Origin of the sequence: Lysinibacillus sp. NPDC096382 (assembly GCF_044762845.1) — a bacterium.
Lineage (GTDB): Bacteria > Bacillota > Bacilli > Bacillales_A > Planococcaceae > Lysinibacillus.
This window is the reverse complement of the sequence record NZ_JBIWFC010000008.1, coordinates 1-188,687: the sequence shown is the minus strand read 5'-3', so window position 1 is coordinate 188,687 and position 188,687 is coordinate 1. Positions and strand designations below refer to the sequence as shown.

Here is a 188,687-nt window from a genome sequence, read left to right as displayed (position 1 = left end):
GCTTCTAATATCAAAATATTTATTTAGGTTAATGGTTTTGCTAAATACCTTACCAATTTCTCCTGAAACAAGAATGTCATTTCTTAGTGTCATTTGGGTAGGTTCTAATGTTTCTATTCTACGGTCAAATAAGGGAGATAGGTTGTTCATGCCCTTATCTAAAAATTGAGATGGATTAGGTAGGGTAGTTGAAACTATTGACCAAATATTAGGTTTATCGGGGGATTTCGGTGAAAACATTTTTAGTTCTCCAAATCCTAGATATGAAGAACTTCCATTGTTCTTTGTTATATTTAATCTATAGTAAAGGTATTCTTCGTTATTAGCTATGGAAAATTCTTTTTCTTGTATTGCACTTGTGAATGAAATATTGGTTTGTGTATCCAATATAATCCAATCACTATCATTATTAGAGCCTTCAAAAGTCCAATTTTGGGGGTGAGCATTTAAAGGGATATTTGGGACATTTCCTGTGGAGCGAATTGTATATTTAGCTACTATTTTTTTTGAATCAAATTTATATTTTAGCCAACCTTTTACAATTGATGATGGTGTACACCAACCAAGACTATCGCTTCCATCAAAAGCTACATAAGCGTCATAATTTGCATTATAAATACTACTTGCACTAGCAACACCATTTGGACTTGTATTAGAGGTCATGATTGGAACAATGCTTTCATTGTTCAATTCTCTTTTATTCCACTTCTTATATTCACCATCATGTAAAATAAAAGTTTTATTAGTAGGATTAATCACTCTTGAGCCATCATATGACAAAGTTTTGTATTTAATATCGGTAGGATGGTATTTAAATGGTGTTGCTCCAAAATTAAAGGTTGCAGTACAACCGCCAGTTGATGAGCCAGACGTTATGGCAGGGAATAAAGCCCCTAAAGTTTTTAAATCAGTAAATGCTACACCTTGGTTTACATCATTGACATAGAATGTCAATACACCACCATCTAGATTCAAGTTTACACCAACTGTATCTCCTGCTTTAAAAACTGTGCCATACGGTAACGATATAGATTGTGCTCCATTCCATTTCGTTCCAGTCAAGCTATAGTAGCCTCTAGATGTAATCAAATTATACGTAGTACCAACTGATTCATTAGTTATGACGTTAACCATTGCATTTGTAAGCTGTTCAAATGTTATCTCATAATACCATTTACCACTACTTCTCCCTAATGATGCTCTAGCAGTACCAAACGCATCGACAATTACAGCAGTCATATTGTCATTCTTCAAAGTAACATTATTTCCCTTATTGATTGGGTCTAGTGTTACTACCATGTTTGTTTCACCTCTAATCTATCAATCTTTACCCAATCATCAAGAGTAACTTTTTTTCTGTGCAAACTTCCTGTGTCTGACCAAGTTTTGTCTAGTGTCATATCATACTGATAGTCACGTTTAAGACTTAGTGAAGAAGTACCTTCTTCGTAGAAATCAAGCTCACCAATTCCTGAATAAGTTGCATGACCATTGTTATCAGACCATTTAATTCTATAGGCATGGTATTTTGTTATACTTGATAGTGTGTATACTTTTTCTTCGCTCGTTGTAGTCCAAATTTGATTAGTTTGTTTATCCAAATCTCTCCACTCACCATTGACACCATCTGTAGTATCATCACTCCCTTGGAGAAACCAATTCTTAGGCATATATGATATTTGACTACTACTAGTAGAACTTGTAATTTTATATTTGGATACTCTCTTTTTACTGTTAAAGTAAAAACCTAAAAATCCACTTGTTTGACTTGCAATAGTGCAAAAGTAAGTTGATGTACTTTTATCAAAAGCGTTCCAAACGCTATAACTAGAACTAAAAATACTAGAAGCAAAAGGGAATCCTTCTGAGGTAGGCGTATTTGATGTTAATTTAGGTACTATATAACTACCTTCTTTAACTTTTTTTACTTCAACAAACTCATTTGTCTCAAAGTCTGAGCTTGAGATAATAAATTCATCAGTTACAAAGCCTGCAAATAAATCTATTCTCACTTGAATAAATTGTTTAGTATCAGATTGAATAGTTCCATCCATTGCTATAGCAGTCCAATCAGACCAATCATAGTTATTAGATGAAACTCTTGTTAATACTGCGAAAGAGCTTGCTCCATTGTTTGTATTAGTTGTAAATACCTTTTCGAAATCCTTGAAAGTATCGCCTAAGTCAATAACATCAGAAGTCCAAGAGCCTTGTTCTGTGAAAATAGGTCTTCCTTGACCATCAGTATCAACTTGTAATAATTGAAGAAATCCTGTTGTCTTGTTAATTTCAGTTCTATCATGAGTTCCTGAAACACCGATAGGCAACCCTATTTCCTTCTTCTCTAAATTACCGCCTATAACTGTCATAAGTACATCTTCCTTTCTTTGTATTAAATGTGAACTATACTACCTTCTTGTCTATCTCCTGTATCAACAGACTCTACTCCACCAATAAAAGCAATGAAATCACCACTTACTTTTGTGAATGAATTGCCCAAAAATAACACAATGAGCTTTTTGTTTTTAGGTGCTTTAATTTCTCCAACTTTAGCGTCTAATCCTTTACTAACAAGATTATCTACTAGTTTCTCAAGTGAGTATTTTCCTGTGTCTATTGTGTAGACTTTCTCAGTGGAAGACTCAAATAAAGAAAGCTTGTTGTTAGCTGTTGTTATTTCTAATGAATCATTTTTATCAGGTAGATTTAGCCAAAATCTTTTCATGTGCATTTTCCTCTCTAGTTGATTATTTGATAGTCCAATTAATTTGACCTGCTCTATTGACCTCTAAAGGTGCTGAGAAGCGCTCGATTTCAATCCCTCTAGATTTTAATACCAAGTGACCATTCATAGGTTTATTGGAAGTCATTTTAATCTCAATAAAAGGACTTTCACCATTTTCTAAAGGAAGGGAAACGATAGGTTGAAAGAATAATTGAACCTCTTCTTTTTCGTATTTTGTTTTGTAGCCAAAGTTAATTGACTTTATATTTGATTTCTGAATACCTTGAACATTGTTGTAATCAGCGTAAGCTTCTTTATATGTTATAAGGTCTTTGTATGCAAAGTTTGTTGTTAAATGATAAACCTCTGAATTATCATCAATGTACTCGATTTCAATTCTTCTACCATTTAGGTTAAAAGAACCGTCAGACATTTCAAAAAATAGTTTCATCCCTTGACCGAACAAGCCAAAGCGAATAACCTGATTTCTTTGAATTAAATAAAAATCATTTTGCTTGTGAGTAAGTAAGTCATACTCAGCATAGTCTTTTCCATTTGCATATTCAGCGTTCCAATTAAAAGGAATACCGATTGCTTGAGTGCTTCCTGCGTTTGTGAATAACATTGTTATCAATCTCCTTCATTGTATTGAAAGTATATTTTTTTGGTGGGAAAATTCCCATAATAAAAGGGTAGGAGAGATTATCCCTTACCCGATAAAATTACTCTTTTATTTCCTGAATATTATTATGTTACTTTTAAACGTAACGATAAGAAACACGTTGTACTAACAGGTTTTTACCTGCTGACGCTGTGATTGGAACATCTGCGTATACAGAAATCTTAACAAAGTTACCGCCTGCCATGTTTGCGTTAGTTCCGTTAACATCAGTATCGTTAGCTAAACCTAAAATCTCTTTAGCGTTTGGTGTTTTTTCAATTTTGACTGATACAAACTCTACTGTACCACTGAATACAGGATTTCCTTCAACTTTCACCCATGTTGGCTCTGTGTTGTCTAAAGTTCCTGCTTTAATTACTTTGTAAATGAAGCCGTTTGCTACTGTTGGTTGAACATAAGTGTCTAATGTCAATGTTCTTCCACCTGTAAACACTTGAGCATTTTTAGCGTTAACGTTTGTAGTAGTGCCTGTAGTTCCTAAATCTTTAGTTCCAGATGGGTTAGGTGTACCAACTCCACCTTTACCAACAGGTACAAATGCATTTGCTCCTGTTTCTCCTAAGCTATCTACACGAACTCTGAACCAGTTGTCTCTAACAGCTTCAACAATGTTGCCTGTTGAGCCATCCCCACCTTGACGGTCACGAGTTGTGAAAGTTACTTCTTCCATTTTAGGGGCATCTGTTAATTCACCTCTGTTATTCCAAATGTAGAAGACCTTAGTAGCTGATTGAGAATCTGCGTCAACAGTACCGTAGTTTATTGTGCTTTCCACCTTGCTTGCCATTGTATTTGTTCCTTCATGCCATGATACTATTGGTGTATTTGCCATTATTAAATTCCTTCTTTCTAGTTAATTTTAATCTTTATGTTTATTGTTAGGTTATAAGTGTCTGCATTAAAGGTAGTCACTTTTAACCTGAACACATCATTTTCTTTCACTGTTGTCTTCACTAATCTGTGTAGCCCATTGTCTTTATGACTTCCTGCATTAATGTTGACAGGGGCGCTAATAATAGAAGACCAAGTATCGAAGTCATTAGATATTTCAACATCTATTGCTGTGTCAACTGTACCTTTTTTTGAAACAAAGGCTTTTACATCTAAGATTTCTCCATTGTGGGGGAATACTACATGAGGGTCTTGAACACCTTGTAGAACTTCTTGAGGACAAATAAAAACAATAGTTCTGTAATCTGTTTCAACGCTAATATCTTCCATTTTGATATAATGCTCTTTTGACATAAGACCATCATATTTATCTGTAGCTTTAGGAACGTTACCACCTAAAGCGTCAATTGGAATCCACTCTTTTCCATTCCAACGATAGCGAATACCTGTATCATGTACCTGAACTGTCCAACCAACAAGTGGGTTAGGGTACTTTCGAGCTATATCATCTTGTGTTTGTACATAAGGCTGATATATTAATACAGTAGTTTCATAAGCATCTTTGATAAGCTCAATGTATTGGAGAGCTTTATCGTTTGTATGAAGAACTATATCGGTAGCTTCTTTTGTTAAGTTTGTAGCAATAATCATGTTCTCTAAAACTTCTTCAAAGTTTGCTGTTTGACCGATTAATTCTTGAACCTGAGATTTAGCGTCCTCAATGATTTTAAATAGTGTCTCTGTGCTATCTGTACCATCATAGTGAATAATTCTATTAGAAGGGTATAGAATAACACCTCTACCTTTATACACAATAGAAACTGTGTCAGCTTCTTTGTCTGTATGGAAGTAGACAAATCCATTTGTATAATCACAATAGAACTCATTTTTCCCTATGGTGTTCTTAATAAACTTTTCATAATTTATTTCGAACATGTTTGCAATCCTTACTCGATATAATTCATCAGGAATCTCTAAGAGAGCCACACGTTGATTTACTACACGAGTAATGTCTAATCTATCAACGAAAGGGTCATTAGGTGTTCCTTTTCGCCAAACTATGTGAATAGGATTGTTAAAATCTAAATAATTTATAGGTTGTTTTACTGTCAAATTCTCACCTTCTTTATTAACCTATTGTTACAGTAGAACTAGCTCCACCACTAATCTTAGAGCTAGTTCCTGCATGTGTTGTAACAGTAGAGCCATCAATAGCAACTGATTTACCATTAATAAAAACATTCTTACTATTCCCAACTGTTACTGAGCCTTGAGCGTTATTATGAGAACCACTAACATATGTGCCACCACTAGGTATGTTATATGTGTCATTCTCTGTTGTTTTATCACCTTGTACTATCGGTGCTTTTCCCTGAATAGTCACATTGGTAACTGTTGATACTGCTTTTCCTTTGACTGTTGCGCTAGTTTGTTTGTTCACATCTTTATAGATAGGTTTAGAATCCCAATCTACACACTGACCAAATTGATTCCATGCTACACAATAGTCAGGGGTTTGACCTTGATATTCCTCAATGCTATAGGTGATATGGTTATTTGCAGTAGACTCAGAAATTGTAGCGTCATTTAAAGCTATATTTGCCATATATAATCCTCCTAGTTTAAGCTAATCTTAGTCCCTTTGACTTCTACACCACTTGCAGAAATCTTGATATAGTTGTTAGTGTCAAAGCGAATCATTAGATTGTCATTTTCAAGTGAAATCCAAGAGTATTGACCAAACTGCATCTTAGCATCCTGACCTTTAACAACTCTGAAAAACTCATATAAATCAGTTTTTGCAACGAACTTTTTATCAGAGTGGAATCGAACTCCACCTTTAGATTCAAAGTAAACTGCCTGACCTGAATCATCTGTATCAGTTTCATTGAAGTAGAACTTAGTCATAACTCCATTAGGTGCATCATATTCAATAGCAAACTTTTTATTGTCTTTGTAGACTTTTGCTTGCTCAGAACCACTACCATAACCTCTACCATTTCCTGCACCGAAAATCATAATAGGGAAGGATGTATCGCCTGTGCCTTCAAAGGTAAACTCTAGTTTTGTTTTTTCACTATCTGAGAAGAAAGTATTAAATCTCATAAAGTTTTTGGCAATATGGATAATATCTTGTTTTGTGTTTCCTTTGCCAAGTGTTTTTAGACTATTTACTGTTAAATCAGAAATATATGAACCATCAATATCTTCAATCATTTTATCATCATCACCCATGATATAAAGCTTTTTAGCAAATAATGAGCCATCAGTATCAACCCAAAATCTATCTTCGCCACTCTTAGTTTTAATTCTAATAGCGTCATTGGCATTTAAGAATATATCAGCGTTTTCACCATAGATTGAAATACCTTTTTCATGGTCAAAAGTGATTCTCTCACCTAAGTCACCATCAACAATTTTTAAGTTGTGAGTAGTAATGTCTTTTGCATAAAGTCTTCCATCCAAACCAACCCAAAACTTTCTATCTCCATTGACTTCAATTTTAATGCCATCATTACCGTTAAGGTAAATTACAGCACCGTTGTTGTCACCTTTAATTGTGATACCATCGTACCAATCAAAAATTATTTTGTCGTTCATGTTTCCGTCAACAATTCTTAAATTGTGAGTTACAAGACCTTCTGCGAATAGTGTTCCATCTTCCCACATAGGGTCATCTAGAGTAGCAAATAGCTTACTAACCCATTTACCTTTTTCCCATTTTTGAAGTGCAAGACCATTGGTAGCATTTAAGTACGCTCTATATCTCCCATCACTACGAACAGCAATAAAGCCATATTTATCCATGATTAAGTTGTTGTAGTATTTACCCATGTTAATACCTGAGTAGAATATTGAGTCTTGAATAAATTGTTTAAGCTTTGTGGATTGGTCATGGTAGTCTCTGAACACTTGAATGAAATAACCTCTATCGGTGATTTCGCTCGTTTGCTCCATTAGTGGGTTTTTATGGTCGATTACTAGATTTGAGGCAGTAGTGATACCTTTGTCTGTAATAGGAATGAATTGAGACAGATAGTTTACAAGTTTTGTATAAGCATCTATAAGGGGTTGTGTATTGAATAGGTCAGGTGCTACATATTTAGTAGGGAATTTTGAGCCATCCCATTCACCTTCAAAGTCTACTTCGTTATCTCTTTCACTCTTTCTATACTTTTCAGCATGAGCGAGTAGAGCTTTGTAGTCAGCATGTATTTTGTGTAAATCTGTAGCAATCTGTAGCTTTTCTAAAGTAGTAAGCTTTCCATCTGCAACGATTTTGTCTAATATAGCGATATTAAAGTAGTTGTTTTCAGCGTCTAAGATAAGTTCGCCAACATTGTTGACAATTTTAATACCTTCTGCCACAATATCTTTCGTGTAAAGTGTACCATCTGTATTAGCCCAAAATACTTTTTGCCAATCATCGTCTTTCCATCTTGAGATTGCAATACCTGTACAGTCAGTTATTTCAACTTTATTAACTGTGTTCCATGATTTTAAACCGAAACATTCACCTGTTTCTTGACGAATAATATTATCGAACTTGTCTCTTAAATTATCAGATACAAGACCAAGCCACATAACTTCTTTACCATCTGCATTGTAGATAGTTGTACGAGAGCCTTGAGTTTTCCAAGCTCCTGATTCATCTTCGATATATAAATTAACACCTGAGATAAGTTTACCGAAGATATATTCTCCCCAAATACCATCTTTAGAGATTGCGTGTTTCCATGTGTTACCACCGTCATTAGTGATTGCTAAGAATCCATTTTGAATTACTAGCCAACTCTGAGGGTCGTCAAGTGCCTTAACGATAATACCACGTTCTGAGATAGTGATTGTTTGGTCATATCCTGCTAGTACAGCTTGCTTTAGGCTATCCCACTTGTTATTAATTAAATCATTAATCTTTCCGTTGTTTTCTTTAGATAGATTCCAACCATCTTTATCCATGCTCACAATAGTAGAAGTGAGGTCAGCTTTACTAAGCAAGTCCATTAGCATATCGCTACCATCTTTAAGGTCTTTCTCATTAGCAATAGTTAAAGAGATTGAGAAGTTCTCGAAGTCATAGTTAATCTCAATGATTTTTGCTAGAATATTAACTTTGAGCCTATCGTATCGTATTCTAATGCTGTCACCCAAGCCTAATTTATCCCAATCATTCTGACATTCTACAACAGATAAGAAGTCAACTAGACTTACAGTTAGCTTGATTTTTGGCTCTTGATTTTGTTTGAATACTGTCTTAGACTCTTTTAGTAAATCCTCAGGTCTAGTAATAGAATCGTTTGTGTATTCTTGTACAATGATAAACTCTTGTAGTTCTGCCCATTCATCATGAGTGAAGTTAATAGAGGGTTTAAGCTTATCTAAGTGAGCTTGTTTCTCACGTTCTGCATCCTCTACATCGAATCTAGCATTATCAACTACAGTTTTCTGAGCAGATTCCTCAGCTTCTTTTGCTCTTAGCTTTTCAATTATCTCAGTGTGAGCTTGAGTACCTTCTTTAGTACCACTGTCATTAAAGTCATTTGTACCCCAAAAGTTCTTGTCTGTTTGGAACTCAGCTAAAAGAATATCTCTCTCATTTTCGATTAATATTCTATCTACTGTGATTAGAGAAAGTCTATCGTTTTCGATAGTAAAGATTTTCTGTAGTTCAACTAGTTTCTTAGAGATAGCCTCATAGTCACTATCTAAGCTTTTAATCAGTTCTTCATATTTTGTAAGTGCAATACAAAGATTATCACTCATATAGTCAGAACTTTTGATTACTTTGTTTGTAGCACTATTATATTCAAATGGAAACATGAAAAAAGAGAAGTCCTGTATATAGTCTTCTCCTAGTGGGTTTATTCCTCTGAATGTCAAGCCCTCTGAACCAAATGCTCTTAGGCGAGTTGCTGTCGAGCTACTATCAACTGATAAATCAAAGTTCTCCAAATACTTTCCATCACGAATGTAGAAGCCTTTGTTCAATCCAACATTCTCAGGTCTAAAGAACTCAATAACTAAATCCTCAGTATTCCACTTTATTACAGCGTTCCACTTGGTAGCCATGTCATAAATTACTTCTAATAGAGACATTGAAGCTACATTGTATTTCCTTTCGGCAGTTTCGGAAGTAGTGAAGTAGCTGTCAACATAGCCAATTGTCCAACGCTTAATAGGCACTTCTAGCAATTTTCCATAAACATCATCAAGAACACCCTCAGCAACATCTTTTAAGTTACCGATTTTTTCATATTCTCGTATATTTTTGTCGCCTAATTGAACACCTAACGAGTAGGCTTTATACTCTATATAGTCTTCATCACCATAAACTTTATTAGATTCATTGAAAAGGAAATACTCAGTTTTTGTACCAACTACATATTTGAAAATATATCGGTGTTTAATTCGCTCAATGTTTGGGTTATCCATAGGAACATCATCTTTAATAATGATTGTTGGAATCTTGAATGAAAGCTCATTGACTGTACTCAACTTAGTATAGTATTGTACATCGTAGGCTTCATTGATTTTGGCGATAATACTTTTGTTTGGCTTACATAAAAATAGACTTTTTTTGGGTAGTTTTAGGTCATAGTCAATTTCACCTATTTTCTTCACTGTTCATTCCTCCTGCTTATTCTTGTAGTAGTATTGCTTTGTGTCTAATATCGAGGTCAAAGTCGCCCTCAGAAGTAATGTAGTTGTTTCCTCTGATTAGTTCTAGGTATTCATCATTGTGTGAATCATATCTATAAACACCATTAACTTGATTGCTTGAAACAATTTCCTCGTTTTCGCAATCTATATAAACTTCTTCATTGTTGTTTAGCTCTTTGAACTCAACTCTTTGACCTGTGGTAAAGTTGATGATTGCAATATCACCTTTGCCATTTTTCTTCCTAATCCATATCTTAGGCTTAACAGGTAAGTCACCGACATTTTCTACATAGCCATATGGTTTTAAATCCATTTCAAAGCTTTGTAGGTAAGGTTTAACAGCTTCGCTATCAGCAACCATAGTTATCTGAAATTGGATATATAGTCCTGCTAGAGTGTATTCATCTAATAGGTCATAGGAAGTTGTGTACATTCTTTTCCAATCAGTCCAATCGTTTTGATTGTAGGAAACCCTAAAGTTATACTCGACTCTTTGGTTATGAATGTTTATCAATGTTTCTTTTATGTTTGCAATATATTTATCCAAACTATTAGAGATAAAGAAGGGAGGGGAGATATAAGCCCCTCTAGGGACACTTAAAGTAGACCAATTTGCCATATTATCACTCAACCTTACCAAAAGGTCTAAATTCAGAAGATATGTCAACTTGTCTCCACTTAATTGTCGCTTCTTTTCTCCAAACTACAGAGCCATCAATAACTGTGCCACTTGTTGGTACACTTGACCAAACAGGCTCACTTGTACCTGTAATACCTGCTGTCTCGCAAATGTAGTAGAATAGTTTACTACCATTTACCGCAAAGACAACATCATTTACTTGATAGTTGTAGTTAGGAAACCACTTGTTACCGTTAGCGTCATAGAACTCAACGCCATTACCGACAAGAAAAGTAGGGGATTGAACCATACTTTTCCCTGATGTGACACAGCGATAAATATTACCATTGTCAGGTTTTGCTTTGATTTCTTGACCTACAGTGTAGCTATTTTTAGGTTGCCAAGTAGGGGCATGTTTACCCTCACGAATGTTAACCCAACCAACATATCCACCGATAACAGGGTTGCTATTCCAAATTATCTTACCTTTTTCAATCGGTTGACCATTAGCTAGACTATCAGGTGTAGTTGTTGCTTCTCTTAAATACTTTTCTACTGACATAAAGTTTTCACCATATTTAACAATGGTTTCTTTAATATCATCAGTATCAAATGTTGAATTAGTAACAATATCTAGTTCTAATCCACCTTTTGTTTTTTCCATTATGTTATTCCTCCCCAAGTAGTATTAGTTGCATAAACATTTCCCCACGTTGAGAGGGTAGTAGTAATTGTTAATCCATTAGTAGTGTTTTGCATATTGCTCATTTGTCCTAAATCAAAGTTGTTTATATCTAGCTGAACTTTAGAACCAATATTAGAGTCTCTAAGCTCAATGTTTTCTTTGGTATGTTCAAACGAATAGCTGTATGGTGAATCACATCTAATATCTAATTCTATATATCCTTCATTCAACCCATTGTGGAATATCTGAGGTTCACCCTCAAATATTGCATAAAAAACTCTGTTTGGGTTTGAGTCAAACACGAGTGGCTTATAATATGGTTGGAAGAACCAACGTGCTAATTTTCTTAGTGTTTCTTTGTTTTCCCAATCTGCAATAGCAAAAGACAAACTAAAAGAGAGTGGTTCATGTTCCACTCTCTGAAAGTAAGGTTTTTCACGATTTGCTATTTTTTTCTCGATGATTTGTCTGTTAGGGAGGAAGTTTTCTTCGAATAGACCATCGTCACTCCAAGCAATAAAAACTCCCATATCCTCAGAAGAAACTCCATCATATATAAACTGTATTGATTGTTTCATTTATCGTTTTCCTTTCTCTCTTAATAGTCTGTTTTTAATTTGGTCGCCCAATTTATCAATATCGCTCTTAGTTCCATTGAACTTATCAATATTGACATGAACAACAGTTGAGTTATCTGTTGATGTTGGTGTACTAACTGTGCTTACCTTTGGTTGAGTAGGGAGGGCAATTGCACCGTTGATAGTTCGCATTATATTGTCCATGATAGAAGAAATGCGTAACATGCGTTCTGTATCAAGAGGGTTGCTCACAATCTCATTTTGGTGAAGTAGAGCTAATCTACCACCTTTACCATCTGAGCCACCAGTAGAGCCAAAGCCTTTAGTCATACCACCTACATCCATACTAGCAGGAGAGCCAATAAAGTCATTAGATTGATTTAATCTAAGATTACTAGCATAACTTATTAACATATCTTTAAGCTCAGTAAAGTTAACAGCACTTGTGTTGTCCAACATGAATTGCCCAAGCTCTGCCTGTTGCTTACCTGATAACTTACTAAGTGATTGGTCATAGGAAACGTTAGGGGAGATAAGAGAAGTATGCTTCCTTCCTGAATCAGCAATTTTTGTTGCTGTTCCATTAATGGCATCTTTTTTGGCTTTAGTGTTAGCTCGAGGCATTAGATACTCTTTCATGTATTTTGCAAGCATTACTTGCTTATCACCATGAGTCATAACTTTCCCTTTTTCTGCTGTTTGACCAAACTCTTTGATGTAATCTAAATACTCTTGTGTAGAGAAACCACTATTACTAGCGTTTTTATCGAAGTATCCACCAACTTGAGATAACTGTTCTTTTGACATTGAGTCAAAGAGAGAACCTAATGATTGGTTGGCGTTTATTTTAGAGTCTTCTTTTCTACCTTCGCTTGCGAGTTTATTAGCTTTATCTTTAATGTTTTTAATTCTAACTGCATCTGTTTGAGGATTTAGTTTACCTGCAATTTCCTCGTTCATAAACTTAGCTAAAATAACCTTCAAATCAGCTTCGCTTAGCGCTTCTTTTTTGCCTGCATTTTCAACTGTTTGGTTAGCGTCAGATTTACCGTAGTCGCCTGTTACCTTTTTTTTAAGTGCTTCTACTTTTCTAACTTCTTTTTCAACTTTTTCAATTTCTTTTGAAAGTTCTTTCATTTTATCAATAACATTTTGACGTATAGTAGCTCCAACAGCTTTCATTGTTCCATCAAATGTGTCCTGAAGGTCAGGTAGGCTATCTGTTAATAGCTTAATATGCTCTGCAAATTTAGCTTCAACCTCAGCGAAGTTTCCTGCTAAGATGTCTTCTCTCATTTTAGCGAAATATTTTTCATCGTTTAAAAGGTCAGCATAATATTTTTCCCAATATTTTTTTTGCTTATTAAGAGATTCTAGAACATCCTTAGAATATTCATCCTCTTTCTCCTTTAGGTCATCAATATGTTCTGTTTTTTCGTCAAGTAAATCATCAAGCTGTTGCTCACGAAGGTCTTTCTCATATTGATATTTTTCTTCATTAATTTGTTTTTCAATCTCTGCAATTTGTTTTTGAAGTTCTTCTTTCTCTTTGATACCTTCATAAGTATTCACATTAGAAAGAAGGTTTAATTTATTTTGCAACTCTTGCTTTTGAGTGTTTAGTTCTTCTAATTTATTGCCATGAGTTCTATCTCTATCAGAATCAGCAATCTCTCTGCGTTTAGCATCAATGATTTTAGTGTAAGCTTCAAGCTCTTTGTCATACTGTTTCATCACTTTTTCGTGACGCTTTTCCTCAGCTTCAATAAGTTTGTCAAGAGCGTCCATTTGAATATCTTTAGCTTCATTGATAGCATCTTTTAAGGCATCTATAATATCATTTGCAAGCTTTTCACGCATTTCCTTGACTTTATCATCAATTGATTGTGTAAAGTTATCAATGGCTTCCTGAGTGTCTTTAACAGCCTTCTGAACTTCGAGGTATGCTAAAGCATTAGCTTCAAGTTGTTCTTCAAGGTCTTCAAGTTCTTTTGTGCCTAAGTCCATGCCTTTCATTTTATCCTTAGTATTGAACTCTTGTTCCTTAATCTCTATAAGTTTCTTTTGAAGAAGTTCCATATCATCTTCAAGAGTTTTCAAGTAATCTCCTGAGCCTTCTTCATATAATCCTCTTAGTGCCTGATTGTAGTTGAGTTCAAAATCAATATCATCTATCCTAGTATTAGAAGCAATAATAACAGCTTGAACCATTTCATAGTTTGTTTGGTGTAAAGCTTCATTAAGTTCAACAAGACCTTTTTTAAGTTCATCTGCTCGTTGTGTAAGCTCCTGATACATTTCAATTGTAAGATTGCCTTTACTTAGCACTTTGTTGATATAATCAAGTTCTGCTTTAGATGTTTTAATTTGACCTTGACGAGTGTTTGCCATGATTTCAAGAGTTTTTCTATATCGCTCACTTGTTCTATCAAGTGATTGAATTTTAACTTCCTCCCACTCAAGAGTTTTGGAATAATCATCCATTTTCTTGTCGAAGCCTGCTAATTTACCGCTAATGATTTGATTGTAGTATTCCTTGATTTGATTTTGAGACTCCAACATTTGTTGTTGTATCTCAAGTCTTTTATCAAGTAGCTCGTCTTGTTGTATGTCAGTTAATCCACCTAAGTCATACATTTTTTGAATATATGCGTATTCATCTTGATAGCTTTTCAGCTTTCGTTGTTCCGCAGTATATTGTTTGTTAACGCTGTTTTCGTACTCTTTGTTGTACTCAAGCATGTTTTTTTGAAGCTCTGCTTGTTTAGCAATACCTAAGTCTTCAATATCTCTATTTCGTTTGTAAGATTCCATTTGAGACTTGATAGCTTGGAAGTCATTTTCTTGCATTCTATCATTATTAGCCATTATAGTTTGTCTAATAGATTCTGATTCAGATTGCGCTCTAGCGTAATCATCATTGCCTGAACCACCACCTGCTGTAGCTCCTGAGCCTGCATGAGTGTTGTAAGCGTTGTTTGCATAATTAACTCTGTTGTTGTGTCCTTTGCTACCTGCTTTTTCTCCACTACGCTCATAAAGAATATTGAAGTTTGAAGCATGTTCTGTAGCAGTTAGTGTTCTGTTTAATGAGTGTAGGGCTTGTTTTTCCTTACCTTGAAGCTCTTTCCACATGAAGTCTAACTGCGTTCCTAAATCGTTTGCACTAGTGCCTTTGCTCTTTGCGAAAGAGTTAAGTTCTGATAGTCTGCTACCTCGCCACTGTGCAATACCAAAAGCGCTACCCTCAGCGTTTCTACCTGCTGTAGAGCTAAAGCTAGATTCTTGTTGAATATTCCCCATAATCCCTGCAACAGCACTATCGCTAAGCCCTTTAGATTTAAAGAAGTTCCAAACTGTGGCTTGTGCTGAACTACCTGAGCTAACTGAACTAGCTTTTGTTTGAGAATACGTTTGAACGCCACTACGAGCGCTTTGAGCGTAGCTAGTTGGGTCAATCCAAGTGTTACCTTGTTTAACTCCATAGTGAAGGTGAGAGCCATCACCGCCTTTACCTTTGACAACATTACCTGTGTTACCGATAGTACCAAGCTTAGTACCAACATCAACAACATCACCAATTGCAACAGCGATACTATCTAAGTGAGCATAGAAGTGTTTAAGACCATTAGAATCCATAACATAAACATAGTTGCCTGAAACACTGTCGCTTCCTTTTGCTACTACTTTTCCTTTGACATTGGATTGTAATAAATCACCGATTGCTCCATCAATGTCGATGCCTTTGTGGTTGTCTGCTCGTGTAGCCCAATTAGAGGTAATCTTACCTGACCAACCTTTTGGCGTAACATTTTCAAACGTAGTATAGCTTGAGCCACTAGAAGTACCTTGAACACCTGATAGGTCTTTTAATTTTTGGTTAAGTAGGTCATTTTGTTGTTGAATTAATCTGTTTTCATCTGCAAGAGCTTGTCGATACTGTTTAGAGTAAGTAGGGTATTTCTTTTGTCTACTTTCAACCTCTTTTAAAGAAGTGTTAATCTTATCTAATGTTAGAGCATACTTTTTAGTAATTCTATCTAACTCTGAAATCTCTTTAGTAGATTCCTTAGTTGCCTTAGCTCTTTCTTCCTCACGTTTTTTAGCAGTAGAAAGAGAACTATTTAAGCTATCTGTACTAGTTTTTACTTCACCCATTAAGCCAGTAATCTTACTAGATGTTTCATCTAGGTAAGCATCAATTTGTTCACCGATATCAGGAGTTTCCATAGTTGGAAGCCACATTGAGTGACCTGTTGATTTAAGAACACCTTTATCAATTAGGTATGAAATTTGTTCAGAAGAAAGCTGATTTGTTTTTTGGTATTGCTTTTGAATCTCAGCTATTGCTTCTGCCTCTGCTTTAAGGTTTCCTATACGTGCAAAAGCTTCATTTCCTTGTTGTAACGTATGTTTTTCTTCTTCGTTTAAGATTCCTTTTTTAGAAAGCTCGTAACCTTCAAGTAGTGCTTTAACAGCTTCGTTTTCAAGACCAATCATATCAGTTCTAACTTCATTGTTTCGAGTTAGGAGAGGGTAGAGCTTGTTAAGTGTATTAAATGTTTCTTTAAGTGTCTTTGTTTCCTGAGCAGTTAGGTTAGTCTTAGCAGATAGTTGAGAGTAAATGAAAATTAAATCATCTACCTTATCTGTTTGCGCCTGAGAAACACCAACGATTTTTTCGCTTGCTGAATTAAGCTCTTGTAGCTTTTCTATTTCTTTATCAATCTCATCTACTAATCCGCCATTAGCTATTACTAACTTTCTAGCTTCTTCTTGGCTTTTGCCTTGAGACTTCATTATTTCGATAATAGCGTTATTATGCTCTGTTTCTTTGACAATTACATTATCAAGAACTTGTGCCCAATCATTGTATTGTGCAGATCCTTTTTTAATGCCTGAATCAACTAAATTTTTAAGAATGTCTCCCTTAAGTTTTTTAGTAGATTCACCGAATTCTTTGAATTCAGCATCAACTTGTTTGACATCAGTAGTAGTACTGTTTTTCATTTTAGTGATTTCTTTTGCTAAATCATCAAAATTTTGTACAAGCGTAGAATCTTTATTATTTAATGCATAAGTTACAACATCATTAAATTTCTCTAAGCCTTTTTCACTTTTAGATAGGTTGATAACACTTTTCGCAACATCTTCAAAAGCTTCTTGTCCTTCTTTAGAGAAGCCATATGAAGTCTTAATAACTTCATCTAATTTTGTTGTGTAACCTGTTTTAAAGACATTCATACCTGTCAAAACATCTTGTTGCCCTTGTAGAAGCTCTAGTTGTATACTTTGTAAATAATCTTTTGTATTAGTTAGTTGTTTAACTGAACGGTCAGATAGGTTGTCTTCGGTTTTATGATTTAAAGCATTATTGATCTTTTCAATTGCTTTGGATACTTCTTCGAGATTTTTAAGAGTATTCTGACCAAAACCATCTTCACCAGTTTTTAAACCATTAAGGAAATTGCCTTCAAGCTGACTGTTTAAATACTCCATCTTATAAATCTTTTGATATGCTTTTCTAAGTTTTATATCTGAGTTTTTATTGGCATCTTCAATAGTATCTCGTGCTGTATCTTCTGATTCCTTTTGTTCAGCTTTAAGTTTTTCAGCATTAATTTTCTTTTGAATCTCAAGCTCTTGCTTTAAGATTTCAACTTTAGTCTGAGCTTCTTGAGAAGAAACGATAATACTATTACCAAATTCATCTTCTCCTTTTTTTAAGTCAGGGAGAAGTTTAGCTATTTTATTTTGAGTATCAAGCAATTCATTGTATTCTTTTGAATTAAGGTTATCACTATTAGAAGAAAGTTTACTATATTTGGATAATAAGCTATCAATAGCTTTTTCATTGTCTGCAAATGACTTGACCTCTTGCTCATTTTTAGCTCTAAGTTCTTCCTTAGCTTTTTTAGCTTCCTCATACCTAGCAGTAAGAAGTTGAATAGCAGTGCCTGCTATCATACCAGCAGCACCAAGACCACCAAAAGCAAAAGATAATAAATTAGCAGCTTTAGATGCTTTGTTCGATGCTTCTGTTGCTTCGTTATTTTCTTCTTTTAACTTTGAGTATGCTTCTATTGGTGAAGTAATTGCTTGGCCAAGCTCTATAACTTTAGCTGAAAAGTCTGAGACTCCCTTTCCCAAATTGGTATCCTCAGACGTATTTTTTTTCAAGTCAGTCACTTTAGTATTAATATCTACAAGAATAGAGCGGAGTTCTTTAAGTGCTCCAATAGTTCCATTAAAGTCAGTAGGAGGTGACGGTATTTCTTTTACATTAGAAGGGGCTTCTTTAACAGTAGCTTGTACTGCTTTTGAGCTAACGACAGGTGTAACATTTGCGACAACATCAATTTTGAACTTCGGTAAAGACATTTTATTAATCTGTTCTGAAATGCGTAGCTTCGTTTTTTCAACATCAAGCTCCATAACAGTTTTAAGACCTTGTAGTTCTTTCGTTTCAACAGTGTCTTTAATATGATTAAATGCGCCTTTAGCAAGTTCTAGTTTTACTTTTACCTTAGCGAAAATAATTTGTTCTAGGCTTTTATTAATGTTTTGGACACTAGCCTTTTTTTCTAGAATAAGCTCAATTGGTTTTTGGTTTACTTTAACAGTCTCTATAAATTTGTTAATATTTGCTTTAGATTGTTGATAATTTACACCAAACGAAATCTGTAGTGGTTGCACCTCAATTTTCTTTAAAGCACTTTTGACTGTAGTTTGTGTTGCTTGTTCATTTACATAGAAAATCAAAGATTTCTTAGCTTGTTTTTGGTTGTTTAGGAAAGTTTGAATGTTTGCTTTACTTTGTCCAACTGCAACATCAAAACTAAGGTTAATGTTTTTATTTTTATGCTTGTCTAAAAATGTTTTGATGTTTTTATTAGATGCACCAACATTTACACCAAAAGTTAGTTTTTTATCTTTCATTTCTTTAGATAAGAATGTATCAATCCTTTTTTTGGATTTATCTTTATCAATATCTAACGAAACCAAAAACTTTACTTCGTTATTTGTAATACTCAAAATGTTTAGCTCCTTCTTTATTCGTCGTTGTGCAACTATTTTGTTGCAGTCTAAAACCCTCAAGTAAACCCCTAACCGAAATAGGGTAGGGATGTAATTCAAAGTATTAGAAAATATCATCTAGTTCATCTGAATCATCTTTTATAACATAGATAGATGTTGTTTCAGTAGAGATGTGATTTAAAAGCACCTTAGCTTTATTAATGTCTTTTCCTTCTTCAACTACTAAGTGTGTTGCTCTTGAGCGTCTGAGTGCATGGGGTGTTAGTTTATAACCTAAGATATAATTGAACTTATTAGTAAACCACGCATTGAAAGCGTCAGGACTAAGTTCTTTTGTTTCACCATTCTTAAACTTACGAACGAAAACATATGGGTTATCATCTTCACCACGAAATTCAAGCCATTTTAAAATAGCTTGTCTAGCTTCTTCGCTATACATCAGTTTGATCGGTGTACCAACCTTACCTTTACCTTTACCACGAACATGAGGTGTTGCGTAGAAGTCTTTGTTCTTTACCTTAGGCATATCAAAGAACTCTTTTTTCATCTGAGCTATTTCTGCTCTACGTGCGCCTGTGCTGTAGCTTAATAAGAAATAAGCAATCATTTGATACTCACCTTCTTTTTCAAGCTCTGCAATAAGCCTGTCAATATCTTCTTTCGCTACAATATTCTTTTCTCTCACAAGCTGTTTAGGAGGGGAGGGAATAGCCTTGTTGAAGATATTTCTAAATTCAGGGTAGTCTTCGCCATAATAAAGTTCAATATAGTTACAAAGTGAACTTACTGCTGAGCGTTTGAACTTAACAGCATTAGAAGATAACTCTAATGACATTAAGTGATTCTGATAATCTAAAGCGTGTCTTGCTTTTAATTTGTGGATAGGGCGGTTGTCAAATTCATCTTTAACATATCTCACAAAGATTTTTAATGCGCTTGTATATTGTTTAAGTGTTTTATCTGATAGATGTTGTTGTTTCAAGAACTTATCAACAATCTTTCTATTCCACTCATTACATTCAAGCCATTCTTCAGTAGTTACAGGAGGTATTTTAATTGCCATTTTCTCACCTCCTTCAATTGTTGATACCTTGCTCTAAAGCATTTTTAAGGTGTTTGTTATAAGTAGTTTTATCTAGCTTTTCTGCTGTTGCGTTTGCAAATGGTCTAGGTTCAGCCCATTTTTCATCAGGGTTATACCAACCATTCTCAGAATTGCTAGAGGTGTGCTGTACATCACTACCATTTTCGATTAGCTCTGAAATAAAATAGCCATCCATTGAATCACTAGTGAGGTTTTCAAAGTCAGAAGCGAAGGTATTTCCATTAAGTTTATGTTTTGTAAATACCATATTTCTAGCGTCAGAAAGACCGCCAGCATCATATCTAGGCTCATAATAGTCATAGACTTCTGTGTAAACAGAATCTACCATTGCGTGTCTAAACACGTTTAGAACTTGTGGGCTTTTAATGGTTTCCTTCACTTTACCTTGAACATATTTTTCCAAATCCTTGATATTACTGAATGTAGGCAATTACATCACCCTAACTTATTTAAAATCTCCTTTTGTTTCCAATGCTTCATTGATTGCTTCTTGAGCCAATACAGCTTTTTCAGCAACCTTGTTTACACGTTCGATTACTTCTCCAACTTGATTTTGGTCAAAAATTTCATCAAAGAATAGGTCAAATAAACCAATCTTCATTAATGCTTCCATTGCCATAATCTTTTCTTCGAACGTGTCACCGATTTCATTTTTAAAGTGAGAGAAGTATTTAATAATAAGCAATAGCTCATATTTAATTAGTTGTTCTTCACTTTCAAAGAAACTGTATTCTTTTTCGATTGCGTACTGCATATCGTTGAATAGCTCAAGAGTTAGCTTCTCAACTTGAGTGCGGTCAAAGTATTCGTTATATTTAACTGTTTTTTTAGTCTCAGGGTCAACTACGAACGTAGACATTACATCTACTTTCTTAGATTCTGCTAGAATATCTTTTAATTTAATTGGTGACTGTCTTTTTGCTGTCATGGTAAAATCTCCTTTTTATCGGTTAATAGTTTAGAAATAAAAAGGGGAGAGGTTGACCTCTCGCCCTAGTTTTTATGACATATTATTATATTTCTTATTTACGTGGTTTAAGCAGGATTGAACCCATTTCATCTGCACCCTTAGGGTTAATTACTGCAAAATTGATTTCAGGTGTGTAAACATTACCGTTCTCTAATGAAATGTCAAACTCACCACTAGGGATTGTTTCAGGGAAATCAAATAGAATATCTGCTTTTACTTTTGCAGTATCTAAGTCATAAGCAATTGTTTTCATTTCTACTCTGTATTTTCCTGCGAACTTAGTAGAATCAATAGAAATTCTTTGACCTTCTACTTCCTCTTGATAGAATACATGTAACTCTTGTCCTGCTTTGAACGTGCCTGTAGCTCCTGCTAAATCAACAGCTTTCTTAGTTTTGTCTGTTAAAGAAACAACAACATTTAAAGTCTCTTGCGTACCACCAGGTAGTTCAACTTGTGCTTTAGTTCCTACGATAGCACCATCAGGTAATACGATTTCGTTTGCAGAAGTGGCGCTGTCTACAACAACAATACCTTTAGTATTTGCTGTGAATCGACCTTTACCGTTTTCTTCTACAGCTACACCTTGAGTCATTGCCCAATACTCAATATCTGCTACTGCTGAACGCATTGCTAAATCAATTGCTTTGTCAGTACGAATTTTGTATAGTTTTTTGTTACCGATACCACCTTTAAGGTCTTCTTCTGAGATAGAGCCTTTGATACCTGCTAACTGCGCTTCCGCGTTTAGTACCACTTTACCTGTTTCTAGGTCAGTGATTGTTACATCTGCTGTGTCTTGAATTACGATTTTACCCATTGAGTAAATTCCTCCATTTATTTATATTGTGTATGAGCTACATTTGAAGTAGCCCACCAAATTTCTTGTCAAATTCATTCTTAGATATTACATCATCTTCTAATTTGAATAAGTCAATATGCTTATTCCAAGATTCAATGTTTACCTTCTCTGCAACGGTGGCAAATAGGGTAGATGTCTGATAGTTATAGATAGCTCCAACACGAGCATAAATAGCGTAAACTTGAAAAATGTTCATTCTACATACATCATCAAAACTGTTACTTGTACTTGCGACAATAGAAGTAACAATATCAACAAATGTCTGCTCCTGTGAGGATTGTTGTTTAAATCTTCTAGAGCGTTCAATAGCTCTTTGAATTTCTTCGTTAGGAGAAACCTTGTCTTCTGTGATTACATTCATATCCATAATCAATCTTCTGACAAAGTGAAAACTCTCACTAGATTCAAAGATTATTTCGTATTGTTTTTCTTCATTTCCATCAAACACTAATTGAAAAATCTTCAAATAAGCATTTAACAACTGTCGTGTACTAAGAACAATCTCTAATAGGTCTGCTTCCTTGATTTCCATTAAGGCTTTTAAACTTGATTCATCTGCCATAGCTTCTTTAAGTTGATTCCTATAGTTGTAGTAGATGTGTAGAGAGTTTTGAGCGATAAGATTTATCTCAGCAGCATGACTCAGATATTCTCGATAGGTTAAAAATCTGATAGAACCAAATTTTGTATTTACTGTTTCACCGAAAATAAATAAATTCTTATCGTAGTCTAAATTTTCAATGCGGTGCATTATTTCTTACTCACATTCATTGTGTATTGATGTAAGAAGCGTCTATAATGTGTTGGGGCTTCACGAGGGTTGCCTGCTTTGTATTCGAGCTTACCAAAGCCTGCAATGCGCTCTAGCGCTATCAGCTCATTAATCCTGTCAGATATTCGAGATATTCTTAAATCTCTGTCAAATGATTCATGAATAAAAATGTCAATGTTAACCTCTTGTTGTGCTACTAGATAGCTTTCAATTACAGGTCTACGTCTACCTTCGTAAATGTAAATCTTGCATAGTTTATTTTCTATTAGGTCAGAGGTTTTTTCGCCTAAAACGACTCTCTCATCAACTAGTTTCCAATAATCATCACTTTCAATGTCTACCAAGTTTGGTAACTCAGGGTCAAGTGGGTCGGGATGGTAGTTTTCTTGAGTGTCAAATCCTTTAGGCTCATATTTTAATAATCTCATTAGTTCTTCATCAGTGATTAAAATTTGATATATGTTTGAGAAGAACTCTACTGTTGAACTTTGTTTAATCATGTTATTGGAATCCTTTGCAGCTGGACTTCAATGTAACCAATACTGTTAATACAGCAACTTGATACTTATACTCATATATGGTTACAGTTGAGTTAATTTCAGGAATGTGATTTTCTAAGGTAGTTTTACAATAACTGAACCATTAGGAAAATCTACGCCCATAAAAAGGTCTAATGTCATTTACGATACTAGGGATTGGTAATGTTTCCTGCATATCAATAAAAACATAAGATAGGGAAGGAGAATCTAAGATATAGTTCACCATTTGTCTTTTTGTGGAATTTTATAAGTCATAAATTGTGTTATCATTAGCTCGAACCCTTTTTCTATAAGCGCTGAACATTACATTATTCCTGTTCTAGTTTTTTAATTTGTTTTTCAATCGTGTCAATAGTTCCAAACACTTTGCTTTTAATGAATGGTTTATTGTCCTCTTTAATACACTCTTTAAGCAATCCATTAAGAATAGCATGAGTTTGAACAATCCATGCGCCATCATATTCAGATGTGATTTCTTTTACGTTATGAACCTCAAAAATAACTGAATTTATGTGGTCAGGTAGCGTAGAAACACCTTCCTCATATAGTGGCAAAATCTTAAAGATAGAGCCTTTTAATGAGTGCATATAGTTTAAATAATCTAATTTTGCAATCATTGTGTGTTATCCTTTGATATTAAATAATTCTATTACATAAGCAACGCTATATGAGTCCTTAAGAAGCGGGGGGAGTTGATTTCATTGAAATTAGCTCAGCTAAAGTAATGTATTGAACAACGCTAAATTTAGCTCATTCAAACTTTTCGCTAGTGCGACTGGGAGATTAAAACTAAATTTGTAGTTGCTAATCGAAAAACGATTAAATCATTACGATTAATTTCTAGTCGTTTTTTAGATCTAGCAGTAGTTTTTGTAATTTATGCTTCTTTTACAGCTTTCGCATATGAACCAACGATTTCAGCTATATCATTAGAAGCTTCTTTGAAGCCTACTTCATAACCTTCGTCATATGCTTCTTCAATAGCTGTTTCTAACGTGCTTGCAATTAGCTGTGATACGACAATATGAAAGGCTTGCTTAGGTTCAGTGCCGATTTCAATTAAATTTTCGAAAGCTTCATATGTTGTACATACTTGACATTTTGTTTCTTCCATTGTTCTCATGCTCCTTAATACTTGATATAGAATGTAGCCTTACGACCATTTCTATCAAGCCATAGTAGTTTTTGATGTGCCTTAGAAAGTAGGCGACTGTCTTTTGAATAGTTGTTCGTTCCGGCGAAACCACCATTTACTATTAGGTCTACGCCATGAATCTCATTCTCGAAATTCTTGTGAATATGACCTGCGAAAACAGCAGTAGGGAACTTTTGAATCATCATTGTTAGGTCTTGAATCACTTTGCTATAGTTATCTAAGTGACCATGAACACCGAAGTAAGTTCTACCTAAGATTGTTGCTACTATGATTTCGCTGTCATACTTGTTGTCCATCATAGTAACATTCGGCAAGTTTTCTAAACGAGCTCCCATATACCATGTGACAAAATCATGAAAACTTTCAGTCTTAATTTCCTCCTCTTTGCGAGAAGAAATTCTGTCATGATTACCTTTGACACTGTAAACTTTAACTTTTTCAAAGTAGTTTGCTAGAATAGCAACAAGTCTAGCCAAAGCTTCTGCTACTGACTTAGTTTGCTCAACTGCTGTTTCTGTTTCACCAATCTTAGTAAGGCGGTGTAGATTGCCCTCAATTAAATCACCTAATTGCATGATATGAAGCTCTCTAGCTCCAGTTAACTCTTGATAAGCTATTATTTCATTAATTGTTTGTTCAATGCGTTCATAGAACACTTTTTCATTAAATGTGTTCCAATGGTTATCTGTTACCATTCCTTTGTGAAGGTCTGATAACATTAAAGTAAGAGATGTGTCACCATTATATTTAACATCTGCTTTCTTGTAGTTAAGTGGTCTAGCGTAGTTGATTTCATCTTTAATAGAGTCAATCAGCTTTTTAAGCAAATTATCCAATCTTGCTTCGTGGCGTAAAAATTGTTTGTACTCACGCTTTTGGTCTTGAACTTGCATTTTAGCAATCTCAAGCTCTTTAATTTTGTCGTTTAATTCTTCTAGTTCTTCAGAGGTATTAGCGCTCTGCTTAATAGCGTAATCTTTACCTTGTTTGAAAGCTTTATACCATTTGCGATAATATGATTCACCGAAATTAAGTTTAAGCTCTTTGTTAAGAAGGTCACTAATACCTTCCCATGTAAGACCAAGAAGCTTTTTGTTCTCACAGATTCGATACTTGTATTCTTCAACGATTTCATTAGGAAGTTGTTTAGTATTCATCTATTAATCTTCCTTAAATAAGTCTTCTTCTTGTTCTCCATCTGTTTCAGAAGATACATTGAACTTGCTAATAGTTGCAATTGAATCTTCTTCTTTGATAGAAAGAGTGATGTTTTTACCGTTAAATTCTTCAAGTAATTTATTTAGGCTATACTTGAAATCGCCATCTTTAACAGATTCAGTTACGATTAACTCTCCTAAAGTCCAATCAATATCAAGTTTACCTTTTAGTTTTATTGAGTTAGTGCGCTTTGCCATTATTTCTTAGCACCTGCTTTAACTGACTTTTGAACAGCTTTCGCTTGTAATAAACCATTTGGTGTAACAGGGAAGATAGCAACGCCACCACTGTAATCTACAGCGTGATAAGTTTGCATTTTATCGTATTCAACTTTTCCGTTTTTCTTCACAGACTTGCCAAATTTATCAAGCTTTACTGCGTAGTGTGTGAATAAGTCAACTACTGCATATCTAAGACCATACATAGTCTTAATTTTTCTAATGTGTAACATTTCTTATTTCTCCTTTGCTCTAGTAAATTCAATATTTTATTGTAGGGGCTAGTGGGATTGAACCAATGATTTTGGGTTAGGAATCTAACGTTTTATCACTAAATTAAGCCCCAATTACAACAAAAAACACTATCAGAATAGTTACGCCTTTCTAATAGTGAATTGATTGTCTTAATATTCAGTTGTGTAGTAGACACATTCACCCTAAAGAATAATAATGATTCTTTAGATTGTTTTAAGGTTACTGTGTCTGAATCACACCCTATATTCAGGAAACAAAGCGAAAGGAGAGTAAACGAAAAATTTTATTAACTTTGCTTTGTTTCTTGAATATAAGATGTAATATGAGGGGTGATACGATTCGAATCTACTCTGCTTTTGCAACAGTTGACATTCTGTCCAACTCCCATAGAGCAACCTACAAGATTTTAACCTGCGAATAATAGAATTGCTGTCTATTCTTTTACGCAATTGGTAGCTACATAAGATTAAGCTCAGGAACAGAATCGAACTGTTGTTTTTTGAATAAAAAGCAGATGTAATGTCACTATCTAATCGAGCGCATAGTGGGGTGAGCGTTGAACAGAGGCTTGCTTATTAGACAGGTGAAATAAGGATTCAATCCTGTTGGCTGATTAGGCAGTGGTCGAACATGCAATGATACGATAAAATTTTTTATAAATACTCTAATTTTTTTAAACCATCTATTCTATACATTGTGTAATCATCTTTCGATATTGCTGTGTTTGAAGCAAAAATCTCAAGCTTCTCTGCTTCTTCATCATAAATATCGAAATATCTATCCAACGCTATTTCAAATGCTCTTTCCTTCCAACGGTTATCTATACTATCGTCAGATTCCTTAGAATACAAGTAAGATTCATTAACTAGTTCGTTGTTAGTTTCATATGTTAAAATATAGTAATTCATAGTTATATCCTTTTTGGTAGGGCATAGGGTATTCGAAACTCTAAATACTCGAAAGAAAATCGAGTGGCGTAGTCCACGTCAAATGCCCAAAATTTTATTGGCGCGCCATGAGAGATTCGAACTCCCAACCGACAGGGTAGAAACCTGTTGCTCTAATCCATTGAGCTAATGACGCATATTTGATTTTCAGCATTGAGCGTAGTTAAGGGAAGAACTACGCTCAAACTTTGATTCTAAGGAGGTTTAAGTTATGAAATCAAAAGAACTTCTCACTTTATCTTGCGAAGGGTAGGTAGCACCGAAAGTTCTTTTAGTTGTTTTTGTAGTACTTGATTGGGTCTCAGATGTTTACTTAATTCTAATTAATCTGTTTGTCTTGTTTGTGAGTTTAGTTATTATCTTACTCATATGTTCGCAAGATGTTAAAGAGGTAGGAATAACACCTTGCGCTCAATAAGTTTATTAGCAGTAGCTTAAATAGGTAAGTGACTCACCTTGTATATCATATTATATTATTATATTACTTTAACAAACTGTTTTATCGAAATAATTTGAAAATAGTGGTTTTTTTAATAAAATCCGAATAAAAAAGGTGAAATTCACACAGTATCACACCGATCATTTACTGAATTAGTTAATAACTGTTTTTTCTAATACTTCTTTGAAAGTTTTAGAAACAGCAAACTTTGTAGCCAAGTGAGTTGGTTTAACCACTGGTGAACCACCTTGAGGGTTACGGTAAGTACGCTCAGGTTTTACTTCAACCTTGAACTGACCTAAAGTACCAAAACCAATATTAACTTGACTTTCAACGATAGCACGAACATATGCTTTTTCTACTGAATCAAGAACTGCTGTTCCGAAGTCTTTTGTTATTTGGATTTCTACGCTATCTGTGTCACCTTCTAAGATATCTTTAGCTAACGCTTTTGATACACGCACCGTTGGTAGTGTAGCTTGTAGTTCCTCAGCTAAGATTCCTGTAATAAAATCTGTACGACCTAATTTAGCCATTTGGTTATAAGCTCCTTTTTCTCTGAAAAATAAAATGTGATTTTTACCGCCTTTGGAACAGTAAATAAATAATTATATATTATTATATTACTTTTTTATAAGTTAATCTTCACTACTATTAGTAGTGATTCCTAGTTGTTCCTTATCTTCTTCTGATAGACAAGAGAAGTTACTATAGCGTTCTGAACCTTTGCTAATTTCCTTTACTTTCTTATGAGATAAGACTTCTAGATTCTTTTCCTCTTTAGTGAGGTAGTAAGCGAACATATCCAAAATTACTTTAGTGTTTTGCTTTTCCCAAGTAAACAATAGATATTCTTCTAATGTCATTGTCTGAGCTAGAAATTCAATTTCTTCGTTAAGAAGGTGTTCAATGACTTGCTTGCGTTGTGCTAAATTTAGCGAACTATCTAAGTTCACTGTTAGGTGTGGTAGTAAAATTTTCATTTTATTAATTAACCCTCTCATTCTTTAAGGCGGTGGGAAGTGACATTTGCAATACTTTTTTGTACAAGCTGTTTTAGCGACATGTTTTACAGATGGAAAGTAACCGGTCTTTTGCTGATTTATTGTCACTATAGAACTCGTTTGTTGCAGGTAGGTGTTCACCGCACTTGTTACATTGTTTTGTTTTTAAACCTAGAGTGCTTGTGTAGATCACTCTACGCCATTGACGCTCATTCTCTTTCACGACTGCTTTGTAAACGGTCTTGAGCGCTTTCTTGACATTCTGATTCTCAATGCCTATGGCTTCACCGATTTCTCTATGGGTGTAGCCTTTTTCAACCATTTTAATAAGAAGTAACTGTTGATCCGTGAAGTTACATTGATTGATTAGTCTATCCAATGAAGCATAAGTCGCTATCACTTCTTGATTAACAGCTTTAACCCCTGTAACGTCAAGTGTGCTACCGCCGCCTAAGAAAAGGTTATCATCATATTTGTATCTAAACTCTATTAAAAGCTCAACCACGCCAATGTCATTCATGACGAAGGGTTGAAACATTAAGTCCTTACTAGTAATGTGTGTCATGCTAAATCTTCCTTCCTATATAATGTAACTTCACCAACCTTTTGTAGTTGATTTCGACTTTAGTCATTATATATTATTTCGTAATTTTTGGATGTGTTTTTTGAAAAATATATTATTTTTTAATTATATATGTTTTTAATATAAATATGTTTATAAAAGTAATATAATTATATAAAATAAAGGAGCGACATATAAAGGTTCCGTTTAAGTATATTCAAGAGAAAGTAGGGATAAAATTGCCAAACATTTTACACCAAAATACTAACCGCCTAAAAGTCAAGGTTGCAAAGGTGCTGTACTATAAGGAAGAAAGCATGTGGGGCATTGTGAGCGTTGCACCAACTAAGATAGAGGGTGACTTCGAACCTGAGCTGAATCGCTATAACAACTTTGTTATTAGAGGTAACATTCCATTGGCTATGAATGTGGGGCAAGAATATGACATTGAAGTATCAGATTTGCAGACAGACGCTAAGTATGGTGAGTTCTATGAGATTATTCGTATTCATATAGAAGCACTTGACACAGTAGAAGCACAACAGCGCTTCCTACAAGCTGTTCTATCAGAGTATCAATCAAAGCTGATTCTTGAAGCCTTTCCTAACAATATGATTGTAGATGATATTAAAGATAATATAATTGATATAACTACAATAAAGGGTTTCGGGGAAGCTACAGCTCTAAAGATTAAGAGAGAAATCAAGCGAAACAAAGACTTAGGAGCTTTAATGGCGAAACTTGCTGACTTGAACCCATCAGGGAGAATGTTGAATAAGATTGTTGAGAAGTTTGGAAATTCTACAATTGCACTATTCAAAGCAAAAGAATCTTTATATTATCTATGTATCGTTTCAGGTTTAAGCTTCAAAAGAATTGACAACGTAGCTCTCATGCGTGGGGAAGATAAGTTTGGTTCAAAACGCATTAAGGCTTACTCAGAATACTACTTTAATGAAATTGCAAATCAAGGGCATTCGTGGGTCAATGAGCGGGAGTTCCTAGAACAAGCTATCAAAGAACTAGATGTTAATGGCACATATATTCGCAACTATATGAAGTCAGAGGATGGTGAGAAAAACTTCTATTGGCAACAGGAGGATAAGAGAATTTCTTCTATTCTTATGTACAACAATGAGCGCAACACATTACGAAATTTACTGAGACTTGCTACTAGATATGAAGCACCAATTGGCTTTGATGTTGATGAAGCAATCAAAGACGCTGAGGCGGCGCTAAATGTAAAATATACTGACGAGCAAAAAAATGCTATTCGTGAGAGTGTTCTGCACGGTGTGTTTATTATAAATGGTAAAGGTGGTACAGGTAAGACCACTGTAGTCAAAGGGATTGTCGAGGTATTAAACTCTTTAGGCCTTACTTATAAAGCATGTGCATTGAGTGGTAAAGCTTCACAGGTTCTTTTATCGAAAGATATTGACTCTGCAACAATTCACCGCACGTTTGGAATTGGTGTTAAGAAGTCAGATGATGAAGAAATCGGTGATGGTAAATCATTCTATGATGTAATAATCATTGATGAAAGTTCAATGGTAGATGCAGGACTGTTTAGCCAAATGTTATCTAAAATTCAAGATGGTACTAAGGTAATTTTAGTAGGGGATAGTGGTCAGCTTTCAGGTATTGGGCATGGGGATGTGCTTCGTGATTTACTTCAAACACAATACTTCAAAACTATTGAGTTAAATCAAGTTCACCGTCAAGCCCAAGATTCAGGAATCATTGAATTAGCTACAAAGATTCGTGAAGGTGTTCAAGTTTGCTCTGCTAACCAAGAGGGCATGATAAAGTTTGGAAAGAACAAAGACATGATTATGGTCAACTATCAAAACAAAGAAGATATGCCCGAAAACGTTGAGAGAGTTTTAAGAGGTCAAGCAAAGAATATCAAAACACCTCAAGATCTAATGGACTTCCAAGTTGTTGTGGCTATGAAAGAACGTGGTGCTATGTCAGCAAAAGCAATTAATAACCTAGCTCAATCAATCTTTAATGACCTAGAGAAGCCATTTGTGTCTTACAATGGATATGACTTCAGGGAAGGTGACAAGGTTATTGTAAAGGGCAATAGCTACGAAATCAGCTACTATGATGATTTAGAGCATTATTATAATGTGCGAGACAATGAGTTAACTGAAAATGAGATTCAGGAATACTTATTAACATTGGAAACTGACGAGGAAAGAATTGAGTTTTATGATAGTATTTCAACATCAAACACTGGTGATTTATTCAATGGTACCATGGGGATAGTTGTAGATGTGTTTGAGAAAATGGACTATAACACAAATAAAATAGTTCAATGCTTGGTGATTAACTTCGAGGGACTAGGAATTAAAATTTACCAACAATCAGAACTCGATAGTTTGGAACTAGCTTATACTGTAACTTGTCACCGCATACAAGGTTCAACTATCAAAAACGTAGTAGTTGTATTAGATTACTCTGCATATTCACTTTTATGTAGACAGTGGGTTTATACAGCAATCACTCGTGCTTCAAAGAAATGTGTATTACTTGTACAATCATCTGCTTTAGTTAAAGCAATCGGAACAGACGCTAGTGGAAACCGTCAAACATTTTTAGGTGATATGATTAGAGAATTACACAAAGTTAAAGGAGATATAGAAACAGTAATTAAGCAAGTCGCTAAGTTGCAATAAGGTTACGCACTGTTGCAATCATCTACTAAGATAATTAATAGTAAAACCTCAAAAATTATATAATTATATAATTATATACAAAAAAAGTATAGTACTGTGCCTGAACGTCACTTTTTGAGTTTTAAGGAGAGAATGATTTATACAAATAGATAAAGACTTGTTTAACAACTTCTTAAACCTAGATATTAACCCTTTTGAATTGTTTGGTGAACTACTAGCAACAGGGAAGTTGAAAGAAAATAGGCATAAGAAATTCGCCTTGAGTTGTAAATCAAACCAGAGAAGCGGATGGATTATATAAGCAAGAAAAAGGGGTTATTAGATACTAGGTTTAACATCTACTACTCGTGATTTTCCGATCAGCAACATGAGGTGAAGCGAAGTTACAACTTTGTCATACTTTGGCTATGAAGTAGCACAAGATTTTTGCTAAGTTTAATAGTCGCTATGTGTGTAAGAGACCGCTTTTCAATAAATTCGTGAGGGTAAGGCATATTCTAGGGATGATTTGCTTTCGATTAATATATTTGATTTTACTCGCTGTGTGTTTTGTCCTTAGATTGGTTTTGATGGGTTCTATGTTTAAGGATATCTAAAGTACCAAGTGAAAATGCTAGGTAAGCTGTTAGTATATACTACACTGAATTTGAGAACAAGTTTGGTTACAAACATATACGCACAAGAACCATCTCCACTACAAGAATTTTTATTAATGCTGAAATTGTGGTAAATAATGCCCGATTAGAAATATATATAGAAGGTGATGAAAATTGCGAATGTGGTTGTAACTCAGATTTTAAGGAACGAATCAAAAAACTTTTGAAAAAACAACATTATTAAATAACTTTCATATCAAAAATATAGTAGATTTTAAAGTTATATAATAATATTTTCGATTGTGTGTTTATATGGTAGTTGCAAATATTATTAGAATGACTAACAGTAGCATTGGAATTTCAATTGAACAATTTCTTAAAACAACAGGAGCAAAGAAAAGAAAATACTTAATAGAAACAATTTAATAGACATATCAAATTTCTTCGATATTGTTTTTGGTAGACATTATTCAATCATAGCAGCTAACGTATATAACAGCGATAAAAGAAGTTTCTCGAAAAGGATTTACAGAATTAGCGCTTATAACCAAACTTCCTAAAGATACAATAAATATAGAAAAAATAGGTTTTCGGCTACTGTAAATTATACTGAAAGGTTTATGTAAACTAAAAAAATCAAAATTTTATTGAAGTTTTATATTTACATTAATGGTAATTAAGTTGGATGGAGCGACTGAGATGTTGTTAATCTGAATATAATTTAGTGAGTGGAATAGGGAAAGGTGATTAAAAATGGACTGAAAAAATAAGTTAAGAAGATTCAAAATAAGCGTAATCTAGCCCATTCTAATTAGAAATAGTTATTGTGAGTAACTTAATAATATGTTATGATATAATAGTTTTTAGAAATGCATTATATAGCATGAAGGGAGACATATTGTTGTGAGTGCTTACAATGACTTTATCCAATCAGTTAAAGATAACATTCATAAAATACATGAAAATAATAAAACTAGAAGGGAAGTAGAAAGTCAATTAGCGATATATGGTATTAATAAAGGGGAACTTCAAAGATACTTTAATGATATTGACACACTTGATGAAATAGATATAAGGGTAATAGCACTAATAGGTGAACAAATATTTTTAAAATTTGGTATTGAGAGTCTTGACCTTAAAAAAACATTTAATAAAAATGAATTGAACGATATTAGAGTTTTTTATAACACAAAGCAAAATGATTATATAGATTATCCAATTGTGATACATGATGTAACAATGATTGGTCAAAGTAGTTATGTTTTTCCAATTGATTATAAATTCATAGCAAGACTGTATAATAGTAATAAACTGAATTATAATTTTGAAGTTCAAAGGCAACCAAAATTTGTCAAAAGGAAAGAAAGAGTTATCAAAGCCCCTTTTATCAATCAAAATAGTGTCAAAGAAATTACTAAGCACTTATTAAACGGTACGTTAGTTCCTACAAATATTGTGTATAATGCCAGTCTAGGTAGTTCTAATGAGAGTGAAGAATTAATCTATAATAGCAAAGAAAGAACTCTAACAATAACAGACGGAACACGTTTGGATATATTAGATGGTATGCACAGAACGATTTCTTGTTTAAGAGCTTACTCAGTGAATAAAGATTTGGATTTTAATTTTATTGGACTTCTTTTTAATTTCACAACGAAACAGGCTCAGAACTATCAGAGCCAATTAGCAAAAGCTAACCCTATTCCTAAGAGCAGAATACAGGAACTTGAAGCAAGTAGATACGCTGACTTTGTAGTTCAACAATTGCGCATAGATAGCGAATTGAAGGATAGAATAACGTCTAGAGACAGACTAGGAAAAGGCACCAATGAACTAGTGAGCTACGCTGTAATATCCAATGCAATTGACAGTACTTTTGAAATGAAAAATAAACTCGAAGCACTTGGAATTTATAATTATTTATCAGAGTACTTTACTTACTTATTTGGCTACTTCCAAGAAGATTTAGAACAACTAGACAATGGTAACTTAATGTTTTATAACAAGATGTTCGTAGGACACATAAAATTAGCAAAGCGAATGAAAGAACACAACATACCTTTAAGCAACCTCAATCATATTTTGAGTGGTATAGACTTCAATAGGGAAAATAAGATTTTTAAAGACTATGGAATAGTTGTAAACGGTAAGGTGGCTAATAAAATTGAAAAATCCATAATAAAACTATTTGATGATATTGAGCTAAAGGGGAAATAGATAATGACAATTCAAAACAATGTTTTAAAATTTGATAAATTATATAACGGTGAAGAAAAAAAGGCATTTATTAATCAATATGAATCAGTTGATAGTCAGTTAACAATTTATTGGCAATTTCTAAAAGTAGCACCTTTTGAATTTCAAGCAAATAAAGATATGTCAGAAATGACAGGGGCAGAAATAAAAGAAATGTTATTAAGCGCTGAGTGTTCAACAATAACAAGTGCTATCAATCATATTAATACTTATAAACGATATATTGATTATATGACAACTACAAGCCCATTCTATGAGTTTGAAAGCTATTCAGAGCTTGCAAGTGAGGTAGTAGCAAAGGAGAAAAACAAGCGCTACAGCAAAGAGGAATTAATGTTCATGTTAGATGAATTAAATAACTACACTGACCAAGCATTGTTACTAGCTTTATTTGAGGGAATCAAAGGTAAATCATTTAGTGAGTTATTAACATTAAAAAAAGAAAATCTTCATGTGATAGAGGAAAAAGGCTCAGAAGACTACTATGTTGCAGACGTATATGACGAAGGAACTAAAGAATTTAGACGAGTAAGAATAAGCGAAGATCTTTATAAATTACTTATTTTGGCAGATAAACAAACAGCATATAGAACAAACAATCAAGATGAAATCATAGAGACCCCTTTTAATGAATATGAATATATTTTTAAGAAAGCAAAAAAAGGAAGACAGGGCGGTAATGTATTAGACAGACATTTTATCACTAGAAAGTTTGTATTCTTTAAAGAGTTCTTTGGTAATGTCTATTTAACTGCTGAAGACATTGTTCAAAGTGGTATGATGTATATGGCATATACTTTGTTCAAACAAAGTGGAAAGCTAGGAAAAACAGAGCTTTTAACTATTGGAGAGCATTACGATACTATTATGGCAACATCAAATGGGAAAGACTATTATAGAAATATTACTGACTTAAAAAGAAAAATATTTAATGAGCAGTTAGGGAAACTATATAGTGAGCTAGAGGGTGTTGAATATTCTGATTGATACATTCTTTTTAGTGGCATTGTGCTTCCACAGTGTCACTAAAACATTGATATTAAATTATCACTACACCTTAAACGACGATCGGTTGTTAATTTTAACATATTTGGTTGTCGGTTGTTAAATGTTTATATAAGTAATATAATAATATTTAAGGATCGACAAGCGTATATGTGATAAAATGACTACTACTAGTATAGCTTTTTGACACAGAAGCCCTTGTTTATGTTCTATCAAGATGTTATAATTGACTATGTTGTCAAAAGTAACTAATAGGGCAAGCGTTTCTAGTAATAGTTACATATACCTTCAAAAGAGAAAATAAAACATATCGTTGGGGGAAAAACTAAACAATGGCACATCCTATTAGTATTCGATTAATGATGAAAACACATGCAAGTAAGAAATTTGACGAGTTGATGGAGCAATTTGAATATGCTCAAATGCTTATTTTATTAACTACAGAGGGAAAATTCCATAGTTATCCAATTGAAAATAGAGAACAAGACAATGGCGAGTTCTATGTTGACTTGATTTTTGGAGACATGAAAGCTTTTAAAGAAGAAAAAGAAGTATTTGAAAATTTACAAAGTGTTCATTTTGAAAGTGATAATGGCGAACTTTTTGAGTTTAAGTCTCTTGAGTCATTGAGTGTTATTGAAGTAGTGGAACTGTCTGACATTGACACTATCTTATACAATCCAAAAACACTTGAAGCGTTGCTCGATTTAGCTTGCCAAAAAAAGTAGCAAAATGACTAATCAACCTTTATAGTAAGTCGATCATTTTATGATTTATGAAAGTGGTTAGTGTTTTTAACACTAATTGTGTATCACAGAAAAATTCTATTATAGCCGATACAATCATTTTGTATACAAAGGGTACTAGAATAGTACTTAAGAATCATTTGAAGATTAAGAGCTTTAAATCAGTTATTTTTGAGTTGTTTGCCATTATGATAAACAAAATAGCGATAAACATTTAGACCATCTAAAATTCATTCTAAGTGGTATGTTTTCGTACTATGCTTATGTACATTGGTTGCAAGTTGAAATTAAACAGCACCTCAAACTGAAGTGAATAAAATATCTTAAAGTAACCCTTATGTAATACCGAACTCATTTCATTTTAAGACGGGGCTTTTTAAAAGTTGGAGTGGAAGTACACCTACATAAGTTGAGGGTGTTGAAATCAAACACACCAATGTAACATCGATAAAGTTTTTCAGACGTTATTCATATCAATTTCATATTGGCCAAAACATAGTACAAGGTATTGTAACAGAAGTGTGTTTATCTTATTTTCTAAAAATACCTTGCACTAACAGAAATGTTGTGTGAGGTATTTTTTTGTTTTCACAAAAATCGGTTTAAACTACTCAGAAGTGCTGACTACATTTCTGATAAAATAGCAATTTTACTTGCGAAGGATAGGACAACAAACAAAAAACAACGTAATAAAAAGAAACTAGAAACTGCTATTATCAACAACTTATCTGTAAGCTACACAGTTGAAGTTAAAGGTAATGGCAAAAAAATTGCTTTAAATAGAACATACATTCGGTTTTGTGTGTATTAGTAATGATTAGATTCTTAGAGTATCCGTTTCAGATCGGAAATATTAGTTTCTATCAATTCATATGACCTATATGCAACACAACACAAACAGTGAGCTAAAAGTCATAAGCTATATAGGTGTTACTAGGGATAGACTTGGGAACGGACTACCACGTCTATGCCTAGAACCCTTATATAAGAAAGAAATGAAAGGTAATGGATAAGATGATGTTTTTATATGAAAGTCTTCATAGCTATCAGAAAGACTTGATAGATGAAGAAATTGAAGAATATATTAAAAAAATGATAATAACTAATCGTGGTTTTAACTATACTGAGAGTCAATTTCAATTTTTAATAAATGAAATAGTGATATATGGAAAACGAGTCAACAGCTTTTTAGGAGAAGCAATCAATTGCTTTAATTTAAAACAACTAGTGGTCAAGTCAAGGGCAATAAAGATAGCCTATGAACTAGAGCAGAGCAATCTAAGAAGTAAAACAAAAAGAGGTCTAGAAAATAAAGGAGAAGAGATTGTCAATCAACTTCAGGAAAGTCACGATATAAGTAATGATATAATATCTTATAAATGTTTATTTAACGATTTTTATAGGAATACTGAAAAAATTTCAGATCCACACATGAAAGATGAAACAGTGTAAGCGTTTTATGGAGAGCTTTGATAGGTATAGCTATAGATGTTCTGTTGGCTTATTCAATGCCAACAGAAGATGATGTATATAAATGGTAGGCTTACGGTGCTATGTGAATCCTAGTTAAAAATATTTAGAAAATCAGAAGTCCTATGAAGAGTAAATCCACTATGGCTAGTTGGGAATTAGACAAATAGAAAAGATTGGTTTAAATAAACTATTAAAAATTTCTTGATTTTTCGTTGTATAAAAAATATAATGACATGTAATGTTTTTGGTTTAATTTTTAAAAATAATATAATTACATTATGATGGAATAAGAAGAATGCTTGATAAGTAAAAAGATGAAGTATGCATGCATAGCAGGAGCAGGGTTTTGACAATGAACCTTGTTGGTTTACGAGTGAGCCTGATACAACATAAATATTAGGTGACCAAGTGAATCAGAGTGGGTTGTGGAAGATTGAATACAGTCCTGTAGCTAACAAGTGTAAGGAAAATGAGCTACAGAGAGGTGGTTCATATAATTGTGAATGTAACGGTGGCGGTAGCTCAATAAAAGTGGTACAAGCTTTGTTCCTTTTCTTGAATGATTATACATATAGCTCTCATAACGCTATGACTAGCTCAACTGATTACAAGTCATACAATACAACCAATAATAGCTTTAAAACTAACGCAAGTTATTAGAAGGGTGGTAGCTAAGTATTACGAGCGTAGAAAGATGTTCTTATACAAGCATTCCGACTTCTTTATTGATCTTCCTGAATTTGAGTATGGTATATATAGAGCTTTAACTTTGCCAAAGGAGCGGATTGAGGAAATCAAATACGCTTCTGAGAAGCTATAGGTTAAGGTTAAGGAGTATGTTCCAACACTAAATCAAGATGAAATAGTAAAGCAGGTTATCCTAGTATGCTAGTTCCCTTCCTTAAATTAGATTATTTGAGCTTTGATACAGTGTTAAGTCGCTTTGACTTCATTGATACTAATAATGATCAAAGAAAATTGAATTAAACAACGTTACACCACTCTTAAAATTGGAATCATTCTTTATGAATAATGAAATTGTAAAAAATGAAAATGCAGAAGATGAAAGTCTAACAAAACAAAAGCTAGTTTCAATTATCAGTCAAGACGTTTGGGGATACGCCCCAAGTTGACTTTATTAGAAAGATGATTTCAATTATAGGTGTATTGAGTTCTTTTTTGGTGAATTGACTATCGAAGTGGGTGGAGGTGCTTATGAACCTAGTGATTATAAGATGGATATTATTACCATACCTGCTTATCCTTATAAGTTCTTGATATATACGAGAATGAAAAGGGTAAAAAGTAGGGATTGAACTATTAAAACATGTGGCACATTTGCTGTCCTATGGAAATTACATAAGTAGGGAGCGAACACCTGAGGAAGCAGAAATTGTTTCTAGTTTGTAACACCAACATACAACGCACCAATTCCCATTCAACTTAGATAATAGCTCATACGTTAAAAAGCCTATTCTTAGTAGCTGTGGCTCAAGTGTTGAGGTTATTAGAGAGCATGGAACAGTGAATATGATTCTTACAGCATGAGTATTATTAACATTCTTTTGAGCATTTGGTCTTTGGACTTCTGCTCAACACTACTTTGGTAAACGGACTTTAGGTTATCGAGCTCGTTTAGGACGAACGTAACTTTATCAGAAATTTGTGGTGGCTACTCAAATGAATCAATGCAGATGATAACTTGTGTAATCACTAGAATGGAAGAGACTAAAATTAAAACCAGTAATCAAGTCGTTGCAGAAGTAAAAGGTGGTAGTTTCACTAAAGAGAGATTCATTAAAGGTGGGCTTTCCTACCCTTTTAATTAATAGATGATTAGGGGCTATTCAACATGACAATAATTACACTACAACACACACAAGATACATATGAGTCTTTACAATTATTCCCATCCATAGAAGAAATGAATAAAGCCGTAATGGCGCATAAACACTTAAATAAGGAGCAATTAACTAAATCAACATATGCTGTCCTAGACTTCATTTCACAGTGGTCTTGCAAGTATGTAGGGGTGAGCTACCTTTGTCAGAAAAGAATCGCGGAGAGCCTAGAAATAAGCTATAAAACGGTTCAAAGATCTATTTCTAAATTAGTAGAATTGAACGTTGTGAAGAAGTTTAAAACAAAACGAGCTACAGGTGACAAGCGACAAAGCAGTAATATCATTGTAATTCAACCAGCTAAAGAAAATGTCCAACCCAAATGTCCACCCGAAGATACTCTTATCAATACTCAAAATATTAATAAAACAAATGATACAGAAAAAGAGGGTCTTTCTTTAAAAGAAGCTGATAAGGAATCTTTAATTAAAAAAGGATTAGTAAAGAAATTACCTGAAACATTACAACGAGTATTAGCCCCTTTCTTTGACGCAGATGAAATTTATAAATTAGCAGGAACTATTTATAAAGCTAAATCTAAAGTTGATAAAGCTATTCAAATTGAAGATTACTCAAATGAATACTACCAATGTATTCTAAGTGTTATAAATGCCTATAAACGAGGTAAAGCCGATTCATTATATGGTCTGTTGTTCCATGCTATTAAGGCTACAACAAAGACTATATGGCTTAAACAACGTGCAACAGGTGGTATTTGGTCTTCATTTTTAAGTTGATTTAAAAGTAATATAATTATATGATTTGTTTGTAGGTATAGCGTTGGGTTACTCAGAAAGTGAGGTATAACTTCTTTTATGCTCACCCAAAAGTGTCACTAATAATAATAGAGTGGGTTCTGTATTTATAATGATTGTTGTTCTAACTATAAAAAGAGATATGTTTATAGTATTGTCTCCTAAAACGAGTAGACAATTTATTTGAACTTGAATAATCTAGAATTTTAAAATTTTAGACATTTCATTGGGTAAAACCATAAAATAGTATATAATAACAAATGTATTTTTCTTATCTATGATATGAACTATAAGGTTCACTTGAGAAGTAGTAAAGAACTATTGGAGTTTCAAAACGCAACTATCAAGCAGTGTTTCACAGTGTCAAAATTACTTGATAAGCATATTGAAACTGTCTGAACACACCTTGAGTCATATGAAATCATGTATGACAAAGTAATTAGCATAAGAGAGGTTAGCTCAAAAGTTATGAAGTCAGAGGAACTTGTAACAATCGAAAGGGAAATGAAGATCTTAAATGACACATTTTGGAATTGATTGGAGAAAAGGAATTTGACTAAAGAAAGTATCAGGTTCGTGGGCATTGACCCATCAACTAAAACAGGTTTTGTTATTCTTGATTCTAATGGTGAGGTAGTTGTAGAAGAAGAAATTCGAGCTACAGCTACAAAAGACCCTGCTAGAATGATTGGAATAGCAAAACAAATTAAATCGTACTTGCAACCAAATGACAAAGTTGTTATTGAAGGTTTTGCTTACGGTGCTAAGGGTAAAGCAGTAGACTTCCAATATGGACTAGGTTGGTTAATTAGAGCTATGCTTTTCACTGAAAAGTTCGGTTATACTGACGCTACGCCAAGTCAGGTGAAAAAGTTTGCAAGTAACATAGGGAACGCAAAGAAGGAAGATTTAGTGCTACCACTGTATAAGAAGTGGGGTTATGAACACCACTCAGATAACGTGCGTGACGCATACATTATGGCTCGTATGGCGTACAACATGTATAATCACGCTGGATTACAGAAATACGAGCAAGAGGTACTGAGCAAAATGATAAAGCCAAAATAATAATAAATTGATAAACATAATAATTTATCAAAGGGTTATTAAAATCACTTTATAAAAATAACATAATGATATAATGCCGAAATATCTAATGGTAGCTAGTTTGTATTTTACTAAAAGCATAATAAAATTTAAAAGTTAGGGGATTGTGAAATGGCAGAACAATTATTACGAGAAGCATTAAACAAAATTGAGATAGTTGGTTACGCTCAAGAATCAACACTCGAAAAGAAAGAGTTCAAAGACAATATAGGTAAGCCTTACACATGTATAAGCGGTGACATTACTGTTAAAATCAGTGAGGAAGAAACTCAAGTTGTGTCTTACTTCGCAAAAGAGCTTACACAAAAAGGCGAAGTAAACAAAAACTACAAAGCCTTAACTACTATCATGAATGAACTAGTTACTGTTGCTGACATTGCTCAAGGAGTATCAGAAGGTGAGCCTTCACGTATTGAATGTCAAGGTAAATTAACTCTAAATGAGTACAAAGGCAATGATGGAGAAGTTAAATCATTCCCTAAAATTAGTGGTCGATATTCACCTACTCGCTACAAAGGCGAAGCAAAAGATTTCAATCCAAAAGCTAAGTTTGATATTGAGGGAATCGTGAAATCACTTAAAGCCGAAACAGATAAAGCCGAAAATGAAACAGGTCGATTAAAAATTCAGCTTTACGTTCCTTTGTATGGTGGGAAAATAATTCCATTAACATTTGTAACAGGTGAAACATTGCCACAAGGCGGTAAAGACTACTTAACTGACAACTTCCAAGCTCGTGCTTCTGTGCGTATTTACGGTGATTTAGTTAACAAGTCTAAAAAAATCGAACGTGTAATTGAATCAGGTTTTGGGGAAAATAAAACTGACGTAACTTATGAGCGTACTCGTGAGTTTATCGCAACAGGCGGTACATTATACGAAGAAGGTGTTCACAAAGAAGTATTCGACATTTCACTTCTTAAAGAAGCATTAGCTAATCGTGAGCGTCATTTATCAGCAGTAAAAGAGAAAGAAAAAACTGATGATAAGCCAAAACCAACAGCAGGTTTCGGTAATGGTTCTCAACCAACAAATGCTAAAAAAAATGAAAAACAAGATGATGGTTTAGATGATTTATTTGGTGAAGATTAATTCTTTTAAGTGATTTAATAATATCTTAGATTTAGGTAATTAAAAGAAGGTTGACAATCGCCACTTTCTTTTCTGAATAGGCGGTTTTTAACCTTCTTCTATTGAATAAATTTTAACAGAAAATGGAGAGTTGAACAATGACAATCGATTTACTAGCTATTCAACCGCATCAAATTTCTCGTGACCTTCGTGAAAAAATAGTAGTAATCTACGGTGAGCCAAAGGTTGGTAAAACAACTATAGCTTCACAATTTCCCAAAGCTTTATTACTAGCGTTTGAAAAAGGCTATAACGCTCTTGCGGGTGTTATGGCACAAAACGTTACTAAGTGGGCTGACTTCAAGAAGGTATTACGACAACTTGAAAACGCTCAAGTTAAAGAAAAATTTGAAACTATTATTGTAGATACAGCAGACTTATCTTATGCTTCATGCGAGAAGTTCATTCTTCAACGTGAAGGCGTAGATAAAATTGGTGATATTCCTTACGGTGGTGGCTATAAATTAGTTCGTGACGAGTTCGATACAGTGTTACGCTCTATCCCAATGATGGGTTATGGTCTTGTAATGATTTCACATGCTCAAGTACAAACGATTACAGCAGAAGATGGCGCAGAGTATTCAAAAACAGTACCGACATTAACAAAACAACCTCGTGGTATCGTGCTGTCAATGGCTGACATTATCGGTTACGCTAAGTCAATCGATCGTGAAGGTGAATCTAAAACAGCATTATTCTTACGTGGTACACAACATTTTGAAGCGGGTTCACGTTTCAAACATACACCACCTGTTATCAAATTTGAATATGAAGCCCTAGTGAAAGCAATCGCTGACGCTATTGAAAAAGAAGAAGTTGAAAAAGGTCAAAAAACAGTAGTTGAAAAAGGTGTTAACTTATACGAGGAAGAACAACTATCGTTTGAAGATTTAAAAGCTGAAATCAAAGACCTTACAGCTAAATTAGTTGAAAAACAAGGCGCTAACGTTGCGAAGAAAACAATGAACAATCTTGTGGAACTACACTTAGGAAAAGGTCGCACTCTTAAAGATGTGACAGAATCGCAAGTAGAACAACTTTCTTTAGTTGCTTACGATTTAAAACAAACGTTATAAAAATAGCGTAATGGTATGTAGGTAGGGAGTGTTGGAGATAGCACTCTCTATTGTCACTTGAAAAGGGTGGTAAGTTATGGCAAGCGCATTACCAAAGTGCAAAATTTGCAAAGAAGAAATCAACAAGAATGATGTATCTAGTTTTATCAAAAAGAGTAGTGGTTATTTCCATATTGCCTGTGAATCAGAAAAGGGACATAAGGAAAAGAAGACATGTAATTTCTGTAATAGAGAGTTCGAAAGCGAAAAGGATATTGTGAAGCGTGGTAGCTTAACAGTCCATCAAAGTTGCTTAGAGCAATATCACCAATCTAGTGAGAAGTTTGAAGTGAAGGTTAGGGTGAGAACCTGTCCTAAGTGTAAAGAGAAGGTCAATCCCCTTGACGTAGACGCTCTTGATATTGGCACAGCAACTTATCACAAAGCTTGCTATGAGAGCATACAAAGACAAAAGAAAAACCGAGAGGAACTACTTGATTATATTGCATTGAAATACAATGTTGAGTTTCCCACAGGCTTTATGTTAAAGCAAATAACTGATTATCACAATAAACGAGGTTACTCATACAAAGCAATGCTAGTGACATTAAAGTATATGTTTGATGTTGAAAAAGTTCCTACTAAAGAGGGTGTAGGATTAGGTCTTATACCTTTCTATTTCGAGAAAGCCAAGAGCTATCACCAAAAACTAAGACAAGCAGGAAACTCAGCCAACAACGTCACAATAAATAACAAGACAGTAAAAATCAAAGCTGTTGCCCCTGTTAAGGCAAATAGAGTAAGTCGCTATGATTTAAGCAGTATGTAAGGAGAATGGGAAATGAGTAATAAAACACTCTTAGCTCTACAAGATAAATTTGCTTATATTCCAATATTCGCTAGACTTCTGAATGAACCGGATGAAGTGTTGAGTTTATCTAGTGGATATAAGCTAACACCGAATGATTTCCCTGAGAGATTTCATAAGATTTTATTCACAACAATAAATGAGCTTTATCGTGAAGGTGTCTCAAAAATTGGTAAGTTTGAGATTAACTCCTATTTACTAAAAGGATTTACTAACCAACACCGAATATATAAGGACAATGGCGGTGACGAATATGTTGACAGAGTGATGGAACTAAATGAGCCTGATAACTTCGATTATCACTATAACAGAGTTAAAAAGTTTTCATTGCTTAGACACTATACTGAGGTTGGTATTGATATTTCAGACATTTATGATGTTGATGTTTTTGAGCTTAAAGATGAAGAAGAACAGTCAGAACGCTTCAATAAATTGACTGTAGTTGACATAGTGAAACACATAGACAGCAAAATCATTGATATTAAGTCTGAATTTATGATTGAAAAAGAAGGTATCGGCAGTCACTTATCCGAGAACATTCGAGATATTTTCTTCAAGAAAACACTAGCTCTAAGCTATGGCGCTAACTTAACAAGTGGCTACCTTAACACAGCTTCTCGTGGCGCACGATTGCGAAAGCTTTACTGTATTTCAGGTAACTCAGGTTCGGGTAAAACTCGTTCGCTATTAGCCCACATCTTAAATATGTGTGTAACTGATATTTATACTGATGGTAAGTGGGTTAAAACCAACAACAAAGGGCGTGGACTATTTATCTCAACTGAGTTAGAGGAAGAAGAAATTAAGATTCCTGCGGTATGTTTCATTGCTGATGTTGAAGAAGATAAGGTTCATAACAATGACCTAACGGACGAAGAAATTAAGCGTTTAAAACACGCTTTCAAAGTTTTAGAACAAACACCTGTATGGTTCGAAGAATTATTTGACTTTGATGATGATGATATTGAACATGAAATCGAGAAACATGTAAACAAAAATGGTGTACAATATATTGGTTTTGACTATATGCATTCAACATTAAAGATGTTTGATAGCCTAGCAAAACAAGGTGCACGTAACCTTCAAGAGCACCAAGTATTGCGTATCATGTCAATACGATTAAAGAACATCTGTAATCGCTACAATGTTTGGATTGGTACATCTACTCAGCTTAATGACACATGGAAACAAGGTGCATTAGATCAATCGGCATTAGAAGGCTCTAAATCTATAGTCAACAAACTTGACTTAGGGGCAATTCAAATCCCTCTTACAACTCAAGATGAGGCGTTGTTTGATGAAATTAAAAAGACTGCTAACTTAGGTTTCCATTTGCAACCTACTCACACAATCAACATCTATAAGAATCGTGGTAACAAGTGGAAGTTAATTCGCATTTGGGTACATTTTAATTTAGGCACTCTACGAATGACTGACTTATTTGTAACTAACTATAAAGGTGAGGTTATCTCTGATATTACACCAACTTTGGTTGAACAGTTCCTAGAAGATGATGAAAATAAAGAAACAAGTGTTTTTAACATCTATGCAGAAGATGAAAAAGATATCATAGCTATCATAAAAGAAACTAATAGCTATCAAGATGAAGGTAGCATTGGAGATTTATTTGGGGACTAGGTGATTGAAATGTATGACAAAGATATGTTAAAAAGTGAACTAACAATTGAAGAAATTAAGACAATTCTGACAGAGTTAGGGGTTCAACACATTGAATCACACCTAGAAAAAGGTCACATTATAACTAACACCATTTGTCATAACATTTCAGATGGAAAGATGAAGTTATACTACTACATTAATGATATGATTTTTCGTTGTTATACAGATTGCGGTAGTAACTTTGATGTATTTGACCTAGTAATTAAAAACTATGCTTTAAAAGGCGTGGAAATTAATCTGACAGGTGCTATTAATTGGATTTTAAGAATTCTAGGAAAGACAAATGAGTACATAACTAGACCTGAGGGTTTTGGTCATTCTTATGTTAGTAGACGAGAAGAATTAGATTGGCTTGATAGTTTAATGGTTAAAAAGCCTGTCAATATTGAAATGAAAGTACATAGCGAATATACTTTGAAATTGTTTTCTAGTAAACCCCACCCATTGTTCTTATCTGACAATATCAGTGAGGAAACAATGAAAAAATATGAGATTATGTACTATGAGAAATCAAATAGAATTGTTATTCCTCACAGAAGCCATGACACAGGTAAGTTGATTGGACTTAAATCTAGGTCATTAAACTTCGAGGACATTGATAATGGATATAAATACATTCCACTAAAGATACAGAATGTACAGTATTCTTATCCAACTTTCCAAAATCTCTATGGATTGTATCAAAACAAAAACTTCATTAAAAAGATTCGAAAAGTAGTTATTTTTGAATCTGAGAAGTCAGTAATGCAATTTGAAACCTACTTTCCTAATCAGAACTTTAGTGTAGCTCTATGTGGTAGTAATATTAGTAAACAACAGGTGGAAATGTTAATTAACTTAGGCGTACAGGAAGTTATTATTGCGCTAGATAAAGAGTTCACTGTTCTCAACACAAAAGAGGCTAACATATATGAAGAAAAACTAGAGCGACTTTGTTCAATGTTTAGTAGCTACACAAAGGTAAGTATGATATGGGACAGGTGGAAACTGCTAGATTTAAAGGACTCACCTTCTGATAAAGGTAAAGAGGTTTTTGTTGAGTTATTCAAAATGAGAACAACTATTAACACAAAGGAATAATAACACAATGGAAAGAGCAATTAAGATATTTGAAAAATCAGTAGAAAATGCAATGCAGATTGCTTACGCAGATAAAGAAACAAAAATTAGATTTGGCTGCTTAACATTCTGAAAAAGAAAAAAAGTAAAGGAAAATATCAAAGATATTGAAGGTGGAATCTTAGTTCTAGGTGCAAAAGTAAAGAGATTCCAAATTTCGGAAAAAAGAAGCAGCAAAGATTATTTAAAAGTAATATAATTGTATAATTGGAGAGTGAATTTGTTGTATCGGTTAATTAGCACATCCAATATTGTCACGGATGATTTTCTAGAAGTTATTCTAGGGAATCGTGGCATTTCAGACAAAGAGAGGTTATTAGAACCTAAAGCAAGTGATGAAATTCACTACTCAAACTTACAAAACATGAAGGAAGCTGTAGCGCTGTTCAAAGAGATTGAGAACAGAGGGCGAGTAGAAGGGGGAAAGATAAGAGTTGTACTAATCATTGATAGTGATATTGATGGAAACACAAGTTCAGCTATTCTTGCTTCATATATCGAGAATCTATTCCCTCATATTGAACTTATCTTCTTATTCCATGAAGGTAAACAACATGGTATCACAGAGGACAAAGTGAGAGAGGTTATAGAGCTACATAAGGAAATAGCTATTGACTTATTAATCGTAGCTGACGCAGGGACAAGTGATTACAAACAACAGTATCTCATTTGTGAAAAACATGAAATACCTATCTTAATCCTTGACCACCACGAAGCTGAGAATGGTGAATCAGAGTTTGCTCTAGTAGTTAACAACCAACTATCAGATAACTATCCTAACAAGGCTCTATCAGGCGTAGGAATCGTATACAAGTTTTTACAGGCACTTGATGATGAATATGGCTACATGGAAGCAGAACAGTATTTAGACCTTGTTGCGCTTGGCAATATCGCTGACAGCATGGACTTAACAAGTCCTGAGACACGTTACTTAGTGTATGAAGGATTAAAGGATATACGAAATGAGTTCTTAAAGGAAATCATCTTAAAACAGATTGGTGACTTTAAGCGTGTATATCCTCACACATTGGCTTTCGGTGTTATCCCTAAGATGAACGGTATTATCCGAGTAGGGAAACCCGAGGAAAAGGTTGACTTATTCAATGCTTTTAGAGGTATTGAGCAAGCTACAGTGAATCCTCGCTCTAAAAAAAGTGAGACCCTACCACAAAAGGTAACTCGACAATGTGTCAACGCTTATAAGCGTCAAAAGACAATGCGTGAAAAATGGGTTGTCAAAATCAAAGAGCAGATTGTAGAAAAGAATCTTCACGAAAATGCGTTTCTATTGATTGAGCTAGAAGAATCATTTGACCGAGACTTAGGTGGCTATCTTGCTGGAGCGTTAGCAGGAGAGTATAGAAAGCCTGTCCTAATGTTAGTGTGGGATAGCGAGATAGAGCGCTTTTCAGGATCTCTACGTGGTTATGATGGCACTATGAAGAACACTAAGGACTTCCTAGAGGGGTTGAAATTGTTTGATTATCTAGGTGGACACCAAAATGCTTGTGGATTTAAGATTTCAAAAGATTCATTATTAAGTTTGAATGGTGCCATTAATAATGCTTTAGAGGAACAAAATCTAACAGGTGAGCAGAAGATTGATGTTGATTTCTATTTAGAAGATGGTCAATTAACTACTGAGCTAGTTGATAGAGTTTATGAGCATGAGTACCTTTGGGGCAAGGGAGTAAGCAAGCCATTGTTTGCAATTGATATTGAAGTAGATACAAACAGGATTAAAAAGTCTTCAAGCTCAAACATGATTGAGTGGTATCACAACAATATCAAGTTTCTACAATTCACAGGCGATAGACGCTTACTTGACCTGATGGAAGACGGTCATATCGTTAAACTAACAATTGTTGGAAGCTTGAGCGTGAACCATTTCTTGGGAAAAAGCACACCGCAGTTCCTAATTGAAGATATGGCAATAGGTGAAAAAGCAAAATTTACGCTATTTGAAGAAGTCAATGTAGATGATTTATTCAATTGGTAAAAATGATAAAATTTTAAGAATTATAATAGCAAGTTTTATAAGTGAAATGAAAGATGATTTACATACATGGTAAGTAAAATTATACTAGATGGATGGTCAGAAGAATCACAGGAGAAAGCTAACTTGATTATAGGTAAATTTATCTGTGAGATTGAGGTCTATAAAGATATGAGTCTTTCGTGATGGGGTGTCAAGCTGATGTTCTAAAAGGCTTCATCGATTGTAAAGACCCAATCGTAGTGAGTGTGGAAAAATCTGATTTTTCACAAAAGATGGGATTACTACAGGATTCGCAATAAAAGATGTTGAAATAGAGTATCATTACATGAAGAATTTATAGGTTGTAAAATTAATCATAAAGATGAGTATTCAAATGAGATTCTGGAAGAATAAGAAGAAAGCTATACACGTAAAGAAGAATAAGAAAAGTGAAAAATGATTGGTTCTCAGATATTGTAAAACTTTTATCGTTGCCTTTCAAAAAACTGTTTAAAATCTTTAAATTGAGTAGGAAAACCTACTCTTTTTATTTACAAAAATAACAATATTATATACAATGTTAAATGTGTGGGGGTAAGAGAGCAACAAGAGCAAATACAACTTACAAAATGTATGGTCAAAAAAAGAAATTGAATTTATTACTAAAAAAATTTTCTGTGAGCAAGTAGGATATTTAGTCAAAAGAATCGTGATGCAATACATGTTAGAAATTGCTTTATTAATGAGTGAATTAGTGTTATGAAAGAGATGGAAACGACAAATAAAATACATAAAGATAAGAATAAGCTAATTCTTATTTTGATTAGATTAAAACCAATTATGGGATGCCGAATATTTACGTAGAAGTGTTGAAGCTATTAAATGTTCTGCAACTAAACTATTAGGAAGTCAAGATCCTAGGCTTGCTCAAGGATTAATGACAACCAAAGAGTTTGCCGAAATCATAGGAGCTGAGGTAAGCGTTATAAGATGTTGGATAAGGAACTATGGACTACCTGCAAAAAAATTTAAGAAACATGGAATTGCAACTGCATACAATGACTATAGTTTTGATGTTGAACAAGATAAGTTTTGGGATTGGCTCGAAAAATATAGGGGAAAAGTAAGTTTTAGACACTAATAAATTTTAGCAAATGAAATATTGCCTGAGCCTGATTGGTTGGAGGACATTGTAAATGGTGTTGTCTGTGGCCGGGGTGAACAGTCGAAAGATTCAGTAAATTATGTTTAAGACATGTATTACTTTAATCAAAAAACATCACTGAAATATCAAAAGCGGTTGGAATGATTTTCGTGATTGTGCGAAGAAAGCTTGAGCTTATATAAAACACAAGACAAAAGTAAGAATAGCAAAAGATTAACAAAAGTAGCGTAATGCTATAGCTATTTTTATTGATATTGATTGGAGAAGATGAAATGTGCAAAACTTGTGAACTACACAAAATAGACGTTTGGATATGTACATGTGAAGGTGAATGTACTTGTCGTATCGAGCTTCACGCACATACAGATGTTAGTAACATACGATTATTAGATAGTATCAACTCTGTTAAGGACCTTATTCAGACAGCGTGGGATATTGGTCTTAAAGGTTTGGCCATTACTGACCACGAAGCCCTATCAGCACATGTGAAAGCTATTCAGACGGTTCGTGAGCTAAAGAAAACGGGTAAGATAGGGAAAGACTTTAAATTGATTCTAGGCAACGAGATATACCTTGTTGACAGCTTAGAAGAAGTTAGAGATAACTACCAATCAGGTATAACTAAGTTCCCTCACTATCTACTCTTAGCTAAGAACAAAGAAGGTCATGAAGCTCTCCGTATTTTATCCTCAAAAGCATGGGAGAACTCATTTTACACTGGTACAATGGAGCGTGTACCAACAGTCAAAAAAGACCTAGAAGCGATTGTAAAACAGTTCCCTGATACACTGATTGCTACGACTGCTTGCTTGGGCTCTGAAAGCTCTATCTATATCCTAGAAGCTGATAAGGCACGTTTAGAAGGAGATGAACAAAAGAAACAATATAATATAAAAAGGTTAATATCGTTTATTGAGTGGAACATTGAGCTACATGGTAAAGATAACTTTTATCTTGAACTACAACCTAGTGCTGATTATGAGCAATTAACAGTAAACAAAGTACTTATCAAGTTAGCACAAAAATATGGTTTAAAACTAATTATCACCAATGACGCTCACTATCTAAGACCTGAGGACAGGCCAATTCATGAAGCATACCTAAACTCTAAGCAAGATGAACGTGAGACTGATTCATTTTATGCTCACACTTACTTGCACAAGGTTAGTGAGATTTATGCGAAAATGAGCTATTTAGACAAAGATGTTGTCAAAGAAGCTTTGAAAAATACAATGGCTATAGGAAAAATGATTTGCGACTATACAATTGAGGGTGACACTATCATTCCTGTTGCTAAGTTACCTGAGTTTGAGGTGACTCACCTATTTAAAGGTGGCTATAAGAAATATGGCTACATTGAGAAAATGGCACTCTCTGAAAATGAACAAGATAGATACTTGATTCATTTAATCGAGAAGGGCTTCAAAAAGAAAATTCCTTATCGTGGAATGTCAAAAGAAGCATTTCATAAAGTAATGGCTCGAATAAATATAGAGCTAGAAGAACTGTGGGAAATGTCAATAATCCTAAATCAATCAATGGCCAGTTATTATGTTACAGTTGCTAAAATCATTGAGATAATTTGGGGTGACGATTGCGGTGACGCTTCACGAGAAGAAGGTTCAATTGTGGGTGCAGGGCGAGGTTCTGCTGTAGCCTTTTTAATCAACTACTTAACTGACGTTACTCAAGTAAACCCATTGCTTTATGGTATTGAAGTTCCCCATTGGCGGCACTTACATAAGTCTAAACCTGATATTTCAGCGTTGGATATTGATATTGATGTATCCTCAACTAAAAAAGGCTTCCTCTTTGACCGAATGAGAGATTTCTTTGGTAAGAAACAAGTTATTCAAGTATGTACTTTCGGTACTGAGAAAGCAAAATCTGCGGTTCAAACAGCTTGTCGTGGTTTAGGTATTGATAGTGATGTAGGTTTATATATTGCTTCACTTATTCCTGTAGAACGTGGCGATATGTGGTCACTGAAAGATTGTCTATATGGTAATGAAGAAAAAGGTAGAAAACTTATCAAACAACTTATTGATGAAATCGACATGTATCCACGACTACGAGAAACAGCTTTAAAGGTTGAGGGATTAATCAACAAACGCTCAATCCATGCAGGTGGTGTACTAGTTCTAAATGAAGAATACACCAAGATGAACGCAATGATGAAAGCACCAAATGGAACACCTATCACACAGTTTAACTTAGATGATAGTCAGGCATGTGGAGCTATCAAGTTCGATGTTCTTACAATTGAGGGTAATGATAAGATTCAAGAGTGTATGGAACTCTTGTTAAAATATGGAGAAATTGAGTGGCAAGGAACACTTCGAAAAACATTCGAGAAATACTTCCATCCTGAAATTATTGATAAGACTAACCCTGAGTTATTTAAGATGATTGGTGAAGATAAGATAATTGACTTATTCCAGTTTTCAACTCAATTAGGTCAGGCTGTTATCAAGAAAGCTCAACCTAAAAACCTTATTGAGCTTGTATCATTGAATTCTATCATGCGACTTATGTCAGATGGCGAAGAACAACCAATTGATACATTCATACGATACAAGAATGATATTAATCTTTGGTATGAAGAAATGCACCAATATGGTTTAACTGATGAAGAAGTCGCTATTTTTGAGAAGTACCTAAAAGCCTTAAACGGTGTAGCTGATACACAAGAAGCAGTAATGCTTATGGCTATGGATGAAAACATAGCAGGATTCACTGTTAAAGAAGCTAACTACCTTCGTAAAAGTATTGCCAAGAAAAAGGCAGATGTACAGGAAGAAGTAAAACAAAAGCTATTCTTATGGGGAAGAGAACGTGGAACCCGTGATGAAGTAATCGAGTATCTATGGTTACAGATTTCCCGAATGTTAGGTTACGCTTTTTCGATTCCTCACACTCTAGCGTATACTCTGATAGCTATGGTTGAAGCGAATCTATCCTACTACTACAATCCTCTGTATTGGCAAACAGCGTGCCTAACAGTTAACTCAGGCTCTTTGGAGGTGGAAGAAGAGGCAAAACAGAAGTCAACCAACTATGGTAAAGTAGCAGAAGCCATAGGAAAGATGAAAGGTCGCGGTGTTAATGTATCACAACCATTAATCAATCGAGCTGAGTTCGGCTTTGTACCTGATATTGTAAACGAGCGTATTATCTTCTCGTTTAAAGGTATTGTAGGAATCGGTGATGAAATAGCTCACACAATCATTGCTAATCGTCCTTACGCTTCATTTGACGACTTTTACGAGCGTATGTATGTTGGAAAGCTGGTACAAAAGAAACACGTTACACAGCTCATTAAAGCAGGTGCATTTAATGAGTTTGGTCAACCAAGAGATATTATGAGAGATTTTTTATTAAAAGAAATCGGCATAAAAGAGAGCTTGAATATGCAAAACATGAAATCTATCATTGATTTAGGATTGTTAGATAATCCTGATTTGCATATCTATAAAGAGCTATTCAACTTTAAAGAATATATCTCAAAGAGTGTAGTTCGAGTGGAAGAAGTACCAAACAAATGCAGTAAAACAGGGTTTTCTAAAGATAAGATTCTAGGGCTAGATGAAAGTGCCAAGCAATTTTATGAGAAAACATTTGACGGTAGTTCTATCTGTGGATATAATTATGTTACTCTTGAGATTTCGGAGAAACAATTCACTAAAGAGTATAATGAAAAGATAAAGCCTTTCAAAGAGCTAATAACTACGAAAGAGTTTATCAAACTTTATAATGAAGCCATGTTTAAGAGAGAGTGGTACAAAACAGCTAAAGGCTCAGTATCTAAATGGGAAATGGATTCTATCTCATATTATGAGAATGATCATGAGTTAATGAATGTGAATATGGAGAAATACAACATTGTTAATTTCTTCGAACTTGATGAAAAACCTGTAGTAGTAGGATATTCGCAGTTCAATGATAAAACCATTCCTGAGCAGAAGGTCTTTACTATTGTTGGTACTGTACTTGACCGAAACAAAACAAGACATACAATTACTGTTTTAACACCTCATGGCGTTGTTAATGTGAAAACATATGCAGGAAATTTCGCTTACTATGATAAACAGATTTCACGCAAAAAAGGTGAGAAAAAAGAAGTGATTGAGAAGTCGTGGTTCATTCGCGGCAATCTAGTGTTGCTTAATGGTTTCCGCAGAGAAGAACAATTTGTATTGAAAACTTACAAAGTCAAAGGTGAAGAGGTTCAACATACTGTAAACTTAATACTAGGTGTTGAGAAAAACGGTGACTTAATTCTTCAAGATGAAAGAGCAAGAGCTTACTAGGCTCCTATTCTTACTAAAGGAAGGAAGGAAGTTATATTCTATAAATGAAATTCAGGACATATGTCTATGTTTCAAATGTGACAAAGTAAGATTTCGTAGAATTTAGCGACAAGTTTAATGAAAAACACTAAGGTATCAAAAGTAATGTTATCAACTCTAGTGACAGGAGGGTTAGTTTTTATTTCATTAGTTTCTTATGTAACATGCAATGAAATAGAAGCACCGAATATAACAAAAGGAGAAACACAAATTGAGCTACCTTCAAGTGCTTTAGTTCCAACGTTTAAATCACCTGAACAGTCAGCAAAAGAAATCAAAGCTGAGGGCGAAAAACTCCAATATGAACGAGAAGAAAGAGTGCGAATCGAGCATGAAAAAGCAAGATTAGCAGAAGAAGCTCGTTTATCAAAGATTGAAGCAGAACGCAAAGCCAAAGAAGAAGCAGAGCGTAAAGCACGTGAGGAAGCTGAATGCAAGCGTCAATCAATGCTACAGCAACAAAAAGAAATAGCGAGGCAAAAGCAATTAGAATACCAAAAACAACAAACAAATGCGCAACCCCAAAAACAAGCTCTAGCAACTAATGGTGTAGCGTTCAATGGTAGCTACTACACTCCATATTGTAACGGTTGCTCAGGTGTTACAGCAACAGGCTATGATGTTCGTAGTTCGATTTATGTTGATGGTATGCGAGTAATTGCTGTAGACCCTCTTGTTATTCCTTTGTACTCTATCGTAGAGGTTTCAACACCTTACGAGAAATTTAGAGCAATTGCTTTGGACACTGGTGGAGCAATCAAAGGTCACAAGGTTGATATTCTTGTAGCTGACAAACAAACAGCTTATAATTTAGGTAGACATACTGTTTACGTTAAAGTGATAAGAAACGGCAAATAGTTTCAAAAAAAATCATAAAAGTAATATAATAATAAAATTCGGATATTGAGTTATGGTTGAAATTTTCCTCTATACCCATTTTTGTTTAAGGAGAAACACTATGGTGAATAAAGAGCAACTTATTGAATAATTAATTGATGAACTGACTAGCGTGGATTAAAAGGGCTATCCATTGGGTGTAAATGGATTCACTGGCAAAATACAGTATTTCCGAAATTTACAAAACGCTGACGGTTAACCAGCTGTATCGTTCCTTCAATTTAAAGGGGTTCGTCATGATGAAACTAAGCTTAGCTACTACTGAACTTTAAAATATTTGGGAAAAACATTTACTTTAAAAAAGTAACCTGATAATATGTATATATTATAGTGATTAATAAACTCATTTGTACAGATGAGAATTCTCGCTCAATTAATACATTAAAAGTAATATAATTATATAAGAGTAAAGTTATAATATGGTGGATGAAACAATTGAAGAAAAGAACGAACCGCAATAATGGCAATCACTTAATCCAATAAGTTTAATGCAAGAAATTTTAGGTTTAATGCAAACTTTAGAGCAAAACTTTTTCTTAGCTAAAAAAATGGAAGAAGACTGAAATAATCGCTGATTAATTTAGTAGAAGCTCAAAACTTTATCAAAGAAAATTACAAATTTATGAATGAGTGTAATGAAGCCATTAAAAGAATGCAACGCACATCTCAGAAGGTTTCTAATCACAAGTACTTCTTACGCAATTGTGAAGCACTAGCAAAGGTCATTGATTTGGAAAATCACCCTGATATTATTCCTTTTACCCCACAAGAAGAAAAACAAAGTACAGAATTAATGTCACAAGTTGAAAAGTTCAGTCAAAGATGGGGTAAACAAAAGTGATAGACATTATTTTTGGGAGGAGGTGAAATCTATGAAACGTAATAGATTCAGAGTTTCACGTTTAATAAAATGGATGAAAAACAATATAATGACATGATATGAAGGTGATATATCTACCTCGATATGTTATGAATAAGCTACACAATGGAGAACAAGAGATTGTTATTTCAATGTGTAGGTAACTGCATGATAAATGCCTAGTTATGTTGGAGGTAAACTCATAGAAGAATACGAAGACATGTACGAAATTCATAAAGCACTAGGAAGGTCATTCAATGACGATGTAATAGAAGAAGAAGCGGACACATTAGCGAAGATTACTAAGGGTCAATTTGGTTAAGCACTTCCAAATGTAATGAGAGCTGTACTGTTTAATACAGGAAGAGCTTAAAATAAATTCGTAAAAGTGACATAATAATGCTATGTGAATAAAATTCGAGAAGTGCTGCAAACAATATGATTCTTATTAAATACTAGTGTGTTTCAGGTGAAGCACTTGCGCTTTATGTAGCAGGTTATTAATTGTTATTCATGGGAGCTGTTGACAAGAGTTATGTCGATAATTGAAATGCGCCAATCAGGTGCTACTAAAGCATTGGCAATATAAGCAGTTTGAGGCTTTGTTAAGATTTGTTGCAACTCTTATAGTATGGTCTATCTTAATAGCCATAAATATCAGTAATATTGGGAGAATACAAATAGGGTTGGTTAGGAGCATAAGAAATGACTAGAACAACAGCTAGACAAAAAGTGCTTGAAGCACTACAAAACACACCAAGCGGTTTAACAAACACTGAATTGATTAAAATATCACCTAGTTTTAGAGCAAGGTTATCAGAGCTTTATGAGGAAGGTCATATTATTGAAAAAACACCACTTCAAAATGGGGTTAATCTGTACCGATACAAAGGCTTTGAGAAAAAAGAGCTAAAAGATGCTTATAGTTCTTTGGTCCATGCTCTTTACAAAAATGGTCACAAAGATGTTGTGGAAAAGCTATCTACAATTTTAGGAGAAGCTAACGTAGTTCTTCACAGAAAAACACTGAAATAAGTTATTAAATCAATAAGGGCCACAGTTAAAGCCGTTGATATAGATAAGTAACTAATGGAGAGTAGAATCTCCTTAACATCGAGGAAGCAATTATATTTTCAAAGCATATATGGCATATCACTTCATATTAAAATATCGAAGTGAAAGATTAGTAAAGGTTAATCAAATTTATACAAAAGGTGCATAATGTTATGTTAACTTACGATCAAGAGCAAGTTATGATTAACTCAATCCTTGATAGAAGGAGCAAACACTTAGCACAACTAGAGCGTGATTCTGCTTCTCCCTCTCAAAAGAGAGTTTGGAAGAGGTTTTATGAAAGGCTACTAGGTAAATACTCTGTTTCTTTCGAGGTGAAATATTATGGCTAAATTAACTGACGAAACATTGGATTGGTTAGGTGATATATTTGTTGAGAATGAGATTCTTGATAGGCATGGTGTTACTTTCGAGACGTTTGTAAATTGGTGGAAGATAGGTTTGCTAGAAAAATATGACCAAGTATTTTATAAAACTTATCAAAAGAAATATAATGATATCAATTGTTGTTAATTGATCTAGAGGCGGTGAGAAATATGACAAACTATAACGCTCAAAGGTTCGCAACGGAAGTTGAAATTATCACTACTAAATTAGTGGAAACACTTAAAAGTAAGAATGCTGATTATGGCAACAATGTTGACAAAAACATTGACGAATGGGGATTATCTTCATTAGCTATTCGCTTAGATGATAAACTTAGTCGATTCAAAAATCTAATCAAAGAAAATAAAGCTCGCCAAGTGTCAGATGAAGCTATCGAAGATACTTTATTAGACCTAGCAGGGTACGCGATCTTAGGTTATCGTAAAATGCAAGAAATGAACCATAAAGTTATAGATAAAATTGACAAAGAGGTTGCAACAGCAATCGAAAAAGCATTAAAAGAAGATACAACTCAAGATAAACGAACATTAGGATCAACAACTTTTACGTTCAACTGTTAAAAGAGATATAATTATATATTTAAAGGGGATGTTTTTACCGTGATTATTCTTTATACACGTACAGTATGCCCAAAGTGTACTTTAATCAAAACACTTCTTGATTCAGCAGAGGTGGCATACAAACAAGTCAACTTAGACTTTGATGAAAAAGCAGAAGCGGAGCTTAAGGAAAAAGGATTCATGGGCCTACCTATCGCACTTGCTGAAGGTCAATATTATGCTGACGTTCCTTCAATTCAGGCTCTCATTGCTCAAAAGGCATGATAGCCTACGCTAGTAGAACTGGTAACGTGAGAGATATTGTGGGAAGACTAGATAAGTCTATTCCTATAATGGAGATTACAGTTAGTACTATTGTTCAAGACCCCTATTACTTGCTAACTTATACAGATAAGTTAGGGGAAGCGCCTGAGGTAGTAAGACAATTCCTATCTTCACATGAAGAAAATAGGGAAAATCTTAGAGGTGTAATCGCAAGTGGTAACACAAATTTTGGAAAGCAGAATTTTTGTGGCTCTGCTATTGAGATCTCTCAGTGGTTAAGAGTTCCAATAATACGCATGATTGATCTACGAGGTAATCAGGATGATATAGCAACTATTAGCAGTAGCTATAGAAAAATGATTGCAGGTGAACAAGTTTGAAAAATTATTTAATGTTAAACAACGAGGTTCTTAATACTTACAAAACATTGGGTATTATTGACCGAGAGAAGGACAGAGAAGCTACAAGTGACTTCTTTTTTGAAGAGATCAATCGTAAAACAATGTTCTTCCATACGCTTGAAGAAAAGATTAACTACATAAAGCGTGAGAATTATTATGAAACGGAATTCTTAGACAAATATTCATTTAAGTTTGTTAAGAAAATCTTCAAACTAGCTTATGATTATAAGTTTAGATTCCCAACGTTTATGAGTGCTAGTAAGTTCTACAGCTCATATGCACTAAAAACTCGTGATGGAAACAACTTCTTAGAGCGATATGAAGATAGAATGGCTATAGTTTCCTTATATTTAGCTCAAGGTAAGCGTAAAGACGCTGAGGATTGGATTCATTACTTAATGCGTAGTTACCAACCTGCAACACCAACTTTCATTAATGTTGGTAAAAAAGCTCGCGGTGAGTTTGTGTCATGTTTCAAGATTGCTATGGCAGACAACATGAACTCAATCGCTCACAATATAGGAAATGCTCTACAGCTATCGAAGCTAGGCGGGGGGGTTGGTATTTCACTAACTGATTTACGTTGTGCAAAGGACCCAATCAAAGGCATTGAGAACCGAGCGTCAGGTGTTATACCTGTTGCTAAGTTGCTAGAGAACTCATTCTCATATGCGAATCAATTAGGTCAACGAGCAGGTTCAGGCGTTATTTGGCTCAATGTGTTTCATGGTGATATTGAGGACTTTATCTCCGCTAAGAAACCAAATGCAGATGAAAAGATTCGCCTTGCTACTTTAAGTACAGGTATCATTTTCCCTGATATTTTCTTCGAGTTAGCTCGTCAGGATAAGGATATTGTTCTATTCTCTCCTTATGATATTAAGAATGAGTATGGTAAAACTATGTCTGAAATCTCGATTACTGACATGTACTACGAGTTACTTGATAATCCTAATATTCGAAAACTGAAACGCCTTAATGCACGTAAGTTGTACACTGACATTAAGAAATCTCAGATTGAGAGTGGTTATCCATTCGAAATGTTTGATGATAATGTCAACAAAGCACACCCACTGAAAAAGATAGGGCGAGTGAAAATCACTAACCTATGTACAGAAATCATGCAATTAATGGAAACCTCTGAAATCAATGATTATGATGAAGTAGATATTATTGGTCTTGATGTAAGTTGTAACTTAGGTTCACTTGATATTCACAATGCAGTTAAAGAAGAAGACTTTGAAAAGTTAGTTAACGCTTCAATGCGGATGCTGACACAAGTTTCTCTATTAACTAACATTAACAATGTGCCTGCGGTTGCTCGTGCTAACCAAGAAATGCACTCAGTAGGATTAGGTGTTATGAACCTTCATGGTCACTTTGTTTCTCAGGGTATCATGTATGGAAGCGAGGAAGCCAACGAGCTCATTGACGCTTTCTTCACAGCATTAAACTACTACTCTATTAAGGCTTCTGTAGAGATTGCAAAGGAACGTAAGAAGACATTCTATCGTTTCGAAGATTCTGACTACGCAAGTGGTGAATATTTCGAGCATTACTACAGAAAAGAACTAGTAATTACTTCTGAAAAAGCTAAACAGGCGCTAGGTAATGTTCCAATCATCACTATTGCCATGTGGAAAAAATTAGCTCAAGAAGTTAAAGAACATGGTATGTTCCATGCATACAGATTGGCAATTGCACCTACAGGTTCAATTAGTTACATTAGAAGCTCAAGTGCTTCAATGTCACCAATCACAGAGCGTGTAGAAGTGCGAGACTACGCTGATTCGAGAACAATTTACCCCATGCCTTACCTTGATAATAACAACAAACATCTTTATGTTGAAGCATACGATATGGACATGTTTAAGATGATTGATTCCTACGCAATCGCTCAGAAACACGTTGATCAGGCTATTTCAATGACATTGTACATTAAAGATAATTGGACAACAGAACAGTTAGCTAAAGTGTATATTTACGCATGGCTAAAAGGGATTAAATCAGTCTACTACGTGCGACAACGTATGCAAACAATTGAAGAATGTGAAAGTTGTTCAGTATAAAAGAAGGTGTTATAGATAAATGAAAGTATTATCGGAAAGAGCGTATATACAAAAAAGATTTGAAAAAGTCTTTGAAGCTGTCAATTGGAACAAACAATTAGGCTTACATGAAGTCTTTTGGAAACAACAGGTCAAGCAGTTTTGGTTGCCTGAGGAAGTAGCGGTATCTAAAGATCTTTTAGGTTGGAAGCAATTTGAGTTTCAAGTAACCTATATGCGAGTTTTAGCAGGGCTTACTTTATTAGATACAATTCAAACAAACGTAGGAATGAATGAGCTTTCACGCTTTGTTAAAAACCTACAACAGAAAGCATTGTACTCATTGTTTGGTGCGTTCGAAGCAATTCATGCTAAATCATACAGCTATATCTTTACAACACTTGCAACGAACTCTCAGATTGATGAAGTATTCGAATGGGTTAAGAACAATCCATATCTTCAATATAAAGCGAGGGAGATTGAAGCAATTTACTCAGCTATTAAAGAAGATGATGATGTTTCACTATGGAAAGCACATTTTTCTTCTGTGATGTTAGAATCATTCCTGTTTTACTCAGGGTTCTTCTATCCACTTTACTTAGGGGGGCATGGGATACTCAAAAATAGTGCTGAGGTTATCTCATTAATCGTTCGTGATGAATCAATTCATGGGGTTGCAGTAGGTTACGAAGCTCAGGAAATGTTTAAGACGTTTGATAAAGCAACTCAGGATGAATTAAAGATTTGGGGCTATGAGCTTTTAGCAGACCTTTATATGAATGAGTTAAAGTACACAGATGATGTGTACGCTGAAACAGGGGTAGGTGGTAAGGTTAAGGCTTATGTGCGCTACAACGCAAACAAAGCTCTAATGAACTTAGGCTTAGATACTATGTTCCCTGGCGAAGAAGTAGACCCAATTGTTATGAACGGTATTCGTACTGATTCAGTGACACATGATTTCTTCTCGCAAAAGGGCAATAGTTATACAATGGCTAATGTTGCACCTATTACTGACGAAACATTCTACTTTAAAGGGATCAATATTTAATTGGCGCTATCAAAAATAACATAATAATATTTAATTAAAAACGTTGTTGGCATTCGATCAAAACGCTGATAACACTAATGCAGAGCTCGAAGCCAACAAAAAGCTTCAAGATAAAATAAAACAACTCATCAAAGGAGATACAGAATAATCTATGCAAAAGCAATTTGTAAAACCACAGGTAAAAGATATTGTCTTTGACCGTAAGCAAAAATTTGAAGGGCGAGTATCTTATATCAACTTCCAAAATAAAACAGCAAAAATTGAAGTCATTGTTGATACAAATAAAGAGCTTCAACAACGTACAACAGAGCTTATTGAATCCAAGCTGTATGACTTAATCGTGTTGGAGAAACATCCTCGTAAAGAGTTTGACAAAAATCGCCATTTTACACTCGTAAAAGAGTTCCAAAGTGCTTTTAATCACCCTGTAGCTGAGAGCCCAACTGCAATTGGAGCAGAAAGAGGTTTAAAACGCACAATTTGGGCAGGTGAGGAATTAGTTGAGTTCCTACACGCTTGCGCAAAAGACAAAGAACAGTTCGCTAAACTTTATTATGCTTTCTTAGAAGGTCTAGCTGAAGCATATAAGAAATCACTAGCAACTGAATTCATCCAAGATAATACTAAGCGTATCGTCGCAATGGCAGACGCTCTAATAGACTTAGACTACTTCCTTAAAGGCTCGTTTGTGGAATTAGGTGTACTACCACAACAACTATTCGAAATTGTCCATGCTTCTAACATGAGCAAGTTGTTCACTGACGAAAATGGTAAAAAGCACCCTAAATATCGCGAGGATGGAAAAGTCCTTAAATCACCTGAGTTCTTCCCACCTGAGCAAAAATTGAAAGAAGAAGTTTTACGTCAAGCTCAAGCTTAATGTATTAGCAGGGGGGTACCCTGCAACTTTTCTAAGAGGTAAACGATATGCAAAATTTCTCTAATACAGAGTGGGAAGGCCTAACAGAAGAAGAGGTTTTTCTATTAAATCGAAGACTAGTTATTACTACAGTTAGAAGAAAGTTTCCTAATAATCAATACTTTTGTACAGCTCATATGCTTGACCTAGATGATTTAGTTCAACTAGGAAACATAGGGCTACTAAATGCAATCAGAACTTTTGAGCCTATTAGAAAAAGTTCATTTAGAACGTATGCAATCAACTGTATATCATGGTCTATTTCTACCAATGCAAAGAAAGAATCACTACGCACAGTTAATACTCAATCATATGATTTAGCTAAGGTTGTGAGTGTAGATACACCACTTAATATGAATGGCAATGAGGAAGAAGCGGTAATTTTCCTCAACACCATAGAAGCAAATGAAAATACTAGCGAAACTGCAGAAGGTAACTTGCTTCAGCAGCAGGTTATTGAGTTCTTAAAAGCAGATAAAGATATAGATGATGAATTGTTATATATTCTTATTGCTAGAACAAAAGAGAAAACAATGAGGGAGATTGCCAAACATTTTGGCAAGCACCCTAACGCAATAAGTCAACGATTAAAAACTCAGAAAGCTATTCGAGTTAAAAATCGCTTGAGAAAATTTTTGAAGAATAGAGATTATTAATGTACCAAACAGCAGATAAGCAATACAACACTATTATTCAACAGATTCTTGATAATGGTATTATGGATAGTCCTGAGCATGTACGAACTGTCTATGAAGATGGAGAGAAAGCACCGACAAAAGCGATTATCAATGTACAGATGAAGTTTGACAATAGTATAGGTGCTATTGTGTTAACAACAAAGCGAGTGCCATTGAAAGACCCAATCAAAGAACTATTTTGGATTTGGCAGAAAATGTCTAACGAAGTCTTTGACCTACAGCAAATGGGCTGTCACGTTTGGGATGAATGGGAGCTTAAAGATGGAACAATCGGAAATGCTTACGGTTGGCAACTTCGAAACAAATACCAGCGAATTATAGCTGACAGAACATTCCTAGAGATGGTTCGAAATGGAGAGCTATCTGAGAAGCCTGATGAAGTTCTTACGGATGAAGAATTTGAGAACGCTGTGGCTTACTGTGAGGAATACATAGAGTATGTTGACTTAAATCAAGTGGATTACTTATTGTACATACTTAAAAAGAACCCTCACTCACGTAGAATTAAAACTACTCTGTGGAGTGTAGAAGACTTACAAGAAATGGCTTTACAACCATGTGTGTATGAAACACATTGGCAACTGTTTGATGGTAAGTTGGCACTTACTGTAAATATCCGTTCTAATGATATGGCATTAGGTAACCCTTATAACATCTATCAATACTCAATTTTGCACCGATTAATCGCACAGGTGACAGGTCATGAAGTTGGTGAGTTGTGTATCAACATTGATAACGCACATATCTATGACAGGCACTTAGAGACTATCGAGAAACAGATTAAGGGAGAGTTGCATGAGCCTCCTACAATTTGGATTAACCCTGAAGTAAAAAGCTTCTATGACTTCACAATGAATGATATTAAGGTTCAAGATTACAAACATAATGGTAGATTCTCTTACGAAATTGCTATATAAAAGGAGAAATTAATATGAGTTTGGCGTATCAAAAGGAGAGAAACAAACAGTAACCAAAGAAACTGAAGAAAAGCTACCAAAATTTGAAGTGATAAGTTTTGAAAAAATAGACTTTGATTTTGAGCAAAAAGTTCTTAATGTATATAGTGAGGTCATTTGAAAAAACATCAAGCTTTATGTAGATGAAGCTGTTACTTACTATACTTGAAGATTCTAAAGCTGTTGTATTAGGTGACACTAACCGTTTCGTATGTGTAAAACTTTCTATACCACCAAAGAAGCCGAAGACCTAGTTATTCTAGGTTTTTTCTTTTTGAAAAATAGTTTAAATATTTTTCATAGCTTTTCTTGTGTGATTATTTCTAAAATTCCGTAAAGTTGATAGGTGGGTAAATTTACTGTTATTTTTCTAAAAAAGCGTTATGATAGTAGGAATGATATGGTAATACAGCACCAAAGAAAGTAGGAAATGACATGACTAAGTATGAAACATTATTGTTTGACGTGGATGACACATTATTAGATTTTGACTTAGCTGAAAATGCAGCACTTGACCGTTTATTTAAACAGGAAAATATTGCAGTAACTCCAACGATGATTGCTCGTTATAAAGAGATTAATGAATCTATGTGGCGTGCTTTTGAACGTGGTGAGGTGTCTAAAGAAGCACTACATAACACTCGATTTTCAATTGCTTTTAAGGAATTCGGCTTAGAAGTTGATGGAGAGCATTTTGAGGCGATTTTTCAAAAATATTTGAAAGAGGCACATCATTATGTAGACGGTGCCTACGAGGTAATTGAACAGCTTGCAGATAACTATGCGTTATATGTCGTTTCAAATGGTAAAACAATTACCCAAAATAAACGACTAGAGGATGCAAATTTAGCACAATTTTTCAAAGGTATTTTTATCTCGGAGCAAACAGGCTATCAAAAACCAATGCCCGCTTTTTTCGATTATGTTTTTGAACGTATCGATAATATAAATAGAGATAAAACCTTGATTATTGGTGATTCCTTAACATCTGATGTTAAAGGAGGACTACAAGCTGGAATTGATACATGCTGGTTTAATATACGTGATATAGAAAATACAAGCGATATTGAACCACAATATGAAATTAAAAAGCTTCATGATTTACACTTGTTGTTAGATAACAAAGTGGCGATTTTTTAGGTAAATATTTATACTACGCCTAAATTGTTCGTAAGCTCGAACAATTGAAGTTTAGTTTTTTGGATAGAACAATTTTTTTAAAATACTATGTTTATGGATAATTAAATCCAGTATGATTGTGTTAGATGAAAGAAGGGAGAAATAAGATGAAAGGAAAAATTTCAAAGGGTGTATTGGTTGGATTGTTAGGTATATCATTGGCCATTCCAATGCAGGCATATGCCTATCAAGAGCCAACTAGTTATGTACATATGAAAACGCCAAATATGACGGTGTACTCTGCATATGGTGCTACAATTAATGCATCAGAAAAAGGCGATATTTTTAGTGTTAAAGCAAATATTGTCAATAATCGTCAGCCATTAGAAGTGGAAATTTTTAAAAATGGTCAGGATGGGGTCTTAAAACAAGTTGTTAAAAAAGGGGCATTGGAGCCGGTTGCTTATCGAGATTTAAATGACCGAGTAATTGCCACTATTCATAATAATGCAGAATTAAAATTTGATAATTCACCGCCTAATTATTTTCGTGATATAGGAAGATCAACGTATAGTTCGTATATTAGTACTTTATCGAGGAGGGGCATCGTTCAAGGTAAAACAGCTGATAACTTTGGTGTCAATGATTCCCTAACACGTGCACAAGTTAGTGCATTATTAACTCGCGCATTTAGCTTTCAACAAGTACAAACACAACAATTCAAAGACATAGATGCTAAAAAATCTTGGTATAGTGGTTATGTTGGTGCCTTGCATTCGCTAGGAATCATAAACGGAAAAACGCCAACTATATTTGATCCAAATGGAAAAATCACACGCCAGCAGGCAATTTTAATGCTTGGTCGAACATTAGAAGCTGTTAATTTTGTCCAAGAAGAAGAGTATGTGATTTTACCTTATCAGGATAGCTATTATCTCCAAGAGGAATCATTGCGTCATACTGAGACTTTGTATGCAATCGGTGCTCTAGATACCAATACAAATCTATTGCCAAATCAATTTATTACCCGTGGAGAGTTTGCTAAAATGTTAGCAATGACTTTAAGCGCAGCTGGAAGATTGTAATTTATATTATCAATTTCGCCATAGCGTAATCGTTGCTGCTGACGCTACGCTTTCACACAGAAAACATTTGCCTGAATAAAGATAAATTTTGCCGAGCATAACAACGTCTCGGCTTTTTTTGCTGGTAAATTATATTCAATGGAACGGATAGAAGAACTAGAGCACCGGCGCGAACTTCAGATAAAGCTATACATAGTGCTCATGTATAAAAATCTATAGAACGGGCAAAACCTTTTATGAGACTAGTTTCCATGAAAGGGGAATATACGATGAATACTGTTTTAACTATAAAAAAGCGCGATAAAGGGCGTCAATCATCATTAACTCAACTTAGACAAAATGGTGCTATTCCGGGCGTTGTATATGGCTATCAAATGGAATCAACAGCGATATCACTAGATGCCAGACAATTTGCGAAAATATTAGCTCAATTCGGCAATAAAAATGTTTTTCAATTAGATGTAGACGGTAAACAGATCAATGCAGTGTTAACAGAAGTACAACGCTGTGCGTTAAAGGGGAATGTTAAGCATGTAGATTTCAAGTCCATTAATATGGCAGAGGAACTAGAGGTTGATATTCCTGTAACGGTTACTGGTAATGCTATTGGAGTTGCAGATGGTGGATTCCTATTACAGCCTAATCGTGAAGTTCGAATAAAAGTAAGTCCAACAGAAATTCCTGAAACAATAGAGATTGATGTGACTGGAGTAGCCATCGGGACATCACTTTATGTAGGAGATATTCGTCAACAGTTTTCCTTTGAAATTTTACAGGAAGATGACTATACATTAGTGACGATTACACCACCTGCCGCTGAAAATGTGCAGGAAGACATAGTGGATGGGACCCCTGAAGTAATCGGGGGTACTGGGAAAAATCCATCTGATTCAGAAAAATAGAAACAAAAAAGGAGCCATCTTACATTCGATAAGTGGCTCCTTATAGTTTATGCTATAAGCTTGTGTATGGAATGGCGATAACGGAAATACGTGATTAGATACAAGCTGCCAGTTGCTAAAAATAGCCATGGTGGGATAATGCGCATGATGGCGAATGGTGTTTCAAATAAAAAAGAAAATAGAAAATCATAACCCTTTGCATCCCATAAACCTGGCGTAAAATAAGCATCTTTTATATTGAAAAAGTAATAATAATGGTCATTGGAATAAAAAATCATTAACCATATAAAAGATAGCACTGCCCAATTGCTGGAATGTTTCATTAATCGTTTATATTTAGAAATTTTCGAATCATTATCAGAAAATAATTCATCGTTGCCATCTTTTCTTTTTAACCAATAATAGGTACCATCATACGATTTTCCCTTTAATGCTTGCCATCCAAAATCCTCATATAACTGTTTATAGTTAGTTCGTTTTTCACTCCGAAGATCTTGCCGATAATCAATACGGATAATTTGTTCAAGATCAGCTGTCTATTTAAATGTATAAAATCCGCTAGAACTTACATTTGTACAAACCCACCCGTTGGACAACATATGATTTAACCATTGCTCTTCCTTTTCGATATCAAAAAAAATTTTAAACTTTTTCATGTCCATCAGCCCCCTCATATAAAGATAAAATTCGCTGTAATCTTTGTTGTTCGACAGCTAGTATTTCTAGTCCCTCAGCTGTTGTTTGATAAACCTTACGCCTCGTATCATGGGTCTCTACAGGCGAAATCCAATGATATTTCAATAAATTTTCAATTGCGCCATACATAGTACCAGCAGCAATCCTTACACTACCAGCGCTCATTTCTTCGATTTTTTGCATCATTGCATAACCATGTAATGGTTCACGTAAGGCGAGTAGAATATAATGCATGGTTTCAGATAAAGGGAGTAATTTATGTTTTTTCACAAGTTCACCTCGTATACAGTTCGACTATATAGTTCGATTATATATAGTTGAACTGTATATTGCAACCGAATAAAAAAAGACAATGCACTTTTGCATTGTCTTGTAGGCCTATACTACAGCGCTTTTCACGCCAGTCCATCTCATAAATAATTTTTCATTATACGTTAAAGCAAATTGTACAATCGGTCCGAGTCCGAAAGCCATTAGTACCGTACCAACGCCGATAGGACCACCTAGTAAAAAGCCGATTAAAGCGACAGTTACTTCCATAGTTGTTCGAGAGCGTGTGACACTCCAGCCAAGCTTATGGACCATTAAAAGCATTAATGAATCACGAGGACCAATCCCTAAATTTGCCACCATATACATACCGCAACCCCAGCCAAGTAATAGTAAGCCACATACATATGAAAGAAGTTGCATCCAAAAACCATCTATATCAGGAAGCAAATAGTTAAAAATGTCAATAAAAATTCCTGCTAAAAACATATCTATAAACGTACCCGGCAGTGGAAACTTCTTTGTAATTACTATATCAAACGCTATTATGGCTAGCCCGATGAGAATGGACCAAATACCAATGGTTAATCCTAATGTTTTAGCTAGTCCAATATGTAACACATCCCATGAACCAACACCGAAAATCTGACCTTTAATTGTCAATGTTATACCTAAGGATAAAAGCAAAATACCCGTTAAGAAGAACAGACACCGTGTGAAAAATGCTTGCTTCATCATTATAACCCTCATTCTAAAAATTCATGTTGTTCAACAAATTATTATAACAATAGATTTTAAAATAAATCGAATATTGTCAATTCGCATTTTTCAAAAAATAGGATTAGGTAAGCTAAATAAGGACAGAATAGTAGGGATAAGAAAGGATGAGATGATATGACCTCTGTGCGAGATGAAATACTAGAAGTTTTAAATCGTGAAAAAATAGGAACGATGGCAACAGTTGAGAATGGCAAACCGTACTCACGCTATATGACATTCCAACATGAAGATTTTGTATTATACACAGTAACGAATAAACATTCTGAAAAAATGGAGGAGCTTCGTAAAAATCCATATACACATATATTGTATGGATACGAAAATAGAGGCTTTGGTGATACGTATGTTGAAATTGAAGGAAAGCTAACAGAAATTCTAGAGGAAGGAATAAAAAATAAATTAGCTGAATTTTTTACAAACATTTTCGTTGGTAATCATGATGAAATGATTACACTAAAAATCGAACCAACTCGTATGCGCTTGATGAATAAAAAAGGGGAGCCACCTAAAGAACTCGAATTTACAAACGACCATTAAGATGTGGTCGTTTTTTGATTATTTATCGAAGATGGAGAAATATTCTTTGTTACATGATAAATCTTAACTTGAAATTAGGCGAGTGTTCATGCATGATAATTCAAAAAAGAACAAAGGGGTGCAAAGAATGACAAACAAACTACAACAGCTTGCACAAAATATTTTAACATCGCAAGGGAAAATTGAGGCAGATTTTATTTTACGTAACGTACAAATTGCAGATGTTTTTACATTGACGTGGAAAAAAGCAAATATTGTCGTTAACAATGGGCAAATTGTGGCGCTTGATACAATGAATAGATTTAAAGCTAAAAACGAAGAGGATGGCGCAGGAAAATATGTTGTACCTGGTTTAATTGATGGACATATACATATTGAGTCATCGATGTTAACACCTGCAGAATTTAGCCGTATACTGATCCCGCATGGCATTACAACAGTCCTTACAGATCCTCATGAAATAGCAAATGTTGCAGGTGCGGAGGGCATTCAGTTTATGCTAGAAGATGCCAAAAAAGCAGATATGGATATTTTTGTTATGTTGCCATCTTGTGTTCCGGGCACACATTTTGAAAATGCAGGGGCAACGCTGACAGCTACTGATTTAGAGCCGTTTTTAAAGCACGAAGATGTTCGAGGTTTAGCGGAGGTCATGGATTTCCCTGCAGTATTAAATGGTGAAGCCAGCATGCTTGAAAAGATTATTCTTTCACAACAGGCTAATTTAGTTATAGATGGACATTGTGCGGGCTTAAATAGTCATCAAATTACGGGCTATCGTGCTGCTGGTATCCATACAGATCATGAATGTGTAACGGCACAGGAGGCTACTGATCGTGTAGAGCAAGGGATGTATGTATTAATTCGTGAAGGCTCAGCAGCAAAAAACTTACGTGATTTATTGCCTGCTGTCAATGCAACAAATGCTCGCCGTTTTGGCTTTTGTACCGATGATAAATACGTTGACGAGTTAATGGATGAAGGTAGCATTAACTTTGATGTGGCAATGGCCGTAGAGGAAGGGATGGAGCCATTGCAGGCTATTCAGCTTGCAACTGTTAATACAGCTGAATGCTATCGTTTATATGATCGAGGCGTTTTAGCACCAGGTTATAAGGCGGATTTTGTATTAATCGAGAACATCGACAATATGCGTGCAAAGGCAGTTTGGAAAAATGGTATTAAGGTTGCTGAAAACGGTGCGATGTTAACGAATCGTACTGAACCTATTGTACCTACACATATTCATCGCTCTGTACATTTACCTTATGTAACGAAGGACATGCTTAGCATTCCATTCCATAAAGGTACGAAGGCGAATGTTTTGGAAATTATACCAAATCAGCTTATTACGAACCATTTAGTAATAGATGTACCTGTGAAAGATGGCGTATTTGTACCTTCAGTTGAACAGGATTTACTAAAGCTAGCAGTGATTGAGCGGCATCACAATTTGCATACCACAGGTCTTGGTATTGTGAAGGGCTTTGGTTTACGAAAGGGGGCAGTGGCCACTACTGTAGCCCATGATTCGCATAATGCATTAGTGGTAGGTACGAATGATGAAGATATGTTACTTGCTCTGTCACGCATTCAAGAAATTCAAGGAGGTTTTGTCATAGTAGCAGATGGTGAGATATTAGCGGAAATGCCATTAACAATTGGGGGCTTAATGACGGATGCACCAGCAGATGAGGCGAAGAAGCAATTAGCAAGTCTGCATAACGCCCTACACGAGCTCAATCCAACACTAGATTTTCATTTTTTATTGACGTTTTCATTTGTCGCATTACCAGTTATCCCTGCTTTAAAGCTAACAGATACAGGGCTATTTGATGTGACAACATTCCAACATATTCCGGTAGAAGCGGAAGTTTAACATTAGAATATCTCAATGAAATTAAAGTGTCCTATTAAATAATTATGCCATTTCGGCAAAACGAGGGGGGATTTCCGTTCCGTCTGAGCGCTTTGTAGCTGACGCTTCGCTTTCGCTACAGAAAACATTTGTAGCTGACGCTTCGCCTTCGCACAGAGCAAAGCATCCTGGGGGCGTCCGATGAGCCGCTTCGCTTACGCTGCAGGGTCTCATTTGTGACGCTGATCCCCAAGGAGTCGCTCAGTCTCCACTCCAATCAACCACATCGCTTACTTATTATGTTCTTTTGACGTGTTAGTCTTATTTATAGTGAAAATAACGAAACTTCACCAAAAGGTAAAATTGTGTAAAAGCGAGTAACCTGGAACAGAAATCACATCAATTTAATGCGCTGTAACATTCACCAAGATTTCCTCGACCATATAAAAACGACCTAAAAGCATAGCCGCTTTCAGGTCGTTTATTATATGGGATAAATACGTGCTTTTAATTTCTTATTTAATATGGATGCTTGCATCAGTGCTTGTTCATCATGAATAATTTCACCAGGTTTGTTTGCTTCACCGATAATATACGAGGAGAAAGGCATCTTTAAAAAGTCAAAAATATATTGGAATTGTTGAATCATTGGTAAACCCTTTATATATGGATCGTCACCACCAACAGCAACAACAATGGCTTCTGTAGTTTGTAGTTTCTCTTTTAGCTGTGGAAACCGCTCATCTCGAATAGCTTGACTCAGTCGATCTACCATGTTCTTCATGATTCCCGACATGCTGTACCAATATATAGGTGTTGCAAAAATAACGAGATCACTTGTTAAAAACGCATGGATAATTTGATCATAATCATCATCTACAAACTGAAAGCCATTGTTATCATGACGTAAATCGTTAATGGGCTCAATCGTTAAATTTTTTAGATCTATTTTTACATGATTTATGCCATCTAAAACATAATCAGTTAGTTGTTCACTATTACTACCGGCTCTAGAGCTTCCAATAAAAGCTGTAATGTTCATAAGAATCCTCCTCTATTCTTCAGGCTATAACAAGTGTAAACTTATATTTATTATCGATAAAGCAGATTCTTTCGATGGAATATATCGAAAAAAACGATTTAGAGGTGGGGAAGATGGATCTTAAACAACTGCAAACGTTCTTAACAGCATCAGAAACGTTAAGTTTTACCCAGACTGCACAGCTACTAGGCTATGCTCAATCGAGTATTACAGCACAAATTAAATCGCTTGAAGAAGAGCTTGATGTAGTCCTTTTTGAGAGGCTTGGAAAACGTATTACCCTTACAGAGGGGGGCAAGCGATTACAACAGTATGCTCAAAAAATGCTAGATTTAAATGTAGATATGAAAAAAGCTGTAGTAAATGAACAAGCACAAGCGGTGTTAAAAATAGGTGCACAGGAAAGTCAATGTGTGTACCGTCTGCCGAGTATTTTACAACAATTTCAGAAAGCACATCCACAAGTAAAAATCATTTTTAAGCCTGTCAATACGACCGAAATCGCCAAAGATTTATTGCAGTCAGGCAAGCTTGATATAGCGTTTATTACAGATGCATATAAGGAAACACCTATGTTACATCGTGAGCGACTTATTCGAGAGCAATTAGTATTTGTCAGTGCATCTACTAATAGCAATGTGGACAGAGAGGTGTTTTCTGTACAGCAACTCTCAAATGAAACGATGCTTTTGACGGAAAGCGGTTGCTCCTACCGCAATCAATTGGAAGTACAGCTTCAGCAGAAAGGTGCGCTACCAATACAAATGATTGAATTTGCAAGTATTGAAGCTATTAAGCAATGTGTGATGGCTGGCTTAGGTATTACATTCTTGCCCAAAATGGTGGTGGAGAAGGAGTTAGAAAACAATCGCTTAAAAGAACTGACTATATCCATGAATTTAGCTGATATTTTTACGGATATCGCTTGGCATAAGGATAAACACATATTTCCATATCTCGCTGATTTTATAGAGATTGCTATGAAGATGTATAAGAAGTTTTAAGAGTTTGTTATACCCTGACTGATGATAAAAGATCTAGGTCACCTAGATAGGACAGCGTTTAAATAATTTACAAAGAGGAAACTACAATTTAGGCTATTCTAAATTTGTGGTTTTTGTCATTTCAATTTAGAGTTAATTTTCCGGTATTTTAAATAGGCTCTCTTTTCTTAAAGATTGTTGCTATCTTGATCGAAGAAGGATCTAACACCTGTATAGGGAGCAACAATAGCAACATAAGGAATTTCCGATACGCGGCAGTTAAAGATGGTTTTTATGTTGCTTGTAAAAGTAATAACGATGACTTGGTGAGTGTATCCTATTATCATTATGATGGTGAAGACATCGAACTTGTTGCTTCTTTAGCATTAAAAGATTTATTAAAATCGATATCGGCAGAGAAGGCACCATTTGAATTAACTGTTCAAGATAAAGAAGTTATACTCACACGCTATGTTGTATTTAAAGGTAAACCTACTGTTGAAAAATATGTTTTTGATCGCATAGATAAAAAATAAAAGGTTTCTGAGAAAACAGAGAGAATCTACAAATCCGTAGAATTCGCTCTGTTTTCGCTTTCTTTAGTACGCTAAATAAAACGCATTGTTATGTAGACGTTATTGAAAGGTAAAGACGTTAGTTTAAAATAAGTATAAAAGTGCGAATGAATATTTTTATCCATTCGCACTTTTTAGTTCTTTTCACTAAGAAAGAGTATTATTGTGATTTATAAAAGTACCTCAAGGGTGTTCCTTTATGAGTTTTCTTCGGGCCTATGAAAAACTTATTGTTTCTTTAAAGTACCAGAAAAATTAGTTCCTTCATCATGCTCTGTGCGACAATCTACCTCGGTAATTTTAAGCGCATTATTAAGGCGCTCAAATTCTACTACACAACGATTGCCGTTTGAGGATTTGTTCATCACGGCCTTAGTGCTAGAAGTAATCGTTGCTGTCCCATCGACACTCCCTGCAGCTGTCCCATCATTGGCAGTAATAAATATATTAAAGCTTTTGCTTGTTGCGTTTGAAATATAGGCATCACGACGATTAAAATCAGTTGTGCCTGTACCCCATTTATAGTAATACGAATAGTTACCATCCCAAGCACTATTAGAAGGTGTTGTCAGCTGCATCGTTTTATCTAGCTGACTTTGCCCATTTTTTGCTCGTGTATTTAAAGAAGCATTACTCGTATTTTCATGTATTGCCTGTGCGTCCTCTGAAATTTCATAAAAATTTCTTTCATCCATACGGTGTAGCATTGTCACGACTTGTGCTCGTGTCATATTGTTAGTTACGCCAAAAAACTTCTGTAAATTGCGGTTTTCATACTGAAAGTTTTGTCCAGTGGAAATGTAATAATCGAGTAAAAATTGTATGGATTGATCTAATCCACTTTTACCATTAGCTAAATGTGTAATTGCCTGTGCCACAACACCGCGCTTCACACTAGCTGCGCGAATATTATTATCGAAATATCCATTTAATGGAACACCGTAGCTCGCAAGACGATTGTAATATTCGTCAGACCCGTTTGCAGCAGGGGTTTGTTTTTTCAACTCATCATACGGTGATTCAAGCTCATAAAAATTAGCTAGTAGTTTTGCGAATTGTTGCTCTGTGATTGTTGCATTGGGCTTAAATGTACCGTCTGGATAGCCATTAACGATATCGTATTCCTCTGCCCACATGATGGCTTCATAGGCATAGTGATCTTCTGGCACATCTTTAAAGCCAGCAGCTTGTACAGTGTATCCAGTTGCCACAACAAGTAGGGGAAGCAATAAAGTGCACACTAATTTTTTCATTAGTCTCAGTCATCCTTTCTTTCTAGTCATGTTAATAGTTTGAAGGATATGGATATAAACTGCAAATTTTTTTAGTTTATAGACTGAAGAAAACTATTCTTTTATGAAAGAAGGAATAAAAAGAGATGTTAAATAGTTTAAATAAATACTTCCAAAAATGGATGCCTATTTTAACACCGTTTAGCTTAGTAATTGGTGTGTTGTTTGAGAACGTAGGGCATCAGCTATTATTTTTAGTGCCGTGGCTGTTCGCTTTTATGACATTTGCAGGTAGTTTAAGCATGAATTTTAAAGGAATAAAAAATCTTAAAAAATACCCAACAGAAATATTAATTGTTATTGCATTTTTACACCTACTCATGCCAATTTGGGCTTATTTTGTATCAAACATGATCTTTCACGATCATCTGCTGACAATTGGTTTTGTTTTAGCAGTCGTTATACCAACAGGGGTAACTAGCTTTATTTGGGTTAGTATTTGTAGGGGGCATCTTGCATTGTGTCTTGCAATTATTTTAATCGATACACTCATTTCGCCCTTTGTCATTCCAGCATTACTTCATATTGTAGTAGGGCAATCAATCGAAATTGATACTGTTGGTCTCATTCTAGATTTACTTTGGATGATTGTTGTGCCTTCTCTTATAGGTGTAGCGTTAAATGAGTTTACTAAAGGTGAAATTGAGCTTACATTAGGAAAGAAATTAGCCCCTTTTTCAAAACTTAGCTTATTTAGTATTGTAATGATTAACAGTAGTGCAATTGCCCCATATATAAAAAATATTAACTTGGAGCTTGTTAGTGTTATTTTGGTCGTATTTCTACTAGCTGTATCAGGATATGCTTTTTGTTTAGTATTAGGGCATATGCTTTGGAAGGATAAAAGCATTGTTACGATGTTCGTTTTTACAGGAGGGATGCGTAATATTGCTGTAGGGGTTGTAATAGCGACTACATACTTTCCCGCAGAAACGGTTATGCCTGTGGTGTTTGGTATGCTATTTCAGCAAGTTCTAGCCTCGTTCTTTAGCCGAGTAATGGAAAAGTATCAGCTGAAATATGCGGAAGGTTTACTATAGGTTAAATGTAAAAATATCCGCGAATGTTCGAGAGGAAGCGAGTATGTAAGAGCTGCTATCCCGACAGTTATTAGAATGCTACATCATTTTTGTGACAATTAATGATGGTGAAGCTGTTACAAAAAGAAGAAAAGACACTAAAAATTTTGCTGCAAGATCATGAAGTGAAAATAAAAAAACATGAGGTTTCCATTATGCTACCTTCAGAATATGATGAAGATAAGCAGTATCCATGTTATTTAAATGTAGGATGGGGGAGATATTTCATATCAGAACTATAAATTTGAGAGTTAACACCAGCCCTTTTTATACAAGAAATTTTAGTGTTTTATGCTTGTCGGAAGTATTTTGAGTACTAATTATGTCACTTAAGAAAGAAGAGTGCATGAATGAAAGAGTTAGATGATGTAAAGCTAACGATTCTTCCGTTAATTATTTTGCTAATTCTTATACTTTTATGGAAACTGACAGAGTCTGTTGGTGCAGGGATGATGGTCATTATTTTCTGGATAGGCTGGCGGCGCCTTGTAAAAAAATTAATATGAATTGAAAACGAGATTTTTCTAATGTTACGTAGTGTTAGTTTTAAGGCTCCTCATAAAATGTTAAATAATGGGTCTGTCGATTAAAAATTGCTAAATAGCTTTATGTAAAAACATAACGTTTATCTACTATCAGACTGTAGCTTTGTAATAAAATTAACGATATCAACCTTGATATAAGGGCAAATTCAAAGAGCCTGTTTTGAAAAAAGATTGATCAAAACATGCTCTTATTTATGTGGCAGATAAAATTCATTATAAAAAAATTTGATTATTTTTGATACCTTTGTTGCGCTGAAGCTTCTGTTAGGAAGTATGTTTAAACTGCACGCAACTTAGTCGTTCATTTAATGTACCTCTTCCATAAGTTTGAATAGCTCTTACATAATTTACTCCAAAAAGTAATTAATATTATTTTAGAGAGTAATTTTTTGTTGCGATATAACGCCGTTTAATTCACAATATGGAGTTTATTTGCTCCTTTGGCAAAAGGAGGTACTGTCGGTTTGGTTGCACGCCCTGGAATGGGGCAGCTCGTAGTTTTAGCAGAATTACTCTATCGTTTTAAAAATGAAGCATATAAAACAATCCTTTTAATGCCTAAAGGTGAACATTAAGGATTAAATGATCTTGTAGAAAATGTAGAAATCATTACAAACACCATTGAAGACACGTATGAGTGTATTGCGAATATTGGTGGAGACAAAGATATTATGTTCGTTGCAGACAGAACCCATGTTATAACAGGAGGTATCCAACAACTGCAGGAGAATCTTCAAGGGATTGGAATTCATTCTGTTACAACTTTCCTCGTTGATTTGACAGGCGAAGTTGTTGATGAAGATTTACCTTATGGACCACTTGAAACTTTTTGGCAATTTGATGCTGATCTTGCTGCAAGGCACCGCTATCCAGCCGTTAATCCTCTTAGTTCAACATCAACTGTTCTCGAAGGAGCACATTTAGATCAGGAACATTTCACAATTCAACAAAAAAGCCTTAAAACTTCTTCGCCGTTATCGGGAACTCCGTTCATTAGTGAATGTTAGTGGGATTGAACGGATTCCGACTTCTAGGTTACAAACATATCAAAGAGGAGAGAAACTTGAAGCCTATCTAACTCAGCCATTTTATACTGCTGAGCCCTTTACAAATAAACCGGGCCAATCTGTCAGCCTTAAAGATACTTTGAATGATGTACAAGAAATTATGAACGGTGCTTTAGATTCTAGAGATGCATCAGAATTAGTGTTTATTGGGAGTCTACAATCCTAGAATAGGGAAAAAGGCCTTTTCTATTGTTTTTAAAGTTTCTTCTTCAACTAATCTAACCTGTATGTTTAAGTACATTTCTTCATAATCTTCAAGTTTATTTTAATATTCAATATTAAATCACCTCTAAGAAAAACTAAAGAGGTGATTTTTATCTAAATTTTTTTGCAAATTTATAATGCTACACGGACATCGTTTGATAATGGAATCAAATGATGTTCTTTATCGCTTTCCTGATATGATCGAAAAGGCGATATTCCATAATTAAAGAACTAAATATATTCAAGACATACATATAATGAAAATATTTAAAATGACTATGTACTAATATTTGTAATTTTGTTACGATTTATTAATTAATGATACAACAAGGAGATATAGCATGTGGCGTAATCGGAATGTATGGATAATTTTATTAGGTGAATTTGTTGTAGGTCTTGGCTTGTGGGCTGGGATTATAGGAAATCTTGCTTTTATGCAAGAAGTCGTACCCTCTGACTTTCGCAAATCATTAATTATTTCTAGCGGTATATTGGCGGGTTTAGTAGTAGGTCCGTTGGCAGGGCGTATTATTGACAGGTCAATGAAGAAAACAGTTGTACAGTGGGCTAGTGTAGGACGAATTATAAGTGTTTTGTTTATGTTTATGGCACTTTATACAAATTCGGTTATTTGGATGATTCTTTTTTTAATTACGTTGCAAATAGCAGCCGCCTTTTATATGCCAGCTTTACAATCTATTATTCCAATGATTGTAAAGGATAAGGATTTAATTACAATAAATGCTTGGCAAATGAATGCACGAACGATTTCAAGGATTATTGGTACTGCTGCAGCGGGATTCATGTTAAGTTTCTTTGAGCTGAAATGGTTGTACATCATTTCATTTATTGTCTATATGTTGATGTTTGTTATTACAAACTTCCTACAATTAGATGAAACGGCAAATCAATCGTTAACATCTAAGGAAAAGGGAGACTTTAAAGAAGTGTTACCGATGGTGAAGGAGCACCCGGTTGTTTTAATGACACTTGTCTTAATGTTAATTCCAACATTATTTTTAGGCTCCTTTAATTTAGTTATTATGAAAATTTCTGAGATTCACCATTCAACGACAATATCAGGATTATTATATACAGTTGAGGGCATAGGCTTCATGCTAGGAGCAGCAACTTTGAAATTATTTACGGAGCGGGTGAATATTGGTACACTACTCTTTACATTAGCATTTATTATCGGTTCGATGGAGCTAATGCTACTATTATCGGATATTAAATTCTTTGCGTTAGCAACTTTTGGCGTTTTTGGTTTTTCAGTAGGCTGTTTTTTCCCGACGACAATGGTGATTTTTCAAAAGCAAGTGCCAAAAGATTTTCATGGGCGATTTTTCTCATTCCGTAATATGATTGATTCTGTCATCTTTCAGTTCGTCTTATTGTCAACAGGCATGATGCTAGATTTAGTTGGTCTAAGTGGATTGGGACTTGTTTTTGGTACTATTAGTCTAAGTTTAACCATCACTTTTTTACTCTTTTCAAAGAAAAAGAGTGTTGTTATGCATGCTCATTAAAAATATACAAAAAAAGAACTGTCAAATCTGTAAAATGCTTTGGCAGTTCTTATAGCTTAATTAAGTCTACATTTTTATTGATATTCCGAACGGGAAAGCCCAATCCTTTAAGTGAGGGGAAGCGTGTGGTCTGATAGGGAATGCCGCTAAAACCAAAAAGGTTTGTGGTGCTTCGAGTATCCGGAAAGTCCACTCTTTTTTGATGTATGTTGCAGTTTATAAAAAAACTGATACATTGTGTATATGAACGAATATAGACGAGACCGTACCATTAATTAACGTCATTTCGTTTTTTGTCCCCGGTACAGAAGAAAGGTTTTTCTTCGTGCAGATGTAGAGGAAAGTAGAAGGAAGGTGTTGAAACATGCTTGGAAAAGCACAGGAAACAATGGATACATATATTGATTCACCCGAAAAACTAAAGAACTTATATAAGCGAGTGTTAATCGTTGTTAGTCTCTCACAAATTTTTGGTGGGGCGGGGCTTGCAGCAGGTATTACAGTAGGGGCTCTTTTAGCTCAACAAATGCTTGGAACAGATGCCTATGCAGGAGTACCCTCCGCTTTATTTACTTTAGGGTCGGCGGGTGCAGCTTTAATTATAGGAAAACTATCACAACGTTATGGACGTCGTACAGGTTTATCAACCGGCTTTTTTGTCGGTGGGCTTGGTGCAATTGGTGTAGTAATTGCTGCTTTGATGAATAGTGTGATTTTATTATTCGCTTCTCTACTAATCTATGGTGCAGGGACAGCGACAAATTTACAGGCTCGATATGCTGGTACAGACTTAGCTAATGAAAAGCAACGGGCTACTGCTATCAGCACGACAATGCTAATGACGACTTTCGGCGCTGTTTTAGGTCCGAATTTAGTAGAAAGTATGGGTAGATTTGCACTTTTAATGGGGGTTCCTCCCCTTGCGGGACCGTTTATATTATCATCTATAGCTTTTATATTGGCTGGGTTAGTACTTTTTATTTTGTTGCGTCCTGATCCATTAGAAATTGCACCAATGATAGAAGCACACAAACAAGAACTGGAACTTAGAAATAAGGCGGAATCCTTTCATAAAACAATCAACAAAAGAGGTCTTGCAGTCGGTGCAACGGTTATGGTACTTACTCAAATTGTCATGGTTGCTATCATGACGATGACACCAGTACATATGAAACATCATGGTCATGGCTTATCGGAGGTTGGAATTGTTATAGGATTTCATGTAGGTTCCATGTATCTTCCGTCGCTCGTAACAGGCGTTCTTGTTGATAAAATTGGACGAACAGCCATGAGTATAGCTTCGGGAGTGACGTTGTTATGTGCAGGTTTATTAGCAGCATTCGCACCGAGTGATTCTATGGTTCTATTAATCGTAGCTCTTTCTTTACTTGGATTAGGCTGGAACTTTGGCTTAATTAGTGGTACTGCTCAAATAGTCGATTCGACTGAGCCATCCACTCGAGCAAAAACACAAGGGAAAATTGATGTTTTAGTTGCACTAGCAGGGGCTTCTGGTGGTGCTCTCTCAGGCATGGTAGTAGCTAATGCAAGCTATGCAACATTATCTTTAACTGGAGGCCTATTATCTTTAATCCTTATTCCAGTTGTCATTTGGTCAAAAAAAGCTTGAAATAAATTATATGATACTAAAAATGGTTACTAAAATAGTTTCAAAGTAACCAATGCAATCTTTCTTTAAACATGCAGTGAAATCAAGAATATAGAGTGAATTTAAATAAAACTTTATTAAAAAACAACTTAATTTAAGGTTCTTTTGTTGACATTCGGTACTCCGAAATGTAAATCAAAAGAACCTTGTCCTCTTATTAAAAATAAATAACTATGTAATTAGCTATTTGTTTTATCATTTGCTTCTGTTTGATTAGATTCCTTAATCACCTCATTAAAGGATGCTTTAATTTCCTCGATTGTATATCCCGCTTCGAGTAATTCATTAGTTACTTGTTCTAATTTGTTCATTCCTTGATAATTTTTAAATCTAATTCCTCGTTATAAAATGGTATTCATCGACAAAAATTAAAAGTAGTTGTTCAAGCATGACTACAAATATTAAGACGTAGATTCTCACACAAACTACAATAACAAACATCGAAGGAAGAAATATAACAAACTTTTTTCTTTTGATAACCATGAGAAATATATCTATATCATTACATCGTTATTTTATTAATGGAACAGTTTGATAAAAGATGCATAGTGTTTTACCGTGGAAACGATTTTAGTCTGTTTAATTAATTCATATAGTTCTTACACTTCTTTTATTTTTTTCGCCATTTTAAACAAGGATAGTATGGATGAAGGATTATCGTAAAGCTGATAATGGTTTCCTCTAAGAAGTATCTTTTTTGTTTCAGCGGCTATTACTACAAATTTGTGCCATTCTTCTTTTTCATTTTGGTGAAAAGAACCCATAAAACCTTGGCGTTTTAGGACGGATATGAGGCGAGTTTAGTACATTATGGTTTACTATTTTTTCAACCTTGAAGAATTAGTTAACCTAAAAATGTTTTTTATAAAAGATTTACTTTTATATCTAGATATTCTAAAGAGTACTCACTTGATTACTATGTATTGAAGAAGTAGAAAGGATTATATGTAAACTGTGGTTAAAAATATTTTGACCAATTTGAAAATGCTTAAACCGTTGATATATCAACATTTATAGAGGAATGTTGATTTTTGCGTCAATAAGAATTGACTTTTATTCTCGTTGTAACTATAATAGTTACAACAGGGTGTAATAACGATTGTTACAGGTGGAAGAGCACTGTATATTCAAGCACGTGGTGCTTTCTACTCCTGAAGTCAAGCTGCAAAAATAGAAATGGGGCTCGAAATCTTTAAGTAATGATGAAATTTTTAGGTGTCCCTTCTTTTGAGCAATAGATGTTGAAGGCATAATAATGTGCCTGAAAAAGCACAATAGATTACAAAAGATGCAATTCAACGAGCTTAGCTGATAAGTAGCAGCGGGATTGGTTAATAATAAAAAATAAAGGTAGGCGTTTTTAATGGAGACAAAACAAGATACCCTAATATATGTATGGGATGCATATTGTGGATGGTGCTATGGATTTTCAGAAAGTATTAGAGGTTTTTACAAAAATCACCCTGAAATGCCGTTAACTGTTTTATCCGGAGGATTATTTTTAGATAATCTACCAATAAAAAAATTCTCATATATATCAGAAGGTAATAAAAGAATTAATCAACTTACTGGTGCAGAATTTGGTCCTTCATATCAGGCTTTGTTGTCAGAAGGTACTTTTACTATGAATTCAATAGATGCTGCAATTGGCTTTTCAGCTTTACGTTCATTAGCACCGAACCGTTTGTTAGAATTTACTTCAGCTATGCAAAGTGCGTTTTATTATGATGGGAAAAGTCTGAGCGATCCTGAAACATATCGTAAGATAGCTATTGATCATCATTTGGATCCTGAACAAGTGCTAGAGCGGCTAAAATCCGAAGAAACTATACTAGAAGTTCAAAATGATTTCAATAAGGTTCAACAACTTGGTATAACTAGTTATCCTTCTTTACTTCTACACAAGGATAATCAATTAATTCCAATTGGTGGCGGAGTAATGACGTCGGATAAAATTGAAGAGCGTTTTAAAAATTTGTATTAAAGAGGGTTCAATTTTAAGTTTCTATAGTTAAATACACATACTTTCTCACAAAGAAGAGAAAAAATGTAATGATTTTATGGAAGTAAGGGTATTTATAACTCATTTGCAACTAATAAAACTACATTGCTAATAACTTCACCAAAAAGGGGATAAAATTCTATGATTAAAACAATCGATATAAATCAAAATGATGTGAAATTGACGATATTTAGTTCTGAAGAAAAAAGTTTTATGGTGACTGCAACCTTAGTTGAAAAGGCAGGACATGCATTCTTAATAAATACGAAATTTACGCAATCCGATTCGAAAGAAATTGTTGATTATTTGAAAAAAAATAACTTATCATTAGATAAAATTTTTATTATTCATGGAGATCCTGACTACTACTTTGGATTAGAAAGTATTAAAGCAGCGTATCCAGAAGCCATTGCGTATGCCACAGAATCTACTGTTGAACATATTGTTCATTCTGTCTTAGGGAAATTAAAAGTTTGGAAAGATGCACTTGGAGAAAACGCACCAAGTAATGTTGTATTGCCTCAAGTGTTAGCAGAAAAAACTATTGACTTTCAAGGTTTAACATTTGAACTTGTAGGCTTAGATAATTACCGAACAAGCTTATTTAACAAGGAATTAAAATTATTGATTGGTGGCATTGATATATTCAATGAAATTCATGTTTTCTTAGCAGATACTAGCGAAAAAGAAGCAATGGAATCTTGGATTGAGAACTTGAAAGTGTTACAAGGGTTAAATGCTAACATAATCGTACCAAGCCATGGTTCAATTGAAAAATCTTTAGATAATCAAGCACTTATTGCCACTATCAATTATCTAAAAACTGCAATTAAATCTTCTGAAGTAAGTAAAACTTCTACGGATTTTGTTGCAAAGCTTGAAGCAGCATATCCAGGCTATGCAAATAAAGGCGTATTAGCATTAAGTGCTAAAGTTGTAACGAAAGAAATTCCTTGGGGGTAATGTTATGAATAAATATCAAAAATTATTACATGAAACATATGTATTAACGGGTGAAGGCAAATTGGATGCCTTCAAAACGTATTTAAGTGATAATGTATCTTGGACAGAAGCTGCTGGATTTCCTTATGCGGGTACTTATGTAGGTCCAAATGACGTAGTGAAAAACGTACATGAACGCCTTGGAACCGAATGGGATGGCTATTCTGCAAAAGATGAAATCTATGCGTTTAATAATCACACGGTTATCGTCTACGGAAAATATAGTGGGACGTATAAAGCAACAGGAAAATCATTTATAGCAGACTTTTGCCATCTATATGAATTTGATGAGGATGATAAGGTTAAAAAATTTATTCAAATCGTGGACAGCGCAACTGTCAATAATGCATTAAATTCAAATTAGTTGTTTGTAACTTTACTTGGGGGTAGCGTCAGGATCATCTCATTTTCCTGACGCTACCCTGTTTTTAATCAATATCCAATATTATCACTTATCAGCTTTGCAATATTCTCACCTATTTTAGAAGAGCTCATTTTCCGTAGTTTTATACTTTACTTCCTCTCCGAACGCTTTCCATTTTGGATTGCAGCCATTTTAACTAGCTTCTTTTTCGGAATTGCTCATTCATACTCACTTGGAGTAATGGTATTTACATTCTCTATGGGACTATTAATGGCGATTTTATGTAAAAAAACAAACTCTATTATTCCAGCTATGTTATTTCATATTATGAATAATATGTCGGCTTCTTTATTTTAAGAAGGGGTTGTCCCAAAGTCGATGAAACGACTTTTGGGACAGCCTTATTCTTTTATTTGTGTTTTAACCTCTTTGAGTCTATTTAGAGCATGAGGTGTTTTATAGTGGTAAATATCGGTACAAGAATAATTAATAAGAAAAAAGCTAAGCCTGTATCATCCATACCCAGAGATGTTACATTTGCACGGAAATCAAAAATGTTTAAGTGGCTTCTATATTGCATATACATTGCCGGTTTTCTCTACATAAGTTGCTATTCCTTGGATTCAAAATTGAAAAATAAGTAAATTCTCGGGTAATATCCTAGCAAGCTGACCCACGCATAAAATCAATCAAAGAAACTCGATTTATTCCAATCTACTATAACTCTCTTATTCAGTTTTTAAGATTTTGTTAAGGAGCCCATTATTTTACTATAAGGATATGCCAATATACTTATACTATATTGAATGAAAATCTATCATTCATTCAATGTAGTACTGATGTGACTCCCATTAAAACACTCAAGGAGGTAAAACAGTTGAAGAACTGGGTTAAAAAATCAATTGCTATAGTAGCTACTGCTGCACTAATGGTTCCTACTACTTCTGCCTTTGCTGAAGCACCACAAAAAACAGCGAAGAACCAAGAATTAGTGAAGCTAGCTAGCAATAAGGAACAAACATTGAAAAATCAAAAGGATTGGATTAGTAAGGATACCATTATCGTCAAACATTCAGGTCTTGATAAGAATGTACATAAAAACATTGGCTCAAAAGTGATCCGATCGATTCCTTCATTAGGATACGATGTTATCAAACTAAACAAAGGAACAACTTTAGAAAAAGCGGTTTCATATTATGCCAAGCAAAAAGGAGTTAAAAGTGTATCCCCAAGCTACGTGTATCATTCCTTTAACACAGGAGAAGATCCAAAGAAAAAGGATATGTATCATTTGAACCTACTTCAAATTGATAAGGCTCTAGAATTAGCAGGCAATCACGAGGTAAAAGTAGCCGTTATCGATGGTGGTGTGGATTTTAAACATCCGGATCTAAAATCTCAAGTGCTTCCACCATATAATGCTGCAGCACCTGCCAATACATCTTATCCTGATGGCCATGGAACACACGTAGCAGGAATTATTGGCGCGGCAAAAGATAATGGCATTGGGGGACATGGGATTAATCCGGATGCTAAGATTATTCCGATTGATGTATTTAATGGAAAAGAAGAAGCCTTTGATTTCAATATTGCACAAGGAATCCTTTACGCTATTGAGCAAGGTGCTGATGTTATTAACATGAGCGTTGGCGGCTATGGAGATAATTCACTACTGAAGGATGCCGTTCAGAAAGCCATTGATAAAGGAATTACTATTGTTGCAGCGGCTGGAAATGAATCGACAGATGATTACTCCTTTCCTGCTTCTTACGAAGGCGTTATTGGCGTAGGTTCTACGAATGATAGAAATGAACTGTCCTACTATTCAAACTATGGCCCGTCAGTTGACGTAGTAGCTCCAGGGGAAGATATATACAGTACATTTTATGATAAGAAAAAAGGATCATCCTTTAAAGTAGATAGTGGGACATCTATGGCATCTCCTGTAGTTGCAGGTATAGCGTCTCTACTAAAATCAAAATATCCAAATTTAAAACCTCATGAAATAGAAGCAATTCTTGAAATGACTGCAAAGGATTTAGGTAAGAAGGGCTATGATCTTACATTTGGACATGGGATTGTCGATCCTGTAAAAGCATTGCAATTCGACTTGAAAAATTTACCTAAACAGTATTCTGAAACAAAAGGAGAGCGTATGAAAAACGCAAAAGTCCTTAAAAAGAATATATTGAATACGGAAAAAGGTGAATTCAAGCAGCCGGACGAAAAGAAATGGTACAAGGTAGATCTAGAAGCAAATGAATATGCTCAACTGACATTAAAAGGTGCAAATAAATACGATTATGCATTTGATTTGTACTTCTACTCTGAAGGTCACAACGGAGAAGTAGAACCTATCAACGTGAACGATGTCCGCGTAGGTAAGCAAGAAGGATACCTATATAAAGCAGATCAAAAGGGAATCCTTCTTATTGGAGTTAAAGATTATAATGGCGGCTATAACACAAATGGCGATTCTAACTACGTCTTCACAGCTCAAACGATTAAAAAATTGCCAATTGATTCACTAGATATGGAGCATATGGAGAAGATTCAAAAATTCCCATTTAGTACAGCGGGGAAAAACTATACCCTACTTTCTGAAGATCATCAAGGAGACCAAGATTATTTTACATTTACAGTAAATAAACCAACGACACTGAAATTTGATTTATCTGATATTCCAGGTGTTACAGCGTCTTTGGAACTGTATCTAATAGAGGACTTAGGTAAAGCAAAACCAATCCAAGCATCCTACGGAACTGATAAAGGCAACGGAGTAAGCCTTGTTGTCGATGCGATTCCTGATGAGAAGTATGTAATAAGCGTAACTAATAGAAACCCGTTACTTAGCGGCGTTGAAACTAAAGAAACTATAAGTGAATCAATCATTCCTTACACATTAACAAGTGAAATCGTTACCATTCCTAAAGATGAAGATGGGCTTCCATTAAAGTTCATGCCTCAAGATGGCTCTGGAAATCCAGAAGACGTAGATTTAATTATGAAGAATGCGATACGTTTTGATATTGGTCAAAATCAAAAAGCATACTTCCAAACAGAATTTGATGAAGATTACCACTTATTAACAGCTAAAGAAGATGCCTTATATGGTTTCCAATTAAAAAAAGGTATGAATCAAGTACTAGATAGTACTATATATGAATATGATGAGAAAAAAAATGAATTAATTCCAGTTACTTCATTAACATCAACAAACAATGAAAATGATACAAAGACAGTTGCACTGAAAAAGGGCAAAAGCTATGTTGTAAAAGTAGCCAATCTTGGTGAGCGTTCTTCTGACCCATATACACTTAAAACTAGTAAAGTAGCAGCTATTCCCGAAGCCTATAATAGAGATAATAAAGAAGCACTTCAAATGATTCAACCTGGTATCAGTTATAAAAATCATCTCATTTATCATGATGATATGGATGGCTATTATTATAAACATCAGGGTAAAGATGAAGTCATGAGTCTTCAAGTTTCTTCCGTACCATTCACAAATGAAGAGCTAGATAAATTACCTAAAGAGCTTCAAAAGGACTTGGAACTTTTTGGCTCCCTTTCAGGCTTTCTTTATGAAGATACAAACGGTAATATGGTACTTGATGGGAAAGAAAAGGATACATTAATTCCATTTGGACAAGGTGAAAACAACTTAGATACCTCTTTTAAAGCTAAAAAGGATCACGGTTATATTATTGCTGTTGAGGAAGCACTTGGACAAGTATCAACTCAACCATATACTTTAACTTTGTTTGATCATAAAAGAGTAGATGAAGATGCAGATTCTAAGTTAGTTAACGGTATACCGACAAAGTCAACTATACTTACGGAAAAAGACAATAAATGGGTTGCTACTCAATATTTAAATGCAGGTGTTCCATTTGGTGATAAGGACTATTTTGAATTTCACAATGACCGCAAGCGCGATGTGTTCTTCTCTATCCAAACAGAAAAAGCACTAGATGGTGTTATTCGTATTATTGATACAAAAGGAAAAACAGTAGAGACTTTAGATCTTCACGGAGCTGGTGATGCTGAAGTAGGTACAGTCCAACTTGATGAAGGAACATACTATATTGAAGTAAGTGAATCTTACGGTAGAGCTAGTACACAACCCTATACACTTGAATTAATATAAGATTAGCATAAAAGATAGTGTAATAGAGACACTATTTTAGTCCCCTAGATGATGAAAAATCTAGGGGACTTCTTTTATATTCGAAATCAAAAATTTTTTGTACATGAATAATAAAAATTTGAAAAATAAAATTGCTAAATTGAAGCGGAGATATTAAGTAACAATAAAGTTGGTTAACTTCTTTCAGCAAATATTTTTTATATCGAAAGTGTAGAGGCCGGAACAGAGGTTTCCCACCTCTATAGGTGGTGAGATGAATACGGTTTTAAGTTACTTTAAAGCGGGTGTCACGGAATTATGAGAGGCATAATTGAAGAATAAAGTTAAGTTCTTTAACAATTGCCTAGCTTTTGTATCAAATTCTCATCAAGAAATGAACAAGACGTTTTTAAACAGTCCTCCTTTCCTTGCGAAACCTCTACTGGTTTATCGTATGGCACTTAACTTATTTTTGTAATTGACAACAGTATAATTTAATACATATTAAAGCAATATAGATTAACAAAATTAATTTTAAAATTGATTTTATTGTTAGATAGTGTTGTTTGAACTGTATATCCTAATTGTTGCAGCAAGGCATTTAACTGTTGGAAGTCCGAGTCTTATACCCGAAAAGTTCTTGTCACCAGAACTTTCTCCAACACGAAAAGATTGCTATATTTTAAATTTTCTGTAAGCGTGGTATCCAATTACACTCTTCACAGTTAATCTAAGACTTTTTTTGATGATAATTTAATGAATTATAGCAATTTTAATTTTTGAGCATGCGCAAAGCTAGAGAAAATTAGTAATGACGCATGTTTTTTAACAGATATGTCCCGGTCTTTGCGATTTTAGACTATGATGGATTGCTGCTTAATGTTTATAAAGAATATAAAGACGAACGCGGTGACAGTGTAGTAGAACGAGTGTGGCTACCTAAAATCCCCCTAAGTTATGCAGATAATGAAGGAAATATTATTAATTTTACGGTTGATGATGACCTGGAAGTGTATGATGCGGAGTTAAAGGAGTGGTACCTCGGGAAAAGAGCAGAATTAGCTGAGGATCCTGAGATTACGATACCGCTTCTGGAAAATGAAAAAGAATTTGAGCAAAAAAGACGACAAACAATCGTTAGTATTGTTCAAGAAAACCTTGCTTTTTACATTAATGAGCATAATGTTTATACGAAAGCGCTTGATGTAACATATAAGTTTGCCTTACCGCGGATACCGAAAGAAGATTGGTATAACACGGTTGATGATATCTCCATTTTTGCATTTATACAGGGCTATCCATACAAAGTTGATACTACTGCTTATAATGAGTACGCCTTTGTAGGTACACGATTACATTATCAAAATCCTATATATGCGGGTGTAGTAGATAATGAACGCCGTTTCTGGTCTAAATCTTGTAATTACAACTACAAAGTAAATGAAATTTATTCAACTAAAAAACAGGCAGCAGCAGCTGGATATTGCGAGATGTCGTGTTTAAACTCGAACTAGAGTTGATAATTTGTGAGATTTGGATTAATATAATAAATTTAGATTATTCAAATACAACATAACTTTTATGATGCAAACGGAAGCACCGAGACATCGTCTATAAGACATGGCTCGGTGTATTTTTTTTTCAGAAAAAAGTTAGAAATTAAACTGATATTTTGTTGGAGGAGTGGGAAAGATGATAAATAAATTACTATCACTTATTAAATCTAACGCTAAGCAACATTAGTATCGCAGCGAAACAAGCCTTGAAAATCTTGGGAGCTGTAATAGATGACCCATTTATAATAAGGTAAAGAAAGTCCCGAAACATGGTTTAAAGAAACATGCTTCGGGGTTTATTCTGACTAAATGAGAATTAAACTCACTTTTTTATTCCAACTAATTTTAATAGAGAGCGCAATCACTATTGGATGTATTCTATTTTTCTCAGATTGATAGAAAAACACACTTACTAAAGAGGCATTCTTTGAACTTAAAAAGCATGCCGGCATCCCTATGACGAAAGAAGAGCTTAACAGTGGCTCAGTTTTTGCTTAACAAATACAAGGGGCTTTTGTATAAAAGGATTAAATAAGCAACATGATGTTCAAACGAATTCATCTTCCAGGACTAAATAATGTCCCAAAATAATTTCAATCAAGCTAAACCTGAATGTAACAATATCTTTACAGGACGATATGAGGTATAAGGTAAATGTTTTGTTACAATCACTACTAATTTGTTATTAAAATTTTTACACACAAATCGTCCACATAAGATAAATTTGAAAATATTTATCATTTATTTGTTAAAAAAAATAGAGTTTTTATGGATACTAATTACCTTTTTAGAGTATTTAACCCAAACATCTATACCCTTATATAATATTATGGTATAATTTTGAAGAAAAGGAGATGAATACATTTTGAAGAAATTTGTAACTATTTTTTCTTTGGCAATTCTTATTTTTTCAGTGTCTGGGTTTACTAATTTGGGAGTAGCAAATGCTAATTGGGATTTGTTTCAGGTACAAATAAAGAATGGTGCTCAAAACCATTGCAGTAGTTCAGGTGTTGCATTTTACGGTATCGGAACTGATATCGAAACTGAAGACTATGATACATATGAGAATTATGAATATGTAATAATTGAAGATGAAAATACTTATAACAATAATGAAGAAAAAAACAAAACGGAAAATTCTGATATACAAGCATTGTCTACTTCTACTTATGCGGATCAAAGTGCTAAATCTAAACTAGGCTCTAAAATCGTATTGCCCACTAAATATGGATCCGACCATTATGGTTACTGTCATATTTTTAAACTTCATATGGAAAAATCAAACGGAGATTTTGATAGAACAGTTAAAATTGGTGGTGTACCAAAAAGCCAATTTCAATATGCTTGGTACCCTGGAGGTACTAAGGACATAATCATGGATGTTATAAATGGTACAAAAGAACTTAGATGTACTGGAAATACATGTACTAAACAAGCTAAATCTTCCTCATCAAACGGCCAGATTGTAAGAGTAGTTTTAGAAAAAGGATCAGCTTTTCAATCTCAAAATTATTCGAACTATGATTGGGTAGTTAAATCTGCTTATCCTGTATTTGATTAGTCAATAATTTATATTAACCCTTCACCATCCGTTGTGGTAAATTGGTGAAGGGTTATTTCATTTGTAGAATGTTTTACGTTTGGTAGTATTCTTGTTTGCAATCTAACTTATGTTTATTTATTTTTTTCATAAGTACTGTTCTAACGACCAAGGAACGTTATTTTTATTAGAACTAGTCGGTTCATCAAAAAGTTTTGTATTACCACAATGATGACAAATTAATAAATAACGAACATGCAAAACACCAATACCAGGTTGTTCAACATTCAAATACACACTATAAGGTATAAATATGTCATGTGTACAAAATTGACAAATTATAATTTCGTTAAACATCTTTAGCCGACTTTTCTTCGGAAAAAAAAGATAACTCATGCTTCACTCACTTCCGTATATTCAATAATTGATATGTGTACCCCGTTTGCATGATCATATCGACTTTTTTCTTGAAACATACGTGTCTCACCACATATTGTACAATTAAAAGACTGTAAAATAAGCTTTTCCTTTTTCTCATTAAACGACAATTCTTCGATTTCCAGGTATACTTCTCGATGTTTAAATTTGTCATTCTGACAAGCAGGACATATAAGCTGCTTGTTACGAATTTTTATTTTATAGGTTCCTCTTCTTCTAACCATTTCTTCACCTCAATAGTAAAATAACAGATATAGTCTCTGAATTCTCTCCCTGTTAATAATTTTAAAACACTATACCTCTTACCGATGTTTTTTGGTCAGAGGTTATAATGTGGTAATATTATTTAATTTTACCAATATTTATTTATTGAATCAAACTATATATGGGGTTCCGTCAGATCAGGTTTATGCGGATTTGCAACGTTAAGCAAAGACATGTCCCCCCAAACTACGCTTTGGGGGCTTTTTAAAGGGAAGTGAAATTGACTCTGTTATGTCCCATTGTGATTGCCTCATTAGCTGTTGAATATCTTTAATATAACGATTCCTCCGTTTGAATGTTGGTGTGGTAACTACATTCTACACGAGGTCGTTTTGGGCTTCCTTTATATTGACTTCTGGGTGTTGCACTTAATATTACAATCCGTCCTTTAAATATAATAATAATTGTATTCAGTAGGGTTATATGATAAATTAGAAATAATTAAGTAATAGTCAATGTTGCTTAAAGAAACTAATTTTCTGCTACAAATTAATTATATAATGACGGGAACACCCCGCTTCTTTTATGACTTAACCAATAATTTGGTTAATTTGGTCATATTTGAAGCGGTGTTTTTTATTGTCAAAAAATGGAGGGGAAGACAAATGCAAGCTATTGTGAATTTAGAAAAGCAGTTGTATCAAAATGAAGAAAAAACACCTCTTGCACTCGCTACATTTCCAATGAATACAAGTGTCTTTAAAAAAGCAGGGGGCGAGTTAATTAGGATACCCAATGAATGGATCTTACGAAATACCACACATGAAATTGTATCTATTGTGGACGGGATAGCTGAGCTGGCAGATGGTAGGTTTGTTAAGGATATTTATCATAATAAGCCAAAGATTTGCTTCGGGAAAATTGAGGTTACCAACTCAAAAGTTCCGGTATATTCACGCAATGGTATTTTCTTGCGTTATCTCACAAAGGGGCAAGTCTTAAATGTGATTTCAACATTTAAAATAAATTCGAATTTGTTCTTTGGGATTAATGATCGTGAAATTATTAGTAGCGTAGAGTATGGAATTAAGTATGTACCTGTCAATTAAATCTTTTGAATCTACAGTAGGAGTGAAATAATATTGTCTCAAAAAAAAGGGTAATAGAAAAAATCAGTCTCGTTTTAAAAAATATGTGAAACCTTCAGGCAAAACATTCATGGCTCTAGCAATTGCTAACGCAGCTGTAGCCGGTACAGCTGGAGTTCAAAGTGCCGAAGCAAGCACTTAAGATAGACCGTTTAAAGTAACACTACCAACCGTCGGTCAACATCTAAACGAGCCGGGGTATGGGAATCGCGATTTTGCTAAATATTACAAAGATAAGCAAATTAAATTCCCGTTTGACGTTTATACGGAAACAAAGAAGGATTCTATCCTAAAAATACATGGATATCAGTACCAATTGATATGGAGACTGTAACATTCTTTTTACCTGTATGGACACCAGAAGGAGGGTACACGATTGATTATCGTGCTATCGCAATCAATGCACCTGATGGACATGTTAGTAGCAATAACCTACTGAGCAGGAAGCCAATTTAAACCTTAATTTCCGCACTCCAGATGGAATGATGGATAATCATATTGCTACTGACAAAATTGCAATTGATGTAATTGGACGTTTATACGATTTCCATGTAACTGATATAGTAGATTACAATTGGCAAAATGTATTTAGACAAGGTGATTTATTTCCGTCTACAGGAAATAGCTATTGGGTAGGGAAAAATGGAATAGATGGGGCTCTAAGAGGAAATGAACTTCCATATACACTTCCTGTACACCATAATAGCCATCCTAATGGTTATGCAAATGTAGCAACTAAAACGGGCTATACTTTCCGTTTCGATATGAAAACGAAAGGTAATATGTTTGGCCAATCAGATGCCATTCGGATTAAGCCAACATTCTATTTCGTAAACAAAGATGGGAAAAATAGACGACCAGTTGATTTGTATTATCATAATGACGAAAATTACTTTGTAAGAATTGGCTCTGAAAAGGATAAAGTATACCGTTCTGTAGTCTTGAATGAAAAACTCCGTAATGTCCCACAAAAGCAGTTAATAGATAATGCAAATTACTATTACCGTCATGCAGATACTGAGGGGTATCAGGAGGAAGCTAGTAAATTCCAAGAAACATCATTTATGCGTTTGTATATACGTAAATGGTCAAAAGAACCTATTCGTACTGGGCCGTATAGTTGGCAAATGTTGAACTCTAAACTACGAACATTTATGGGACCAGGTGAAGATGCAGTACCCGACAATACGATGGTACCTAAAAAGGACATCGTGGCTCGTGAGCAAACATGGTATGGCGAATATAGTTTACCTTCCAAGACTTATGTTGTAGAGAAAGATGCAAAAATTGCTGAAGGGGCTGTAGTAGGACGTATAAATGAGAACAATAGAATGTTTTTAAAAGACGGTTACATCATTGTTAATTTCGATATTGAATCAATTAGAGACGGTGATGTACAAAATCCATATTTACAATATATCCATGGTAAAGTGATGAACCAATGGAGTGATATGGAAGGATTTTCACATAGTTTCCAAGATACTTATGGTTATACATTTAACTTACAAGATGGAGATGTAATTTTCTATCATGGTGATCAGAGTAGTAACAATGATTTTGCTCCAAGCGTAACTCACTAATCACTAAGTAAACCCCCTACGAATATAACATTTTCTGAGTGCTTTTTAACTATTTTGTCGGTTATAATGTGAAAGCACGAAACAGGATTTAAGATTCATAACTAAATATTCTTGAATTAATCGTGAGATTTAGTCACATAGAGGAGGAACTAACAATGTTTTTAAAAAAGGAACAGAACACATCAATTGGTAATCTAATTAAATTGAGTGAGGTTCAATTGCAATTGGCTAAACAGGGTCAATTTGATTATGAGTATACATTAGCCTCAACAAATGAAGAATTACAACAGTTAGTACATAATTTAAATCAAGTAAATAGGCTTCAGCAAGAATCTGAAGAGCAATTGCAGAAAAAATTGGATAATGTATTGAAAAGTAATGAAATGGGCCTTTGGGAACTACAAGTGTTGAACGGACGCTTGGATGATCCAAACAATATATTTACAGTTTCGACAGAAGTAAAAGAGTTCTTAGGATTTGATAGTTATGCTATTAAAGACAGTTTTCAAGATTTTCTGAAGTTAATTGCATTGGCGCATCGTTCTGATTTTAAAGAGATGTTAGAGGAGAGTTTAGCGACACAAACGCCATTTAATATGGAACATTTGTTATGCATTCGTGATGGGCAAGAGTGTTGGATACGGACTACAGGAACAGTTTCTCTTCTTCTAGGTGATCAGTATAAAATAACAGGAACGATGATGAATATTCATGACAAAAAAATAAAAGTGGAAAAATTACAGGGCTATGTAACACGTTATGATTTAATTAATAAAGCTCTAATAGAAGCGCCATGGGATATGATTGTAGATCAAGGCGATCCATTAAATCCACAGAATTCCTTTTGGTGGAGTGAACAATTTCGAAGAACATTAGGCTTCAAGAATGAGCACGATTTTCCGAATATCATGAGCTCTTGGAGTGATCGCTTGCATCCAGATGACAAGCAGTTTGCATTAGAGTCATTTAGTGCACATTTATTAGACTTTTCCGGGAGAACGCCATTTAAAGTAGATTATCGCCTTCAGTTAAAATCAGGTGAATATCGCTGGTTTCATGCAAGCGGTACAACACTTCGTGATAGGGAGGGAGCTCCTTTGCGAGTGGCAGGAACGATTCGAGATATTACACATGAAAAAATGAAAGAGCAAAATGTGCAAGAAACGATGACACGTATGGAGGAGTTATCAGCTTCTATTAATGAAATGGTTGTAGGTATTAATTCTATTACAATGCAGGCACAGGAACTCGCCAACACACAAGAAAAAACAACAGGAGCTGCCAATGATGCTAAAGGGTTAGCAGATGAAACACAGCTTATCTCAAATTTTATTCGAGAGATAGCAGATCAGACAAATTTACTAGGGTTGAATGCTGCAATTGAAGCCGCACGTGCAGGAGAACAAGGAAAAGGTTTTGGTGTAGTAGCTGAAGAGGTAAGAAAATTAGCAGTTAATTCTGCTGAGGCAACAGGTAATATTGAATCAAGTTTAATGCAAATAAAGGTTTCCATTGATACAATTATTGACTATATGGATAAAATTAGTGAGCTTGCGCAAATGCAAGCAGCTCTTACAGAACAATTGAATGCCTCAGCAGATGAAATTGGTACAATGTCACAGGATTTGGTGGAATTTTCAAAGCAATAATAAAATTCCTGATTTTAAGTTAACTGCCGCGTTAGCACGTATGGTGTTTCATATCAGCAGGTGTATCAATGGACGAAGAAATTTGAAGCAAATCATTTTTAAAGTCGGTTTTGGAAATTATGATTGTGTGGATGTGCATTAAATAAAATTTTATGAGCATTTTAAATTAATTGATATCAGTTGTTCAACTAACAAATATAAAACATTAACAATGTTGCATTATTAGTCTAAAAACAAATCATGCAACATTGTTTTATATTAAATAGTTATATCTTTGTATACATGATTTAATGAAATAAGCCTAATTAAACTTAATATTACCGAATACTGGCAGACTATTTTGTTTAAACTTCCTTTTTCTTATAAGGAAGCAAATCTTTAAAAATCAAAACACCTATTACCAACAGACCTATACCAACTATTTTGTTCATTTGAAAAGGTACTTTCTCCAATCCAAATAATCCAAAAGTATCTATACACAATGCAATTACTAATTGAGTTATAAGACTGATTAATACAGTATAAGCCGGTCCTAATAGCCTAACAGCTTTCATAATACAAATGACAAGCCCTAAACCAAACAAGCCACTTACAAAATAAAAATTATTTGTGGTTTGATGATTAATGAAAAAACTTTTTTCTGTAATAACATGGAATACAAATGAGCTTATAAGTCCCAAGCCAAGAACACACGAAGTGGTTAACCAATGTCCTACATTTTCATTTACCTTTGCATTAAAAATAGATTGCAAACTAATTAACGCACCTGCTAAAATGGCAAAAATTAATCCTATCATTATTTACCTTCTTTTCTGTCTAATTATTCATAAATGTTATTTTTGGCAATTTCTTTCATTTTACAAAAATCTTTAATTAGAATGGCTCCGTTTTTCTTTTCAATTAGATTTTCTTTATAAAACTTTTGTAAAACTCGAATTACATGTCTGTAGCTTACTCCTATAAAATCTGCAATACTTGATACAGATACAGAATCTATATCTTCTCTATTTTCTTTTCCCGTACTATCTGTTGAGATTGAAAGTAAATAACTAGCAACACGTACCTCTACAGGATAGAGTAAATTAAGCGCCGTAAAACAAGTCGATACTTTTAAAGTGTTTGCTATGTTCTCAAGCAAAAAACTCATAAATATAGGGTCATGCAACATCGTCTTTCTAATAACCTCAAAAGAAATGGAAATTGTTTCCACATCCGAACATACTTCAACGACATTATGTGCTTTACTATTTTGTATCAATTCAATATCTCCTACAATTGCCAAAGGATTTATAAAGCGTAAGATAAGTTTCCTACCTTCTGGTGTAATCGTATAAACTTTTACTTTTCCTTTTACAACAAAATATAAACGATTAATCTCATCGTCTTTATCACAAATGATAGTCCCTTTTTTGAAATGATTTACCTGAAAATATTCTATATTCATGTTTGCAAAAACATCAAAGATATTATAAGCCTTCAAATAATGAATAATTAAGCTCAATTTACTGTCCATTTCCAACACCACTTTCACTTCTACCTATTAAAAACAAGAATACCTAGAATCATAATTATTGTCCCCACAATATGATGACTTTTCAACAGTGTTTTTTTAATATTTAACAAACCATAGATTTCAATTATAGTAGCTGTTAATAATTGAGCAACCATGAGTGTTCCAGCCGTCAATGTAATCCCCATTGCATAAATTGAAAAGGTTTCTGCATAAATAATAACAGCTCCAAATACGCCAGATGTTAAATACACTTTTTTTACACCTTTTAAATCTTTCACAGTTCCAGCTTTCTTTATAAAAAATACAGAGGTTGCAACAAGAAAACCAATTAAATGTGTAATAATACTTGTCGACCATATACCGATATCCGAGCTAAGTTTTGCATTAAAAGTACCTTGAAGTATAATGAATGCTCCTCCAATAACTGCAAATAATATTCCCTTCAAAAAATCACCATCATTTCATTTATCTATAACGTAATTAAAAACTAAAACGCTCCTAGGCAAAAGGACATTTGTCACATCGTTATAAAAAATTCTCTATCCCTTTTGTTTCCATGGATCCATACATACCTCTTTCAGCATATTCATAAAAAATAAAGGTAAAAAGCATTATTGTTTTTTGCTGTTGTAATTTTTTAATTATTGTCAATTATCATTTCTTTCTTGTTATAACGATATTGTGAAAAGTTGTACTTAAACTATAGGGATGTGTTTGTTGAATAAGAAATATAAACTTATTATTCATTTTTTTACTGGATAAATAATTATTGGATGTAAATGAAACAACTTAAAGCGCCTTGCTACTTATAAATTGTAGTGAGGCTCTTACCTTTTTAATCAAAATGAAATAACTTTAATAATAGAAATATTGAAGGGCTTAGGATTTATTCCTAAGCATTTTTGAGGTCTTTTAAGAAGAAAATAGCACTGATTTTTATGTATTAAAAGGTTCCTTTGGGCGTTCGGTATCCAAAAGTGTGTATCAAAAGAATCTTTTTTATTACAGGAAAGTGGATAAATGCGTCTTTCGTTAGTTTGATTCTTAATGTATTCATGTAGGGGCTCTACTAGAATGATGAAGAAGTGAAAAAATAGAAGGTTTTATATTAGAAAAATCAAAAAAATGAAAAAGGGGTTTTGGATTTGAGTATTTCGTCCGATAAAAGCTTAGGGTGGATATTTAAACGAAAAATTTGGGAAGGTTGTGAGCAGTATTTTTTGAGTCTAAACCACAAAATTGTACAAAATATGCATCTTAAAAACTTATAGCACAAAAGGAGAACGGTTTATGAAAAAGTTATTTGTAAGCTTTAAGGGCAAGCTTTACATATTATTTGCTCTTATCTTACTAATTCCAGTTATTTCTGTAGGAAGTCTATCGTATTTATCAGCAAAAGATTCAATAAAAAACGAAATACTTTTTAGTGCGAATGAAAGCGTAGAAATTTTAAATACACTAATCGATAAGACCATTAGTGAAAAAATAAATGATATCACTTTCTTTAGCGAGGATATCAATTCTTCTAAGTATGAACAGCAGGGGTCTGCAGTAAAAACAAAATTTCAACAATATATAAAGCTGCATCCAGATGTTCAGAGCATTTATATTGGAACAAATGAGGGAGCATTTTTTCTAGAACCAAAAACGAATAGTGCCGATTATAATCCTTTAGAACGAGAATGGTATAAAGAGGCTACAGCATTAAAGGGAGAGGTCCTAATTACGAAGCCTTATATAGGTGCAGGAACTGGAGATTTGATCGTAACAATTGCTCGTCAGATAAAAGATCAATCTGGGGTAATAGCAATTGATATAAAATTGACAAATCTCCAAAAAATCGCTAGTTCTATCAGTATCGGAAAAAATGGATATCCTTCTATTCTTGATGAAAATAAAATGGTCATTTCACACCCGACTATAGAACCGGGTAGCGAAATAAAAGAAAGCTTCATGGACAAAATGTACGACAGCAAATCTGGCACGTATGATTATGTCTTTGACGGTGATGACCGAATTCTGTTCTTTACAACGAATGAACTGACAAACTGGAAAATCACAGGGACAATTTTTGCGAAGGAAATTGACCAATCAGCATCATCTATTTTGTATAAAACGTTTCTTGTACTAATCGCTGCAATTGTAATCAGTGTGATTGTATTCTTCTTTGTCATGAAGGCAATTATAAACCCGATTAAAGCGCTCAAGGATAGTGCAGTAACGATAAGTAAGGGCGATTTAACTGAAAAAGTGACGGTGAAATCTCATGACGAGATTGGACAGCTAGGGCAAGCCTTTAACGATATGCAAGATAGTTTAAGAACTCTTATTCAAAAAATTGAACAAAATGCCGAAGAGGTAGCTTCGTCGGCAGAAGAGTTAACAGCCAATGCTACCCAAACGAGCATTGCTACAGAAAAAGTGGCCATTTCGATTCAAGATGTTGCGACGAGCGCAGATACGCAAACGACGAGTGCCAATAAGAATGCAGAATCGTTACAGGAGCTTTCGAAGGCTATTCTTCATATCGCGGAGATCTCTTCTGCCGTGACGGATCTTTCACAGCATGCAACGTTACAGGCAGATGAAGGTGGTAAGGCAGTCCGAGATACAAAAGATCAAATGCATTCTATTCATTTATCAGTGACCGATTCAAATACGAAAATTCAAACATTACATGAACGCTCTAAGCAAATTACGTCTATTTTAGATGTTATTACAAGCATTGCAGATCAAACAAACTTACTGGCTCTTAATGCAGCAATTGAGGCAGCAAGAGCAGGAGAGCACGGAAAAGGCTTTGCAGTCGTCGCTGATGAAGTTAGAAAGTTGGCGGAGCAATCACAGAAATCTGCACAACAAATTTTCGAGTTAATCCATGGCATCCAGTTAGAAACCGAACAATCTGTAAACATCATGGCAAAAGTTACAGAGGATGTTCAAAATGGACTACATGTATCAGACGAAGCTATCACGAAGTTCCAAGTGATTAAGTCGAGTATGGATAAAATTACTCCTAAAATGGAAGAGGTATCTTCTGCATCTGAACAAATGTCAGCAAGTGTACAAGAGGTGACAGCTGTTACGGAGGATTTAGCATTCTCTGCACATGGAAATGCAACTGCTTCAGAGGACGTTGCAGCGTCTACAGAGGAACAATTAGCTTCAATGGAAGAAATTAATGCTTCTGCACAAGCTCTTGCGCATATGGCAGACGAATTAAAACAACTCATTAGTCAATTTAAATATTAACAGTGTCAGACATAATAAAAAAAACGATTCCTTTTTTAGTGTACCCATTGCCAAAGGACATTTTAAAAAAGCTCTAGGCACTTGAAGAAGATCCGCATGGTTGAATGCACCTTCAGTTAATTTAATACCATTCTTCTTTAATTCTTTATTGTATTCAGGGCGATATCTAACGTTATTTTATTAGATGCTCCATATGCCAAAATCTCATTAAGAATAGATTGGAATAAGGATTGATAATTACTTTATCATCTGATTTCAACTCAAGCATTACTCAATAATAGAAAGATTGAAAGGCTTAGGAGATATTCCTAAGCCTTTTTGAAGGTTTACAATGAAAGAAAAGTTATGAAAATAACGTTGATTTTATATATATTCAAAAAAGATTCTTTTGTTGGCGTTCGGAACTCCGAAGATATGCATCAAAAGAATCTTTTTTTGTTTAATGGATGATGTTTCTTCATTTAATGATTTGAGAAAACCTATAAAAGTGAGTACCTGATCTTTTAGGACAATAGGAAAAATAACAACTTAATTAATTGTGCAATAAAAAAATCTCCCATTAGAGTGGGAGATACATAACCTTTTGATTTTTACTGTTTATTTGGGTTACGATCAATAAATTCGTTAATTTCATCTTTTAAGCGATATACTTGTGTGAAATACAGATGTTCAGGTACATGATCATGCACTAGCCATTCTTTTAATACTTTATGGTGAAAAGTCACGAAGTACTCCATTAATAATTCCCTGTCAATGCCTTATAGGAAATTAAATAATAAATCCTTAAAACGAGTACAGGTTTTGCAAAAAAAGCACCGTACTGGTTTTAAAGTTTATATAATATTTAAAAGTTTGTGGGGTTTAGAAAGAAACTGCTTGAGGAGGCAGGAATAGCGTTTATCTTTAGTACTGAAGTAAGGGCAACGTAGGAAGTGATCTAACACAAATCATTCTTCAAGTTGATATTGTACAAAAGCTTGCTGTCAAGGTCTCTGTCCTAAAGAACTTTAAAAAAATTTCGTCTTGTTGTATTTTGAAAATAGTCGAAATCAAATTGGTAGTATAATAATAATTTAAAACTTGTTAATTTTCTTCTACTGCTTTAAATACTCTATAAAGCATAACTGCAAACTCTGAACGAGTAACTGGAAATGTGTACATCTTTAAGTGAATGCGTACATGTAGAGCTTAGCATTTGTAGATGGTTAACGGGGCAGAAGAGTTGAGCAAGAGGGAAGGCTTCACCATATAAAAACTATTCACAGATTGGGGGAATTAAATGAAATATAAAGTTAAAATAAATATTCCGATTTCTAACAATGAAGTACCCACACTAAGAGAATGCTTTTGGTTATGTGTGTGGAATGGGATTAGAACATGGTTATAGGGAAGATATAATAATTCATCCTAAGGAATTATTGAGAGAGTCTGAACGTTTTGGATTAGGAATTGTAACTGTATATCATATGAGGAAAATAAAATTTATCTTTTATAAAAGTGTGGCTTTACAACTGGTGCAGGTGGCGTATGGCAATATGCTAAATAAAATCCTATTCAACTAAAGGAGGCTTTAGAGAAATAAGGGGTACAAAATAATCAAACTGTATTAAAAATCTAAACTAAATAAAAAAGTTAAACTCCATTTTGGTTAATATTTTTAAGAATGGAGTTTGTTTAAATTAAATGTTATGAAAATAGCTTTGGTTTCATATGTACAAAAAGTTTCTTTTGTTGTCGTTCGGTACACCGAGTGCTAGCAGCCTGTTTAACTAAACAGGCAACAGACCGCCCTAAAAATGCTATAGCAGAAGATTTTATTTCTATTTAAAATATGGGCTAAACAATAACACTTAAAAATGTTTAGGAGTAACCAATGACTGTAAGGTACGTACTTTGTTGTTGTAGGTTTAGGTCACTTAGTAACCGAGAAAACCATTTGCTATCATTTGGATAAAAACAGGAAAATCTGAAGCTGTTTTATCAATAAGGGAAAACATGGATTTTTTCAAAGTGTTGCGAAAAGAGATAGTATGATGGAGTATAGCAGGTATTTGTGCCTGATAATAAAGCGAAGTGGACACTATTTATGTTGGGGAATGAATACGTTAGACGAATTAACAATATCGAGCCTTTGGGTTTCGAGTATTGTAAACGGTGGTAGGGTGATGCCCAGGATAAAAAACATGACGATTATTTTGGTATTTGGGAGAGTGCATCCCAATAGCAATCGCTGATAAAACAAATAAATATTTTTAAGGATAAGTAGGTCACTAGCCACAAGGAGGGCAGGCTTACTTTTTTTTGCGCCATTACGCTCTCAGCGCAAAAAGTAACTTTTATCAATTATATGAAAAGTGATAACCCAACTTGATGGAACAACAAATATAGAAGTGGATATAATTGATCAAATTTCTGCTGAACACCAAATGCTGGGCAACTAAGGAATTAAATGATTTAGGTAATAACTTGATTTTAAATAATAAAATGGTAGAATTGGTAATGTAAGGAAATAAATTATAGAAGGGGATAATTAATTATGTTTACAGCGAAACAAAAACTAGTTACCTTAGCAACTACTTTAGCATTAGGATGTGGATTTTCTTTTTTCGGGCTAACACCTACATCTGCTGCATCAAATGAACTTTCTACAGATTCTATTTCTAGCCCATCTTTTGAGAAACAACAACAAACCCATTTTACAGGTTATGTTGTTTCTGTTGGTGATCATTATATGACAGTTGTAGATACGCCGACGATGGGAGAAGCGCTATTTTATCAAGAAAATTGGTGGGATTTAGTCAACCAAAATAAAGTACTACTTGTTCCTGTTTTGGATAATAATTCTTATACTATTGGAGATAAACTAGATGTTTATTTTAAAGCAATGACTATGTCTCTCCCACCTATTGCGATGTCACCTATTATTGAAAAAGTAACAGAATAGTCTATGTTAAAAAGAGGAGGGTGAAACTGGCGAAAAGCATAAAAGCGTGAGAAATCAATGCTTCTAGAATTGACTTCTCACGTTTTTCATCAGATGCGTAGAAGTCAAATTTGCTCCGATTGTTCAAATAAATATGGTTTGCAAATCGTAGCTCCTTTGGATTAGGCTGGAACTTTGGCTTAATTAGTGTTACTGCTCAAATAGTCGATTCGACTGAGCCGTCCACTCGAGCAAAAACACAAGGGGAAATTGATGTTTTAGTTGCACTAGCAGGGGCTTCTGGTGGTGCTCTCTCAGGCACGGTAATAGCTAAGCAAGCTATGGAACATTATCTTTAGCTGGAGGTCTATTATCTTTAATCCTTATTCCAGTTGTCATTTGGTCAAGAAAAGCTTAGATGAATTATGGATTGCAAAATTCCCCCCGTGTGAATGATGCGTACCTGTGCAAAAGTGACCGGGTCAAGCTGGTCTAATGTACATTAGACACAATAAAAAGCTTGAAAGGCTTAGGAGATAGTCCTAAGCCTTTTATTCACAATCTTATCGAAAGAGCGTCTGACTTCTTATGCATTCGCTCCTGATCAAGAGAATATGAATGTAAATATCTTCACAGAAGGAAAGAGTCACCTTAATTTCACACTATAATACCTCATTGCTTTTGGAATTCCCTTTATTTCAAAAACTCCTTTATAGACTAGGCTTCTCACCCTATATTCTATAAAAGCATCACCTAATTGATTGTTCTGTCCATATACTTCCCCGATTAACCTTGCTGATTTCATAAACTCTTTTTCACTTTGCTTAGCATGTAAATTTCGGGCAGTATTCACAATAAAATCATCAAAGTAATCTTTATTGACAGTGTTAATTTTGTTGTTTTTCCAAATCCTCACCAAACCTTTTGATTCTGCTAATGCGATCCATTCTCTTTCAAATCGTGTTCTATCCTCATCAGTTAATGGTGCTGATATTTTTTCTTGATATATTTTGTTTAATTGTTCACCATTTACTTCGCCCGTATGGATATCTAAACACCCAAGTTCAGGTGTGTTAAATAATTCCTGAAAAGCAAGTGTAGTATTGATCACGAAAACCTCATTCTTTTTTTCCTTTAGCAAGTATAAAAGATAGCGTAACCCAGTTTGTTCATTTGAATTTTCAGCAGTCCATATAATAATGGGGACCTCTTCGTTTAAACAATCTATTTCTGCAAGTGTTTTTGAAAATCTATTTTCGTACTCTTCTTCAAAATAATCATCGGAATAATTGAGATGGTCCTGCAACCATTCATGTCTGTGCTTACGACCAACCTCTTGATGAAGTTCCCAAATTGGACCAACAGCAAAGAAATCAGGAAATCCGATTATTTTATTCTCACGCCCTAATCCTACTCGTAAAGAACCGGCAGGAGATTCTCCACACACAATATGAACGGTTGAATAATCTCTCTCAACATGATTGCTATTTTGTACAACTTCGAAAAATAAATTGTATATAGAATTTAATTGTTCTAAAATTTCCTCTGGTGAATTCTTTGATTCCTGCATCATTTTTATTCGAAACATCATGCTTAACAATAGGTTCTTTGCGTCGCTAACGCTTAAATCTTTTATTGATTTATGTATCTCTTCTATCACCAAAATTCACCCCGTTATTTATTCCATTTAATTTTTTGTTATCTATAAATTTCTCGCTTGGAGATTCGAACTAACATCTTCAACCTTACAATCATAATAAGCTTTAAATATGGTAGGTTGACCATTAGCAATTATTATTAAGGCTATCTGATAAAGAACACGACGAGCATCCCGACCCCCACTGTTGGCCTTTTACTGATGTACCAGATTGTGTATTTTCGGCCGAAACCCCTAAGTATTTCTTAAAGTCCTTATATGTATTGAATCTTTCAATATCACCAATAACGCGAATTAATGTACAAGCTATATTTTTCACTAACGAAGGGCAGGGACCGTAGATTTCAGTATAAGGGTGGGGTTGAATTCCTTTTTCGGGTACACTCCATTTTACATGATTCTGGAATAAAAAAAACAATGTCCCCAAACTAACGGCAGAGTTTCTCACTTTGAGAACCCACGTTTAAGTCAAAGGTACATTGATGAGTATAATTTATATTAAATTACATTTTTTTTAAACACATATGTGTTAGCATGTAGACTATTGAAATTAATATAAAGTAGTTAAAGACTTACAGAAACGAACGAAGCCGTTTAGCTGAAGAATGACAAGAATGACAAGGAGGACATTTGTATAAATAAAGAGAATTTATTTAACTCAAAGGGGTTGGGTAATAATGGACGGATACACGATGGAATTAAGAAAATTAGTCGGAAATAGACCATTAATTTTAGTTGGTTCTACTATTATTGTTATAAATGATAAAAAAGAAATTTTATTTCAATACCGTTCGGATACAAAAGAATGGGGTTTGCCTGGTGGAGCAATGGAAATTGGTGAGAATTTAGAACAAACTGCTGAACGTGAACTTTTTGAAGAAACAGGGTTAAAAGCAAAGAGTTTTAAGTTTATTGATACTTTGTCAGGAAGTAATCTTTATTATAAGTATCCTAACGATGATGAAGTCTATAACGTAATTTGTGTTTACTTAGCGGAAGATACAAGTGGCGAGTTAGCTATGAATGATGGTGAAAGTTTGGATTTGAAATATTTCGCCATTAATGAATTACCTTGCAAACTTGACGAAAGAGCAAAGATTATTATTGAAAAACATTTTATTTAGGCTTGTTTTTCAGTGTTGATTTATGTAACTAGGAATCGCCATTTTTGTTGTATAAACGAAGCAGATTGTGAAGTATTGTACTAAAAGTATCGGGGTGCGTTTCTATAATAAATTGAAATGCGTTTTACTAACTAAGCAGTTTAGTTCAAGTTAGATAATGATCTTGTAGGTGGTGATTCTATGAATAAATTTATTATTACATCAGGTGCAGTAGTTCTGGATGAACATAAGAGGATTTTATTAAAAAAGATCCTGATCGAGGTTGGGAGTTACCAGGTGGGATTGTAGAAGAAAATAAAAGTATAAAGCATGCAGTAGTTAGAGAAGTTAAAGAAGAAACGGGAGTAAATATTGATATTATTGAATTTTGTGGAGTTCCACAAGACTTAAAAAGAAATATATGTAATATGTGGTGGTTAGGAACACCTATAAACGGAAGCTTAAAAGTAAGTAAAGAAAGTTTAGAGGTCGGTTTTTTTAGCATTGAAGTTGCATTAAAACTGATAAGAAATGATGACTTTAAAGAGGAACTTTTAATATGTTTAGATAAAGATAAGCAGCCATTTTTTATTACATTATAAGTGACTTTTTATTAGCTAACGGGTGCGAACAAAGGCTTCTGCTTTTATAAAAAGAACGGTTAACAATTAAGCTAACTGTTCAAAGGTTTTATAAAAGGTGTACATGTTGTCACAAATATTCGCGAGGTGACAGCATAAGAAATCTCCAAATGTACAAAGAACGGTGGGCAATTGAGTCATTTTTTCACTGGATTAACAGAACTTTAGGCTTAAATGTAACGCCACCAACTGCAACAGTTTGAATGCTTGTTTTATTTGAATTGGCAAAAGGCCGCAAAATTTCGGAAGGACCTTTAGCCCCGTAGCCCATGTCCTAAAAGGAAAATTGTAAAAATATATTCTATGCAGGATAAGTGAAACTAATAAAAATAATGAGAACTATTACATTACGTAAAGCATTACCTTAGTGGGAATAAAGGCTGGCTTGTTGTAATATCCAATTTAGGCAAAGCTGAAGGGCATGCCGCCTGTTATTCACAGGCGGCATATTATAAATTATTGTCTAATACTTTAGGGTTATCTCACAATAGCTCTGCTGTATTACTCCATGACGACTATTTTAAAGGTCCTGTATTTTAACTAAGGTTATTACCGAAGTGGCCGTTTGTGCTAGAGGAATAGTGCCTACGGATCCTAACATAACTGTACCACCTGTACTAGCACTTACTACTTCATTAAATACTGTGTCTCCTGCACTCAAAGCGAATATCGTTGGCATCATTATGGTTCCGCCATTTCGTACACCACCGGCTATGAGGGAAAATCCAGATTGTGCCGGCGATGAATTCACAACGATGGCGGTTGAGTTATCCACTTCTACCTGAAGTCTACTGATTACAAGGTAAATACCTGATACATTTACAGTTACACTGCCATCTCCGTTAATCGTAAAAGCACCTGGAGTATTCGTCGGGTTGCTGAATGTGACCGGAATAATAGTAAAATTGCTAAATGGGCCAATGTCAAATCCAAAAAATACTCCCTGTACGGGTGTAAACGCTACTGGCCCTGTTGCTCCAGTTGTTCCAGCTGTTCCTGTTGCTCCAGTAGCTCCAGTTGTTCCAGCTGTTCCTGTTGCTCCAGTAGCTCCAGTTGTTCCAGCTGTTCCAGCTGTTCCTGTTGCTCCGGTTGCTCCAGTAGTGCCAGATGATCCGGTCGGCCCTATTGCACCTGTAGGACCCGTGGCTCCTGATGCACCTGTAACTCCAGTAGCTCCAATCCCCGTAGGTCCAGTAGGTCCAACAGGGCCACCAGAAGGTCCTGTAGCCCCAGTAGCACCGGTTGGACCTACTAAAGAAGGAGCAGCTAAGATGTTTTCCAGTTTAGATTGAAGGAGTAGCTCCTTCTTAATTAATTCTTGCATAGTACTTTGAACACTTGAATTTACCTGTAGCAACTCATTGATGGTTGCTGGAACCGAAAGTCCGGGCAGCGTACCGATAGCGTATTGGATTTTCTCCGCTTCGGCATTAATAATGTGTCCTAGCCCTAACTCTTCAATCGCTATAGAAGATAACAAGAGATTCAAGGCGTCATCTCTAGTAATAGTGATACTAGGGGTTATATTAGGAAGATTCGCTTGTGACAATGTCTTCATCCTTTCTTAATTTATCGATCTAATAGAGAGGTCTCCCTCCTGTTAGTCGTATAATGCAGAATATGATTTTTATTCATTAACGATATGAGCCTTCAACCCGCATAGAAGCTATTTTTACAAATACATACCGAATTACACTAGAATTGGACGCAAAGAGCCCGGAATCGCCAACGTCTCTCGGACTTAGACTCGCGTTTCCTAAATTCCATACTGCCTCCATTTTTTATCCTAACTGAACATGAAGTATGATGTCAGATATCTACGCTATGTTTACAAAATGAAAGAGAAGCAGGTGAAGTAGTCATTTCATTTAAAGCTACAATTGAAGGTTAAACTAGTGAGGGATTACTTTATAACGAACAAGGAACAAATAAAGTGAATATATTAAAAATTAGAATCAGAACTCACTTCAATAAGGAGTACTGATCCGTCTGTGTTTATTCAAAATTTTATGGGAAGAGACGTTTTATATAGCGTATTACAATATCTCCCCGTATTTCTTAGTCCGGTAGAAAATAGGTAATTAAAAATTCATTATTTGTAGAAAATCAGGTTCTGTGCCTTTCTACAATTGGTTAGAAAAACGTGATAATTGTAACCAAATATATAAGCGCATGAATCAATCGCTTCAAGCTTATGAGCTAGTAGTCGTTGTTCTCGTTTCAACTTTCGCTCTAATCGTTTGCCAAAATAATCAATTCACAAGTAATCTTTGTTGCTAAGTACCTATTATATATGTACACCTGAATGGACAAATAAGCTAACGGTTAGAATGCCAGTAAAAGTAATGATAATCGATGTTATAGAACTAACTAGCGGCTTAAAAGCTAAGTCTCTTGGTATTCATGTTGTGAAACGCAAGAAAAAATGTGTAGTAACAAAAAAATGTGTAGTAAAAAAAATGGTAATGATTTAATTTAATATAGTAGTGCTAAAAGTATGTAAACATTTGTCTTAAAAAGACAACTTTTGCTTTTTCTTTAGGACACCAACTAAAAAAGGCATAACAGCAACAAGCAACTTTATATCACGATTCTTAATTTAGAAATTAAGCAAAGAACAAAAAAACAATTTATTTTAGATTTGGTTTAGAAAAGGTTTTTATAATATTGTAGAGGTGTATGTAGATGAAGATAAAAGTATTAATTGTAGAAGATGACCCGTTTTTGGGTGAAATGATTGAAAAATACTTAATAAAATTAGGCTATCAAACAGAGTGGATCACTTCTGGACAAGCAGCGTTAGAAAAAATATATTCCAACGCTTATGATTTATGTTTACTAGATATTATGTTGCCAGAAATAAGTGGGCAAGTACTTTTAAAAGAAATCCGACAATTACATTCAATGCCTATAATTATGATGACTGCATTATCAGATGAACAAAATCATTTGACTGCATTAGAAAATGAAGCGGATGACTATCTCACTAAGCCGTTTTCAATGAAGATATTGCTGGCTCACATAGAAAATGTCCTACGTCGAACGGGAATCCTTAAAAAGAGTATTGAATTGAATGGAATCATTATTTATCCAGAATCACAAGAGATTTTATGGGACGAGAATAAGTATTTCCTTAACAAAAAGGAATTTGAATTACTTATGAGTTTTGTTCAAAATCCAAATCAAATCGTACCAAAAGAAAGAATACTCGTCAAAATATGGGGCTATGATTTTGAGGGAAATGAGGGAATCATTCATGCTACAATGAATAAATTAAGAGAAAAGCTACCAAAACAATTTATAAAAACTATTAAAGGCGTAGGATATAGACTAGGTGATGAAAATGAAGAATAGACAACTTAAAATTTCTGGTAAGTTTTTCTTGTATAGTTTAGGATTACTGCTAATACTATTAGTCATTTGCTTCTTCTTTTTTTACAGCCAGTTAAAAAATACTGTAGAAATCACACAGCGTCAGCAAGTTTCTAGGCTCTTTGCTTCTCTTATTGATACCGTTCAATACGAAACAGATGAAATTAAAATTATTGAAATGACAAAGCAGTTTTCGGAAGAAAACCGGTCTTTTGATTTTGCTTATATTTCTAATGACGGAGATGTTTTTTTCAAAACCCCTAAATTTGATATTGATAATATCCCTTCTATATTTAACAAAACTCCTATTATAAAAGATGGTATAAATACTCGCTTTATAGAAAGGACAGGTGATAATTCTAAAGCGGTTAGTAGAGAATCACTTATATTAACTCTTAAGATGGCTGACAAGGGAAATATCGTAATTTCAAATACTTTACGACCCCAAGAAGTTATCAAGACGATGCTTCCGACTATGAGCAAGATATTTATTGTGCTACTGATAATTTGTCTTTTAGCTTCATTCCTTTTCTCTAAAATAATCACTTCTCCCATAAAAAAAATAGCAAGTGATACTAAAAAAATGGCCTTGTTAGAGGAAGTGGAACCTCCTACAAAAAGAGTTGATGAAATCGGAGAGTTATCCGAAGATATTTACTCTATGCACTTAAGATTAAAACAGACAATAGAGGATTTACAAAAAGAAATAGCATTGGTGAAAAAGATGGAAGAAAATCAGCGGTATTTTTTTTCTGCTGTATCACATGAGCTAAAAACGCCAATTGCTTCATCAATGAGTTTGATTGAAGGAATTATAGATGGGGTTATAGAGAAAGAAGATTATTCAAAACAATTAGATAATCTTTTATCTATTCAACAACATCAAGCAACTTTAGTTAATGAATTACTGATGATTGTAAATATGGATAATCCTGATTTTATCGTTCAAAAAGAATCTATACATCTGGCTTCTTTCTTTGATATTGTTTTGGAAAAGTATAGGATTCTTATAGATGAACAGATGTTGAAAGCAGAATGTGCTATTGATAATGCTTTGTTTATTAAATCGGATAAAAAGTTGTTGTCAAAAATTTTCTCTAATTTATTGCTTAACGCCATTCAAAACACAAAAGCAGGTGAAGAAATCAAAGTATTTTCAAAAATACGTGGTAGTTCTATAGAACTAGAAATTATCAACACAGGTACAAAAATTCCGCATAAAATATTAAAAGATATCGCAAACCCATTTTTCAGTACGGACAATGTTCGCACTTCTAGTATTGGGAAAAGTGGACTGGGTCTTACAATTGTCCAAAAAGCTTTAAATATACAAGGATTTGATTTCCGGATAGAAAATATTGATAAGGGCGTATGTGTCACTATTATATTTTAAGCACTCATACTAAATATCCAATTCAAGAAGAAACAACTCAATTTTGAGTTGTTTCTTCTTGTTGTTGAAATACTATTATGTCAATGAAATCAAGGTGACAATTAAAAGGTATAGCCCTTTTTCAAAACGAGAGGTCGATCTCCGTTCCGACTGAGTGCTTTCCTGAGGGCGTCCGATGAGCCGCTTCACTCGCGTTGCTCGCTCCAGGGTCTCATCTGTGACGCTGAATCCCCGAGGAGTCACTCAGTCTACACTCCAATCAATCACTGCCCATAGTATTTTCTTCTGGTACTTCACACAAATTAATAGTGATAAATTTGAAGTCTTAGCCATCACTATATTGTGTCAAAATGGAGCTTTGATAACATATTTATATGCGAAAGCAGAGCAATACTTTATGTAAAGTTACAAAGTAGTTTTATGCATAAAATGTAGGTTAATAGCTGTAGAATTGTACCACCATTCTATCCATTTAATGATGGTGAGTAACATGCTTTTACTTTACTTTTAAGGAAAGAAAATATTTAAAGTTCTACACTATTGCTGATTGGAGTGCAAGGCTACTCGACTCCCGTGGGATAGCGAGACAGACGAAACCCTGCACGGAGCGTCAGCGCAGGAAGCGGCTCGTCGCTCGCCCACAGGAAGCTTTGCTCTGTGCGAAAGCGAAGCGTCAGCAACAAAGCGAGTAGCCTGGAACGGAAATCATCTTCATTTGACTTAGTAGTGTTCACAAAGAGTCCCTCGACCATTTAGTTTTTCAACACTATGAAGAAACAACTCAATTTTTGAGTTGTTTTTTTGTACTTTAGAAATAAGTTAGATTCGTTTCTTATACTCATACTTGTACTAAGGAGTACCAATATAAACAAGGAGGATTTTCAATGTATATTATTAGTAATGCACTAAAAAATATTAAGAGGAATAGGGGACGAAATATATTACTAGGAATCATAATACTAGTATTGATCATAGCGTCTGTTACTGCACTAATGATAAATCAGGTGTCAAGCTCGGTTATTAATGACTACAAAGGTCGTTTTGGTTCGGAAGTAACTATATCCGCAAATATAGATAAAGTGCGTGAAGAAGCTATGAGCAATAGTACAGATGGGAAGATACGGGTAGCAATTCCGACTATTCCAGCTGAACAATATATTGCTTTTGGCGATTCAGACTATTTGAAAGAAAGTTACTATTCCGCTTCTATAGGGTTAAGAGTACCTGAACTTGAAAGTGTTGACGAAAGTTTAGGTGGTGGCACTGGCAACAAAATGATGATGGGTGGTCCTGATATGACTTCTGAAATACCAGAATATTACACGAAATTGACTACACCAAATATTACAGAATTTGATCAGGGATATAGACAATTGACTGATGGAGAAATGCCAAATGGAGAAAACGAGGCAATTATCTCTCGTGACTTTGCAGAATTAAATAACTTAAGTATCGGAGATATAATAAAGGCGGAATCTGAGTTGAATCCAGAAGATAGAGAATCGGACGCTGGAGATTATCCAATTTCATATGAACTAAAAATAGTAGGTATTTATGATGATATAACAGAAGAGTATGGAAGCGGTCAGCAACAAAATGCATATACGAACCGTAGAAATGAAATACTTTCGAACTTTGGTACAATTATTGCTAAAATGCAAGATGATTATAGAGGAATTCAAGTTGGTGCAACTTATTATTTGAACAGTCCTGAAGACATTGACGGATTTACGGAAGAACTAGGAGAAAAAGGACTATCTGACTTATTCGACGTAAAAACAGACATGGATAGTTATAATCAAATAGTTGGTCCAGTCGAGGGGTTAAGTAGTGTATCTTCAACATTTCTTATTATCGTGCTGATATTTGGTGGAATTTCTATTGCTGTCATTTCATCTATTGCTATTCGCGAACGTAAATATGAAATCGGCGTATTAAGAGCAATGGGTATGAAAAAATCAACCGTATCATTCAGTTTATGGTTAGAAGTTTTTCTAATTACTGCGGTTTGTGTCGTCATTGGTATTTTGGGAGGCACTATGTTAGCACAGCCAATAGCAGATATGTTGCTACAACAACAAATAGACGCAGTTCAAGCAGCCGCTCAAAATACACAAATGCAAGGCATGATGATGGCAGGTGGAATGAATAATGCTGTTGTTGAAGAACCCCTATCACATTTAGATGTCGTACTTAATATAGCTACATTGCTTAAGATAAGTATGATTGCAATATTATTAACAACTGTATCGGCAGTAAGCTCGATGTTGAAAATTGTGAAATACGAGCCAATTAAAATTTTGATGGAAAGGAATTAAAAGAATATGAGTTGTTTAGAATTAAAAGATATTTCATATGCCTATATTAAAGGCAAGCGTGTTCTTAAAGCTATTAACTATAAATTTAATCAAGGTAAAGTATATACCATTGTAGGTAAATCAGGTGCAGGGAAATCTACCTTACTGTCGCTCGTAGCTGGCTTAGATAAGTGTCAAGACGGTGCAGTTTTAATTAATGGCAAGTCACTAAATGAGATTGATCGTGACAAATACCGCGCTCAAGACGTCGGGATTATATTCCAGCAATATAATTTGCTAACAAATGCAACTGCACTAGAAAATATAGTGCTTTCAATGTATATCAGTAAAACCAAAATTAAGAATAAGAACAGACACGCTTTGGAGTTACTGAATAAAGTTGGGATTAATGAGGAGAAAGCCACAAGAGCAGTAATGAAATTGTCTGGTGGTGAACAACAACGAGTAGCTATTGCCAGAGCATTAGCTCATAACCCTAATATTATAATTGCCGATGAACCGACTGGAAACTTAGATAAAAATACTGAAAAAGATATTTTAGAAATATTTGCTGAATTAGCCCATTCTGAAAACAAGTGTGTGATAATTGTTACCCATTCTCAGAAAGTGACAAAAATTGCTGATAACATTTGTTTGATAAAAAATGGCAGTTTAATAGACATGGGAGACGAGGACAATGATTAGTAAAAAAATCACAGATAAAATTTTCGTGCTAAAGATTACATTATTTATGATCGCAATGCTGTTTTTTCTAAGTAGTATTTGGAGCTTTTCTGAAAACACCAAATATTTAAATACGCTTGTTGAACAAGGGCAACTTGAAGCGATTAGTTTTAATTATGAAATTGTCCAATTTTATCTAAGCAGTAGTGGACAATACTTCGTTTATGCAATACTTATATTTGTTTCTGCGATTTTATTAGGAAGACAAAATAACAAAATAGACAATCAACCTATTCGAAAGTCAAATACAAATATTCACCTTGCTCAACAGGAAAGTATAGAAAAAGATGAAGAAATTGATGAATGGTTAACTAAAATGATGAAAAAAAGAAAAGATAATTAAAGGATTCATTTAAAAAAGAAGCATAGTGACACTTGGAGTGTACTTTATGCTTCTTTTTTTCTTTATCAATATATAGCCATGCACATTCTTAAAAGAGGGATTTTTTATTTTTGTATTGTCACATATCTTTTTTAATCTGGTGTGGTATTAAATTCTAAAATGAATTGCATTTAACTAAAACCCAATAATTCATCTTTTGCTTCCTTATACTCAGGATATATTTCTAGTGCCTTTAGAAGTAATTTTTTATACATGAACGGATTCCCTTTATTTTTAAAACATAGTGCTTGATAAAATAAAGATTGGTATGATCCTATACCAGACATCGTTAAATATGCAAGGTTTTTCTCTCCTAATGAAAGACAATGTTCTAAAGTTAGAATACACTCATTAAACATACCTTCATGATAAAGAGAGACTGCCTTATAAAAGTGTAAATCAACGTAATCAGGGTATAAGAGAATCGCTTTATCAATCCCTTTTAATGCTTCTTTAAAGGATCCGGAAGTTACTAGTATTGAATATTTCAGATTATATAAAAGGGAAGAGGGCTTTAAACCAGCTATCAAAAACCTTTTAATAGATTCATTACAATATAAAAAAGCTGTTTCGTATTTTTTTTGCCGATAGTATTCACTAGCAAGATGATATTCCATCCACGGACTATGTTTGTCGTTTTTTATTTCAGAATGAAGCAAACTCATATTCCGCTCATTTTTTTTCTTCTTCTCTGTTACCTGTGTAAGGTATCCTAAATGATGAATCTTTATAGGTAAATGCTGAATGTTATGAACATCCATATCCAAATCATTTAAGTTTATTGTTTCATGAATACTATTTTCAAATTTAAAACCTAGGCGATTTTTAAATAGCCTGGACTGTGCCATAGTATAAATTCTATTTTCATCTATTTTATCACCATAATAATTCACAAGTTCTAATGATAATATATCCACATTAGATTCCTTAATATATTTATGGAGAATGGCTCTATCGATATTTTCAAGAGTTTCATCTGCATCGAGAATTAATATCCATTCACCTTTCGCATTTTCGAGGCTAATATTCCTTGCTTCTGCAAAATTATTATTCCATTTATGCGAGATTACTTTTGCTCCGAAACTTTTACCAATCTCAATTGAAGAATCCGTAGAGCCTGTATCCACAATAATTATTTCATCTACAATTCCTTGAACACTCTTGAGGCAACCAGGTAAGAATTCTTCCTCATTTTTAACAATCATGCACATAGAAACAAAACAATTATCCAATTAATCTCCTCCCTCAATAGTATACCTTTAAAACTTTATGAATATGAATAAAAGAAAAAGGAGTGTTTTTGTTGAGTATCACTTTATCAATGGTGGTGAAAAATGAGGGCGATCGATATTTAAAAAAGGCGTTGATGCAACATAAGCCATTTATTAACGCTGCTGTCATTATAGATGATGCTAGTACAGATGATACCATTCCAATTTGTCAAGAAGTACTCTCTGGGATTCCATTGAAAATTGTGGAAAACAAAGAATCACGCTTTTTTAATGAAATAACACTTAGAAAGCAACAGTGGGATGAGACAATACAAACAAACCCTGATTGGATATTAAATCTAGATAGTGATGAAATGATTGAATCATCTTTTCTTACACAATTTGAAATCATTACAAATCAACAAATGTATGATGCCGTCTATTTTCGTTTATATGATATGTGGAATGACTCACATTATCGTGAGGATAAATATTGGTATGCACATAGAACTTTTAGACCTTTTCTAGTTCGCTTCAAACCTACTGATCAATATATCTGGAAAGAGACGGCGCAGCACTGCGGTCGGTTTCCATTAAATATTTTTGAGTATAAACACTTTTATAGTACCGTGAAAATTAAACATTACGGATGGTCAACAGAGAAAGATAGAAAAGCAAAGTATGAAAGATATATGGAGCTGGATAATGGAGGGGTTTATGGGTGCCTCGAACAATATCATTCAATATTAGATAAGGATCCAAATTTAATTAAATGGGGTTGAAAAATTAATGGTAACAATTAGTCTGTGTATGATAGTGAAAAATGAAGAAGAGGTTTTAGGTCGATGTCTACAATCAGTAAAACATATTGTAGATGAGATTATTATTGTAGATACTGGATCTACTGATGATACTAAGGAAATAGCAAAAAAATTCGATGCTAAAATATATGACTTTGAATGGTGTAATGATTTTTCTAAAGCTCGTAACTATGCCTTTAGTTTAGCGAACAAGGATTATATTCTGTGGATAGATGCAGATGATGTAATTGAAGAGAAGGAACAATTGAAATTAATTAAACTAAAAGAAAATCTATCCGAAGAGATAGACACAGTAAGTATGCCATATATATTATCTGTTAGTGAATCTGGTGATGTAGGCTATCAGATACGTAGACACAGATTAGCTAAACGAGAACGACAATTTAAATGGGAAGGTAAGGTTCACGAAGTCTTATTAGTTTCCGGAAATATCTTACACAGTGATATAGCTATCAAACATCAAAAAGAAAAAAAATATACAGATCGAAATTTACTTATCTATATGGATTGCTATAAAAGGGGAGAATACTTTTCACCCAGAGATGTCTATTATTTTGGGAATGAGTTACTGGATCATAAAAAATATGAAAAAGCTATTGAGCAATACCGAGCATTCTTAGATTCCAATCAAGGATGGGTGGAAGATAATATTAATGCATGTTTTAATTTATCAAACTGTTATAGTCAACTTAACGAGAACGATTTACAGCTACAAGCGTTATTACGCATTCTAGAATATACTAAACCCACACCGAAATTTTGTTGTTTTTTGGGGGATATTTTAAAAGAAAAAGGGAACATTAATAGTTCTTCGTACTGGTATTTAACAGCACTAAATATTGGTAAACCTGAAGCGGAATATTCGGTTTTAGAACCACAATATTGGACGTGGTATCCTCATCTACAACTATGTGCATTATATTATCAGCAGGGGGACATGAAAAATTCGGAATTTCATCATGATCATGCGAAATACTATGTGCCAGAACATCCAAGTGTTATTTTTAATGAACAATTTTTTAATCAACAACTTGGAGAAAATGAATTATCTGTAGAACATGACATGAAAAACCAAATCTTTAATTTAGTAGAAGCAGAGACAGTTGAGAAAAATAAAAAAGGTAAAGTCAAAATACTGATTGGGAGCCCAATTAAACAAGATAGTGATATTTTGATGCACTTTCTCCATTCACTTGATAATTTAGAAAAAAGTGATGAAGTACAAGTAAATTACTTATTCTTTGACGATAATGATGATCTGACATCAAAGAAACTACTTAAAAACTTCTCTACTAATCGAGAGGTTTCCATTATTGAAACAAAAAATAAATATGAATATATTAAGAATGATGTCACACATTACTGGACCCCTAATAATGTACATCATGTGTCAAGTATGAAAAATCATATCCTTCATTATGCTAAAGAAAAAGATTTTGACTATGTATTCTTAATAGATTCAGATTTAGTGTTACATCCCAAAACTTTAGTTAATTTGCTTAAAGCAAACAAGGATATTATATCAAATATATTCTGGACCAAGTGGACACCCGATGCTATTGAAATGCCACAAGTTTGGATGCAAGACGAATATCAACTATTCAATAAGGAAGATCAACATACTCTTTCTGAAAGTGAGATTAAACTTAAATCCATTGAATTTATTATGAAAATGAAAGTTCCAGGGATATATAAGGTCGGAGGACTAGGTGCGTGCACACTTATAAGTAAGAATGTAATAAATGCTGGTGTAAACTTCAACAAAATTTATAATGTTTCTTATGTTGGTGAAGACCGTCATTTTTGTATAAGAGCAGCAGTACTCGACTTTTCTATGTATGTAGAAACGACCTACCCTGCTTTTCATATATACAGAAAAGAAGACCTAGAAGAAATAGAGCAATGGAAATATAAAAATTCATTCAAACAAAAAGGGGAATGAAAATGAGTTGTTTAAACGATGCCCTTGCAAAAAAAGTAGATTTTTCATTTTGTATCGAAAAGGAAATTTCAAGACATTATCTTTATAATGTAGCAGGAAAATTAATTAAAACAGCAATTGACGATGAATCAAAACATGATTTGGTTATAGAAAATTTAACTTTTTTATTTACTAAAATTCATGGTCAACAAATATCTGATATGCAAAAATATAATATATACAAAAAAATAATGGTTGAGTTCAATGATGTGATAGAAACTTCTTTTACAGAAAAGTTAATTGAAAAGCTGGTTATTGGCAATAAATTGTTACATCTTCTGAACAAAAAATTAGAGCAATATCAACTGAATAAGAAAGTGGAATGTACCCATCTCAATTTTATCTTATTAGGAATAAAACATAATTACAGTACGTTTTTGATTGAGATAGATCCAAAATTAATTGATTTAATTAATACAAATCATGCAGATGAAAGCATTATTAGCTCAAGAGATAAAAATGTTTCTTCTCAAAATAATACTACAAGTGAAAATATTAGTAGCCCAAGAGATAAAAGTATATTTTCTCAAAGGAATAAAAGGGAAAATATTTGGATAGATAATAAAAAAGTATGGAATCGTAATGATGATGACTAATTTATCGTTTTACGATTAAAAGGGGGGATATAGGCTTTTCTCTATGGATTTAGAGGAATTAGTGGTGATGAAAATCTTACGAGAATCGGCTATGTGTTTGTACGATCATAGGCATCAAATACTTGCTAGCTGTTATAAAAGTACCCTGTAAAAGACTTAAAAGGTCCTGCACCCCTAAAGAAGGAGTCAAAATTCTACTTTAAGGGTGTTTTTTGGGCGAAATACAGTGAAGAATTCAAAATAAATGTCGTTAATGAATATATGGCTCATATGAAGAATTAAAGAAGAAAACCGAACGATAACTATAACAAAAACTGGCTGCATAATAAAAACTCTAACTTTGAGGGGTCACTACCTTCTTACAGAGTACTTTTATTTATAATGAACATAAAGAACCTATTTACTAATCAAAAAAATTACTCTAGAAGCTTCCTTATATAATACTAATATGCGGAGATATTGTCATACGCTATATAAAACGTCTCATCCCATATATTTGCATGAACACAGACGGACCAGTACTCCTTATTGAAGTGAGTTCTGGTCCTATTTTTTATATATTCACTTGTAAACATAGCGTAGATATCTGATATCATACTTCATGTTCAGTTCAGGATACAGTATATCGGAATATAGGAAACGAGAGTCTAAGTCCGGGGGTGATTCCGGGCTCTTTTCGTCCAACTCTAGTGAGATTCATTCTTTGGTATGTATTTGTAAAAATAGCTTCTTAACGGGTTGAAAGCTCATACCGTTAATGAAAAAAAATCATATCCTGCATTATACGACTTAAAAGAGGAAGACTTCTCTATTAAATCGACAAATGAAGAAAGGATGAAGACAATGTCACAAGCGAATATTCCTAATATAACCCCTAGCATCACTATTACTAGAGATGACGCCTTGAACCTCTTATTAGCTTCTATAGCGATTGAAGAGTTAGGGCTAGGACACATCATTAATGCCGAAGCGGAAAAAATTCAATACGCAGTCGGTACATTGCCAGGACTATCGGTTCCGGCGACCCTTAATGAGTTGCTGGAGGTTAATGCAAGTGTTCAAACTACCATACAAGGATTAATTAAGAAGGAACTGCTCCTTCAAACTAAACTGGAAAATATCTTAGCTGCTCCTTCTGTAGTAGGTACAACAGGTGCAACAGGTGCCACTGGAGCCGCTGGTGCAACAGGTGCCACTGGAGCCACAGGTGCAGGGTCAACTGGAGCCACAGGTGTCACTGGGGCTACAGGGCTAACGGGAGCTACAGGCGGTACGTTTACAGCCAACAACATCAAAGTAGGAAGCTTCATTCAGCAAGTAGTTACACCAGGGTCGTCTTATATGTTTGATTCAAATATAAATAGCAATGGAATCGGTATTACACATACACCTGGATCACCAGATATCAATCTAAGTCCGAACAGCGTCTATTGGATCAATAGCTATTTGGAAGGGTTTGAGACGCCAACTGGCGGTATCGGATTCGCGCTTCGCCTGAACGGGGTTCCCCTTTTTGGGAGTCATGTCGGCAACGGAGGCGCTGTTGGGGTCGATACACAACTCTCAGGAGCATACATTCTAAACACTGGACCTGGCGTTAACGTTCTACAGATGTTCAATGATGATAACACAAATACTACGACGGCTAGTAACGGTACGCTTGGCGCTTCATTGACAATTATGCAGATTGGTTAGTGCATTAGCCTATGACGAATATTATTATAACCCCTAGCATTATTATTTATCATCTAATGCATTGAACGACACGTCAAAAGGAGATGCCGATATCAGAAGGACTGGTTTAAAAATATAGAGCCTTCATTACACCGATATGGTAATTTCTAATATGACAATAGTGAGACAGAACAGGTAGTAGCCTCTAACAAACGTCTAAATAAATGCAGAAATAGCCCTGCGTTTATTTAGACGCGATGTATATTCCAGTAGGTAGTGAAGAGGTGTCCAAAGAAGCAGTTTAATCGCAGTTGACATTCGTGAAGATGTCTCAAATGATGCGCTAGCCTAGACGTTTACGCCAACTGAATCTGCATACAACTGGTAGAAACTTCTCACTGAACGCAAGGAACGATTCCTATGCCATGGAGGTGTCCCGAAGTCTACAATTAGATTAGCATATGCCACCTATCGTAAGTCTAAGTTATAATGGCTTGACAATTTTTCTCCATTTTTCTCCGTATTATCACCAACAATCACCTCTAAATGCCCAACTGAATTTAGGGAACAATAGTTACGCTCATTTCGTGACTTCACCCATTAATCGACCGTGTTATTTGCAATCATAATCTTCATATTCACACTCACATTCACACTCTTTTTCATGCCTACAATGTTTTTTGCATTTCACTTCATGTATTTCAGTAAAATCAACAACACTTTCTAATTTCATTAATAGAAGCATTTCTTTTTTAACAATTGTTTTTAATAACTGATTTACATTACTATTAGCTTCTAACAAAATATTAATATCACACGTTTCTCTAGTTATCTTATCTAGTTTTCTTCCTTGTGCTTTAATAATCTCAGCTAAACCTAATTCTTCCATCGCAATTGATGAAAGTAATAAATTTGCAATGTCTTTTTTACTAAGATTTATATCTGGCTTAATATCAGGTATGTTGGGCATCGACAATTTAAATCACCTCAAATGTTTCCAATTTTTTCTTCACCAATTTAAAAATAATTACGCAAATCAATATATTCATATTGTCCAAGCTTTATTCTTGACCCAATTATGCCTTGGCATAATTGAGTCCAAATTCGTACAAGAACTCCTTCCCAATTCCGTAGGGAAAACATTTTTTTGGCGAATGTATGATAAGTTTTTGCCAAATACAGAACAATGGCAATCGGGTTTTAATGCGCAGGTCACATGTTCGCTGAAATATGCCTCTAATTCAAGGATGGTGTGTCCTGGAGTAATATTTAGACGTGTGTCATTTCGTAAGTCATGCAAACCGGTATTGTACGTATACCCCCTGAGAATGGCAAAATCATCGAATCCAAGCAAGAGATGTGACAATGAGATGTCTTGTGTTGACAGGCTTGTTGAAAACGAAGCTTCTTTTTCATGATACGAGCAACCGTTGTCTCAGGTGTTTTCGCTACACGCGCTAATGTGTGATAGTTGCACCAATTTCAAATGCCTTGTATAGCGTTTTTTCGATGCTACGTACATGGCATTTCTTTTGAAAATCAAGGACCCAGAAAGATTCTCGACTCCAATATGCCTGAGGTATTCATGAGTTATGTTCGACTTGATTTGACAATTTATATGACACAAATATAAATACTCATCATACAATAAACATGTAATCAAAAAATCGTTAATGGAAGGGGTTTTTTCATGAGTTTTCCTAACATACCCAATATTACAGCTTCAATTACTATTACTAGGGATGAAGTATTAAACTTATTACTTTCATCTATTGCTTTTGAAGAGTTGGGATTAAGCCATATTATTAATGCAGAGGGAGAAAAAATTCAATATGCTTTAGGATTGATCCCGGGTTTAACCCAACCAGCTTCAATACCTGATTTATTAAGCATTAATGATAGTGTGCGTAAAACATTAGATTCTGTTACAAGAAAAGAACTGGTTTTGCAATCAAAATTGCAAAACATCGTGGATCTTTTGACAGGTGACTAATCACTTATAGTTACATCAAAAGAAGTGAAAATAGATTCATAGTTAAATTGGAATGTAAGCCCGTAATCAAATAACGTATATAAATAACCATGCACTCCCGGAATGATAGACATCAAAAAAGGGGGTGCTTCTTTATGTCAACTACCAAACTAACAATTGTCCCTGTGATACTGGATACCCAGCACGGACAAGTATCCTTTTAATAATTCAACGCAATTTTCCCCTGAACCAAGCTGTATCATTAAAACAGTTGGTGCTATATTTCCTTCTTTAATGGCGTAGATGAACACATCATCCAAACGATCATGAAGGAGTTGGGTAATCGATGAAGCATGATTTTACGAGTGTGCAAAACATCTATATCATTTGTGGCAATACGGATGTGTGAAAAGGCATTGATGGAACTTGTAGAGATGTTATAAATGTTTGTGCTTCGATGGGGATGGCTTTGTCATACTTTATAAACGGCAAGAAAATGGGAAACTGCAATGGCCAAAAGATGAAAAGGAAATGCGGAACCTTTCACAGCAGGAGCTTCGTTGCTCTTAGATCGATTATTGCTCCAGCAGCAAAAGGTAATTACTTTGAGAAAGATATCGCTTATCTTCTTTGCATAGTGGTATTCGTTATGAAACACGAGAAAGAGATTCCTGCATTTTCTAGCGAAGGCGATTAAGATCGTATTTTACATCATGTAAGCATTGTCACAATCGTTGGTGTTTCATACCGATTAAAGTATTATTTAACCTCGGAAAACGAGTGATTTTGTACACCCTTAAACGAGAGAAACTGTACATATTTATATTTACTTCTAGCCATATAAATACCCCCTTAGATTTCATCTCTCTACCGTATGAGGAGCGTATTAAATACTAATTTCAATAAGGGACCTAAAAAGATTTTCATCTCCATATGCTATTAAAGGATTCAGAGCTGTTCGACTTGATTTGACATTTTATATGACATAAATCGAAATACACATCATACAATAAACATGTAAATTAAAAATTAGCTAATGGAAGGGGTTTTTCATGAGTTTTCCTAATATACCGAACATCACAGCTTCAATTACTATTTCCAGGAACGAGGCATTAAATTTATTACTTTCATCTATTGCTTTTGAAGAGTTGGGATTAAGTCATATTATTAATGCTGAAGGGGAAAAGATTCAATATGCTTTAGGTTTAATCCCAGGTTTAAGACACCCAGCTTCAATAACTGATTTATTAAGGATTAATGATAGTGTCCGTAAAACACTAGATTCTGTTACCAAAAAAGAAATAGTTTTGCAATCGAAATTGCAAAATATCATAGACCTTATGTGTGATGACTGGAACCAAGAGTATAACCCCAAAAAAAAAATAGTTAGTCAAATTGAAAATCAAAACAAAAATACCAATCTTGATATTGGTAACATGGAATAGCACAGTATTATTGATTTTTAGAAGGGAGCACTTTTTTATGCTTCCTTTATACTGTAGACAAACTCGGCAAAAATCAAATTGTTCTTGCCAATAAAGTTAGTTCTTTTGTTGGCATAAGCAACTCCGAAATGTAAATCAAAAGAACCTTGTACTTAAACGAACGAAGCAGTTTTGTTGAAAAAGGTAAATGGAGATTTTTTATTGTAGAATATATTTTTACAATAATCAATCGGTGTTAGGGACTATGTTGACAATCTACTATTTTTTTATTATTATTTTAAAAAACATTAAGGAATCAATAAATTTTCGTATAACTCCAATAATATGGTTTGGGGGTCTCTACCAGGAACCGAAATTCCTGATTACGAAGAAAGTACAAAACTTGTATTTTCTTTGTAGTCAGGAATTTTTTTGTATTTATCTGAAAATTTATTTTAGGAGGTCAACAATGAACTTTTTAGCATTGCCCAAAATTGAACTTCACTGTCATTTGGATGGAAGCCTAAGGGGTGAAACTATTATCGATATTGCACAGAAGGAAGGTATTCAGTTACCCTCTTTTGATAAGGATGAACTGCAAAAGGAGCTGATTGCTCCGTTAGAATGTGAATCCCTTGATGAATATTTAAAAAGATTTTCTCTTCCTAATTTAGTCATGCAGTCCAAGGAGAACTTAAGAAGAATTACTTTTGAGCTATTTGAGGATGCAGCAAGAGAAAATGTGAAATATTTAGAAGTCCGATTTGCCCCGTTACTTCATACATTACAAGGTCTTGATGTTGAAGAAGTTATTCAATCTGTTATAGAGGGGATGAGGGACGCTGAAAGCTGCTCCGAAATAAAGGGAAATATAATCTTGTCTTGCATGAGGACAATGTCTGTAGAAAGCGCATTTGAAGTAGTTGAAAAGGGGAAAAAGTTCCTTGGAAAAGGTGTGGTGGCAATTGACCTATGTGCATCTGAAGAAGCAGGCTTTTGTGAAAAATTTGTAGATCCAATCGCTTTGGCGAAAGAATATGGCTACAGAGTCACTATTCATGCCGGTGAAACGGGAATTGGTAAAAACGTACTAGAGGCGGTTGAACTGTTGGGTGCTGAAAGAATAGGACACGGAGTATTTATTAAAGATTGTGCCGAGGCTTATAAGATTGTGAAAGAAAGACAGGTAGTGCTTGAAATGTGTCCAACAAGTAATGTCCAAACGAAAGCTGTTCATCATTATTCTGAACATCCGATTTATAAGTTTCATAAAGATGGAATAAAAGTGACATTTAATACGGATAACAGAACAGTATCAGATACTACTATGGCAAATGAAATCCATTTAGTTAACAACGAATTTAATCTAAGTGAAGAAGATTATCGGCAAATCTATTTAAATAGTGTAGAAGCATCCTTTGCCGACCAACAAACTAAAGAATGGTGCTTTGCGCAATATTAAAGAAAATTAAATTTAGCAACAAAAATAATCCCCGTACGCGAACATATTTTTTAACTATTATAAAAACTAATCTTTAATATTAGCAGATTGTGAAGAAAGAGCAGGGGCTTCTAGTGGTGCTCTCTCAGACATGGTAGTAGCTAACGCAAGCTATGTAACATTATCTTTAGATGGAGGTCTATTATCTTTAATCTTTATTCTGATTGTCATTTGGTCAAGAAAAGCTTGAGAATGGTATAACTTTAAGGTCTTAAAGTTTAGACGCCAACAGAATTTATTTTTTAGGCTTTAGAGTATAATATTGTTCCATTAAGCTAGCCGTTAAAAGAAATAAGGTCCATATGTATATGTAGCAGTTCAGTACCAACTAGAGCTGAAATAAAAATGAAATTAAAATGGCAGCACTAACACACAGTTTTTTTTGATATTCATTTTTTCCTCCGTAATTAGATTAATAATAAATAATAAAGTTTGATAAAAAATAACCTCTTATAGTGAAATATTCTAAAGAGGTTATCTTTTATTTTTTAATAACGTCTGGTAAAAGTGTTTCCTGAATAATCCTAAAAATCCAGAGTTATTTAAATCTATTGTATGCTATGCTGATCTACTAGGCTTTTCGAATTTAATAAAAAATACGTCACTACATTTCAAACTTAGCTTTCATTTTGCATTTTCCTAATTTCAACAATTTTCTTCCAGATCGCCCTATCAATTTTGGCAAAACTACTTATGCTTGGCGTTGTATTTACTTCAAATAATATAGGTTTCCCTTCAAGATTTAATCCGAAATCAATGCCATATTCTCTACAAGGAAAGTGGGATGCTATTACTTCAGCTGCTAAAATTGAATCTTCTTTTAGAGAATCTATTGTTTTATCTTTCTTTGTAGTATCCATCATCATATAGTCTGATAATAATTCATCAATCGGTATTATTTGAGAACCCCGATTTGAATTGACAATCCCATGATCCTCAGTTGCGATCCTTCCGTAAATCCCACCAATTATCCATTCTCCCTTAAGATTTTGAACATGAACACGAATGGATGTAGAATGCCCATCAGGGGTAAGACTTATGACCCCCTCCTGTATAATATAAATTCCGCTTAATCTATCATGTTTCTCATATGGATGTAGAACTTGATGGAAATCCTCAATTGCTGCCACACACTTATTTATTTCTTCACCTTGCATGGTAAAACCGTTAAAACAATAATGTCCATCTTTTCTTTTGTAGACTTTATAAATTGCTCTTCCTTGTCCAGTGCTATTATGTTTCACATAAACATACTCATACCTATTTAATAAATCGATTAGGTTTTCTAGACTGTAAGGTGTTGATTCTGGAATGAAGTTAGATGTTAAAGGATTTTGTGTTAAAAGTAAGAATTGTTGCCATTTTCCAAGTGTATTTTTCAATAAACGCACCTCATTCAGTAAGATATTTATATTTCTTTTGTATTAATAGTGTAGTCCTCTCCACGTATAGAGGTTACTGTATTGTATGTAAATAGATTTATTTTGCATGGGTGGGGCTTGGTAACACGATAAATCTCTCCCATTTTTCTGCTAGAGTTCATACTCAATTTACTACACTAGAAAAGTAGCATTATGATTGTTTTTCCTGTATATCCATTTTTGATTTCACAATCATTAGTTTCTAATGTATCTGCCCTGCTTATCTTTACTTTTAGTCATATGATAGTATGATATGTCGATTAAGGGGATGGGAGATATTGAAAAAAACGACGAAATTAAAAAAAATAATATATTCAGATAAACTTGAATTTTTAATGGAAGCCCATAATGGTCTTTCCGCAAAAATTGTAGAGGAAGTCGGTTTTAAAGGGATTTGGGCGAGTGGTCTATCGATTTCAGGATCATTGGGTGTAAGAGATAATAATGAAGCATCATGGACGCAGGTATTAGATATACTTGAATTTATGAGTGATACGACAACAATTCCCATTCTATTAGATGGGGATACGGGATATGGAAATTTTAATAATGCTCGGAGGTTAGTTAGAAAACTAGAACAATTGGATATTGCCGGAGTCTGTATCGAGGATAAAATTTTTCCGAAAACCAACTCATTTATTAATGGAGAAAAACAGCATCTCGCATCGATTGAAGAATTTTGCGGGAAAATAAAAGCAATGAAAGATACCCAAGAGGATGAGGACTTTATGGTTGTAGCTAGAATCGAGGCTTTTATTGCAGGCTTGGGATTAGATGAAGCCCTTAAACGTGCGGAAGCCTACAGGAAGGCGGGTGCCGATGCAATTCTTGTGCATAGTAAAAAATCGGATTTTAGAGAAATTGACGCATTTATGAAGGAATGGAGTGGAAGGCATCCAGTGGTTATTGTGCCTACAAAATATTATACAACCCCAACTAATGAATTCAGAAAAGTAGGAATAAGTACGGCAATCTGGGCTAACCATAACTTAAGAGCGTCGATCACTGCTATGCAGAACATCTCAAAACAAATTCTAAAAGATGAAAGTCTCATTCAAGTAGAGAAATCGATCGTAAGTGTACAAGAGATTTTTAGACTCCAAGATGTCGAAGAGCTTCAAAAAGCAGAGGAGAAATATTTGCCATCAACTAATAACCAATCACAACCCGAAACGGAGTGATGATATGTTAAATACAAAAGAATTTGGAAATGAGCTTAAAAGACTTGGGTTTGACTTTTACAGTGGGGTCCCTTGTTCATTTTTAAAGAATCTTATTAATTATTCCATAAATGAGTGTGAATATATTGCTGCAGCCAACGAAGGTGATGCTGTAGCCATTGCTTCAGGAGCATACCTTGGGGGAAGAAAATCAGTTGTTTTAATGCAAAACTCTGGTCTAACCAATTGTATTTCTCCATTGACTTCTTTAAACTATCCCTTTCAGATACCTATACTTGGATTTGTTAGTCTACGTGGAGAACCCGGGTTGAATGATGAACCCCAGCATGAATTAATGGGACAAATTACGACACAACTATTAGATCTCATGCAAATAAAATGGCAATTCTTATCTCCGGATGATAGTGAGGCAAAGAAACAGCTTGAAGAAGCTAACAAGTGGATTGAAGTAAATCAACCATTCTTTTTTGTAGTGAGAAAAGAAACATTTAAAAGTGAGAAATTGAAGATAGAGCAACGTCTTAATCATAAAAATATGATAAAAAGTGAAAAAACGGACGTAGATGAACTGCCAAGTCGTTTTGACACTTTAAAAGTGATAAATAGACTCAAAAATATGAAAACAGTATTAATGGCGACAACTGGTAAAACAGGAAGGGAACTATATGAGGTCGAGGATTCTGATCATAATCTATATATGGTTGGCTCCATGGGCTGTGTTGGTTCTTTAGGATTAGGATTAGCCCACACACGAAAAGATATAGATGTAGTTGTTATTGATGGAGATGGTTCCCTCCTTATGCGAATGGGGAGCTTAACTACAAATGGCTATTATCAACCTGAAAATATGCTTCACATTCTTCTAGATAATCAAGTTCACGATTCAACTGGAGGGCAAAATACCGTTTCTCACAATGTTAATATTGTCGAAATTGCTGCGTCTTGCGGGTATGAAAAGTCATATTATATCCATAATTTACATGAACTTGAAATGTGTATACAGGAATGGAAAATGACAAAAGGGCTGACTTTTATTTATTTGAAAATCTCAAAGGGATCTAAACAAAATCTAGGACGCCCAAAAGTAACGCCAAGTGAAATTAAAACTCGTCTACAGAGATTTATTAAATAATTGTTCTGAACATATTAGCAGGTTGATCTTGCCTATAAATAAGCCAGGACTAAAACTTAGTTGGAGGGAGAATTCGAACCGCGTATAAAAGTGAAATATAATGAAAGGGAGGAGTACCGTGAAGAAAATTACTAGAAATATCTTACTGAATCCCGGACCTGCTACTACAACAGATACGGTTAAATACGCACAAGTGGTACCTGATATTTGCCCTCGTGAAGATGACTTCAGCCAATTATTGCAATTTGTTACTTCAGAAATTACTAGTTTAGTTTCAGAAGAGAATCAATATACAACCGTTTTATTCGGTGGTTCAGGGACTGCTGCTGTGGAGTCAATCTTGAGTTCAGTTATGACTGATGGGGTTTTAGTAATCATAAATAATGGAGCCTATGGAAAAAGAATGTGTGAAATTGCAGAAGCTTATCAGCTGGATTGGATTGAGTTTTTAAGTCCACCCGATCAACCTATTAATTTAGATCAGTTACAGTCATTCATTCAAAGCATTCCAAGAAAAGTTTCTTTTCTAGCTGTCGTGCATAATGAAACTACAACGGGATTATTAAACGATATAGAATCGATTGGCTCCATTTGTGAAGAAAATGAGATTACTATGATGGTAGATGCAATGAGTTCGTTTGCAGCTATTCCTATTGATATGAGTAAAATGAAAATAAGTTATTTGGCGGCTAGTTCCAATAAAAACCTTCAGGGAATGGCAGGAGTCTCTTTTGTTATAGCAAAAAAAAGCGAACTAGAAAAAGGAAAAACAAAAAAGCCGACAAATTATTACTTGAATCTTTACGCTCAATATTACCATTTCATCGAGACAGGACAGATGCGTTTTACTCCACCTGTGCAAACTATCTATGCGCTAAAACAGGCGATTGTAGAATTAAAAGCAGAGGGAGTGAAAGAAAGATATGAACGATATTCTAAATGTTGGGAAACCTTAATAGAAGGTCTTTCTAGACTTGGTTTAAGATATCTCGTCCCAGTGGAGCACCATTCAAAAATTATTACAGCAATAGTAGAGCCCGAAAGTGAAAATTATAATTTTAAAGAAATGCATGATTATTTATATGCTAACGGAATGACGATATATCCTGGAAAACTTAATCAATTAAATTCTTTTAGGGTAGCCAACATTGGTGATCTTAGCAAAGATGATATCGAGCTCTTTTTAACTTTATTAGAAAAATATCTTCAAAGTTAAATTATTCACGGAGCTGTAGAATACCGACAACAGTCATTTAGAAGTTATAAATCTACACATCTTAAACAAAGTATAATTCATATAAAAAATGTCTGCTTATGGGGTAAAGTAAATATTTTTTTGTGGAAGTTTTGGACATATCGATGTTCTTCTATTTATTAGAGGATGTTTTTATTAGATTAGGCAAGGATGGTTGAATGTGAGCTGAAAGTTTGTAGGTTTTCTGAACGTATTCCCCGATTACTTTCATTACACATCTTTATTGAAGTAATGGAGGCGTTTCTACAACAAGTGGAGACGCTTTTTTACTCCCAGGGGAAAAAGCCTTTTTGCAAATGGCAATTATGCGAGGCATAATTGATACGCCCTACAAGTAATTCCGACTATTGAAGATTAGGATGATTCCAACAATACACATTATCCAAGAAAGGGGTGCTCCCGTATTATTAGCTATTTTCACCCGAAGTTTCTCATCCTCCGAGAAACAGGAGGTAAAAGAGAAACAGCAAGAGGGAAGGCATCACCATGATAAAATTGTATCCAGCTAAAATAGAAGACCATTCCATCCATGATAGATTAGAAGTAGTCATTATTCCAATTGCTGCAAAATAAGGGGATGCCATACCTACTTCAATTAAAGAAGTAGTGAACCCCAGAGCCACAATGAAAAGCATGCTTTTTGATTTTAGAGAAGGCAAGTCTGAATTTTTCTTTGTTGGAATATAAAAACTTGTGATGAACAAAATTGCTCGAATAATAAAGATTATCCAGCTTACAACTCGATTTTGAAATACGATTTCATTATTTGTATATAAACAATGATCACCTTCTGTTTTGAATGTTGGCTTTAATAATCCGATGTTATCGGAGTGACGTAGTGTTCTGTTAACGATAAGGTATTAACGTACAGAAAGATAGGTTGATCAGTTGATACACATTAACAAAGTGGGAGAGCTGACAGGTGTTACAACTGTTTTTACATTCCACTTTTATTCTTCTTTACTAAAAAAAGTTTTAAGTAAGAACCCTACTCCCAAGCCAATCAGTACACCAGGAAACGCATGATCTATAGCCAGTCCAATCCCAGCACCTATAATGACACATCCATAAATAATTATATCTCCCTGTTTCATCAAATCCTCCTTATTTTTCTAATTTATTTAGATATTGCAAAAAAGTAGTTATTTATTAGTATACAAAATGACGTAACGTAAGCTTCAAGGTTTTTTAAGAGTTTTATTAATTAATTTATAGAAACCTTGAAACCGACAAGGGGTCACCTTTTATAATGAAATCCAAAGAGAGGAGGGTAACGTCGTTGGCAAGGATCTGCAAACGCACGATCTCTAAATTAATAGAAGCAGTGTAACGTAATTGACTTGCATAGTGAGGTTCACGTTACTACAACAAGTGGAAATGTGGACATTGCATTGAATAAGGATGAATCTGATGCCACGCTCCTTCCAACAGCGGGCTTTGTAGTAAATGATAAACAACAATGCAAAGGAACGTCCGGGAGCGGAGATTATGAAGTGTAGCTGGAAACCTTTTTAAGAAATATAGTATTGAAATAAATACAGATACCACTTAAAAGTTAATGCATCGTTAAATAATTACTTTTTATATGGGAATTCTACATAATGATCGGAGCGTCACTATGAAGATATCACCGTAAGTGTTGCGACTATGGTGATTAAAGTTGATAGCGTGATGTGTCATATTAACTATCTATTAACTTTTAACAATCTGAATATAGTACTAAGCCACTATGTTTGGACCGGGTGTTTTTGTGGTATAATTTCCTAAAAAAGGAGTGTTGTTTTTGGGAATTCGAAATTATTTTAAAGTAATAAAAGTACTAGTATGTTTATCTGTTAGTTTATGCATCATAAATTATCCGTTTATTTCCTTTGCTGAAACACTTGATACTAATGTTAGTGAAAAAAGCAAATCTAATGACATCGATACTGGTATCGCAAACTTGAACTACGATAATAGAGAAGTTTTAGCAGTGAATGGTGACAAGGTTGATAGTTTTGTCCCAAAAGAAGGTATTAACTCAAAAGATAAATTTATAGTGGTTGAACGTAATAAAAAGTCACTTACAACTTCACCGGTAGATATTTCAATTATCGATTCTATGGCGAATCGTACATATCCAGGAGCATTACAACTTGCCAACAAAGCTTTTGTAGACAATCAACCTAGTTTATTGGTTGCCAAAAGAAAACCGCTAAATATTAGCATAGATTTACCTGGCATGAAAAGGGAAAATACAATGACTGTGGACAATCCAACATATGGTAATGTATCTGGAGCAGTAGATGATTTAGTATCAACGTGGAGTGAAAAATATTCAACAACCCATACTTTACCAGCAAGACTACAATATTCAGAATCTATGGTTTATAGCAAATCTCAAATTGCAAGCGCTCTGAATGTTAACGCCCAAGTTCTTGATAATTCACTAGGAATTGACTTTAATGCAATTGCGAGTGGAGAGAAAAAAGTGATGGTTGCGGCTTATAAACAAATATTTTATACGGTAAGTGCAGAACTACCTAATAATCCATCAGATCTTTTTGATGATAGCGTTCCTTTTGAAGAGTTAACGCGTAAAGGGGTAAGTAATGATGCCCCTCCCGTTATGGTATCAAATGTAGCTTATGGCAGAACAATTTATGTGAAATTAGAAACAAACTCTAAGAGTAAGGATGTACAAGCTGCTTTTAAAGCCTTACTGAAGGATGTCAATACGAATGTAGAAACTAGTGGGCAGTATAAAGATATTTTTGAAGAAAGTTCCTTTACTGCTGTAGTATTAGGTGGAGATTCACAAAAGCATAACCAGGTTGTCTCAAAAGACTTTAATGATATTAGAAAAATAATTCAAGATAATGCAGAATTTAGTCTTAAAAATCCAGCATACCCAATATCATATACAAGTGTTTTCTTAAAGGATAATTCAATTGCTGCTGTTCATAACAATACAGATTATATTGAGACGACAGCTACAGAATATTCTAAAGGCAAAATCATCCTTGATCATTATGGTGCATATGTTGCTCAATTTGAAGTAGCCTGGGATGAAGTTTCATTTGATGAAAATGGACAAGAAGTACTATCCCATAAAACTTGGGATGGAAACTGGAAAGACAAGACAGCACATTTTTCTACAGTAATACCCCTTCCGCCTAATTCAAAAAATATAAGAATTTATGCAAGAGAATGTACAGGTCTTGCATGGGATTGGTGGAGAACAGTTATTGATGAATACAATGTTCCATTATCTAATGAAATAAAAGTTTCAATTGGAGGAACTACATTATACCCAACAGGTAATATTAATTAGGTATAAACTTCCGCTCTGGAAAAACAAACGGCTGAGGCTCTTGTTACACAAGAACTTCCGCCGTTTTTATTTTCTCAAACAACTAGCATGATTTATGAACACCAAAAACCCCACCAAGTGCATCCACCATAATGGTAATCTATGAACTGAATATGAGTTTAATACTCGATTTATTATCAAAAGATTTACGCAGGATTATTTAACCTTAAATGTTCAATAACGCTTGTTTAAATTTACTTGAAACGAAAGCTTACAAAATTATAAGTTTTATGTCACCAAAATTAATTGTTAAAACTAAAATTATGTTTTAGAATTGCTATTGTTGTAAAAAAGCTAAAAAGGTCGTTCGTCCTAAAAGTGACTCGTAACTAAAATAAACATTTCAATAAATACTGAGGTATTCCTATCGTTTAAAATATCCCGTAAATGTTAGTTGAAAAAATAACATATGCGGGGGTTTTTATGAAAAGGGTTTACAATAATAGAAAGAAGCGTGTTACTATTTAACAGCTTGACAGAAGTCTATATGGGGAGTAGTATACAATAGCTGTGAAAAAAGCTATTGTGAAGTAATATTTTTTCAAATGCAATACTTATATTCTAAGTTTATATATAACTAGATTTAAGTTTAAGTAAGTAAAAGGTAGGTGCAAAAATGAAGAATTTATTAAGTAAAAAAAATGACCTATTAAATAAATTTTTAGGGATATATTTATTAGCTGTTTTAATGTTATGGATTAAAACATACATCGCTCAAACAGCACAATTTAAACTAGGCGTAGAAGGATTCCTTCAACAATTCCTTTTACTAATAAATCCACTAGGCTCAGCAATGCTATTTCTAGGATTTTCGTTTTTATTTAGAGGAAAAAGAAAATATACATCACTAGTTGTAGTTTACACGCTGATGTCTATTGTTTTATATGCCAATATCGTTTATTACCGATTTTTTAGTGATTTCATAACATTACCTACAGTTACCCAAACGCAGAACTTCGGAGATTTAGGTGGTAGTGTTCTTTCTTTATTAAAGCCTTATGATATCTTGTTCTTTGTGGATGTATTTGTAATGTTTTACCTACGATTCTCAAAAAAAATACAAAAAGAAACCGATCGTTTAGGAAATAAAAGAGCAATGGCAGTCATTGCATTAGCATTAGGAATATCAATTCTCAATTTAGGACTAGCTGAAACTGACCGTCCGCAATTATTATCTCGTGGTTTTGATAGAAACTATATTGTGAAATATCTCGGAATGTATAACTATACGATTTATGATTCAGTAGAAACAATGAAAGCATCTTCACAAAGAGCTTTGGCGGATAGTAGTGATATTACAGAAGTAATGAACTATACAAAAGCTAACTACGCCAAACCTAATGCACAATATTTTGGTAAAGCAAAAGGAATGAATGTTATCTATTTACATTTAGAATCATTCCAAAACTTCCTTATCAACTATAAATTAAACGGTGAAGAAGTTACACCATTTTTAAATTCATTAACAAAAGATAAGAATACAATGTATTTTGATAATTTCTTCCATCAAACTGGTCAAGGTAAAACTTCCGATGCAGAATTTATGCTGGAAAATTCTTTATTTGGGTTACCACAAGGGTCTGCTTATATTACAAAAGCACAAAATACGTATCAAGCAGCTCCTAGTATTTTAAAAGATTATGGTTATACATCTGCTGTATTCCATGGTAATAACGGAAGCTTCTGGAATCGAAATGAGATTTATAAATCATTTGGATTTGAACATTTCTTTGATGCTAGTTATTTTGACACAAATGCTTCAGAAAACATGGCTGAATATGGTTTGTTAGATAAACCATTCTTTAATCAATCTGAAAGTCTTTTAACTTCGTTACCACAACCTTTTTATACGAAATTAATTACGGTAGGGAACCACTATCCGTATAAAATGAATCAAGACTTAGTAACAATTGATAAAGCTAATACTGGAGATGCAAGTGTAGATAATTATTTCCAAACAGCACGTTATGCAGATGAAGCAATCGAACAAGTCTTCAATCAATTAAAAGAATCAGGCTTATATGATAATTCGATGATTATTCTTTATGGTGACCATTACGGTATTTCAGATAATCATAATGACGCGATGGAACAAATCATTGGAAAAGAAATTACACCATATGAAAGTGCTAATTTACAACGCGTACCATTATTTATACATGTTCCAGGAATGCAAGGAGGAACTAACCATACTTACGGTGGTCAAACAGACCTTCTTCCAACGGTATTACATTTACTAGGAATTGATACGCAAAAATTTGTGCAATTTGGTTCCGACTTATTATCAAAAGAGCATGATGAAATTGTACCATTTAGAAATGGCGGTTTTGTCAGCCCTTCGATTTATTCAGTTAATGAAAAATATTATGATAATAAAACAGGTTTACTGCTAGATGATAGTCAATTAGAGGATGCGAAAACTATCAAAGATAAAGCAGATCGTAAATTGGAATTATCTGATAGAGTCGTAAATGGTGACTTATTGAGATTCTATACGCCAACAGATTATACGCCAGTCGATCGTTCTAAGTATAATTACTCTAAAGATGCGAATGAAGAATCTAATTAATTGAATTGTAGAATATACTTTTACAATATACGAGATGATTTATGAAGGATCATGTTTACAATCTAATAGTTTTTATGATTATTTTAAAAACGATAAGGAAACCCTATTATTTCGTATAACCGCAATAATAGGGTTTGGGGTCTCTACCAGGAACCGAAATTCCTAATTACGAAGAAAGTACAAAACTTTCTTTGTAATCAGGAATTTTTTTGTATTTTAATCTAAGCATTTATTTCAGGAAGTTAAAAATGAACTTTTTAGAGGGACGCTGAAAGCAGTTACGAAATAAAGGGAAATATAATACTGTCTTTCATGAGGACGATGTCTGTAGAAAGTACATTTGTGGTGGTTGAAAAAGTTCCTTAGAAAAGGTATGGTGGCAATTGACCTATGTGCATCCGAAGAAGAAGGCCTTTGTGAAAAATTCGTAGATCCAATTGCATTAGTCAAAAAATATGGCTACAGGGTCACTATTATAATTTGTCGTTAGGCTTTTATCTTTGTGATTAAAATTAAATAATTCTAATCACAAGAGGGGATTAAGAGGTTAAAGGAAAAATGAGATAAGGCAAAGGGATCTATTAGCCATCATATATGACCTAGGTGATAGCCCTGTCCGTAATGAAGCAGTTATTTCTTTCTTTGTTTAGGAAAAATTATGTATTTTATATTAGTATTGACAAATTAATGTATACATACTATCATTTAATATATTGATAATGATTATCATTATCAATATATATTATCTCGAACACGCAGAATAAAAAGGGGTATTTTTTAATATCCCTTTTTATTTATAAAGTGTTGATAATGATTATCAATTAAAAAGGGGGTTCTACTATCAAAAAGTTATTTTTAGTTTCCATGCTAGTAGCATTATTAACAATTTTAGTTACACCAAATTTATATGCATCTGCTGCACTTGCAGATGGGAAGTACACAATCAATTATCAAGTGAATAAACCAAATTCTTCATCTGCTTCAATGGCAAATGATTATTTTTTGAAGCCCGGGACAATTATCGTTAAAAATGGCACTTCGGTAATACAGCTGAAGATGAAAAATAGTTCGTGGATGACGAAATTTGAATCTAGTACAGGTGGTAATAAAGTTATTAGCGAAAATAAGGCTGAGGATACACGTATTGTCCAATTTGCACTTCCTTCTTATAAATCACCGACTGCTGTTACTATGAAGGTGGATATTGATGACTTAAATTATCATCATGAATACACTGTAGATTTTGTCTGGGATGCGGCGTCATTGAAAAATGAAAATGGTAGTGCAGTGGTAGCCACAACAGTACAAAGTAATAATAACACGGCTATAAAAACTGGTGAAACAAGTTCTTCAACAGTTAAAGAAAAAGTAACAAATCCTTCGTCAGTTAATGAAAAAGTAGCAAATCCTCAAACAAATGATAATTTTCCACTCGGTATGCTTTTATTGTTCGGTGTTAGTGGATTTATATTCCTAATTTCAAAAAACGCATGAAGGAAGAAGAAATCATTTAAAATATTTTGAAAGCACCCTCATCCACTACACCTAGGTAGAGGCAGGGTGTTTTTTTTAAGGGGTGGATGGACATAAAGAAGATAAAAGATATGAAAGTATATAATAGAATGCTACATATTATAGGGCTATGTAGTATTGTTATCATTCTTTCGGCATGCAGTAATTCAATTAGAGAAGATGAAAATAATGTAGAAGAAAAAAATAATGAAAGCCATACAGCCATACAAGATAAAAATCGAATTATTCCAACGACAGTTGCAGCTACTCAAATTATAGATGCGCTGAATTTAGATGCTATTGCTATTCCTACGACTTCATATGATTTGCCAAAACGATTTGAGGGTTTACCCGAAATCGGTAATCCTATGTCACCAGATATGGAAATAGTAAAATCCTTGAATCCAACAGAAGTTTTTTCAGTGACAACATTGGAGGCAGATTTAAAAAGGATATTCCAGGAAGTAGGTATCCATGCATCGTTTATCAATTTGCAGAGTATTGATAATATGAAAGCTTCCATTGTAGAAATTGGTAAAAAATATGATCGCACCGCTGAGGCTACTAAGCTAGTGTCGGAGCTTGAAGGAAAAATTACAGCCGTTCGAATAAAAGCGGAATTAAATGAATCACCTAAAGTTTTAATTTTACTAGGTATTCCAGGTAGCTATTTGGTAGCAACAGAAAATTCGTATATTGGGGACTTAGTGAGAATGGCTGGAGGTCAAAACGTCATGAACGGGCAAGAGCCTGAGTATTTACCGTCTAATACCGAATTTTTACAACAAAGCAATCCAGATATTATTATTCGACTGTCACATGGGATGCCTGAACAAGTTGTGGAAATGTTTAATGAGGAATTTGTTACGAATGATATTTGGAAGCATTTTGACGCAGTGAAAAATAGACGTGTGTATGATTTAAAGGAGCCGCTATTTGGAACAACAGCAACGCTTGCAGTACCTCAAGCACTAGAAGAACTTATTAACATTATGTATCCATAATGAGAAATGTAGAGGACCCAGATGAATAAAAAAGTAAGTAGTTTTATAGTTGTAAGTATATTACTTTTAGTAATTATTATATATTCTGCAATTACAGGCTCGGTTAAAATGGATATGACGGAATTTATGAGAGCTTTTTTTGGTGAAGAAAATCAAAATTACACCGTTATTAAAGATTTACGTTTCCCACGGATTATAGTCGCTTTATTTGCAGGGGCAGCTTTATCAGTTGCCGGCGTATTATTGCAGGCAGTAATGCGTAATCCATTAGCCGATGCAGGTGTAATTGGAATTTCAGCAGGGGCATCATTTGTACAATTACTTGTCATTACATTATTCCCAATGATGTTTTTCTATACGCCACTATTGGCTTTTTTTGGAGGAGCATTTGCTTGTTTTTTAGTATTTATGTTGTCATGGAAGTCAGGCTTAAATCCTTTGAAAATTATTTTAGTAGGTATTGCTATTAATGCGATGTTTACTGGTCTAACAGAAGCATTTGTTACGATATGTAGCTATATGAATGTTATGGTTGGTGGTGTAGGGGGCTCTAATTTGTCAATGCGTACTTGGAGTGATGTTAGTTTAATATCATTTTATGGTGTGATTGGTTTACTAGCTTCCCTACTACTAGCTTCTTGGTGCAATTTATTGACTTTGCAAGACAAAACGGCAAAGAGTTTAGGCTTTAATGTAACACGTGCACGACTGATTATTGCAGCAATAGCGGTATTACTTGCGGCTATTTCAACTGCTACAGCAGGAGTTATTGCATTTGTCGGGTTATTAATTCCGCATATTTCAAGAAGGTTAGTAGGTTCAGACCATAAATGGTTGATTCCATTTTCAGCATTAGCTGGCGCCTTGCTGATTTTGACTGCGGATACGTTAGGTAGAATATTAGTTTCGCCTTTAGAAATTCCAGCATCAACAATAATGGCTATAATTGGTGGACCGTTCTTAATTTTCTTAATTCGAAAAGATAAGTAAAGAGAGGTGAGTGCTTTGAACGTTTCTCAAATAAAACTATCTTATGATCAGCAGCAAAATCATTTAGATGGGGTTACGACAAGTATTGAAAAGGGGAAAATCACGACGATTATTGGTCCAAATGGTTGTGGTAAATCCACATTATTAAGTGTCATTTCACGTAATAATACGCCACAACAGGGGTCAGTAACGTTAGAACAGAAAGATATAATGGCATACAAGGCAAAGGAATTTGCGAAAAAACTAGCAATTGTTTATCAACAAAATTCAGTGCCGCAAGATATCACGATTGAAAAACTAGTTGCTTATGGACGGGTACCACATCAACAATTGATGAAAAAAAATGTTGAAGAAGATGAGGTGGCAGTAAATTGGGCACTTACAGCTACAAATTTAATACAGAAACGCACGTGTAAATTGGATGCATTATCGGGTGGCGAACGTCAGCGTGTTTGGATTGCCATGGCACTTGCTCAAAAATCGTCCATTCTTTGTTTAGATGAGCCAACAACATATTTAGATATTTTTTATCAAATCGAATTATTGGAGTTAGTGAAGAAATTAAACAAAGAAAATGCTTTAACAATTGTTATGGTGTTGCACGATATTAATCAAGCAATTAAATATAGTGATCATATCATTTTGATGAAAGACGGTAAAATAATATGTGAGGGGGCACCTACAGAAACAGTAACAAAGGAACGTATGAAAGAAGTATATGGAGTGGAAGTCACTATTCAAACGCATGAAAGTGTTGGTACGTATATGATTCCTGTAAGGGTTTAGGGAATTTGAGGCATATTTGAAAATTTCTTTAGCTTTAATCAAGTTAAATTATTAGTAGATAATTGACACAAAAAAACATCGCGTTACAAATTTTAACTTTCTTGACAATAATAGTGGGTGGGTTATAATAAGTGAGAATGAGAATCATAATCAATTAAAGAGAGTTGTATACTTTATAACATCCAAGTAATGAATAGATGTTTTTCTTTAATTGAGAATGATAATCATTTGAGCTTAGGGGTAGTAATAGTAAAATCTTTTAATACATAAAGGAGGTAGAAACGCACAGGAAAGGTTGAAATTATGAAAAATTCAGGAGGTCAAAGTAGTGAAGAAACTTTTACAATATGTAGCAATGGTAATGCTAATTTTAGGTACAATATTACCGAGCTTTGGAATGGAAGTAAAGGCGGAGAAAAATACCGAAGCTAACTGCACAATTGACTATTCATCAAATATCAAAATTCTCAATGAACAACAAACAGCAGATTCAATGATGAATAGCTATGTTGATAAGAAAGCTACTGTTAAACAAAAAGATGGTCAATATACGGTAGACATTACGGTGCCAAAAGAATATAAAACGTGGTACCAGGATTTTAAAGTTGAATCAGGTGGCGAATTAAAAGCAGCTATTGGAAAAATAACAGACATGAATGACAACGATATTTACACATTCGTAGTCGACCAATATGAGGAAACAATAAAAGCATGGGTTGATGTTTACATTCCAGCGCTATCTTACGACCATGATTATATTGTGTATCTAGCTATTTCAAATGTTGCGGAGATTGACCGGGTTTGTGAAGAAGCACCAGATCAACCGGATCAACCAGATCAACCAGAACAGCCAGAACAGCCAAAACAACCAGATCAATCAGATCAACCAGGGCAAAATACTGATGAAGTTATCACAGAAGATGTTCCTTTCACATTTTTAACAGATAATAAGTCATATGATTCGTATTTTAAAAGCTATATTAACTATGCTGATTTAGCCACTGTTGGTGAAGAAAAATATGCATATATTAAACTAACAGGTCACACATATGCATTTACTACACTAAAAGTAAGCAATGAAAACGGAGAAGACGTAAAAATCGTAAGCTCTGAAGGCGAAGGAAAATCATTAGTACGCGTCATAAAAGTAAAGTTAGACGCTAATTTAAAGGTTACAGTAATTATGTCAGGTGAAAATTATCCAGCAACGTCGTTTACATTTGATTTTACACCGGTAAAAGAAACAGTTGTATATTTACCTGAACATTTTAACAAGAACAATCAAATAATTGAGTTTGGACTGACTCCAGTCAACTCTGGTGCACCTGTTCATACAATAATCGGATTACTTTTAGGACAAGCATATGCATCAAAAACAGCAGATAATAAGATTGCTGTAACAATGAATTTAGTTGTAAATGATACGATGAAGGGCCTTTCTGTACAACAAGGAAATAAAACAGTTGCAGAATGGACAGCAGGCAGCACGAAAAGTGAAGGTACAGCTAAAAATGTAATTAAATTTACAGTAGACTCATTAGAAAATTTAGCTTTTACGTTAACAACTGAGCGAAATGGGACTGCTTCAACAATGAGTGCGACAGTTGAAAAAGTACTATTAACTGGCGAAATTGCTAAGCAAGAGGAGAGTAGTTCAGAAGGAAATACCAACGGCAGTGAATCTGGTTCTGGGGAGAACAATAATAATTCAAATACCGATGGCAATAACAATTCTAACACTGGAAACACTGAACAATCAACTAATGGGCTGTATACAGTGAACTTTACGTTCTTAAATGAATCAGGTACTGGTAGTTCTATTATGAACACATATGTAGATAGTCAGGCATATGTAGTGAAAAATGGTTCTTCATATCAAGTTCAATTAACACTAAAAAATAGTTCATGGATTACTGGATTTACAGTGAATGGGTCAACTCCAAGTACGATTAGCGACACAAATGATGTACGAGTAGTTCAATTTACAGTATCGAGTTTATCTAAGCTTCAAAATGCGTGGGTAAAAGTAGATATAGCGGATCTTAACTATCATCATAATTATAATATTCTATTAAAATTTGATGAAGCCTCACTTTCAAAGATAAATAATAGTACAACATTCCCGAGTACAGGTGGTTCAACTAATAGCAATTCAACTAATAGCAATTTAACTAATAGCAATTCAACTAATAACAATTCAACTAATAACGGAACAAAAATAGAAGGAACTACAGGGAACTTAAATCAAGAGGGAGTAGCTAGATTTGAATTTGCAAAGAATGCAAAAGAAATAGCTGTATTCCTACAAAAAGCAAAAACAGTATTTGAAGATAACAAATATAAAGTTACGCTTTCATTAAATATTGAAAATAACTTACAGAAATTTATTGTGAAACAAAATAGTAAAGAAATTGCAAACTGGTCTAATAAAGTAGCTTCATTAGTACCTGTTGCAAATGCAAAAACAGCAACACTTTCATTTGAAGCTGATACACTAGATAACCTTGCTTTCGAAGCAGTAACGACTGATAAGACAATTTCCACAAATGTCACAGCAACTACGACAAATGAAAAGATTACTCGTCAGCCAATTAAGTATAAAATGCAGGCTGATCCAAATGGTAAAATGGCTGAATTTATTACGAACTACTTAGCGCCATATTTCACGAAATCAGAATTAGTTACGATTGACGGTAAACGTTACATCGAAATGACACTAATTGGTAAAGCTTATGGCTTTGCGACTCTTGCTTATATTGATGGAAATGGTAAGCAACAAAATATTGAAGTTATAAGTTCTACAGGTGAAAAAATGGATCAAGTACGAGTTGTTCGTTTGCCATTAGTTCAAGATAGCAATGGCGTAACTAAAATATTCGTAGATTCAGGAGATTTAGGTTATGGGGCGTACACATTATTCTTTACGTTTGATGTACCAGTTTTAGAGGGAGAAACAAATAATAACTCTAATAATTCTAATAATAAACTCGAAAATCCTTTTACAGATATCGAAAATATATTCAGTAAGGACGAAATTTTAGCTTTATACGCGGCTGGGATTACAACAGGTACAACACCAACGACATTTAGTCCAAATAAAAATATAACTCGTGCACAATTTGCAGTGATGATGGCTCGAGCTCTAAATATTCAATCAGCTAAAGAAACTACGTTTACGGATGTTAAAGGTAATTGGTATGAAAAAGAAGTACAAGCACTTGCAGAGGCCGGTATTGTGACAGGTATAAATTCAAAAACATTTAACCCAACGGCAAATATAACACGTCAGGAAGCAGCAGCAATGATATTACGTATGCTTGAATACAAAGGCTATAAAGCAACAGTTGATAAAAATGCTTTATCATACAAAGATGCTAGTAAAGTATTTGACTACGCAAAGCATGCTGTATCAGAATTACAAGTAAAAGATATCATGACGGGGTCTAATGGCTATTTTAACCCAGAAAATAATTTAACACGTGCAGAAATGGCGAAAATTTTAAAACGATCACTACAATTAGTAAATTTAATGGATCAATAATTTAAGTAAAGCACTATTACTATCCCATAAGCTCTGTCTTTATTATTTACTTCATAGTAAAGATCGGATAAGGTGACTATGCTTTCTTGTGCTCCTGTGAAGTATTCAGCTCAAGCTATTCCCACAGGAGTTTTGCACCCGTTGCCTTATCCAATAGAAAAAAATGCAATTCAAGCTGGCATCGAATTGCATTTTTTATACGTATTAATGTTTTTCAGCAATTGTTTTATGTAACGAAAGCGTAGCGACAGTTCAAAAATCACCGATTTGGAAAAAAACTAAAAAAGCACACTTATATTCAAGTGTGTACTTTTCTAGGCATAAGGAAATGCATATGAAAAATTAATTTTTTTATTTGCACCAGTAAAGAGGAAGTGTTCTAAACATAAAATTTGATTAATAAGATCTCGCAAAAGTAGAAAAACGCCTTTTTAAAATCTTAAACAGTCCGTAAAGCGTTCTTAGACGAATTACCGTAAACTCGATGAAAATAACATCTAAGAACGTATAGTTATTATTCTTGAATTTTTACTGTTAATCCCAAAGAGTGATTTAGGGATTGGAGCACTTTCACCTTTTAAGAGATCCATATACTTAAATTACTTTACTAAAGTAGCAGCAATTTCAGAAATAACAACTCGGTTACCTATTATTGGAGACGGTGCGCTGTTTTCTTTGTTATTAATCTCTTCACGGCGGTGTACATTTTTAAAGTCTTCAGATTCGCGCCAAGCTTTAAATTGCTCGACTGTATCCCAAAACATCATAACGTTCATTTCATCATGATCTTCTGGTTCTGAGCAAACGTTCACTTCAACTTTATTAAATCCTTCCCAGTTCAATAAATATTTACCGGATATAAATAGTGGTGCCATTTTATGAGCGAAGCCTTTTTTTACTAAAATACGGTTAGTAACTGTAATCATTTATATTGACCCCTTTTTTAATAAGTTTAATTGATAGTGATTATCATTATCAATTAAAACATACATTAATTGTATAATGCAATAAAAAATATTAAAAAAAACCAAAAAAACCGTTTGTTGACAACCATTATTATTTAAAATAGAATCATAAACAATCGTATGAGAATGATTCTCAATTTGGATTTTTAATAAAAAGAAAAGGTTGGTAGTAACATGAAAAATTATAAATTTTTATTAGTAGGTGCGTTGGCATTAACATTAGCAGCATGTGGAGAGGAAAGCAAAACAGCGGATGTTAATGCTTCAGTAGACCAAGTAGATATGGAACAACAAACACTTGAAACAGTGGGAGCTTTAACATTTATAGATGACCTTGGGAATAAGCATGAGTTTGAAGCAACGCCGGGTTCAGTTGCAACGTTAAATCCAGGAATGATGGATATTTTACTCGAGTTAGGTGCAAACGTTACTGGTCGACCAACGATTACATCCGATAGGGGGGCAGAAGTAGAAGCTATTCAAGAGATAGGTAACCCGCATGAACCATCATTTGAGCAAATAGCTGCATTGAATGCGGAAATACTTATTGTGCCACCAAGCTTCCAGCAGTTCGCTACAACGGTAGAAGCGACAGGTACGAAAATTGTCTACTCAAACATGAATTCAGTAGATGATATTAAAAAAACGATTAAAAAGTATGGAGCGTTATTTAATAACACAGCAACAGCAGAAAAGTTAGCTGCGCAAATTGATGAGAAAATTGCAGAAGGCACTACAGGTTCAACGTTAGACGCTCTTATCGTTTATGGAGCACCAGGTACATATTTAGCTGCGCTTGATAATTCGTTATACGGAGATATTTTAAATAAAGCAGGTGGTAAAAATATCGCAGCTGATCTACCAGCGACAGATAAATATCCAACTTACGCAAATTTAAGTGTAGAGAAAATTGTTGAGCGTAACCCAAAAGTAATCATGCTGATTACGCACGCGAAACCAGCGGCAGTAAAAGAAGGTTTTGAAAAACAATTGAAAGAAAATGCAGCGTGGAAAAATTTAGATGCAGTAAAAAATGATCAAATCATCATTTTACCAGCAGAAGTGTTTGACAATCCTGGTACGCAAGTCGTAGAAGCGATTGACTATATGCGTGGAGTTTTGAAGACAGCTGAAGAAGCCGTTAAATAATTTTTTATCTTCATTCACCAAATGAATGTGATTTTGATTACTTTTTCAGTGAGTGCCCAAACACCTACTGAATGAAGATAAAGCCTCCGGCGGATGTCACGGATTTACAAAGGAATGAATTGTGCGGGCACAATTCAAAATCCGGACGCATTGTTTATCTGTAGCGCAAGCAAAGCGACAGCTACAATTACGCCAAGGCAAAATTGATTGTGAGGAAATAACGATGATAACAGAAGAGGAAAAATATGCCCACCCTCTTGCTAAAAAACGAAGAATGGCGCTTATTGTGTTACCGATACTTTTAGTCATAGTGAGTGTCGCTAGCCTTATGATAGGGCAAGTTTCATTTTCAGTAAGTGAAGTGTTTAGTGGGATTTTTAGTTCAGAAGATACAATGGCACGCCGAATCGTATGGGAAATCCGTTTGCCCCGTATATTAACGGGTATCATTGTTGGTGTTTGTTTGGCTATTGCAGGTTCAATTTTACAAGGTGTAATGCAAAATCCATTAGCTGATCCAGGGGTTATTGGGATTACTTCTGGCGCTGGAATTATGGCTGTAGCAGTTATGGTCGTGTTTCCTGGCTATATTATATATTTACCTATTGCAGCTTTTTTAGGTGCTTTTGTCGCTGCAATGATTGTGTATGCATTATCGGTAAAAAAAGGTGGTACATCCCCAATGCGAATTATTTTAGTAGGGGTAGCCATTAATGCATTATGTGGTGCAGGAACAAATGCACTAATGATTCTTTATAGCGATCGTGTACAATCTGTACTGCCGTGGTTGTCTGGTGGTTTAATAGGTGTTGGTTGGGTGCAATTTAAGATGATTATTTACTATGTCATTGTAGCAATTATATTATCAGTTTATGCAATCAAACATATTCGTATAATGCGTCTAGGAGACGAAATGGCAAGCCTTTTAGGACACAATGTTGAACGAAGTAGATTCTTTTTAATTGTATTGAGTACGTTATTAGCAGGGATTGCGGTAAGTGTGGCCGGTTTAGTTGGATTTGTTGGTTTAGTTGTACCACATATTTTACGGTTTATTATCGGTGGAGATCATAAGTATTTAATACCTGCTTCAGCTTTGGCTGGTGGCTTACTTGTTGTTTTCGCTGATACAATTGCGAGATCAGTATTTGATCCTATTGAGGTTCCTGTTGGAATTTTATTAGCATTCATCGGAGGACCGTATTTCTTATATTTAATCCATAGAAAGGGGAATTCTATTGCTACGAATTGAGCACATTAATTACCAACATGAGTTCACCAATTTCCGGTTAGATGATATTAATTTGAAAATTAATGAAGGAGAAGTTGTTAGTTTAATAGGACCGAATGGCTCGGGTAAATCAACATTATTACGAGTGATTTCACGTCTTTTAAAACCGAATACTGGTACAGTATATTTAGATGAGCGAAACATTCATGAAATGAAGTCTAAAGAAGTGGCTAAAACACTAACGATGCTCCCGCAAATGAATAGTCATCAATTAGATTTAACTGTGCGTGAGTTAGTAGAGTTTGGGCGTCATCCGCATAGCGGACGGAAAACGGTCCTATCAAAAGAGGATATAGCAATTGTCGATTGGGCAATTGATGTAACTGGATTAAAACATTTGCAAAATCGAGTATTACCATCGATGTCTGGGGGAGAACGCCAACGTGCTTGGATTGCAATGACTGTAGCACAGCATCCCAAAGTGTTGCTACTAGATGAACCAACAACATATCTAGATATTGCACATCAATTAGAAGTGATGGAGCTCGTAAAAGAGTTAAATCATAAATACAATATGACAGTAATAATGGTGTTACATGATATTAACCAAGCTGCACAAAATAGCGAACGTCTGATTGTACTAAAAAAAGGGAAAATACATTATGATGGTTCACCACATTGTGTATTATGTAAAGAAATGTTCCAATCAATTTTTGATATTGATGCTGAAATTTATATACAAGGTGGAAAACCAATATTTACCCCGGTAAAATTGTACGCAAGTCCTTGAAAATGATGTTAGCTTCCTACAAACACAAGAAGTTTCACTATAAAAATAGAATTCTAAAATTTATGAGCAACTGTAACAAACACACCTGATTAAAAGTAAATGCTATTTTTAGATAGATTCATATCTACGAATATAAACGTTCTGCGGCCTTTTTATTTCGCACTTTACAATATGTTTAGTTTATAAAGATGGAATCGCAAAAATCTTAAAAATTTACTAATTACACTGTAAAAAAGGAGCTTTTAAATGATTGGTATAATTTATTACGCTTATGGCGCACCGAAATCTTTAGACGATGTTACACCCTATTTTTCACATATTTTGAATGGTAAAACACCACCACCTCAAATGCTTGAAAAAATTACAGCACAATTTAAAAAATTAGGTGGTGTTGATCCATTAGCAGCAAATACGAGCCGTATCGCCAAAGGGCTAGAACATGCTTTACAGCAGCGTTTAACACAGACTGTAAAAGTATATAACGCATACAAACATACCGAACCTTACATTTCACAGGTTGTTGACACAATGCTTGAAGATGGAATCACAACTTTCATTACGCTACCTGTGAATCCGATAATGTCTTTGTCAGGTGCTGGTGCGTTTTATGATGAAGTAAGTGCATTATTAGCCTCACATGACGTTACGGTCATTCATGCGAAAGGTTGGCATTTACATTCTGAATTACTTGCTGTGTATAAAGATCGTATTCAACGTGCTTACGAATGGATTCCTGCTGGAAAACGGGCTCAGACTCATGTCTTATATACTGTACATAGTCAGCCAATTGATCCAGAGCGAAACGAAATATACGTACGACAGTTTTCTGAATTATCAGAGGCCATTTCAAAAGCTACTCAAATAGACAACTGGCATATTACATATCGAAGTGGTCACGGTAAAGTTGACTGGCTTGGCCCAGATGTAAAAGATATGATTTATACATTAAATGCAGAGGGTGCTCAGGGTTTCGTCACATGTGAACTACTTTCGCTTTCAGCGGATATTGAGTCCTATTTTGAAATCGGAAGTGACTGTCAGAGAATTTGTGAAGAACTTCAAGTTGACTTTGCCCAAGCGGAATTTCCAGGTGATAGCTACGATACCATTCAAGCTTTAGCTGCCATTGTCGAATCCTTTATTCCAGCAGAATAACATATGCGTTATAAAGCTCGTTCACATTGGACAGCTACTTATGGAAAGATTGAAAAAGGCTTAGGAGATATTCCTAAGCCTTTTTGGCGGTTTGCAATGAAAGAAAAGTGGATATTCCTTTGTTGGCGTTCGATACACCGAGTGCTAACGGACATATACGTAACTCAGCAGGTAAGAGACAGCGGGAGATATAATTTTCTATTTTGATGACAAAAAACAACACTTACAAGTATTTGACAAAGTGCGGCAGAAACTCTGTTCAATATGTCTCTTCGGGCGTGAAATGGCCGATTCCTTTTAATTCAAAGTCAAAAAATTTAAGAATTAATTCATTTTCAGTTTCAATACAGTAATATTTATCAATCTTGGCTTTTCCTCCTTGTATAATATATGTCAAAATAGGAGAGAAAAGCGACAAATCGGTCAAGCTTAAATGTTTTGCCCCTTTAAGATGAGTAGTATATGCTCCTTCGAACTGTTTATTATCGAGTTTGTTCGCTACATAAACAGGTGTACTTTCCAGTTGACGCCAAACATCGTCTGAATAAATGTTAAAAAGAGGTGTTGTGTAGGCTTTGTTGCTTGCCATAAAATTATCATCAGCTTTGTTATAAACAAGTTCACTAAAGAAAGTGGCATCGATATTTACTACTGCACTTACATCATTGCGTGCTCTACCTAGCCACACACTTGCAGCACCTCCCATTGAGTGCCCAAACACACCAATCTTCTCTGTATTGATATGTTGATAAATAGCGTTATTGTCACTTTCGGCTTTTGCTAGTATTGTATCAATGACAAAATTCATATCGTCTGTTCGTAGTTTCATCCATTTTTGGATAATATTATACCGTTCTTCGTTCGAGTAAACACCTTTATTCGCATTGTTGACTTCATTTTTAAAATCTGAATTGATCATAGTTACTATTCCATCCTCTGATCGAGTATAGAAGGAATGATAAGGATGATCGATGGAAACGACTACATAACCGTGGCTTGCTAGCTCAGTAAAAGTAGATCCGTTGCTTGTCTTAATACCATATGCTCCATGTGAGAATACTAATAGAGGGTATGTTCCATCTGCATTTTTGGGATACCAAAATTCCACATTAACACTTCTGTTGTCCCCCTTATCAGAAAACTCCTCAATACGATTCCTGTCAATATATGTGTCAGTAGCGGTTGCGACTTCATATTCTCCTGTCACTTTTGGTAATTGATACTGTGGGAAAATAATGACAGGTGAGAGTACAAAGACAAATATCAATATCATCATAATGGACTTCCACACAATGTTAGAAGTTTTGTATTGTTTGATATTCGTTCTCTTAAGGATAAGAGATACTGTCCCTTTAACGGCTAATAAGAAAAGAAGGATAGCAAGCATTACCCAGCAAAAACTCCAAACAATCACCGATGAAGCAGTAAGTATTACAAATACAATAAATACAGCAATCCTAATCCAATTTTTTAATTTTTTATGGTTGTGCTTAGTTGCTATGCAGTAGATTGCAAAAGCAATTTCGAAAATTAAAGCAATTACTAATAGTAATATTCCCATAGTTGTTCCTCCACCTCATTGGAAAAATTTTATGAAATCATCATAATAAACAGCTGGAAGGATGTATATGGAAAAACAGTAAGTTGTATTTATAAGCCAATAAGATGCAAAAAACGGTAAGCTCAAATGCTTACCGTAAAATAATCTGTTGCAGCCAATTACTGTACTGCTTATTGATTTTCTGTTTACTCATCAACGTCTTTCTTAAATGTCTTTAGTTTTTCATTGATTTTTTTGGCATCTTTTTTATCATTTTGCCATGACAGTAGATGAACAATGATATAGATTATCGCAATTTGCAGTGCAAGAATGATGACACCCGGACCAGTTACAAGATTCATAGCACTAGCAAGGACAATCAATAAAATCTCCAAAGTGAAGAAATGAATAATAATCCTTATACGCATTTTCTTCTCACTTAGATCATTTGGAGAATAAAAAATAAATCCCGTTAGTGCACCTAAAAATGAAAATGCCATAAGGATATAAATCGACTTCAAATCAAAGGCCATGTCAGGATCATACATTTGTCGCAACAAAGTAATAATCATGATTATGGATGCGAAGATGATAAAGAATTCCTTAATTATCTTTTGCACAAATTTCAAAAAATTCATATGTATCCCTCTTTACAAACCAAGCATATTTTTAAGGACAGGCACATACTGCCTTGATATAACAGCTCGTTCTCCGTTATCCAGCACCGCTTCGAATCGACCACTTATGGTCGGATAAACAGATGAAATTTTGGTGATATTCAAAATGGTTGATTTCGATGCGCGAAAACAGTTTTTTCCTTTACATAATTCTTCTAACTCGTATAGTTTTTGTTTTACCTCAAAAACGTTGTCCCTGCAGTAAATAAACACTTTTCCCTCAACTGCCTCGAAATAATAGATATCATGAAGCTTAATGCGGTGAATACTATCATTTTGATGTCCAAGTAAAATGATGTCTTTCGTTGTCAGCTTGTTAATGATTTCGTCTACCTCGTCATCAACCTCATAACACCTAATAAGAATCTCTTCTTCTAATTCTTGGCTTATTTCTTCAATTGAAATTTTCAAATGATCACCCACGAAATTTCAAATTCTTTAATTCTATTCAGTTTTATAAACTTGCAAATGAAGCATAGCTAAATTAATTTGTTTAATCTAATATTAACATCTCTATATACAATTTTATACATTTCATCAGAATACTGTATGGATTTTATTTTATGATAGTAGCCAAAGTCGGCTAAGTCAAGTGGACGAGAAAGGGAACAGTACAGATAAAGTATGAGGAAAATCACAATACCTACGAGATTTCCATATTAGACTAGCGGAGGTGGCTGACATTTTAATTAAGAAAACAAAGACTGAATTTAATATTGATTCCGGCCTTTGTTTTGTTCAACAATTCTAGAATTACACTTTACATAAACTTACTTTCATGTTAGATTACTCTATAATAAATTTGACAAAAGGAGGTGGAAGCAATGTTAACTGTTTTTAGAATTCTGTTCGGTAAAAACGTAAAAATTGGAAATGTTTTAGCTGTTAAAGGGAGTAGTCTGTCCTTTTTTAAGCTATACAACCATACAAAAACAGTTATCGGAGCTTTACCTCTATGGCAAATAAATGACAATGCAATGATTTAGAGTCTTTGTTTATTTATTTGTGCATATTTTTTTATTTAAAGTTCAGCACCGATAATTTTATCGGTGTTTTTTTGTGTTTAAGGTATAGACAACTCCTTTCAATTTACGCCTATAAAAATAGAGAGCTTATGGAAGGAATGAGAATGATGCAAGTAAAACTAAACAATAAGTATAAAAGAATAGAAGAATTATTAAAGGAACATAATTATCCTAACTTTAGAATGAAACAAATATTGAATGCCATTTTTAAAGAAAGAATAAATAAATTTTACGAAATTAATGTTCTTCCAAAGTCGTTAAGAGAAATGTTAATTAAGGAATTTGGAGAGTCTATTTTAGATGCTTCTCCTTTAAAGGAACAACATTCTGAGCAAGTCACTAAAGTTTTATTTGAGATTTCAGGAAAGGAAAAAATAGAAACGGTAAATATGAAGTATAAAGCTGGGTGGGAGTCATTTTGTATATCTTCTCAATGCGGATGTAATTTTGGGTGTAAATTTTGTGCAACAGGTGATATTGGATTAAAAAGAAATTTGACGTCAGATGAAATAACTGACCAAATCCTCTATTTTTACTTACAAGGTCACTCCATCGATAGTATTTCTTTTATGGGGATGGGAGAAGCATTAGCCAATGTACAAGTTTTTGATGCCTTAGATGTACTTACCGATCCTATGTTGTTTGCTTTAAGCCCTCGTAGAATATCTATTTCAACTATTGGTATTATTCCAAGTATAAAAAAAATGACTTTGAATTATCCGCAAGTCAATTTGACGTTTTCGTTACATTCCCCATTTAATGAACAACGAAGTAAGTTGATGCCGATTAATGATAGGTATCCATTATTAGATGTGATGGACACATTAGATGAGCATATTCGAACAACATCAAGAAAAGTATATATTGCTTATGTAATGTTACCTGGTGTAAATGATTCTATTGACCATGCTAAAGAAGTAGTAAGTTTATTAAAAGGTCGATATAAAGAAGGACGTTTATATCATGTAAATTTAATCAGGTATAACCCAACTGTTAGTTCTCCTTTAAGATTCGGCGAAATTAATGAAAGTCATGTTGTGAATTTTTACAAAAAATTAAAATCATCAGGTATTAATGTGACCATTAGAAGTCAATTTGGCATTGATATCGATGCAGCTTGTGGTCAATTGTATGGCAATTATCAAGGAGCAACAAGCCGTAATTTGAAATGAAGAAAATTGTTGAATTGTATTTCATAAAAAAATTTGGTAAAATGAAAATACAAATTATGAGAGGACTGATGAATGGACGATGATTAACTAAACTATATTTTTATTTGAAATGAACAACTTCAAACTTCAAATTACAAAAATATAGGATTAGTCTGTCCATTTTTATAAATCAGTTTACGTTTTATTTGTCATGGTTCCAATGGCAAAAAAGAACACTTATTTAGTATAAGTGAAAGACTAATCCTTCCAATTTCAAATTGGGAGGATTTTTTATGCTCTCATAGTTAGTCTGTAACATAAATCAAAAACAAAGGAGAGAAAAAAGTGAGCGATTCAGACACTATTGTTACGCATGTATTACTCCGTACAAGTCGTTAATATCCATCAACTTATACGGAGAAATTTTAAATGGATGGATATGCCGACTTTGTATAAAAAGTGAAAAGAATGGATATACAAAGGAGGATTTATCATGTCAATGATACAAGTTCAAAATTTAACTTTTTCTTATCCAAGTAGCTTTGACAATATTTTTGAAAATGTAAACTTTCAAATAGATACGGATTGGAAACTTGGATTTATCGGTCGAAATGGACGAGGAAAAACAACATTTTTTAATTTATTATTAGGGAATTATGAGTATAGTGGGAACATCAATTCTTCAGTGGAATTTAATTATTTCCCTTATCCAGTTTCGGATAAAAACAAGTATACGCATGAAATCATGGAAGAAATTTGCCCCCAAGCAGAAGATTGGGAAATTCTCCGTGAAATATCCTATCTGGACGTTGACGCCGAGGCTATGTATCGACCTTTTAATACATTATCAAATGGAGAACAAACAAAGGTGTTGCTTGCTACACTTTTTTTGACTGAGGGTCAATTTTTATTAATTGATGAGCCAACCAACCATTTAGACACGGAAGCTCGAAAGATGGTCTCTGACTATTTAAGGAAGAAAAAAGGGTTTATATTAATTTCACATGACCGAAACTTTTTAGATGGATGCGTTGACCATATTTTATCTATAAATAGGGCCAATATTGAAGTTCAAAGTGGTAACTATTCTTCTTGGAAGTTGAATTTTGATAGACAGCAGGAACACGAAGAGGCAACTAATGAGCGTTTACAAAAAGATATAGGGAGATTAAAACAGTCTTCAAAGCGTACATCAGGTTGGTCAAATCAAGTGGAAGCTTCCAAAAATGGAACAACGAATTCAGGTTCTAAGTTAGACAAAGGTTTTGTAGGACATAAAGCAGCAAAGATGATGAAGAGAGCAAAAAACCTTGAATCAAGGCAACAAAAAGCTATTGAGGAAAAGTCAAAACTGCTGAAAAATGTGGAAAAAACGGAGTCGTTAAAATTAGAATCATTGGCGTTTCATTCAAATGAATTGATTGTTTTGGCTGATGTGTCTGTTCAGTACGATGACCAAATAGTGAATAAGCCAATAAGCTTTAAACTAGAACAAGGTGACAGAATTGTGCTTGATGGCAAGAATGGAAGCGGAAAAAGTAGTATCCTCAAACTAATTCTAGGAAATCCGATACAGCATACGGGCTCGATGTATGGAGGTTCAGGACTTATTATTTCCTATGTCCAACAAGATACCTCTCATTTGAAGGGAATGTTATCGGACTTTATTGAAGAGCATGGGATTGATGAAACGTTATTTAAATCTATCCTACGTAAGATGGACTTTGACCGAATTCAATTTGAGAAAGATATTTCTCATTATTCTGGTGGACAAAAGAAAAAGCTACTTATAGCCAAAAGTTTATGTGAAAAAGCGCATATCTATATTTGGGATGAACCGTTGAATTTTATTGATATTTATTCGCGCATGCAGATTGAAGAGCTTATTAAAAATTTTAATCCCACAATGGTTTTTGTTGAGCATGATCAAGCATTTCAACAAACAGTTGCAACCAAAACTATATCTATGTAGTTAAATTTGAAAATTAATATGTAATTGAAGAATCCATTTTGAAACAATCTTTTTTTCAAAATGGATTCTTTTATTTATCGTAAAATACCGGATTATGAGTTGTACAAACTTTATTTCAAACAATAAAAGGATCATTACCAAAACGTGTGGTTGATTTCCGTTCCGACTGGGCGCTTTGTAGCTGACGCTTCGCTTTCGCTACAGAAAACATTTGTTGCTGCCGCTACATTAACACTACGCTTTCGCACAGAAAACATCCGCTACGCTGCAGGGTCTCGGGCCAACACGATGTTGGTCACGAAGGCGTTATCACAGGATGTGATGCTTTTAGCCTTCGTTCCTCTATCGCTGATCCCCGAGGAGTCGCCCAGTCTCCACTCCAATCAACTATTTACATAGTAGAAGTTTTAACAAAAGTCACCCACAACTTTTGGTGATGAACCTAATAAAAGGAGTAGCTGACAAAGGTATGAAATTAGCCAAACTCAGTATGGTGAGGAAACTGGTATGCCAAAAAAGTGGCTATTAATCAATTATTGTGATTGAATTATACGGTCATTAACAAATGCTTTTAAGAAAAATAATTCATTATCATTGGGGCCTCTTTTATTTTCTACCTTAAAGCACTTAATAGCATTTTCTAATGAGGTGGATTTTACAGCTCGACTTGCTGTTGTTAACTCTTCCCAATAAATATTCATTTCACTGGAATCACAGATCGATTCATGACCAAGTAAGAACATTTCAGCATTATATTTTTTAATGTCTTTAATCATAGGCAATAACAATGATTGCTTGAAATGAAATAGGCAATTTGTTGTTGTACAATATGCGGAATCACCTAAAAAAACAACTTTTTCATCAGGAATATAAATAATTGTAGAGTCGTCTGTATGAGTACTTTTGATTTTTTCAATTAGGCAAACTTTATTACCTAAATCAAGGGTTAATGTATTTTCAAAGATTACATCCGGAGAATTCAATTTAAAACTATCTCTTTTTGGTATATTAGCTTGTATAATCTCCATTGAATAACACTCCAATTGCATTTAAGTGTAAGTATATGGTAATATTGGGATAACTCTATTTGGATAGAAAGGATACAGGAGAACACGTATGCCAAACTTTACTTTGTAATGAATAAATTGGATAGCATTACCCTCAAAAAAACATTGTTTTTTTCAAGGGGGTAGTATGCCTATTTTTCTCATTACAAAGGAACCAAGCAACCCTGTAGTCTCAATGCGTCAGGAGGTCCTTGTATAGGATCTCCTTTTTTATTTAAACAATAAATTTTACATTGTACTGCGAGATATCCAAATAGATGCTTGCGTACCTTTATCTTAAGAGGTGAAGGATTAATGTTAAATATTACATTCCGCTGGAGACTTTCTCAAATACCAGAACGAACTGTCAAGAAGCACTGCAAAATGTGTGGGAAAATATCTGTTTTTACGGATACAAATGTACGAAGGCATAACGCAAACGGAAAAAATATATACCAATATGCAATATATAAATGCGAAAAAAATCATACGTGGAATAAAAAGTTAGCTATGTATAAAACGTTCTCAGAGCATGTTGCTGATGTTGAGGAGCAGAAAGAAGAAGCTTCAATATTATCAACGATTCCGATAATCAGCTTAGTAGAACAAGAAATAAAGGTGATACACATTGTATTAGATGATGTGATTGGCAAACATCGAATTGATAAAGTGCTTGCAATCCAAATTGAAGATTGGAGTCGATCACAGATCATAAAGAAAATTGAAGATGGAACAATTCAATTAAATGATCAAATCATTAAACCTAGTGCAAAATTGTCAAAGGGTGAACGCATTTCTATTTTCATTGACAAATAAATTTTTTTCAAGGTCGCAACATGGTGAAGGGAGACATTCCCTGCATAAGTGCGACCTTTTGTTTGAGGGAGAGCGTCACAGGCTGGATCATCAAATCTTAATGGTTATTTGGATAGTTCAATAATAAATCATAGGCGCCTTAAATAGGTTTATTACAACTTGTTCTTTTTAGTCTAACGACATCAAGGTAAGTCAGAAATCCCTATTCTTACGAATAAGGAAGAATAGAACAGTTGGACAATAGTCATTCATCTGTAAAGGAAAACGCGTCTATAATTCAGACATCAAGGTTAAGAGGGGAAATCAAATGGATAGGTTTAGCTTTAGTTTCTTTCGGCAACTTTAGCATGCAGTACCCTCAAATTAGATTTTTTTGGAAAACGGTGAAACTGTTGTCATAAATTCACGTCTACTAACCGAATCCTAATTTTAGGAGGTAGATATATAAATTATATTGAGTGTAACAATTTACAGGTTTTACGGATTAATCAATGATGAAGCTGCTCTTCGGGGTTTGAAAATAAAAGATAATGGGTTTTCGTACCGCAAAGGAAAAGAATTACGATATGCCTGATTATAAGTTTAATGAATTGACGAAACGAATTAAATAACAAAGTTTTAGTTGATCAAGGATAGGAAAAATAAAGGGGGCCAATACCATAAAAAAAATACTTTTCATTTTCATGTTTTTAAGTTTCAGTATAATAAGTGCATGCTCTGATCAAGAAGAACCTGTGCCGAACAAGTCACAAGAAGAGCAACAACCTAACGTGCCAAACAAGCCACAAGAAGAAGAGCGTCAATCACATGAAAATCAACAGGAACCATCCAAAACAAATAAAGGAAACATAGTAGCATCTAATACACAGGCTGGTGCACTAAAAAATATGAAGGACCAGCTTAAAACTAATTTACCTATAATTTTACCAAAAGGACTTCCGATAACAAAAGGTACATTTTTAACTGCAACAACGAAGGCAGAAGCAAACCAAGTTGAAGTACTATTTTTTGAAAGTAAAGAGTATTTGCCAATCAATGATAGAAAGCTTAAAAATTCACAGACAGCTACGATTATTGCAAGACTAGTAGTAAAGCAATATCCGAATGCTAAAGTAGCAAATGAGCAAATTTCATTTGTGAACTATAGTCAAAATGGTGGTCAAAAGGTTGATCTTGGCTATAACCTTAAAGGTTATCAGGATGCTGGAGCTGGATCGCTATGGACTGGTTGGAATGAGGGACGATGGGCTTTAGCGACACATACACGAACAAACAATCCAGATGCAGGTGTGAAGCTTGCTAAACAGGCAGTCCAATTTTTAGAAACACATATGCTTCCTATTCCAAAACAAAATGGTTTTGCGCGCTTAGATGTTTATAAATCAGGAAATATAATTGTTTGGCAGGACGAAAAACTTGTCTATACGCTTGATTTAATCAAAGAGCCGCTAAAAGCACTTGAAATTGCTGCAGCTTTTTACCATTAACAAATTCTAATTAGTGTGATGCAATAATCCGCTTTACCTAACTAAATTTGTTAGGGGCTGAGGACTAAGCCAACATGTGAAGGGCAATTAAAAAGTAGGATGCACTCCTATGGATAGTATGTTTTAGTTAAGAGTATAGCGGTGAACAAATTAGGTTTAGTTTTAGATAGATTCGTAAAAAATGATGTATTGTATATAAATGTTAAGCGCCTGAGGTTGAATTGACTCAGGCGTTTTTTGAGTAAGAGCTTGTTCGGAATTACCTATGACATAAAGCAATTTGCAAAACGTTCATTACCATTATTGCTGATGAGTGAAGTTACATGAAAAATGATCTTCGTTTCTAGCGCAATTGCATGATTACTTAGTAGTAGTGATTTTAAAACTTGCGTTATTATGCTAATATTTACACAAATGAGAATATGAAAAGGAGACCTTTATGAATTCATATGAAACGAAAGTGAAAGAATTTTTAGACGCTAATAATGTAAAAGCTGAGCACTTCGTTTTTAATCAATCATGTCACTCTGTAAAAGAGGCTGCTGAAGCAGTTAATGGTTCGGAAGACGATTTTGTAAAAAATATTTGCATGATTGACTCAAATAATGAATTAATAGTTGCTATTGTAAAAGGAAACAATAGAGCTAGTACGACTCGTGTTGCTAAATCATTAAACATAGAAAAACCAAGACTTGCTAACGGCAATGAAATTATTGAACATACAGGTTTTCCACCAGGTGGAGTCCCTTCTTTTGGTTTTCAAGCAAAGTTTTTAGTTGATCCCAAAGTAACAAATATGGATTACATATATACTGGTGGTGGTTCTGAAAACTCATTAGTTAAAATAAATGTTCAAGACTTATTAAGAATCAATCAAGGTACTATTATTAAAGTAAGTAAATAGTAATTTATCACAACCGTATATAGTGATGGAATTTAAAATTCCACTTTGGTAACGTAACATGCTTCTTCAACAAGCTTGCACCGTTAGTTCAATAAAGAACAAAGAATTGCGTTTTAATGAAGCTTGATTTATCTAATTAAGATTCGTTTGCATAATAGGGCATTGGGTCACTAGACTAAATGTGACCCAATGCATCCCCTTTATAAATTTTTTATCTGTTTTAGTAAGTCATTAAGTTCATTCGTCTCTTTTTTAGTCTTAGTAAGTGTTATGATCCAAGCAAACAAATAGAGTAATAAAAAACCACCAATAAAATCTACGCTTAGAAAATGATCTACCCACTTGTTATATAAAGATATAGAAAAGACTACTAGAAACATCATGATAAAATGGATGACTAAAGCAAACAAATAGTTCAATTTTTCAATGTCAAAAATGATTGTAAAAATACCTGCGCAAGCCGAGATTATGAATACACTAATAATCTCAGCTTCTGAAGAAATGATATTTTTTCTCGATAGTAAAACCATCATATAAATAAATGCACCAGTGCCTAAACCTGAAAATAGTCTGTTTTTTAATTGCAACGAAATGTCTTCCTCTCAAAATAAGATAGGCTTGTTTAATTCTTTTTGTACATAATATGTAAAAAGAATTCCCCCAAAGAAAAGTCCGATAGATAGTCCATTTATAGCAGAATAAATGATATTAAATGAAAGGTCATTATAAAATGATGGCGAGATGCCTAAAGTTACATTTAAGAGATACTTCACTAAAAAGTTTATTAGAATAATGATCAATGGAAGATAGCACTTCTTTCTGATGATTACTGATTCCTGTTTGAAGAACATTTGATATTTTTTGTACAATAAATAACCAATTAAAGTCCCGGGTAATATGAAAAAGAAATAGCTAATCAAACAAAATTCTAAGTGTGAAAATTGAGAGGTCATTTTTTCAAATCCCCATATCATAAATATGAAAGGAACTAAAAACATTTTAGATAAATTGATTGGCCTTTCTTGGGAGATAGCGATACCTCTTTTTATTAAAATAATTAGTAATAGCCATACTGGCAATGGCGTTCTTAAAACTACTTCTCTAATGATGTTATACATTCTTTATTGCCTCCTTTAATGTTATTCATAATGGCATCAAAGAGGGAATAAAGAAATACGTCTAAACATATGTGGTGAAAATCAATACATAAGTGGACTTTTGGAATATGTTTTTAGCGTCTTTTTCAAAGAAGATACATATTTTCTTGACACAATTACTTTCTCTTCATTCGAGAGAATGGCTTCAAGATTACCGTTAGGTTTAACCGAAAATTTATTTAAAAAATGAATATTGATCATGATCGTTTTTGAGATTCTGATGAAGTTATTGGGAAGATCATGCTCCAATTTATATAAAGGGCTTTTTGTTTCAAAAATAGTATCATTTGTATAAATGAATATTTTCCGTTCAAGATATTCTAAATAAAATATATTGGAATAAGGAATTTTTTCTTGTTCGTTTTTTGATGTAGACCTCGCTAATAAATAGTTGTCAGAGCTTTTTTCAAGAGTTGATACGATATCTTGAATAAAAGACGTTACTTTGTGAATGTTAAATGTACATGTTTCTTCTGTAAGTTTTTCAATAATTTTAATGTTAACCTTCATGTAAGACATATTTTCCTTTCAAAATGGGTTCTTCGTAATTTAAGTGAATGAAAAGAGTATATCAAATGTTACGCTGATTTTTATAATTGTAGGATAGTTTTCACCAATATTATATATATAAAAACATAAATCTATGAAATAAGCCATTTCTAAGCAGAAAAATCTGTCTATAGAAATGGTTTTTTATTGTATGTAAAAATTTGTTTCAAAAATTCAGTCTTGTATCATTTTTGAAACCTACAATGAAGTCAAAGGAAGGGAGTAGTGAAGATGAAGATGAAAAAAATTAGTCTTGTTGTAGTTCTCATATTGGCAGGTTTTATTACAAATGACGTAGTCGTACATGCAGATGATCATGAACATAAAGATAAAAAACATGAAAAGTATAAAGAATATAAGGACTATAAAGACGACGATGATGATGATGATGAGAAATATTACGATGACGATGAAGAAGAAGGTGAAACGTATTATTTTCAAGACGCAGTAAGTGCGAAAGGTACTTGGAATATTTGGACACGAACAGTTGCTGTAGATAAAGAAGCGCTACCTTTTACAAATTCTCAAAAAGTTACGTTAAAGGTAGAAGGGACAAATAAGGAGCTAAGCTTTTTTATTGTACCAAAAGACAGAGAATTTTTTGTACCTGGAAAAGCTGTAGCACAGGTTTTAGGAGCGGAAGCGACATTTTACAAAGAGAGTAAAATTTTAAATATCAAAAATGAAGCAAATGAATTAATTTACCGAGCTGGAACTAACGTTGTTTATGATAACAATGTGAAAACGCCATCTCCTGCACAAGTATTTTACATGAATGAAGAATTATATGTACCTATTAGTACAATAACGAATGGCTTAGGTTATATAGCAGAGTGGCAAGAGAATAATCAAACATTTGTCTGCCAACCAATTACGAATTAGGGGGAAGCACTATGAAAGATCTGAAAAAGGCAAAATGGGTATTAGGGGCGTCAGGGATACTTTTATCTGCAGCGATACTAACCCAAATTAACAGTCCAACAGAAGCCGAAACTAGACGTGCAAATAATGTTCAGGAAGTAGATCAGAAAAATATGACGAAGAAAGAAAAAGAACTCGTACAGCTGGATTGGACAAACTTTGAAATTACAAGTCAGTCTGCTGTCAAAAGCGAGCGCAAAACGAAAAGAACTTAATGGAGTTGGTCGTGTGGATACACTAACTTTGCAAATAATGAATACTGAATTTTATATAGCTATGCCAAAAGGTGTTCATTTCGTATGGAAAGAAAAAGCTGAGAAATGGCTTCAATACGTAGCAAAAGAATGGTCAAGATTTCAATCGAATAATGAATTATCACAACTAAATAATTTGGCAATTGGCGAAACGTTACGCATTAGTTCGTTACTATATGATTGTTTAATGCAAGCGGATCAATATTATCAACTTTCTAATAGTTTATTTTCACCGTATCTTAAACGCCAATTAGAACAGCATGGCTACAACCAATCTTTTCCATTTAATGCAGCTAACAGCAAGGCATTTCAAAACAAACCTCTGATTGCAGATCAACCATTTCAATTTCTAGGCGATGAGCAAGTAATGAAGGTAGCGCAGCAGGAAATTGATTTAGGTGGATTTGCTAAAGGATATGCCATTGAAAAATTGGCGAATTGGCTTGAAGAAGAGGTATCTCCTGATTACGGACTAATAGACGGGGGAGGGGATATGAAAATGTGGTCTTCTGGGGACAAGACATGGACAATCGGCGTTGCAGATGCCTGGGATATCGACAAGGAAATTAGCTCGATTAAGATGAAAACAGGTGCCATTGCTACATCTAATCGTGTTTATCGAAGCTGGATACAAGGAACATGGAAGAAGCATCATTTATTAAACGGACAAACAGGTGAAATTGCAAATACTGAAGTATTACAAGCTTCAGTCGTAACATCCTCTTTATGTGATGCAGAGGTTGGTGCCAAACTGTGCTTTCTTATGGATGAAAGGGAATTGCAGCAATGGTTCGAAAATAATTGTCAACATAGTGCCCGTTTCATTGTTAAAGAAGGGCAAGTAGCAACTTGGAGAATGACGGGGGTGAAATAGATGACCATCAGTACGTGGGAATGGATTCGATTATTAGGGTTTTTAGCGTATTTTTACTTTACAATTTCCATTATATTTGGGTTGTTGAGAAAATCATCATTTGTCAAATCCTATAAAAATTTAATTTATCATATACATCAAAATGCGGGATGGCTAGGATTAATCACCGTAATAGCGCATATGTTAGTGCTTTTAATCGATCAATATGAGCCGTATAGTATAATAGCAATTTTAATTCCATTCTCAGCTAAATATCAGTCTTTACCATCAGCACTTGGAACAATAGCATTTTATTTGTTATTAATGGTGATTATGACATCGGATTTATGGATTCGTACAATGAATCGCTCCTTATGGAAAAAACTGCACTTTCTTGTGTTACCAGCATGGGTATCATCGCTCGTTCATGGAGTGCTAATTGGAACGGATACAGAAAATACATTGATTATTATGTTTTATGTAGTTTCTGGGGGGATTACGATGTTAGTGCTGGTTGCGAGAACAATAAGCCAGCTCATGAAAAGAGAAAATATTTCAACGTCACAACAATAAATCAATTATGCCTCGGCATAATTGTAGCTGACGCTTCGCTTTCGCGCAGAAAATGATTGCTGAAAGAAGTTAACAGGAAGCGGTGCCATTTTAAAAAGCCCCGCTTCCTTTATGTTGAACAATATTTATATAGGGAATTCAATATGAAATGTAGTGCCTTTACCTACTTTACTTGTCGCGTAAATTTTCCCATCATGTTGCTCCACTATTGCTTTTGCTATGGCAAGACCCAAACCAGTGCCATTTCGTTGACGAGCAGCATCACTTCGGTAGAATCGCTCAAACACTAAAGGTAATTCCTGTTCAGTCATACCAACGCCGCTATCAGCAACAGTAATTTTTACAGAATCTCTATTTTTTAAAAGCGTCAGTGTTATTGCTCCACTATTTGTATATCTTATCGCATTGTCTAAAAGAATATAGAGTAGCTCTTGTATTTTTGAAGCATCACCAAGTAGCTCGATGTTTTCTTGGATTTCAGTAGAAAGCTGGATGTCAGGAGGCATAATCCTTTGGAATTTCGTGCCCACTTTTTTGAGTAAAGTTGATAATAGTATGGTTTCTTTTTGAATGGCAACCTGTTGCTGATCATGTCTTGCTAAGAACAGCAGTTTATCTATGAGCTCTTTCATTATTTCAGATTCATCTTTTAAATCCGTAATTAATTCTTTTCCAAAAGGGCTTAATTGCTTTGCTTCCTCTACTTCTAAAATTTCAAGTGAACTATAAAAAATACTCAATGGTGTTCGTAATTCATGGGATGCATCGGATACGAATTTTTTTTGTTTATCGAACGACCATTGAATAGGTACCATCGCTTTCCCAGCCATATAATAGGACAGCAGACCGATTAAGACCGTTGAAATACAAGTTAATAAGATTAGTAAATACTTTGTCATTTGGAAAAAATGATGCTGTGACGTCACAGATTTACCAACGATTATATAACCAGCTACCATATCATCGTTAAAAATTGGCTTTTTTAGAAGTAGAAAATGCTCTTCTTGCCATTCATAATGCTGTACGAGGTCCTCATCTGGATTTCTATCGCCAAACGCTTTTTCAACCTGATTTTTCAGACCCTTGTAAGATTCGTCACCATGGACAAACTTGTGATCCTTTGTGTAAATATAGTAAAAAAAACTGCGATTTGGATCATAACTTAAAGTTTTAGTATTGGCATGAACATGTTCAAAGAAATCGTGCTCTTGCCGAACATAAAAATCTTCTAATTCGTTTATTTGTTGATTTTCCATTAATTTTACGAGGGAAAAGTAAAGAACAATAACGAATAGTGAAAATAGCAAAAAATAAAGCGTTGCATACAAAAAGGATAATTTTTTTTTCGTTTTATGAAACATTAGTCTTCCCTCAGTTTATAGCCAATTCCTCTAACATTTTGAATCCGTGATTTGGATTGGCCATCATCAATTTTTTTTCGTACAAGTTTGACTAAAGCATCTAAGGAATTATTCGAAACATCGTAATCGTAGCCCCAAATATAAATACAAATTTGTTCTCTCGTTAGTACACGACCTTTATTGATAAATAAATATTCTAACAGTAAAAACTCGTTTTTTGTTAGATCTATACTTTCATTATTGTACAAAAACACACGGGAATCTACATTCAGCTGTAATTGCTCTATTTGGATGACCTGTTCTATCACTTTATCTTTTCTTCGTAATAATGCACGAATTCTTGCTAACAATTCCTCTATTTTAAATGGCTTTACTATGTAATCATCTGCGCCACTATCAAGTCCTTTAATGATGTCCTCTGTGTCGTCCTTCGCTGTTAGCATTAAAATACTACCATTGAATCCAGCATTTCGTAGCTGCTGGCACACTTGAATTCCACTAAGGTTCGGCATCATCCAATCTAAAATAACAAGATCGTATTGCTCTGTAAGCGTATGGTCTAGCGCTTCCTGACCGTTCTCCGCTTCTGTCACATTGTGAAATTCTTTCTTTAGAATATGAACGATATTCCTTCTTAATCGTGCATCATCTTCTGCTAGTAATATTTTCAAGGCAGCTTCCTCCTAGTACCTATATTCAACTAAGTATACGCATTAAAAATGACATGAAACTGAAAAAGTTACTTCCTCCACTATATGTATTTCATACTTCGATAAGAGTTGTAGCTTTTACTATCTATAATGTCCTTAAATATAGAAATAGGGGGACAAATAATGAATATTTATAAATTTACAGTATTGTTAGTTTTAACGACATTTTTAATGGGATCTTCGTTTGCCATTGTTAAATTGGGATTGCCTTATGCATCTCCACTGTTATTGGCTGCACTTCGCTTTATACTGGCAGGGATTTTGATGGCTGTCGTCGTATTAGCGATAAAAAGACCTCATCCCACTTCAAAAGAAGGCTGGATGAAAATTTTAACGATTGGAGCATGTCAAACTGCGGGTGTAATGGGCTGTATTTTTTTAAGCTTACGGACAATTACGGCAAGTGAATCTTCTATTCTAACATTTACGAATCCGTTACTTGTCGTCATATTTGCTACAATATTTACGAAAGCTCGTTACCGATTGTATCAATGGTGTGGTGTTTTCTTAGGGTTAATGGGTGTTACGATTACAATGGGTATGCAGATTGAAGGGAAAATCGGCATTCTTTTTGGTATTCTTTCAGCTGTTTTTTGGGCAATTGCAACATTACTGGCTAAAAAATGGGGTGTTTTATTTGATACATGGGTGCTATCAGCCTATCAAATGCTTTTTGGTGGTTTACTACTTTTAATGGCAAGTTTCGTGTTAGAACAACCATTTTTTACTGTGAATGTTCATTCAGTATTCATTTTATTATGGCTTAGCATTTTCTCGTCAATTGTTCAATTTGCCGGCTGGTATTATCTTTTACAAAATAGTGATCCTGGAAAAACGAGTGCCTTTTTGTTTTTAGCTCCTTTTTTCGGTGTGATAACAGGCTGGCTACTATTACATGAACCATTAAAACCATCGTTAATCGTAGGAGGGCTGTTTATTATTGCTGGTATTTATTTAGTGAATCGGAACTTTACGGCTTACCCAAGAAAAGTATCCGCGGAGCGTCAAGTATAGTCTGTCCGCGGAAAGAAGGCAGAGCACTGTGCTAGTTTAAACATCTAACTGAAAAACTTCTTTAAAGCCAGCCCGTCCTTTTTCAGTCACTTTAATGGCACGAATAGACGGGACACGAGTCACCCATCCCAAATTTAATAAATGGGCAAGGATCCCTTGACCAAGAGCACCAGCTAGATGATAACGGCGTTCACTCCAATCCAAACATGCAGGGGAAAATGATCTACGCTTTCTTTTTAAATCATCTAAATCAAGACCGAAATCGGTAAAAAATTGTGCACCTTCAGATGATATGAGAAACTGCTTTTCTTCTAGCTTTAGATAGCCAGCGTTAAGCAAAGAGTCTGTTAATTGAACACCTAGTTTACCAGCTAAATGGTCATAGCAAGTTCTAGCACCCTGTAATAGTTTCATTTGGCTAGATTGTTTTAGGGAGCGTACTTCAGGTGGAGGAGAAATCGCTAAGAAAGATTCGAGTAAATGAGCAATTTCTTCGTCTGCTAATTGAAAATATCGATGACGACCTTGTTTCTCTACTTTCACAAGTTTACCATCTACTAACTTTGCAAGATGAAAGCTAGCAGTCTGGGGCTTAATAGCTGCCATATAAGCTAATTCACTGGCAGTGTGAAAACGACCATCCATCATACTAGCAAGCATCGTAGCTCTTGAAGTTTCCCCAAGAAGCGAAGCGATTTCAGCCATGTTTGGATTAATACCCATTTGTCACAGTCCTTTCTGTACTCCATATTTCGATTTTCGTATAAGTATTTATCGTTTACAATAATACATAAAAAGGTGGTAGTAAATAGCTATGAAAACATATTATGCCGTAATTTTCACATCACAAAGAACAGACGAGGATGGAGAAGGCTATGCCAAGATGGCAGAAATGATGGATAAACTAGCACAAAAACAGCCCGGTTTTCTCCGTGTAGAAAGTGCCAGAAATGCAGAAGGGAAAGGCATTACAGTATCCTATTGGGAATCACTAGAGGCAATTCAGGCATGGAAAGACAATTCAAAACATCTAGTAGCACAGCAATTCGGAAAAGAAAAATGGTACATGCAGTACAATGTGGAAATTTGTACAGTCATAAAAGATTATTCTTACATAATGTAATTAAATCGAACGCCATGTCCTATGGCAATTTATCCGTAGCGAAAGAAAGGCGACAGCTATATTGTTTTTTGCGCGTCAGCGGCAGATGTTTTAGAGGTTCGAAAATTTAGTAGCAATGTATTAGCTGAACCTGCCATACAAGTATACAAGAATTTAGATTCAGCTGTATTAGATGTTGATCTGCAACAACAAACAGCCATTGTATCTTATCGACAAACGAAGCGAGAAAGTGCAGATAATATCGTATTATCATATGATATGAAAAACCATCGCATTATTTGGGAAGAAAATATAGGTGTTGTTAACGCTGAGCAAAAAAATCCGGGTGTTCGTACATTAGAGAACTACTATGCGATTCAAACAGGAGATGAGCTTTTGTTGTTAAATAAGGACACGAAAACAGAAATGTTCAGATATCAGCTACGTTGGAATCGCCCAATTCAGTGATAATTAAAGAGCGAAGAATTATTTATCCCCTCCAAGTAACGACTTGTGAGGGGATTTTTTATAGAGTTGCTCAATATATCATAAAATGTTATATTATTTAGTGATATATCGTTTTATGATATATTGGAGGTGTAGACAATGAAATCATTAGAGCAGTTAACTGATTCTGTTTTTTATATTATGGCTGCCTTAACGGAGCCTCGACATGGCTATGCGGTCATGAGTTTAATAGAGGAGACAACAAAGGGTACTTTCGTAGTTGGTCCTGCATCCCTTTATACAATTATTAAAAAACTATTAGCTGAACAACTTATTCAGCTACATGGTGATTCGGATTCTCGGAGAAAAGTCTATGTCTTAACGGATAAAGGTCGAGATATATTGCTTGAAGATATTGAAAGAAGAAAGGTCATGATTCAGTTGGCAGAGCAGGGACTACAAAGGGGGCAAAAATAATGCGAAATAAGAGATATATGGCATCATATGGGTTAGCTTTTTCTGAGGAGCGCGATATGAAAAAATTAAGCGAAGAAGCGGCAAAAGGTTGGCATTTAAAAAGATTTCGATGTGCTGGCTATGGTCTAGAGAAGGGTGAACCACAAGACGTCATTTTTAGTATTGATTATCGTAAATTACCGAAGAGTGAAGAAGAGGAGTATTTTGAGCTATTTGCTTACGGTGGCTGGACACATGTTTGTTCTAGTACTGATATGCATATTTTTAAGGCAGCACCAGAAACTACACCCATTTATAGTGACGCTGAGTCTTCTATTGATAAATTAGCACGTCTTGCAAAGCCTGTAAACCTAGCAGCATCTATTGCTCTTGCTATAACGATGGTTTTGTGGGTAATTATGACATTTACCACTGGAACAATTCAACATATTGCGGACCAAGGATTTATATATTCCTTTGTTTTTACTGTTCCTGCAGTAATGACTTCTGGTGGAGTTTACTATCATATGTGGAAAAACCTACGATTAAAATCCAAGCATATATAAAGAACGAACAGCTGAAGCTTATCAGCTGTTTTTTCATGTTGTTGAAAATTAGTATGTCAATGAAATACAAAATGGGGGGTGATTTCCGTTGCAACTAGGGTGTTCGATGAGCCGCTTGGTCCAACATGATGTTTTATGTGCGAGATCGTAGTGCTACGAACACTAAATCACAGGTAAAATTTACTTAATGTCGAAGTAATATATGTAGAACATTAGAATATAGATAGCTAATTGCTTTTAAAATTTAAGATCATTATATTTACAAACTAGGCATGTCCAATATTTGATGACAATATAATAGTACAGTTGCCTACATTAATTGGTAATACACTTGCAAAGTAGAAAAACCATAACTTACTACTCGTTGAGAAAGGATAGGATGATGGAATGAATATTGGGAATAGCATAGCGCTTATTGTAAGTCTGATTTTTTCAAGCATTTTGGTTCGGGCAATATATCGCGTTTTTGTGAAAAAGAAAGTACCTACTATGGCGTATACACCATTTGATAATGCCATGGATGGTGGAAGTAAACATGACAATTAAGTGAGTGGTGGTTACAAACATCAAACAGTAGGGGTGCAGGCTTCATATAACTAATAGTATAAAATATGAGAATCTACTATTATTTCAATATGAGATAATAGTAGATTATTTTTCTTTTATCGATAATAAGATTTGTGAAGGAATTTTATCCTGTATTTGGTATTATTTATTCAAGGGATAGTCAATAATTTTGTGTAAATGACAATCTACCCTTTTTTTATAGATCAAAGAATGATTTTGTTTTGGGAAGGTTAACTCTTCCATTTTCGCTTTGCGTAACTTAACTTCGCTCGTGACTGATTGAAACAGTTACTTTATATGAACTCGCAGAAGATTATTATTCTAAATAATTTGTAAAAGCATACTATTCGGATTTATTTTGGGGGGATATTATGATTCATGGTTCTTGGAGAGCATTGGTATGGATTGGATTATCAGAATTATTTGCATTAAGCTTGTGGTTTAGTGCATCTGTGATTGCACCCGAATTAATTGAAATTTGGAACCTTAGCTCCAATTCAGAAGCTTGGCTTTCAGCTGCTATTCCTATTGGCTTTGTAATAGGATCATTGTTTAGTTCCTATTTTGGGGTAGCGGACCGCTTTAATTCCCGAAAGATTTTTGCGATTTCAGTTTTTCTAGGCGCAATATTAAATGTCTTACTAATTCTAGTCCATTACGCTTTTTTAGGTATTCTACTTAGAATTTTAACTGGAATAACTCTTGCCGGTGTCTATCCAATAGCAGTGAAAATTTTATCACAATGGTTTCCACAAAAACGTGGGTTTGCAATCGGAGTCTTAATAGCTGCATTAACATTAGGATCATCATTACCACATTTTGTAGTTATGTTTTTCTCTTCGTTAAATTGGAAACTCGTGATAATTAGTACTTCAGGATTGGCTTTATTATCGGCTATAATAGTTACTTATATTTTAGAAGATGCACCGATTGTACCCAATAAATCGCCTTTCTCTTTAAAATTAATAAAAAAAGTTGTTTTGAATAAACCGGTAATGCTTGCGAACTACGGTTATTTCGGGCATATGTGGGAATTGTATGCGATGTGGACATGGCTTCCAGCTTTTTTGACAGCTAGTTTTTTAACTTATTCACCAGAAATTCCTCATTGGTTTATTGCATTATCCTCCTTTATTTCAATAGGAATTGCTGGAGGGATTGGTTGTGTGATAGGAGGACTAATCTCGGATAAAATCGGAAGAGCCAATTTAACGATTATTTCTATGTTTATTAGTGCTATCTGTTCGCTAGTAATAGGTTTTACATTTGGGCAGTATATTTGGTTAACGTTAATAATCTCCATGATTTGGGGGATGTCTATCATATCTGATTCCGCCCAATTTTCTGCTGCAGTTTCAGAAATAGCCGATGTTGATTATGTAGGTACAGCCCTTACTTTTCAAATGTGTATTGGTTTCTTACTTACTATATTTTCAATAAACCTAATCCCGATTATACAGAGGATCATAGGTTGGGAGTGGGTCTTTACAATATTAGCGATTGGACCTATTCTTGGAATTGGATTTATGGTCAAATATAGACGTTACGAAGTACTAATGAGAAAGTGTAATTTGTAACTTTTAGGTATTATCTCTATCACAAAAAAATGAATAGCCTCAAAAAAATCCAATTGTTTTGATTATTTCAAAACAATTGGAATAATTTAGTGGTAAATCAATGTTTTTTAAGTATGAAGCTTAGGCTTTCTTTCCTTTCGGGTATCCGATGAGGATAGCGATGGTTCCGCAAATTCCTATAAGAACTGGATAGAAAGAGTATTGTAACATGCTCACTGGTGAAATTCCGGCTACACTTGCGGCTGCCAGGAATTGGGCTCCGTATGGTAGAAGGCCTTGAATCGTACAGGAGAAAATATCTAATATACTTGCGGACTTTCTTGGCTCAATCTCATACTGTTCAGCAATATTTTTTGCAAGCGGACCAGCAATTAAAATAGCAATCGTGTTATTGGCCGTCGATAAATTAGTTAGGCCTACAAGACCGGCAATACCAAATTCAGCACCTTTTTTCGATTTAATTCTTTTTGTTGCAAGGTGAAGTAGAAAATCAATCCCTCCGTTAAACTTTATAACCTCCACCATTCCAGCTATTAATATCGCAAGGAATGCCATTTCATACATGCCTGACATTCCTTCGCCGATCTTTTGAAAAAGGCTCATTAAATGATAGCTGCCATCCGCTAAGCCAACAGCCCCGGCGAGAACAATCCCAGATGCCAGAACAAGGAAAACATTCATTCCAGCTAACGCTAAAATAATGACCAAAACATAGGGAACAATTTTTACCCAACTATAGCTTAAATGCTCCACTTGTGCAGTTTCACCCATTGTAATGAACCCTAAAATAAGGCTCGTTACAATAGCTGCCGGCAACACAATCCAAAAATTCACCTTAAATTTATCCTTCATTTGTGCACCTTGTGAACGAACGGCAGTAATGGTTGTATCTGAAATAAAAGATAAATTATCGCCAAACATTGAACCGCCAACAATTGCTGCCATTACTAAAGCTATGGAAAGCTCGATATGCTCGCTTATGCCAACTCCAATTGGCGCTAGCGCAACAATCGTCCCCACCGATGTACCCATTGATAGGGAAATAAAGCAGGCAATGATGAATAAGCCTACGACAAGCAGATTTGGCGGAACGACCGATAAAGCAAAGTTTACAGTGGAATCCACTGCCCCCATGCCTTTTGCTACCGCTGAAAAGGCCCCAGCCAAAAGAAAAATAACAACCATCAGCATGACATTTAAATTTCCTGCGCCTTTGCAAAAAATATCAACCTTTTGCGCAAACGATTCTTTTCGATTCATCGCTAAAGCGACAGCGCCTGAAATGGAAATGGCTACAATAACAGGGAAGGCGTAAAAATCACCTGTAATAACCCCTGAACCAATAAATAAAATCAAAAAAACAACAAATGGGATCAGCGCCCATGGATTCTCTTTCTTCATGTCTACCTCCAAAAATAAAATTGGACACGTCTTTTGTCCATTCTTTTTACGAAAAAAGGCCTCTTCTTGTATCAACAAGAAGAGGCCTTATATCTATAAAACACTCCTCTTATCTATCAAGCCTTTGCCTGCTGGATTTGGCACAGTAACTTAAATCATAAGTTCCGCTGCCGAGATTTCATCGGGCCAGTCCCTCCATCTCTCTTGATAAGAAGCAAATATATTATTTTTTTTCACAATAATAAATATTATAATAAAAAGTCGATATTTGCAACATATTTTTAATCAAGCTTGATTAAAAGCTATATTAATTAAGGAGATTGAACAAGTAAGAGGATAGGAAAGTGTGAATTTTTGGTGCCGCTATTGAAGGCTTTAATAGTCTAACGCAGCACAATTTGATTTAACAACTAAAAAGGGAAAAAGAAGGCGCCCTTAAAAGTAGGGGCGCCTAAAACATTTGTGGTAAAAATTCCGTCATAAAGCGTTGATTTTTACGTAGCCATATTTTTAAAATCATACGATGTGTTAGGAGGCGTTGTCTTTTTTGTGGTCTAGCCTTTGCCTCTATTAAACTTTGTAGTAGAGTACATGTTTCTGTTGCAAATGCTTGAGGGTCAACTAGGACGTCAAGCTTATAATCAATTAATTGTACCGCCTGTACCTTTGCAAGTAATTGTGCAAAGCGTGTATTCATTTCTGGAAAGTTTTCTTCTAGTTCTAGGTCGATTAAACTATATAGTGTTTGTTCAATGTCAGCTTCGAGTGCTTGTAATTGTTTAATGGATGGCTGTGTCAAAAAATCACCTCTAGTTTTTTAAAAATGCGGCTACACAAGGTAAAAGCCAAGAGCAGCGAAAAGTAAACCGAATAAAACGGTAATGCCTATATAAACAATCGCTTGTCTCCATTTTTGCTGCTCTAAGAGCGTCAAACATTCAAAACCGAATGTCGAAAAAGTCGTATAGGCTCCTAAAAAACCAATCCCTATAAAATGCCAAATCCAATCACTTGGATGTAGCGCAAATAAAAAGCCAAGCGCAAAAGACCCCGTTATATTAATAAAAAATGTTGCCCATGGGTATGTATGGACAATCAATTTTCCTAGATAAAATCGTGTTAGTGCACCCAAAAATCCACCGATGCCAATAATTATCATACGATGCGCCCCTTTGCTAGTTTAAATCCTAGCCATGCACAAGCTAAACCGCCAAAAACACTTGCTAAAATATAAAGAACGGCTTGGAGCCATTTACTATCCTGCAAAAGTAATAGTGTTTCTAAAGAAAATGTCGAAAAGGTTGTAAAGGCACCAAAAAAGCCAGTACCAATTCCTATAATAACAGGCGTTCGCTTTGTAAACGTAGTAAATAGCCACGCTAAACAAAAGCAGCCAATTAAGTTCATACAAAGTGTCGCAAATGGAAAACCACCGTTATTTGAAAGTGCTAGACCAAGGCTATATCGACAGATGGCACCCAAAAATCCGCCAATTCCAACAGCTAAAAATGATTTCAAAGTAAAGACTCCTTACTAAAATGTCTATATTAAAAAGTGTATCATGTGAACACCATTTTAGATATTTTTCTATAGATATATAGAAAATATCACCGTTTTACGATTTTTATTTTTCCTTCCAAAATACTTCGTAGTTAATGTCCATGTCCATATATCATAACAAAATTTTAGTTCTAAATAAGAAACTCTTTAGTATTTCAAACACTATTACAACGTTCAATTGAAATCCGACAACGGTTAATCCGTTGACAGAAAACCCGCTAACGGAAAAAAACAATTATACAAAAATAATAATAACGATAGAGCTGATGCCTTGAAAAGCGCACAGTAAAGTTCAAAACAATAAACGATGTTTCAGTTTGGCGTTCGTGTCTCTTCTATTCAACTTTCACCGATGGATGTTGGCGTAGCAAAGATGGATTTTGGAAAGCAGGGGACAGTCTCCGTGTTTACTATTCTTTAATTTTATTGGGAGGATGGGCGATAAATTAACGTTAGGTGATAAGTTAAAAATGTAGGGTGATAAATTAAAGTTAAGCGATAAATTTAAAAATTTGGGTGATAAATCTAAAAATTGTTCCGATCAATTGCTGGAAGCCCCTTTCGAACTAGATTTGTTTGTTTAGGGTCTTCTAGAATTGAAAAATTTGTATTTAACACAGTAATCGATTGTCAAATTGTGAGAAATCAAGGATACTACTCACCGTTTTTTGAACTTGATTCTTTTTTACTACTCTGCCAGCTACTTAACACAAGTAGTGTAACAGGTAACGTGTTTTTGCTGTTGCAAACATGTCATAATTTATTATTACTATAATTGACCTTTAACATTGTCAATGACAGTATCAAAGTCTTTATTGGAATCGACACTTTCCGTTATTGTAAAAACATATCCATCTGGATCTTCTAAAGTTAATTCTTTTGCATTCCATGGTTGAACTGTCGGTTTTTGAATGATATTTGTTTCATTTTCCAGTGCAGCTTGATAAATACTATGAATATCACTAGAAAATAAATTAATAATGACTGAGTCACAAGTGTTGACTTCTTCATCCTGTAATAACATCAAATCTTGGTACTTTGCGCCTCTTAAATGTATCATTGAAGTTGTTCCGTTAGCATCTGAAAAATCAAATACTGAATTGAAATTTAGTACATTCCCATACCATTCTTTTGACTTTTCAATATTTCTTACTTTTAGCTTTACAAATAAGGGCATTTGATAAAATTCATTCATGTCTATTTCCTCCTTTAGGTTAATACAAACTAACCATAAAGGTTTACGCAGCGTTAAAGTCAATACAAAAAGTTATAGATTTTTTATTTTAAATTTTAGGATTTTAGCAATTCATCGCTTTAAAGCGTTAATTTTTCCCTGAAAAACAGAAAAAATAACAGTGAGTTGGTTGACAAATATTTCTAAAGTATGATAATCTTCAATAACACTATAACAATCTTAAGTAAAGGAGGGCATGACGATGTTAATTTTACCAGTATCATATCAAAGTACAACTGCATACATTGTCCATGTCTTCTAACATTTTTTTGCGTTGCAAATAAATGGCATGGGTAACTCCTTGCCTTTTATGAAGAGACACATGCTCTTTTTTTGGGAGTATGTGTCTTTTTTGTTGCAAAAAAGTGTTGTAGTGATCATAAAAAAGGAGTGCATGTGTATGCGAAACAAAGTACAAAAAATGATTTTCATCAAGAAATTTATGGAGAGTGGGTAGCAAAGTTTTAACAGCACTTGAGAAAGAAGGTTATAACGTATGTTTGATGTTTTAAGTAAATTAAGCTGGTTTTTCAAGAAATACTGGAAGCAATATACAATAGCCGTTACGCTCTTAATGATTGCGAGTGGCTTAGAAGTTGTTCCACCGTATTTACTAGGGTCAATTATTGATATATTGACTGCTGGTGAAATGACACCAGCTCTTTTAACGAAGTATATTTTGATTTTCGTGTGTATCATGATTGGGGGTTATGCCCTTAATTTTGTGTGGCAATTCAGATTATTTGAAGGGGCTATTAACTTAGAGAAAATTTTACGCCGCAACCTTATGCAGCATTTTTTGCGTATGACGCCAACTTTTTATGAAAAAAATCGTACTGGGGATTTAATGGCCCGTGCGACGAATGATTTAAACGCTGTGTCGCTGACTGCTGGGTTCGGGATTATGACATTGATTGATTCCACAATTTACATGGGCTTTATTATTTTTGCCATGGGTTTTATGATTTCGTGGAAGCTTACTTTTTTTGCAATGCTGCCAGTACCAATCATGGCCATCCTTATTCAATATTTAGGGAAGATTGTGCATGAACGCTATATGAAGGCGCAGGATGTTTTTGGAGAGCTGAATGATAGTGTTCTAGAGTCGGTTGCAGGAGTGAGGGTTGTACGGGCATACGTACAAGAAAAAAAGGACGAAACAAATTTTGCAGAGATGAGCGAGATTGTGTATGAAAAAAATATGCATACTGCAAAAATTAACGCCTTATTTGGACCGATTACAAAGGTCGGTACTGGGATTAGTTATGTTGTAGCGCTTGGCTATGGTGCTCATTTAGTAGCGATTGAGGCTATGACAGTTGGGCAGCTTGTAACGTTCAATGTTTACTTGGGGCTAGCAGTTTGGCCAATATTTGCAATTGGGGAACTTATCAATGTGATGCAGCAAGGCAACGCTTCACTTGATCGTGTACAGGAAACGCTAAACTACGAGATGGATGTTCGAAATATTGCAAATCCCCAAATGATTTCAACACCAAGTGCGATTGGCTTTGATGATTTAACATTCCAATATCCAATGAGTCAGGTGAAAAATCTCCAGCAAATTTCGCTGTCGTTGAAAAAGGGGCAAACACTTGGGATTGTCGGTAAAACAGGAGCGGGTAAAACGACCTTCCTACGACAATTATTACGCGAGTATCCAATCGGTGAAGGACAGCTATCGATTGATGGAGTCGATATTACTGCACAAACGAAGGAGCAGTTACTCGACTGGATTGGTTATGTTCCACAGGATCATGTTCTATTCTCACGTACTATTCGTGAAAATATTTTATTTGGGAAAGAGGATGCTACACAGTCTGAATTGCAGCAGGCGGTTCGTGCAGCATACTTTGAAAAGGATTTAAAAAATTTACCAATGGGCTTAGAGACACTTGTTGGTGAAAAGGGTGTATCTCTTTCAGGTGGTCAAAAGCAACGTGTTTCAATTGCACGTGCTCTTATTAAAGACCCTGAAATTTTAATGCTTGATGACTCGCTTTCTGCTGTAGACGCCAAAACAGAGGCAAGAATTATTGAGAATATACAGCGAGAACGACAAGACAAAACGACGATTATTACAACACATCGTTTATCAGGAATTCAGCACGCCGATTTAATCATCGTGCTAGATGAAGGCCAAATTGTAGAGCAGGGAACACATGAGCAGCTTCTTTCACTACAAGGATGGTATAAAGAGCAATTTGACCGTCAGCAGCTAGAAGGAGGTGCCTCATGAGTACGGGTCAACGTTTAACACGCTATGCAATGTATTTTAAAAAACCGATACTACTTGGATTATTTTTCTTAACAATCGCCGTTTTTACGGAGCTTGTTGGGCCGTTTATTGCGAAGCATATCATTGATAATTACATGACAATTGGCCGCATTGAATTTAAACCAATTACTTGGCTATTAGTTGTCTATTTACTTTTAGCAATAGCTACAGCTGTTTTACGCTATTTTATGTATATCTATTTACAAATGGGTGCTAACCGTGTTGTACAAAAATTACGTAAAGATGTATTTGAGCATATTCAAACATTGCCAATTCAATACTTCGATAATTTACCAGCAGGGAAAATTGTAGCCCGTGTCACGAATGATACTGAGGCTGTTCGTAATTTATACGTTCAAGTACTTTCAAACTTCGTTACAAGTTTAATTTCTATTGTGGGTGTTTATATCGCACTCTTCATTTTAAATTGGAAAATGGCATTCCTAGCACTGGCTATGGTACCAGTCGTTTATTTATGGATGATTTTATACCGTAAAGTTGCTTCGAAATATAATGATGTTATTAGAACGAAAATCGCCGATATTAACGCAATGATTAATGAGTCAATTCAAGGGATGACGATTATTCAAGCATTCCGTCGTGAGCAGCAAATGACGAAGGAATTTGATGACATGAATAATGAGCATTATGCATACGAGCGCAAGCTGCTTTTCCTCGATTCTGCAACTTCCTTCAACCTTGTTAATACATTAAGACTTCTTATGTTTACGATCTTTATTTTTTACTTTGGTACACAGTCATTTACAGCAACGGAAGTTATTTCTGCGGGGACATTATATGCCTTTGTCGATTATTTAACGCGATTATTTAATCCGATAACGAATATTGTCAATCAATTTTCTCAGCTTGAACGCTCACTTGTTGCAGGGAAGCGTGTCTTTGAGGTGTTAGATATTAACGGGGAACCAGTATCTGAAAAAAGTTTACCTAGATATAAAGGGAATGTGGTGTTCGAAGATGTTTCCTTTGCTTATAAAAATGATGAATACGTATTGAAAAACCTATCATTTGAAGCACATCAAGGTGAAACCATTGCCTTAGTTGGTCATACAGGATCTGGGAAAAGTTCTATCATGAACTTATTGTTCCGTTTCTATGACCCTTCTAAAGGGAAAATTACGATTGATGGCATTGATATTACTTCGGTTCCTCGCCAAACAATGCGTGAACATATGGGCATTGTTCTACAGGATCCATACTTATTTACAGGCACTATTGCTTCGAACGTTAGCCTGAATAATCCTAAAATTTCACGTGAAAAAATAGAAACCTCATTAAAAGCTGTTGGCGGTGATCGTGTTTTAGCGAACTTGCCAAATGGCTATGATGAGCCTGTTATTGAGAAGGGGAGCACACTGTCATCTGGACAGCGTCAGTTAATTTCCTTTGCGCGTGCGCTTGCCTTTGACCCGGCTATTTTAATTTTAGATGAGGCTACTTCTAATATAGATACGGAAACAGAGGAGATTATTCAGCATGCGATGGATGTGCTAAAAAAAGGACGTACAACATTCATTATCGCTCACCGACTTTCTACTATTAAAAATGCAGATCGTATTCTTGTCTTAGATCGAGGTAAGATTGTTGAGCGTGGTACACATGATGAATTAATAGCGCAGGGCGGCATTTACGAAAAAATGTATCAAATGCAGGCGAATTCATTGCAATAATTTATGGAATACGTGAAGCCCCACTCTATGAAAAAAGTGGGGCTTTCTATTTAAGATTTTATATTTTTAAAGACATTGACAACAAAGAACAGCACTGAAATTGCCACTGCGATACCGCCACCAGATACAAAGAGTTCAAATAACCAGCGTGGTACATCTATATAAACCATCATCATACCGACTAAGAGGAACGGCAATCCGATATTGTAAAACCAAAATTGTGCTTTGGCTAAACCTGTCTCGGCGGCATCTTTATATACAGAATAAATTAAGCCGATTAAACCAGTTGTTAGCCAACCTACTACACCAATATGTGCATGTGTCGTCTTCCAGTCGAGTTGATTTGTATAATGCATAAACAGTCCAAAGGCCATAACAATCACTAAATATAAAACTGAAATCTTTATCCATTTAGCACCCATTTAATAAACAACTCCTTTCCCGAAATTTATTTAGCTAGCTATTACAGTTTATTCTTGTCGAATAAAAAAGATGACATTTTGTAAAATAAAAAAGTGTTTTATTGTAAAATGCTAATTTTTTCCGTAGAATAAAAGCGTGAAAAGTAGAAATTTGCCAATTGGAGGGTCTATGAAAAAGAAAATTAATTTTTTAATAATGATTTTAATGGTCTGTTACTCGACCATCATCTTTGTTGAGAAGGCAGGTGCTAGTGAGCAAATGATGACAACAAAAGTGAATAGCATTATTGCGAAGAGTTGGAAGAACAACGAGTACAGTATTACCGTACGAGATATAGAAACAGGTAATGTGCTCTACAATAATAATGGTGAAAAAATGATACGTCCTGCTTCTACGCACAAGCTTTTAGTTAGTGCCGCTGCATTGGATTTATTAGGACCAGATTATCGCTTTGCGACGAAGTCGTATGTCGATGGATCAATTGAAAATGGTGTACTTTACGGTAATATTTATTTACAGGGCGGGGGAGATCCAACGCTTTTACCTAGTCATTTAGAGTCATTCGCCAATGGCCTGAAAAAAATGGGTATCTCTAAAATTACGGGTTCTTTAATCGGGGATGATACTTGGTTTGATGCAGATCGCTTACCGAAGGGTATTGTACCTCAAGAAGAGAATCAACCTTATGCTTCACGTATTTCAGCGTTAACGATTTCGCCAAATGATCAATATGATATAGCAAATGTGCAAGTGAAAGTGACAGGCTCAAAGGTTGGCACTACAGCTAATGTTCAGCTTGTTCCGTTTGCAAGTACTATCCCGGTTGTTAACAACACAAAAATTGTTAAAAAGGGCGAGAAAAGTACTGTGAAAATTACAAGAGAATATGGTACAGATCGAATTATTGTAACGGGTAACTTACCAGCAGATTCACAGAAAAGTACATATGTAACGGTCTTTAATCCAACCCTATATACACTCGATGTATTTCGGGAAAAATTAGTAGCAAAAGGTATCCAAACAATGCCTCTTGAATCTGGGAAGGTACCTGAAAATGCACAGCAAGTGGGTATTTCGTATTCAAAGCCATTAACTGAGATTAACTTTAAATATTTAAAGTTAAGCATTAATGGCATGGGTGATATGTTGACAAAACAACTTGGACGAGAGTTACTCGGGGAAGGAAGCTGGTCGGCTGGCATCCAAGCAATTCGTACATATGGTAGTGATAATGAGCTTACTATGGATCAGTGGTATTTTGAAGATGGTTCAGGTTTAAGCCATCAAAATCGAGTTAATAGTATGCAAGAAAGTCTATTATTATATAAAATTCGAAGTAAATCCTGGTATAATTCATATTTAGATGCATTACCGCATGCAGGAAGAAAGGGCAGCCTTGTTGGTGCGACTTTAGAAAATCGTATGAAGGGCTATAGTGTATCTGCTAAAACAGGCTATATTTCTGGAACATATTCTTTGAGTGGATATGTAAAAGGAAAAAGTGGCAAGTGGTATATCTTTAGTATTTTGACACAGGCGAATAAAACTTCAGCCATCCCAACTATTGATGAAATTGTTAAACAGATTGCAAATGAAATGTAAGCTTAATTGCTTAAATGAGCATGTGCAAAGACGATAAAAGTAAAAATCTCGCTAGTTCGCTTTTGTGATGATGAAAAAAGCTATTCTAGAAAACAAAAAGCTATTTTTAAGCTGAACTAATTTTTGTATTAGTTCAGCTTTTATTTATGATTAAAGCTATGATTTGGAAAAGTGATGCTGGTAGATACTGAAGTAATACCCCAATCAACCCAATCAACCCAATCAACCCAATCAACCCAATCAATTCCCAAGTCTGATGGAAAGGGCATTCCTAAGAAGCCTAGATGGAACAATTCTTAATATAATGCAAAACCACGGTGATCATCAGTTATTCGAATATGGAAGAATAGAAAAGGTATTTGGAAACGATCCATATGACATCACATTAAGAGTGACCGGATTTGAAGGTGCGCATAACCCTCCATACAAGTTAATACGTATGACTATTCGTATACCTGGTGACAAAAAAGAGAATACCAATTATACTGTTTCATCTTCTTCTCATCGACATATTTCAAACAAAGAATTTGAGAAGTTAACTAAATATACGTATGATTAAAGTAAATATCTTATGGGCCAGGCTGGATAGTATAATTCCTTGATAAACAATCTGCCCCGATTGTTGAACACAAGTTAAACAACACTCTTAAGCTAAGCTGTTTCATTAGTTGAATTACGGATAAAAAAATAAAACATAGTGGAATCAAATAAAGTTTTTTGTCATAAAGTTAGCTGACACTAAATAAATGAGGGGGTATTTATAAATAAAAAGATTAGGATGTCGTGCATTTAGTAAATACTAGTGTACGTCTTTTTTTCGTCCAATATGCATATAATATAGACTATATTAACTTTTTTCCAACTTAAAACGTCAAAAAGAGGGGTAAATTTTTTTGCAAGAGAGGACTTATGTATGGAAAAAAATATGAAACGCTCTAAGGAAAAAAAGAGCAAGAAGAAAATTTGGCTATGGATAGTAGGTAGTTTATTAACAATTTTTTTAATTTTTATAGGTACTGCTTATTATACAATCCAAAAAACGATGAATAAAATAAATACACCATTACTTGAAACGACAGGTGATGAACATAAAGAACAAAAAATAGTTACGAAAAAAGATCCGTTTTCTGTGTTAATGCTTGGAGTGGATGAACGTAAAAATGATAGTGGCCGTTCTGACACGATGATAGTCATTACCGTGAATCCTGAAAAACATACGATGAAGATGCTCAGTATACCTCGAGATACTCGTACAGAAATTATTGGACATAATTCCGTCGATAAAATTAACCATGCCTATGCATTTGGAGGCGTTCCAATGGCGGTGAAAACGGTGGAGCACTTTTTAGATATACCAATTGATTATTATGTATTTATTAATATGGAAGGCTTCCTACAAATTATCGACACGATTGGTGGGGTAACAATTGATAACGACATGGATTTAACTTATAACGCCTACCATTATCCGAAGGGGGAGATCACTTTAGATGGTGATAAGGCACTGATTTTTTCACGTATTCGTTATGAAGATCCCCGTGGTGATTTTGGTCGTCAAATTCGACAACGTCAAATTATTGAAGCAGTTCTGAAAAAAGCCTCTTCGACATCTTCTATTTTATTAAAGGCTACAGATATGCTTGATGTAGTAGGAGACAATGTCCGTATGAATTTTACGATGAAGGACTTAATCCAGTTACAAAGTATTTATAAAAAAATGGATGGTAATATTGATCAGTTATCATTTAAAGAGGGAAATGGTAAAAGGATTGATAATATATGGTATTTCATGCCTGAAGAGACAGAGCTAGAAAAAATAAAATCGGAATTAAAAGCCAGTTTGCAATAAAAACTTAGGTGTGACAATTTGAGTATGATAGCTGTAAATCTATTGACAATGAAGGGAGGGAGATCAATGAATGGGAGGACCCAGGTGCTTAGGTATACAGCTCTAAACAATTGCATGCAAAGCTATGTGCCTAAGCGTAAGGTTCAAAAAAGTCGAGTCAGTTCAGCCATGCGACATTTACAACTATTGTGTTTAAAAATTTTTATGTGAAAAATAAAAAAATCATTCAGGTAGGGTGCATGCCTAGTTGAATGGTTTTTTTATTTTTTTCAGCAGGTATCCAACACGCAAAAAAATAGAGGAACTCAGTCTAAGAATGCCACGTCCTGTGGCATTACTGAAATGATCGATATCGTGTATGCCATCATGTAGGCCAAAGCACATAGCCTATTTCGGACGCATTATGCCGTGGCATAAGTGTTTTGAATTGGGTGTTTGAAAAATCAGGAAATTGCTGTATAATTTTATTAGAAATGGTTGAGGGAGTGATTGTGTTGATTATAGGCACAATTTTATTAGTAGTTGCAGTACGTGCAGGTATTGGTTTAGCAGTCGACTTAATTAATAGCAGCATCACTCTACTACACAAAGTAACCATTCATACTCGGAAAACAAAAGAATAGGATGCATCTAGGCAAAGTTATAAAGTAACTTTGTCTATTTTTGTGGCTCATAATCAATTTAGGGAAGGCATTTGTTAAATCGTAGGAGCCTAGTTTAGGACCAACCGAATTTGTTTGTTTGGGACCTAGATTTTAGGTTGACCTGATCAGTTTTCTATTTGACCTAAGCGTCATAGATGAGACCCTGGAGCTGAAGAGAAGTAGATCTCCCGATGCCCCTGGAAAGCCTCTAGTCGGAACAGAAAATCAACCTCATGTTTTGCTGATGAGTCATTTTGGTGAACTTGGAACAATTTATGTGATTAATTCGTCAATAAACTGTAAAAAATGTTATACTATAAAAAAACAGTATCGGGGAATGAGCATGCAAGAAGAGAAATCAAGTTTCAAAAAAGAATTAATATCTTATCTTAAAATTATAGTGATTACAGCTATAGTTGTTTTAGGCTGTAAGCAATTCTTATTTGCACCGATTAAAGTGCAAGGGGCTTCTATGTACCCAACTTATCATGATAAAGATATTATTATGGTAAGTAAAATGAGCAAAATTGAACGCTTTGATCAAATTGTTTTTCAATCACCAACAGAAGATGAACTCTATATTAAACGAGTAATTGGCCTACCAGGTGATACAGTTGAAATGAAAGACGATGTTTTGTATGTAAATGGCAAAGCTTATAAAGAAGATTATGTGAATCGTCAAACCGATGATCCTAATCAATTACGTATTACAGAGAATTTCACATTAGAGCAATTATTAAATGAAAAAAAGGTTCCTGAGGGTATGTATTTTGTGCTGGGGGACAACCGTTTGAAAAGTTCTGATAGCCGCCACTATGGCTTAATTTCTAAAGATGCCATCTATGGTGAAGCTAAATTAACAATATATCCGTTTAGTCGTTTCCATATCGGTCCAAAATAAATAATTGGGATTTTCAGTGAAAAAAGAGGCAGCGCTTGTGGAGGGCACTGAAAAAGTCTATATCTTTTCACATTGCGAGGTATTCAACGATTAAATCGTTGAATACCTCGCTTTTTTCATTTGGCACTGTGACT

163 protein-coding genes, 1 tRNA gene, 7 pseudogenes and 3 riboswitches are annotated in these 188,687 nt (G+C 34.5%); of the genes and pseudogenes, 107 read left to right on the top strand and 64 right to left on the bottom strand.

From position 1 onward, the window contains the following. The 28 genes from ACIQZA_RS13670 to ACIQZA_RS13535 all read right to left on the bottom strand — a co-directional run. The coding region (locus ACIQZA_RS13670; RefSeq protein ID WP_402881909.1) for an SPRY domain-containing protein at positions 1 to 1,299 on the bottom strand (1,299 nt) is incomplete at its 3' end. Further along, on the bottom strand, positions 1,293 to 2,369 hold the full coding sequence (locus ACIQZA_RS13665) for a hypothetical protein (protein ID WP_402881907.1): 1,077 nt from the start codon (positions 2,367 to 2,369) through the stop codon (positions 1,293 to 1,295). The genes ACIQZA_RS13665 and ACIQZA_RS13670, both read right to left, overlap by 7 nt. A 23-nt stretch (positions 2,370 to 2,392) precedes the next feature. Beyond that, the gene (locus tag ACIQZA_RS13660) at positions 2,393 to 2,725 is read right to left on the bottom strand and encodes a hypothetical protein (protein WP_402881906.1); all 333 of its coding nucleotides are present in this window, start codon (positions 2,723 to 2,725) and stop codon (positions 2,393 to 2,395) included. A 22-nt stretch (positions 2,726 to 2,747) separates the two neighbouring features. Then, positions 2,748 to 3,350 carry a hypothetical protein gene (locus ACIQZA_RS13655; protein ID WP_402881904.1) on the bottom strand — a complete coding sequence of 201 codons (603 nt, stop codon included), beginning with the start codon at positions 3,348 to 3,350 and terminating at the stop codon, positions 2,748 to 2,750. Positions 3,351 to 3,483: 133 nt separating this feature from the next. Then, positions 3,484 to 4,239, bottom strand: coding sequence for a hypothetical protein (locus ACIQZA_RS13650; RefSeq protein WP_402881902.1), 756 nt, complete (start codon positions 4,237 to 4,239; stop codon positions 3,484 to 3,486). Between the two features lie 17 nt (positions 4,240 to 4,256). Further along, positions 4,257 to 5,411, bottom strand: coding sequence for a hypothetical protein (locus ACIQZA_RS13645; RefSeq protein WP_402881900.1), 1,155 nt, complete (start codon positions 5,409 to 5,411; stop codon positions 4,257 to 4,259). 16 nt (positions 5,412 to 5,427) lie between these two features. Continuing rightward, positions 5,428 to 5,904: a PAAR domain-containing protein gene (locus tag ACIQZA_RS13640; protein ID WP_402881898.1), complete on the bottom strand. Its 477-nt coding sequence runs from the start codon at positions 5,902 to 5,904 to the stop codon at positions 5,428 to 5,430. An 11-nt stretch (positions 5,905 to 5,915) separates the two neighbouring features. Beyond that, positions 5,916 to 9,920, bottom strand: coding sequence for a phage tail protein (locus ACIQZA_RS13635; protein ID WP_402881896.1), 4,005 nt, complete (start codon positions 9,918 to 9,920; stop codon positions 5,916 to 5,918). Between the two features lie 16 nt (positions 9,921 to 9,936). Further along, positions 9,937 to 10,578: a hypothetical protein gene (locus ACIQZA_RS13630; protein ID WP_402881893.1), complete on the bottom strand. Its 642-nt coding sequence runs from the start codon at positions 10,576 to 10,578 to the stop codon at positions 9,937 to 9,939. A 4-nt stretch (positions 10,579 to 10,582) separates the two neighbouring features. Then, positions 10,583 to 11,242, bottom strand: a complete 660-nt coding sequence (locus ACIQZA_RS13625; protein WP_402881891.1) for a hypothetical protein — start codon at positions 11,240 to 11,242, stop codon at positions 10,583 to 10,585. Then, entirely contained in the window at positions 11,242 to 11,841 is a 600-nt protein-coding gene (locus ACIQZA_RS13620; protein ID WP_402881889.1) for a distal tail protein Dit, read from the bottom strand. The genes ACIQZA_RS13625 and ACIQZA_RS13620 overlap by 1 nt, the downstream gene beginning before the upstream one ends. Further along, positions 11,842 to 18,876 carry a phage tail tip lysozyme gene (locus ACIQZA_RS13615; RefSeq protein WP_402881886.1) on the bottom strand — a complete coding sequence of 2,345 codons (7,035 nt, stop codon included), beginning with the start codon at positions 18,874 to 18,876 and terminating at the stop codon, positions 11,842 to 11,844. It lies immediately after the preceding gene. 106 nt (positions 18,877 to 18,982) lie between these two features. Next, a complete protein-coding gene (locus tag ACIQZA_RS13610; RefSeq protein WP_402881883.1) occupies positions 18,983 to 19,942 on the bottom strand; it encodes a tyrosine-type recombinase/integrase in 960 nt (319 codons plus the stop codon). A gap of 13 nt (positions 19,943 to 19,955) precedes the next feature. After that, positions 19,956 to 20,414, bottom strand: coding sequence for a hypothetical protein (locus ACIQZA_RS13605; protein WP_400934648.1), 459 nt, complete (start codon positions 20,412 to 20,414; stop codon positions 19,956 to 19,958). A 15-nt stretch (positions 20,415 to 20,429) separates the two neighbouring features. Further along, positions 20,430 to 20,912, bottom strand: a complete 483-nt coding sequence (locus tag ACIQZA_RS13600; protein WP_079561201.1) for a hypothetical protein — start codon at positions 20,910 to 20,912, stop codon at positions 20,430 to 20,432. A gap of 94 nt (positions 20,913 to 21,006) precedes the next feature. Next, the gene (locus tag ACIQZA_RS13595; protein WP_402881882.1) at positions 21,007 to 21,774 is read right to left on the bottom strand and encodes a hypothetical protein; all 768 of its coding nucleotides are present in this window, start codon (positions 21,772 to 21,774) and stop codon (positions 21,007 to 21,009) included. Between the two features lie 37 nt (positions 21,775 to 21,811). Further along, complete coding sequence (locus tag ACIQZA_RS13590) at positions 21,812 to 22,567, bottom strand: hypothetical protein (RefSeq protein WP_402881880.1); 756 nt, start codon at positions 22,565 to 22,567, stop codon at positions 21,812 to 21,814. After that, positions 22,567 to 23,088, bottom strand: a complete 522-nt coding sequence (locus tag ACIQZA_RS13585; protein WP_402881878.1) for a hypothetical protein — start codon at positions 23,086 to 23,088, stop codon at positions 22,567 to 22,569. Before ACIQZA_RS13585 ends, ACIQZA_RS13590 begins: the two co-directional genes overlap by 1 nt. 347 nt (positions 23,089 to 23,435) lie before the next feature. After that, positions 23,436 to 23,744: a hypothetical protein gene (locus ACIQZA_RS13580; RefSeq protein WP_400934655.1), complete on the bottom strand. Its 309-nt coding sequence runs from the start codon at positions 23,742 to 23,744 to the stop codon at positions 23,436 to 23,438. Between the two features lie 260 nt (positions 23,745 to 24,004). After that, on the bottom strand, positions 24,005 to 24,241 hold the full coding sequence (locus tag ACIQZA_RS13575) for a hypothetical protein (protein ID WP_132359709.1): 237 nt from the start codon (positions 24,239 to 24,241) through the stop codon (positions 24,005 to 24,007). A 14-nt stretch (positions 24,242 to 24,255) separates the two neighbouring features. After that, positions 24,256 to 25,440 carry a metallophosphoesterase gene (locus tag ACIQZA_RS13570; protein ID WP_400934657.1) on the bottom strand — a complete coding sequence of 395 codons (1,185 nt, stop codon included), beginning with the start codon at positions 25,438 to 25,440 and terminating at the stop codon, positions 24,256 to 24,258. 3 nt (positions 25,441 to 25,443) lie between these two features. Continuing rightward, the gene (locus tag ACIQZA_RS13565; protein WP_402881874.1) at positions 25,444 to 25,698 is read right to left on the bottom strand and encodes a YonK family protein; all 255 of its coding nucleotides are present in this window, start codon (positions 25,696 to 25,698) and stop codon (positions 25,444 to 25,446) included. After that, on the bottom strand, positions 25,698 to 25,952 hold the full coding sequence (locus tag ACIQZA_RS13560; RefSeq protein WP_402881871.1) for a hypothetical protein: 255 nt from the start codon (positions 25,950 to 25,952) through the stop codon (positions 25,698 to 25,700). Before ACIQZA_RS13560 ends, ACIQZA_RS13565 begins: the two co-directional genes overlap by 1 nt. Before the next feature lie 675 nt (positions 25,953 to 26,627). Continuing rightward, positions 26,628 to 26,882, bottom strand: coding sequence for a hypothetical protein (locus ACIQZA_RS13555; RefSeq protein ID WP_400934663.1), 255 nt, complete (start codon positions 26,880 to 26,882; stop codon positions 26,628 to 26,630). Between the two features lie 98 nt (positions 26,883 to 26,980). Continuing rightward, positions 26,981 to 27,057, bottom strand: a tRNA-Arg gene (locus ACIQZA_RS13550). Positions 27,058 to 27,512: 455 nt separating this feature from the next. Beyond that, on the bottom strand, positions 27,513 to 27,896 hold the full coding sequence (locus ACIQZA_RS13545) for an HU family DNA-binding protein (protein ID WP_132359699.1): 384 nt from the start codon (positions 27,894 to 27,896) through the stop codon (positions 27,513 to 27,515). Positions 27,897 to 27,998: 102 nt separating this feature from the next. Next, positions 27,999 to 28,343 (bottom strand): hypothetical protein, encoded by a 345-nt coding sequence (locus ACIQZA_RS13540; RefSeq protein ID WP_400934665.1) that lies wholly within the window; start codon positions 28,341 to 28,343, stop codon positions 27,999 to 28,001. Between the two features lie 73 nt (positions 28,344 to 28,416). Beyond that, entirely contained in the window at positions 28,417 to 28,929 is a 513-nt protein-coding gene (locus ACIQZA_RS13535; RefSeq protein WP_132359695.1) for a hypothetical protein, read from the bottom strand. A gap of 236 nt (positions 28,930 to 29,165) precedes the next feature. Here ACIQZA_RS13535 and ACIQZA_RS13530 point away from each other — a divergent pair, with 236 nt between their 5' ends. From ACIQZA_RS13530 to ACIQZA_RS13380, 31 genes and pseudogenes are all read left to right on the top strand, one after another. Further along, positions 29,166 to 31,610 (top strand): AAA family ATPase, encoded by a 2,445-nt coding sequence (locus ACIQZA_RS13530; protein WP_402881868.1) that lies wholly within the window; start codon positions 29,166 to 29,168, stop codon positions 31,608 to 31,610. A 1,499-nt stretch (positions 31,611 to 33,109) separates the two neighbouring features. Continuing rightward, positions 33,110 to 34,423 carry a ParB N-terminal domain-containing protein gene (locus tag ACIQZA_RS13525; RefSeq protein ID WP_400934669.1) on the top strand — a complete coding sequence of 438 codons (1,314 nt, stop codon included), beginning with the start codon at positions 33,110 to 33,112 and terminating at the stop codon, positions 34,421 to 34,423. A gap of 3 nt (positions 34,424 to 34,426) precedes the next feature. Further along, positions 34,427 to 35,449, top strand: a complete 1,023-nt coding sequence (locus ACIQZA_RS13520) for a phage lytic cycle repressor MrpR family protein (protein WP_400934671.1) — start codon at positions 34,427 to 34,429, stop codon at positions 35,447 to 35,449. Between the two features lie 350 nt (positions 35,450 to 35,799). Further along, entirely contained in the window at positions 35,800 to 36,195 is a 396-nt protein-coding gene (locus ACIQZA_RS13515; RefSeq protein ID WP_402881865.1) for a hypothetical protein, read from the top strand. 1,023 nt (positions 36,196 to 37,218) lie between these two features. Beyond that, positions 37,219 to 37,665 carry a hypothetical protein gene (locus ACIQZA_RS13510; RefSeq protein WP_402881863.1) on the top strand — a complete coding sequence of 149 codons (447 nt, stop codon included), beginning with the start codon at positions 37,219 to 37,221 and terminating at the stop codon, positions 37,663 to 37,665. Positions 37,666 to 39,344: 1,679 nt separating this feature from the next. Next, positions 39,345 to 39,515: pseudogene (locus ACIQZA_RS13505) on the top strand (DUF2179 domain-containing protein); the annotation flags it as partial. 23 nt (positions 39,516 to 39,538) lie between these two features. Beyond that, on the top strand, positions 39,539 to 40,324 hold the full coding sequence (locus ACIQZA_RS13500; protein ID WP_402881861.1) for a hypothetical protein: 786 nt from the start codon (positions 39,539 to 39,541) through the stop codon (positions 40,322 to 40,324). A 570-nt stretch (positions 40,325 to 40,894) separates the two neighbouring features. Continuing rightward, on the top strand, positions 40,895 to 41,410 hold the full coding sequence (locus tag ACIQZA_RS13495) for a hypothetical protein (RefSeq protein WP_400934678.1): 516 nt from the start codon (positions 40,895 to 40,897) through the stop codon (positions 41,408 to 41,410). Positions 41,411 to 41,560: 150 nt separating this feature from the next. Next, positions 41,561 to 42,541 (top strand): hypothetical protein, encoded by a 981-nt coding sequence (locus ACIQZA_RS13490; RefSeq protein WP_402881859.1) that lies wholly within the window; start codon positions 41,561 to 41,563, stop codon positions 42,539 to 42,541. A gap of 137 nt (positions 42,542 to 42,678) precedes the next feature. Next, positions 42,679 to 43,656: an ATP-binding protein gene (locus ACIQZA_RS13485; RefSeq protein ID WP_400934682.1), complete on the top strand. Its 978-nt coding sequence runs from the start codon at positions 42,679 to 42,681 to the stop codon at positions 43,654 to 43,656. 76 nt (positions 43,657 to 43,732) lie between these two features. Next, positions 43,733 to 44,464, top strand: coding sequence for an RING finger protein (locus ACIQZA_RS13480; RefSeq protein WP_402881855.1), 732 nt, complete (start codon positions 43,733 to 43,735; stop codon positions 44,462 to 44,464). Positions 44,465 to 44,476: 12 nt separating this feature from the next. Next, on the top strand, positions 44,477 to 46,141 hold the full coding sequence (locus ACIQZA_RS13475) for a DnaB-like helicase C-terminal domain-containing protein (RefSeq protein ID WP_402881853.1): 1,665 nt from the start codon (positions 44,477 to 44,479) through the stop codon (positions 46,139 to 46,141). Between the two features lie 9 nt (positions 46,142 to 46,150). Further along, the gene (locus ACIQZA_RS13470; protein ID WP_402881851.1) at positions 46,151 to 47,263 is read left to right on the top strand and encodes a hypothetical protein; all 1,113 of its coding nucleotides are present in this window, start codon (positions 46,151 to 46,153) and stop codon (positions 47,261 to 47,263) included. A 262-nt stretch (positions 47,264 to 47,525) separates the two neighbouring features. After that, the gene (locus ACIQZA_RS13465; protein WP_402881850.1) at positions 47,526 to 49,301 is read left to right on the top strand and encodes a DHH family phosphoesterase; all 1,776 of its coding nucleotides are present in this window, start codon (positions 47,526 to 47,528) and stop codon (positions 49,299 to 49,301) included. A 1,416-nt stretch (positions 49,302 to 50,717) separates the two neighbouring features. After that, positions 50,718 to 54,755 (top strand): PHP domain-containing protein, encoded by a 4,038-nt coding sequence (locus tag ACIQZA_RS13460; protein WP_402881848.1) that lies wholly within the window; start codon positions 50,718 to 50,720, stop codon positions 54,753 to 54,755. Between the two features lie 117 nt (positions 54,756 to 54,872). Next, positions 54,873 to 55,652, top strand: coding sequence for a 3D domain-containing protein (locus tag ACIQZA_RS13455; RefSeq protein ID WP_402881846.1), 780 nt, complete (start codon positions 54,873 to 54,875; stop codon positions 55,650 to 55,652). A 661-nt stretch (positions 55,653 to 56,313) separates the two neighbouring features. Next, positions 56,314 to 56,532, top strand: a complete 219-nt coding sequence (locus tag ACIQZA_RS13450; RefSeq protein WP_400934696.1) for a hypothetical protein — start codon at positions 56,314 to 56,316, stop codon at positions 56,530 to 56,532. A gap of 723 nt (positions 56,533 to 57,255) precedes the next feature. Next, complete coding sequence (locus ACIQZA_RS13445) at positions 57,256 to 57,585, top strand: hypothetical protein (protein WP_400934698.1); 330 nt, start codon at positions 57,256 to 57,258, stop codon at positions 57,583 to 57,585. Positions 57,586 to 57,776: 191 nt separating this feature from the next. Next, positions 57,777 to 57,956: a hypothetical protein gene (locus tag ACIQZA_RS13440; protein ID WP_402881844.1), complete on the top strand. Its 180-nt coding sequence runs from the start codon at positions 57,777 to 57,779 to the stop codon at positions 57,954 to 57,956. Continuing rightward, positions 57,949 to 58,137 (top strand): hypothetical protein, encoded by a 189-nt coding sequence (locus ACIQZA_RS13435; protein ID WP_400934700.1) that lies wholly within the window; start codon positions 57,949 to 57,951, stop codon positions 58,135 to 58,137. Before ACIQZA_RS13440 ends, ACIQZA_RS13435 begins: the two co-directional genes overlap by 8 nt. A gap of 23 nt (positions 58,138 to 58,160) precedes the next feature. Continuing rightward, a complete protein-coding gene (locus ACIQZA_RS13430) occupies positions 58,161 to 58,571 on the top strand; it encodes a nucleotide modification associated domain-containing protein (RefSeq protein ID WP_400934702.1) in 411 nt (136 codons plus the stop codon). Positions 58,572 to 58,610: 39 nt separating this feature from the next. Continuing rightward, positions 58,611 to 58,835 (top strand): glutaredoxin family protein, encoded by a 225-nt coding sequence (locus tag ACIQZA_RS13425; protein ID WP_400934704.1) that lies wholly within the window; start codon positions 58,611 to 58,613, stop codon positions 58,833 to 58,835. Further along, positions 58,832 to 59,215, top strand: coding sequence for a class Ib ribonucleoside-diphosphate reductase assembly flavoprotein NrdI (nrdI, locus tag ACIQZA_RS13420; RefSeq protein WP_400934705.1), 384 nt, complete (start codon positions 58,832 to 58,834; stop codon positions 59,213 to 59,215). The genes ACIQZA_RS13425 and nrdI overlap by 4 nt, the downstream gene beginning before the upstream one ends. Then, positions 59,212 to 61,305 (top strand): class 1b ribonucleoside-diphosphate reductase subunit alpha, encoded by a 2,094-nt coding sequence (gene nrdE / locus ACIQZA_RS13415; RefSeq protein WP_400934707.1) that lies wholly within the window; start codon positions 59,212 to 59,214, stop codon positions 61,303 to 61,305. The genes nrdI and nrdE overlap by 4 nt, the downstream gene beginning before the upstream one ends. Before the next feature lie 19 nt (positions 61,306 to 61,324). Then, complete coding sequence (nrdF, locus tag ACIQZA_RS13410) at positions 61,325 to 62,335, top strand: class 1b ribonucleoside-diphosphate reductase subunit beta (protein WP_402881841.1); 1,011 nt, start codon at positions 61,325 to 61,327, stop codon at positions 62,333 to 62,335. Between the two features lie 151 nt (positions 62,336 to 62,486). Next, entirely contained in the window at positions 62,487 to 63,215 is a 729-nt protein-coding gene (locus ACIQZA_RS13405; protein WP_400934709.1) for a pyrophosphohydrolase domain-containing protein, read from the top strand. Between the two features lie 47 nt (positions 63,216 to 63,262). Then, the gene (locus ACIQZA_RS13400; protein ID WP_400934711.1) at positions 63,263 to 63,910 is read left to right on the top strand and encodes a sigma-70 family RNA polymerase sigma factor; all 648 of its coding nucleotides are present in this window, start codon (positions 63,263 to 63,265) and stop codon (positions 63,908 to 63,910) included. Further along, on the top strand, positions 63,910 to 64,869 hold the full coding sequence (thyA, locus tag ACIQZA_RS13395) for a thymidylate synthase (protein WP_402881838.1): 960 nt from the start codon (positions 63,910 to 63,912) through the stop codon (positions 64,867 to 64,869). The genes ACIQZA_RS13400 and thyA overlap by 1 nt, the downstream gene beginning before the upstream one ends. A 474-nt stretch (positions 64,870 to 65,343) precedes the next feature. Beyond that, the gene (locus ACIQZA_RS13390) at positions 65,344 to 66,048 is read left to right on the top strand and encodes a YjjG family noncanonical pyrimidine nucleotidase (protein ID WP_400934714.1); all 705 of its coding nucleotides are present in this window, start codon (positions 65,344 to 65,346) and stop codon (positions 66,046 to 66,048) included. A 146-nt stretch (positions 66,049 to 66,194) separates the two neighbouring features. Next, positions 66,195 to 67,112 carry an S-layer homology domain-containing protein gene (locus ACIQZA_RS13385; protein ID WP_400934716.1) on the top strand — a complete coding sequence of 306 codons (918 nt, stop codon included), beginning with the start codon at positions 66,195 to 66,197 and terminating at the stop codon, positions 67,110 to 67,112. 269 nt (positions 67,113 to 67,381) lie between these two features. After that, entirely contained in the window at positions 67,382 to 68,014 is a 633-nt protein-coding gene (locus tag ACIQZA_RS13380; protein WP_402881836.1) for a 50S ribosomal protein L25/general stress protein Ctc, read from the top strand. A 47-nt stretch (positions 68,015 to 68,061) separates the two neighbouring features. Here the strand turns inward: ACIQZA_RS13380 and ACIQZA_RS13375 are convergent. The 3 genes and pseudogenes from ACIQZA_RS13375 to ACIQZA_RS13365 form a co-directional block, all read right to left on the bottom strand. Then, positions 68,062 to 68,670: pseudogene (locus tag ACIQZA_RS13375) on the bottom strand (DUF2812 domain-containing protein). Then, entirely contained in the window at positions 68,657 to 68,944 is a 288-nt protein-coding gene (locus ACIQZA_RS13370; RefSeq protein WP_185903372.1) for a PadR family transcriptional regulator, read from the bottom strand. Before ACIQZA_RS13370 ends, ACIQZA_RS13375 begins: the two are co-directional and overlap by 14 nt. Positions 68,945 to 69,088: 144 nt before the next feature. Beyond that, a complete protein-coding gene (locus ACIQZA_RS13365) occupies positions 69,089 to 69,718 on the bottom strand; it encodes a YczE/YyaS/YitT family protein (protein ID WP_400934722.1) in 630 nt (209 codons plus the stop codon). A 156-nt stretch (positions 69,719 to 69,874) separates the two neighbouring features. Here ACIQZA_RS13365 and ACIQZA_RS13360 point away from each other — a divergent pair, with 156 nt between their 5' ends. Together ACIQZA_RS13360 and ade are read left to right on the top strand one after the other, a co-directional pair. After that, a complete protein-coding gene (locus tag ACIQZA_RS13360) occupies positions 69,875 to 70,297 on the top strand; it encodes a pyridoxamine 5'-phosphate oxidase family protein (protein ID WP_400934724.1) in 423 nt (140 codons plus the stop codon). Positions 70,298 to 70,424: 127 nt separating this feature from the next. After that, positions 70,425 to 72,176, top strand: a complete 1,752-nt coding sequence (gene ade, locus ACIQZA_RS13355; RefSeq protein ID WP_402881833.1) for an adenine deaminase — start codon at positions 70,425 to 70,427, stop codon at positions 72,174 to 72,176. 463 nt (positions 72,177 to 72,639) lie between these two features. On the opposite strand, the gene ACIQZA_RS13350 is transcribed toward ade, so the two are convergent. After that, positions 72,640 to 73,197, bottom strand: a complete 558-nt coding sequence (locus ACIQZA_RS13350; protein WP_402881831.1) for a flavodoxin family protein — start codon at positions 73,195 to 73,197, stop codon at positions 72,640 to 72,642. A gap of 113 nt (positions 73,198 to 73,310) precedes the next feature. Here ACIQZA_RS13350 and ACIQZA_RS13345 point away from each other — a divergent pair, with 113 nt between their 5' ends. Both ACIQZA_RS13345 and ACIQZA_RS13340 read left to right on the top strand, forming a co-directional pair. Further along, complete coding sequence (locus ACIQZA_RS13345) at positions 73,311 to 74,201, top strand: LysR family transcriptional regulator (RefSeq protein ID WP_400935052.1); 891 nt, start codon at positions 73,311 to 73,313, stop codon at positions 74,199 to 74,201. A gap of 185 nt (positions 74,202 to 74,386) precedes the next feature. After that, positions 74,387 to 74,716 carry a hypothetical protein gene (locus tag ACIQZA_RS13340; protein ID WP_402881828.1) on the top strand — a complete coding sequence of 110 codons (330 nt, stop codon included), beginning with the start codon at positions 74,387 to 74,389 and terminating at the stop codon, positions 74,714 to 74,716. Positions 74,717 to 74,982: 266 nt separating this feature from the next. On the opposite strand, the gene ACIQZA_RS13335 is transcribed toward ACIQZA_RS13340, so the two are convergent. Beyond that, positions 74,983 to 76,008 (bottom strand): S-layer homology domain-containing protein, encoded by a 1,026-nt coding sequence (locus tag ACIQZA_RS13335; protein ID WP_402881826.1) that lies wholly within the window; start codon positions 76,006 to 76,008, stop codon positions 74,983 to 74,985. A 125-nt stretch (positions 76,009 to 76,133) separates the two neighbouring features. On the opposite strand from ACIQZA_RS13335, the gene ACIQZA_RS13330 reads away from it, so the two are divergent. From ACIQZA_RS13330 to ACIQZA_RS13305, 6 genes are all read left to right on the top strand, one after another. Next, the gene (locus tag ACIQZA_RS13330) at positions 76,134 to 77,087 is read left to right on the top strand and encodes a bile acid:sodium symporter family protein (RefSeq protein ID WP_402881824.1); all 954 of its coding nucleotides are present in this window, start codon (positions 76,134 to 76,136) and stop codon (positions 77,085 to 77,087) included. A 389-nt stretch (positions 77,088 to 77,476) separates the two neighbouring features. After that, entirely contained in the window at positions 77,477 to 77,632 is a 156-nt protein-coding gene (locus ACIQZA_RS13325) for a hypothetical protein (protein ID WP_185903355.1), read from the top strand. 710 nt (positions 77,633 to 78,342) lie between these two features. After that, entirely contained in the window at positions 78,343 to 78,678 is a 336-nt protein-coding gene (locus ACIQZA_RS13320; RefSeq protein ID WP_402881822.1) for a hypothetical protein, read from the top strand. Continuing rightward, positions 78,668 to 78,904: a hypothetical protein gene (locus ACIQZA_RS13315; protein ID WP_402881820.1), complete on the top strand. Its 237-nt coding sequence runs from the start codon at positions 78,668 to 78,670 to the stop codon at positions 78,902 to 78,904. The genes ACIQZA_RS13320 and ACIQZA_RS13315 overlap by 11 nt, the downstream gene beginning before the upstream one ends. Positions 78,905 to 79,283: 379 nt before the next feature. Continuing rightward, positions 79,284 to 80,471, top strand: a complete 1,188-nt coding sequence (locus tag ACIQZA_RS13310; protein ID WP_402881818.1) for an MFS transporter — start codon at positions 79,284 to 79,286, stop codon at positions 80,469 to 80,471. Positions 80,472 to 80,835: 364 nt separating this feature from the next. Further along, positions 80,836 to 82,101, top strand: coding sequence for an MFS transporter (locus tag ACIQZA_RS13305; RefSeq protein ID WP_402881816.1), 1,266 nt, complete (start codon positions 80,836 to 80,838; stop codon positions 82,099 to 82,101). 218 nt (positions 82,102 to 82,319) lie between these two features. On the opposite strand, the gene ACIQZA_RS13300 is transcribed toward ACIQZA_RS13305, so the two are convergent. After that, positions 82,320 to 82,451, bottom strand: a complete 132-nt coding sequence (locus ACIQZA_RS13300) for a hypothetical protein (RefSeq protein ID WP_402881814.1) — start codon at positions 82,449 to 82,451, stop codon at positions 82,320 to 82,322. 1,052 nt (positions 82,452 to 83,503) lie between these two features. On the opposite strand from ACIQZA_RS13300, the gene ACIQZA_RS13295 reads away from it, so the two are divergent. The 7 genes and pseudogenes from ACIQZA_RS13295 (at position 83,504) to ACIQZA_RS13265 (ending at position 92,757) form a co-directional block, all read left to right on the top strand. Further along, a complete protein-coding gene (locus ACIQZA_RS13295) occupies positions 83,504 to 84,124 on the top strand; it encodes a DsbA family protein (protein WP_142506977.1) in 621 nt (206 codons plus the stop codon). Positions 84,125 to 84,283: 159 nt separating this feature from the next. Then, positions 84,284 to 85,105 carry an MBL fold metallo-hydrolase gene (locus ACIQZA_RS13290; protein WP_400934739.1) on the top strand — a complete coding sequence of 274 codons (822 nt, stop codon included), beginning with the start codon at positions 84,284 to 84,286 and terminating at the stop codon, positions 85,103 to 85,105. A gap of 4 nt (positions 85,106 to 85,109) precedes the next feature. Further along, complete coding sequence (locus tag ACIQZA_RS13285; protein ID WP_400934741.1) at positions 85,110 to 85,508, top strand: nuclear transport factor 2 family protein; 399 nt, start codon at positions 85,110 to 85,112, stop codon at positions 85,506 to 85,508. A 60-nt stretch (positions 85,509 to 85,568) separates the two neighbouring features. Continuing rightward, positions 85,569 to 85,865, top strand: a pseudogene (locus ACIQZA_RS13280) (lysostaphin resistance A-like protein); the annotation flags it as partial. 520 nt (positions 85,866 to 86,385) lie between these two features. Next, complete coding sequence (locus ACIQZA_RS13275) at positions 86,386 to 89,658, top strand: S8 family peptidase (protein ID WP_402881811.1); 3,273 nt, start codon at positions 86,386 to 86,388, stop codon at positions 89,656 to 89,658. 797 nt (positions 89,659 to 90,455) lie between these two features. Then, positions 90,456 to 91,151, top strand: a complete 696-nt coding sequence (locus ACIQZA_RS13270) for a hypothetical protein (protein ID WP_400934743.1) — start codon at positions 90,456 to 90,458, stop codon at positions 91,149 to 91,151. A gap of 907 nt (positions 91,152 to 92,058) precedes the next feature. After that, entirely contained in the window at positions 92,059 to 92,757 is a 699-nt protein-coding gene (locus tag ACIQZA_RS13265; RefSeq protein WP_400934744.1) for a hypothetical protein, read from the top strand. A 371-nt stretch (positions 92,758 to 93,128) separates the two neighbouring features. On the opposite strand, the gene ACIQZA_RS13260 is transcribed toward ACIQZA_RS13265, so the two are convergent. Next, on the bottom strand, positions 93,129 to 93,398 hold the full coding sequence (locus tag ACIQZA_RS13260) for a hypothetical protein (RefSeq protein WP_402881808.1): 270 nt from the start codon (positions 93,396 to 93,398) through the stop codon (positions 93,129 to 93,131). A 645-nt stretch (positions 93,399 to 94,043) separates the two neighbouring features. On the opposite strand from ACIQZA_RS13260, the gene ACIQZA_RS13255 reads away from it, so the two are divergent. The 3 genes from ACIQZA_RS13255 (at position 94,044) to ACIQZA_RS13245 (ending at position 97,755) form a co-directional block, all read left to right on the top strand. Beyond that, on the top strand, positions 94,044 to 94,487 hold the full coding sequence (locus ACIQZA_RS13255; RefSeq protein WP_400934746.1) for a hypothetical protein: 444 nt from the start codon (positions 94,044 to 94,046) through the stop codon (positions 94,485 to 94,487). Positions 94,488 to 95,008: 521 nt separating this feature from the next. Next, entirely contained in the window at positions 95,009 to 96,106 is a 1,098-nt protein-coding gene (locus ACIQZA_RS13250; RefSeq protein ID WP_402881806.1) for a hypothetical protein, read from the top strand. Between the two features lie 155 nt (positions 96,107 to 96,261). Further along, the gene (locus ACIQZA_RS13245) at positions 96,262 to 97,755 is read left to right on the top strand and encodes a methyl-accepting chemotaxis protein (protein WP_400934751.1); all 1,494 of its coding nucleotides are present in this window, start codon (positions 96,262 to 96,264) and stop codon (positions 97,753 to 97,755) included. 344 nt (positions 97,756 to 98,099) lie between these two features. Here the strand turns inward: ACIQZA_RS13245 and ACIQZA_RS13240 are convergent, their stop codons facing one another. The 3 genes from ACIQZA_RS13240 to ACIQZA_RS13230 are packed head-to-tail and all read right to left on the bottom strand — an operon-like array spanning position 98,100 to position 99,714. Continuing rightward, positions 98,100 to 98,552: a DMT family transporter gene (locus ACIQZA_RS13240; RefSeq protein ID WP_400934752.1), complete on the bottom strand. Its 453-nt coding sequence runs from the start codon at positions 98,550 to 98,552 to the stop codon at positions 98,100 to 98,102. A 23-nt stretch (positions 98,553 to 98,575) separates the two neighbouring features. After that, positions 98,576 to 99,268: a Crp/Fnr family transcriptional regulator gene (locus ACIQZA_RS13235; protein ID WP_400934753.1), complete on the bottom strand. Its 693-nt coding sequence runs from the start codon at positions 99,266 to 99,268 to the stop codon at positions 98,576 to 98,578. Positions 99,269 to 99,288: 20 nt separating this feature from the next. Next, positions 99,289 to 99,714 carry a DMT family transporter gene (locus ACIQZA_RS13230; RefSeq protein ID WP_400934754.1) on the bottom strand — a complete coding sequence of 142 codons (426 nt, stop codon included), beginning with the start codon at positions 99,712 to 99,714 and terminating at the stop codon, positions 99,289 to 99,291. Positions 99,715 to 100,558: 844 nt separating this feature from the next. Here ACIQZA_RS13230 and ACIQZA_RS13225 point away from each other — a divergent pair. Continuing rightward, positions 100,559 to 102,520, top strand: a complete 1,962-nt coding sequence (locus ACIQZA_RS13225; protein WP_402881801.1) for a methyl-accepting chemotaxis protein — start codon at positions 100,559 to 100,561, stop codon at positions 102,518 to 102,520. A 590-nt stretch (positions 102,521 to 103,110) separates the two neighbouring features. Here ACIQZA_RS13225 and ACIQZA_RS13220 read toward each other — a convergent pair. After that, positions 103,111 to 103,257 (bottom strand): hypothetical protein, encoded by a 147-nt coding sequence (locus ACIQZA_RS13220; RefSeq protein WP_400934758.1) that lies wholly within the window; start codon positions 103,255 to 103,257, stop codon positions 103,111 to 103,113. 1,799 nt (positions 103,258 to 105,056) lie between these two features. On the opposite strand from ACIQZA_RS13220, the gene ACIQZA_RS13215 reads away from it, so the two are divergent. After that, on the top strand, positions 105,057 to 105,464 hold the full coding sequence (locus tag ACIQZA_RS13215; protein WP_402881798.1) for a DUF3221 domain-containing protein: 408 nt from the start codon (positions 105,057 to 105,059) through the stop codon (positions 105,462 to 105,464). 149 nt (positions 105,465 to 105,613) lie between these two features. After that, positions 105,614 to 105,861, top strand: a pseudogene (locus ACIQZA_RS13210) (MFS transporter); the annotation flags it as partial. A gap of 228 nt (positions 105,862 to 106,089) precedes the next feature. On the opposite strand, the gene ACIQZA_RS13205 reads toward ACIQZA_RS13210, so the two are convergent. Both ACIQZA_RS13205 and ACIQZA_RS13200 read right to left on the bottom strand, forming a co-directional pair. Continuing rightward, entirely contained in the window at positions 106,090 to 107,103 is a 1,014-nt protein-coding gene (locus ACIQZA_RS13205; protein ID WP_402881796.1) for a DUF1835 domain-containing protein, read from the bottom strand. Positions 107,104 to 107,181: 78 nt separating this feature from the next. Further along, a pseudogene (locus tag ACIQZA_RS13200) lies at positions 107,182 to 107,473 on the bottom strand (transposase); the annotation flags it as partial. 304 nt (positions 107,474 to 107,777) lie between these two features. Between ACIQZA_RS13200 and ACIQZA_RS13195 the strand changes: the two are divergent. After that, positions 107,778 to 108,224: an NUDIX hydrolase gene (locus ACIQZA_RS13195; RefSeq protein WP_402881793.1), complete on the top strand. Its 447-nt coding sequence runs from the start codon at positions 107,778 to 107,780 to the stop codon at positions 108,222 to 108,224. A gap of 239 nt (positions 108,225 to 108,463) precedes the next feature. After that, entirely contained in the window at positions 108,464 to 108,805 is a 342-nt protein-coding gene (locus tag ACIQZA_RS13190; protein ID WP_402881916.1) for an NUDIX hydrolase, read from the top strand. A 559-nt stretch (positions 108,806 to 109,364) separates the two neighbouring features. On the opposite strand, the gene ACIQZA_RS13185 is transcribed toward ACIQZA_RS13190, so the two are convergent. Continuing rightward, complete coding sequence (locus ACIQZA_RS13185) at positions 109,365 to 110,393, bottom strand: collagen-like triple helix repeat-containing protein (protein WP_427495029.1); 1,029 nt, start codon at positions 110,391 to 110,393, stop codon at positions 109,365 to 109,367. Positions 110,394 to 111,529: 1,136 nt separating this feature from the next. Here ACIQZA_RS13185 and ACIQZA_RS13180 point away from each other — a divergent pair. From ACIQZA_RS13180 to ACIQZA_RS13160, 5 genes are all read left to right on the top strand, one after another. Beyond that, positions 111,530 to 112,198 (top strand): response regulator transcription factor, encoded by a 669-nt coding sequence (locus ACIQZA_RS13180; protein ID WP_400934768.1) that lies wholly within the window; start codon positions 111,530 to 111,532, stop codon positions 112,196 to 112,198. Then, the gene (locus ACIQZA_RS13175) at positions 112,188 to 113,609 is read left to right on the top strand and encodes a sensor histidine kinase (RefSeq protein ID WP_400934769.1); all 1,422 of its coding nucleotides are present in this window, start codon (positions 112,188 to 112,190) and stop codon (positions 113,607 to 113,609) included. Before ACIQZA_RS13180 ends, ACIQZA_RS13175 begins: the two co-directional genes overlap by 11 nt. Before the next feature lie 884 nt (positions 113,610 to 114,493). Beyond that, positions 114,494 to 115,927 (top strand): ABC transporter permease, encoded by a 1,434-nt coding sequence (locus ACIQZA_RS13170; RefSeq protein ID WP_402881790.1) that lies wholly within the window; start codon positions 114,494 to 114,496, stop codon positions 115,925 to 115,927. 6 nt (positions 115,928 to 115,933) lie between these two features. Further along, a complete protein-coding gene (locus ACIQZA_RS13165; protein WP_402881787.1) occupies positions 115,934 to 116,611 on the top strand; it encodes an ABC transporter ATP-binding protein in 678 nt (225 codons plus the stop codon). Continuing rightward, the gene (locus ACIQZA_RS13160) at positions 116,604 to 116,993 is read left to right on the top strand and encodes a hypothetical protein (RefSeq protein WP_402881785.1); all 390 of its coding nucleotides are present in this window, start codon (positions 116,604 to 116,606) and stop codon (positions 116,991 to 116,993) included. Before ACIQZA_RS13165 ends, ACIQZA_RS13160 begins: the two co-directional genes overlap by 8 nt. 170 nt (positions 116,994 to 117,163) lie before the next feature. Here the strand turns inward: ACIQZA_RS13160 and ACIQZA_RS13155 are convergent, their stop codons facing one another. Further along, complete coding sequence (locus tag ACIQZA_RS13155) at positions 117,164 to 118,264, bottom strand: glycosyltransferase (RefSeq protein ID WP_400934776.1); 1,101 nt, start codon at positions 118,262 to 118,264, stop codon at positions 117,164 to 117,166. Positions 118,265 to 118,335: 71 nt separating this feature from the next. On the opposite strand from ACIQZA_RS13155, the gene ACIQZA_RS13150 reads away from it, so the two are divergent. From ACIQZA_RS13150 to ACIQZA_RS25550, 5 genes and pseudogenes are all read left to right on the top strand, one after another. After that, the gene (locus ACIQZA_RS13150; protein WP_402881783.1) at positions 118,336 to 119,025 is read left to right on the top strand and encodes a glycosyltransferase family protein; all 690 of its coding nucleotides are present in this window, start codon (positions 118,336 to 118,338) and stop codon (positions 119,023 to 119,025) included. A 7-nt stretch (positions 119,026 to 119,032) separates the two neighbouring features. After that, complete coding sequence (locus tag ACIQZA_RS13145) at positions 119,033 to 121,006, top strand: tetratricopeptide repeat-containing glycosyltransferase family 2 protein (protein WP_402881781.1); 1,974 nt, start codon at positions 119,033 to 119,035, stop codon at positions 121,004 to 121,006. A gap of 2 nt (positions 121,007 to 121,008) precedes the next feature. Further along, the gene (locus ACIQZA_RS13140) at positions 121,009 to 121,641 is read left to right on the top strand and encodes a hypothetical protein (protein ID WP_402881779.1); all 633 of its coding nucleotides are present in this window, start codon (positions 121,009 to 121,011) and stop codon (positions 121,639 to 121,641) included. Between the two features lie 843 nt (positions 121,642 to 122,484). Further along, positions 122,485 to 123,336 (top strand): alpha-helical endospore appendage domain-containing protein, encoded by an 852-nt coding sequence (locus ACIQZA_RS13135; protein ID WP_400934782.1) that lies wholly within the window; start codon positions 122,485 to 122,487, stop codon positions 123,334 to 123,336. Positions 123,337 to 123,460: 124 nt separating this feature from the next. Next, positions 123,461 to 123,664, top strand: a pseudogene (locus tag ACIQZA_RS25550) (transposase); the annotation flags it as partial. A 264-nt stretch (positions 123,665 to 123,928) separates the two neighbouring features. On the opposite strand, the gene ACIQZA_RS13130 reads toward ACIQZA_RS25550, so the two are convergent. Next, entirely contained in the window at positions 123,929 to 124,285 is a 357-nt protein-coding gene (locus ACIQZA_RS13130; protein ID WP_400934784.1) for an alpha-helical endospore appendage domain-containing protein, read from the bottom strand. A gap of 720 nt (positions 124,286 to 125,005) precedes the next feature. On the opposite strand from ACIQZA_RS13130, the gene ACIQZA_RS13125 reads away from it, so the two are divergent. The 4 genes from ACIQZA_RS13125 to add all read left to right on the top strand — a co-directional run bounded on the left by ACIQZA_RS13125 (position 125,006) and on the right by add (position 128,173). Continuing rightward, a complete protein-coding gene (locus ACIQZA_RS13125) occupies positions 125,006 to 125,308 on the top strand; it encodes an alpha-helical endospore appendage domain-containing protein (RefSeq protein ID WP_400934785.1) in 303 nt (100 codons plus the stop codon). 426 nt (positions 125,309 to 125,734) lie between these two features. Further along, positions 125,735 to 125,857 (top strand): IS66 family insertion sequence element accessory protein TnpB, encoded by a 123-nt coding sequence (gene tnpB, locus ACIQZA_RS13120; RefSeq protein WP_400934787.1) that lies wholly within the window; start codon positions 125,735 to 125,737, stop codon positions 125,855 to 125,857. Between the two features lie 482 nt (positions 125,858 to 126,339). Further along, positions 126,340 to 126,732 carry an alpha-helical endospore appendage domain-containing protein gene (locus ACIQZA_RS13115; protein WP_400934789.1) on the top strand — a complete coding sequence of 131 codons (393 nt, stop codon included), beginning with the start codon at positions 126,340 to 126,342 and terminating at the stop codon, positions 126,730 to 126,732. 286 nt (positions 126,733 to 127,018) lie between these two features. Continuing rightward, positions 127,019 to 127,117: riboswitch (purine riboswitch) on the top strand. 63 nt (positions 127,118 to 127,180) lie between these two features. Next, positions 127,181 to 128,173 (top strand): adenosine deaminase, encoded by a 993-nt coding sequence (gene add, locus ACIQZA_RS13110; protein WP_400934791.1) that lies wholly within the window; start codon positions 127,181 to 127,183, stop codon positions 128,171 to 128,173. A gap of 656 nt (positions 128,174 to 128,829) precedes the next feature. On the opposite strand, the gene ACIQZA_RS13105 is transcribed toward add, so the two are convergent. Continuing rightward, a complete protein-coding gene (locus tag ACIQZA_RS13105; protein ID WP_400934793.1) occupies positions 128,830 to 129,594 on the bottom strand; it encodes a YheC/YheD family protein in 765 nt (254 codons plus the stop codon). Positions 129,595 to 129,911: 317 nt separating this feature from the next. Between ACIQZA_RS13105 and aepX the strand changes: the two genes are divergently transcribed. The 3 genes from aepX to ACIQZA_RS13090 all read left to right on the top strand — a co-directional run bounded on the left by aepX (position 129,912) and on the right by ACIQZA_RS13090 (position 133,162). Beyond that, on the top strand, positions 129,912 to 130,814 hold the full coding sequence (aepX, locus tag ACIQZA_RS13100; protein ID WP_400934794.1) for a phosphoenolpyruvate mutase: 903 nt from the start codon (positions 129,912 to 129,914) through the stop codon (positions 130,812 to 130,814). A 4-nt stretch (positions 130,815 to 130,818) separates the two neighbouring features. Then, positions 130,819 to 131,946 (top strand): phosphonopyruvate decarboxylase, encoded by a 1,128-nt coding sequence (gene aepY / locus ACIQZA_RS13095; protein ID WP_402881774.1) that lies wholly within the window; start codon positions 130,819 to 130,821, stop codon positions 131,944 to 131,946. A gap of 118 nt (positions 131,947 to 132,064) precedes the next feature. Next, positions 132,065 to 133,162: a 2-aminoethylphosphonate aminotransferase gene (locus ACIQZA_RS13090; protein ID WP_402881772.1), complete on the top strand. Its 1,098-nt coding sequence runs from the start codon at positions 132,065 to 132,067 to the stop codon at positions 133,160 to 133,162. Positions 133,163 to 133,529: 367 nt separating this feature from the next. Here ACIQZA_RS13090 and ACIQZA_RS13085 read toward each other — a convergent pair. Both ACIQZA_RS13085 and ACIQZA_RS13080 read right to left on the bottom strand, forming a co-directional pair. Further along, positions 133,530 to 133,956, bottom strand: a pseudogene (locus ACIQZA_RS13085) (GAP family protein); the annotation flags it as partial. Positions 133,957 to 134,151: 195 nt separating this feature from the next. Further along, positions 134,152 to 134,295, bottom strand: coding sequence for a hypothetical protein (locus tag ACIQZA_RS13080; RefSeq protein WP_400934800.1), 144 nt, complete (start codon positions 134,293 to 134,295; stop codon positions 134,152 to 134,154). Between the two features lie 680 nt (positions 134,296 to 134,975). Between ACIQZA_RS13080 and ACIQZA_RS13075 the strand changes: the two genes are divergently transcribed. From ACIQZA_RS13075 to ACIQZA_RS13045, 7 genes are all read left to right on the top strand, one after another. Then, entirely contained in the window at positions 134,976 to 136,514 is a 1,539-nt protein-coding gene (locus tag ACIQZA_RS13075) for a thiol-activated cytolysin family protein (protein WP_400934801.1), read from the top strand. 655 nt (positions 136,515 to 137,169) lie between these two features. After that, positions 137,170 to 139,122, top strand: coding sequence for a lipoteichoic acid synthase (gene ltaS, locus ACIQZA_RS13070; protein ID WP_402881769.1), 1,953 nt, complete (start codon positions 137,170 to 137,172; stop codon positions 139,120 to 139,122). A gap of 91 nt (positions 139,123 to 139,213) precedes the next feature. After that, positions 139,214 to 139,311: riboswitch (purine riboswitch) on the top strand. Positions 139,312 to 139,962: 651 nt separating this feature from the next. Further along, complete coding sequence (isdC, locus tag ACIQZA_RS13065; RefSeq protein WP_400935058.1) at positions 139,963 to 140,616, top strand: heme uptake protein IsdC; 654 nt, start codon at positions 139,963 to 139,965, stop codon at positions 140,614 to 140,616. 110 nt (positions 140,617 to 140,726) lie between these two features. Then, positions 140,727 to 141,638, top strand: coding sequence for a heme ABC transporter substrate-binding protein IsdE (gene isdE, locus ACIQZA_RS13060; RefSeq protein ID WP_400934805.1), 912 nt, complete (start codon positions 140,727 to 140,729; stop codon positions 141,636 to 141,638). Positions 141,639 to 141,659: 21 nt separating this feature from the next. Continuing rightward, a complete protein-coding gene (locus ACIQZA_RS13055; protein ID WP_400934807.1) occupies positions 141,660 to 142,628 on the top strand; it encodes a FecCD family ABC transporter permease in 969 nt (322 codons plus the stop codon). Positions 142,629 to 142,643: 15 nt separating this feature from the next. Further along, positions 142,644 to 143,414: an ABC transporter ATP-binding protein gene (locus ACIQZA_RS13050; RefSeq protein ID WP_400934809.1), complete on the top strand. Its 771-nt coding sequence runs from the start codon at positions 142,644 to 142,646 to the stop codon at positions 143,412 to 143,414. Positions 143,415 to 143,742: 328 nt separating this feature from the next. Beyond that, positions 143,743 to 146,955, top strand: coding sequence for an NEAT domain-containing protein (locus tag ACIQZA_RS13045; RefSeq protein ID WP_402881766.1), 3,213 nt, complete (start codon positions 143,743 to 143,745; stop codon positions 146,953 to 146,955). A gap of 599 nt (positions 146,956 to 147,554) precedes the next feature. Here the strand turns inward: ACIQZA_RS13045 and ACIQZA_RS13040 are convergent. Continuing rightward, positions 147,555 to 147,881, bottom strand: coding sequence for a heme oxygenase (locus ACIQZA_RS13040; protein WP_142506938.1), 327 nt, complete (start codon positions 147,879 to 147,881; stop codon positions 147,555 to 147,557). A 213-nt stretch (positions 147,882 to 148,094) separates the two neighbouring features. On the opposite strand from ACIQZA_RS13040, the gene ACIQZA_RS13035 reads away from it, so the two are divergent. The 4 genes from ACIQZA_RS13035 (at position 148,095) to ACIQZA_RS13020 (ending at position 152,245) form a co-directional block, all read left to right on the top strand. Further along, on the top strand, positions 148,095 to 149,069 hold the full coding sequence (locus ACIQZA_RS13035; RefSeq protein WP_402881763.1) for an ABC transporter substrate-binding protein: 975 nt from the start codon (positions 148,095 to 148,097) through the stop codon (positions 149,067 to 149,069). A 223-nt stretch (positions 149,070 to 149,292) separates the two neighbouring features. Then, positions 149,293 to 150,321, top strand: a complete 1,029-nt coding sequence (locus tag ACIQZA_RS13030) for a FecCD family ABC transporter permease (protein ID WP_402881914.1) — start codon at positions 149,293 to 149,295, stop codon at positions 150,319 to 150,321. Then, entirely contained in the window at positions 150,308 to 151,090 is a 783-nt protein-coding gene (locus ACIQZA_RS13025) for an ABC transporter ATP-binding protein (RefSeq protein WP_402881760.1), read from the top strand. The genes ACIQZA_RS13030 and ACIQZA_RS13025 overlap by 14 nt, the downstream gene beginning before the upstream one ends. Positions 151,091 to 151,336: 246 nt before the next feature. Continuing rightward, a complete protein-coding gene (locus tag ACIQZA_RS13020; RefSeq protein WP_402881758.1) occupies positions 151,337 to 152,245 on the top strand; it encodes a ferrochelatase in 909 nt (302 codons plus the stop codon). Between the two features lie 259 nt (positions 152,246 to 152,504). Here the strand turns inward: ACIQZA_RS13020 and ACIQZA_RS13015 are convergent, their stop codons facing one another. From ACIQZA_RS13015 to ACIQZA_RS13005, 3 genes are all read right to left on the bottom strand, one after another. Further along, positions 152,505 to 153,806, bottom strand: a complete 1,302-nt coding sequence (locus ACIQZA_RS13015) for an alpha/beta hydrolase family protein (protein WP_402881756.1) — start codon at positions 153,804 to 153,806, stop codon at positions 152,505 to 152,507. A gap of 185 nt (positions 153,807 to 153,991) precedes the next feature. After that, positions 153,992 to 154,423: a DUF3021 family protein gene (locus ACIQZA_RS13010; protein ID WP_402881754.1), complete on the bottom strand. Its 432-nt coding sequence runs from the start codon at positions 154,421 to 154,423 to the stop codon at positions 153,992 to 153,994. Between the two features lie 12 nt (positions 154,424 to 154,435). Beyond that, entirely contained in the window at positions 154,436 to 154,873 is a 438-nt protein-coding gene (locus tag ACIQZA_RS13005; RefSeq protein WP_142506932.1) for a LytTR family DNA-binding domain-containing protein, read from the bottom strand. Between the two features lie 413 nt (positions 154,874 to 155,286). Here ACIQZA_RS13005 and ACIQZA_RS13000 point away from each other — a divergent pair, with 413 nt between their 5' ends. From ACIQZA_RS13000 to ACIQZA_RS12990, 3 genes are all read left to right on the top strand, one after another. Further along, positions 155,287 to 155,448 carry a hypothetical protein gene (locus ACIQZA_RS13000; RefSeq protein ID WP_400934824.1) on the top strand — a complete coding sequence of 54 codons (162 nt, stop codon included), beginning with the start codon at positions 155,287 to 155,289 and terminating at the stop codon, positions 155,446 to 155,448. Between the two features lie 146 nt (positions 155,449 to 155,594). Beyond that, on the top strand, positions 155,595 to 156,659 hold the full coding sequence (locus tag ACIQZA_RS12995; protein ID WP_402881911.1) for a Cfr family 23S rRNA (adenine(2503)-C(8))-methyltransferase: 1,065 nt from the start codon (positions 155,595 to 155,597) through the stop codon (positions 156,657 to 156,659). Between the two features lie 472 nt (positions 156,660 to 157,131). Next, positions 157,132 to 158,610 (top strand): Lsa family ABC-F type ribosomal protection protein, encoded by a 1,479-nt coding sequence (locus ACIQZA_RS12990; protein WP_402881750.1) that lies wholly within the window; start codon positions 157,132 to 157,134, stop codon positions 158,608 to 158,610. Positions 158,611 to 159,143: 533 nt separating this feature from the next. On the opposite strand, the gene ACIQZA_RS12985 is transcribed toward ACIQZA_RS12990, so the two are convergent. After that, positions 159,144 to 159,638, bottom strand: coding sequence for an MBL fold metallo-hydrolase (locus tag ACIQZA_RS12985; protein ID WP_402881748.1), 495 nt, complete (start codon positions 159,636 to 159,638; stop codon positions 159,144 to 159,146). Between the two features lie 333 nt (positions 159,639 to 159,971). On the opposite strand from ACIQZA_RS12985, the gene ACIQZA_RS12980 reads away from it, so the two are divergent. The 3 genes from ACIQZA_RS12980 to ACIQZA_RS12970 all read left to right on the top strand — a co-directional run bounded on the left by ACIQZA_RS12980 (position 159,972) and on the right by ACIQZA_RS12970 (position 162,863). Continuing rightward, positions 159,972 to 160,472 carry a S4 domain-containing protein gene (locus ACIQZA_RS12980; protein ID WP_400934828.1) on the top strand — a complete coding sequence of 167 codons (501 nt, stop codon included), beginning with the start codon at positions 159,972 to 159,974 and terminating at the stop codon, positions 160,470 to 160,472. Positions 160,473 to 161,206: 734 nt separating this feature from the next. Next, positions 161,207 to 161,959 carry a hypothetical protein gene (locus ACIQZA_RS12975; protein WP_402881746.1) on the top strand — a complete coding sequence of 251 codons (753 nt, stop codon included), beginning with the start codon at positions 161,207 to 161,209 and terminating at the stop codon, positions 161,957 to 161,959. 439 nt (positions 161,960 to 162,398) lie between these two features. Beyond that, on the top strand, positions 162,399 to 162,863 hold the full coding sequence (locus ACIQZA_RS12970; RefSeq protein WP_400934831.1) for an aminoacyl-tRNA deacylase: 465 nt from the start codon (positions 162,399 to 162,401) through the stop codon (positions 162,861 to 162,863). Between the two features lie 200 nt (positions 162,864 to 163,063). On the opposite strand, the gene ACIQZA_RS12965 is transcribed toward ACIQZA_RS12970, so the two are convergent. From ACIQZA_RS12965 to ACIQZA_RS12955, 3 genes are all read right to left on the bottom strand, one after another. Next, positions 163,064 to 163,450: a DUF3021 family protein gene (locus tag ACIQZA_RS12965; protein ID WP_402881743.1), complete on the bottom strand. Its 387-nt coding sequence runs from the start codon at positions 163,448 to 163,450 to the stop codon at positions 163,064 to 163,066. Positions 163,451 to 163,465: 15 nt separating this feature from the next. After that, positions 163,466 to 163,981, bottom strand: a complete 516-nt coding sequence (locus tag ACIQZA_RS12960) for a hypothetical protein (protein WP_400934834.1) — start codon at positions 163,979 to 163,981, stop codon at positions 163,466 to 163,468. An 81-nt stretch (positions 163,982 to 164,062) separates the two neighbouring features. Continuing rightward, positions 164,063 to 164,530: a LytTR family DNA-binding domain-containing protein gene (locus ACIQZA_RS12955; RefSeq protein WP_400934835.1), complete on the bottom strand. Its 468-nt coding sequence runs from the start codon at positions 164,528 to 164,530 to the stop codon at positions 164,063 to 164,065. A gap of 270 nt (positions 164,531 to 164,800) precedes the next feature. On the opposite strand from ACIQZA_RS12955, the gene ACIQZA_RS12950 reads away from it, so the two are divergent. From ACIQZA_RS12950 to ACIQZA_RS12935, 4 genes are read left to right on the top strand one after another with little or no spacing between them, the layout of a single operon-like run. Next, positions 164,801 to 165,451, top strand: a complete 651-nt coding sequence (locus ACIQZA_RS12950; protein ID WP_402881741.1) for a stalk domain-containing protein — start codon at positions 164,801 to 164,803, stop codon at positions 165,449 to 165,451. Between the two features lie 11 nt (positions 165,452 to 165,462). Further along, entirely contained in the window at positions 165,463 to 165,705 is a 243-nt protein-coding gene (locus ACIQZA_RS12945; RefSeq protein ID WP_400934837.1) for a hypothetical protein, read from the top strand. Between the two features lie 13 nt (positions 165,706 to 165,718). Then, a complete protein-coding gene (locus tag ACIQZA_RS12940; protein ID WP_400934838.1) occupies positions 165,719 to 166,618 on the top strand; it encodes an FAD:protein FMN transferase in 900 nt (299 codons plus the stop codon). Continuing rightward, a complete protein-coding gene (locus ACIQZA_RS12935; protein ID WP_402881737.1) occupies positions 166,619 to 167,170 on the top strand; it encodes a ferric reductase-like transmembrane domain-containing protein in 552 nt (183 codons plus the stop codon). Positions 167,171 to 167,295: 125 nt separating this feature from the next. Here the strand turns inward: ACIQZA_RS12935 and ACIQZA_RS12930 are convergent, their stop codons facing one another. Both ACIQZA_RS12930 and ACIQZA_RS12925 read right to left on the bottom strand, forming a co-directional pair. After that, positions 167,296 to 168,531, bottom strand: a complete 1,236-nt coding sequence (locus tag ACIQZA_RS12930; RefSeq protein WP_400934841.1) for a sensor histidine kinase — start codon at positions 168,529 to 168,531, stop codon at positions 167,296 to 167,298. After that, positions 168,531 to 169,202: a response regulator transcription factor gene (locus ACIQZA_RS12925; protein ID WP_402881734.1), complete on the bottom strand. Its 672-nt coding sequence runs from the start codon at positions 169,200 to 169,202 to the stop codon at positions 168,531 to 168,533. The genes ACIQZA_RS12930 and ACIQZA_RS12925 overlap by 1 nt, the downstream gene beginning before the upstream one ends. A gap of 162 nt (positions 169,203 to 169,364) precedes the next feature. Between ACIQZA_RS12925 and ACIQZA_RS12920 the strand changes: the two genes are divergently transcribed. Next, positions 169,365 to 170,255, top strand: a complete 891-nt coding sequence (locus ACIQZA_RS12920; protein WP_400934844.1) for a DMT family transporter — start codon at positions 169,365 to 169,367, stop codon at positions 170,253 to 170,255. Between the two features lie 36 nt (positions 170,256 to 170,291). On the opposite strand, the gene ACIQZA_RS12915 is transcribed toward ACIQZA_RS12920, so the two are convergent. After that, a complete protein-coding gene (locus ACIQZA_RS12915; RefSeq protein ID WP_400934846.1) occupies positions 170,292 to 170,978 on the bottom strand; it encodes an ArsR/SmtB family transcription factor in 687 nt (228 codons plus the stop codon). Between the two features lie 91 nt (positions 170,979 to 171,069). Here ACIQZA_RS12915 and ACIQZA_RS12910 point away from each other — a divergent pair, with 91 nt between their 5' ends. The 6 genes from ACIQZA_RS12910 (at position 171,070) to ACIQZA_RS12885 (ending at position 174,970) form a co-directional block, all read left to right on the top strand. Then, on the top strand, positions 171,070 to 171,378 hold the full coding sequence (locus ACIQZA_RS12910) for an antibiotic biosynthesis monooxygenase family protein (RefSeq protein ID WP_402881731.1): 309 nt from the start codon (positions 171,070 to 171,072) through the stop codon (positions 171,376 to 171,378). A gap of 258 nt (positions 171,379 to 171,636) precedes the next feature. Continuing rightward, the gene (locus tag ACIQZA_RS12905) at positions 171,637 to 171,825 is read left to right on the top strand and encodes a hypothetical protein (RefSeq protein WP_402881728.1); all 189 of its coding nucleotides are present in this window, start codon (positions 171,637 to 171,639) and stop codon (positions 171,823 to 171,825) included. Positions 171,826 to 171,963: 138 nt separating this feature from the next. After that, positions 171,964 to 172,281, top strand: a complete 318-nt coding sequence (locus tag ACIQZA_RS12900; protein ID WP_402881726.1) for a PadR family transcriptional regulator — start codon at positions 171,964 to 171,966, stop codon at positions 172,279 to 172,281. After that, a complete protein-coding gene (locus ACIQZA_RS12895) occupies positions 172,281 to 172,826 on the top strand; it encodes a DUF2812 domain-containing protein (RefSeq protein WP_402881725.1) in 546 nt (181 codons plus the stop codon). The genes ACIQZA_RS12900 and ACIQZA_RS12895 overlap by 1 nt, the downstream gene beginning before the upstream one ends. A 387-nt stretch (positions 172,827 to 173,213) precedes the next feature. Then, positions 173,214 to 173,372: a DUF3951 domain-containing protein gene (locus ACIQZA_RS12890; protein ID WP_400934854.1), complete on the top strand. Its 159-nt coding sequence runs from the start codon at positions 173,214 to 173,216 to the stop codon at positions 173,370 to 173,372. A 392-nt stretch (positions 173,373 to 173,764) separates the two neighbouring features. Beyond that, on the top strand, positions 173,765 to 174,970 hold the full coding sequence (locus tag ACIQZA_RS12885; protein WP_402881723.1) for an MFS transporter: 1,206 nt from the start codon (positions 173,765 to 173,767) through the stop codon (positions 174,968 to 174,970). A gap of 120 nt (positions 174,971 to 175,090) precedes the next feature. On the opposite strand, the gene ACIQZA_RS12880 is transcribed toward ACIQZA_RS12885, so the two are convergent. The 5 genes from ACIQZA_RS12880 to ACIQZA_RS12860 all read right to left on the bottom strand — a co-directional run bounded on the left by ACIQZA_RS12880 (position 175,091) and on the right by ACIQZA_RS12860 (position 179,126). Further along, a complete protein-coding gene (locus ACIQZA_RS12880; RefSeq protein ID WP_402881722.1) occupies positions 175,091 to 176,371 on the bottom strand; it encodes a Na+/H+ antiporter NhaC family protein in 1,281 nt (426 codons plus the stop codon). A gap of 106 nt (positions 176,372 to 176,477) precedes the next feature. Beyond that, a riboswitch (SAM riboswitch) is annotated at positions 176,478 to 176,585 on the bottom strand. A gap of 237 nt (positions 176,586 to 176,822) precedes the next feature. Beyond that, complete coding sequence (locus ACIQZA_RS12875) at positions 176,823 to 177,170, bottom strand: hypothetical protein (protein WP_400934862.1); 348 nt, start codon at positions 177,168 to 177,170, stop codon at positions 176,823 to 176,825. A gap of 30 nt (positions 177,171 to 177,200) precedes the next feature. Continuing rightward, positions 177,201 to 177,530, bottom strand: a complete 330-nt coding sequence (gene crcB, locus ACIQZA_RS12870; protein ID WP_400934864.1) for a fluoride efflux transporter CrcB — start codon at positions 177,528 to 177,530, stop codon at positions 177,201 to 177,203. Continuing rightward, on the bottom strand, positions 177,527 to 177,889 hold the full coding sequence (crcB, locus tag ACIQZA_RS12865) for a fluoride efflux transporter CrcB (protein WP_402881718.1): 363 nt from the start codon (positions 177,887 to 177,889) through the stop codon (positions 177,527 to 177,529). The genes crcB (ACIQZA_RS12870) and crcB (ACIQZA_RS12865) overlap by 4 nt, the downstream gene beginning before the upstream one ends. An 811-nt stretch (positions 177,890 to 178,700) precedes the next feature. Then, positions 178,701 to 179,126, bottom strand: a complete 426-nt coding sequence (locus ACIQZA_RS12860; RefSeq protein ID WP_402881716.1) for a VOC family protein — start codon at positions 179,124 to 179,126, stop codon at positions 178,701 to 178,703. A 535-nt stretch (positions 179,127 to 179,661) separates the two neighbouring features. On the opposite strand from ACIQZA_RS12860, the gene ACIQZA_RS12855 reads away from it, so the two are divergent. Together ACIQZA_RS12855 and ACIQZA_RS12850 are read left to right on the top strand one after the other, a co-directional pair. Then, on the top strand, positions 179,662 to 181,404 hold the full coding sequence (locus ACIQZA_RS12855) for an ABC transporter ATP-binding protein (protein ID WP_142506903.1): 1,743 nt from the start codon (positions 179,662 to 179,664) through the stop codon (positions 181,402 to 181,404). Then, the gene (locus tag ACIQZA_RS12850) at positions 181,401 to 183,134 is read left to right on the top strand and encodes an ABC transporter ATP-binding protein (RefSeq protein WP_400934869.1); all 1,734 of its coding nucleotides are present in this window, start codon (positions 181,401 to 181,403) and stop codon (positions 183,132 to 183,134) included. Before ACIQZA_RS12855 ends, ACIQZA_RS12850 begins: the two co-directional genes overlap by 4 nt. A 50-nt stretch (positions 183,135 to 183,184) precedes the next feature. Here the strand turns inward: ACIQZA_RS12850 and ACIQZA_RS12845 are convergent, their stop codons facing one another. After that, the gene (locus ACIQZA_RS12845) at positions 183,185 to 183,556 is read right to left on the bottom strand and encodes a hypothetical protein (protein WP_402881713.1); all 372 of its coding nucleotides are present in this window, start codon (positions 183,554 to 183,556) and stop codon (positions 183,185 to 183,187) included. A gap of 169 nt (positions 183,557 to 183,725) precedes the next feature. Between ACIQZA_RS12845 and dacB the strand changes: the two genes are divergently transcribed. The 4 genes from dacB to lepB all read left to right on the top strand — a co-directional run bounded on the left by dacB (position 183,726) and on the right by lepB (position 188,553). Then, a complete protein-coding gene (gene dacB, locus ACIQZA_RS12840; protein ID WP_402881710.1) occupies positions 183,726 to 185,159 on the top strand; it encodes a D-alanyl-D-alanine carboxypeptidase/D-alanyl-D-alanine endopeptidase in 1,434 nt (477 codons plus the stop codon). A gap of 913 nt (positions 185,160 to 186,072) precedes the next feature. After that, positions 186,073 to 187,008: an LCP family glycopolymer transferase gene (locus tag ACIQZA_RS12835; RefSeq protein ID WP_400934876.1), complete on the top strand. Its 936-nt coding sequence runs from the start codon at positions 186,073 to 186,075 to the stop codon at positions 187,006 to 187,008. 494 nt (positions 187,009 to 187,502) lie between these two features. After that, entirely contained in the window at positions 187,503 to 187,631 is a 129-nt protein-coding gene (locus tag ACIQZA_RS12830; protein WP_256469411.1) for a hypothetical protein, read from the top strand. A gap of 364 nt (positions 187,632 to 187,995) precedes the next feature. Beyond that, positions 187,996 to 188,553, top strand: a complete 558-nt coding sequence (gene lepB / locus ACIQZA_RS12825; RefSeq protein ID WP_142506899.1) for a signal peptidase I — start codon at positions 187,996 to 187,998, stop codon at positions 188,551 to 188,553. Positions 188,554 to 188,687 lie beyond the last annotated feature (134 nt).

What these genes read in the sequence shown, in the direction of transcription:
- ACIQZA_RS13665 (WP_402881907.1), bottom strand. Translation starts at nt 2,369, where the DNA reads ATGACAGTTATAGGCGGTAATTTAGAGAAGAAGGAAATAGGGTTGCCT.
- ACIQZA_RS13660 (WP_402881906.1), bottom strand. Translation starts at nt 2,725, where the DNA reads ATGAAAAGATTTTGGCTAAATCTACCTGATAAAAATGATTCATTAGAA.
- ACIQZA_RS13655 (WP_402881904.1), bottom strand. Translation starts at nt 3,350, where the DNA reads ATGTTATTCACAAACGCAGGAAGCACTCAAGCAATCGGTATTCCTTTT.
- ACIQZA_RS13650 (WP_402881902.1), bottom strand. Translation starts at nt 4,239, where the DNA reads ATGGCAAATACACCAATAGTATCATGGCATGAAGGAACAAATACAATG.
- ACIQZA_RS13640 (WP_402881898.1), bottom strand. Translation starts at nt 5,904, where the DNA reads ATGGCAAATATAGCTTTAAATGACGCTACAATTTCTGAGTCTACTGCA.
- ACIQZA_RS13630 (WP_402881893.1), bottom strand. Translation starts at nt 10,578, where the DNA reads ATGGCAAATTGGTCTACTTTAAGTGTCCCTAGAGGGGCTTATATCTCC.
- ACIQZA_RS13625 (WP_402881891.1), bottom strand. Translation starts at nt 11,242, where the DNA reads ATGGAAAAAACAAAAGGTGGATTAGAACTAGATATTGTTACTAATTCA.
- ACIQZA_RS13620 (WP_402881889.1), bottom strand. Translation starts at nt 11,841, where the DNA reads ATGAAACAATCAATACAGTTTATATATGATGGAGTTTCTTCTGAGGAT.
- ACIQZA_RS13610 (WP_402881883.1), bottom strand. Translation starts at nt 19,942, where the DNA reads ATGGCAATTAAAATACCTCCTGTAACTACTGAAGAATGGCTTGAATGT.
- ACIQZA_RS13600 (WP_079561201.1), bottom strand. Translation starts at nt 20,912, where the DNA reads ATGACAGCAAAAAGACAGTCACCAATTAAATTAAAAGATATTCTAGCA.
- ACIQZA_RS13595 (WP_402881882.1), bottom strand. Translation starts at nt 21,774, where the DNA reads ATGGGTAAAATCGTAATTCAAGACACAGCAGATGTAACAATCACTGAC.
- ACIQZA_RS13590 (WP_402881880.1), bottom strand. Translation starts at nt 22,567, where the DNA reads ATGCACCGCATTGAAAATTTAGACTACGATAAGAATTTATTTATTTTC.
- ACIQZA_RS13585 (WP_402881878.1), bottom strand. Translation starts at nt 23,088, where the DNA reads ATGATTAAACAAAGTTCAACAGTAGAGTTCTTCTCAAACATATATCAA.
- ACIQZA_RS13580 (WP_400934655.1), bottom strand. Translation starts at nt 23,744, where the DNA reads ATGATTGCAAAATTAGATTATTTAAACTATATGCACTCATTAAAAGGC.
- ACIQZA_RS13575 (WP_132359709.1), bottom strand. Translation starts at nt 24,241, where the DNA reads ATGGAAGAAACAAAATGTCAAGTATGTACAACATATGAAGCTTTCGAA.
- ACIQZA_RS13570 (WP_400934657.1), bottom strand. Translation starts at nt 25,440, where the DNA reads ATGAATACTAAACAACTTCCTAATGAAATCGTTGAAGAATACAAGTAT.
- ACIQZA_RS13565 (WP_402881874.1), bottom strand. Translation starts at nt 25,698, where the DNA reads ATGGCAAAGCGCACTAACTCAATAAAACTAAAAGGTAAACTTGATATT.
- ACIQZA_RS13560 (WP_402881871.1), bottom strand. Translation starts at nt 25,952, where the DNA reads ATGTTACACATTAGAAAAATTAAGACTATGTATGGTCTTAGATATGCA.
- ACIQZA_RS13555 (WP_400934663.1), bottom strand. Translation starts at nt 26,882, where the DNA reads ATGAATTACTATATTTTAACATATGAAACTAACAACGAACTAGTTAAT.
- ACIQZA_RS13545 (WP_132359699.1), bottom strand. Translation starts at nt 27,896, where the DNA reads ATGGCTAAATTAGGTCGTACAGATTTTATTACAGGAATCTTAGCTGAG.
- ACIQZA_RS13540 (WP_400934665.1), bottom strand. Translation starts at nt 28,343, where the DNA reads ATGAAAATTTTACTACCACACCTAACAGTGAACTTAGATAGTTCGCTA.
- ACIQZA_RS13535 (WP_132359695.1), bottom strand. Translation starts at nt 28,929, where the DNA reads ATGACACACATTACTAGTAAGGACTTAATGTTTCAACCCTTCGTCATG.
- ACIQZA_RS13520 (WP_400934671.1), top strand. Translation starts at nt 34,427, where the DNA reads ATGACAATTCAAAACAATGTTTTAAAATTTGATAAATTATATAACGGT.
- ACIQZA_RS13515 (WP_402881865.1), top strand. Translation starts at nt 35,800, where the DNA reads ATGGCACATCCTATTAGTATTCGATTAATGATGAAAACACATGCAAGT.
- ACIQZA_RS13510 (WP_402881863.1), top strand. Translation starts at nt 37,219, where the DNA reads ATGGATAAGATGATGTTTTTATATGAAAGTCTTCATAGCTATCAGAAA.
- ACIQZA_RS13500 (WP_402881861.1), top strand. Translation starts at nt 39,539, where the DNA reads ATGACAATAATTACACTACAACACACACAAGATACATATGAGTCTTTA.
- ACIQZA_RS13490 (WP_402881859.1), top strand. Translation starts at nt 41,561, where the DNA reads ATGGCAGAACAATTATTACGAGAAGCATTAAACAAAATTGAGATAGTT.
- ACIQZA_RS13485 (WP_400934682.1), top strand. Translation starts at nt 42,679, where the DNA reads ATGACAATCGATTTACTAGCTATTCAACCGCATCAAATTTCTCGTGAC.
- ACIQZA_RS13480 (WP_402881855.1), top strand. Translation starts at nt 43,733, where the DNA reads ATGGCAAGCGCATTACCAAAGTGCAAAATTTGCAAAGAAGAAATCAAC.
- ACIQZA_RS13475 (WP_402881853.1), top strand. Translation starts at nt 44,477, where the DNA reads ATGAGTAATAAAACACTCTTAGCTCTACAAGATAAATTTGCTTATATT.
- ACIQZA_RS13470 (WP_402881851.1), top strand. Translation starts at nt 46,151, where the DNA reads ATGTATGACAAAGATATGTTAAAAAGTGAACTAACAATTGAAGAAATT.
- ACIQZA_RS13460 (WP_402881848.1), top strand. Translation starts at nt 50,718, where the DNA reads ATGTGCAAAACTTGTGAACTACACAAAATAGACGTTTGGATATGTACA.
- ACIQZA_RS13455 (WP_402881846.1), top strand. Translation starts at nt 54,873, where the DNA reads ATGAAAAACACTAAGGTATCAAAAGTAATGTTATCAACTCTAGTGACA.
- ACIQZA_RS13450 (WP_400934696.1), top strand. Translation starts at nt 56,314, where the DNA reads ATGAATGAGTGTAATGAAGCCATTAAAAGAATGCAACGCACATCTCAG.
- ACIQZA_RS13445 (WP_400934698.1), top strand. Translation starts at nt 57,256, where the DNA reads ATGACTAGAACAACAGCTAGACAAAAAGTGCTTGAAGCACTACAAAAC.
- ACIQZA_RS13440 (WP_402881844.1), top strand. Translation starts at nt 57,777, where the DNA reads ATGTTAACTTACGATCAAGAGCAAGTTATGATTAACTCAATCCTTGAT.
- ACIQZA_RS13435 (WP_400934700.1), top strand. Translation starts at nt 57,949, where the DNA reads ATGGCTAAATTAACTGACGAAACATTGGATTGGTTAGGTGATATATTT.
- ACIQZA_RS13430 (WP_400934702.1), top strand. Translation starts at nt 58,161, where the DNA reads ATGACAAACTATAACGCTCAAAGGTTCGCAACGGAAGTTGAAATTATC.
- nrdI (WP_400934705.1), top strand. Translation starts at nt 58,832, where the DNA reads ATGATAGCCTACGCTAGTAGAACTGGTAACGTGAGAGATATTGTGGGA.
- nrdF (WP_402881841.1), top strand. Translation starts at nt 61,325, where the DNA reads ATGAAAGTATTATCGGAAAGAGCGTATATACAAAAAAGATTTGAAAAA.
- ACIQZA_RS13405 (WP_400934709.1), top strand. Translation starts at nt 62,487, where the DNA reads ATGCAAAAGCAATTTGTAAAACCACAGGTAAAAGATATTGTCTTTGAC.
- ACIQZA_RS13400 (WP_400934711.1), top strand. Translation starts at nt 63,263, where the DNA reads ATGCAAAATTTCTCTAATACAGAGTGGGAAGGCCTAACAGAAGAAGAG.
- thyA (WP_402881838.1), top strand. Translation starts at nt 63,910, where the DNA reads ATGTACCAAACAGCAGATAAGCAATACAACACTATTATTCAACAGATT.
- ACIQZA_RS13390 (WP_400934714.1), top strand. Translation starts at nt 65,344, where the DNA reads ATGACTAAGTATGAAACATTATTGTTTGACGTGGATGACACATTATTA.
- ACIQZA_RS13385 (WP_400934716.1), top strand. Translation starts at nt 66,195, where the DNA reads ATGAAAGGAAAAATTTCAAAGGGTGTATTGGTTGGATTGTTAGGTATA.
- ACIQZA_RS13380 (WP_402881836.1), top strand. Translation starts at nt 67,382, where the DNA reads ATGAATACTGTTTTAACTATAAAAAAGCGCGATAAAGGGCGTCAATCA.
- ACIQZA_RS13370 (WP_185903372.1), bottom strand. Translation starts at nt 68,944, where the DNA reads ATGCATTATATTCTACTCGCCTTACGTGAACCATTACATGGTTATGCA.
- ACIQZA_RS13365 (WP_400934722.1), bottom strand. Translation starts at nt 69,718, where the DNA reads ATGATGAAGCAAGCATTTTTCACACGGTGTCTGTTCTTCTTAACGGGT.
- ACIQZA_RS13360 (WP_400934724.1), top strand. Translation starts at nt 69,875, where the DNA reads ATGACCTCTGTGCGAGATGAAATACTAGAAGTTTTAAATCGTGAAAAA.
- ade (WP_402881833.1), top strand. Translation starts at nt 70,425, where the DNA reads ATGACAAACAAACTACAACAGCTTGCACAAAATATTTTAACATCGCAA.
- ACIQZA_RS13350 (WP_402881831.1), bottom strand. Translation starts at nt 73,197, where the DNA reads ATGAACATTACAGCTTTTATTGGAAGCTCTAGAGCCGGTAGTAATAGT.
- ACIQZA_RS13345 (WP_400935052.1), top strand. Translation starts at nt 73,311, where the DNA reads ATGGATCTTAAACAACTGCAAACGTTCTTAACAGCATCAGAAACGTTA.
- ACIQZA_RS13335 (WP_402881826.1), bottom strand. Translation starts at nt 76,008, where the DNA reads ATGAAAAAATTAGTGTGCACTTTATTGCTTCCCCTACTTGTTGTGGCA.
- ACIQZA_RS13330 (WP_402881824.1), top strand. Translation starts at nt 76,134, where the DNA reads ATGTTAAATAGTTTAAATAAATACTTCCAAAAATGGATGCCTATTTTA.
- ACIQZA_RS13325 (WP_185903355.1), top strand. Translation starts at nt 77,477, where the DNA reads ATGAAAGAGTTAGATGATGTAAAGCTAACGATTCTTCCGTTAATTATT.
- ACIQZA_RS13320 (WP_402881822.1), top strand. Translation starts at nt 78,343, where the DNA reads ATGTTCGTTGCAGACAGAACCCATGTTATAACAGGAGGTATCCAACAA.
- ACIQZA_RS13310 (WP_402881818.1), top strand. Translation starts at nt 79,284, where the DNA reads ATGTGGCGTAATCGGAATGTATGGATAATTTTATTAGGTGAATTTGTT.
- ACIQZA_RS13305 (WP_402881816.1), top strand. Translation starts at nt 80,836, where the DNA reads ATGCTTGGAAAAGCACAGGAAACAATGGATACATATATTGATTCACCC.
- ACIQZA_RS13300 (WP_402881814.1), bottom strand. Translation starts at nt 82,451, where the DNA reads ATGAACAAATTAGAACAAGTAACTAATGAATTACTCGAAGCGGGATAT.
- ACIQZA_RS13295 (WP_142506977.1), top strand. Translation starts at nt 83,504, where the DNA reads ATGGAGACAAAACAAGATACCCTAATATATGTATGGGATGCATATTGT.
- ACIQZA_RS13290 (WP_400934739.1), top strand. Translation starts at nt 84,284, where the DNA reads ATGATTAAAACAATCGATATAAATCAAAATGATGTGAAATTGACGATA.
- ACIQZA_RS13285 (WP_400934741.1), top strand. Translation starts at nt 85,110, where the DNA reads ATGAATAAATATCAAAAATTATTACATGAAACATATGTATTAACGGGT.
- ACIQZA_RS13270 (WP_400934743.1), top strand. Translation starts at nt 90,456, where the DNA reads ATGTTTTTTAACAGATATGTCCCGGTCTTTGCGATTTTAGACTATGAT.
- ACIQZA_RS13260 (WP_402881808.1), bottom strand. Translation starts at nt 93,398, where the DNA reads ATGGTTAGAAGAAGAGGAACCTATAAAATAAAAATTCGTAACAAGCAG.
- ACIQZA_RS13255 (WP_400934746.1), top strand. Translation starts at nt 94,044, where the DNA reads ATGCAAGCTATTGTGAATTTAGAAAAGCAGTTGTATCAAAATGAAGAA.
- ACIQZA_RS13250 (WP_402881806.1), top strand. Translation starts at nt 95,009, where the DNA reads ATGATGGATAATCATATTGCTACTGACAAAATTGCAATTGATGTAATT.
- ACIQZA_RS13245 (WP_400934751.1), top strand. Translation starts at nt 96,262, where the DNA reads ATGTTTTTAAAAAAGGAACAGAACACATCAATTGGTAATCTAATTAAA.
- ACIQZA_RS13240 (WP_400934752.1), bottom strand. Translation starts at nt 98,552, where the DNA reads ATGATAGGATTAATTTTTGCCATTTTAGCAGGTGCGTTAATTAGTTTG.
- ACIQZA_RS13235 (WP_400934753.1), bottom strand. Translation starts at nt 99,268, where the DNA reads ATGGACAGTAAATTGAGCTTAATTATTCATTATTTGAAGGCTTATAAT.
- ACIQZA_RS13225 (WP_402881801.1), top strand. Translation starts at nt 100,559, where the DNA reads ATGAAAAAGTTATTTGTAAGCTTTAAGGGCAAGCTTTACATATTATTT.
- ACIQZA_RS13220 (WP_400934758.1), bottom strand. Translation starts at nt 103,257, where the DNA reads ATGGAGTACTTCGTGACTTTTCACCATAAAGTATTAAAAGAATGGCTA.
- ACIQZA_RS13215 (WP_402881798.1), top strand. Translation starts at nt 105,057, where the DNA reads ATGTTTACAGCGAAACAAAAACTAGTTACCTTAGCAACTACTTTAGCA.
- ACIQZA_RS13195 (WP_402881793.1), top strand. Translation starts at nt 107,778, where the DNA reads ATGGACGGATACACGATGGAATTAAGAAAATTAGTCGGAAATAGACCA.
- ACIQZA_RS13180 (WP_400934768.1), top strand. Translation starts at nt 111,530, where the DNA reads ATGAAGATAAAAGTATTAATTGTAGAAGATGACCCGTTTTTGGGTGAA.
- ACIQZA_RS13175 (WP_400934769.1), top strand. Translation starts at nt 112,188, where the DNA reads ATGAAGAATAGACAACTTAAAATTTCTGGTAAGTTTTTCTTGTATAGT.
- ACIQZA_RS13170 (WP_402881790.1), top strand. Translation starts at nt 114,494, where the DNA reads ATGTATATTATTAGTAATGCACTAAAAAATATTAAGAGGAATAGGGGA.
- ACIQZA_RS13165 (WP_402881787.1), top strand. Translation starts at nt 115,934, where the DNA reads ATGAGTTGTTTAGAATTAAAAGATATTTCATATGCCTATATTAAAGGC.
- ACIQZA_RS13160 (WP_402881785.1), top strand. Translation starts at nt 116,604, where the DNA reads ATGATTAGTAAAAAAATCACAGATAAAATTTTCGTGCTAAAGATTACA.
- ACIQZA_RS13145 (WP_402881781.1), top strand. Translation starts at nt 119,033, where the DNA reads ATGGTAACAATTAGTCTGTGTATGATAGTGAAAAATGAAGAAGAGGTT.
- ACIQZA_RS13140 (WP_402881779.1), top strand. Translation starts at nt 121,009, where the DNA reads ATGAGTTGTTTAAACGATGCCCTTGCAAAAAAAGTAGATTTTTCATTT.
- ACIQZA_RS13135 (WP_400934782.1), top strand. Translation starts at nt 122,485, where the DNA reads ATGTCACAAGCGAATATTCCTAATATAACCCCTAGCATCACTATTACT.
- ACIQZA_RS13130 (WP_400934784.1), bottom strand. Translation starts at nt 124,285, where the DNA reads ATGCCCAACATACCTGATATTAAGCCAGATATAAATCTTAGTAAAAAA.
- ACIQZA_RS13125 (WP_400934785.1), top strand. Translation starts at nt 125,006, where the DNA reads ATGAGTTTTCCTAACATACCCAATATTACAGCTTCAATTACTATTACT.
- ACIQZA_RS13115 (WP_400934789.1), top strand. Translation starts at nt 126,340, where the DNA reads ATGAGTTTTCCTAATATACCGAACATCACAGCTTCAATTACTATTTCC.
- add (WP_400934791.1), top strand. Translation starts at nt 127,181, where the DNA reads ATGAACTTTTTAGCATTGCCCAAAATTGAACTTCACTGTCATTTGGAT.
- aepY (WP_402881774.1), top strand. Translation starts at nt 130,819, where the DNA reads ATGTTAAATACAAAAGAATTTGGAAATGAGCTTAAAAGACTTGGGTTT.
- ACIQZA_RS13080 (WP_400934800.1), bottom strand. Translation starts at nt 134,295, where the DNA reads ATGAAACAGGGAGATATAATTATTTATGGATGTGTCATTATAGGTGCT.
- ltaS (WP_402881769.1), top strand. Translation starts at nt 137,170, where the DNA reads ATGAAGAATTTATTAAGTAAAAAAAATGACCTATTAAATAAATTTTTA.
- isdE (WP_400934805.1), top strand. Translation starts at nt 140,727, where the DNA reads ATGAAAGTATATAATAGAATGCTACATATTATAGGGCTATGTAGTATT.
- ACIQZA_RS13055 (WP_400934807.1), top strand. Translation starts at nt 141,660, where the DNA reads ATGAATAAAAAAGTAAGTAGTTTTATAGTTGTAAGTATATTACTTTTA.
- ACIQZA_RS13040 (WP_142506938.1), bottom strand. Translation starts at nt 147,881, where the DNA reads ATGATTACAGTTACTAACCGTATTTTAGTAAAAAAAGGCTTCGCTCAT.
- ACIQZA_RS13035 (WP_402881763.1), top strand. Translation starts at nt 148,095, where the DNA reads ATGAAAAATTATAAATTTTTATTAGTAGGTGCGTTGGCATTAACATTA.
- ACIQZA_RS13030 (WP_402881914.1), top strand. Translation starts at nt 149,293, where the DNA reads ATGATAACAGAAGAGGAAAAATATGCCCACCCTCTTGCTAAAAAACGA.
- ACIQZA_RS13020 (WP_402881758.1), top strand. Translation starts at nt 151,337, where the DNA reads ATGATTGGTATAATTTATTACGCTTATGGCGCACCGAAATCTTTAGAC.
- ACIQZA_RS13015 (WP_402881756.1), bottom strand. Translation starts at nt 153,806, where the DNA reads ATGGGAATATTACTATTAGTAATTGCTTTAATTTTCGAAATTGCTTTT.
- ACIQZA_RS13010 (WP_402881754.1), bottom strand. Translation starts at nt 154,423, where the DNA reads ATGAATTTTTTGAAATTTGTGCAAAAGATAATTAAGGAATTCTTTATC.
- ACIQZA_RS13000 (WP_400934824.1), top strand. Translation starts at nt 155,287, where the DNA reads ATGTTAACTGTTTTTAGAATTCTGTTCGGTAAAAACGTAAAAATTGGA.
- ACIQZA_RS12995 (WP_402881911.1), top strand. Translation starts at nt 155,595, where the DNA reads ATGCAAGTAAAACTAAACAATAAGTATAAAAGAATAGAAGAATTATTA.
- ACIQZA_RS12990 (WP_402881750.1), top strand. Translation starts at nt 157,132, where the DNA reads ATGTCAATGATACAAGTTCAAAATTTAACTTTTTCTTATCCAAGTAGC.
- ACIQZA_RS12985 (WP_402881748.1), bottom strand. Translation starts at nt 159,638, where the DNA reads ATGGAGATTATACAAGCTAATATACCAAAAAGAGATAGTTTTAAATTG.
- ACIQZA_RS12980 (WP_400934828.1), top strand. Translation starts at nt 159,972, where the DNA reads ATGTTAAATATTACATTCCGCTGGAGACTTTCTCAAATACCAGAACGA.
- ACIQZA_RS12970 (WP_400934831.1), top strand. Translation starts at nt 162,399, where the DNA reads ATGAATTCATATGAAACGAAAGTGAAAGAATTTTTAGACGCTAATAAT.
- ACIQZA_RS12960 (WP_400934834.1), bottom strand. Translation starts at nt 163,981, where the DNA reads ATGTATAACATCATTAGAGAAGTAGTTTTAAGAACGCCATTGCCAGTA.
- ACIQZA_RS12955 (WP_400934835.1), bottom strand. Translation starts at nt 164,530, where the DNA reads ATGAAGGTTAACATTAAAATTATTGAAAAACTTACAGAAGAAACATGT.
- ACIQZA_RS12950 (WP_402881741.1), top strand. Translation starts at nt 164,801, where the DNA reads ATGAAGATGAAAAAAATTAGTCTTGTTGTAGTTCTCATATTGGCAGGT.
- ACIQZA_RS12945 (WP_400934837.1), top strand. Translation starts at nt 165,463, where the DNA reads ATGAAAGATCTGAAAAAGGCAAAATGGGTATTAGGGGCGTCAGGGATA.
- ACIQZA_RS12935 (WP_402881737.1), top strand. Translation starts at nt 166,619, where the DNA reads ATGACCATCAGTACGTGGGAATGGATTCGATTATTAGGGTTTTTAGCG.
- ACIQZA_RS12930 (WP_400934841.1), bottom strand. Translation starts at nt 168,531, where the DNA reads ATGTTTCATAAAACGAAAAAAAAATTATCCTTTTTGTATGCAACGCTT.
- ACIQZA_RS12920 (WP_400934844.1), top strand. Translation starts at nt 169,365, where the DNA reads ATGAATATTTATAAATTTACAGTATTGTTAGTTTTAACGACATTTTTA.
- ACIQZA_RS12915 (WP_400934846.1), bottom strand. Translation starts at nt 170,978, where the DNA reads ATGGGTATTAATCCAAACATGGCTGAAATCGCTTCGCTTCTTGGGGAA.
- ACIQZA_RS12910 (WP_402881731.1), top strand. Translation starts at nt 171,070, where the DNA reads ATGAAAACATATTATGCCGTAATTTTCACATCACAAAGAACAGACGAG.
- ACIQZA_RS12905 (WP_402881728.1), top strand. Translation starts at nt 171,637, where the DNA reads ATGAAAAACCATCGCATTATTTGGGAAGAAAATATAGGTGTTGTTAAC.
- ACIQZA_RS12900 (WP_402881726.1), top strand. Translation starts at nt 171,964, where the DNA reads ATGAAATCATTAGAGCAGTTAACTGATTCTGTTTTTTATATTATGGCT.
- ACIQZA_RS12895 (WP_402881725.1), top strand. Translation starts at nt 172,281, where the DNA reads ATGCGAAATAAGAGATATATGGCATCATATGGGTTAGCTTTTTCTGAG.
- ACIQZA_RS12890 (WP_400934854.1), top strand. Translation starts at nt 173,214, where the DNA reads ATGAATATTGGGAATAGCATAGCGCTTATTGTAAGTCTGATTTTTTCA.
- ACIQZA_RS12885 (WP_402881723.1), top strand. Translation starts at nt 173,765, where the DNA reads ATGATTCATGGTTCTTGGAGAGCATTGGTATGGATTGGATTATCAGAA.
- ACIQZA_RS12880 (WP_402881722.1), bottom strand. Translation starts at nt 176,371, where the DNA reads ATGAAGAAAGAGAATCCATGGGCGCTGATCCCATTTGTTGTTTTTTTG.
- crcB (WP_400934864.1), bottom strand. Translation starts at nt 177,530, where the DNA reads ATGATAATTATTGGCATCGGTGGATTTTTGGGTGCACTAACACGATTT.
- ACIQZA_RS12860 (WP_402881716.1), bottom strand. Translation starts at nt 179,126, where the DNA reads ATGAATGAATTTTATCAAATGCCCTTATTTGTAAAGCTAAAAGTAAGA.
- ACIQZA_RS12855 (WP_142506903.1), top strand. Translation starts at nt 179,662, where the DNA reads ATGTTTGATGTTTTAAGTAAATTAAGCTGGTTTTTCAAGAAATACTGG.
- ACIQZA_RS12850 (WP_400934869.1), top strand. Translation starts at nt 181,401, where the DNA reads ATGAGTACGGGTCAACGTTTAACACGCTATGCAATGTATTTTAAAAAA.
- ACIQZA_RS12845 (WP_402881713.1), bottom strand. Translation starts at nt 183,556, where the DNA reads ATGGGTGCTAAATGGATAAAGATTTCAGTTTTATATTTAGTGATTGTT.
- dacB (WP_402881710.1), top strand. Translation starts at nt 183,726, where the DNA reads ATGAAAAAGAAAATTAATTTTTTAATAATGATTTTAATGGTCTGTTAC.
- ACIQZA_RS12835 (WP_400934876.1), top strand. Translation starts at nt 186,073, where the DNA reads ATGGAAAAAAATATGAAACGCTCTAAGGAAAAAAAGAGCAAGAAGAAA.
- lepB (WP_142506899.1), top strand. Translation starts at nt 187,996, where the DNA reads ATGCAAGAAGAGAAATCAAGTTTCAAAAAAGAATTAATATCTTATCTT.